The following is a 230,686-nucleotide window of genomic DNA, read 5'->3' on the forward strand; positions in this document are numbered from 1 at the left end:
GCTACCGCCGGCCGCCATCTTCGACATGGTGTATTCCGAAGCCAGGCAGCGCCTATACGTGGCCCTCGGCGACGGAACGCTTGCCATACTCCGGGCTACTGATTTCAAGGTGGAAAGCCTACTGAAGCTCTCCGACAAAAGCCTGCGCTGCCTGGCGCTGCACGAGGAGCGGGGCGAGCTGGCCGTAGGCGGCTCCGACTGGCGCCTGCGCCTTCTGGATGCCGATTCGTTGGAGCTGAAACAGGAGTGGGAAGGCGGTACTAACTCCATCTTCACGGCGGGCTATTCGCCTGATGGCCGCTACCTACTCACGGCCGGCCGCGACGCCCACCTGCGCTCCTGGGATGTGGCCGCTGGCTACGCGGAACACCGCAGCATTGTGGCGCATCTGTTCACCATCAACCACCTCGCTTTTAGCCCCGATGGCGCTCTGCTGGCTACCTGCAGCATGGACAAAAGCATCAAGCTCTGGGATGCCGAAACCCTGGCCCTTCTGCGGGTGGTAGACAAGGCGCGGCACGCCGGGCACGGCACCTCCGTGAATAAGTTGTTTTGGCCGGGACGACAGAATAGGCTAGTTTCGTGTAGCGACGACCGGAGCCTGGCCGTTTGGGAGCTGACCTGAGCAGAAGCGCAGCAGCAGCGGCATTAGAGCCACACAAGAATCCGGCGCGAGCCACTACGCAGTTGCCGCTGTCTGTTTAACTGCCTGCCTTTCCTTGTTCCAGCTTCCGGCTCCTCACCTTTAGCTACCCATGCCCATGAAAATCACCGCCCTCGATATCCGCCAGAAGACCTTTGAAAAAGCCTTTCGGGGGCTCGACAAAGACGAAGTGCAGGCGTTTCTGCTCACTCTCTCGCAGCAGTGGGAGCGGATGGGTGACGAAAACCGCGAGCTGCGCGTGAAACTGGACCACGCCACCCAGGACGTGAGCAAGATGCGCGAGGTAGAAACCAGCCTATACCGTACTCTTAAAACGGCCGAGGACACCGGCAACAGCATCACGGAGCAGGCCCAGCGCGACGCCGAGCTGCGCATCCGGGAGGCGCAGCTGAAAGCCGAGCAGCTGCTGGCCGATGCCCGCCAGAAAGCCCGCGCCGTAGTGGAAGATGCCTATCAGCAGGCTGAAAAAACGGTGGCTGAGATGCAGAAGGAGGTCAGTGGCCTGGGGCAGGAGTGTCAGCGCCTCGAAGCCCAGCTCGACGGCCTCGTGCGCGACCTGCACCACTTGGCCTCCGATGCGCTGGACAAAGTGGAGAAAGCCAAGGCCCGGCCCAAAGCCAGCACGGCGGCCATCCTTTCGCGGGCAGCCAGCGTAAAGGTGAATCGACAGTCTTCCGATTCACCCGAAACCAATGCTCCTATGTTTGTCAATACAACTTCCACTTCATCGGTAGCGGCAGTAGCTGGTGCTTCGGCTGCTTCGTTTGGCGGCTCGGCCGCATCCGCCGCGCCTGAACCTAAAGTTGCGGCAACCCAGCCCAGCGGCTACAACCCTAAGCCCGGCCAGCAGCCCGACCCCGGCGCCCCTGCTCATGCCCCCGGCCCCGAGATTGAGCGGCCCGGTGCTCCAGCCGAAAATCCTGGTATTTCGCCTGCTCCCCACATCGACCCGCCAGCGCCGTCGCAGGTGCCTGAGCCAGATGCCCCCCGTGTAGAGCCGCCAGCTCCTGATATCCGGCCAGTAGGCCCTAGCCACCCCGAAATCAATCAGCCTTCGCCCGTTACGCATCCTGGCCAGCCAGGTATGGCGGTAGCAGCACCCGCCGAGAAGTCTTTCTTCGATGAAATCTAGCTCTGGTTTTTCCTGCTCCATGAAACCCAGCAGTTAACCAGCTTACCTGAAAGCCTGCCTTCTAAGGCAGGCTTTTTCGTTTTTTGCGGTTGGGCCGTATGCCACGGCTACCGATATACCTCACCAAGTTTACTACTACAGCGTATGGGCCAGATTGCACTGGAAGGAATGGAGTTTTTTGCGTTTCACGGCTATTACGACGAAGAGCAGAAAATCGGAAACAAGTACGGTGTTGACCTCTATATCCGGACGGACCTGCACGCAGCCGGCGCCTCCGACAAGCTGCATGAAACGGTAAACTACGAGGTGCTTTACCGCGTGGTGGCGGAGGAAATGGCAGCTCCTGCGCGCCTGCTCGAACACCTTGGCCACCGTGTGCTAGACCGGGTTCTGATTGAGTTTCCGCATGTGCGTTCCGTAAAAGTGAGCGTATCAAAATTCAACCCGCCGCTGGGAGGTATCTGCCACCGAGCCCGCGTCACGCTGACACGGCGCCGAAATGACAGTGACACTCACCAGGAGTAGGGTTTTTTAGATAGTGTATTGATAATCATATAAAAAGCTGGCTTTTAAAGTCAGCTTTTTTACATTTGTACAAGTCTTACGAAAAAAATCGTAGATAAAATTTGCTTCTACGATAAGCTTCGTATATGTTTGACATACGAATCAATTCGTAACACGGCTAAGCCTTCAATCATGAGTAAGAAACCCATTCCCAAGCCTACCGATTCGGAGCTGGAGATTTTGCAGGTACTGTGGCAGCACGGCCCTAGCACGGTCCGGTTCGTGAACGACCAATTGAGCCAGAAGCGTGATGTTGGCTACACCACCACGCTCAAGATTCTGCAGCTCATGCTCGACAAAACGCTCGTGCTACGCGAAGATGATGCCCGCACCCATATCTACCGGGCGGCGGTGCGGGAGGAAGAAACGCAGGGCCTGCTGCTCGACCGGTTTGTGGAATCTGCCTTTGGGGGCTCGGCCATGAAACTGGTGATGCAGGCGTTGGGCAGCGGCACTACGTCGCGGGAGGAGTTGGCGCAGATTCGCAGCCTGCTCAATGACATTGAAAATCAGCAGGACGACACTTCAAAAGCAAACAACTAATGAACTGGCTCGAACAAGTACTTTCTCCCGCGCTGGTACGTGCGCTGGGCTGGACGCTGGTCCACTCACTCTGGCAAGGGGCTGTAGTAGCGCTGGCGCTGGCTGGGCTACTGCTGTTGCTGCGCCGCCACCGCGCCTCAGTGCGCTACAACGTATCGGCAGTAGCACTGGTCGTAATGCTGGGGCTGGCAGCCGTTACGTTCGCGCGGCACTACTACGCCGCCCGTACGGTGGTGGCATCTGCTACCATCAGCGAGGTTGACACCATCGCAGGGAGTACATTGGAACTGGCCGCGGCTCCGGCCGCAACTGCCCCGGCCGGCCCTCTGCAGGCTTGGCTCAACTACTTCGACCAAAACCTGCCGATACTGGTAGCGGTATGGCTGTTGGGCCTGCTGGCCATGACCCTGCGCCTGCTGGGTGGGCTGGCGTATGTGCAGCGCCTGCGCCACTATCGTGTGCAGCCCTTGGCAGAGGAGTGGCAGCAGCGGCTGGCAAGCATTGCCGCCCGTGCTGGCCTGGAGCGCCCTGTTGCTCTGTTGGAATCGGCGCTGGTGAAGGCCCCGTTAGTAGTCGGGCATCTGCGCCCCGTGATTCTGCTGCCGCTAGGTACCGCTACGGGCCTGAGCCAGACGTATCTGGAAGCCATTCTGGCTCACGAACTGGCCCACGTAGCACGCCGCGACTACCTCATGAACCTGCTGCAGGCCATTGCGGAGACCCTCTTCTTCTATCATCCTGCTGTGTGGTTCCTGTCGGCGTGCCTACGCACAGAGCGCGAAAACTGCTGCGACGACGACGCTACTGCGCTGGTAGGTGGCAACCCATTGACACTGGCCCGCGCGCTGGCAGCCCTTGCCGAGCGGAGCCTGGAGCCGCAGGTAGCGCCGCGCCTGGCCATGTCGGCCATGGGGCCGAGTGGCTCGCTGCTGGGCCGCATCCGGCGGCTGGTGCAGGGGCGTGGTACGCCTACTTTCACCGAAGGCTTCATGGCTGCCTGTGTAGTGCTGGCTGGTATGGTGTTGCTAAGCACCGCCGTGGCCCTCGCCGATCCGCAGCCGGCGGCAGAACCCACTAGTATGGAAGGCTCCCTGCAGCGCTTACCGTTTCTGACCGAAGAAGACACTACACGCAAAACTTCCACAGCAACCGCTGCGGCTCAGGCTGCCCCGGAAACGGTGCCAGCCGTTCCGCTGCTGCCCAAATCACCAGTGGTGGTGGAAGAAGAAACAGCAGTGGTAGCGCCACTAGCTGATGACGATAAGAAGCGCAAAGCTAAAAACAGCCGTACCGAGCGGGTTGTGATAGTGAACCAAAACGGTCCGCGGCGTGGTGGCCCCGGCACAGTGGTTATCGAGAAGGATAAAAAGGGCCGGCTGACGGACCTCTACGTGAATGGCCGCCGTGTAGAAGAGGCAACTGCCGACTCGAAAAAGAAAGGCAAGAAGACGGAGACCCGCACCGAAGTAATTCGGGTGGCGCCCGACAGCTGGAGCCGTGGCGCTGATGCCGGTTCCTTCAATTTCGGCGACGATTTTGCCCGTAGTTTCCGCTTCGAGGGAGCCCCGGGCCTGTCGAAGCAGGATGTGGAGCGAATCCGCCGCGACGTGCGGGTGCAGGTAGATGCTGCCCGCCGCCAGAGCAACCGCAACTACAACTTCGAGTTTCGCAACGAAGGCGGTGGCCGCGAGTCGTATGGCGACATCGAGCGTCGGGCCCTGGAGCAGGCTGAGCAAGGCCTGCGCGAAGCGGAGCGCAATGCCAAAACTGAAGTGGAGCGCACCCATATCCGGGAAGAACGGGAACGGGTAACGGAGCGCCGCATGGAGCTGCGCGAACGAATGGAAGATTCCCGTCGGGACGCAGAAGAGGCCCGCCAGGAAGCTATGCGTGATGCTGAGGAGGCCCGGCGCGATATGGAGGAAGCCCACCGGGATATGGAAGCAGCCCACCGCGACATGGAAGTAGCTCACCGCGACGCTTCTGCAGCACGCCGCGAGGCTGCCAAAAGCGGAGTGGTGCGGGAAGCCTTGGTAGCAGAAATGCTGCGCGACAAGCTGATTACAGACCGCCGCAACTTTACCTTTTCGCTACGCAGCAACTCGCTCACGGTGAATGGGAAAAAGCAGCCTGCCGCCGTGCTCAATAAGTACCTCAAACTGTATGAGCAGCGCAAAGGCCAGAAACTGAGCAGCACCGGAGGCTTCACCGTGAATGAGTCATCGAGCAGCAACACTTCCATGAGCAGCTCCGACATGCCTCCGCCACCTCCACCTCCTGGCGCGCCCGCTCCAATGCCCCCGCGGCCGCCCCGCGCGCCCCGGGCACCATTGGCGCTGCCTGCCCCTCCGGCTCCGCCCCGCGTCGATTCCGGCCGGATTCGGGAGGAGTTGCGCAAGGACGGTCTGATCGGCAAAGATGTGAAGAGTTTTCAATTTCAGCTCAACGACAGCGGATTACGCGTAAACGGCCAGCCGCAGTCGGCAGAAATGACAGAAAAATATCGGAAGCTGCTGGATGTGCCGGCCAGCACCAACGGTAGCAAAACCAACCGCAATATTCAGATTTCAGTGAGTGAGTAAAGTGCCGAAAAACCTACCGGCCGCCGCTGCAACGGCGGCCGGTTTTATTTTATCGAAAACAAATATTCAGGTTGAGCAACGGTTGTAACCCGCGCTGCATCTATTAGCCCAATCAGCCCCGAAATACCCTCTGGCTGACTGCTTCCTTCTGGTCACGTTTGTGCCGTTTATTCCCCGTTCCGGCTGGCGTGCGTCTGCTTATTCTTTCCACCGTTTGGTACACGTTTCCTCCCGTCGTTTTGTCGTGATGCGCCCCCATTTGCTCTTTTTTCTCCTGCTGGCTAGCCTGTGGCTGCTGGCTTCTCCGGCTTTTGCGCAGGAGCCGGCGCCGGCTGTTTCCGCCACTACGGTAGCTACCACCCTGGCCCCCAAAAAGCAGTTGCAGGCCGTGCGCATCACAGAAAGCATTAAGCTGGACGGACAGCTGGACGAGGCTGCATGGCAGCAGGCGCCCATTGCCACCAAGTTCATTCAGAACCGCCCTAACCCTGGCCCGCCCGAGAAGCACGCCACCGAAGTGCGCATCCTCTACGATGACGCCAACCTCTACATCGGGGCCGTGATGCACGACATCAGTGCCGATTCTATTCTGCGGGAGCTGACCCCGCGCGACAATTTCGGCAACACCGATTTCATCGGCATCTTCCTCGATACCTACCAAGACAAGCTCAACGGCTACGGCTTTTTCGTGACGACCGGCGGCGTGCAGATGGACTGCCGCTATTCGCCGGCCGGCGGCGAGGATTTTAACTGGAATGCCGTCTGGGACTCGCGCACGGCTATCAAAGGCACCGACTGGATTGCGGAAATGCGGATTCCGTACTCGGCCATCCGCTTCAGCAACCAGCCCGAGCAGCAGTGGGGCCTGAACTTTATGCGCCAACGCAAAAAGGAAAACCAGGCGTTTTTCTGGAATGAGGTGAAACCCGCCATTGATGGCTTCGTGAACCAATGGGGCGTGCTGCAGGGCGTTCGCGACATCAAACCTCCACTACGCCTTTCGCTCACGCCCTACGTGTCGAGCTACGTCAACCACAATCCGCTCAATGAGGCCGGCACGCGCCGTACTACTACCAGCTTCAATGGCGGGGCCGACATCAAGTGGGGTATCAATGAAAGCTTTACACTCGATGCCACGCTCGTGCCCGACTTTGGGCAGGTGCAGAGCGACAACCAAGTGCTCAACCTCTCGCCGTTTGAGGTGCAGTTCAACGAGAACCGGCAGTTCTTCACCGAAGGCACTGAGCTTTTCAATAAAGGCAACCTGTTCTACTCGCGGCGAGTGGGCGCTACACCCATCGGCTTCTACGATGTGACACTGGCCGACAACGAGCAACTGGTGCGCAACCCCTCCGATACGCGCCTGCTGAATGCCACCAAAGTTTCGGGCCGGACCAGCAAGGGGCTGGGCGTAGGTATATTCAATGCACTGAGCAACGATGTATACGCTACAGTGCGCCACACCGAAACGGGCCAGGAGCGCGAGGTATTGACGCAGCCGTTCAGCAACTACAACATCGTTGTGCTCGACCAGAGCCTGAAAAACAACTCATACGTTTCGCTCATCAACACTAACGTTACGCGCGCCGGCCAGACCTATGATGCCAACGTGACGGGCGGCCTGTTTCGCTTTGCCAACAAAAAGAACTCCTATGCCGTGGATGGCCGGCTGGTGTATTCGCGCCGCCGCGGCAACGTGTTCGGGAAGCAGGACCAGATTGACGACCAAAACGGCTACAAATATTTGGTTGGCATCGGCAAAATCAGCGGGGCCTTCACGTGGGGCTTCAACCAGGGTATCGAGTCGAATACCTACAATCCCAACGACCTGGGTATTCTGTTCGGCAACAACAATATTTCCCAGAGTTTCTACGCCAACTACAACAAGTACAAGCCGTTCTGGAAGGTCAATAACCTCTACACGTGGGGCAATATCACGCACACACTGCTCTACAAGCCCACCCGCTACCAGGATTTCAACATCTCGGCGGGCATGAACACCACGTTCACCAAAAGCTTCCTTAGCGCGGGCTTCAACGTAAACTTCGACCCGGCCAAAAACGACTTCTACGAGCCGCGGATCCAACCGCTGGGCACCTACTATGTGCGCGTGCCCGGCAGCACCAACGTGGGCGGCTACTTCTCCACCGACTACCGCAAAAAACTTGCCTGGGACGCCAACGGTGGGGTTCGGGTGTACGGGGAAGATGCGCGGCTGGACCGTTCCGGCCGGGTTGGCTACGGCCTGAGCATTTCGCCGCGCTACCGCGTGAACAACAAGCTCAACTTCCGCTACAGCCTCGACTGGAATATGAGCCGCAACCAAATTGGCTTCGTGAATGGCGGCCTCGATTCTGGCGAACCGCTCGACACGGCGGTCATCCGCACCCTGGGTGGCGACGCGCTGCTCGGCCGTGACCCGGTAGATGTGCTGCTGGGCCGCCGCCAGGTTGTGACGGTAGCGAGTGTGGTATCGGGGGCGTATACGTTCAATAACCGCATGTCCTTGACGCTGCGCCTGCGCCACTACACCAGCAACGTCCGCTATAAGGATTTCACCCACCTACGTCCCGGAGGCGAGGAAACTCGCATAGACTACACCCGCAACCGCGACAACACCTACAACGCCTTCAACATTGATGCTGTGTATTCGTGGTGGTTTGCGCCTGGCTCGCAGGTAAGCATCGTCTGGAAGAATGCCGGCACCAATTTCCTGCAGGCCAACGAAGCCACGCCGCTTTACTTCAACAACCTCAACAACACCATCAATACTCCGCACAACAACTCAGTGTCGGTCAAAATCCTCTACTACCTCGACTACCTGGCGCTACGCCCGAAACGGGTGTAGCGGCTACAGCCCCAGCAATTCCTCGGCCGCTCCAAACGCCGATTTACGGCCGTCCATCACCTGCTCTTTCAGGCCAGCGAGCCGCTGCGCCACTTCGGGGCGAGCATAAAAGCGTGCCTCCAGCGCTTCCCGGATAGTCTCGTGAAGCCAGTGCAGGTTCTGTTCTTGGCGGCGGCGCTGGAAGTACCCGTTTTCTTGCATTTGCTGCACGTAGCGGTGCACTACTTCCCATACTTCCGGCACCCCCTGCCCGGTAAGCGCCGAGGAGGTCGTGACGACCGGGCTCCATTGGCTGGGAGCCAGCGGAAACAAGTGCAGCGCGTTCTGATATTCAGCGCGGGCGCGGCGGGCGGCCTGCTCGTTGCCGGCATCCGCTTTGGTGATGGTCACGGCATCAGCCATTTCCATAATGCCCTTCTTGATGCCCTGCAGCTCGTCGCCGGCTCCGGCCAGCATTAGGAGGAGGAAGAAGTCGACCATGCCGTGTACGGCCGTTTCGCTCTGCCCCACGCCTACGGTTTCCACAAAAATAACGTCGTGGCCGGCTGCTTCGCACAGCACCATGGCCTCGCGCGTGCTCTGCGTGACGCCCCCTAGGCTGCGGCCAGCGGGAGAAGGCCGGATGTAAGCTGAGGTATGCGCAGCCAGCAGGTTCATGCGGGTTTTGTCGCCGAGGATGCTGCCGCCGCTGCGCTGAGAGCTAGGGTCTACGGCCAGCACCGCCAGCCGGTGGCCTTTTTCCTGTACCAGATGCAGGCCCAATGCCTCGATAAATGTGCTTTTGCCTACGCCTGGTACTCCCGTAATGCCTACCCGCACCGACCGGCCCGCATGCGGCAATACCACGTCCAGCACCTGCTGGGCCAGCTGCTGGTCGGAGGGCAGGGTGCTTTCCACGAGCGTGATGGCGCGGCTAAGCAACACCCGGTTGCCGCTGAGGATGCCGTCGGTGTATTCGGAAACGGAAAAACGCTTGGCCATGCAGCAGGAAGGAGCCGACCAGTGAAAGTGGGGCCGGAAAAAGAAGGAGCGTGCAAACTACCTCATAATGCTACATTTGGCCAAGTATAATCACAGGTCTTGGTCTTATTCTCGCTTTCACTTTCCTGCTATGCAAGCAAACCGCTACTCTTTATCTGCCGCCGCCATTGCCTTGGTGCTAGGCGCTAGTACCGGGCTCCGGGCCCAGAACGAGCTGAGCAGCTTCACGGCTACCGGCCGCGGCGGCGTCGCCACACCTTTCGTTACCGACTATCAGGCGCTGGGTATTAATCCCGCCAACCTGGGCCGGGAGATGGAAAACCAGCCTCTCGTGACGTTCGGTCTGCTGGAGCTGGGGCTGGGCGCCGGCTCTCAGTCGCTGACCGGTACGCAGCTGAAAAACATAGCGTTTCATGCCGAAGACCAGCTGACTCCAGCCGACAAAACCGCCCTGACGGCCAGCTTCACCAACGGCAACGCCCTCAATGTGAATGTAGCGGCTACCTCAGTAGGCCTAGCCATTACGCTGCCAATTGGGGCAGTAGCCTTTAGCAACCGCCAGCGCGTGGTAGGGCATGTGGGCCTGAACGAAACGGCATCGGATGTGCTCTTCAACGGTTCCAACGCCAAAATCTACCAGGTAAGCACCTACCAGACCAACGGGCAGTACGACCCGGCCAAAGCGCCTATGATTTCGGCGGCGCTGGCAGGCACCGAGCTGCAGCTGCAATGGACCGATGAGTACAACGTGGGCTACGGCGCGCAAGTGCTGGACACAGACGGATTTAAGCTGTCAGCTGGGGTAGGCTACCGCTATATCCGGGGCATTGGCATGCTCGATGTGCGCATAACGGACGGGGAAGTAAATGCTTTCAGCTCCCTGTCGCCGCTGTTCAAAGTGGATTACGGTACCGTAACGACCAGTCCCAACTTCGACTACCGCACCGGCAGCGGCTTGAAGGCGGTGGGTTCCGGCCACGGCTTCGACCTGGGCCTGACGGCAGAAATCAGCGAGCTGGTGCGCATCGGCGTATCGGTTACCGATTTGGGTAGCATGACCTGGGAAGGTAACGTGCTGACCGCCAATGACCAGAATCTGAAGAAAGTAACGTCCGGCGGGGTTGATACCTATAATATCTTCAAGGAAGCATCACAGCTGTTTGGAAGCAGTTCCGATGCCGTCTTCACCTACAACCCCGACAAGCAGAAGGAAGAAACGCTGCCTGCCAAATTCCGGGCCGGCGCTTCTGTGCAGCTCGGCGAAAAACTGGAAGCAGGCGTCGATGCGGCCGTGCCACTCAACAAGGTGGCAGGAAATATAAATTCGTCGTTGGTAGGCCTGGGCCTTGATTTCAAACCGGTTTCGTGGGTGCGCCTCAGCACCGGCGTTACCGGAGGGGCCGGCTATGGTACCAGCGTGCCGCTTGGCATCACCTTCTCCACTGCGCACTACGAGGCCGGTATTAGCACCCGCGACGTAGTAGGCCTCATTTCCGACAGTAGCCCTTACTACTCCGTCGCAATGGGTGTGCTGCGGTTCAAGATTGGCCGGGCGCGCTAAGACAGCATTTCGGCTACCACTGTACCCACCTACCAGTCTGGTTCATAGAGCATGGACCAGACCGGTAGGTGGGTTTTGCTATGTGTGCCGTGCAAATAGGGCATAGTAACTAACCTGAAATATAGGAAAGCAAGAATACCTAGAAGTAGGTATTGTGGTGTCGTGCGAATTGGGGTCTATTTGTTGTGGAATAATTCATACTAAAGCTCCACGCATGTCCTGCCGCACCGTTGCCTCTTTTATATCACTCTTTCTTGCTACCACCGCCGCTGTGCAGGCGCAAACCGAGCTGGGGAATTTCTCGAATGTAGCCCGTGGGGGCGTCGCCACCACCTTTGTCACCGACTTTCAGGCCATTGGCATCAACCCGGCCAACCTGGGCCGCAATGACAACGCGCGGGTAGCTTTTACCATTGGCGAAGTTGGCGTGGGAGTAGGGTCCCAGGCGTTGACGCGCACGCAGCTACGCAAGTTTATCGAAGACTCGGGCGAAGAGCTCAACATGGCCCAGAAGCAGGAAATGGCCCGCACCTTCACCTCCGACAACGTGCTCAATCTCAACGTTGATGCCACTCCGGTTGCATTTTCGGTAGTGCTGCCCATGGTGGGTAGTTTTGCATTTAGCAGCCGGCAGCGTGTCACCACCCACCTGGGCCTCAACAAGAACACCGCCGAGCTGCTGTGGCTGGGCAAAGATGCTCCCATCTATCCCGCCAACTTCAATCCGGCCACTGCGCCTCTCGTATCGGAGGTGCTCGAGGGTACGTCCATCCAGATGGCGGCCTACAATGAATATAACCTTGCCTACGGCCGCCAGGTGCTGAGCCTGCCCGCGTTTGTGCTGTCGGTGGGGGCGGGCTACCGGTACATCCAGGGTGTAGGCGTGGTAGATGTGCGTTCCAAAGACGGGCAACTGGAAGCCTATAGCGCCCTGTCGCCGCAGTTTAATGTGGACTATGGCAGCGTCGTCAACAACCCCAGCTTCAACCTGCAGAAAGATACCGACAAGCTGCTGCAACCGGTAGGCCGGGGCCACGGCTACGATGTGGGCATAGCAGCGGAAGTTGGCAAAAAACTGCGCCTGGGCGCTTCCGTTACGGATATAGGGCAAATGACCTGGGAAGGAAACCTGCTCACTGCCAACGACCAGAAGCTAAAGCGGCTTCGCTCCAACGGTGCCGACAGTTATGAATTCTTCTCCGAATTGGCTGACATCTTTGCCTCCGGTACCGACAGTCTGTTTCAGTACAAGCCGGCGCAGGAGCGCAAGGCCAGCCTGCCCACCAAGTTCCGGGCGGGAGCCGGCATCAGAGTAGGTAGCCGCCTGGAAGTGGGGGCCGATGTAACGATGCCGCTGAACGATGTGGCCGGTAATATTCCCGCAGCATTCTATGGCGTTGCGCTGGATGTGAAGCCCCTAAGCTGGATTCGGCTCAGCACAGGCGTCACGTCGGGAGCAGGCTACGGCATGGGTATCCCCGTGGGCTTTGCCATTGCAACAAAAGTTTACGAGCTGGGCTTTGGTACCCGCGACCTGCGCGGCCTGCTCAGCGACGAGCGGCCCTACGCCTCCGTGGCCATGGGCACGCTCCGCTTCAAAATCGGGACGGTAAAATAGGGTAAGCGAAGGAGGTAAGAGTCACCGAATCCGGCATGCCTTGTCTCAAATAAGAACGGGCCTCCTGCATTTCGCGCAGGCGGCCCGTTCTTGATTTATGGGCAATTTGGGAGTTGTGCTGACCAGCTACTTGCCGGGCTCGGTAAGGAAGTTTGGCAGGCCTAGCTTACTGCGGCGGCCACCCAGTTTCAGGCCGTCGTCGATGTATTTGGCGGCGGTGCCTTCGGCGTTAGGATTTTCGATGATGCCCAGAAACTGGTTGTCCTCGCGGGCAATGTAAATCTTGCCATCAGGAGCGCGCTGCAGGGAGCCCACTTTGCGGTTCGCCGACTTGCCCACGACCGTAGCGGCGCCGGTTTTCAGGTCGAACTGGAAGATCTGGGCCTGGCCGCCACCTTCGCCGTTGCTGGAGCCATAAAGCTTGCTGCCATCAGGCGAAAATTCCACACCATACGCTTCTGGGTAAGGAGCAAAGGTTTTGGGGTTGCTGACAAGGCCAGTGCTCCGGTCGAAGTCGAACACCTCGTACTTGTTGGCCTCACGCCACAGCGCTACGGCCAGCTTGCGGCCGTCGGGCGAGAATTTCATGGCGCCAATGGCGTTGCGGCCGGGGCCGGCGTGCATGCTGCCCACGTTACTCATAATGGGCTTGGTCTGCACCCCTTCTGCTGTGATAAGGAAACTTACGAAGGCGTTGGAATTCCAGCGGTGCGCCACAATCCAGACGTCGCGGCCGTTTTGGTGGCGTACGGCCGTAAGTTTTTCTGCTACCGGCGTAATGAGCAGCATGTTGGCGCGGGGCACGTCGCCGAGGCCATTTTCGCGGGTCATGTCCACTACGGAGTAGCGCAGGCCGTTGCTGGTGCCCTGTGCGGCCACCGTAAACACGTAGAACACGTTACCGGAGCCGGGGTCGGGCACTACCAGGGCACTTTGGGTGCTGGAGTTGGAGCCCATCAGCTTGCGGCCGTTGGGCATGACAGCGTGCTGGCGGTTGAAGATGTATTCGCCGTTGGTGTAGAACAGGAGCTGGCCCTGGGCATTGGTTGCCACCGCCGAGCCCTCGTAGGTAGTCATTTTGTTGTTGAGCAGCGGGGTAGGGGCGGCGCCTCCCACCGGGAAGCTCAACCCAGCCTGCTGGCCGAAATACCAGATGGACTGCTCACGCTGCGCGCGTGCTGCACTAGGCAGTAGCAACAGTAGTAGCAGGGGCAGAAGCAAAAGTCGTTTCATAGAATTCGGAAAGTACGTCGCTGGTCAGAACGCAATTTCGTGCCAAAACGATATTCTGCCGGATTGCAGCCGCCAAAAGTCGGACTCTCAGAAGATACCTGGGCTACTCCAGTACTACTTTCTGTTGCTGGTGTTGTCCGGTAGCGCCTTGCACTGTCAGCAGATACAGGCCGTGCCACTGCTGAGCCTCGGGCAGGGCCAGCAGGGAGGTGCCGGCCGGTACCGCCACGCCGCGCCGCACTACCGTTCGGCCCAGCGCGTCGGCTACAGTCAGTTCTACTGTCTGCGCTTCCCGGGCTTGCACCTGCACCCGAAGCGTGCCGCCCGCCGGAACCGGATTGGGATAGGCAGCCAGGCGAAGCGCCGGCTGGTTCTGGCCGCTGCGTTGTAGCGTTACTACGCCTGAATAAGCCGCCTGCCCATCGGTATCCTGAATAAGCAAGCGGTAGTAGGCCATGCCCTCAGGTGGCATAGCATCCGTGAAGGTGTACTTGTGCGCACTTGCACTGTTGGTGGCGGCTACCCGGCCCAGGTTTTTGAAATTCCGCTCATCGGAACTGCGCTGCACCTCAAAGTAAGCCACATGCTGCTCCGAAGCCGTGTGCCACTGCAGTTCGTTGGCTATGCCCGCCTCCCGGCCCGTGAAAGTGGTGAGCACCACTGGAAGAGGCGATGTGCCGGTGATAGTTACGCGCCGGGCGTTGGTGCTGAGCCGGCCACAGGGTGCTATGCTGGCCAGGGCTGCCTGCAGCCCGCCAAGCGTGCCATTCTGCAGGCCACTCACGGCATAGTCGCGCTGGAAAAGGAAGCCATACACGTCATAGGTGCCGGCGGGCAGCGTACGCAAATCGGCGGTGGGCGCTACCTGTGCAACTTGATTGGTCGTGGTATTCACCACCACATACTGGTAGTCATAGCCGAGGCTTTGGAGAGGCGCATAAGCCGTGCCTCCGGCAGGGGAGGTAGCAAAACTTACGCTGTAGCTGCTGCCAGCAGCGGGTGTTCCACCAAAATTGGACACCACTAACGTGTAGGACTGGCCGGCAGTTAGCGAAACAGTAACGCTACGGGCCGTGGAACCGGTGTAGTTATCGGCCAGCAGGTTGGCACAAGGGTCGTCGGGATTGAAACTGCCGTCATACACTCGTAATACCATGCTTGAAAAGCCAATGGGTGTAGCTATGGTATAGGAAGCCGTAGCCGATGGCACAAACACGTGCGCATCGTAGTAGGTCACGTTGCTGTAGCGTGTGCAGCTGCTGCCGTTATAGTCTGTCAGGTTGGTGGCCGGGTCGGTAGCGGTGATGGTGCCCGTTAGCTGATTTATCCCCGCATATTCGGTCAAGCTGTAGCCCTGCTGGGTCAGGTTGAGGGCCGCATTACCAGCTGCTGCAGTGACGGGAGTTGCCGGAAGCGTCTGAGATGCAATAGGTGTGCAGGGCGCAATGGGGAAGTCAGCGTCGTTGATATCGAAGAAGATATTGCCCACCGCCTCTACCCGGATGCGGGCCTGGCTGGTCGTCACGTTCGGAACGGTTACAGTCGCCGAGCCGGTGTTGGGCGCCGCTGCGGCCAGTACACCAAACGTCTGCCCGCCATCCGTAGAAAGGCTGATTCGCACCTGACTCACACCGATAGGAGCTTGGTCGGTACCGTTCACCGACCACGTAACCGTAGCCTGCTGCCCACCAATCCAAAGGGAAGCCGTGTTTTGGGTAGTGAGGGCAAACGGTCCGGAAGTAGGCGCTACAGTCAGCGTCACGTTGTCGGTGGAGAAGGTGCCACCGGCGGCGCGCTGGTCGCGGGCTGTCACCACGAAATGCAGGTCGCGGGCTACGTTGGGCAATGCTTCGCCGATGCGATTGGCGGGCTGGTTGCTGTTGGCTAGCACGTAGCGCAGGTCGGGAAAGGTGCGGGAAGGCGTGGTACGGGGTGGCCGAGGCCGGAACAGAGGCGCCTCGGGGTCGTCAATGGCAGCTAGCCCGTTGATGCCCGCAATAGTGCCCAGAGCCTGCGTGTTGGGCGTGTAGTCGAACTGATTCCAGGTGTAGGTCAGCGTTTCACCGTCGGGGTCGGCGCCGGTAGCCGTGAGCGTGAAGGGTGTATTGCGCGGAATCACATAGTCGGCGCCGGCATTCACAGTCGGAGGCTGGTTGGCGTTGGTTGTAACGGTTGGGCAGGCAGCATTGCGCAGGTTGGTGCGCATCTGGTCCAAAGACCGGGTATTGAAATGGTCAGCTTCGGTGCCTACCACATTCTGCAGGGTTTGGGTGCCGCATACATCGGTGTAGGCCATGATGGTGGCGCCGCCACCGGGCTCTAAGTTGCTACCGGCCGTCTGGCTACCGCAAGGCCCCGTGAAGGTGTGCGCCGCCCCATGCTGATGCCCCATTTCATGCGCCAACACCTGCTGGAAGCCGCTAGTAGTCACCCCCGACCACGCCTGGGCCTTATAGGTGCTGTTGCAGATGATGCCCACGTAGGCGACACCACCGCCGTTGTTATGGAAACAATGGCCCAAATCAAAGTCGCTGGGCGTGAAACGCGCATTGATAAAGCCTCCCACTTCGCCCAGGTTTTGCTCCCGCAGGCGCCCAGCCGCAGCCGCAGCACCGCTGGAGAGGGTGGCCGTGGTCATAGCCGAGAAGTAGTAGGTGCCGCCGTTGGGCTTTACCAGTTCATAGCTCACCGACAGTTCCTGCAGATACAGCCCCGACATCTGGTTCATGGCGGCTACCACAGCCTGCTCCACAGCAGCATCTGAGTTGCCATTGGCGGCGTAGTATTCCTGCGTTACCAGAATGGCGTAACGGAGCCGCCGCAGCTGTGTCCCGAAACTGAACGGGGCCGGCATCGACGAAAAGTTTTCGGGGCGCAGCACGTCGCCGGCCGGACTCAGCGTACCGCAAGGCCCACCAGTTGGCGGCGTTTGCTGCAACTCGTAGCCGGTGCCATCGGCTGCCGGCCGCAGGCTTGCCGACTCCGACCCGGCCAGCAGCTGGGCCGTTAGGCTGCGGGGCGTCAGGACCAGCGACACCCGGTGGCCCGGGGTATTTTCCTCGTAGCCTACATAGGTGCGCAGGCGTCGGCGGGCAGCGGCATCGGCGGCAGGCAGCACATGGGTTTCGGTCAGTACAAAGGCGCGGGAGCCCTGTAGCGTGGGCAGTATAACCCGATAAGCGGCAACGGAGCCGAGGCGGGCACTGGTACTTGGGGTAGCTGTGAGCTGCTGCCGGAGTTGCTCTACGTTCACGGATACGCGCCGGGGCGGAGCCTGCTGCGCTGTGCTGGATTGCGTGGTGCCTGCCAGCACGGCAAGCCAAATCAGGAGTAGTCTGGTAACTGCCAAGGATGCCTTCTTCATCAGTGAAAGAATGGGGAGAAGACGCCCAAGTTGCAGGAATAATTCCGCCCTCTACCAGGACCTAGCCTATAATCCAGTGCTTTTGTTCGGATTGTACAATTGTTATATGCTGAAATGTATATATAATGAGCAGTCAGCCGGTACTACCCGGCGCAATAAGTGCGGAAGCAGGATGGGCGCCAGCCGAAACGTGCTGGTGCTACACGGGCCAATGCCCCTGCAACAAAGGCTGGATAATGGGCTGAATGATGCGGTAGCTGGCGCCCCACAGGCTGTGGCCACCCGCAACACGGTAGAAGGGTACCCGACGGGGCGTAGGCCAGCCGGCCAGCTGCCAGTCTTCCTCGGTATGCTGGCTGGGGTCGGCGAGGTGGCGGAGCGGAATCTCAAGCACTTCCTCTACTTCGCGCTGCTGCCACAGCCACACCTCCGGCCGGCTGATACGGCCCAGAAACGGCGCAATACGGAAGCCCGTGGGCACAGCTATGGGAGGGAGCTCCGCCAGAATTTCCACGTTGTTGGCAGCTAGTCCCACTTCCTCTTCCGCCTCGCGCAGAGCAGTAGCCAGCAGGGACGCATCATTGGGCTCGTGCTTGCCGCCCGGAAACGCCAGTTGCCCGCCGTGAATACCGAAGCTGCTGCGGCGCACCATCACGAGCTGTAGCTCACCCGTGGCGTCGCGGAACACTGGAACGAGCACGGCAGAGTCGCGCAGGTTCTTCGGAATTGGTAAGTCATCAAGAGAAGCCGCCATGCCCGAAAGGTACGGAGAAGGCTACATGAGGGTAGGCCTTGCCGGATGGTACTTCTGGCTGGCACCCCTGCTTCACAGCTTCACCACCTCTCCGGTTACCAACAGTTGGTGGTTGTCCTCGAAGTACTGATAGCCGGCAGTGAGGCCCTGCCAGAATGCAGCGTGCGGGCTGCCAACGCGGCGGGCCAGGTTTTCGGCGGTCATTTCAAACGGGAAAATATGGACCGGAATGCTGGCCTGGCCGGCGGCGCGAGCTTCCACGGCCAGCACATACAACTCCCGGATGCATGCATCGGTAATGGGCAGGCACCCGATGGTGACGTTGGAGCCGTGGATGAATATGTCGCCGCCGGGGTTAGGAGTGGCGTGCTGCAGGTCGGCGGCGTTGGGGTAGTCGAGGCCGAGCGACAGGTGATACTCGCTGTCAGGGTTGAAGCGGTTGATGCTATAAAATCCTTCCGGCACCTGGCCGTCGCCGGAGCGGCGCTTGGGGCCCAGCGTGCCCGACGTGCCCGCCAGCCGGTAGGTGCGCAGCAGCACAAACTGCCCAGTTTCCTGCTCCCGGCCCCATACTTCCACGCGCCGCCCCAGCTTGAAGGCCCGCACGAACAGCTCCAGCCGTTCGGGTCGGATGCCATGGCGGCGCAACAGCGTGTGCAGGCTGGTCTGATGCAGCCCATATGCCGCCCGCACCCGCGGAAACCGCAACTGCTGCTGCCGGAAAGCCGGGTCGGGCACAAGCGTCGTTGAGGCAGGGACACAGAGCGTCAGCAGCAGGGCCGCAGCCAGCAGAGCAAGTAAGCGCATAGATGGGGAGAGTAGGAGGGCCGGGCTGGTTCCTGAAAACCGCCTTTCGGCCTCATGTGAGCAATAAACGGGGCCGCACCGTGGCTTAGTATAGGGTGTGGGGTATATAGCGTATGTTTTTTTCTGTGTCTGTTTGCAGTCTGCAAAGCCACTTTGTTGCCTACTATGCCCAATCGTGCATGATTTGCGTATTGCCGGCATGGCTTCCCCTTCCATTCCCGATACCTACACTTCTGATCCGCTGGGTTCCGACTTCGAGCAGCGCAGCCTCCCTCAGCCACCTGATTACGAAGGTGCCGTGCGGGCCGTGCTGGTGCGCTACCGGGTGCAACCAGCCACCACCCGAGCTGTGCTCTATGTGCATGGGTTCAACGACTACTTTTTTCAGCGGGAAATGGCCGAGCAGTACGCTGCCCACGGCTTCCGCTTCTACGCGCTAGATCTGCGCAAATACGGCCGTGCTCTGCTGCCACACCAGCGGCCTAATAACGTCCGGAATCTGTCCGAGTATTTTGAGGATGTGGATGCGGCGCTGGCCGTAATGCGGGCCGAAGGAGCGCAGACCCAAGTACTCAGCGGCCACTCCACCGGTGGGCTTATTGTTGCGCTTTATGCCAACGCCCGCACAGATTCCGGCTTGGCGGCGCTGGTGCTCAACAGCCCGTTTCTGGACCTGAATCAGCCACCGCTCAAGCTACTGGCTGTGCCATGGCTCACGAGACTGGGAGCCGTGTGGCCTAACCTGCCCGTGCCTTCTGGCCTGCCTGATACCTATGGCTTAAGTCTGCACCGCGCCTACCGGGGCCAGTGGGACTATGATCTGGGCTGGAAGCCTAACCGCGTGTTTTCTGTGAATGCCGGTTGGCTGCGCGCCATCCGCAAAGGCCATCAGCAAGTGCGTCGGGGCCTGCAGATTGTGATGCCGGTACTGGTGCTGCACTCCGACCGCACCGCGTGGGGCCGCACCTGGTCCGATGACTTTCGGCGTTCTGATATTGTGCTCAATGTGGCGCACATCCGGGAGCTGGCCCCGCGGCTGGGACCCAACGTAACAGTAACTCCCGTTGCCGGCGGCCTCCACGATTTGTTTCTGTCGGTGCCTGAGGTGCGGGCTATGGCCTACCAAACCGTGTTTGAGTGGCTGGAGCAGGTATTGCCGGGTGGCCCAGCCGGCTCACCCGCTCAGCCTACAACTCGTTAGAATGCTTTCCTCAACAGCCGTTGCCATGCGCATGTATGTATTGCTCAGTATGCTTATAGCCAGCTTTATACTGGCCTCCGTGTTGCAAGCCCAACAGGGGCCAGCTGGCCAGTCGGTGCCGGCACTGCTGAAAGCAAGCAAATGGCAGAAACGCGTGCTGCTACTGTGTGCCCCCGCCCCCGATGATGCCGACCTACGCCGCCAGCAGCAGCTCCTGGAACCTGTGCGCGCCGGCCTGGACTCGCGCGACTTGGTGGTGCGCGAAGTCATCATCAGTCAGCTTTCCACCGCCGACAAACAGTATCTCACGCAACGGTTGGGCGTGGCGGCTGGCGGGTTCACGGCTGTGTTGATTGGGAAAGATGGCGGCGTGAAGCGCCGCGAGACCCGGCCGCTCCCGCCAGCCACGTTGTTTTCTACTATTGATGCCATGCCCATGCGCCAGCAAGAAATGCGGGGCAAGCAGTAGCGGCCGGCTTCCAAACTTTGGCTATACTCGCCGCCTCATAGGTGCTCCGGCACTGCCTTTCGCTTGCTGCATGAATACTGTTTTGCTGTTTAACTTTCTGGAGGAACTCTCCCTGCACAATGAACGGGAATGGTTTCAGGCGCATAAAGCCACCTACGACCAGCTTCGCAAGGAATTTGAGGTAGCCGTAGCCCGCTGGCTGCAGCAGATGGCCGCCAACGACCCCACGCTGGCCGGCCTAGACCCCAAAAAGTGCCTCTTCCGCATCTACCGCGACGTGCGTTTCTCTCACGATAAGCGTCCCTATAAAACCCATTTCAGCGCCTATTTCTCGGGTGGTGGCAAAGCGGGTACCGGGCCCGGCTACTATGTACAGCTCGGCCCGCATGGGCAAACAATGATGGCCGGCGGAATCTATGTGCCGGAAAAAGAACAGCTGGTTCGCATTCGGCAGGAAATCGACTACAACGGCCCGGCCCTGCACGCCGTGTTGCGGGCGCCCGCATTCCGGCAATATTACGCGGGCCTCAGCGGCGAAAAGCTCAAAAAAGCCCCTGCCGGATACTCCACCGACCATCCGGATGTAGAGCTGCTCAAACACAAAAGCTTTGTAGTAAGCCACCAAGTGCCCGATGCCACCGTGCACCAACTGGACCTTGATGCCTACGTGCCTGCCGCGTTCCGGGCCCTGCAGCCGTTCTGTGAGTTTCTGCGCGAAGCCGTGGACTAGGGCTGCCGCCGCTTGGTGTAGGGCGTGTAGTTTTCCCACTCTACGGGTGTAAAACGGTCGGCAATAGTCAGGTGTAGCAGACTCTGGAAGGCGCTTTCGCCATTGTCGCTGTTGCTCATTAGCAGCACGCCGATTCCTTGCTCAGGAAACACGATGGAGTAGTGCTGAAATCCGTCGCCGTGGCCCTCTTTGAAAGCGCCGGTGCCATATGGCGACTGGAGCAGCCCCCAGCCCAGGCCGTAGCTCAGTTGCAGGTGGTCGTAGAAGGTGGTGTCTTTGCGAGCCAGCGGGCCCATTTGCTGCACAGACCGCAGGCGGATCTGGGGCCGGAAAATCTCTTGCCACGATGCGGGCCGGAGCAACTTGCGCTGCAGCACGGCTTCCATAAACTTCGCGTAGTCCTCGGGCGTGGTTTCGAGGGTGCTGGCACTGCGGGGCTCGTTGTCTTTGTCCTTTTCCAGCACGGTACCTTTTGTGTCGTGTCCGAAGGCATAGCTGGCCTCAAACTGCGGCTGCCAACGGTAGCTGGAAGTCTGCATGCCCAGCGGCCGAAAAATCAGTTCCTGTGCCATTTCTTCCAGCGGACGGCCCAGCTTGTGCTCCAGCACCACCTGCAGGTACACCAGTCCTTCGCCCGAGTAGCTGAAGCGCGAGCCGGGCCGGCGGTTTACCCGCAGCTTCTCGTCCTTCTCGTCCCAGCGCCAGTTGGCGAAGCCGCTGGTGTGGGTTAAACACATTCGGGCCGTGATGCGGCGGTACAGCGTGTCAGTCCGCAGGGCCGAGTAGTCGTCGTGCCAGCGGGTGCGGGGCGCATACTCGTAGATGGGTTTGGGCAGGTAGTGCTGCAGCGGTACGTCCAGCGCCAACTGGCCCTGCTCCACCAGCTTCATCACCAGTACCGCGAATACCGCTTTGCTCAGCGAGGCACCATAGAATTCCGTTGAAAACTGCAGCGGTTCTTTGGTGGCGGTGCTTTTCACCCCGAAAGCATGCGTATACACCGTGCGGTTATCGTTGAACACGGCTACGGCCAGCCCATGCACCTGCGCCGAATCGGTGATTTGCTGGATGCGCCGGGTTAGCTCTTCGGACCTGACCCGGGAGCCGTCCAAGCGTTGGATATGGGCGGTGGGCGCGCAGGAATACAGTAGCAGTCCTAGGGCGCCAGCCAGGAGTAGACGGTATAAACGGCTCATCCTGAAAGATAGGGATTAGCCAATATTTTACTGCGTGGTTACTTCGCCTCATAGCGGGCTGAGCGGCGTGAAATACCGGTTTCATGTACGCTGGTTTTCATTTGATGCAGTGCCCTGTGTTCGACATGCCGTAGCAGCGCACTACCTTCGCTTGCAGTGTCTACTTCGCGCCATCCTCATCACTACGACGTCCTGATTGCTGGGGCCGGCCCGGCGGGTACGGCCTGCGCGCTGGCCTTGTCTAGCAGTGGGCTGCGGGTGGCACTGCTAGACAAGGCCAGCTTTCCGCGGGACAAAATCTGTGGTGACGCCATTCCCAGCCCTACGCTTAAGCATCTGGCCCGCCTCGACCCAGCATATGCCACCGAACTGCAGGAGCTGCTGGCTCCTCACCGCGCCGATACAGCCTTCAGCCGTATGCTGGCGCCCAATGGCCGGGCGCTCCGCATTCAGTGGCACAATCCGGCTTTCAACAGCCCGCGCCTGCACTTCGATGATGCGCTGCTGATACTCGTGCGCCGCCATACCGCCACCAAAGTGCTGGAAAAGTATACTATCCGGCAAGTCGAGGCCGACGCGGACGGTGTCACGGTCTGGCCCACGGATCCGGCGCAGGAGCCGTTGCGGGCGGCGCTGGTTATCGGCTGCGACGGGGCCAACTCTGTGGTATACCGGCAGCTGGCCCCGTCAGCTCGCCTCAACCGGGCGTATCACTGTGCGGCGGTGCGGGCATACTACCAGGGTGTTGCCGATGCTCCTGAAAACACCTCTGACTTCTATTTTCTGCGCGAATTTCAGGCAGGCTACTGCTGGGTGTTTCCGGTGGGCAATGGTGTGTACAACGTCGGGTTTGGCGCACTGTCAGAAGAAATAACTGCCCGGCGGCTTGATCTGAAAGACGTGTTGCAGGATTTGCTGGCCGAGCATCCGCATCTGGCTCCACGCTTTGCCACTGCCACCCAGCTCACGCCCGTTACCGGATTCGGGCTGCCACTGGGTGGCTCCGCCCGCCCGGTACACGGTGCTCGTTGGCTGCTCTGCGGCGACGCTGCCGCCCTCATCGACCCACTGCAGGGCCACGGCATCGACAAGGCAGTGCACAGTGGCATACTGGCCGCTCAGCAGGCACAGCGCAGCTTTCAGGCCGGCCGTTTCGATGCGGAGTGTCTGGCGGAATATGCCCGGGAGGTAGAACGCCACATCGGCCGCGAACTAGCCCGACGCTACCGTATCATGCGTTTCTTGGCTGGCAAACCCTGGCTTGTGAATCTGGCAGTAGGCGCTGCTACATGGCCCTGGCTGCGTCGGCGGCTGGTGCGAGCAGTGGGGTAAATCGGCCTGCTATAGCATGCCTTAGCGCCAAAATCGTGAACTTTGCGGGGCTCAGGGCGTTGTTTTAAGATGCCTCTACACGGGCGCTTCTCCTACATGTCTTCCGGTTTCTGCTACATATCGTCGCTTGTGCGGGCTTGGTGCCTGTTGCTGCTCCTGCTGGGCGGTGCGAGCGGCCGTGCGCTGGCCGAACAGGCGGGGGAAGCAGTTACGCGCCACGCCGTAACGCCCGAAGGCCACCATGTTGCTCCGGCTACGCTGCACCGGTCAGAAGGGCTGCAGCTGGATGCGCTGGCCCCCGCTACCACCGATTTTTCAACTACCTGTACTGGCTGCCCGGCAGAATTGCCCTGGCAACTGCCGTATAGCGAGCTTTCTTATTATCCGGCGGCAATGGTGCCCGCCCTGCCTTCAGCGCCAGCCGAGCCCCGGCTGCAACAGGCACGCCGGCTGTTGCTGGCCCTCACTCCCAACGCTCCCTGACTTTTCGGTTGCTACGAGCATGTTTTAGTGGCGGCAGCGGCTATCAAAAGCTGTGCTGCCACTGCTACAGCGTGCCCGGCAGCTATGGCTGCCCGGCTGCGCTGTGCGTTTCTCCTCACTTTCCGAAACAGTCCGATTTTATGCCCTCCAATAAGTCCCTTTTAGATTCTGTTCTTCCTGATACCCTTCCTTTCAAGCCGGCAGCAGTGCCTGCCTTGCCCGGCCCGCCGGTGCCGTTTGCGGCTCGGCCCGCGCCGGGTCCGGTGAGCATGAAACGCCGCCTGGTGCAGGTGGGGCTGCTGGCCGCCGGCGTTTTTAGCGCGGCCCTCGGCCTGAAAGGCTTTCTGCTTCCCAACGACTTCATTGATGGCGGCGTCACGGGTATTTCGCTGTTGGCAAGCCAGCTGACCGGCCTTTCCCTATCAGTGCTGATAGTGCTGATCAATATCCCGTTCATCATCATGGGGTATTACCAACTCGGGCGCGGCTTCGCCATTCGGACGTTGCTGGCCATTCTGGCGCTGGCGGGTGTGCTGCTGGTTGTGTCGTTTCCGGTGCTGGCTACTGACAAGCTGTTGATTTCGGTGTTCGGGGGCTTCTTCCTGGGGGCCGGCATCGGGCTGGCCATTCGGGGTGGCGCTGTGCTCGACGGTACCGAAATTCTGGCTGTGTACATCAGCAAGAAAACCCCGCTCAGTGTCGGCGACATTGTGCTGGTGTTCAACATCATCATCTTCGCGGTAGCGGCCTCGCTGCTCTCCATCACCACGGCGCTGTATTCCATTCTGGCGTATCTGTCGGCGGCCAAAACCATGGACTTCATCATTGAAGGCATTGAGGAATACACCGGCGTTACCATCATTTCGCCCTTCTCCGACGATATCCGGCGTATGATAACCGAGGAACTGGGCCGCGGCGCCACGCTCTACCTGGGCAAGCGCGGCTTCGGCTCCCGCGGCGAGCAGCTCGATACACTCGACATTATCTTCACCGTCGTGACCCGCCTGGAAGTGACGCGCCTCACCGACGAAATCGACAAGATTGATCCACAGGCTTTTGTGGTGATGAGTAGTGTGCGCGACGCGAAAGGTGGCCTCGTGAAGCGCCGGCCGCTGCATTAGCCAGCCCCACTAGCCCTAGCTAGTTGCAGGCCAGTAGCCCGCCAGACAGCGCCGCGTGCGTCGTTTGGCGGGCTATTGGCCTTTCTGCTTTCTAAAGTCGGGGTTGAAATTCACGCTGATCTGCAGCGCGTGGTTCTGCTCAAACACCACACCGTCGTCGTGCTGCACGGTTTGGTGGAGGTAGCTGGCTTCTAGGCTCAGCGCTTCTGTTGCTTGGTAGCCCAGGCCGCCATATAGCCGGTTTTGGTTGAAGAGCCGGGCCGCATTGGAACCGTAACTGATAAAAATTTCGTCAGAAGCCAGCCCGTATAGCGTGCCGGCCTCGATTTTAGGACCAGTAAGTGGAAACTGCAATTGCAGACGGTAGCGGGAGCGGTATTGGCGGGCATAGCTGGTTTCGCCAGGGTTCAGCAGCCAGCGAAAATCCTGAATGTAGCGGTGCGTGAGTTGCAGGCGACCCAACTCATCCTCAAGGTCGGCGCGCAGGTAGAAGCGCCGCTCGTGGGTGCGGCTGGCATCCGGAAAGTCCCCGTAGGGCAACGAGAGCAGGTACACGTAGCCCGGCGTCAGTGTCAGTCGGTCGGTGGCGTGGTAGTTGGCGCCCACGCGGTAGAAATATTGCTGCGGGTCGCGCAGGCCGTGGGTGCGGCGCAGCTGAAACTCGGTGTGCAGGCCCCAGCGCTTGGTCAGGCGGGCATCACTGAACCAGGCCAGCCATACGTTCCGGTTTGGGTCCTGAATACGAGCTGGCGGTGCAGATTGAGCCCCGGCAACCACCGGCAACAGACACAGCAAACTCATCGGCAGGAAAGAAACACGCATGCCCTCCTAACGGAAATGCCACGCCCGGGATATAGCCCGACGGAGCCTCAGTGCTCAGCCCATGCCCAAATCAGGGTACTTCATGGTCTTTTGGCGGCGCTTCGGCAGATTCCGGTTTCAACTGGCGGGGTGAGCGGGCACTTTTGGGGAGTTCTTCCGCTTTTCCTCCGCACCATGAAAAAGCCCGCTGTGGTTGCCGCCGTTACCCTTGCTACATTCCTGCTGGCCGTATATGGTCCGCGCTTCATCAATCCGCTGCTGGGCGTAGTGCCGGGGCAGTTGGCCCCGGTAGCCTACTCGCTGTATATGGCGCTGTGGTGGCTGGGGCTCCCTATGCTGGCATTGGCGGGCCTCTATGGCTTCCGGCGGGTGCTGCCAGAGTTGGGCTGGAAAGCTTCGGTAGGCACTGGTCTGCTGATGGGGCTGGTCTGCACGCTGCCTATGCTGCTGGGGTATATGGCGCTGTTTCCGGTAACGACGCTGGCCGGGCCGGTGGTGGCGGGCAATCTGGTGCGGGGCGCTTTGTGGGCGGGCTTGGGCGAAGAAACGCTGTTTCGGGGCTTCCTGTTTGGGCAGCTCTACCGGAAAGTAAGGTTCCCGTGGCTGCTCACCATCCTCATCGAGTCGGGCATTTTCGCTACGGGCCACCTCTACCAAAGCCACGACTTGGCCTCGGCGGCCGGTGTGCTGGCCGTCACGTTCAGCGGCGGGGTATGGTTCGGCTGGCTCTACAAAAGCTGGAACAACCTGTGGGTACCCGTTTTCCTGCACGTCTTCATGAATGCTTGGTGGATGCTGTTTGAAGTGTCGGACACGGCGTTGGGCAATGTGTGGGCCAATGTGTTCCGGGTGCTCACCATTGGGCTTTCCGTGGCGTTTACGCTCTGGTACCAGCGCCACCGGCAGCCTGCACCGGCCGCGCTGGCACTAGCCTGAGGCTGCACGCCCGTTGCTACCGAAAAAGCGCCGTCCCGGTAGTGGGCGGCGCTTTTTTCGCTGAATAACGGCCGCACAATAAAGCACCGCAGTTCTGGTTTGTTATGTGCTTAGTTCGAGTATTTTGCACCTGATCTAGCTGACCCGGATATGCAGAACTATTACCGCCTGTTGGGAGTGCCGGCCACGGCCTCGGTGGCCGAAATAGAAGCCGCCTACCGCGCCCTGCACGCCCGTATTCACCGCCGCGCGGCCCGCGACCCGGCCCTCAACGAACGGCTGCAGGAAGCCTATGGCAGCCTCCAGATTCTGACCGACCCGCGCCGCCGCTGGGCCTACGACCAGCTCCTGGGCCAGCAGCCGGCTCCGGCCCGGCAACTGTCGGCTATGGAGGCCCTCATGGAGCGCTATGCCCCGGTGGCCCGGTGGCTGAACTGGGCGCTGCTGGCTTTCTGCCTGCTGCTGGCCCTCGACCGGGTGCTGCCCCTGCGTGAGCTGCCGGGCGAGCTGGTACTGAGCCGCCAGCTGGTTTCCATTAGTGCTTCGGCCTCTAATCCGCAGGTGGGCTACGACATTCAAACCCCGCTTACCAAGTTCCGGCTGCACAGTGCCCAAGCGCCCCGCGCCCGCGAAGGCGAGTTTCTGACGGTGTGGCGGACGCCACTGCTGGGTGTGGTGCGGCGTGTCAGTTCGCCCCGCGCCCCGGAGGGCCCGGCGCCGTTCGAGCCGTACGGGACCGGCGTATACGGTGGGGCACTGGCGGCTCTGCCCATCTTGCTGCTGCTGGTGGCAGTGGTGGGCGTGCTGCCCAACCGAGCCCCCGAAACCCGCGTGAACACCGCTGTAGCCGGTAGCCTCCTGCTGGTCCTCACGGTGGTCGTTATGTGGCTATTTTAGATGGTCGGGCTAACAAAAAACGTCCTGCAGCGGTGCCGCTGCAGGACGTTCTGATACTAGGGGGCGGCTTGTTTCTAGCCGATGCTCCGAATCACGCCGCCATCTACCCGCACCGAAGCACCATTGGTGGCAGCGGCCAGCGGGCTGCAGAGGTAGGCTACCATATTGGCAATTTCGTCGGGGGTGATGAAACGCTTGAGCAGCGAGGAGGGGCGGGCGTCACGGAAAAACTCGTGCTCGGCTTCTTCGCGGGTCTTGCCTTCGCCGGCCAGCTGCTTCAAGAACTCCTCTACTCCTTCCGAAGCCGTAGGGCCGGGCAGCACCGAGTTAACGGTAACGCCGGTACCGGCAGTCAGCTCGGCCAGGCCGCGCGCTACGCCCAGCTGTGCGGTTTTGGTGGTGCCGTAGTGTATCATTTCGGCCGGAATCTGCAGGCCCGATTCGCTGGAAATGAACAGGATGCGGCCCCAGTCTTTCTCCAGCATCTGCGGGAAATACTGGCGCGAAAGGCGCACGCCGCTCATCACATTCACCTCAAAAAAGCGCAGCCAGTCTTCGTCGGGAATTTCCGCGAAAGGCTTGGGCTCGAAAATGCCCACGTTGTTGATAAGGATGTCTGCCGTAGGCACTTCCAGTAGTAAGTGCTGTACCTGCTCGGGACGGCCAAAATCTACCGGCACACCGCGCACGGTGGCACCGGGTGTCTGCTGCAGAATGGCGGTACGGGCTTCTGCAATGCGGGCTTCGGTGCGGCCCGTTAGAATCACGTCGGCCCCTTCGGCAGCCAGGCGCTGCGCTATAGCTAAGCCTATGCCAGCCGTGGAGCCCGTTATGAGGGCAGTTTTGCCCGTGAGTTGTAAATCCATGAGAAGAGGATGTGGTTTCAGGAATGTACGTAACCGGCAGCGCAGGGCTTTGTCTGAGTCACCGGCTGTTTTTCTTCCGGGGTGTCGTCCGCAACTTCCACGGGCCTTTCCTGCGTATGCACTCCCAATCCAACTTCTCCCGCTGATGTCTGATTTTACTTCATCCCGCCCCGAAGACCTGCTGTATGATGCCGCCCGCAACGGCGACGTAGCTGCTATAAAGCAACTGCTGGCCGAAGGAGCCGACGTGAATGCGCAGAACGGCCGCGGCTTCACGGCCCTTATTCTGGCTGCCTACGACAATCACCTGGAGGCCACGCAGGTGCTGCTCGAAGCTGGCGCCGACCCTAACGTACACGATGCCAGCGGCAACACGGCCCTGATGGGTGTGGCCTTCAAGGGCTACCCCGACATTGCCCGCCTGCTCATTCAGCACGGTGCCGACCTGAATGCCCGCAACGGCAACGACGGCACGGCCCTCATGTTTGCTACGCTGTTTGGCCGCCACAACATCGTGCCCATCCTGCTCGAAGCCGGCGCTGACACTACCCTGCGCGACGTGCGCGGCCTTTCCGCCCGCGACCTGGCCATTCAGCAGGGCAACGACGAAGCCCTAAAAGTGCTGCCCGAATAGAAGGCAGGCGTAGCTCCCGCTCCGCTACTTGCTTAGCTACCTCTGTCTCCCTTATCATTCTCCTGCTTTTCCTTATGAACGATTCTGTTGCGCGGTTCGCGCCCTATGTATTCGCCCTGCTGCGCGTGGTGGTCGGACTGATGTATGCCCAGCACGGCAGCCAGAAGCTGTTTGGCCTGCCGGATGGCGGCCACCCGGCACCCGAGCTGTTTTCGCTGATGGGGCTGGCCGGCGTGCTGGAGCTGGCCTGCGGCTTGCTGGTGGCAGTGGGCCTGTTCACGCGGCCCGTGGCCTTTCTGGCCAGCGGCACTATGGCCGTGGCATATTTCATGGCGCACGCGCCCAACGGCCCGCTGGCTATCCAGAACCAGGGCGAAACGGCCGTGCTCTACTGCTTCATCTTTTTCTACATCTGGGCGCACGGCGCAGGCATCTGGAGCCTCGACGGGATGCTGCGCCGCAACACCGCAATACCAGCTGTGTAGCACACGCTGCCCCAACAAAAAAGGCCTGCTTGATAGCAGGCCTTTTTTGTTACAAGATAGTCGAGACGTCAAGCGTGGTCTGGTGTACCACAGAACCCGGAAGCTGAGTCCGGCGCAGCAGCCTGGCAATATGTGGCGGCAGTTCTGCGACTGTGAGCGGGTGCAGCGGCCGAGCTACCACGTAGTAGTGCGGGTCGGTGTGCTCGTGGAGGCGGGTTTTGGCGAAGGAGTAGAGGCCCCGGCGGGCATAGCGGACGGCGCCGGGCGAACTGCCAACAGGAGTGTCGGAGGTAGCCTGCGCCCCGCCGGCTGCGGGTTCGGGTAGGGTCAGGAAATACTGGTGCAGCTCCAGCAGCACCTCCTCCGATGCCGCCACCGACGCCGGCAGCACCCCACCGCCGGACGCTACGTGCAGGATATGCCCGTCCGTGTCGGTGGCAAACCAATCAATGTCGGCGTCTTCCTGGTCTTCAGGGGTTATTTGCATGGGAGAGGGAAGAATGTATTTTCAAGTAAAAAAATTAACCGCCGAACTGAAGCTCTGGACTAGGTTCTGACTTTAATACAGCTGGAAGATTTTCTAAGAAATAGTACACCAACCTTGGGTCTCTGAGCAGACCTGGGTTCATATCAAGATGAGCCATTAATTGAGGTGAGATAGTTTCAACACTCATAATGGTTCTGCCATCTATAATAGCCTTTACCAAAATCAAAGCACCTGTACGCAAAACTATTTCATCAACGTTTTGGCAAGCTGCTATTAATTGTGCCGCTGCATTAGATAGTTGTGCAGTCGACTCGGCCACTGGCTTTCCTAAATAATTTGCTTCAAGTGCAGCTTTGCCTTTGTTGTATATCTCGTGTACTTCTCGTTGTGTCTTGGGTCTCTTCGTCCAAAAAATCAGGCTTTGAATAAAAGAGCCCCACACAGGTTCCTCCTCTGACTTATACTCGAAACCACAAACGCTCATGAAAGAGTTTATGCTATCTAGAATGTCTTCTAAAGCACTATTTTCAATAAATTGCTGTGGGATGCTTATGTAAACAAATGATTGTTGCTTCTCAGCACTTCCTTCTACTAGGAAGCCTCTGTCTATACCATTCATGTAGTTTCTAATTATATCATTTTTGTCTGTCTCTCCTTTTGAGTTATATAGTTTTATAGTCCTATTTCCTTTGTCATCTATGTTAAAAGCGGATAATATGCTTTCAATTAAATTCAAGGCTTGTTCTGATTCACTCATATAGAAGAAGGGCTAATTAGATTGTAAGCAAATTTCACTCTCCCAGCTTCTCCAGAATTTCCTGCGCCGCGACGGCAATGACGGTGCCGGGGCCATAGACGCCGGCCACGCCCGCGTTATAGAGAAACTCGTAGTCCTGTGACGGAATGACGCCGCCGGCAATGACGAGGATGTCTTCGCGGCCCAGTTGCTTGAGGTCGGCGAGCAGCTGCGGAATCAGGGTTTTGTGTCCGGCGGCCAGACTGCTGACTCCCACTACGTGCACGTCGTTTTCGGCGGCTTGACGGGCTACTTCGTCGGGGGTCTGGAACAGCGGGGCAATGTCCACGTCGAAGCCGACGTCGGCAAAAGAGGTGGCAATGATTTTCGCACCCCGGTCGTGGCCGTCCTGGCCCATTTTGGCCACCATCATGCGGGGTCGGCGGCCTTCCTTGGCGGCAAAGGCATCGGCAGCGGCGCGGGCCTTGGCAAACTCTTCGTTGTAGTCCATTTCGGCAGAATACACGCCTGAAATGGCGCGGATAGTGGCCTGGTGGCGGCCATATACTTTCTCCAGCGCATCGGATATTTCGCCGAGCGTGGCGCGGTGGCGGGCGGCCACTACGGCCAGCGCCAGCAGATTGTCGGTGCCGGAGCGGGCTGCTTCGGTCAGGGCTTCTAAAGCGGCCTGCACGGCAGCAGTGTCGCGGGTGCTGCGGATGCTGGTGAGGCGCGCAATCTGGGACTCGCGCACAGCGGCGTTGTCGATGTCGAGCACGTCGAGCTGCTGCTCCTCGCTGGGGCGGTATTTATTCACGCCCACAATGATTTCCTTGCCCGAGTCGATGCGGGCCTGCTTGCGGGCGGCGGCTTCCTCGATGCGCATCTTGGGCAGGCCGGTTTCAATGGCTTTGGCCATGCCGCCCAGCTCTTCTACCTCCTGAATGAGCGCCCAGGCCTTGTTGGCCAGCTCATGCGTGAGGGTTTCGACGTAGTAGGAGCCGCCCCAAGGGTCCACGACGCGGGTAATGTCGGTTTCGTGCTGCAGGTAGAGTTGGGTATTGCGGGCAATGCGGGCCGAGAAGTCGGTGGGCAGGGCAATAGCCTCATCCAGGGCGTTGGTGTGCAGGCTCTGGGTGCCCCCGAGGGCGGCGGCCAGCGCCTCAATGCAGGTGCGGGCCACATTGTTGAAGGGGTCCTGCTCGGTGAGCGAGTAGCCGGAGGTCTGGCAGTGGGTGCGCAGGGCTAGGCTCTTGGGGTTCTGGGGCTCGAACTGCTTCAGGACCTTCGCCCACAGCAGGCGGCCGGCCCGGAGCTTGGCAATTTCCATGAAGTGGTTCATGCCGATGGCCCAGAAGAAGGAAAGGCGCGGCGCGAACTGGTCGATGGTCATGCCGGCCGCCAGTCCGGCGCGTACGTACTCCAGGCCGTCGGCAATGGTGTAGGCCAGCTCAATGTCTGCGGTAGCGCCGGCCTCCTGCATGTGGTAGCCGGAGATGCTGATGCTGTTGAACTTGGGCATGTGCTGCGCCGTGTAGGCGAAGATATCCGCAATGATGCGCATGCTCGGGGCGGGCGGGTAGATATAGGTGTTGCGCACCATAAACTCCTTCAGAATGTCGTTCTGAATCGTGCCTGCCAGCTTTTCCGGCGTTACGCCCTGCTCTTCTGCCGCTACGATATAGAAGGCAAGCACCGGCAGCACGGCGCCGTTCATGGTCATAGACACCGACATCTTGTCGAGCGGAATTTCATCGAAGAGAATCTTCATGTCTTCCACTGAGTCGATGGCCACGCCGGCTTTGCCCACGTCGCCTACCACACGGGGGTGGTCGGAATCGTAGCCGCGGTGCGTGGCCAGGTCGAAGGCTACCGACAGACCCTTCTGGCCGCCAGCCAGGTTGCGGCGGTAAAAGGAGTTGGATTCTTCGGCCGTGCTGAAACCCGCGTACTGCCGGATAGTCCAGGGGTTCTGGACGTACATGGTAGGGTAGGGCCCGCGCAGATAGGGTGCCACGCCGGCCCCAAAGCCGAGGTGGTCGAGGTGCTGCACGTCGTGGGCGGTATAGTGGCTTTTAAGCTGGATGCCTTCGGGCGTGACGGTGGCCGCTTCCGGTGCTGCAGGGGTAGCGGGCAGCGGGGCGTCGTTATAGGCTATCTGGGAGAAGTCAGGTTTCATGATGGTGGGGCTAGCTGTCATCCTGAGCATTGTCGGATGAGGGGCGTTCAGGCGTGATAAGGTCCTTCGCTCCGCTCAGGATGACAGAGGGCCTATATAGAACTTACTTTTTTCCCTGCAGGCGCGCCAGCACATCTTCGGTGCTGTAGCCTTGCACGGTAAATTCCTTGAAGCCGAACACGCGCACGGCTTCCTGCATGGTTGCCAGGTCGGCGGTGAGCAGGGCCGGGGGCACGAAGGGCACTTCGTTGGGCAGTTTGTAGAGGTAGCGCGACAGGCGCCCGAACTGCTCGGGCGTGGCGTACATCAGTGTGGCTTCCTCGGAAGAGGAAAACAGCACCGATAATGTGCCTTCCGGATGGGACTCGCGCAGGTCCGGCTGCTCGGCATCAGGCAGCAACCGCAAAAACGACTCTACGATGAGCTGATTGGTGTGTGAGCCCAGCAGCACCACGGCGGCGCGCTTCTTCTTCTTCTCGCGCCGCTCAAAGTGTAGGGTAGTAGCCAAGCGGAGCACTTCGGAGGGGTAGGTGGCTCGGGTAGAGTCGAACTCGCGGCTGCGCAGCAGCTTCTTGGGGTTGAATTCGAACTGCTCCCGCACGTTTTGGAAACGGTTCGTGCCTACCACTACCTGCTCACCGTTGGCAATGCGCCGGAACTGAGCTTGCGCTGCCTGGTGCAGCTCCCGTAGCGCCAGTGGCAACGCCGCCGGGAAGCCGCCTTCTGCTTCCAGCCGCTGAAACAGCGCCCAAGACTCGCGGGCTAGTTGGTCGGTGAGGGTTTCGAGGTAGTAGGAGCCAGCGGCTGGGTCCGCGACGGTGCCGAGGCCGGCTTCTTCACGCAGCAGCACCGAGAGGTTGCGCGCCAGCCGGTCAGAAAAATCGTTGGGTTCCTGAAACAGCGTATCGAAGGGACGTACACTCAACACGTCGGCCCCGCCGAGCACGGCGCTCATGGCTTCGGTGGTTACGCGCAGCAGGTTGGTATGCGAATCGAGCGTGGTCTGGCTCCAAGAGGCAGTTTCGGCTACGATGGGCACTTGGGTTGCTTCGATGGGCAGGCCGTAAGCGTGGCCGAGCGTAGCCCACAGCCGCCGAAGCGCCCGCAGTTTCGCCAGTTCGAAGAAGTAATTGGGGTTGATGGCGGTGTGCACGCGCATAGCCGCTGCCACATCGGCCACGGTCAGGTCGTCGGTGGGCAGTTCGCTGAGATAGGTAGCGGCTGTGGCCAGCGCGAAGGCTATCTGCTGCGAGGCCGTAGCGCCCCGGTTGCCGAAGTAGGCAGCATCCAGCGTCAGGCCCCGAAAGTCGGCCATGCCCCGGGTCAGGCGCAGCACTTCGCGCAATCCGCGTAGCTGGCCCGGCAAATCAGGCATATGGCAGGTAACGGGGTCGAACTGCAGGAAGCCGCGCAACTCCGATGTGCCGGTGGCTAGCAGGCTCCGCACCAATTCGGTCGGTGCGGCAGTCACGGTGTAGCCGATGAAAGTGTCGGAGAGGGGGAGGTGCTGATGCAGAAACCCAACATCAAACGACGTAGTATCCGCCAGCACAAAGTGGGCGCCTTCCGCCCCACGGGTCAAGGCATCAGCCGCCCTGTGGATGGCCTCGTGCCCATTGCTGAGGGCTGGAACGTGGTAGACAGGCACATTGCGCCAGTGGTTGCCGGTGCCAGCGTGCAGTTGCGGGGCCGGCTGCTCTGCCAGTGCCGACAGAGCTTCACGGTGGTAGAAAGGTTCCAGTGCAAAGCCGTCGGGCGTGTCCCAGCGCAACGTCGCCGGATCGGCGCCTTTTAGGTCCCGCTCGATACGGGCCTGCCAGGCGGCAGTAGTGACGGGTTCAAACTCTGAAAACGTAACGGGCGCGGAACGCGGCGTATCGGACATAGCCTAGGCACTGGTGGGATAGGAAGAAAACAGGCGTGCTAAAGATACCGGATCAGGAGGGAAAGGCGGTACCGAACCCCATAAAGCCGGGCTGATTCCTTTTTCGGCAAGACTAGATGCACTACCGCAGCTATATCCACCAAAAGCAGCCGCCAGGGTTGTGTTGCTACCGGGCCGGCTGGTTACCTTGCGCCTTAGTTTATCCCTTTCTACCACCGTTCGTGCGTACTTTTCTTCGTTTGCTACCAGCCCTTTGCCTGGTCGCCCCGGCCGCGCTGGCCCAGTCTAATTTTAAGCCCGGCTATATTCTGCAGCCCTCCGGCGACACGCTTCGCGGCGAGGTAGACTACCGCAGTGAGCAGCGTAACCGCAAGCTGTGCCGTTTCCGCCCGGCTAGCACTACCACCGTCACGGAATATCAGCCCGAGCAACTGCAAGGCTACGGCTTTAGCGGTGGCCGAAACTACCAGAGCCGCCAGCTGCCAGGCGCTACCGCTGAAAAAGCGTTTCTGCAGGTGCTGGCGCTGGGCAATGCTTCGCTCTACCTAACGGTGCAGGCCGATGACCGGGAAGCGTACTACGCCGGCCGCCAGAACACCGGCCCGTTGCAGCTCCTGGTGCAGCGCGACACAACCATAATGGCTTACAACCAATCTGTGGGCCGCGAAACCAAGACGATGCAACGGCTATATCCGTTTCGTAGCAAACTGGCTGCCCTAATGTCTGATTGCCCGAAAGTGCAGGCCAGCATCGTGAACATGGAGCTGAGGGAGCAGAAGCTACTTCAGCTTTTCTCCGACTACAATACCTGCGCCGGAGGCAGTGTGCAGTACTCCGTACCGGAAACCCGGACTAAAGTGGGCGTCTCTGTGCTGGGAGGCAGCTACCAGTCAACGCTTACGCAGCGGTATGATGAAACGGAAACGGAGCTGAAAGCGGCCCGCAGTTCTATTTTCGGGGTAGGCCTAGTCGTACAGCCCGGCTTTTTTCATCACAAGCTGTCGGCAGTGGTGCAGGCGCTCTACGTGAAACAGGAGTATGAAAAAACGTATCAGGGGTTGGTGAGTGGCGGCCTGCTTGGAGGACAAATGGCACAAAGGCATACCGTTGTCAATATAACTTCTATTAGGCTGCCGCTGCTGGTGCGCTACACATTTCTGCAGGGTGGCGTGCGGCCTTATCTGCAAGCCGGCCTAGTAGGTACTCTACAGACGCAGACTGATGCCCGCGTCGAGACAGAAGTGCCCCGCTTCGGTACCGATACGCGCGAAATTGAGATGCGCACCACTGGCTTCGGTGGCCTGCTGGGAGCAGGTATATCCATTCCAACGGGTAACGTCGGCAGTCTGCAGTTGGAAGCACGCGCCGAATGGTTCGATGGGTCTTCTCAAGCTACCAAAATACTGTCTGGTGCGCGCGGCTTGGGCCTGTTGGCCGGCTACACGTTCGGGAAATAGCGCAAAAACCCTCTAAATCCTGTACTGGCTGCTGCGGGCCGGGCATCGTCAAGGTTTCCGGATTTCCGGAAGCTGGGCGGGGCCCGGCCCGTTCTGCATGGGCTGTGGTGGAGCGGCCTGGCCAAATTGTCAGGCAGGTGGAGTACCTTTGTGGTCCGCTACTCACCTATTCTGATGCAACTCCTTCGTTCCCGGATGGCCGCGCTTAGCCTGCTGGCGGCTGTGGCTCTGTTCCCGGCCTGCCAGCGTGCCACCTATGTTGCCAAGCCTCACTTGGCCCCCGTTACGGCCCAACTGGTAGGCAAAGACTTGGCCGATGATGCCTCAGTTGCGGCCACTATTGCACCCTACCGCCAGCGCGTCACGGAGCAAATGACCGCCGTGCTCGGCACAGCTCCCGTGGCCATCACCAAAAATTCCGGAGAGTCGCCGCTGGCGAATTTTGTGGCCGACCTGCAGCGCAGCCGCGCCAGCCGCGAAACCGGCCAGCCCATCGATTTGGGCGTGATGACCAACGGAGGCCTTCGTGCCCCATTGCCGGCCGGCTCCATCACCATGGGCTCGGTGTTTGAACTGATGCCGTTTGAGAATGAGCTGGTAATATTGGATGTGTCCGGTGCCGTGGTGCAGCAACTCTTCGACTATGCAGCCCGCGTGAAGATGCCGGTTTCGGGAGCTACCTACGTAGCCTCGCCAGAAGGCAAAGCCACTGATATCCGCATCAACGGGCAGCAGTTCAACCCTGCGCAGGACCGAATGTACACCATTGCCATCAGCGACTACCTGGCGGGTGGCGGCGACCAGCTGACGTTCTTCAAAAGCATCAAGCCCCGCAGTACCGGTGTACTGCTACGCAACGCCATTGCCGACCACATCAGGGAGCTGACTGCGGCTGGCCGGCCCGTGGAGGCGAAGGTAGATGGGCGCGTAAAGTAGCCTGACAGAGCCGCTGAACAATCAGATTTTCAGTTAGCTTGTTCTGTTACTGCCGCTTTATTCACAGTTACTCACTTAGCTACTTTCAACGAAGTGAATCGTCGCGACTTCATCAAACACACTGGCGTAGGAGCCGCTGGCCTGGGTATTCTGGGCCTCGGGAGCCTGCCCGCCGCCGCCGAAGCAAAAGCCGACCGGCTCGTGATTCTGCATACCAACGACATGCATTCCCGCATCGAGCCATTTCCGGACAATGCGGCGCAATGGGCTGGGTTGGGTGGCATGGCACACCGTGCAGCCCTCATCAAGCAGATTCGGGCACAGGAACCGCACGTGCTGCTCCTCGATTCCGGTGATATCTGGCAGGGCACGCCCTACTTCAATTTCTTCATGGGCGAGCTGGAATACAAGCTCATGACCCAGATGGCGTACGATGCCAGCACCCTCGGCAACCACGACTTCGACAATGGTTTGGAGGGTCTGCAGAAGCAGCTTCCTCACGCCGGCTTCCCTTTCCTGATTGCCAACTACGATTTTTCGGACACCATTCTGGCTGGCAAGTTTCAGCCGTATAAGGTGTTTGAGAAAGCCGGGCACCGCATCGGCGTGTTTGGCATCGGCATCGAAATGGCCGGGTTGGTATCCGACAAAAACTTCGGCGCTACCAAATACCTAGACCCCATCATGGTTGCCAAAAATATGGTGGCTAAGCTGCGCGGTCCGGAAAAGTGCGACCTGGTCATCTGCCTTTCGCACCTGGGCTACAAATACGAAAGCACCAAGCTCGACGACTTTAAGCTGGCCGCCGGCGCCCCCGGCATCGACCTGATACTGGGCGGGCATACGCATACGTTCCTGCCGAAGCCGGATGTGGTGGCGGGCTCGAACGGTCATCAGACCCTCATCAACCAAGTGGGCTGGTCGGGTATCAACCTCGGCCGTCTCGACTACTCATTTGAACGCGGCACCCGCCGTCCGAGCGTGGCGGCGGCTTCGGTGGTGCCTGTTCGGGTAGCCTGATAAAAGCGGGACAAATACAAGGGGCAAAACGGTTTTTTCTCTCCTGACTTTTCCACATTTTTGTCTCCCTTTGGAAAAAACGGGCCCTGCTAGGGCCCGTTCGCGCCTCTTCTATTCTGCATACACACCTCTCGATTTCGTAACTAACTGATTGATGCTGAAGGATTGCCGTACAGTCTGGGCGAATTGCCTTCGCGTCATCAAAGCGAATATTGGTGAGCAGAGCTTCAGGACATGGTTCATGCCCATCGTGCCTGTGCACCTGCAGAATAACGTGCTCATCATTCAGGTGCCGAGCACGTATTTCTACGAATTTCTGGAGGAACACTACGTAGAGGAGCTCAAACGCGCTATTCACCAAGAATTGGGCCCCGACGGGCGGCTGGAATACAGCATCGTGGTGGACCAGGGTAACAGCCAGAACCAGCCCCGCACGCTCAACCTGCCTACGGCCCGCAAGGCTGCGGCCCCGGCAGCCGTGGCTACGCCCGCCGCCGCGCTGGCAGCCGGCCCCATGTCGTCTTCGGCGCGACATGTGGCAGGAGCCGCGGCAGCGCCAGCACCTTCGGGCATGTTGCGCAACCCCTTCGAGGCCAGCAAAGCTATTGACCGGAACTACCTGCACTCGCAACTGAATGGCAGCTACACCTTCGAAAACTACATTGAAGGTGACTGCAACCGGCTGGCGCGCTCGGCGGGCCTTGCTGTGGCCAACAAGCCCGGCACTACCAGCTTCAACCCGCTGATGGTGTACGGCGGCGTGGGCCTGGGCAAAACCCACTTGGTGCAGGCCATCGGCAACCACATCAAAGCCAGCAACTCCGACAAATTCGTGCTCTACGTATCGGCGGAGAAGTTCACGAATCAGTTCATCGAAAGTCTGCGGGCCAACGCCGTGCAGGACTTCGCCAACTTCTACCTGCTGGTGGATATCCTGATTCTGGACGACGTACAGTTTCTGTCCGGCAAAGACAAAACGCAGGAGATGTTCTTTCACATCTTCAACCACTTGCACCAGGCTGGCAAGCAGATTGTGATGACCTCGGACCGTCCCCCGCGTGACCTGGTGGGACTGGAAGACCGGCTGCTTTCCCGCTTCAAGTGGGGCCTGACGGCTGACCTGCAAAGCCCCGACTTCGAGACACGGATGGCCATCATCCAGAACAAGATGCAGCAGGATGGCATCGATATTCCGCCGCAGGTGGTAGAGTATTTGGCCCATTCCGTGAACACCAACGTGCGCGAACTGGAAGGCGTGCTGATTTCGCTCGTGGCGCAAAGTAGCCTCAACCGCCGCGAAATTGACCTGGAAATGGCCAAACAGGCGCTGCGCCACATCATTGAAGAAGTGGAGGCGGAAGTCAACATCGACTTCATTCAGAAGACCTGCGCCGAGTATTTTAGCGTGCCGCTGGACCTGCTCAAAGCCAAAACCCGCAAGAAGGAAGTGGTAACGGCGCGCCAGGTAGCCATGTATTTCGCCAAGGAACACACTAGTCACTCACTCAAAAGCATCGGGCACCACTTCGGCGGCCGCGACCATAGCACCGTGATTCACTCGGTGCAAACGGTATCGGACCTGATTGATTCCGACAAGAGCTTCCGCGGCCAGATTGTGGAGCTGCGCAAGAAGTTCGCCGGCAAATAGTTTCGTGTTAACCCAACAAAAAAGCCTTCAACGCAGCGTTGAAGGCTTTTTTGTTGGGCTTGGGCTGAGGGCTAGGCCGGAGCCTGTGCATCAACCAGCGGAATCTGATACTTGATAGCGAAGGTGCGCAACTGCTCCATCAGTTGGCGCTTGCGCTTGCGGCCGCGCACTTCGCGCAGGCTTAGGGCATACGTGCCGTCGTCTTTGGTGTGCACTCGCACTTGGCGAGGAGCCATTTCCAGCCGCGTGATACTTTCGGCTGCGAATACCTGCTTGGGCCGGAACAGACCAGCTTTGTGGACGATGTAGCCCGGCGTGAACTCCAGATAGCTCTGCGTACCGAAAACCGGCGCGTTGTGCACCAACACGTAGCCCAGATACACCACACTGAAAATCAGAAATACGTAATGCAGGAAGTGCATGTCGTTCAGGCCGCTGTCGGTGAAAATCAGGGCCAGGGTGTAAACAATCCAGATGGTGCCGATGAAAATCTGCCCCCAGAACGGAATGCGCGACGTATTGGCGGGTTGAAGACGAATGCGGGTAGAGTTGGCAGGCATAGCGGCAGTAATGGTCGCAACAAAAGGCAAAGAAAGCGAAAAACCGACAACGCACACGGCGCGGCCGGTTTTTGCTGCTGGCGTGACGCACTGACTATACGCTACTTCAGCGTAGCCGAAGTCAACTCCATTTCCGGCACCGCCTTTAGTAGTACCGAAATTGGACAGTTTTCTTTGGCTTTCTCAGCGTATTGCTGAAACTCTTCCTGCGACACACCTTCTACTTCGCCTTCCGTCGTCAGGGCAATTTTCACCACTTTGGGTGCCTCTCCCGAGGTATCCAGCGTCACTTTTGATTCGGTGCGGATCTGTTTCACCTGTTTACCATCCTTCGTCAGGATACTGGTCAGGAACATGGTGTAGCAGCCGGCGTGGGCCGCGCCGATGAGTTCTTCGGGGTTGGTGCCCTTCTGGCCCTCAAACCGAGCGCCTACCGAGTAAGGCGCTTTCACGGTGCCGCTCTGCGTTGAAATTTCGCCGCTGCCTTTGATGTCGCCGTTCCAAACGGCATTGCCACGTTGGTTGATCATGGGTGAAGTAGTGAGGTGAATAGTTATCTGGCTATACCATAAGTCAGCTTGCTATGTTGCGCACAGACGAGGTCGGTATTGCTGTGAGCAACGCATACGCCAATAGCGGCTACATTTACTGACCCACAACTCCGCTTCTTACCGCATGGGTCTGAAATCTGTTCTGAGCCGGCCGCTGGCCGCTTACATTGCTCGCCAGTACGCCCGCTGGCAATATGACCCCATTGGCACGCAGCAGCAGGTGCTACTAGAGCTGCTGAAGCAAGGTGCCCGCACTGCCTTCGGCCGCGACCATAACCTAGCCGGCGCCCGCACCGCCCAAGATCTGGCCCGCTTGGTTCCGGTGCGCGACTACGAGGCACTGAGCCCGTATTTCAACCGCGTGAAAGCCGGCGAAGCCGATGTGCTATGGCCGGGCAAGCCGTTGTATTTGGCCAAAACCAGCGGCACCACGAGCGGCGCCAAGTATATTCCCATCACCCAGGACAGCATCCCGAACCACATCAACGGCGCCCGCGACGCGCTGCTTCACTACGTGCACCGCACCGGCAACAGCCGCTTTCTGGATGGCAAGCTGATTTTTTTGTCTGGTTCGCCAGAGCTGGAAACGGTAGCCGGAATTCATACGGGGCGGCTTTCGGGCATTGCCAACCACCACGTGCCGGCTTACCTGCGCCGCAACCAGCTGCCCAGCTACCCGACCAACATCATCGAAGACTGGGAAACCAAGCTGGACCGGATTGTAGAGGAAACCATCCACCAGCCCATGACGCTGATTTCCGGGATTCCGCCGTGGGTGCAGATGTATTTCGACCGGATTGTGGCCCGCACTGGCCGGCCGGTGGGGGAGGTGTTTCCGCAGTTCGACCTGTTCGTGTACGGCGGCGTCAACTTTGAGCCGTACCGCAAGAAGCTGTTTGACACCATTGGGCGGCCCGTGGATAGCGTAGAACTGTTTCCGGCTTCCGAAGGCTTTCTGGCGTTTCAGGATGAACCCGGCAACCCCGGCATGCTGCTACTACTCAACGCCGGTATTTTCTACGAATTTATTCCGGCGGAGCGGTTTTTTGAGGAAAACCCGCCGCGCCTCACCTTGGCAGAGGTGGAGCTGGATCAACAGTATGCCTTGGTGCTTACTTCCAACGCGGGTTTGTGGGCCTACAGCATCGGCGACACAGTGCGGTTTGTCAGTAAATATCCGTTTCGGGTGGTCGTTACGGGCCGCATCAAGCACTTCCTTTCGGCGTTTGGCGAGCATGTTATCGGTGAAGAAGTAGAGCAAACTCTGCGTGAAGCCATGCGCCAGCACCCCGAAGTAGAAGTAGTGGAATTCACGGTAGCACCCCGCGTTAGTGATGACCCCACCGTACCGTCCCGCCACGAGTGGCTCGTGGAGTTTGCCCAACCACCACACGACCTCGCTGCCTTTGCCGCTGCCTTAGATACCGGCCTACGCCAGCGCAACGTGTACTACGACGATTTGCTGGCCGGCAACATCTTGGCTCCGTTGCAGCTTACACCACTACCTGCTGGCGCTTTTCAGCGCTATATGAAGAGCCTGGGCAAGCTCGGCGGCCAGAACAAAGTGCCGCGCCTGAGCAACGACCGGGAAGTGGCCGAAGGAATATTGCAGCTCATTATTTAGCAAGAAAACATGCTGCCTCTACCTGCCGTTGCTGGTAGTATACTATTGCCATATTAGTTGTATTTTGCCTGGTATACTCTGCCTCGCACTCATCTACTTATGCCTGCTCCTGCTATAGCTGCCAGTGCCACTGTGCCGCGCCTTACGTGTGCTATTCTCGACGACGACGACATCAACCGCCTTACGCTGGAGCACTACATTGCCCTGACAGGCGAACTGGAGCTGGTTGCTACGTTGTCGGGAAGCGTAGAAGGACTGGAATTTTTTAGTACAGAGCGGCGGGTAGATGTGCTGTTTCTGGATGTGGAAATGCCCGATCTGAATGGGCTGGATATGCTGCGCCTGTTGCCCGAGCCGCCGCAGGTGGTTCTCACTACCGCCCACGAAGATTTTGCCTGGGATGCTTTTGAGTTGCGCATCGTTGACTACTTGGTGAAGCCGTTCAGCTACGAGCGGTTTGGGCAGGCGGTGCAGCGCGTGGCCGAGCGGCTGCACCCAGCGCCCACAACGCCAGCTCAATAACCATCGTCCGGCCCGGCATCAGTTGGGCATAGCGTCAGTAGCTAAATGTTTCTGTAGCTGCGTCAGTAGCCTAGGAAGCGTGCTAATGAGGTGTTGAGCGGCACTTTTATGCGCTTCCGTTGCCGGTTTCGTCTCTAGGAGCTGCGTGGCCTCTAGCAGTTTCAGGCAACGTAGCAGCTTCAAAGACGGCTTGAGCTTGTGGGCGCATGCTGCTGCTGCGGGCCAAGCTGCGGCGGCAACGGCTTGCTCAAGCTGAGCCAGCAGTGTCGGCGTCTGCTGCATAAATGCCTCCAGAATACGCCGCACGAAAGCCGGATTTCCGTGCGCCATCTGGTGCAGGTCGCTTAGGTCGAAGAGAGGAGCCGCCGCATTGGACGGCCGGTGCAGTGCCAGCATCTTGCGCAGCAGTTCGGCCTCGTCAAAAGGCTTGGTCATGCAGTCGTCCATGCCGGCGGCCAGATATTTCTCATTATCGGCGCGGAAGGCATTGGCCGTAAAAGCAATGATGGGCGTAGTAGCACGGGCTGCTTCCGTATGGCGACGCATAGCGGCTGTCACGTCGAGGCCGCTCATGTCGGGCATCTGAATATCCATCAGGATACACTCGTAGCGGTGCTGCTCGAATAGCTGTAGCGCGGCAGCTCCGCTGATGGCCGCATCAACCAGCACGCCGTAGTGTTCCAGTACCAGCTGCGCCAGCAGGCGGTTTATGTCGTGGTCTTCTACCAGCAGCACGCGCCAGCCCCGTACCAACTCGGCGTCGGTAGCGGCCAGGGAGTGCGCATCCGGCACTGCTTGGGTTGCAGCGGCTTTGGCGAAAGTCAGGCTGAAACTGAACGTGCTGCCTTCGCCCGGAACGCTGCACACCACCAGATTGCCGCCCAGCTGCTCCACCAAGCTGCTGCTGATGGTGAGCCCCAAACCCGTGCCGCCAAAGTTGCGAGTAGTATCGGCATAGGCCTGCGAAAAGCTGTCAAAAATGGCTTCCTGCTTGTGGGCTGGCACACCCACGCCGGTGTCACTTACCTGGAACTGCACGGTCAGGGCCGATTCGGTTTCGGCTTGGCAGCGGACCAGCAGCGCCACCTCGCCCTGCTGAGTGAATTTGATGGCGTTGCTGAGCAGATTGAGCAGTACCTGGCTGAGGCGGTGCGGATCGCCGAGAACGGGCTGGGCCGGCAGCTGCAGCGGGTGCAGGAGAAACCGGATGCCTTTTTCCGTGGCCCGAAAGGCCTGCGTCTGGGTAGCAATACGGATGACGTTGGCCAAGTCGAAGGGCGTGTGCTCCATCTCCAGCTTGCCCGACGTAATCTTGGCCACATCCAGCACGTCGTTCAGCACGCTGAGCAGGTGGTTGCCGGAGTTGCGGATGATACTCACGTACTCTTGCTGCTGAGCACTCAATTCGGTGCGGGCCAGCAGCCCAGCCATGCCCAGCACCCCGTTCATCGGCGTCCGGATTTCGTGGCTCATGTTGGACAGAAACGTTTCGCGGGCGCGTACCGAGGCTTCAGCCACCTGCTTGGCGCGTTCCAGCTCCTGCTCGGCCAGGTAGCGGTCCGTAATGTCGGCACTGGAGCCCACAAGCATGCGCAATTCCCCATCAGGCCCGAACACAGGATGGTAGAGGCGTAGCCAGTGGCGCGGTCCGGTGGGGCTCTGAATGGTTTCTTCCCACGTTACTTCGGCCCGCTGCTGCACGGCCCGCTCAAACTGCCTCTTCCGCTCCACGGCCATGTCCAGGGGGTGGTTACGGTGGAGGCAATACTCGAAATTGTTCTTGCCGATAATCCACTCCCGAATTTCCGCGTTGCGAATAGCGGCAGGATTGACGTACTGAAAGCGGTGTTGGGCGTCGAAAATAGCAACTCCGGTAGGCAAATGATGAAACACCGTTTCGAAAAAAGCCCGCTGGTCTTTGAGGTAGCTGGCTGTGGCATCGGTGAGGTACAGCGTGCCTGCGCCATGGGCGGCCGGTACCATCGCTACCGAGAAATACTGGCCGGCCAGCACTATTTCCGGCAACGGCTGGCCCACGGGAGAGGTAAGGGCTGCCAGCCGCTGCAGTTGCATGGGGCGTTCTGTGGGGCTAAACTGCTGGAGGAGCGCCTCAGCGGCCGGATTGGCATACTGCACGTCGCCGGTGGCAGTCAGGTGCAGGATGGGGCTGGGGTTTTGCGCGAGTAGCTGCATTGCCAGCAAATCGGACGAAGCAGCAGGAGAGGAAGCAGCGGACATACAGGAGGGAATAGGGCTATTAAATATACAGTTCGACCAGAATGAAAGCCGCTTGATAGGACTGAACTTAACTTCATTGCTTACTTTGGGCACCAACCTTTTACCTCGTTATGACCAGAACTATTCTCTCCGTACTTGCCGTAGCTGTTTCACTCACCGGTCTGTCTGCTTTTGGTTCACAATCAGGCGCTACTCGCACCACCGACTCCCGCACGGAGGAATATGCTATAGTAAGTGTGGTGCAGGCCGGCAAGAAAAACTTCATCAGTACTACTATTGGCTCGAAGAGCACCGAAGAAAAGGAATTTGAAAGCGAGAAGAATGCCAAGCGGTTTGACATGGCTCCGGTAATAGCGGAGCTGGAAAAGCTGAATGCGCAGGGATTCGAACTGGTGAATGGGTCCAATGCCGCTATGGGCACTGCTGGCCTACCTTTCTACACCTTCACTATGAAGCGCAGAATCAACTAGACATATACTACTTGGCTCCGTTAGCCAGCTTATCGTTCTATAGCCAACCGTCACAGATTGTTTGTTGTTACATAACTAGTATTGCTCCGATTCAGAAGTATGATAAAACCCCGCCTACACACCGCCTGCCTCGCCTACGTGCAGGAGCGCATAGATGCCTGCCAAGCGGCCATTCAGGCGGCGCAGGAATCGGCGAACAGCGAGACCAAGAGCAGCGCCGGCGACAAGTACGAAACCGGCCGCGCCATGGCCCAGAACGAGCGGGACCGGAACACCGTGCAGCTGCGGCAGGCGCAGCAGCTACAAGGCGAGCTGCAGCGCATCAGCCCTGAAACGCCCTGCGACACAGTGCGGCCTGGTGCGCTGGTCTACACCAACATGGGCGTATTCTACCTCGGCATCAGTGCCGGCAAGCTCACCGTGGAGGGGCAGGACTATTTTGCTGTATCGGCAGCGGCACCGGTAGCGGCGGCTCTGGCCGGCAAGCGGGCCGGGGAGGAGGCCCTATTCAACGGCAAGCAAGTCCGCGTACTGACCGTGGAGTAGGAGCTATAGCCGGGGCAGTAGGTTCGGCAGGCCCCGAATATTGAGGCGAGCAAAACTCCGGACCCGCTCGAAACGGGCACTGGCTTCCTCTAACTCTTCGTCCTTGTCGAGCTTGCTGGGGCGGTGCGTATCGAGAAGCTCAAAAACGGTGGCCGCAATGTCCATGTAGCCCAAAATCATCAGCAACAGCTGTTTTTTCTCGTCTTCTTCGTAGCTCTTGAGGCGCACGGCCTTCACCAAACTATCGAGTTGCGTGGTTTCATCCACGAACAGGTCGCGCAGTACGGCGCGGTGCTGCTGATACTCAAACAGCTGCTGCGGCTCTAGGCTGGTGGCCGAAAATGGAAGTGTAGTGGCGAAAGCCGTAGCCGCTCGGAATTCCTTTTCGGCCGCATAAATGGTTTGCAGATGCTTCTGCAGACTGGCCCACAAACCAGTACGGGCTTTGTCGAAGGCAGCGGAAGAGGCGGCGGGAGCGGGGCTGGACACAGTAGAAAAGAATTGCTGGAACCACAAAGTACGCGGTTTTGGAGCCGTGTGGACAATATGGCCGGTGCCGCGCCGCGAAATAGGGCTGTGCATGGCAGGAAGCCGAACTTCACCGTACTTTTGCTCTTCACCGCCGAGTTATTTCCGCCCCGGTTCTTTTCATCCTGCATGCCCTCCGAATTCCCCAAACGCGTCACGCTGCTCGGTTCTACCGGTTCCATTGGCACCCAGGCGCTTGATGTAGTCCGCAGCCAGCCGGGCCGTTTCACTGTCACGGCGCTGTCGGCGCAGTCCAATGCGGCGCTGCTGGTGCAGCAGGCCCGCGAGTTCCGGCCTGCGGCCGTGGTCATCGGCGACGAGGCCAAGTATGAAACCGTGAAAGCCGCTCTGGCAGGGCAGCCCGAAACGGAGGTGCTGGCCGGCGCCGCAGCCCTGGCTGATGTAGCCGGCCGCCCCGACTCCGACATCGTGCTGACGGCTATGGTGGGCTACGCCGGGCTGCTGCCCACGGTGCGGGCTATCCGGGCTGGCAAAGACATTGCCCTGGCCAACAAAGAAACGCTGGTGGTGGCCGGTCAGCTTATCACCGATTTGGTGCGGGAGCACAACGTGCGGCTGCTGCCCGTCGATTCGGAGCATTCGGCCATTTTTCAGTGCCTGGTAGGCGAGACGCAGAATCCAATTGAGAAAATTGTTCTCACGGCATCTGGTGGGCCATTCCGGGGCCGGAGCCGCGCGCAGCTAGCGGAAGTGACGAAGGCGCAGGCGCTCAAGCATCCCAACTGGGATATGGGCGCCAAAATCACTATCGACTCGGCCTCACTGATGAACAAGGGCCTGGAGGTAATTGAGGCCAAGTGGCTGTTTGGGCTGCGCGACAACCAGATTGATGTGGTGGTGCATCCGCAGAGCATTATTCATTCGCTGGTACAGTTTGAGGATGGCTCGTTGAAAGCCCAGCTCGGCCTGCCCGACATGAAACTACCTATCCAGTACGCTCTCGGTTATCCGCAACGACTGTCCAACACCTTTCCGCGCTTCTCCTTTCTCGATTATCCGCAACTCACCTTCGAGCAGCCCGACCTGAGCACCTTCCGCAATCTGGCGCTGGCTTTCGAGGCCATGAGCCAGTCTGGCAATGCGCCTTGCGTTCTGAATGCCGCCAATGAAGTAGCCGTAGCGGCTTTTCTGCGCGACGAAGTAGGTTTTCTGCAAATGTCGGAGGTGGTAGAAGAGTGCCTGAGCCGCGTTTCGTACCTTGCCAATCCGTCGCTCGACGACTATGTGCTAACTGACAAGGAGACACGTCGGGTAGCGCAGGAACGGCTGGCGCGGTTGTAGCTGTTGCGTTTAGTATAACCTAGAGCGGCAGGCAAGGCAACTGTAGCGCCTGTTTTCGGTTCCTTGCACGCTTCTTATTACCTAATCACCTAATTACCTCCCTTTGGAAATCCTCATCATGGCCGGGCAAATGTTGCTGGGCCTTTCCATTTTGGTTGGTCTGCACGAGTTCGGACACTTTGCAACCGCCAAATATTTTAAAATCCGGGTCGATAAGTTTTACATCTTCTTCGACTTCCTGTTTCCGCTGCCCAACGTCCTCAATTTTGCGTTGCTGAAGAAGAAAATCGGCGAGACAGAATACGGCTTGGGCTGGTTTCCGCTGGGTGGCTACGTTGCCATCCACGGCATGATCGACGAAACTCAGGACGCCGACAGCCTCGCCGCTGAGCCGCAACCCAACGAGTTTCGGGCCAAACCAGCTTGGCAGCGCCTGATTGTGATGCTTGGTGGCATCATCATGAACGTCATCACCGGCATCATCATTTTCACGCTGCTCACCTACACGCAGGGCGAAAGCTATTTGCCGGCTTCAGAAGTGCGCTACGGCATTCTGCCGAATAAGCTGGGAGAGGAAATGGGTTTCCGCACCGGCGACAAAATCGTGAAAATCAACGGCCGGCCGTTCACCGAGTTCAATGAGGTGTACAATCCGGAGGTGATGATGGGCTCCAACTCGTTCTATACGGTAGAGCGCCAGGGCCAACTCGTGGACGTGCCGGTGCCGGCCAACTTCATCGACCGGCTTTCGGAGCAGGGCCAGCAGCGGTTTGTGTTGCCTCGCAACCCGTTTGCCGTGAAAACGGTGAATTCTGGCAGCCCTGCGGACAAAGGCGGCCTGATGCCCGATGACCGGATTGTGCAGCTCGACCAGAAAAAGGTAGAGTTCTTTCCTGAGTTTCAGCAGGATCTGCTGGCCAAGGCTGGCAAACCAGTAAAGCTAGTGGTGGAGCGCGCCGGCGCGCTGAAAACACTGGATATTACCGTAGATGAGGAGGGCAAGCTGGGCTTCTTTCCCAAGTCGCTGCTGCACGAGTCGGTGCGCCACTATTCGTTTGCGCAGTCCATTCCGGTAGGTACGAACAAGGCATTTGGCGTCATTACCAACCAGATTACCGCTTTCGGCAAGATTTTCAAAGGTGAGGCTTCCTTCCGCAAATCGGTAGGTGGCCCCTGGGAAATAGCGCAGCAATACGGCCCTACCTGGGACTGGGTCTGGTTCTGGACCATGACCGGCATGCTGTCTATGGTGCTGGCCTTTATGAACTTGCTGCCTATTCCGGCGCTGGATGGCGGGCACGTTATTTTTCTGCTTTATGAAATGATAGCCGGCCGCAAGCCTTCTGATAAATTCCTGGAGAATGCGCAGAAGGTGGGCATGATGCTGCTTCTGTCGCTGATGGCTTTCGTGCTCATTATCAATCCGCTCCTGAAGAAAATCGGTATCTAAAGTTGCTTGCCTGAAGCCCGGCTGCCACCCGCCAAAGAGCAGGTAGCAGCCGGGCTTCTTGTTTTTTCGGAACTTGCACCCATAATCCCCTCTTTCTCCCTATTCTATGAATACTCTCGACGAGCAAAAAGCGCAGCTGTTCCAGCAGACGGAGCAGCAGCTTCGCCAGCTTGGCTTCAATATTGACAAGCAGGATCAGACACGTCCCTGGGGCGGTTTTTTCGTAATTGACGAAAGCCAGGCCCAGGCTTTTGCTGATGCGTATTTCGATAATATGTCGGTGGACGAGTTGCGCATTTCGGGCAAGCTGAGCCCTAAGGTTCTGCTGGTGGCTCCCGAAAAGCGCCTCTCTTGGCAATACCATCACCGGCGCGCCGAAATCTGGCGCGTGGTGCAAGGTCCCGTAGGCGTAGTTACCAGCTCTACTGATGAAGAGACAGAGGTGAAAACCTATCAGCCCGGCGAACTGATTACGCTGCGGCAAGGTGAGCGGCACCGCCTTGTAGGGTTAGGCGGTTGGGGCGTGCTGGCCGAAATCTGGCAGCACACAGACGCTACCAACCCATCCGACGAAGACGACATCGTGCGGGTGCAGGATGACTTTGGGCGCTAGGCCAAGAAAAGAATACTGACCTATCAGATGCCAGCAAAGAAAAGGGCCTGACGGTATCGTCAGGCCCTTTCTTTTGTCTGTACCGAAAGTTACGCCAGTGCTTTCCGCAGGGCTGCCAACAGAGTAGCTACGCCAGCTTCTTCGCCGGCCTGGCCAAGGTGCACGCGTAGTGTACGGCGGTTGTAGTCGTGCAGGGCTTGTAGGTCGCCGGCGGCCTGGGCGTTTTGGAACGTACCGAACGTGTAGGGGCGGCCGGGCAGCGGCAGGTCCTGGGCGTGGTCGGTGGTGATTTGCAGGAACAGGCCGGTGTCGGGGCCGCCTTTGTGGTACTGGCCAGTGGAATGCAAGAAGCGCGGGCCGTAGCCCGAAGCCGTGGCAATATGCTTCTTCTGTTGCACCAAGGCGCGCAGTTCGTCCAACTCCTTGTTCACGGCTGGGCTTTCCTGCAGGTATGCCTGAATGCAGAGGAAGTCACTGGCCTTCGCCTGCCCGAAGAAATTGCGCAGCACCTCCACCGCATCGGCACCCGAAACACTGGTGTAGTAGTCAAGGCCGTTTTCCTGCAGTACCGGCGTACTAGTCTGAGGCAATGCGCCTTTTTCTACTACCACCTTCATCAACTGGTCGGTAGCGGTTTTGGCCGCCTGCACGTTGGGCTGGTCGAAAGGATTGATTTCGAGCACGGCGCTGGCCACGGCCGTCGCCACTTCCCAGCGGAAAAACTCCTGTCCCAGGTCCAGTGCATCGTGTAGCAGAATGGTGATGACGGGGTGCCCAGCGGTCTGCAGAGCAGCTACTTTGCGGCGGTTTTCCTCATCGGGCTGGTTCTCGTAGCCTACGTACACGAACACGCGGTCCGCACCGTACACCTGCGGGCCATTGAGCGGGTCGCCGGCCAGGGGCAGGATGCCCTTGCCTTCCTTGCCGGTGCTTTCCGCTACCAGCTGCTCCAGCCACAAGCCAAAGTCGCTGAGGCCGGCAGGTACTACCAAGGTCAGCTTGTCGCGTCCTTCCTGAGCCAGCAAGCCCAGTGCTACACCCAGCTCCAGGCCGGGGTTCTGCTCCACTTGGCCTTCCGACCCGGTAGCGCGCATCATGCCAATGGCCCGTTCCAGCAGGGTTTTGATATCTATACCGTAGAGTGCGGCTGGCACTAGCCCGAAGTAGGAGAGAGCAGAGAAGCGGCCGCCTACTTCGGCAAAATTCAGGAAGATGCGACGGTATCCTTCGGCAGTGGCCTGGGTCACGAACTTGGAGCCGGGGTCGGTAATGGCCACGAAGTTTTCGCCGGCTTTGTCGCCTTTTAGCTCTTTCAGGCGGGCGTAGAAATAGTCGCCGAAAGCTAGTGGCTCGGCCGTAGTACCCGATTTGCTGGCTACTACGAACAGCGTTTCGGCCAGCGGTACCGACTCTTCTATTTCGCGCACAGAGGCAGGATTCGTCGTGTCCAGCACCGAAAGGGGCAGGCCATCTGCCGATTTTTCAAAGGCCTGCTTGAACACAATCGGCGTCATGGTGCTGCCACCCATGCCCATCACCACGACGTGCTTTAAGCCGGCAGCTTTCACTTCTTTGGCAAATTCCTCAATCTCAGAAACGCGGGGCAGCATGGTTTCGGCCACCCGGAGCCAGCCCATGAAGCTGCGCAGGCTTTGCTGGGCGGCTTCGTCTTGCACCCAAAGATCAGCTTGTTTCTGCCAGAAGCCGGTGGTGAAGTTTTTGGCGTTGAATTCCTGCAGTTTAGCATCAACGGCAGCCTGGTAGGAACCCAGGTGCATGATCATGGCAGGAATGGAAGTAGTTGCGTCGGAGGCCATAGGTATAGAGGCGAAATTGGAGTGTCGGGAAGTAGTGCGGTGGCGGGGCCGGCCCAAAGTGGCTGGGCCAGACAGGCACACCTGCCGGGCGCAAAGGTAAAGAAGCAGACTACTTTTGTGGCAGCCGGACCGGAACCGGTGCTGGCGGCCGGGAATCTTCTGTCAGGATGTTCTCTTACAATACGCCAGTTGTGTTGCCGCAGGGCGTTCTGCTGCCTGCGGCACGATTGTAGTACCAGACGGGCGCTTTCCTTACGCATTGCCTTATGTTTCGCAAGACGCTTCTGCTTTCCTTTCTGCTGCTGGCCTCGCTACTGGCCTGGGCGCATGCCTATCACGCCAGCATCATGGATGTGCGCTACAACCCCGCCAAACAGCAGCTGGAAGTGGCCCTGAAGGTTTTCACTGATGACTTTGAAAAGGCGCTGTCGGTGGGGCAGCCTACTGCCATCAGCCTCGACCAGTCGCCGAAGCCGCTCGTGACGCAGCTGACCACCGCTCTGCTACGCCGCTCCCTGGTTTTCAGCACCAAGCCCGGCGAAACGCTGCCGCTGCAGTTTCTGGGTATGCAAAAGGAGCGCGACGCGTATTGGCTCTATTGCACCCTAAAAGTGGCGCGGCCCATCACGGGTTTCTCCTTACGCAACGCGCTGCTGCTCGATGTTTTCCCGGACCAGATGAATATAGTGAACGTGGAAGCCGGTGGCAAAAAGCAAAGCCAACTCTTCCGCGACGGCGAGGAAACACACAAGCTGAGTTGGTAACTCTCGCCTAATGACTTAAAAACAACAAGCACCTGCTACTCAGATAGCAGGCGCTTGTTGCATAGTTGCCACAGCCAACTAGCTGCTTATTTCCAGTCGGCACCGCCGCTGCCAGCGTCTTTTTTGTCATCATCGGGCTTGATGAGGCGAAACTCTACGCGGCGGTTGGTTTTGGCGTCTTCCGGCGTCACTTCCTCCTTCAGCGGCTTGGTAGAGCCATAGCCGAAGCTCTCGATGCGGTTGGGTTTGAGCTTACCCTTCGTTTCAATGTACTTGCGGATAGCCTCGGCCCGGTCCTGCGAGAGACGCTCGTTGAAGTCCGGGTCGCCTTTAGAATCGGTGTGGCCCGTGATGCTGAGCCGGAACGTCGGGTGGTCCACCATAAACAGCGCAATCCGGTCGAGGATGGGCTGCATAGAAGTCCGAATGTGCGACTTGTCCTGGTCGAACTCGATATTCTGGAAAATGAGCGGCAGCCCGTAATCGATGGAGTTGGTCATGAGCTTCATCACCGTGTCGCCTTGTAGCTCAAACTTCTTTTCCACGCTGAAGAAGTCCGGACTCTGGATAATCATGACGTAGTGCGAGCCGTCAATCAAATCGAAGTCAAACGAGCCATCAGGCCGCAGGTATTTGGCCGCTACTTCAATACCATTATCGGTATCGACGATGGTGACAATGCCGCCCAGGGGCTTTTTGCTCACCGAGTCCACCAGCGTGCCCTCGACGTGGGTGGTAGCCAATGGCTGGGCTTCCATGGGCAGCGGGAAGGAGTAGAGGTCCAGGTTTTTCATGTCCTTTTCCTCAGAGCGCGCATAATACAGGTCCTTCGACTCCGAATCGATGGTGAAGTAGTACTCCGAGCCCTTGCCATTCACCAGCGGCCCGATGTTCTTGGCTTCCTGCCAGCGGCCCTGCACACGGTAGGTCTTGTAAATGTCGAAGTCGCCGTAGTTGAGCAACTGCCCGCGCGACGAGAAGTACAACACGTTGTAGAGCGGGTGGAAAAAGGGGCTTACCTCGCTTTCGCGCGTGTTTACCACCGGCCCCATGTTCTCGGCTTTAGCCCATTGCCCGTTTTTGCCACGGTACGTGTACCAGATATCCGACAGGCCGAAGCCGCCGAGCCGGTCGGAGGCGAAGTAGAGCGTGTCTTCGTTGCGCGACAGGGTCGGTTGTGAGTCCCAGGCCGAGGAGTTGACTTGCGTGCCTAGGCTCTTAGGCACCGACCATTGCCCGTCCTTGAACGTGGACGTGAACAGGTCGCAGTTGCCGTGGCAGCTGGGGCACTCGCAGCGGGCGAAATAGATGGTTTTGCCGTCGCGGGTGAAGCAGGCCGAGCCTTCGTTGTAGGGCGAGTTGATGGGTTTGGGCAGCGGCTCAGCATCAGTCCACAGGTCGCCGTCCTTCCGCGACACGTACAGGTCCTCGTCCACCACCTGCTTGATGCCGCCGCGCACTTTGCGCTTCGACGAAAACAGCAGCATGCTCGCATCGGGGTTTAGCGTCGGCCCATAGTCCTCGGCCTGCGAGTTGATGGCGTCGCCCATGGTGGTCAGCACCCCTTTGGGCGGCCGGAAGGCCACTATATTTTTCCGGTACTCCACCAACTCATAATACACCTTGAGCGGCACGTAGAGGTCGGCGGTTTTCTGTTCCAGCGAGTCGTAATACAGCTGAATCTTTTTGACGTCCTGGCGATGGTGCTTGAGGGCGAGGCGGTAGTAAGCCTTGGCGCGGTCTTCGTTGCCGGCTTTTTCCCACAGCTGGGCCAGGCGCCAGAGCATCTGGGTGTTCTTGTAGAAATTCTCGATGCCGAACTTACCTACGTAGGCCTCCAGCAGCACCCGGGCCTGGTTCCAGTTTTTGCGTTTTTCGGCCTTCTGAATGGCTTTCAACTCCTTCTTATTCTGATAGAAGGCCACGCGGTTGATGTTCGGGAATTCCGGTGTTGCATCAGGCCGCAGGCGCAGTTGGCGCACCGAGCGGGTAGTAAGCTTGCGTTGGCGAAGGGGGGCTCCGGGCTTCTGCTGGGCCCAAAGCACAACCGGCAGCAACACCAACAGAACCAATAACAACGAACGTAACGAGGAAAGCATAGCGCAATAGGACACCGAAGCCGGCCGGGGGCGGCACGGGACGTCAAAAATAGGAATTTTCAGGTATACCCGTGCATGTCCGGCAGTCTGCCGGAGTGGCCGGGCCGTATGCCTCCCTGGCCGGTGCCAGCACCCGAAGGTTGTCGGTAAGCGAGGTGGCACGGCGCTTGTCAAACACGTATCTTCGGAAGTATGCCCGGTTGCGGGCCGGGCTCTTGGCCGCAAGTCTGTCATTCTGGCACCGACTTCCGCTTTTTTCGCCCTGCTTTCCGTATATGCCTTCTATCCCTGCTGCCTTTTCTTCGCCCTTCCTGCTGATGACCGACGACTCTGCCGAAGTAGTATCCATCGTAGCCACCGACCCTGACCAGCCCCTCGATCCGAAAGATGCCCCCGAGACGCTGCCGTTGCTGCCTGTGCGCAACACGGTGCTGTTTCCGGGCGTGGTGCTGCCCGTCACGGTTACACGCAAGAAGAGCATCCGGCTGGTGCGCAAGGCCTACCGCGGCAACAAGATTGTGGGCGTAGTGGCGCAGAAAAACAACCAGCACGACGACCCCAGCCTCGCCGATCTGTATCAGGTGGGCACCATGGCTAAGATTCTGAAGCTGCTGGTGCTGCCCGACGGCAATACTACCATCATCATTCAGGGCCAGTCGCGTTTCCAGATTGAGGAAGAGTTACAGCACACGCCCTACCTGACGGCCCGCGTGAGCTACGCGCCGGAGGTGTTCCCCAACAAGAATTCGAAAGAAACCAAGGCGCTGGTAGCCTCGCTGAAAGATGCGGCGGCCAAGATGCTCAAGCTGAACCCCGAAATTCCGCAGGAAGCTCAGGTAGCCCTCGACAACATCGAGTCGCCGTCGTTTCTGACGCATTTCCTCAGCTCCAACATCAATGTGGAAGTGGGGCAAAAGCAGAAGTTGCTCGAAATCAACGACGGCGTGGAGCGCGGCACCATGCTTTTGGAACTGATGCTGAAGGAGATTCAGCACCTCGAAATCAAGCACGAAATTCACACCAAGGTTCACACCGACATCGACCAGCAGCAGCGCGACTATTTCCTGCGCCAGCAGATTAAGGTGTTGCAGGATGAGCTGGGCGGTGGCGACAGTTCTGACCAGGACATTGACAAGTTTCGGCAGCGGGCCAAGCTTAAGCAATGGCCGGAGGCTGTGGCCAAGCATTTTGCCAAAGAGCTGGACAAGCTGGGCCGCGTGAACCCGCAGGCGGCCGAGTACCCGCTCAGCGTGAACTACGTGGAGTTTCTGCTGGACCTGCCGTGGGCTGAGTACACCAAGGACAATTTCAACCTGAAGCGCACCCGCAAAATCCTGGACCAGGACCATTATGGCATGGAAAAGGTAAAGGAGCGCATCATCGAGTACTTAGCCGTGCTCAAGCTGAAGCAGGACCTGAAGGCCCCGATTCTGTGCCTATACGGGCCTCCCGGCGTGGGCAAAACCAGCCTCGGGCGCTCCATTGCGAAGGCGCTGGGCCGTAAATACGTACGCATGAGCCTTGGCGGCGTCCGCGACGAAGCCGAAATTCGGGGGCACCGCAAAACCTACGTGGGGGCCATGCCCGGCCGCATCATCGCCCAGATTAAGAAAGCCGGCGCTTCCAACCCGGTTATCGTGCTCGACGAAATCGACAAGCTGGCCTCCGATTTCCGCGGTGACCCGTCGTCGGCGTTGCTGGAAGTGCTGGACCCTGAGCAGAATTCCACCTTCACCGACAACTACCTGGAGGTGGAGTACGACCTGTCGAAGGTGCTGTTCATTGCTACGGCCAACTCGCTGGATACTATTCAGCCCGCCCTGCGTGACCGGATGGAAATCATCGACCTGACCGGCTACACGCTGGAAGAGAAAACGCAGATTGCCAAAAAGCACCTCTGGCCCAAGCTCCTCACCGACCACGGCCTCAGCCTCAAGGACGTGACCATCACGCCGCCTGCCCTACAGCGCGTAATTGACGACTACACCCGGGAAAGCGGCGTACGCAGCTTGGAGCGCAAACTAGGCGGCGTGGTGCGCAACATTGCCAAGAGCAAAGCCATGAAGGAAGAATATCCCGCTGCGCTGGAGCCCAAGGACATTACGCGCATCCTCGGGGCCGCCATCTTCGACCGGGACCAGTACCAAGACAACGAAACCGCCGGGGTAGTGACGGGTCTGGCCTGGACCAGCGTAGGCGGCGACATTCTGTTTATCGAAAGTCTGCTGAGCCGGGGCCGGGGCAAGCTCACGCTGTCGGGCCAACTCGGCGACGTGATGAAAGAGTCGGCCATTACGGCCCTGAGCTACCTGCGTAGCCGCGCCGACGAGCTGGACATCGACTACCGTCTCTTCGACCAGTACGACCTGCACATTCACTTCCCCGAGGGTGCCGTGCCCAAAGACGGCCCCAGCGCCGGCATTGCCATCTTCACCAGCATTGCGTCGGTGTTTACGCAGCGCAAAATCCGCAGCCACCTGGCCATGACCGGCGAAATTACGCTGCGGGGCAAGGTGCTGCCGGTGGGCGGCATCAAAGAGAAGATTCTGGCCGCCAAGCGCGCCGGCATCAAGGATGTGATTCTGTGCCAAAAAAACCGCAAGGACATTGAGGAAATCCAGCCGGAATACATCAAGGACCTCACTATTCATTACGCCGACCGGGTAGATGACGTGCTGCGCGTAGCCCTGCTCGATGAGAAAGTGGCGCACCCTATGAAGCTGGTTGTGCGCGATGAAGCGCCCCTGGCCCCCGTGCCCAGCGTGGAAGTGCAGTAGTACCCGCCACCGGTGCCAGTCTGCTCAGGTAGTGCCCGAACTACCCCGCCACCGGTGGCGGGGTAGTTCGGGCGAGCCGGCAGCCTGCCGACACCTGTGCCGGATGAGTTCAGGAACTTCCGCAGTGTACTGGCACCGGTGGCGGGCCCGTTCAGGCGCGCCAGAAGACGCCCGCCACCGGTGGTGGCCTGGTACGCGCGTAGAGTGCGACCTGCACAATAAAGAGCGGTTTCTGGCGTCTTATGCCTGCAACTACCTGCTAAACGCTGTATCTTAGACCCCCATGATTCGACTGCTACACTGCCGTGTTATTGCTACCTTATCCGTTGCCCTAGGCTTGGGGGGAGCACCAGCGGCTTTCGCTCAAATTGGCGGCCAGCAGACGTTTTCGTTTCTGAATCTGCCGCCGGGCGCACGAGCAGCCGGGCTGGGTGGTGTCAACGTATCAGCCCGCGACTCTGACCCAACCATGATGCTCAGCAACCCCGCGCTGCTGAACGCCGACATGGACGGCCGCCTTGCCCTCACGTTCGTCGATTACCTGGCCGATATCAAGCAGAGCACGGCCGCCTATGTCTTCAAGCCGAAGCAGGACGACGCCAAAAACCGCCTGGGTTTCTCCCTCACTTATCTCAGCTATGGCAAGTTCGACCAGTATGACGCGGCCGGCAATCTGCTTGGCGAGTTTTCGGTGAATGAGTACGCAGCCGGCCCCACGTACACCTACGTGCAGGGGCCGTTCACGCTGGGCGGCACGGCCAAGCTGGCTGTGTCCGGCATCAGCGGCAACCACTCAGTAGGGCTATTGGCCGATGTAGGCGCCTTGTTCAAGCATCCGGAGCAGGACTTTACAGTAGGACTAGCAGTAAAAAATGCTGGCTACCAACTCAAGCCATATGCCGGGGCCAGCCGGGAGCCCATGCCACTGGACGTGCAGATCGGGGCTACCATCAAGCCTGAACACATGCCGCTGCGCTTCTCCATCACGGCCCACCACCTGCAGCAGCTCGACATCGTATATCTCGACCCTAACCAGCGCGGCCAGTTAGACGAGAACGGGGAGCCTATCGTCAAGAAAAAGACCCTAGGTGATAAAATTGCGCGGCATTTTGCAGTTGGAGGTGAGCTGCTGCTGGGCCAGAACCTAAACGTGCGCCTGGGCTATAACCATCTGCAACGCCGCGAACTGCGCCTCGATAATACGGCTGGCGGCGCCGGTATTTCGTTCGGGGTTATGCTGCGTATCAGCCAGTTTCAGCTCGATTACACGCGTGCTGGTATCCATGCCAGCGGCGGCGCCAATTACTTCACCGTAGCGCGCAACCTCAACACGCTCTTTGTAAAAAAGCAGTAGCAGGCTGATAGCTGCTGCGCGGGCACTGTCTGGGCTGAAAGCCGCAAGACTGGTTATGCACCATAGGGGCGTTGTACCTTATTGGTTGTGTAGCCCAACTTTTCTGTGGCCGCCATAGTACCTTGGCTACCCATCTTTTTCTACCCATGCTCGATTCCAAAACGTTCCTGACCCCGGCCCAAATTGTGGCCGAACTCGATAAATACATCATCGGCCAATACGATGCCAAGCGCCACGTGGCCATTGCGTTGCGCAACCGCTGGCGCCGCCTGCACGCCCCGCTGGACATGCAGCGCGAAATCGTACCCAACAATATCCTGATGATTGGCTCGACGGGCGTGGGTAAAACCGAAATTGCCCGTCGCCTCGCCGCCATTGCCGACGCCCCCTTCACGAAAGTAGAGGCCTCCAAGTTCACGGAAGTAGGCTACGTGGGCCGCGACGTGGAAAGTATGGTGCGCGACCTGGTGGAGCAGTCTGTGAACCAAGTGAAGCAGCGCCGCAAAGAAGAAGTGAAGGTGCAGGCCGCCCAGGCTGTAGAAGACCTGATTCTGGATGCCCTGATTCCGCCTGTGAGTGGGGGAGGCCTAAAGTCAACGGCCGGCTTCGGCACCACCATCGACAGCAGTGCCATGCCCGACTCCGACTACGAGCTGAATGAGCGTACGCGCGACAAGTTTCGGGAGAAGATCCGCAGTGGTGAGCTGGATGACCGCAAAATTGAGATAAAAGTCCAGCAGGGCGCGCCCGGTATCGGCTTGGTTGGTGGCGCCCCCGGCATGGACGAAGCCTCTATGGCCGGCCTGCAGGACATGCTGGGCTCAATGATGCCTAAGAAGACCCGCAAGCGCAAAGTCACGATTGCTGAGGCCCGCAAAATCCTGCTTGATGAGGAAGCCGCCAAGCTCATTGACATGGATGAGGTGAAAGACGAAGCCATCCGCAACGCCGAAAATGCCGGCATCATCTTCATCGACGAAATCGACAAGGTGGCCAGCCGTAGCGGCAAAGGTGGCAGCGGCCCCGATGTGAGCCGCGAAGGTGTGCAGCGCGACCTGCTGCCCATCGTGGAAGGCTCGGCCGTGAGTACCAAATACGGCATCATCAACACCGACCATATCCTGTTCATTGCCGCCGGTGCCTTCCACGTCGCCAAGCCCTCCGACCTGATTCCGGAGCTGCAGGGCCGCTTCCCGATTCGGGTGGAGCTGCAGAGCCTCACCAAGGACGACTTTTTCCGCATCCTGAAAGACCCAAAAAATGCCCTCACCAAACAGTACGAAGCCCTGCTGCAGGCCGAGGACGTGGTGCTCAGCTTCGATGATGCGGCTCTAGAGCGGCTGGCAGAAATTGCGTTTGAGGTGAACTCGGAAGTAGAAAACATCGGCGCGCGTCGTCTGCACACGGTCATGAGCCGCCTGCTGAATGACATCCTGTTCGATGTGCCGGACCGTATCGGGCCCAACGCGCATATCCTCATTACCCGTGAACTTGTGGATGAACGGCTGCAAAGTATGATTCGTAACCCGGACCTGAGCCAGTACATTCTGTAACCAGCAAGCTGGTTCATGCCATCTGCTACAAAACAAAAAGAAGCGGCCTGGGGCCGCTTCTTTTTGCGTTATATCGTATCCCGGTATATCCGTTTCTCCACTATTTCCTCTTTCCTGCCTATGCATTACTACATCATTACCGGGGCTAGCCGTGGGCTAGGGAAAGCACTGGCCGAAGGCCTGCTACGCCAGCCCGGCACCAGCGTACTGGGCGTGTCGCGGCATGCTACCATTGAGCACGAGCGGTACCAGCACCAGCCCCTCGATCTGTCTGATATGCTGGCGGTGCAGAACAACCTGTTTAAAGTATTTCTGGCCCGTCCCGATGCCGCTAGTATCACGCTCATCAATAATGCCGGTGTGCTGGGCGAAATTGGGTATGTGGGCGCGCTGCCGAACGAGCATTTTGAGTTCGTATTTGATGTCAACGTTATTGCGCCCGCCATGCTCATGAATACCTTCCTGAGTGCTTATGGGAGCCAGTCCGGTATTCCGCGCACTATCCTTAATATCAGCAGTGGTGCCGCCCAGCGCCCTATTGATGGATGGGCAGCCTATTGCGCCTCCAAGGCTGCGCTTGATGCTCTTTCCGCTACAGCCCAAAAGGAGCAGGAAGTACGAGGCAGCGGTATCCGGATCCGTAGCCTTGCGCCCGGAGTGCTGGATACAGGAATGCAGGAGCACATTCGTAGCGCTAACCCTGAGGATTTTAGTGATGCTGAGCGTTTTGCCAATCTAAAACAGGAAGGGCATTTAGTAGAGCCAGATCAGGCCGCTGAGCGAATAATCTCTTGGCTTCAGAAATCAGCAGCGGACAACGAGCAGGTAGTTCTTCGCATCACAGATATTGCATAAAAAAAGAACCCCGGCCAACTTGGCCGGGGTTCTTTTTTGGTAATAATCTACGACTAGTAGCCAGGGTTTTGCTGAGCTGCCAGTGTAGGGTTGTTCGCAATTTCGATGGCTGGGATAGGCCACAGGAAGAACGTGCTGGCGTAAGGAACTGCCGAAACAGAAGGTGTAGCAAGCGTAGCACCGTTGTTGCAGGCATAGCGAGCAAGTGTTACCTGGCCCGAAACCTGGCCGTTGAACTTGGCAGGAATACCACCTGGGCCATACGTGGCGTCAGGCGACAGGCGCGAAATATCACCCCAACGTTTGCCTTCACCAACAAACTCAACCCGACGCTCATTCAGAATCGCGCGAATCAGGGCTGGGCCGGTCAAGGAACCTACAGCATATTGATCAGCAGCAGTGGTTACCGAACGGTTGCGTACCGCATTGAGCAAGCGAAGAGCCAAGGCATCATCGTTGCCAGTGCGAGCAACAGCTTCTGCCTGGTTCAGCAGCACTTCGGCGTAGCGAATGATAGGGGCGAAGTCAGAGCTGGTAGTAGCGTCAGTGTACTTACGCAGTACATAAGCCGGACGAACCCCGTCTTGCTGCATCATGACGGTGCGGCGTAGGTCGCCGCACGTGAAGAACGGAGCATTGTACAGGTTGGGGCTCACCGCCAGAAGTGCACGGCCGTTGATACCACCGTTTGCTGGGGTTGCCGAAGAGCCATATACGTTGGCAAGGGCACCGTTTACACCGGCGTTGTCGTCCGAGCGGTTCTCAACTGAGAATACGGTTTCAGCCGTAGCGGCTGCACCACCTGGGAAAGCAGCCCGCTGGGTTGCTGCCAGTGCGTAGCTTCCAATAGGGCTGGTGAAGGGAGCAGAAGTGCCGGAGATAAGCTTGGTGCCTTCCGTAGCTGCTGCTGCCCAGTTAGCCTGATGCAAACGCAGGCGCTGCTTCAGCGCAATAGCGGCACCTTTTGTTGCCCGGGTAGCGGAAGCGGCAGCTGCACCCGTGATTGTACGGGTAGCAGGCAGGTTGCTTTCAGCAAAATCCAGGTCGGCCAGCATCTTCGTGTAGTCATCAGCTACTGTACCCCGGTCCTGCGAACGGCCCGCGTTAACACCAGCAATGGTATTAGCTGGAACGTCACGGTAAGGAATACCAGCTTTTGAGCCATTGCCGTCCGTGTAAGGGCGCGAGAAGTGGATAACCAGCTCGTGGTGAGCCAAGGCCCGCAGGAAGCGAAGTTCGCCTTCATACACCTGAGCAACTTCGGCCGTGATGATACCTGCTGCTGCAGCTTGGCGCACGCCATCAATCGTCACGTTTGCCTTGTTGACCACTGCATAGCAGTTAGACCACATGTTCACAACGTTCGGGCTGGAAGGCGTAATCTGGTTGACAAAAACAAGGCTGAAGAAGCCTGCCATGTCCGAAACGTCTTCGCCACGTGCATCGTCAAGCGCATTGGCGGCAGCACCAAAAGGATAGCCACGTACGGCCAGTGCACCACCCGTCAGTGGGTCATAGAAGCCCGACTGAGCAGCATCGTACACACCAGCCACAGCCAGAGCAATACGGGCCGGATCAGTGAAAACCGCTGCTTCTGATAACTGGTTTTGCGGCTGCAGATCTGTAACCTCGCAGGCACCCAGTCCTAGGGTTGAAAGGAAAGCCAACGCCAGTACGTTCCGGCGGCTATGAGTGAAAATTGTCGAAAGATTTTTCATCGTTGCAGTAAAGACAAAGGATTAGAAGGCAACGTTCAGACCACCCGTGAATACCCGCTGCTGCGGGTTGCTGTTGAAATCGACGCCAGCTTGACGGTTGTTGGTGAAGTTGGTATTCACTTCAGGATCTACCCCTTTGTAATCCGTGATGGTAGCTATGTTCTGGGCCTGTACGAAGATGCGTACCCGGCTCAGATTGATGGGCGTTACGAAACGAGTTGGGATAGTGTAGCCCAGCGTAATGTTCTGCAAACGGATAAAACCACCATCTTCTACAAAGCGGGTAGAAGCGTTGTTATCCTGGTTTACGAAAGCACTGGTGCCGGACGCAATACGTGGAGTCTGACCATCACCTGGATTCTCCTGTGACTGCCAGCGGTTCAGAATTTCGGTGCTGTTGTTCAGGAAGTCCGTGCGCAGCAGCTGCTGGCGCGTCACGTTCATGATCTTGTTGCCGTAGTTGTAGCGCAGGAACACATCCAGGTCGAAGCCCATGAAGGTCACCGTGTTACCGAAACCGCCGAATACTTTCGGGTTAGTCTGGCCAAGAATCTTTTTGTCGGCTACCGTCAGCGTTCTTTCGTTTGCTGCTGCAAAAGCTGCACCTGGGTTAGCTGGGTCGTAGGCGTAGTAGCGGCCAGCGAAGGCACCGGATGAGTTGGTGCTGGCCTGAACCAGCGAGCCATCTGCCTTGGTATAAATCGGGCTACCGTTTGACGAGTTAACACCTACAAAGTCGTACCCGAAGATCGAACCGATAGACTCCCCTACGCGGGTGATGTTATACGTGTCGATAATGTCCTCATTGTTGTTGAGGGCAGTTACTTCGTTTTTGTTGGTAGAAAGGTTGAAGGTAGACGACCAGGTGAAGTTCTCTTTCCGAATGTTCTCCGTCGTCAGCGTAAACTCGAAACCTTGGTTGTACATCGAGCCGATGTTGGCATTGTAGCTGTTGTTCGGCACACCCAGCGACAATGGCGTACGTACAGCCAGAATCAGGTCATCAACGTCGTTGCGGTAGTAGTCTGCATTGAGGTTGATACGACCACCGAAGAAGCCCAAGTCAACACCAAAGTCGGTTTTCTTAGAAGTTTCCCACTTCAGCTGATTGTTACCGAAACGCCCGTAAGTAATGCCGGCCTGCGAAGCGTACTGAGCAGGAGAGTAGGCACCAACGTAGGGGAAGTTTCCAATATCCACGTTACCTACACGAGCATACGAAGCACGGATTTTGAAGTCCGTCCAGGTCGAAGCCAGACCCAGGCCTTTGAAGAAGGATTCCTCCGAAATACGCCAGCCGACCGAGCCACCAGGGAAGGTACCACGACGGTTATCTTCTGGCAGGGACGACAGAGCATCTGAACGCAACGTAGCACTCAACAGGTACCGGTCCTTGAACGAGTAGTTCAAACGACCAAAGTATGACTGCAGACCGTTTTCCACGTAGTCACCACCAATAGTAGGCGTAGCGAGCGTAGAGCTGATGATGCCGTTCTGACCGAGAGTCAGGTCGGAAATACCTGTGCCCTGTGCGTTGTAATACGAGAAAGCAGATTTCTGATATTCCGTACCAACTACGACATTGACCTTATGGTCAGTGCCGATGATGTTGCTATAAGTAGCTGTGTTGATCCAGTTCCAACGGATGCTAGGGCCAAACAGCTGATACACCGAACCGTTGACGCCACGGCCGTCACCTTGGCGCGGATCCAGGAACTGGAAGTCATCCTGAAGCTGAGTATCGGTGCTGAGCGTGGTGCGCAGGCGCAGATTTTTCACAGGCTCTGCTTCCAGATAACCACTGCCCAAGATGCGGTAGCTAATGGAGCGGTAAATGTTATTCTCCAGCGGGAAAATAATGTTCGGGTAGTTGAAAGCAATACCTGCCGTGTTGTTGCCCTGGCCGATGATGCCGGCAGCATTTACGTACGGGGTGCCGTCACCATTACGCGCTGGTACGTTCGGGAACAGAGCCAGTGCACCGGCAATGTTGCTCGACAGACCGTTGGTGCTGGTGTTCAGGCCAAACGTACGGGTGCGGGTCAAACCCATCGTCATGCCCACCCGCAGCCACTTCTTCACTTCGCTGTCGATGTTCGAGCGGAAGCTGAAGCGCTGAAGCGAGTTGCTTCTGATGGCACCCGTTTGGTCGGTGTAGCCGCCGGAGAAGTAGTAGTTGGTTTTGCCAGTAGCACCCGAAACCGACGCAATGTGGTTTTGCTGGAAGCCAGTCCGGAAAATTTGATCCTGCCAATCAGTGCTCACCGTGTTGCCACTGGCATCCGTAAACGGAGCCGCCAGCGTACCGGTGCCACCAGCATTACGGTCTTTCTCGTTGCTGATAGTAATGAAGTCCTCAGCGCCAAGTACGTCATAGCGCTTCAGCGTTTGAGCGACGCCTATGTACGTATCGTACGTAACATTGGCTTTGCCCTCACGACCACGCTTGGTAGTGATGAGGATTACGCCGTTGGCCGCGCGCGAACCGTAAATAGCGGTTGCCGAACCATCTTTCAGAACTTCGTACGACTCAATATCAGCTGGGTTAATGTCAGCCAGTGGGTTCGAGCCGTTTGCAAAGGCGCTGGTGTTGCCAGTGAAAACCGGCTGACCATCAATTACAATCAGAGGATAAGAGCCCGAGGAAATCGAGTTCGTGCCACGAATCTGGATGCGGGGCTGCTGACCGAGCAGGCCCGAAGGAGTCTGCACGTTTACACCAGCCGAGCGACCAGCCAGCTGCTGTGCGAAGCTAGGAGTAGCCAGGTTGGAAATAGCCTCACCTTTAACGGTTGTAATAGCGCCCGTCAGGTCGCGGCGTTCCTGCGTGCCATAACCAGTAACTACTACTTCGCTAAGCTGCTTAGTGTCGGGAGCAAGCGCAATGCTCAACTCATTTTCAGTGCCGATAGGACGCTCCAGGCTGATATAGCCAACGGAGCTGAATACCAGCGTGCCACCGGTTGCCGGCGCATTGCTGAGCGTGTAAGTGCCGTCCGAATTAGTGGAAATACCGTTCGTAGTGCCTTTCACCAGTACCGTAACGCCCGGCAGACCTTCGCCAGTCTGGCGGTCCGTTATCCGGCCGGAGATAGTCCGGTTCTGGGCTGATACCTCCTGCAGAGCGGAAGCCATGAGCAAAGAGCTCAAGAGTATTGTTTTTTGCATGTAGGTGAGTGAAAAAAATGAAAAGAGACGAAAGAGCTGCATCTCAGACGCCCAACTAATGCAATAGTCATCAGTACGAGGGTATCTAAAAGCCGAATTTACAACAGCAACAGCAATTATCGTAAAAAATAGAATACTATTTGGGAGGAATATTTTATGCAGTTTTTTCAGTAAAGGGTTGAAGTCTTTAATGGAAATTTAATACTCCTGCAGTTTTCTGGTCAATTTGTTATATCGGCTTTTTGAAATGCAAATAGATGCGTATTCTGTGCTATTAAATCCTGCCGTTTTTTAATATTGATTTAATAGCACTAACAGCAAAAAAGCTCCGGCTGAAACAGCCAGAGCTTTTTTTAAAGCCAGTATAGCAGGTCTATAGCTGGTTTACTTCTGTTTTTGCGAACAATTCTGGAATCGGGCGTGGAATACTGGTGTTCGTATTCACTTCCGACTGCGAGTATAGAAAACGCTGGGGGAGCGTGCTGCCCGTGCCTTTATTGGGAAGTCCGATAAGATTATTCGTGCGACGAGCGTCATTGTAAGGCTCTACTTGGCCAATGAACGTTACGTAGCGCTCCGTGAGAATTTCACGCAGCATATTAGCCTGGTTTCCACCACCCGGAATATCAGCCAGCGTGTAGTCGTCGTAGCGGCCGCCGAAACCGGAGTACTTAACCGCCAACGCACCACGGTGATTGTTCAACGCTGTCAATGCATTGTTCAGGTCGCCGGCACGGGCATACGTCTCGGCCAGAATCAGCTGAGTTTCCGAATAGGTAATAAGCGGAAAGTCTTCTGATGGATCTGAAAACCCGGAGTTGGGCAACAACTCATAGTTATCAGGCTGGGTGGACGAAAACGACGGCGTAAAGAAGTAGCCGAAACGGCCAGACTCATCTGTCTTGGCATTGTTGCGGTTGTTTGCCTGGCCAGAGCGGGCCGGATCAAGCAGCCGCGCAGCATACGAGCCGTAGCCGGTCAGGTAACTCACCCGCTCGGAGTTGAACTGATAGTAGAAGTTCTCTGCTCCATCAGACTCTTTATGCGGAATGAGCATATCGTTCGATGTGGAGCTAATGCCCAACAGAGCTGCCTGGCGAGCCAGATCGTACTGCTTAGTGTGGAGGTAGTAGCGGGCCTTCAACGTGTTGGCTGCTTCCACCCATTTCGTTGGGTTGCCCTGGTAGTACAGGTCGCGGGGAGCACCACCAGAGCCATTTACGTTGACGATGCCAGCGTCCAGCTGTTGTTGCAGGTCGCTGTAGATCTGAGACTGTGGGTCGTACGTGGGGTTTGGGAAGTTCAGCCGGTCACCTACTTGGCGGAAAGGAATATCGCCAAACAGGCTGGTTGCGGTGCCCATGGTATGCGCCTCCAGAATCTGGAAGATACCTGCCAGACGCTGGTTCTTTTCCTCCAGCGCACGGGCGGCCGCAATGCGGCTTTGCGTTGCCACGTCAATGTATATCGTCGACCAAACGTTGTCGAAGTTGCCAGCCGTTACCTCGTAGCGGTTGATGCTGATGTATTGCTGGTTGGAGCCCGTGAACTGAGCAGTCCACATGCCGGAGATACGGGCTGCTTCGCCCTCATGAATCAAGCCATCGGCCAGCTCTACGCCCTGGAGCATATTCTGGGCATCAGCCGAGGCAGGAGCATTAGGGTTTACATCCAGTCCATCGACAAAATCCTGGCAAGAGCCTAACGACAGGCCCAAGCCCAGCAGTAGGAGGGAAGTATATTTAAAAGGCTTTTTCATAAAGCAGAGTGCTCGAAACTAGCAATGATTAGTAAGTGAGACGCAGGCTGACGAGGAAGGAGCGCGTGCCAGGGTTGTTGAAATACTCTAGGCCACGGCCGGCGCTCTGGCCCGTCAGGTTGGTTTCGGGGTCCACACCTTTGAATTCCTTCGTCCACAGAACCAGGTTACGACCGGTCAGGGTAACTTCCAGATTGCTGAGTTTGGTCAGGTTGCGGAAGCCTTCTGAGTTCAGGTTGTAGCCCAGCGTCAGTTCGCGCAGACGCATCCAAGTAGCATCCTGGATGAACTGGTCGGATGCATTGCCGAACCCACCACCAATACCCCGGTACCATGCTTCATTCAGGGCAACTGGCCCAGCGCCGAAGTTGCCTACCGTACCACGGAAAGTAACCGAGCCATCTGGGTTGGTGCTGGCTGAGTTAGCGTAGAACGAAGCGGCGGTATTGCCGCTCGGGTACACGCGCGTGTTGCGAGCTTCTTCAGCCGAAAGTGTAGTTTCTACATCCGTAAACTTCGATACGCCGAAGTTGCGCAGGATGGCTTCGGTGCCAGCCCAGATGTCGCCACCTTGCTGACGCTCTACCAGCGCATACAAACGCAGGCCCTTGTAGCTAAGCGTTGTGTTGATGCCTGAACGCCAGTCTGGGTTTGGGTCACCGATAACGCCTTCCGTAGCAGCGGCCTGTGGGAAGCCATTGGCCCCGAGACGTAGGTTGCCGGAGTCGTCGCGGTCAAACTTGCCACCCCACAGGGCGCTGAATGGGTAGTCTTTTACTACGCGAGCCGAAGTGCCAACAAAACCAGCCAGGAAGATAGACTCTGCGCCAGCCACGTCCAGTACTTTGTTGCGGTTGCGGGTCCAGTTGCCACCAACGTTCCAAGTGAAGTCACCTAGTTTCAGAACATCGGCGCTCAAGTCCACTTCTACACCTTTGTTCTCAATCTTAGCAGCGTTAGCCCATTCGTTGGTGTAGCCCGTTGAAGCAGGCGTAGGGCGCGTCACGATAAGGTCTGAGTTGACGTTGTAGTAGTAGGTAGCACCCAGCGTGATGCGGTCCTGCAGGAAACGCAGGTCAATGCCACCTTCCACTTCGTCTTTGCGCTCAGGCTTCAACTGGGAGTTGCCACGCACCGAGCTACGGCCAAACGAACCATTGTACGATGCTGGATTGGCAATTACGCCGTAGCTGTCGCCGCTGGAAGCGGAGCTATAGATGTCACGCACTACATAGATAGGTGGCTCCAGACCTACCCGGCCGTAGGCTGCACGCAGCTTACCAAAGCTCAGGATGCGGTTTTCGCTTAGCAAAGGCAGTTTAGAGAACTGCCACGCCAGATCGACAGAAGGGTAGAAAAACAGGCTGCGGGTGTCAGGACCGAAGGTGGAAGAGTTTTCCAAACGGCCGCTGGCGTTCAAGAACAGTTGCTCATTGTACACCAAGTTCATTGTGCCATAAGCAGCCGAGTTGCGGCGCTTCGACTCGTAGTCGAACGCCTGCGTGTTCTCGAAGGAGGCGTTGCCGAAGAAGCTCAGGTCGCGTACGTCCAGAATGAAACGGCCGTAGGTAGCACCGTAGTTGTATTCTGTGCGCTGGTTGAAGTTGGTGCCAACCAACAGCGTACCGCTTAGCTTTTCGCTGAACGAGTGAGTAGCGCGGGCAAAAATATCGGTGTTGAGCTGGGTTTCGGTATAGTTTTCTTCTGAAGCCGAACCCAGACCGTCATTTTCTGCCGAGTTGATAGGGTACAGGTCCCGACGGATTTCCGAATAGAAGTCGGCGCCGAAGCGGGCCGTGAAGCTCAGCCAAGGCAATGGATCAAGGCCAACTTCAGTAGAGCCGATGAAACGGTCTACTACGTTCGGGTTCTTCTGTTGCTGAATCGTCCACAGGGCATTGTTATAGCCTGGGTTTGGCAGCTGCCCAATTTGGTTACGGTAAGCACGCTGGCGGTTGATTCCAACGTCACCATTCGCGCCAAAATACGTGCCGATGTAGTCCGACTGGTCGAAGTCGGGTGAGGTGCGAAGCAGACCCAGGTACAGGCCCGACGTATTCGAACCCTGCTGAATCCGGTTAGACGACACACGGCTGTAGGTAGATGTACCGGCCAGACGCACGATTTTGTTGAAGCGTTTCTCTGCGTTGATACGCGCAGTAGAGCGGCGGTAGTCAGAGTTGTAGCGAATAATACCTTTCTGATTGAGGTCGGAAAGGCTCACGAAAATGTTGCTTTCCCGGTTGCCCGCGCTTAGGCTCAGGTTATTTTCCAGGAAGCTACCGGTGTTGAACACCTGGTCGAAGTTCTGCTGCAGGAAGGTTTCCCGGCTGTTCTTCTGGGTGATAGGGTAGTAGGTCTTGCCATTGTTGGCCACGAAATACCCCCCGTTCATGTTCACGCCATCGGCAGCACCGCTACGGTTGGCAATAATGTCGCCCCAAGTGTAGCCTGGGTCTACGGAGCCCACGTTGGTTGTGGTAGCTACGCCGTTGTTGCCTTGGCCGTACTTATCCTGCAGATCGTGCTTATAGGAAATCCGGTCAACTGAGTACGTTACCCCATAGGTTACGCTCAGCTTGCCGGCTTCGGTATTGCCTCGCTTGGTGGTAATAACCATTACCCCGTTGGAAGCGCGCGAACCCCACAGGGCAGCCGCTGCAGCCCCTTTCAGAATTTGTACTGAAGCAATGTCGTTGGGGTTAATATCGTTCAGGCGGGACTGCTGGGCTACGCCTGCTGTCGTGGTGCCCTGCGAGCCCACACCCGACGAGGTGTTGAACATCGGAACGCCATCAATCACAATCAGAGGCTGCGTTTCACCATTAATGGTGTTCTGGCCGCGAATCTGAATGTAAGCACCCGCGCCTGGGTCACCGTTGGAACGCGTGATAGACACGCCCGACGACTTACCCGACAAGCCAGTAATTACGCTGGTTTCTCCAGACTGGGCTACCGCAGCTCCCGTCACACGGGAAGTAGAGGTGCCCAATTCGTCTTTGTTTTCTTTCAGACCCAGTGCCGAAACCACTACCTCGCTCAGTTGCTTGGCGTCGGTTTCCAGCCCAACATTGATTACGGTGCCATTGATAGGCCGCTCAATTGTGGAGTAGCCTACGAAGCTAAAGGAGAGTGTATTAACAGAGGATGGTACGTCGAGTGTGTAGCCGCCATCAGCATTGGTGGAAGTGCCAGTGGTAGTGCCTTTCGCAAGTACTGTAACACCTGGGAGGCCTTGGCCATTTGCTCGGTCTGTAACCTTGCCGGAAATGGTTCTGTTCTGCGCCACTGCCTGCTGCACTACAGCTGTAAGCGCCAGAGGGCCCAGCAGTAAAAGTTTATTCATGTGGTGAAAAAATAGGTGAGTAGAAAAACCGGGCGGAAAATACTGAAAAATGCGTGAAGCAGGACAATTATAGTGGCTATCAGGGCAAAAACAACTGAAAGTCAGGTAGCAATGGGGTAGGTATAAGGAGTTAGACACATAATCTTAGATATTTTTTCATTATATTAAGGACACCTTATATTGAAAATATGGTAGCGAAAGACCCTTTTTAAGAGTTTTTTCGCTAGGTTTGGCACTAACGTTTTCCGTTCACTCAATTTTCACTCACCAAACACAGCTACATGAGAAAGATTCTCTTGAGTGCGCTTTTGGCCTCGCCTATCCTGGTGCAGCAGGTGGCGGCGCAAAACCGCGAGATTACGGGACGAGTTACTGACTCGTCCAATGGTCAAGGATTGCCTGGGGTTACCGTGCTGGTCAAAGGCACGTCCGTAGGGGCATCCACAAACGCTGATGGATCTTTTTCCCTAAGCGTGCCGGCCTCGGCCTCGACTCTGGTATTCAGCTTTATTGGCTACCGCACTACTGAGCAGCCCATCGGCAGCTCAAACTCGTTCAATGTTGCCCTGGCCGTTGACTCCAAGCAACTGAGCGAAGTAGTAGTTACTGCCCTGGGGCAGGAGCGTACTCGCAACTCGCTGCCCTTCGCTGCTACCCAAGTAGAAGGAGAGCAGATTACGGTTGCACGTAACCCTAACTTCATCAACGGTCTGTCGGGTAAAGTAGCCGGCTTGAACGTACGCCAGAGCAACACGCTGGGCGGTTCGAGCAACGTAGTTATCCGGGGCACGAAGTCTATCACGGGTAACAACCAGGCTCTGTTCGTAGTGGACGGTGTGCCGATTAGCAATGCCAATACGAACACTACCGGCCAGCAAACTGGTGGCGGCGGTTATGACTATGGTAACGCTGCTGCTGACGTTAACCCCGATGACATTGCATCGATGACTGTACTGAAAGGTGCAGCCGCTACTGCGCTTTACGGCGAGCGGGCATCGAACGGTGTAATCCTCATTACGACCAAAAAAGGCCGTAAAGGACTGGGTGTTACGATCAACGCGGGTATCACCGGCGGTAAAATCGACAAGAGCACATTCATCAAGTATCAGAAAGAGTATGGCGCCGGTTATGGCCCTTACTTCGACGAAATTGATGTAAACGGTGACGGTGTGCCGGACAACGTAGTGCAGCTTAGCGCTGATGCTTCCAACGGCCCACGCTTCGATCCGAATTTGCAAGTGTATCAGTGGAATGCTTTCGTTCCGGGCACTGCAAACTTTGGCAAAGCCACTGCTTGGGTAGCAGCCGAAAACGACCCTTCTACCTTCTTCCAGAACGCTGTAACGCTGAATAACAGCATCAACGTGGATGGTGGTAACGACAATGGCTACTTCAAACTTGGTTACAACAGTGTTCGGGACAAAGGTGTCCTGCCAAATAGCCAGGTAAACAAGAACATCGTCAACTTCGCAGGCTCGTTGAACCTCACGCCCCGCCTGACGGCCAGCGCTTCGGTTAACTTCTCGCAGGTATCCGGCAAAGGCCGTTATGGTACCGGTTACAGCGGTGCAACCAGCGAAAACCTGATGACGAACTTCCGGCAGTGGTGGCAGACGAACGTCGACCTGAAGCAGCAGGAAGAAGCTTACAACTTCCAGAACCAAAACGCGAGCTGGAACCTGTCAAGCCCAACTTCTTCGAGCGCTGAATACTGGAACAACCCCTACTTCTCCCGCGCGAAGAGCTTCGAAACTGACTCGCGGTATCGTACGTTCGGCAACGTTGCCGCGACTTACAAAATCACAGATTGGTTTAACGTACTGGGTCGGGTAACGCTCGATACCTACGACGAACTGCAGGAAGAGCGGTACGCTTTCAGCTCGGTAGGTGTACCTAGCTATGGCCGTTACAACCGCAACGCCCGTGAGGCCAACTTCGACCTCATTGGTAACTTCTCGGCAAACATCACCAGCAACCTGAACTTCAAAGGTCTGATTGGTGCCAACTTGCGTCGTGAAAATTCTACTTCCGTACGGGCTGTTACCAATGGTGGCCTCGTAATTCCGGAACTGTATACTCTGTCTAACAGCGTATCCGCTATATCTCCACCTGTGGAAACGGAACTCCGTCGTGCTGTCGATGGTTTGTTTGCCAGTGCCACATTCGGCTTTAGAGATATGGTGTTCTTGGACCTGACCGCAAGAAGAGACAAGTCGTCGACGCTGCCAGAAGCAAACAATGCTTTCTTCTACCCTTCGGCAGCATTGGGCTTTGTATTCTCTGAGTTGGTTAAGGAAACAGCGCCTTGGTTGTCTTATGGTAAGGTTCGTGGTAACTACGCTGAAGTTGGACAAGGTGCTCCTATCTATAGCGTATCGGATTCGTACGACAAGCCTACTGCTTTCGGCTCTGTAGCACTGTTCTCTGTTCCGAACACGAAAAACAACTTGGACCTGAAACCTGAGCGTACTAAGAGCGGCGAAGTTGGCCTGGAAATGGCCTTCCTACAGACGCGCCTTGGTTTCGACGCAACGGTTTACCAGTCTAACTCCATCGACCAGATCATTCCGGTTAACGTTTCGACTGCTTCCGGTTACAGCTTCCGCTACGTAAACTCCGGTAACGTTCGTAACCGTGGTGTAGAACTCTCCGGTTTCGTTTCGCCAGTTCGGAATGACAACGTTACCTGGACGATCAACGCCAACTGGACGAAAAACAAGAACGAGGTTATCTCTCTCTACGAGGGCACGGATAACTTAGTAATTGCTTCCTATCAGGGCGGTGTAACCAGCAACGCTACTGTTGGCAAGCCATTCGGCAGCATCCGCGGCTCTAACTTCGTTTACCTGAATGGCCAGAAAGTAGTTGGCGAAGACGGTTACTACGTGAAGAGCGCCACTGCCAACGAAGAAATTGCCAACCCTAACCCAGACTGGACGGCTGGTATTTCCAACACGGTGTCGTACAAAGGTCTGTCGATGTACTTCCTGGTTGATATCCGCAACGGAGGCCAGGTGTTCTCGCTTGACCGCTCTTACGGCTTGGATACGGGCCTGAGCCCAGAAACTGCTGGTCTAAACGACCTCGGCAATCCTTCCCGCAACAGCCTCGACGATGGTGGTGGGGTTATCTTCCCAGGTGTACAAGCTGACGGTTCGGTAAACACCGTTCGTGCTGACAACAGCACGGAAGATGGTTCAACTGCTTACGGTACTACGCACAACCCCGCAGCTGCTTTCGTATACGATGCTAGCTTCGTGAAACTGCGCGAAGTGTCGCTGACCTATGCTTTCCCAAAAACACTGGTATCCAAAATAGGTGGTGTGAAAGGTGTTGATTTCTCCATCGTAGGTCGTAACCTGTGGATCATCAACAAAAACCTTCCTTACGCTGACCCAGAGGACGCAGTTAGCTCGGGCAACTTCGGCCAAGGCTACTCGACGGGCTCTTACCCTGCTGTTCGCACCCTCGGTGCTAATCTTCGTCTTAGCTTCTAATCAATCATGAAAAATCTACTTATTGCAGGTGCGTCCGCTCTGATGCTGACAACCGCTTGCGTAGGCTCGTTGGACGACGACTACAATGTCGATCCGAAAAGCCCTACATCTGCGCTTGCTTCTGGCTTCATTGCCAACGCAGAGCGCAACTTGGTTCGTACTGTTGTCAGCACGAACGTAAACATTAACCCTTTCCGCTTCTACGTGCAGTATTGGGCTGCTACCGACTATCCTACGGAGAGCCGGTATGACCTCAATACCCGTAACATTCCAGCTAACTTCTGGAACCCGCTTTATCGGGATGTGATCCGTGATTTGCGTGAAGCAAAAACCAACATTGCTGCTGACATTAACCTGAGCGCGGCCACAAAGGCTAACCAAACGGCTGTAGCTGAAGTGCTGGAAATCTATACCTGGACTGTTCTAGTAGAGACATTCGGCAATATCCCTTATAGCCAGGCTCTTGATTTCGCTAACTCGCGTCCTAAGTACGACGATCAGGCAGCTATCTACTCTGACCTGATTGCTCGTCTGGACGTAGCACTTGGTCAATTCGTTGCTGCTACGCCTACTGGCTTGGGAGCTAACGACTTGATCAACGGTGGTAGCACTGCTTCGTGGATCAAGTTTGCCAACTCGATGAAGCTCCGTATGGCTCTGACGCTAGCGGATGTGGACCCAGCTAAAGCTAAAACGTTGGCTGAGTCGACGGTTGGTAAAGTATTGGCTTCGAATGCTGACGTTATTGACCTGACGTTCAACGGTACGTTCCCGAACACCAACCCGCTGTACGAAGACTTAGTTAGAAGCGGCCGTACCGACTTTGCTGGTACCAGCTTCTTCATCAACCGTCTGAAAGGCACGGATGGTCCGGTATCGGGTGGCGTTGTTGACCCACGTCTGAACGATTACTTCAACCCAGCTACTAACGGTGGTTCTTTCACCGGCGGCAACTACGGTTCGACCAACAGCAAGAGCACCAACTCACTCCCCGGAGCTAAGTTGCGCGTTCAGACGCTGCCTGGCGTGCTGATGTCGTATGCTCAGGTTGAGTTCATGATTGCTGAAGCAATTGCCCGTGGCTACAGTGGCTTCACTGGCACGGCAGCTTCGCATTATGATGCTGCAATCACTGCTTCTATTCTGGAGTGGGGTGGCACGGCTGCTGAAGCCACCGCTTACTTGGCTCAGCCAGGTGTAGCCTATGCTACTGCTCCCGGCGACTACAAGCAGAAAATCGGTTACCAGAAGTGGATTGCGCTGTATAACCAGCCTACCGAAGCTTGGAAAGAGTGGAGAAGACTCGACACTCCTGTTCTGACTGCTCCGGCAACCGCCATTTCGGTTATTCCAGTACGCCTGTTGTACCCCGTTGTTGAGCAAAACATCAACGGTGCTAACTATAGCGAAGCTGCTTCCGCTATTGGTGGCGACGTTGTAGGCACGAAACTATTCTGGGATAAATTCTAGTATTCCAGAACTATAAGTTAGAAAAAGAGGCTGTCGATATCGACAGCCTCTTTTTTGTTAAGGTTATCCAATAAGCACAGAATATGCCGGAAGGAGCTTAATTTTGCATCAGATACCCCTTGATATACTCGTCTAGGTCACCGTCCAGTACGTTCTGCACATCGGTGCGCTCTATGCCAGTACGCAGGTCTTTGATGAGCTTGTAGGGGTGAAGAACGTAGTTGCGTATCTGAGAGCCGAAGTCGATGCGCTTCTTGCCGGCTTCCACTACGTCGCGGGCAGCATTGCGCTTATCCATCTCAATTTGGTATAGACGCGACTTGAGCATCCGGAGGGCATGCTCCTTGTTCATGAGCTGGCTTCGCTCGATCTGTACGGCAATGATAATACCGGACGGGGCGTGCGTGAGTCGAACGGCCGTTTCCACCTTGTTTACGTTCTGCCCACCGGCTCCACCAGCCCGGAAAGTGTCCCAACTAATGTCCGCTGGGTTTATTTCGATTTTGATGGTGTCGTCAATGACCGGGTATGCAAACACGGAAGCAAAGGAGGTGTGCCGACGCCCGCTGCTGTCGAAAGGAGACATGCGGACGAGCCGGTGCACTCCGATTTCACTTTTGAGGTAGCCATATGCGAACTGCCCGTCAATCTCCAGAGAAGCCGACTTGATGCCAGCGCCTTCCCCGGGTTGGTAGCTCACCTGGCGTACACTGAAGCCATGCTTCTCACCCCACATGATGTACATGCGCATGAGCATCTCGGCCCAGTCTTGGCTTTCGGTGCCGCCAGCGCCGGGGTTTATTTCGACAATGGCTGAAAGCTGGTCTTCTTCGTCGGAGAGCATACGCTTGAATTCAAGCTGCTCTACAGCCTGCTGCGCAGTATTGAACTCCTGCTCCATTTCGGCTTCGGTAGCTTCGCCTTCGCGGTAGAAATCGAACAACACTTCTACGTTGCTGACGGCTTGCTCTACAGCTTCGTAATCGTCGGTCCAGACCTTCACAGTCTTGATTTCTCGGAGTACAGTCTCGGCTTTTTTGGAGTCATCCCAGAAGTCGGGAGCAGTAGTTTGTGCTTCAGTGGCTAGTACTTGGGCTTTGCGGTTATCGTAGTCAAAGATACCTCCTCAGGGCCTCTGCGCGGCCCTTCAATTCCTTCACCTGGTCGTGGGTCATTAGGAAAGGTTAATGGGTGAATGTTAAAAATGGAAAATGTAAAGGTCGGTAAAAGAAAACAGCCGGCCCCATCAGGAGTCGGCTGCTTGTTATTTAGATGAAGAGTAAGGCGCTTAAACCACCACCATCCAGCCATGTGTATCAGGGGCCTGGCCAGTACGGATAGCATGTAGCGTGGCGCCGGCACGCAGTGAGAAGGCATCTTCGCCGGGCGTAGGCAGTTCGTGGTCATGGCCTTGGTAGCCGATAACGGAAATAGACGCAATGGTAGCTGCAGTACCTACCCCAAATGCTTCCTGCAGGCGGCCTTCTGAAAGGGCCTGCATTACTTCTACTGCCGAAACTTTACGCTCTTCTACTGTCATACCCCAGTCGCGGGCCAGCTGTAGCACGCTGCGGCGCGTGATCCCATCCAGAATAGAGCTGCTAAGCTCAGGCGTTATCAGCTTACCATCAAGGATGAAGATGGCATTCATGGTGCCGGATTCCTCTACATAACGATGCTCCGAGGCATCGGTCCAGATGAGCTGATTGTAGCCTTCCAACTGGGCCAGTTTGGTAGGATACATGGCAGCGCCATAGTTACCGGCATTTTTGGCGTAGCCAGCGCCACCTTCCACTGACCGCACATACTTCTCCTCGAAACGTACCCGTAGCGGCTTGCTGTAGTAGAGGCCCACTGGGCAGGTGAAGATCAACAAGCGGTAGTTTTCTGATGGACGGACGCCAATGAAACCATCCGTGGCAAACATCAGCGGACGGATGTACAGGGCGCTGCCTTGGGTATTAGGCACCCACTCGGCATCGAGACGGATCAGTTGGGTGAGTCCCTGCATGAACAGTTCTTCAGGAATCTGGGGCATGCACATCCGTTCGGCCGAGGCATTGAGACGGTGCAGATTATCGTGAGGACGAAATAGCGTGATGTCACCGTCGGCGTTCTTGTAGGCTTTCATACCCTCAAAAATGGCCTGCCCGTAATGTAGCGCCGAATTAGCAGGACTTACGGAAATATCGCCGTAGGGCAGTAACTGCGCGTCCTGCCACTCCCCGTCGCGGTAGTCGACCACAAACATGTGGTCGGAGAAGATTTTGCCGAACTCAATATGTTCGGGGTCTAGGTGTTGCAGACGAGAAGCTGAAGTACGCTGGGTCCGGATGGTCACGGTGTCGAGCATAGAAAGGAGAAAAGGAGGATGGGGAATTTGGGGAAAGAGGACAGAGCGTGGTACTGAAACGGGAGCAGGTAAAAGGCGGTTGAGTGCCGGAGTATGCAGCACCTCAAGTAGCGGGAAATAGCTACAGCCGGCTGGAAACTACATGCGAGGCTGCCATGCCACTTCTTCTGCGCCGAGGTCGTGGCCCATTTGCCGACTGAGCACAAACAGATAATCGGAGAGTCGGTTCAGATACATGACTACCAAGTCGGCTACAAATGAGGTTTCGCGCAACTCAATTACCAGTCGTTCGGCGCGGCGGCACACACACCGGGCCACGTGTGCAAACGATACCGACTGATGGCCGCCGGGCAGAATGAACACGCGCAACTCGGGCAGATGCGTGTTCATCTGATCCATTTCGGCTTCCAAGAGCGTTACGTCAGCCTCATGCAAATCCGGAATTTTCATCTTTGATTTCTCCGGATCGGAAGCAAGGGAAGCCCCAATCGTGAACAACCGGTCCTGAATTTCTTTGAGCAGGTCGCGGCGCGGCGCATTCACATCCTGGTCGCGTAGCAGGCCGATGTAGGAATTAAGTTCGTCAACGGTTCCGTAGCAGTCGATGCGGAGGCTAGACTTCGGAACACGCGTGCCACCGATAAGGGAGGTAAGGCCTTTGTCGCCGGTCTTGGTATATATTTTCATGAAAAGCAGATCAGGCAAGAAGAAACAGACCGAAAGCAAAACGTCATCTGCGCCGCCGGGCGGGCGTCGGCCGCTTTGTTGTCGTGGCAAAGCTACCACATCAAGCAAAAGGGAGACGCCCGGCCAAGTGCCGCAGATGACGTAAAATACAGGCCTCAGCCGAAACTACTTGGCTAGCTGCTCGTGGTGCGTGGCTATATCCGTGTTTTCCTGGTCGGATTCCACCAGTCCGTCGCGGAGGCGCACAATGCGGTGGGCGTAACGGGCTATATCCTCTTCGTGGGTCACCATGATGATAGTGTTGCCTTTCACGTAGAGAGCCTCGAACAGGTCCATGATTTCGTGGCTGGTCTTGGTATCGAGGTTACCGGTAGGTTCATCGGCCAGAATAATGCTGGGGTCGTTAACAAGGGCTCGGGCAATAGCCACGCGCTGCCGCTGACCACCCGAAAGCTCGTTAGGGCGGTGCTTGGCGCGCTCGGCTAGGCCCACACTGCGTAGTGCAGCCATGGCCTTTTCTTCGCGGTCCGACTTGCTGTAGCCCGCATAGATGAGCGGGAGAGCCACATTATCGAGAGAGGTGGCGCGGGGCAGCAGGTTGAACGTCTGGAAAACGAAGCCGATTTCCTTGTTGCGCACATCTGCCAACTGGTTGTCGGTCATGCGGCTTACATCCTTGCCATTAAGAATGTAGCGGCCACCGGTAGGCGTGTCGAGGCAGCCGACGATGTTCATGAGCGTAGACTTACCGGAGCCGGAAGGACCCATGAAGGCAACGTACTCGCCGCGCTGGATGGTGATGGTAACCGAGCGCAAGGCATGGATTTCCTCGGTGCCCATGCGGTACATCTTCGAGATGTCGTGGGTGTCGATAACGGGGTTCAGCATAGCCGGGCCGGGTTAGTTCCAGGGGGCGGCCGCCGCAGCCTGAGCGGCACGACGGGCGTCATACAGTGTACGAAAGGTAGCGTATTCGGCCGGGGAAAGCAATGGGCGCAATTTGTCCAGCGACGCCGTTGCATATTCACTCAAACCGGCAGGTATGGCGGCCAGCGCATACGCCTTCAACAACGGTACAGACTCCGGACTGACCTCCAGGGCTGCTTGCAACGCGCCGTACGCTCCCAGGTAGTCTTGTTGCCGCGTATAGAAATCAGCGGCGGCCAGCATTCCGGTTTCCAGGAAAGGAGCTTCCTGGGTTAGCCGGCGGTAGAGCTGGGTTGCCTGTTTGGGTTGCTGGCGGTAGTCGGCCAAGGCGGCTTGCAGGTAGAGGCGGTAGGGTTGCTCGGCCGGCAGGAAGGTAGCCGAATCCAGCAGGGTAGACAGTTTCTTAAAGTAAGTAGGGCTCAGGGCTGCGCAGCCCAACAGCGCCCGCCCATACACGATATTGCGCTGCGAAGCTAAGTCGGGCGCAGAAGTGCGGAGCGGATGAGCTTTCAAAATGCCGGCTGCTTCCGGGGCGTGAATACTTGCCACCCGGGCAGCTTGGGCTAGCAATGCCACATCGTAGGCTGTAGGAGAAGCTATTTTTTCGATATAATAGCCGTACCAACTATATCCGTCTAACTCTTGTAGCATCTGCTGCCCGCGCAGTACTAGAAACTGCGCTTTCAACGAGTCGGAGCTAGCCTGAAAAGCCCGGTAATCTTTGTTGAAATTCGCGGCTAGCACTTGTTGCAAAGACTTCGCCACGGGCAGCAAAGCCAAGTCGAGACTTTTCACAACGGCTGCCACTTCTGCTTGCGCCGAATCTAGCTGCTCATTCAAAGCCAAAGCATACGCCCGATTCAGGCGGGCTTCGGGGTAGCCGGGGCCGGTGCGGGCTGCAGCGGCGAAGCCGGTAGCCGCCGCGCCGGGCGCGTGCATTTCCAGTAGCCACAGCGCCGCCAGGTTTTGGTAGTAAGCCGCACTGAGTGTGTTGCCGGCCATGAGAGGGGCCAAAGTGACCCGCGCAGGCATGGCTTGTCCACCGTAGTGCTGCGTCAGAGCTTGCAGAAACGTTAGCTGCTCGAAATACGACTCGTTGCTGGGCCGCTGCACCAGTTTCGTGAGAGCCAGTAGGTACGTAGTATCGTGGGCTGTAGCCCGGCGCAGAGCAGCATGGTAAAGGCGTGCAAACTCTGGCACAGTCAGGTTGGCCGCGGAATCAGGTGCAGGCAGCTTCGGTAACTCTACTTTTACGGTAGGGGCTTCTTGAGCTAGCAGCAGTACGTTGCTCTGCCAAGCCGCATCGGTTTCTGTCGGGGTGGCCTGGACCAATTCCCGTGCTGCGCTGAATTGCTTGTTCTGCAGCAGGAAAGCCAGCCGGTTTGTCTGGATTACTGCGCTGCCTGGGTCAGCGGCTTCGGCCCGGTTTAGGTACCAGTTTACTGAGTCGGAGAGGGTGGAGCGGGAGTAGAGATGAGCGAGGTCGTTGTTAAGACGCGCGCTGGTAGGCGCACTTTTCAGTCCTTCCCGCAACGCGGCCAGCCGGTCGAAGAAGTCAGTAGGCTCGTTGTAGAGCGAGGCGAGGCGTAGGGAAATCTTTTCGGATGGCCGCCTGCTCAGGGCCCGGCGCAGAATATTGATTTCATTCTGACGCTGCAGCCGGAACCGATACAGCGCGGCGCGACCCAGGCTAGCCTTGTGGTTGTGTTCGTCCAGAATGTCGCTCTCGGCGTAGTAGCGCTCCGCCAGCAGGGCTAGTGCGTCGCGGTTCGGTTCTAGCTCACTCTGTAGGCGGGTCAGGTCGCCGAGGTTGTTGTAGTAGCCGGCCTGCACCTGATACACCGTTTCGGTGTTGTTGCGCAGATCTACCGCTATTACAGCCCCAACTCCGATTACATACACGATGAAAAATGGCAACCGGCGCGGGGCATATACCACCCGATATACCCGCAGCCGCTGCCGGATGAGCGGCGCATAATTGAGCAGGATATACGCCAGATATGCCAGCCCACAAGTGAAGAGTGCTAACGCCGTAAAATGGCGGGCCGCCAGCAGGAGTGGGTCGTTGGCGGTGGCGAAGGCATAGCCAACAAAGGCCGCTGCCAGCAGCACCAGCACCAGGTACAGATACGCCGCGCCGGGCTTGTAAGGCAGCCAGTCGCCGTAAGACGCCTCGCGCCGCTGCAGCCCCAGCCACCCGATAGCCACGGCAGGCAGCAGCAGAACCAGCGGGTCGAGGTGAACACCCGGCAGAATCAGCAGCTCGCCGCCGTTCCACAGATACAAGCCCAGCGTGCCCAGATACAGTAGGCTCGCCAGCACAAATGGCAGCAGCCCGAAGCGGCTGCCCGGGTTTTCGGCCTGGGTATTAAACCATAACAGCCCGTTGATATTCTCTATTGCTACCCACAGCACCAAGAGGGCCGTGATAATAGCCCCACCATTCGTGGTGAAGCTGGCCAGATGCAGGGCAGTAGCCTCCAGCGGCAGTTCGGACCGGGAAAGCAACAGCGCAGCCAGCCCGGCCACCAGCACCAGGAATACCAGCAGACGGCGACCCAGCGGTATAGTCTCCCAAAAAGCATGGAAAGCGTAGGCTGGCAGCCCCAGTACCAGCAGCATCAGGATCAGGAAATACTGGTGCTGAGAATTGAAAATGCCCAGCAAATCAGCATTTAGCGACATGAGCAGGAAAATCAGCCCTGCCATGCCTGCCACAAACGCCATACGCGGCAGCGTGCTGACGACAGTCAGGAAATAGACCAGCGCCCCGGCCAGCAGCAGCAACAGGGCATAAGCCGCTTCTGGCCGAACGTAGGGCCCCACCAAGTCGTGGGTTTGGGTAAGTAGATATCCATTCACGCGTACCGGCAGTGCCGCCACGCCTACCCGTACCTGCGACAGCACAGTAGGCACTGGTTTGAGCTGGGCTACCGCCTCCACGGGCAAGGCCGCGTCGTCGCCAGTGAAGTAATGGTAGATGGCCAACAGCACAGCCAGCGCCGTCAGCAGAAAAAGGCCCAGCCACAACGGGCTGCGCCACAGGGTGGTGCGAGGAGCAGGAAGAGAAACCGGCACTTGACGCTATTCCAGCACTTTTGGTACGCGGAAATAATCGGAATCCTTACGCGGCGCGTTGCGCAGGCCTTCCTGGTGGCTCACCGTGTTCTGCGGCTCATCGGGGCGCAATACGTTGATTTCGTGCGACAGATGGACCAGCGGTTCCACATCGGTAGTGTCGAGCTGGCGCAGGTGGTCTACCCAATCCAGAATTTTGTTCAGCTCGCCAAGCAGTTGCTGCTCTTTGGATTCGTCGAGTTCGAGGCGGGAAAGGTGGGCCAGTTGGCGCAGGGTGGCTATGTCGGTGCTCACAGTTGAGGAAAGAATTAGAAGTAAATATCAGGAATTGGAGCTGGCCAACTCAGATTCTTTTTTTGCAGCCGGTTGCTCTACCGCTGGAACTGCCACTGGCCGCCGCCAACTGCTCTGTTCCGGAATGCCTTTGGCTGTGGCCCGAAAACCGCTGGCAATAACGTCGTGGGCACGTTGGCGGAGCGCGGGTGCGTCGGCGGCAGTAAGGCCAGTAGTTGGAATCGGCTCGTGTAGCGTGATGGCCAGCGGCGAGTAGCGCACCCGCAGGCCGTCAACATCGGGCATGAAACGGTGGTTCAGCGGCATGGTAATGGGCACGATGGGGACGCCGGTAGCAATAGCCAATTGAAAAGCCCCATCCTTGAACTCGCCCATTTCCTCACCGGGTTTCTTGGAAATCGAGCCTTCCGGAAAGATAACCACTGAGCGGCCGGCTTCCAGCGTGCGGCGTGCCTGCACCATGGCCCGGCCCCGGCTGATGGCGTTGTCCCGGTCGACGGTGATGTAGGCCCGCCCGAAAATAGGCCCCCAGACCGGCACCTTGGCCAGAGAGAGTTTGCCCATGATGTTGAGCCAGCCAGGAATCGTGCGGAACAGCAGCGGAATATCGATGTAGGAGCTGTGGTTGGCCACGTATACGCAGGGCTGGCCAGCAGGCAGCGGGTTTTTCCTCACCGTTTCTACCGGCATGCCCCACATAAAAATGAACAGCTTACTCCAGTAGCGGTTCAGGGTATGCAGGTGTCGGTGCCACTGCGGTTTCTTGCTTAGAGCCAGCTGCAGCGGATACGTTACCACAAAGGGCATAACGAACCAGAACGTGGCCCACGTGGTGTAAAGCCGATGACCGATGTAGCGCAGAAGGTACCGCATGGGTACAAAGGTAAAATTCAAATGCTGAAGTGGCGGACTTGTAAGGCCGCGCGCCAGGACACTACTGGTTTTAGGGGCGTGCAAGTCACAATAGCCTAGCGCGATATTTAAGAGGGAAAGGCTGTTTTATGCCCTCTTATTGTTTGCGGCTGGCCAACACCTTTTCCGCTTTCAGCAACCCCGCCACACTCACGGCATCCGTAATACGGTTGTCCATCACCATCTGCACGGCATCGGCCAGCGGCAATTTCCAGAGGCGTAGGTCCTCGGTTTCTTCGGGTTCTACTTCGCCGTACTCTAGGTCCTCGGCCAGAAATACGAACCCCTCTTCATCGGTCACGGAGTTGGAAGTATGCAGGCGCGCAATATTGGTCCAGCGGCGGGCCAGCAGGCCGGTTTCCTCGCGCAACTCACGTTGCGCCGATTCCAGCGTGTCCAACTCTACTGGGCCGCCGCCCATCGGAATTTCCCAGCTATACTCGCTGAGTGGGTAGCGGTATTGGCCCACCAGCCACGTATTGCCGTCCGCATCAACTGGCACAATTCCCAGTGCCTTGTTTTTCATCGTCACGACGCCATAGATGCCCCGGCCACCGCTCGGGTTGAGGACTTGGTCTTCACGGACACTGATCCAGGGGTTGTGGTATTTGACTTCGGTGCTGAGCACCTGCCAGGGGTTGTGAGTTTCGTCGAGCGAATCGTCAGGGTAGCGCATGCAGAATAGAAGAAGAGCAAACTGTAAAAAGTAAAGATAAGGCCGCGGGGGTTGGGCATCCATCGGGCCAAGTGGCAGATTGGTCGGCAGAAATAGGCAGTTGGCCAAATAAAATGGGGCAAACTTCTGGTTGTGAGTAGCTTTGTTTCATCAATACAAGGTGTGAGGGCGTTTTGTGGAAAGGAAGGCCTCTCTTACACCGTGCCGGATTGATGCTAGGAGTAGGGTGGATGATTACTTATTCAACCGGCACCGTATTTAAAAAGACCGTTGCGGGATGCGACGGTCTTTTTGCGTTTTAGAGGCTGAAAAACTGGAGGCGCCAAGATTCTGTTTCAACCTCCCGCCCGGCTGCGCCGTACCATTTCAAAGCCGACCGTTCACCTTCCGGTCGGTTCTGTTTTTCTATGGCCAACCAACCCAAAAACCAGTCTAGCCAGAATCACAACGCCCAGCCCGGCGACCCGCTGTTCAATCTTAAGCATGCGCAGGCCGAATCGGAGCTGAGCGTACAGACCAACGGCCTCGGGCCAATTAGCAACGTATATGTGAGCTCCGATGAGGACGAAGAGCTTGATGAAGGACCACGCGACAAGCAAGGCCTGCGCCGTGGAGAAACGCCCCCCAGCGACGGTTCTGCTGCTGGCAGCCACAAATAGATACTTGTAATATTGTTTTAGATACTACCTAGAAAGGCCTCTCCGGGTGCTAAGGCCACCGGGGAGGCCTTTTTGTGTGCGGGGTATCTGTTGGCGCTATCTTTGTCGCATGTTGCTCGCCTCCCATACCGGTCTTCCGCTCGAAGCGGGGCTCGATGAAGCCGGCCGGGGCTGCCTGGCTGGTCCTGTTTTCGCCGCCGCCGTCATTCTGCCTCCTGATTTCTCACCGGCTTACCTCAACGACTCCAAGCAGCTCAGTGCCCGCCGCCGCACCGCCTTGCGCGCCGATATATGCCGCGAAGCAGTGGCTTGGGCGGTTGCTGAGGCCTCGCCCGAAGAAATAGCGGCTATCAACATTGCGCAAGCCAGTTACTTGGCCATGCACCGGGCTGTCGATGCTTTGGCTGTGCGCCCGAGCCACTTGGCTGTTGATGGGAACCGGTTCCGGCCATATGCTGGTCTGGAGCACACCTGCCTCATCAAAGGCGATGCGCATTACCGTCATATTGCGGCAGCCTCCATCCTGGCCAAAACGTTTCGGGATGAGCGTATGAGTGAGCTAGCCTTGCTCTACCCACATTATGGTTGGGAGCAAAATGCCGGATATCCTACTACTCGCCACCGCACCGCTATCCGGCAGCATGGGCCTACCGAACACCACCGTATGGGCTTTCGGTTGCTGTGAATAGAGTAAAAGGCAGAACGCCGGCCCGTACAAAGTACAGGCCGGCGTTCTGCTTTCTTTGAGGCGTTGCTCGCTACTCTTTCATCTTCAGCAGGTCTAGAAAGAGGCTGAAACCATCGACGGTAGTGCCGCCTTCCCCGAAACTATCGAAACTGAGCGGCTTGATGATATAGCCGCTTACAGCCAGTTCCTGCGCTTTCAGCCGTTCCGAATCCAAATCGGAGGTTGTCATGATAAACACGTTCAGGCTGACAAATTCCGGGTCTGAGCGGAGCTGCTCCAACAGTTCCAGGCCGTTCATACGCGGCATGTTAATATCGAGCATCACTACGCTCGGATGCTCTATCTTAGGCTGTCCAGCCTCGCCACGCAGCATATTAAGGGCTTCGCGGCCATTGCGGGCAATGTGCAGCGGTACGTCGACGTTGTTCTTGCGAAGTTCGCGCTGCACGTTCATGATGTCCATCTGGTCGTCTTCGACCAAGAGAATACTGGGCATGTCAGGTGCGGATTGAGTGGATAAAAGTAACCCAGGCAGGCAAGCTGCTGGCTTAGGCTATACGGCAGAGGTCGATTTTGGTGCCGATATAGTGGCAGTGTTGCGTTTTTCTGGCACTGGCCGAGGTTGACGAGGCCATGTGAAAATGAACGTAGCACCCTTGCCTTCCTCCGATTCGACACGGATGGTGCCGCCCTGCCGCTCCACTATTTTTTTCACAATAGCCAAGCCTACACCAGTGCTTTCCAGCGTGTCGCGCTCCGTCAGCGTCTGAAAAATGACAAAAATCCGCTCGTGATATTCCGGCGCAATGCCCGGGCCATTATCAGCGACAGAAAACGTGAAAAAGTCCTTGTCCTCTACGCACCCAATGCGCAACAGCGCCGCTTCGGGCTGATGATGATATTTGACAGCGTTGCTGATAAGATTGGTAAACACCTGCTGAAGCTGCACGCGGTTGGTGACCAGGGTTGGCAGATAAAAGGGAAGCTCCACTTCGAACCCATCTGGCAGACTCAGCGAGTCGATGATTTCGCGCAGCAGTTGCCGCACAAACACTGGCTCGTCGGCCTGGGCGGCGCGGCCTACCCGGGCCAGATCCAGAATGCCCGTGATGAGGTGCTCCATGCGGCGCACACGCTGGCGCATCAGAAGCAGAAATTCTCGGATGTGGGGCGGAGTATCCTTGCCCATATCCTCCTCAATCCAGCGCGAAGCACTTTCGATACCCCGCAATGGTGCTTTCAAATCGTGTGATACGACGTAGGCAAACTGGTCTAGCTCCTGATTGCGGCGTTCCAGCTGGTTGATGTTGCCGTTGATGGTAATGGCCATCTGATTCAGGGACGCGGCCAGCTCACTCAACTCGTCATCCTCAGTCTCATGCAGCTGGGTGTGGTAGTGGCCCGCCGCAATCCGCGCCGACATCGAAACCATGGTTTGAATACGGCGGCCAATGAGGCGGACTACATACGCGGCCCATACCAGCCCGAGCAGAATAGCTAGCAGCGTGATGCCAATAGAAATCTGGCGGGTTTCGCGGATACTCTGCTGCAGCTTGACAGCCTGCTTTTCGCGCAGCTTCAGCTCTTCCCGGTCGAAGGCCGCAAACAACACCCGAATCTGGTCCATGAGGCGCTTGCCCTGCAGGCTCTCGGCCAGTGCCCGGTGCTCTACTCCCTGCAAGCCGGCCTGGTTGGGCAGGCGGCGGCGTGCTTCCCGCTTCTCGCCCACAAGCAGGTGCGAATAGTCGAGCCACTCGCGAAAAAGCTGCCGGCCCCGCACAATGCGTGCCCGTTGCCCAGACGAGGGCTCCAGCGTAGTAAGCAGATGCTCGAAATGCCCCAGCAAATACCGCTCGCCTTGGTGGTAGGGCTCCAGAACTTCTTCCTTGCCGATGAGCATGTAGCCCCGGAAGCCGGTTTCCATATCCACGATGTTGCGCATGAGCGTAGCTGCTTCGGCCGACGTACGCTGGGAGAGTTGCACCCGGCGGGCATTGCGCAGCACTTTGCGGGAAAGCTGGTAGTTGACGACTACCACGCCCACAAACAGCAGCGAAATCACCAAAAAACCAGCAAACAGCTTCGTAGAAATCTTCAGCTTCATGCGCTAAACAACAGGGTGGGCAAGCAGAATAACTCAGTGACCCGTACGCAGCTTCTGTTCCATAGTTTGCAGCAACTGGGTAATGTGCTCGGCCAGTCTGTCGATGGTCGGCAGCCCGGCCAAAGCAGCATCCGTTCGGCCCTGTTTGTGCAGGTCCATGAGGCGGTTGGCTTCTTCGTGCACCTGAATATGCAGCCGGTCCAACTCGTGCGACTCAGGCAGGTGCTTATAGGGGCCCAGTGCTCGGTCCCGGATCCAGTGCCCAAAATTGCACTGGTGCGGGTCGCGGATGGGTCCTTGGCTGATGCCGCTGCCATAGAGGTAGGAGCGGAGCTTGGATTTGAACAGCAAATGCTTCACCATGCCGGATTCAAAATCCTGCTTCAGTTCGTCAGTCATACAGTAAAATAGCAGAAGGAAGCGTCCCGGTCAGACGGCGTACCGGCCGCTCTGCAAGCAGCCACGCATAAAAAAAGTAAAAGCATACGCCCAGCAAAGATACTACATGCATAGTGCCGCGCGGAAATGGCTAATTTCGCCGGGCCAACTTCCCCGGCCCACCACTACTCCCACAGTTCTTCCCATGAGCGAAACTCTCAAGACCGTTGTCCTGAATGATGTGCACCAGCAGCTAGGTGCCAAAATGGTGCCTTTTGCCGGCTACAATATGCCTGTGCGCTACTCCTCCGACCTCGACGAGCACCACACGGTACGCCGCGCGGTTGGCATCTTTGATGTATCGCACATGGGCGAGTTCCGGGTGCGCGGGCCGCATGCGCTTGACCTGATTCAGCGCGTGACCAGCAACGACGCCAGCAAGCTGCAGGATGGCAAAGCCCAGTATTCGTGCCTGCCCAACCAAGAAGGCGGCATCGTGGATGACTTGCTGGTGTATAAGATGGCCGATGAGGACTACCTGCTGGTTGTCAACGCCTCCAACATCGACAAAGACTGGAACTGGATCAGCCAGCACAATACCAATGGCGCCGAAATGAAAAACGTTTCGGACGAAATCAGCCTGTTTGCGGTGCAGGGGCCCAAAGCCCAGGCCGCCTTGCAAGGCCTCACCGACACAGATCTGAGCAGTATTCCGTACTATTCATTCGTGCAGGGTACGTTTGCCGGGGCTCCTGATGTCATTATTTCGGCTACGGGATATACTGGTGCGGGTGGCTTCGAGCTGTACGTGCCCAACCAATATGCCAAGCAGGTGTGGGACAAGGTGATGGAAGCCGGCCAGCCCTACGGCCTGAAACCCATTGGCTTGGGTGCCCGGGACACACTCCGCCTGGAAATGGGCTATTGCCTCTACGGCAATGATATCGACGACCAGACGTCGCCGCTGGAAGCTGGCTTGGGCTGGATTACTAAGTTCACCAAAGACTTCACCAACGCCGATAACCTCAAAAAGCAAAAAGAAGCTGGCGTAGAGCGTAAGCTGGTAGGCTTCCTGATGGACGGGGCCGGCATTCCGCGTGGCCACTACGAGCTGGTAAACGAAGCCGGTGAAAAAATCGGGGACGTGACGAGTGGCACCCAGTCGCCTAGCCTGAGCAAAGGCATCGGGATGGGCTACGTGAAAACTGAGCTGAGCACGCCGGGTAGCAAGATTTTTGTGCTGGTGCGCGGCAAGCAACTGCCGGCCACAGTTGTGAAACTGCCTTTCGTGAAAGGCACCGAGGAGGCGTAAGCATCAACCGGCTTTGTTGTCGTCAGTTCTCTACTGTCATTTATCTACACTGTCATCCTGACTGTCATCCTGAGCAGCGCGAAGGACCTTCTTACGTCAGCACGAGCCGTTTCAATAGGTATCGTTTGCACGTAAGAAAGTCCTTCGCGCTGCTCAGGATGACAGTTTTTCTTCGCTCAGTTTTCGCATGCCGACTCTTGATATCTGCTTCTCACCGGAGCTGCTGCCTCTCTACAACCTGACCGGCCGCGTGGCCGTGGTGGTAGACATTCTGCGGGCCACTTCTTCCATCGTGACAGCGCTGGCACAAGGTGTTGCGCATTTGGTACCGGTAAGCGAGCTGGCCGAATGCCGGGCGCTGGCTGCCAGCGGCTACCTAACCGCCGCCGAGCGTGATGGGCGGCAGGCAGAAGGTGTAGACCTGGGCAACTCGCCCTTCGGCTACTTGGATGGCCTTGTGCTGGTGCGCGGCCGCAAGGTGGCCATCACCACTACCAATGGCACCCGTGCCCTGCACCTGTCGCAGACGGCCGATACGGTAGTGGTAGGGGCGTTTCTGAACTTGGCGGCAGTAGTAGCGTTTCTGCGCCAACAGAACAAAGATATAGTGGTGGTGTGCGCCGGGTGGAAGGGCAAGTTCTGCCTCGAAGACACGCTCTATGCCGGAGCGCTGGCCGCGCGTCTCGCCGATACCTTCGATACAACGGACTCAGACGCTACACTAGCTGCTCTCGACCTGTGGCACACTGCGGCGCCCGATGTGGCAAGCTACCTGCTCAAATCGTCGCATGTGCGTCGCCTCAATAGCCTGGAGTCGCACAAAGACATGGAGTTCTGCGTGCGGCCGGATGTTTACGACATCGTGCCCGTATTCCAGAATGGTCGGATTGAGCTGCTGTAGCACGCTACACAGTCATCCTTTGTGCTGCTCAGAATGGCAGATTGATGTGTATAGCGGCTGCTTTGCCTAAAGTAGTTTCTCATTGTTGCGGTGGCGGTCCGCGTCACGCATGGTTTTCTTGGCAAGGTTGCGCCGGAGGGCTTCAGTCAGGTCGACGCCGGTCTGGTTGGCCAGGCAAATAACCACGAACAACACGTCGGCCAGTTCATCGGCCAGGACTTTGTCCTTATCCGATTCCTTGAAGGACTGCTCACCATACTGCCGGGCAATAATGCGAGCTACTTCGCCGACTTCCTCCGTGAGCATGGCCATGTTGGTTAGCTCGTTGAAATACCGGACGCCGGTCGTCTGAATCCACTGGTCAACAGTTTGCTGAGCTTCTTCGATGGTCATGGTGGTAGATTGGAGGGTTTTAAATTCTGACAGCGCCTTCTGTATAGACGAGGATAACCAAGCGGCAAGCTTGCTATTCCATTAAGCCGTTATTCCGGTGAGTCCAGTACAATGGTGACGGGACCGTCGTTCAGCAGCTGAACCTGCATATCTGCCCCGAACTCGCCGGTAGCAACCGGCTGACCGAGTAGCTGCTCCAGTTGCCGCACAAACTGCTCGTAGAGCGGAATAGCAATAGGTGGCGGTGCGGCCCCAATGTAGCTGGGGCGGTTGCCTTTGCGGGCATCAGCCAGCAGCGTAAACTGGCTGACGACCAGCACCTGCCCACCTACATCATGCACCGAGCGGTTCATTTTGCCTTCCTCATCGGAAAAAATGCGCAACTGCGTGAGCTTCCGCGCCATCCAGTCGAGTGAGCTGGATGTATCAGTAGGAGAGAAGCCGGCCAGCACCAGCAGGCCGGGGCCAATCTGGCCGGTAATGCGGCCTTCTACGGTGACGCTAGCGTTGCTGACTCGCTGTATAACAGTGCGCATAAGAGGAAATCAGAGTATATAGCGAGCAGCGCCAAGGCTTCCGCTGGCTTTCTTCACGGGTAAAACTAGCATCTTGCAGCCTCTCTTGCCGCTTTTGATTGTGCAACTAGTTTCCCGCTTCTCTGCTTTCTGGCTTCCGCTGCTGGCGCTGGCAACTCTTGTAGTGGTGCGCCTGCACGGCCTCACGCTGGCTGCCTTGCCTGATTATGATTCGGTACGGAACTGGGAGATTGTACGTGAAGTAGCTACTGGCAACCTGCAGAACCTGTTTCACCACGGCAGCCCGGGCTTTTCGCTGGTGTATGCACCTGTCGCCTGGTTCACTGCCGACTATCGTGTGTTTCAGCATCTGAATGCGCTGGTGGCCGTAGCGGCGCTGGCTTGGCTGGTGCAGTTTGTGGCCCGGGAAGTCCGCTTGGCGGCGTGGGAAGCGGCGCTGTTGCTACTTTTTGCGGGCACTTCGGTGTTCCTTACTTTCTCCGGACGCGACTTTACGGCCGGCTCCTGGAGTCTGCTGCTTTTTGTGGGACTATTGCGGGCACACTACCAGCGGCTGCAGCAGCCTAGCCCTACAACAATAGTCCAAGCAGCAGTATGGCTGGCGCTAGGCCTCAGTATCAACTATAAATTCCTGCTGACACTCCCAATTCTGCTGCTGCTGGAGTTGCTGTACGGTGGCCGGCTGCTGTGGCAGCCTCGCACGCTGTGGCGCGTAGTGGCGGTGCTGCTGGCGCCCTACGCTGTGCTTGGCTTACTGGGAATGGCAGGTGGAGTGCCCTGGTACCGTTGGGAAGCAGTGTACTACAATCTGGTGTTTCCGGGAGCCAGCAACGCCGCTGGCCGTGCCGGTCATCTGCGCTTCGACGGACTGTATTATCTGCGCTTCCTCTGGGACTTTGAGTCGCCGGTAGTGCTGCCTGTGCTGGCAGTGGGGGTGGCGTGGCTGGGGTGGCGCTACGGGCGGCGTTGGGAGCTACTACGGCTAACGCTTGCTTGGTATCTGGCGGTATGGGCCAGCTGTTTTCTGCTAGGAATGTCGTTGCTGCTGAAGGCGCCCCGTGGGTTGCTGCTGGCGTACCCACTATTCTACATGCTGGCGTTTCTGCTACTACGGTGGGCACTTCGTAGTCGGTTCGGGTTGGCTGGCACGATGATACTGGGAACGGTAGCTGCCTTGGCTACTGGCTTCAACCTATACCGGGTGCAGCAGGAAATATATGCGTACCTGCCTACCCACTACGGAAAGGTAGCCACTTGGCTACACCAGCAGCAGCGTGGCCGCGTGCGGATAGCCAGTACTGTTAGCCTGGGCCTACGCCCGTTTTTGCAGGACACGGATACGGTAGCGGTTGCCATGAGCGACGTACAACTGCAGGAGCTGAGGCAGAAGGGGTATCGTTTCGTGCTGCTCGATGCGGCTTGGCGCGTGGCCGGAGCAGCTCCTTTTACTTCCCTTGCACACTACACTCCGTTGGCAACCTGGTCTGAGCCGCTGCTGACTTCGCCGCTGCTTTTCCTGGAGCATTCGGAGTATACGGGCTTAGGGTACAGCGCCACCCTGGCCCGGCAACGTGCGGCCCGCCTCGATTCGGTGCAGCTGCGCCTGTACCGTTTGCCGTAGAGCAGCCGGCCAACTAGGTAAAAAAGAAGCGCGGCACCTTCAGGAGCCGCGCTTCTTTTGCCAAACAAAGGTGCCGCGCTTACGGGTTTACTTTGGTCGGAAGGTTATTGACATTCAGGAGTGGGATATTCGCATCGTATGTGCTATTGATGACACGTAGAAAAGTGTTAGCCAACAACGCATTGCCGCGCGGCGTGAGCGAATAACCATCAAGCGAGTAGAAGTTGCCACGTACCAGCTCCGACGTATACAACACGCCATTTACGTTAATCTGGTCCGCTACCTGCTGAAACAGCGCGTCGTTCACATCAATAAGCGGCTGCTTGAAGGTGGTCTGGTTACGGGTCCGCAGCTCGTCGCGGTAAAGCGTCATGGCCCCGTTGATGCGTGCAAACTCAATGTAGTCCAGCACGTCGCTGCCGCTGATAGGGTTCTGCTCGTCACCGTAAGGCACGGTCTGCGGAGCGCCCGTCACCGACTCCAGACGGCCAATGCGGCGCTGACCAGCCGGCAGAATGTAGTCGTCGTTGGACACTGGTTGTAGTGCGCCATTAAATGCCCGAACGTAGAGCGTGTAGGTCGGACGGTTGGAGCTGACTCGTAGGCGTTCCTGCAAGGCCACGCCATTGCTGAGTCGCAGTAGGGGCAGTGTCGTCAGGGCCGGAGGCAGGGCAATAACCCCGTTGCGGCCGTTGGCGGTTAGCTGCGTAAGCAGCTGGCCGGCGTTCTGGGCCATGGTGCTACCCGATGGCAGCGGACCGCAGCTTCCACCACTCAGCAGATAGGGCAGCATGTCATCGAGGCCCGCAAAGAAAGTGAAGAACGTAGCGTTGGGGCTGGCCGTCGTTACTACCTGCAGATACGTACTGTTGCTATTGGCTGGCAGAATACGCTCAAAATACGGATTGAATAGTCCTACACGGGTCAGATTTGCCGCATTGCCAAGTCCTGCCGTTGCAATCTGCGTCAGGCGCAGGCCCGGTACGCCCAGGTTCTGGGGCAGCGTAGTAGCAGCCCGCGGGTATTGGTATACCGTATCGGCTCCGTTGCAGCCGGCAACATTGATGAAGCGCCCCAGTGTGGTAGCGGCCGGAACCTTGCGTGTAATGGGCAACCCATTATCCTGCAGACCCACCAATGTCAGATAGCCCGTGCCCGCGCCATCCTCCAGCAGAGGCAGCGAAAATTCTGCTTCCGTATTTACCAGTGCAAACTGGTTGGCCAGCATGTTGGCGTAGGAGTACGTCTGGCTCTGACGCGTGAGGCCGCCATCAGCGAAGCCGGCCGTATAAGAGTCGCCAACGGCGAGGTAGCAGGTCAGGTTGAGGCTGCCGCTGCTGGGAGCCGGCTCAGTCTGATCAGGCGAGCAGCCAACGAACGTAAGCAGGGCCGTAGCAACGGTTGGAAGAGCTACACGGCCGAAAGAGAAGGAGAAGTTGCGCACTGGTAGGCAGGCGTTAGATTGAGATGGAAACGAGCCTCAGCCCGGACTACTACTGGCCAGCGCGCGTTGCGCGGCCACCAAACGAATATGAAAGACCTACTGCCGCCGTGTGCACAGCCGTACGATAGGACCCATCAATACTGCTGACAACGTCGCGCGAGATATTGACGCGTGCCCGCCGCTCACCGCCCTGCGAGTAGCTATAGCCCATATCAAGAAGCAGATTAGGCTTGATGGCGAGGGTTAGGCCCAGTGAGCCACCCAGCAGGTTGGCATCGGGCAGGTCGGCATTGATGTATTCGTCGCGGACGGGAGTTTCGTCGTAGCTCACCCCGGCTCGTACTGTCAGAATGGGTGTGGCCGTGTACTCTGCGCCCACCCGGAAGGCCATGGCATCTTCGTAGCGGCGGCCAGCTGTTACGCGGGTTGCGTTATCCATTTCGAAGTTGAGCGAATCGTAGCGGCTCCAGCTGGTCAGGTTGAAATCGAAGGTGACCAGCAGGTTTTTGGTCATGCGGTCCGCCAGACCCACCGACAGTGTAGAAGGCAATTCTATGTCGGTCCGGAAGCCCATGGAAGCAGGGTAGAGGGCGGCGTCGCGTTCCAGAACACCCGAATATGCGGCTTGGCCATTGTCCACTTTCAGCGTGACCGGTGTACGGTAGCTGATGCCGAACGAGAGGTCATCGGCGGTGCGGCCGTACAGTCCGATGTTGGCTCCGTAGCCTCTCCCGCTACCCTCAAATCGGGCCTGGGCGCTCCGGTCGTCATATTGGCCCAGGGCCCGTTGCTGCTGCAAGTCGCCGTAGGCATAAATAAACCCGGCTCCAACGCTGAAATTGTCGTTGATCTGGTATGCCACCGTCGGCTGCACATACACAGTGGAGAGGCGGGATTCCTGCACTACACTGCGCCCTTCCCAATCAGAAGGCCAAGTAGTTTTATAGCCGAAAGGCTGGTTCACGCTCAGGCCTATACTCACCTTGGGAGCCACCCGCGCTGCCGCATAGAGGTAGCCCGATGGTTGCGGCTCCAGCTCCTGGCGCGTCTGCCGCCTAGAGTCGGTGCCCACAAATGAAGATAGCCGTGCTGTGCCCATTCCGCCCACGCTCACATGAATCAGCGAATCGAGGTGCCCGATAGCGCCGGGATTGTAGTACATCACCGCAATGTCGCGGGTGTAAGCAGTGCTGGCCCCACCCAGGCCCAGGAGCCGCGCACTCTGCGGCCCCGACTGGAAACCGCCCGCTGTGGCGGACATCGAAAGAAACAGTAAACCAGAAAAAAGGTAACGACGCGTCATGCAGGCTGGGTTTCGGACAATAGGCCGCAAAGGTAGCGCAATGGCGGGATTAAGTGATTAAGTAATTGAGGTATTAAGTGGGTGAAAAGCGGCTCTGCTTTAGGAGTAACCAACGCCAGCAAATCACCGCTTCACTCCCAGGCTGTCGAGCGTGTGTTGATAGCGGCGGGCGTTGCGCTTGTGGTCGGCGTACGTTTCAGCGAAATCGGAAAATCCGCTTAGGTCCGGGCGCGCGCAAAAGAATAGGTAGCGGTGCGCGGCCGGCTGCAACACGGCATTCAGGCTCTGGCGGTTGGCCGAGGTAATGGGGCCGGGTGGCAAGCCTTTGTGCTTGTATGTGTTGTAGGGCGAGTCCACGAGCTTGTCGCGGTTGAGCACGCGCTTCACGCCGAAGTTGCCAATAGCCCAGAGCAGCGTGGGGTCGGCCTGCAGGCGCATACCGCGCCGCAGCCGGTTCAGATACACGCCCGCAATAAGGGGTTTGTCTTCTTTCTTGGCCGTTTCGCGCTGCACAATGCTGGCCAGTATGTGCACTTCCACGGGCGAAAGGCCCAGCGAATCGGCGCGCTGCCGGCGCTGCACCGTCCAGAACCGTTGGTGCGTGGCCGCCGCCGAATCCAGAAACGTGCGGGCCGAGGTGTTCCAGAAGCAGCGGTAGGGCCCGGGCAGAAACAGGGTCAGAATGGTGGTGGTATCGAGCTGGTAGCGGCGGCGCAGAAACGCATTGTCCTGCAGCAGCCGGCGCAGTTCCATCGAATCGGCTTCTAGCTGCCGGCTGATCTGGCGCGTTAGCTGGGGCTTGTATTTAAACGCATCGAGGGTAAAGGCCACCGTTTCCTGGCGGCCAGCCATTAGCATATTCAGCAGTGCGGCGTTGCTGAGGCCTGCTTCCAGGCGGTAGCGGCCGGATTTCACCTGCCGGGCATAGTCGCGCTGGGCTGCCAGCCACTCGAACGTAGCCGGATCGAGCAACAACTCCTGCCGCCGAAGCGAGTCGCGCACTGCCGGCCAGCCCGCGCCCGTCCGGATGTAGAGGTAAGCCGGACCGTACGGCGACTCGGCCACATTGGGCTGCCACAGCACGCGCCATGCACCATACAGCGCCGCGCTGCCAGCCAGCAGCAGCACAATCAAGAGCCAAAGTACTACACGGCGACGAACAGAGGAACGAGCGGAAACAGTCAAATGAACAGGATAAGCAGGTAAGGCAACGCCATAAAGATAACGGCTACCCCGGGGAGGGCAGCCGTTTGAGCGGGTTGTGAAAACTTGGGAAGGAGGCTACGCCCTTATACCCAGGGCCAGTTAGCCGCCATTCACTAATGCCGCAATAGCGTCGGCGGCTTCGCGCTGGCGCTGGCGGCGCGCTATTTCCACGGGCGGTGCTGCCCGGACTTCGCAATCCGGAATGGAACACCGTTCACACGTTTCATTAACGCGCTTTTGAATAATGGCCGGATCATCGAGGAACTGCACTTTTTGGCGCAGGTTATCGTCGCAGAGCAGGCCCACGGTTACGCTCACGGCCGGTTCGCCAGGGGCCCCGGCCCGCGCCAACGACAGACACAGGTACTCGTCCTCGTTGGGGTAGCGCGAGCGTTGGGCACCCATACTGAAAGCAGGCGTTTCAAGTTGCGCCTTGTGCCGGGCCTCCTGAATCAGCCAGATGGCAATCCAGCGGCGGCAATAGTGCTCATGCAGTTCGTTGCCGTGCGGGTTGTGCAGGCGAGAGAGGTGCAACTCCTTGCTCAGCAAGTATGCCGCTTCGGCATCAGGCTGGTCGAAGCGCAGGAAAAACAAGCTCTGGATACCGAAATAGCGTGGCAGCAGGTTGGTGATGCGCTGCATGAACATCTCCGGCGACACATCATACTTCGTGAGCATGGCTTGCAGGCGGGCCGGCTGCCAGGTGGTTTGCCCGAAAAAGTCCTGCAGGTCGCGCACTAGGCTTTCTTCTTCCATCAGCAGCGCGCCGGCAAAGTAGGAGGCCTTGAAGTTGTTGAGCACCTCATCGAACGAATGTACCGGGAAGGTGGCATTCACGTAGGGCCGCTCCTTAAGGCCGAGGTAATTGAAGGCAACTTCGCGGCCCAGTACGAAGGCTTCCTGCGCTTTGCTCAGGCCCGGCCGCAGCAGCAGCGTGCGGGTTTTGGGCTGAAACACCGACCGGAGCCGTCCCAATGAGGCGTACTCGGCCAGCTTCTGCCGGTTGAGTGTGTAGCCATACTTCTCCACCAGCACCCGTTCCAGTTGCCGGGTATCGAAGGGGGCCTGCGTATTAAGGTTTTGCTCGCCGCAGAAAGTGCGCACATCCTGCTCCAGTTCCTCAAAATAGTTGTCGTGCATTTCCTGGTAGGAGCGCAGCGCTGCCAGAAAGAAGCTTTCCTGGCGCATTTCGTAGTTGCGGGCTATTTCGAAGATGGTGCTGATGAAGGCGTTCATCTTGGCCGGCGCATCGGCAATCAGCTCCACGATGCGCAACGGGTCCAGCCCGAACATCTCCAGTGGAAACTCCTTCAGCAGATCCGACTGCAGCAGCTCCGAAATCGGCTCCAGCCGCCGGCTTAGCGTCAAGGAAGTCAGCTGGTCGTAGCTAACGCCCAGTACCTTGCTCAAACCCAGTATTTTATCGGCTTTCGGGTACTTTTTGCCCTTCTCTATCTCATTCAGGTAGGATACCGATACGTCGCAGGCGCGGGCCAACTCAGCGGGAGTAAATCCGCGTTCCTGGCGCAATTCGCGCAGTTTCAATCCAAATATCAACCGGACAACCTGGCTGTGGCTTAGCATAAGCAATAGGACGTGCAGCTGACTGCACGCATGAGGAACAACAAACGGGAAACAGAGGCGCTGAGCACTAGTAGTTGTGGTAGGAACAGCTTTGCTACAAGGAACGAAAATTCAAAAGCTTTCAGAGACTGATACAGGCACAACCCCGCAAATCAACGCAAAATCAAGGGTTTATAAAAACTAGCGAAAATTCGCTTGTTTGATAAAATTCGCTGATGTATGTTTGATGCATCCTCCCGAGGCAGTTCCTTTTCGGTCACTTTCACCTTCTCAGTTCTATGTCGCCTTTTACTGATACCCAGCCGGCCGTGGCCGCACCCCAGTTTCTGACGCCGGAGCGCGTGAAAATCACGGGTAAGTATTCGCCGGAGTTTGCTGAAATCCTGACGCCATCGGCGCTGGCTTTCGTGGCCGAGCTGCACCGCCGCTTCGACCATACGCGCCGGGCGTTGCTGCAGCGCCGCGAGGAACGGCAGCGGGAATTCGAGGCCGGAAAGCTGCCCGACTTTCTGCCCGAAACCCGCCTGATCCGGGAAAAGCCCTGGACAGTAGCACCTATTCCGGCAGATCTGCAGGACCGCCGCGTGGAAATTACGGGACCCGTAGAGCGCAAAATGATTATCAACGCGCTGAACTCCGGGGCCAAAGTATTTATGGCCGACCTGGAAGATTCTAACTCGCCGACTTGGGCCAACGTGGTAGAAGGCCAGCGCAACCTGCGCGACGCCGTGCGCCGCACCATTTCACTGAGCACGCCGGCCAAAGAGTATAAGCTGAACGAGCAGACGGCCGTGCTGATGGTGCGTCCCCGTGGCTGGCACCTGCTGGAAAAGCACATGCTGGTAGATGGGGAGCCGGTTAGTGCCTCGCTGTTCGATTTCGGGTTGTATTACTTCCACAACGCCCACGAGCTGTGCGCCCGCGGCACCGCACCCTACTTCTATCTGCCCAAAATTGAGAGCCATCTGGAGGCGCGCCTCTGGAACGACGTGTTTGGCTTTGCGCAATGGTCGTTGAAGATGCAGAAGTGCACCATCAAGGCCACGGTGCTGATTGAGACGCTGCCGGCCGCTTTCGAGCTGAACGAAATCCTGTATGAGCTGCGCGAGCATAGCGCCGGCCTCAACTGTGGCCGCTGGGACTATATTTTCAGCTACATCAAGCGGCTGGGCCTCAAGCCCGAGTTCCGGCTGCCCAACCGCGCTGAGGTGACGATGGCCGTGCCGTTTATGGCCGCCTACTCGCAGCTCGTTATCCAGACCTGCCACCGCCGCGGCGTACACGCCATTGGCGGCATGGCCGCCCAGATTCCCATCAAAAACGACCCTGAGGCAAATGAAGCCGCGCTGGAAAAGGTGCGGCTGGATAAAGTGCGGGAGGCCAAAAACGGCCACGACGGTACCTGGGTAGCCCATCCGGGCCTGGTGCCGGTGGCGTTGGCCGTGTTCGATGAGCTGATGCCCGAACCCAACCAGATAGCCAACAAGCGCGAAGACCTGACTGTGACGGCCGAAGACCTAGTGCGTGCGCCCAAGGGCCACATCACCGAAGAAGGCCTGAAGCTGAACATCGACGTGGCCGTGCAGTACCTAGAATCGTGGCTGGGTGGCAACGGCTGCGTGCCGATCTATAACCTGATGGAAGACGCCGCTACTGCCGAAATCAGCCGGGCGCAGGTGTGGCAGTGGCTGCACACGCCCGGCACCACCCTCGATGATGGCCGCCCCGTGACCGTGGAGCTGTATCGTAGCCTGGTGCCCGGGCAACTAGAGAAAATTAAGGCGTTGGTAGGGGAGGAGCGCTACGCCGCCGGCCGCTACCTCGAAGCCACCCGCCTCTTCGACCAGCTCGTGACCAGCCCCACGTTCATCGAGTTTCTGACCGTGCCGGCCTACGAGCAGCTGGCGTAAGGACCTGCGCCTGGAAGTGGTGCTCCTGGCCCTGCGCTACGGCATCCGGAACCGTGCCGTGGGGGCCCGCCGGAAGGTCTGCTACTGCTAGCGGGCAGGAGCGCCACTTCAACGCACCTTTTCTTTCCTTCTTCCCGATTTCAAAACTGGCTTCGGGCCGGCTGGGCAGCGCCTTGCCTTTAGCGCCGGCTATCCTATTCCCTTCTTTTTTTTCTCCAACCAGCGGCCTGTTTCAGGTCTGCACAATCTTCTATTGCCATGAACAAGCAGGAACGCATTGCCGCCATTAAGCAGGAATGGGCCACGAACCCACGCTGGAAAGGAATTAAGCGGCCTTATTCGGCCGAGGATGTAGTGAAGCTGCAGGGGTCGGTGCAGATTGAGTATTCGCTGGCCCGGCAGGGAGCCGAGCGGCTGTGGCACCTGCTGCACACCGAGGAGTACGTGGCCGGCCTCGGGGCTCTCACCGGCAACCAGGCCGTGCAGGAAGTGCAGGCGGGCCTGAATGCTATTTACCTGAGCGGCTGGCAGGTGGCGGCCGACGCCAACGGTGCCGGCCAGATGTATCCCGACCAGAGCCTGTACCCCGTCGACAGCGTACCGGCCGTGGTGAAGCGCATCAACAACGCCTTGCTGCGCGCCGACCAGATTCAGAGCGTATCGGGCGAGGGCAACGTGCACTGGCTAGTGCCGATTGTGGCCGATGCCGAGGCCGGTTTCGGGGGCAACCTGAATGCGTTTGAGCTGATGAAGATGATGATTGAGGCCGGCGCGGCGGGCGTGCATTTCGAGGACCAGCTGTCGTCGGCGAAGAAGTGCGGGCACTTGGGCGGCAAGGTACTGGTGCCCACGCAGGAGGCCATCAATAAGCTGGTAGCGGCCCGCCTGGCCGCCGATGTGCAGAGCGTGCCCACGCTGGTAGTGGCCCGCACCGACGCCGATGCCGCCGACCTGCTCACGGCCGATGTGGACCCGCGCGACCAGCCCTTCATTCTGCAGGAAGCGGAGCGGACGTCGGAAGGGTTTTTCCGGGTGCGCTGTGGCGTGGAGGCCGGTATTGCCCGCGGCCTGGCTTATGCGCCCTACGCCGACCTCATCTGGATGGAAACCTCGCACCCCGACCTGGAGCAGGCCCGCCAGTTCGCCGATGCCATTCACGCGAAATTCCCGGGTAAGCTGCTGGCATATAACTGTTCCCCTTCCTTCAACTGGGCCGCCAAACTGAGCGTGGAGCAGATGGAAACCTACCGCGAGGAGCTGGCCGCTATGGGTTACAAGTTTCAGTTTATTACGCTGGCTGGCTTCCATGCGCTCAACACCAGCATGTTTGAGCTGGCGCTGGCATACCGCGACCGGGGCATGGCTGGCTACTCGGAGCTACAGGAGCGCGAGTTTGCGCTGCAGAAGCACGGATTCAAGGCCGTAAAGCACCAGAGCTTTGTGGGCACCGGCTACTTCGATGCCGTGCAGAACGTGGTAACCAGCAACCTTACCAGCACTGCAGCCCTTGTCGGCAGCACGGAGGAAGCACAGTTTTAGAACGCTGATTCTGACGACAGAAAAAGAGGCTTGCCAAACGACAAGCCTCTTTTTCTGTCGTCAACTCGTCAACTAACCGGTAGACAAATAGTCGCCGAAATTCGACTAGTCCGCAAAAATCACCAGTTAGAAAGGAGTAGCTATCTGCTGATAATCTAGGCCGTGGCGCTCAGTGGCTTCCTGCAATATGGTTTTCTGCCAGGGACGCAGCACCTGTTCAGTTCCCAGCTCGATGATATCGGCTACGAGGCGGTTAGACAACACCAGGTTGGCGACGTAGCCGTTGATGTCGTCGGTGATATGGGTTTTGAGTTGTAGCAGGAGTTGCTCACGAGCATCGGCACGGGCAGCTTTGTCGCCACTGAGGCGCCGTCGGAACGGGAAGCGGCGCTGCTCACCGGCTTGGGCTGGTTCGGGCACCGCCACAAAGTTCTCAGGCGAAAGGGCCGAGAGTTGCTCCAGATACGGTGGGCGCTTTAGCTCCGGATGCAGGCCGCGGGCGGCCTTCCAGTCGTTGAGGTTGCGGGGCGTGTCGCGTACCAGCTCCGAAAGCCGGTCGTTGGCAAATACCATGTAAGGCGGCCGGTCGAGCTGGCGGGCTACTTGGTCACGCAGTAGATACAAGTCGCGGAAGAGCGGCAATTCCTGCGGCATGATGCGGTATTTGCCCGCAATGCGCAGGTAAGGCCGTTCGTCGCGGCTGTAGCGCACTTCTTCCAGAGCAGCGTTTTCTTCATCGGCCCAATGCTGGCGCCCCAATGCTACCAGCTTGTCGCGTAGCCGGTCCGTCAGCTCAAACAGGTACAGCACATCGTTAGCGGCGTAAAGCTTTTGTGCTTCTGTGAGCGGACGTTTCAGCCAGTTAGACTTCTGCTCGCCCTTATCTACCTCCAGCCCCAACTCGGCCTGAATAAGGCGTCCCAGGGAAATGTTGTTGTCCGATTCGCCGAGCAGCGTGTATTGTACGCTGGTATCAACGATGTTGCGCACATGCACGCCGTACACTTCATCCAGCAGCAAAATATCCGACTTGCAGCTGTGAAAGACCTTGGCTACCGCCGGCTCGCGCAGAATAACCCAAAGCGGCTCCAAGTCGTGGGCCGGATTGGTGAGCGGCAGCGGGTCGATGAGGTACACTGTTTGCCCATCAAACACCTGAATCAGAGCCAGATTACGGCCGTAGCGGTGCCGCATGTCATCAAACTCCAGGTCGATAGCAATACGTGGGGCAGCGGCGAGTGTGTGCGCAGCTTGCTGCACTTCGGCAGCCGTAGTTAAGTAGTGAATGGTAGACATTCGGGGGCGGAAAAGGGGCGGCTGGTACTGGATGACGCCTAGATAGGAATAAAGCCAACCAGAGTAAAGGTAAGTAGACCGGGCGGGCAAACCCAATGATGGCCATACCAAAACAGTAGGCGTGCCGAACACTCGGCCGGCCAATATAGCCAGTAGGGCGGAAGCCAGCCTGAAAACCGGATTCAGAAGCTAGTCTTCGTCTTCCTCGTCGTCGCGGGTGAAGTCCAGCTCGAGGGCCAACTGCAGAGCCTCCTGAATTGTGCTGTCCATAAGCGGTTGCGAGTCAGCATCGAGGGTGCGTTCGAAGAGGTTGAGCAGCAGTTCGCCTTCTTCGTTCACGTAAAGATTCGTGTAAAGCCGTTCGAATGCTTTAGCCTCTTTGTGCATCACGGCATCTATTTCACTGATGGAACGAGCCAGAAGGGCACGGTGTAGGGCTTCCACTACTTTGCGGCTGTCGTCATGGTCGCCAAGGTCGGCCAGCAGCTGCAGAATGCTCATGGCTGTGCCCAGGCGCACTCGCTCAAACCGGAACGATAGGTCGTTGGCGGAGGCGCGCTGGAAATCGGAGTAGGCAACCAGTGTGGAAGGCGTCAGGAAGCGGGCAGGGTCAGCTACCCGGCTAAAGGCTTCACGTAGTAGTTCTTCGTAGGCAGACATAACAGCAGAAAAGGCGGCGAACAGGCGGCTTTGTGAAAGCCAGCGGCTGATAGTGAGAGGAAATCCGACGGGAAGCAGTAATTTTCTGAAACCCTAGAAGGCAAAGGTACGATTGGAACGTACGCTCTCTAGTGCGACTCAGCCTGAGTTTCCCGTTTGCCCTACCTGTTCACTCTGCTCTCAAATTCCTCCTTGCCATGACGCATAAGAAAAAGTGGTTGCTATTCGCCCCGGCCGGGCTGGTGGTTGTTGGTTTCGGTACTTGCCTTGTGCAATGGGCTGCCAGCAAAAAGGAACGCGGCGCACCAACCGGCGAATGGGTAGCGGCCGGCACCCTAGCCTTGGGTGTGTTCAATACCGGGCTGAGCCTATTGGGCCGGGGTATCGTAGAAAATGTGCTGTACGAAGTGCGGGAGAAGGAAACGGAGAGTCAGGATTTCGACTACAGCAACGTAGCGCGGTTTTAGCCTATCACAAAATACAAAAGGCCTGTCAGATGCTTCTGATGGGCCTTTTGTATTCGTGGCTGCTGTGGTCCAATTTGGCGGTTGCTGTTCGGGCCACAGCTAAGAAGTAGATACGGTGGCGTCTGGGCAAACGGCAGCCGCCTGCTTACCTTTCGTCTTCGATCTACTGCCTGTCTGATGAGAAACAAATACTACTGTAGGCCCTGGCGGGCATATCTGGGGATGGTGGCGCTACTCTGGCTGCTGCGAAGTGCGGCGCCAGTACAAGCGCAAACCACTGCTACTGAAACCGGACCGCTGCTGACACCCACTCAATTTTTGGGCTATGAGCTAGGAAGCCGCTTCACACCGCATGCCACGCTTCTACGCTATGTAGAGCATGTAGCGGCTCATGCCGCAGGCCGGATGCGGGTGCAGCCCTACGGCAGCACCTACGAAAACCGGCCGTTGGAGGTAGTGCAGATTGGTACCCCCGAAAATCTGGCCCGTCTTGACGATATCCGACAGAACAACCTGCGCCTCGCAGGTTTGGCCAGCGGGACTGCCCGCACCGATGCTCCCGCCATAGTCTGGCTCAGCTACAACATTCATGGCAATGAGGCCGTGTCGTCGGAAGCCGTGATGCAGGTGCTATACGATCTGGCCAATCCGGAGAACCAGGAAACCCGGCAGTTTCTGCAGCACACCGTGCTACTCGTGGACCCCTGCGTGAACCCCGACGGGCATGAGCGGTACGTGCAATGGTACAACCGCGTGCGGGCCCAGGTGCCCAATGCCTCGCCCTACGCCTGGGAGCACCGGGAGCCTTGGCCCGGCGGCCGCTTCAACCATTACTATTTCGACCTGAACCGTGACTGGGCCTGGCAGACGCAGCAGGAAAGCCGCCAACGGCTGGCACTCTATAACCAGTGGCTGCCGCAGGTGCACGCCGATTTTCACGAAATGGGCCCGGAAGACCCGTACTACTTTTCGCCGGCGGCCAAGCCTTTCCACGAGGACATTACCAACTTCCAGCGCAAGTTTCAGGGCATTATCGGGGATTATAACCGCGCCGTGTTTGATAAAAACAACTGGCTCTATTTCACCCGCGAAACCTACGACCTGTTTTACCCCAGCTACGGCGACACGTACCCATCCTTCAATGGCGCCATTGGCATGACCTACGAGCAGGGTGGCTCCGGCCGGGCTGGTGTGCGCTATGCCAAGTCCGACGGTGACACCCTGACGCTGGCCCAACGCATCAGCCATCACCACGCAGCTAGTCTGGCTACCATTCGGGCCGCTTCGGAGCGGCAAACGGAGTTGGTTAAGGAGTTCAAGAAATACTTTGATGAAGCCCGCACGGCTCCGCGTGGCGCTTATAAGTCGTACGTGGTGGCTGGTTCCGGCGACCCTGGCCAGTTGCGCGCTTTCACGGAGTATCTGCAGCGCCAGCAGATTCAGTTTGGCTATGCGCCGCGCCGCCAGCGCCTGCGGGGCTTCAACTACTTTGCGGGCCGCGAAGAAACGGTACAGGTAGAAGCGCAGGATGTGGTCATCAGTATGTATCAGCCCAAATCAACACTGGTGAAGGTGCTATTTGAGCCACGACCCGCACTGGAAGATTCGCTTACCTACGACATCACCGCGTGGGCGCTTCCCTATTCATTCGGGCTGAAAGCCTACGCCCTGAAAGACCGGATAGCGGCCAACGGCCAGGCCGCCAATACGCCTACTGTTGTCGCCGCCTCATCGGCCGCACTGAGCCAGCCATACGCGTATGTGGCCCGGTGGAATAATCTGCAGGATGTGCGTTTCCTGAGCCGGCTACTGCAGCAGAAAGTGAAGGTGCGCGTTGCAGGCCGGGCTTTCGAGTCGGAAGGGCAGAAATACCTGCCGGGCACGCTCGTCATCACGCGCAACGGCAACGAAGCGTTGGGACCAAAATTCGACCAGTTAATCCGGAGCCAGGCCGATTCGGCTGGCGTGATGGTACGGGCCGTGCAGTCGGGCTTCTCTACCTCCGGCGCCGACCTCGGCTCGGGCTATGTGCGCAACGTGGCGCGGCCCAACATTGCGGTGGTGGCTGGCAATGGTGTCTCGCCAACTGCTTTTGGTGAGGTCTGGCACTTTTTCGAGCAGCAGATTGGCTATCCGGTGACTGTACTGGGTACTGACTATTTGCCTTCGGTGCCGCTGGCTAAGTTCGATGTACTGATTCTGCCTGATGGCGACTATTCGGAGGTGTACAGCGAGCGGCAGCTGGAAGCCCTCAAAACCTGGGTGCGCGGCGGTGGCCGCCTGATTGCAATGGAAGGCGCGGCGGCTTTCCTGTCGGGCAAGAAAGATTTTCTGCTGAAAGGAAAGCCCGCCGACAGCACCGCTGCCCGCAAAGCCGACCCTTACCGCCTGCTCAAGCCCTATGCCAATGCCGAGCGGGAACAGATTGGGGAGCGGGTGCAGGGTAGCGTCTACCGCGTACTACTCGACAATACCCACCCGTTGGCCTTTGGCTATGGCAGCACTTACTTTGCCCTCATTCGTGATACGCTCAACTACCGCTTCTTAGGCGAAGGAGGCTGGAACGTAGGCGTGCTCAAGCGCGACAACTATGCCGCCGGGTTTGCCGGCCGCAATGCCCGCCGAAAGCTCAACGATACTTTTGTGCTGGGTGCGCAGGATATGGGCCGGGGCCAGGTCATTTACCTTGCCGATAACCCCTTGTTCCGGGGCTTCTGGCAGGGAGGGAAGTTGTTATTCGGAAACGCACTGTTCTTTGTGGGCCAATAGCCTAAGGTTTCGGAAGATCACACTTCCATAAAAAAGGCCCCGCTGACAATTCAGCGGGGCCTTTTTTATGGAAGTGTGATAGACTAGTCTACTACATCTTCAGCTTTGTTCTTCACGGCTTTGGCGCCTTTTTTCACGGCGCTGCCGGTTTTCTTCGCTCCTTTTTCAACGACGCGGCCCGTTTTCTTGCCGGCGTATTTCACGTCTTCTTTCGTGTTGTAGGCTTTTTGTCCGGCTTCGGTGCGGCCGGTGCGGGTTTCGGTTTTCACCGTGCCATTGTCACGTACGGAGGTTTCGGTTTTAGCGCCAGTAGTTTCATCACGGACAACTACTTTATCACCCTGGGCGAAGGCTGCGGTAGAGAAGGCTGCGGCAGCAAGCAGCATGAGCATCTTTTTCATGAGTTCAGATATCAAGAGAGGTTATAAAACAACCTGAGCCTTATACGGCGCTGATAAATTTGGTTGCCAAACCGGCTTGTGCAGCACTATGGCAGCAGCAACGAACTGTCGCCGTAACTCAAAAAACGGTACCCATTAGCCAGAGCATGTTCGTACACCTGTCGCCATCCGGGGCCTACCAATGCGGCCACTAATAGCAGCAGCGTGCTTTCTGGCTGATGAAAATTGGTAATCAGCCCTTGGATAACCCTGAACCGGTAGCCCGGCGCAATGAGCAGCTGTGTGGTGGCATGCAATGTGTCAAGCTGCTGCTCAAGCATGAAGTCCAGCAATGCCTGCAATGAAGCTGCGGTGGCTAATTTGGAACCGGGCTCGTAGGGCTGCCACTGGCCTACGTGCGGCACTATATCACCAGTAAGCTGCCCCTGCGCCGCCTGCACTCCCAGCCAATATAGGCTTTCCAGACTGCGTAGGCTGGTGGTGCCCACTGCCACAATAGGTCGTGGCGCATGAGCCAGCAGCTGCCGCAGTACTGCCGCCGATATGCTAATAGGCTCTCCATGCATAGCATGGCCATCCATCCGGTCGGCCTTCACGGGCTGGAAAGTGCCGGCTCCTACATGCAGCGTCACGCGAACCGACTGAATGCCTCGTTGCGCGAGGTCAGCCAAGACTTGGTTGGAGAAGTGGAGGCCGGCTGTGGGGGCGGCCACGGCCCCTTCCTGCGCCGCATACACTGTTTGGTAGCGTATAGCGTCTACGTCAGTGTCTTCGCGGTTGAGGTAGGGGGGGAGCGGAAGGTGGCCGGCCCCGCGCAATACTTCTGCAAACGGCAGTGCCGCCGGCTCCCACCGGAAGCGAATCAGGGAATAGCCATCGGCCGTTTCCTGCCGCTCAGCCGTGAGTGTGGCGGCATGGCCCTGTGCCGTAAACTCCAGCGTCACAGGTCCGCTTTTCCAGCGTTTGCCGTTGCCTACCAGGCATTTCCAGACACACTCGCCAGTTTGCTGCATAGCAGGCTCTATAGCGCGGTGCGGTGCTACGGGCTCGAGGCAAAACAACTCAATCAGGCCACCTGTGGGCTTGTGGCAGAAAAGCCGTGCCCGCACCACTTTGGTATCGTTGAAGACCAGCAGCGCATCAGTGGGCAACTCTGCCGGCAGACCCTGAAATGTCTGGTCCTGGATGACGCCCTGGCGGTACACGAGCAGGCGCGACTGGTCACGCTGGGGTAGAGGCTCCGGGGCAATGCGCTCCGGCGGCAGTTGGTAGGTGTAGTCGTGGATAGAAAGCTGGCGTGGGTCAGCGGGCAATGAGGTCGGCATGGGTGCAAAGGTAGAAGGTGCCTTCCATTGCATAGCGGCCAACTCCAGAAAAGCTGGATGCTGCACCAACGCAAACCCCCGGTACAAGGATGTATCGGGGGCTATTAATAAGGGCGGTACAGTCACAGACTATTTTGCGCGCTGGAAAATCAGGAGGTGTTGCTGCGGAAGTGTCTGGCGGTTTTCCACGAACTCCAACCCCACAGCCTGCACTTCTTTGCGAGCTTGTTCTTCGCTCATCTTATGAATGCGCTTGATGGGCACATTCACGTCTTCGGCCCGATATTCTACCAGCGCCAACCGACCACCAGGGCGCAGAGCCGCTTTGATGGCCCGCATCATCTCACGCGGATGGTCAAACTCATGATACGCGTCAACAATAAGCACCAGATCTACTCCGCCCGCCGGCAGATTCGGGTTCTGCACAGTGCCCAGCACAGGTTCCACGTTAGGCGCTTTATTCTGCTCCTTGTTGTCGCGCAAATACTTTATCATCTCCGGCTGGATATCGACAGCCAGCACCTTGCCTTTGGGCACCAGCGGGCTGATGCGGAAAGAGAAATAGCCGGTGCCGGCGCCTATATCGGCTACCACATCCGTAGGCTTCAGTTGTAGCTCGCGCAGCAGGATGTCGGTGCCTTCCTCTTCCTGCCGGTCGTTGCGCTCCAGCCAGTCGGCGCCCTCGTGGCCCATTACGTGCGCAATCTGGCGCCCCTGGTAGTACTTGCCGATACCATTGGGGTCTTGGGGAGCCGCCAGTCGGTAGCCACTGGTGTCAGGAGCCACAGACTGGTCGGACAGATGTCGGTCGGCACCAAGTGCCGCCGAGCTTTCCATAGGCGTTTGGGTGCAAGCCGTGGGCAAAAGCAACACCAGCATCACCGACGCCTGGAGAAAGGAAGAAGATATCATACGCACAGATGCAAATAAACCGTGTTTCGACAACATCTTAGCCAACATAAGGGTTCGGACCGGCTATACGAGAGCAGCCAGAATTCATTTTGCCAAGCTTAAAAAAGCAACAAACAGCGCTGGTTTTTCCGCCTTGTTCTAATTTGGCGCGTACAAAGCTCGTTTGAACAGTTTTCACCAACCTTTTCTTCTTCTATGAAGCACCTCTTCCACCACCTGCCCAAGCTGGCTGCCATTGCTGCCATTGCCCTGAGTGCCAGCAGCTGCAACCGCGCCGAGTATGCCATGTTGCCCAAAACTTCGCCGTACCATGCCACCTATCATGGCACGGCTAAGCCCGCACCAGCTCCGGTTGCACAGCAAGAAGAAATTGCCACTGCAGAAGTAATAACGGCTCCTGTAGAAGAAAAAAATATTGTTGCTGAAACCCCCGCCGCTGTGCCGGCTGTTACACCAGCCGCAACTCCCGCTGCTAAAAGCGCGGCAGTAGCTTCTGCCAAAGCAACTAAGCCTGCAGCTACTAGTGCTGCTCCTCGCAAGCTGAATCTGGTAGAGCGTGCTGCATTTAGCAAAGTGACCAAAAAGCTCGACAAACTAGCCAGCAAAGCACAGCTCAAGCAGCGCTACGAAACTGCCGAAACCAGCAAAATTGGTGGCTACCTGCGCACAGGTATCATCCTGATTCTGGTAGGTCTGCTGATATCCCTGTTGAGCGGTATCAGCGGTATTTTCGGCCTGATTGGTGGTATCATCTCCATTATCGGCCTGATCTTCATCATCCTTTGGCTCCTCGACGAAGTCTAGCCTTAGGCTGACTGCCACGATAGAAACCCCGGCCGATATGGTCGGGGTTTTTTGTTTCCTACTAGTCTTTTCGTAACGGAGCAGGTAGCAAGATGCTACTCTGGTTGAATTAGCGTTTCTTGCCGCAACTCATTGCTGCTATCTATGAATCTCTATTCTGGGTTGAGTGGCTACTTCTTGGCCGTTCTGCTGCTTGCCGGTTGCCAGAGTGCCCGCCCTGTATTTCTCTTGCCCTCTACAGCCAGCTATGTATCGGCTCCGGATAGTCCACAGCACACTGCTGCCACAGTAGCACCAATTCGTAACGTGCCAGCGGCTTATTCTGTGCCGCCGGAATTAAGTGCTTCGCTGCCAACCCCCGACGCGGATACTGAAATTGTGTCTATTAGCCACCAACGTCCTGCTCTACCCGTACCCATGCCGGTCTTTCTGTCCAGGCCTGATACCAGCCTAGTTCGGCAACGAGCAACTGGCCCAACGGCCGAGCAAATCAAGGCAGCTGACACCCGGACCAGTACCGCCAATATTTTTGGTGTGATCCTGCTCCTGTTGGGTACCGGTATGTTGATTGCAGGCATTAGCATAGGTGGCTGGGGCGGGCTGGCCCTATTTGCTTACGGTTTGGTTCCTATGATTCTCAGTGTCCCACTTATCATATTCAAGAGCAAAAACAGCACGCGTCGCCTTGCGAAAGAAAAGCTGCGAGCTGAGCGAAAAGCGGCCCAGGCCAAGTAAAACTGCTGGCCCAAGTCGCCTTACATGGGGTCGACATCGGTTACGAAGCGCGCCTGTTTGTAGTCCTTCTGGTCGCGGATGTTGTTGATGGCATCCAGAATATCGGCTTTGGCGGCTTTGAGTACTGTATGCTCCCGGCTAAGCTTGATGGTAATTTCCTGCAGGTAAAAATTGCGAATCCGGAAGATATAAGGCGCTTCGGGCCCTAGCACCGCCTCGCGGCCCAGCCGGGCCACAAGTTCGCCGGTAAGCAGAATAGCTGCCCGCTCGGCCAGTACTTGGTCCATGTGCTTCACCGTGAGCCGGATGATACGCATAAACGGCGGGTAGCCATGCTCGCGCCGCTGCGTAATCTCATACTCGTAGAATTCCAAGTAGTCGTTGCGCATCACCTTGTCGAAGATGACCTGCTGTGGGTCGGCAGTCTGGATGATGACCTTGCCTTTCTTGCCCTTGCGCCCGGCCCGCCCGCTCACCTGCACAAACATCTGGAAAGCCCGCTCGTGCGCCCGGAAATCGGGATAATGAATGATTGAGTCGGCGTTGATAATACCCACCAAACTTACGTTGGCGAAATCCAGGCCCTTTGTCACCATCTGGGTGCCCACCAGCACGTTGGTAGTCTGCTGCTCGAAGTCGGAAATAATCTGTTGATAGGCGTTTTTGGCGCGCGTCGTGTCGAGGTCCATGCGCTGCACGTTGGCCTGGGGCAGCATCACCTTCAGGTCGTCCTCAATCTTCTCGGTGCCAAACCCCACGGTTTTGACGTTACGCGAGCCGCAGGCTGGGCACTGCACCGGCATCCGGTCGTGGTGGCCGCAATAGTGGCAGCGCAACTCGTGGGCCTGCTTGTGGTAGCTCAGGCTCACAGCGCAGTTCGTGCACTTTGGAATCCAGCCGCAGTCAAGGCAGTTGATGAAAGGGGCATAGCCACGACGGTTCTGGAATAGAATTACCTGCTCCTTCTGGGCCAGCTTGCTTTCCATTTCGGCCATCAGCTCCGGCGTGAAATGGTTGAGCAGCGTTTTGCTTTCGCGGGCTTTGCGGGTGTCCACCAGCTCAATTTCCGGCAAACCGGCCTCGCCATAGCGCTTAGTGAGCGTCACGAGGCCATAGCGGCCGGCGCGGGTCTGGTAATAGGTTTCCACAGCTGGTGTGGCCGAGCCCAGCAGCGTTTTCGAGCCCTGGAAGTTGGCCATCATCAGGGCCACCTCGCGGGCATTGTAGCGCGGTGCCGGGTCGTACTGCTTGTAGCTCGACTCGTGCTCCTCATCCACAATGGTCAGGGCCAGATTATCAAAGGGCAGGAACACAGAGGACCGCACGCCCACTACCACTTGGAAGCGGCCCGAAAGCACGCCATTCCATACTTCCACCCGTTCGTTGTCGGAGAATTTGGAGTGGTACACGCCCAGCCGCGAGCCGAATACGCGCATCAGGCGGGTTACAATCTGGGCGGTGAGGGCAATTTCGGGCAGCAGATACAGCACCTGCCCGCCGCCGTCCAGCGCCTGCCTAATCAGCTCGATGTAGATTTCCGTTTTGCCCGCGCCCGTCACGCCGTGCAGCAGCACAATGTCCTTGGTCTGAAACTGGTCCAGAATGTCGTCATGAGCCGTCTGCTGCGCTTCGCTGAGCTTGAAGTGCATGTTAGCTTCCGTGGCATCGTCCAGCGGAAAGCGCGACACAATCTGGTCGAACTGTTCCAGTACGCCGTTTTTAATGAGCGTATTGACAGCAGAAGGGGAGAGGTGCGGCGCCGACGTGAGGTAGGCTTTTTCGATACCTGCGTGGTTGGCGTGCTCGTTCTGGTACACGGGCACTTTCTGCAGGTAGCGCATCAGCACATCCAGCTGCTTGGCCTTGCTGGCCAGTTGCGCAAATAGGCCTTCCAGTGCTGCCTCTGCCACAAAATGGTGGGCCAGCCGCACTTTCTTCACCACTTTCGGCGAGTATTTATCGGCCAGATGCTCAAACAAGAAGATGACATCCTTGTGCATCAGGCTCTTGATGACCTTGTGAAAGGAGGCAATGCCGAGCACGTCGCCTACTTCCGTGAACGTCATAGACTTGCCTTCTTCACCATCGAGCAACGTAGTTACTACTTTCTGCTCCTGCTCACTCAGTGGGTACCGGTCTGCTTCGTCGGTGTTCATCCACACGGGGTGCAGCTGGATGCGGCTTTCGGAATTAAGCTTGAGAGCGGCAGGCAGCGCGGCGTTTATAACCTCGCCCAGTGTGCATAGGTAATAGTCGGCCATCCAGCGGAAAAGCTTGAGCTGCGGCTGCGTTACTACCGGCGAGTCATCAATGAACTCCAGAATGTACTTGGCCTGGTAGTCTTTTGGCGGCGTTTCGTGCACAGCAGCCACAATGCAACTCAGAGTCCGTTTGGCCCCAAACTGCACAATCACGCGCCCGCCAATCACGACCTGGTCGTTCAGCTCGAAGGGCACGCGGTAGGTATACAGCTTGGGCAGTGGCAGCGGCAGAATCACGTCGGCGAAGAGCGTGACACGGTCGGCGGCCGGCTCAGGCTGCGGTTGAACAAAGTCGAACGTAAGGCTCAAAAGGAAATCGGACTGGAAGCGAAAAGTAAAGATAGCACAGCGCGGCACTGGCTCCGCAGCCTCAGCGCAAGCAATGTGTGAAGGCTATATTAGGCCGTAAGCTTTGAAAACGTCCTGACGCGCTGTTGGACTGCACAAACGAAGTAAAACTCGCTGGCACAACAGTGAGTTGCAGGAACAAGCGCTGAGGTGGCAACTGAATCTGACTTGAAAAACAAAACCCGGCCGATTAGGGCCGGGTTTTGAAAAATTATTTACGCGTTTTCCGCAGGTGGGTCCGACGCTGCTGATTTCCGGCGTGGCGGCCGTTGCCGCTTGGGTGCTACAGGCTTTTCCACAGCGGGTTCTGCTGTAGTGGAGGTAGTAGCAGCTGACTTACGTGGCTTTTTCGCTGGTGCAGCCGCCACAACGGGTGTTTGCGCGCCCGGAACATCGGCTTTAGGCTTCGCTCGGGACTTGCGAGCTGGCGGTATTGGCGCTGCCAGAGGTGGGGTGGCTTCTGCAAGAGCAGGAACTGCCGCTGCCAATGGAGCTGCTTTGGATGTAGCCGCCGCCCGCCGCGGTTTGTTTGCTGGCTTCGCTGGCGTTACAGCCACTGGTTCCGATGCTGCTTCAACGGAAACTACGTCCGTTGTAGCTGCAGGTGTAGCAGGCTTGGTCTGCGAGCGGGCAGGCCGGTCAGCACGAGTTGCTTTGCCAGTAGCGCTCAACTGCCCGGATGCTCCTGTGCCTTTCGTGTCTGGTATGGATGAAGTGCCTGAAGCCGCAGAAGCTGCTGACGATACTGCGGGTGCTACTGCTTCCGCTACGGGTGGAGTAGGTAAAGCCGACGTATCAGCCTGCTCAGGAGTGGACGCGTCGCTATTGTATAAAGGTTTTGTGCGCGAAGAAGCACGGTGCGGCTTGCGTAAAGCAGCAGCACGTTTCTCGCTAGCAGAGCGGCCTGTGCGCTCCGGCCGTCGGTTGTGGCCGGCTTCGGGGCTGAGACTGTCATCAGTCATTCCACCTGCCGAAGGCACTGCTGGATAAGAATCAGCAGATGCCGGCTGTGGTTCCGAAGGTGTGGCTTGCTGAAAATCAGTTGCCTCTGGCTCCGGATGTGTCGATTCCGGTTCGGCCAGAACGTTCTGTTCTCCCGATGGTATGTCGGCTGAACGCCGGCCCCGGCCACCTCGACGGGAATTGCGCTTGCGCCGTTCCATAGCCGTTTGCAGCGGCAGATCTGAGTTGGCTGAAATAACAACGGCTGGCGCTTCCGGTAGCACCACAGGAGTTTCTGGTCCAATTGTGTCAGTTGCAGGCACTGATAAGGAAACTGCGTCCTCAGCCTCTAATGCAGCAGTTTCGGCGGCTAGGCGGGCAGCGTGCTTCTTCTTGTTACGCTTGGCGCCTCCGCGGCTACGACGCTTTTTCTTCGCTGGTGCAACCTCATCAAGGAGCTCTGCGGTTTCAGCCTCAGCAGACGCGTACACATCCTCAGATTCAGCTTCTGCTGGTTCAGAAATCGACTCAAACTCTTCGTATTCCTCGATTTCCTCAGCTACTTCTTCTGGTTTCTGCACTACTGTAGCGCGGCGAGGAGCAGGCATATAGACTTCAGCGTCTTCACCTATATCTATCCGTTCCTCATTGTCCTCCACTTCAGGTTCTGCCTGCTTGGGTTCCGGCAAGCTCTCAATCTGGCGGCGTACGTCCAGAATCTCCATACGCACATCGGCTTGAGCCGAAAGGCGCTCCAGTTTTTCCAGTGTATTCTCCAGAAACTGCCGATGCTCCGGAGATGCTAAGTGTAGGGGCCGGTGTTGTAAGGCCAAACGTATAGTCTCCCACTCTTTGCGGAAGCGGCCAAAACCTGCATCGAAGTAGGTGCGCGCAAACCGTTCCCAGATGTAGTCTTCCGCTACTTTCGAAGGATGCAGCATGTCCTCGGCGTAGAAGCGGTAATCCCGCAAATCGTCAAGTAGCAGTTCATAGGCCGGAAAATATGACACATCTGGCAGCAGCTCGCTGAGGTAGTGGCAGGCCACACGCAGCACCGATTTGCTTACGGCATTCAGTGGCAGCGTATCCTTTACGTGCCGCACCGGACTAACAGTAAGCACAAAGCGCAGCTTAGGATTGCGCAACCGCAGGTAGGCATGGGTTTCTGCTACCGCATTGATAATCTCATCCGGAGTGAGCAGTTCTTTGTCGAACTTCTCAGCCGGTACTTTGTGGCAATTGCTGACCAACTCCCCGGTTTCTTTGAGACGGTGCACCCAAGCGGTGCCCAGCGTGAGTACCACTACATCAGCAGTGGCCAGAAAAACGCCTGTGTCACGAATAAGCTGCTGTACCTGCTGTAGCAGGTCTACCGGCGAGTCAGCACCTACAGTAGCGTGCAAATCATAGCTCTGCCAGCGGCCCCGGGCCTCCACTAGGTGCTGTTGCCAATCCATGTCTTCGCCGGCCGCGGCCCGCAACAAGCGGCAAGCCAGCACCGGGTTGAAGACCGTACCAAAAGGATTAACCAGTGTATGAACCTTATCAGAAGCTAAGCGGCTACCAATACTGTCCGAAAAGCAAGAGCCTATCGTCAGTACTCGCGCCGAAAGCGGTAACTGTTGCGGATGCGGGACAAGCGGTAATTCAGTACGAAACATTACTAGAAGATAGGGCCGAAACTGGGCCAACGGACAGGCAACCTACTCAACATCGTTGGTTCAACCAAACGTACGCGAAATAGCACCTCATTCCGGAGATACGAGTAAATGACTGCCACAGGATTAAAAAAAAGGCCCGGCTGCGCAAACAGCCGGGCCTTTCCAGAAGCGTAGTTGCTTATTCAGCTACTACGTTGAAACGCACTTTGTGCTTCACCTCACGGTGCAGGTCCACAGTAGCGGTGTATTCACCAGCCGAACTGGGATCCTGGTCGAACGACAGGCGCTTGCGCTCCACGTCAATACCTTTTGCTTTCAGAGCATCAGCCAGCTGCAGCGTGGTTACGCGGCCGAAAATTTTGCCGCTCTCACCTACTTTAGCTGGGATATCCAGTACTACATCACCGATTTTGTCAGCTACTGCCTGCGCATCAGCTTTCACTTTGTCGGCTTTGTGCGCAGCCTGACGAATGTTCTCGGCTACAATTTTCTTGTTCGATTTGTCGGCTAGTACAGCCAGACCCTGCGGGAGCAGGTAGTTGCGACCGAAGCCGGGCTTCACCGTTACGGTGTCGTTCTTGTAGCCCAGGCCCTTTACGTCGTCTTTCAGAATTACTTCCATATCAGTACTACGGTTGGGGGGTTACTTCAGCGAGTCGGTTACATAAGGCATCAGCGCCAGGTGGCGGGCTTTGGCCACGGCCTGTGCCACTTTGCGCTGGAACTTGAGGCTGGTACCCGTGATACGGCGGGGCAAAATGCGGCCCTGCTCGTTCACGAACTTCAGCAGGAAGTTCGGATCCTTGTAATCAACGTACTTAATGCCGTTTTTCTTGAAGCGGCAATACTTTTTGCGGGTATCCTGTTTGTGGATACGTTCGTTGGCGAGACTCATCTTCTTAGGCTTACTAGGCAACGGCTTCCGATTGTTTAGCTTTCTGCTGGTTCATTTCGCCTTTACGGCGACGCTCACCGTAGGCTACGGCGTGCTTGTCCAGAACGGTGGTCAGGAAGCGGATGATACGTTCGTCACGACGGAACGCAAGCTCCAGCGTGTCTACAATGTTGCCCGTGCCAGTGAACTCCACAAGGAAGTAATAGCCGGTGTTTTTCTTCTGAATCGGGTACGCCAATTTCTTGAGGCCCCAAGCTTCAGTGTTGATGATGTCGGCGCTATTTTCCTTAAGCACCTGCGAGAACTTCTCGACCGTCTCTTGCACTTGGCTCTCGTTCAGAACGGGAGTCAAAATGAAGACCGTCTCGTAATTTCTGACTTCCATTACGACGGGGTGAAAATTATTGTGTGAAAAAACTCAATGAGCCGGCAAAGATACGATTTTTCTCCTGTGCACCACACGGCCTAGCTATAAATAGATAGAATATAGTAGCAGGTAAGAACTTGGCTCTCAATCAGCAAAACCTAGTACTATTAGGAGTGGTTGCTTTATAAAGCAATAAAATCAGTAGTTGATGGAAGCAGCAAATGGGTATCGTTGCAGGACAGCACTATGCTGAGCAGCAGTCGTCGCTTGATTTTAGAATGTTTCTAAGCAAGGCCAAATGGGCGAAAATTAGCCCAAGCGGGTTTGTTCTCTGGGTTTCCCAACCTACATTTGTGGCCTTGAAGCACCCCCCGCGTTTCTTTTTTTCAGTCAACCTGTGCTATGAATAGCATCCGACTTCGTCCCCTTTCCCGCCTCTTTCTTGCTCTCTTCCTGACGTTTGCTGCCGTTGGCAACACTTCGGCTCAGGACGTGGGAGCGGCTCCTGCTGTGAGCAAAGAAGGTGTGGTACCCGGCGCTACGGCTGCCGCCACTCCCGCCACGGCGGCCGCTCCTGCCGCTGGCGGTGGCGACGCCGCTGCCATTGCCGCTGGTGATGCCTTATTTAAAGGCAACTGCGCCCAGTGCCATGCCATCAATGATGTGGTGGTAGGCCCGGCACTGGCTGGCATCACTAAGCGCCGCCCGGTTTCTTGGCTGATTCCGTGGATCAAGAACTCCAGCAAAGTAGTAGCCAGCGGCGACGAGTACGCCGTGAAAATCTACAACCAGTACCAAAAGCAGCAGATGCCCAGCTTCCAGCTGAGCGACACGGAGATTAACTCCATTCTGGCGTATGTAACGGCTGAAGAAGGCAAGATTGTAGGCCCTCCTGGTGCTGATACTGGCATTAAGCCTGCTGATGGCGCAAACGCTGCCGTAGATGGTACTGCCGGTGGTGATGCCAAGTACATGGACATCCTGCTCATCGTGCTGGTTGTGGTGCTGATTGTGCTGGTGGTGACGCTGGTTATCATTGCCAACATCATGAAGGACGTGCTGCGTGGCCGCAAGGACCTCGACGGCCGTGATATAGAAGTGCTGGAAACCCGTACCGACTGGACCCGTCTGTATAAGTCGCCGGTTCTGCGCGGTATTGCTGGCGTGGTGTTCGTGCTGGCGGTGCTCTATACCTCGGTGCAGGGCGCTATGGGCGTGGGCCTGCAGCAGGGTTACCAGCCTACCCAGCCGATTGCCTTCTCGCACAAACTGCACGCTGGCGAAAACCAGATCAACTGCGCCTACTGCCATACCTCGGTATACAAGAGCAAGTCGGCTAACATCCCTTCGGCCAACATCTGTATGAACTGCCACTCGCAGATCAAGACAGAGTCGCCGGAAATCAAGAAAATCTACCGTGCAATTGAGCGTAAGCAGCCCATTCAGTGGGTGCGCGTGCACAATCTGCCCGACTTGGCGTATTTCAACCACTCGCAGCATACCCAAGTAGGTGGCATCGAGTGCCAGACTTGCCACGGCCCTATCCAGAACATGGAAGTGGTGTACCAGTATTCGCCGCTCACGATGGGCTGGTGCATCAACTGCCACCGCGAAACGCCGCTCAACACGAAAGGAAACGGCTACTACAATAACCTCGTGAAGCTGCACGACAGCGCCAACGGTGCTGCACCGTTTACGGTATCGTCGAACGGCGGCACGGAGTGCTCGAAGTGCCACTACTAACCATATAGGGTCTTGAAAGGCCGGCACTCAGACCACTTGCTGACGCCGGCCTCTCAAGACCCCAACCCTTTAAAAGCATACTTAGAGACTAGTTGGAATATCAGAATCCGACGTCCCTAAGTCTCTGAGACCCTAAGTTCCAAAAACACGATGCAAGAGTCGCCTAAGTACTGGAAGGGAATTGAGGAACTGGAGAACTCGCCGGAGTTCGTGAAGAATGCATTCACAGAGTTTGCAGACTTCTTGCCGGTGAAGGAAACCTATGGCTCTTCCGACGCTACGGTAGCGCCGCGCCGCGACTTCCTCAAGCTGATGGGCTTCGGCATTGCCGCTGCCACCCTCGCCAGCTGCGAAACCCCAATCAAGAAGGCTATTCCGTACCTGAATAAGCCAGAAGAAGTAGACCCAGGTATTGCCAACTTCTACGCTTCGACCTACTTCAACGGTCAGGATTACAACAGTGTGCTGGTAAAGACCCGCGAGGGTCGTCCGATTAAGCTGGAAGGCAATCCGGAGTCACCCATTACGCGTGGTGGTCTGTCGGCTCGTGCGCAAGCTTCGGTACTGAGCCTGTACGATGGTGCTCGTCTGCAGCATTTCGCTATCAAAGGCAAGAAAGCAGAGAAAGACCGTGTCGATCAGGAAATTCGCACGGCGCTGGCTGGCGCTGGCCGCACAGTTATCGTGTCGCCGACTATCATCAGCCCCAGCACTAAGAAAGTAATTGCGGAGTTTGCTTCGCGTTACCCCGGCACCGAGCATGTCATGTACGACGTGAATTCGGCATCGGGCCTGCTGCGTGCCAATGGTGGAGTACTCCCAAGCTACGACTTCAGCAAGGCTGATGTGATTGTGAGCTTGGGTGCTGACTTCCTTGGTACTTGGATTTCGCCGGTTGAGTTTGCTCGTCAGTATGTTGCTAACCGCAAGGTGAGCAGCGACAAGCGTACTATGTCGCGCCACTTCCAATTCGAAAGCGCCCTCACGCTGACCGGCTCCAATGCCGATGTGCGCGTGCCAGTGAAGCCTTCGGAAATGGGTGCTACGGCTGTAGCCTTGTACAATGGAGTAGTGGGAGGTGGTGCTGCTGGCAGTGCCCAACTGAAGAAAGCTGCCGCTGAACTGAAAGCAGCTGGTAGCCGTGGTCTGGTAGTATCGGGCTCTAACGACCCAGCTGTTCAGGCTCTCGTCACAGCCATCAACCAGTCACTTGGTAGTGCTGCAGTAGATGTAGCAGCTCCATCTATGGTGCGCCAAGGCGACGACGCTCGTATGGAGCGCGCTGTAAAGGATATCATCGGTGGCCAAGTTGGTGCCGTGATTTTCTACAACGCCAATCCGGTGTTCGACCACCCAATGGGTGCGCAACTGGGCGAGGCGCTGAAAGGCGGCAAGGTGAAAACCACCATTTCGCTCAATGACCGCCTAGACGAAACCGGCTCGCTCTGTACTTACGCCGCTCCTGACCATCATTGGTTGGAATCGTGGAATGACTACGAGCCGAAGCGTGGCTTCCTGAGCCTTGCGCAGCCTGCTATTTCGCCGCTGTTTGCTACTCGCCAAGCACAAGACTCGCTGCTGACTTGGGCAGGCAGTCCAACTAGTTACTACAACTACCTGCGCGCGCAGTGGAAAGCCGTAACCGGCTCTGATGCAAAAGCATGGGACAAAGCAGTACACGATGGGGTTGCTGCAGGCTCAGCTTTGGCAGCTCCGGCTGCCCAGGTAGGTGCTGCAATGGGTGCTGCTGAAGCAATTAGCGCCATCAATTCAGCTCCTAAGTTCACAGGAGTTGAGCTCTGCATCTATGAGAAAGTGGGTGTCGGTAACGGCACTGAAGCCAATAACCCTTGGCTACAGGAACTGCCCGACCCAGTATCGAAAGCTACTTGGGGCAACTATGTGGCTGTGCCGCGCAAAATGGCCGAAGAAAAAGGCTGGGCGCAGGGCGACGTGCTGAAGGTTACGGCCAACGGTAAATCCATCGAACTACCTGTGCTGATTCAGCCGGGTCAGGCTGCAGGTTCCATAGCTATTGCGTTGGGCTACGGTCGCACGCAAGCTGGCAAAGTTGCAGACAAAGTAGGAGAGAACGTGCTGCCCTTCGCTGTGCTGCGCAACGGCGCTATCATGTACGCCAACTCCGTAACGCTGGAAAAAACCGGTGCTACCTCGCCCATCGCCCAGACTCAGACCCACCACACCATCATGGACCGCAAGCCGGTGGTGCAGGAGTCGACGCTGAAGCAGTACCGCGAAAACCCGAAGGAAGTAACCGAGTACGAAACTATTTCGACCCCCGACGGCCCACAAAAGCCGAACAAGGTGTCCTTGTGGCAGGACTACGAGTACAAGAATCACCATTGGGGTATGGCCATCGACCTCAACTCCTGCATCGGCTGCGGCTCGTGCGTGGTAGGGTGTCAGGCGGAGAACAACGTGGCCGTAGTAGGCAAGCAGGAGGTCATCAACCGCCGCGAGATGCACTGGATGCGCATCGACCGTTACTACAGCTCGGATGCCAGCAAAGCCGACTTCGAAACGAAAGGCAAGCTGGATACTTACGCGGCTATGGAAGACCCTTCCGAGAACCCCTCGGTCATCTTCCAGCCGATGATGTGTCAGCACTGCAACCACGCTCCCTGCGAAACGGTATGCCCAGTACTCGCTACTACGCACAGCTCGGAAGGTCTCAACCAGATGACCTACAACCGTTGCGTTGGTACCCGCTACTGCGCTAACAACTGCCCGTACAAAGTGCGTCGCTTCAACTGGTTCTCATACTACTCTAATGAGAAGTTCGAAGCTGTAAACGGCCACATGTTCACCGACCTCGGCCGTATGGTTCTGAACCCAGATGTAACGGTTCGTGCCCGTGGTGTAATGGAGAAATGCTCGCTCTGCGTGCAGCGTATCCAACTTGGCAAGCTGGAAGCTAAGAAGCAAAAGCGTCGTCCGAAGGATGGCGAGATTGTTTCGGCTTGCGCCCAGTCGTGCCCTACACAGGCCATCGTGTTCGGTGATATGCGTGACCCAGAGTCGCGCCTGTCGAAACTGTTGCGCCGTGAAGACGGAGAGCGTGCCTTCCACGTACTCGACGCCATCAACGTGCAGCCGAACATGACCTACCTAACCAAAATCCGTAACACGGAAGAAGTTCGCAACGCCTAGAAACTGAGCCATAGGGGAGGGCTACTTAGTCCACCATCTGGTAGCCCTCCCCATCTACTCCATTAAGTCCAAACACTATGCAGCACGTATCGCCTGTACGGGAGCCGCTCGTAACCGGGGGGAAAACGTACCACGACGTCACCCAAGACGTGTGCCGCCAGGTTGAGGCCGCTCCCAACATCCGTTGGATGGCCGCTCTGGCCGTGGCCCTCTTTTTCCTTGGCGTCTTCTTCTACTCCGTTTATCGCACCCTCTGGTACGGTATCGGTGAATGGGGATTGAACAAAACCGTAGGCTGGGCCTGGGACATCACCAACTTCGTATGGTGGGTGGGTATTGGCCACGCCGGCACCCTGATTTCGGCAGTTCTGCTGCTGTTCCGTCAGAAGTGGCGGACCTCTATTAACCGTGCAGCCGAGGCAATGACCATCTTTGCCGTAATCTGCGCCGCTATGTTCCCGGTACTGCACATGGGCCGTCCGTGGCTGGCTTACTGGGTGTTCCCACTGCAGAATACCTTTGGCTCGCTGTGGGTAAACTTCAACTCGCCGCTGCTCTGGGACGTTTTCGCCATCTCGACCTACTTCACCGTGTCGCTGGTGTTCTGGTACACAGGTCTGGTTCCTGACTTCGCTACCATCCGTGACCGGGCTAAGGGTCCGATTGCCAAAGTAGCTTACTCGCTGCTAAGCATGGGCTGGAAAGGCTCGGCTAAACACTGGAGCCGCTACGAAACGGTGTCGTTGATTCTGGCTGGTGTTTCTACGCCACTGGTACTCTCGGTACACACGATTGTATCGATGGACTTTGCAACCTCGGTTGTTCCCGGCTGGCACACTACTATCTTCCCTCCCTACTTCGTAGCGGGCGCTATCTTCTCCGGTTTCGCCATGGTACTCACGCTGATGCTTATCACGCGGGTAGTATTCAAGCTGGAAGATTACATCACGCTGGAACACATTGCCCTCATGAACAAAATCATGATGGTAACTGGCTCCATTGTGGGGGTGGCTTATATCACGGAGTTCTTTATTGCGTGGTACTCAGGAGTAGAGTTTGAGCAGTACGCCTTCATCAACCGTGCTACTGGTCCTTACTGGTGGGCTTATTGGTCGATGATGACCTGCAACGTTATTTCCCCTCAGCTGGTGTGGTTCCGTCGCATTCGCTACAGCATCCCGGCTACCTTCGTGCTGTCCATCATCGTGAACATCGGTATGTGGTTCGAGCGTTTCGTAATTATCGTCACCTCGCTGCACCGCGACTACCTGCCATCGAGCTGGGCTATGTTCTCGCCTTCTATCATCGACATCGGCATTTATGTTGGTACGCTGGGTCTGTTCTTCACTTTGTTCCTGCTCTTCGCTAAGTTCTTCCCTGTTATCAACATGGCGGAAGTGAAATCGGTGCTGAAATACACCGTGGACAACGGCCCGACCTACACCGGCCACGACCCAAACCACGCTACTCCTCAAACTGCCACCCATGGTGTGCCGGCTTCGGCTCCCGTAAACTACGATAAGCATGACTAAGCGCTTCGCCCTCGGCATCTTCGAAGACGAAGACGTGCTGCTGCACGCCGTTGAAAACGTCCGCGAAGCGGGCGTGAAAATCTACGAGGTCTTCACACCATTCCCGATTCACGGCATGGACGATGCACTCGGCATCGAACGGTCTCGTTTGCCTATCGCAGCCTTCTTTTATGGGGTCATTGGTCTGAGCTTCGCTTTGTGGCTGCAGATTTATACTCTCGGTTTCGACTGGCCTATGATTATCGGTGGTAAGCCGCACATTGCGCTGCCTGCCTTCATTCCAGTTTCCTTCGAGTTGACGGTATTCTTCTGCTGCCATGGCATGGTGATTACCTTCTATACCATCAGCAAGCTATATCCGCGTTGGAAAACGCCAGTTCTGGATGTGCGCTCTACAGATGACAAGTTTGTAGTGGCTATTGAGCTGAACGACAAGACCGACTTGAACCATCTGACGCAGCTGCTGCGCGCCAATGGCGCCTCGGAGGTGAACGAAAAAGAAATGACCAAATTCTAATGACGCATTCGCTGAAACTAGGTCTGCAAGCGTCGGCAATCCTGTTTGCCTCGGTGCTGACCACCGGCTGCAACCGCGCCGATGATCCTGGCATTGAGTACGCGCCGGAGATGTACGAGTCTATCCCGTACGATCCGCTTCGGCAAGTGAATGCCAATACGGTCAATCCGATGGGTATCAATGAGCGCACTCCAGTAGTGGGTACCGTTGCCCGTGGAAAAGCCAACTATTATTCGCACATCGCCAAAGAGGATTTAGCAACTGCTGAAACCACATTGCGCAATCCGTATTCCTACTCAAAAGAGAGTTTGGAGGAGGGCAAAGCATTGTACCTGCGTAATTGCCAGCATTGCCATGGCGAGCAAGGCGACGGCCAAGGGCCGGTAGGCATCAAGTTCAAGGGTGTGCCGAATTACTCGGCAGGCGCTTACAAAACCATGAACGAGGGCCACGTCTACCATGTCATTCAGTGGGGCAAAGGCCGCATGATGCCACATGGTTCGCAGGTGAACCCCGAGGAGCGTTGGAAGATTGCCATGTACGTGCGTGTACTTCAAGAAGGCAAAGGCCCCGACGGTGCTGCTGACTTGTTGAAAGCAAAAGGCGCTTCGAGTGCTGGTGTAACTGCAGCTGACTCTACGCAAACTACTGATACGCAAACGCAGGCGCCTGTTCAAGAGGCGCAAGCAGATAAGGCTTCGGAAACTCCGGGCCAAGGAGACCAGGCACGTAACGGAACCGCTAACTAATCCACTATGGCAACTCTGACGCAACATGAAGGCGTTACGGCGGAATACCTGGAGGTTTCAGCCGGTACTCGTAAAAAATTCATGATAATTATCCTGGCTGGCGTATTACTGCTGGTCGTTGGATTAATCGTCGCTTACCTCAACATCGGGGGGGAGCATCATGAAGGTGCAGCTGCTGCTCATGGCGCGGCTGGTGCCGGTCATGAAGGCACTGGTCATCATGGCAGCCCGCTTTGGCTCAAGCGCCTTATCGTAAGCCTGTGGCACAACAACGTGTTCTTCACGGGTGTCTCAACCATCGGGACGGTGTTCATGGCTATTCAGTACGTTGCCTATGCAGGCTGGTCAGTACTGATTAAGCGTGTAAACGAAGCACTGAGTGCTTGGGTAGTGCCCGGTGGCATTCTGATGGTAGTTATCTTCTGCATTGGCCTCATCAACCACGACATTTTCCACTGGACAATGCCGGGTATCATGGAAAAGGGCAATGCAAACTACGACGCTCTCATTGCTGGCAAATCAGGTTTCCTGAATCTGGGATTCTATCTGGGCCGCATGATTGTCTTTATTGGCATATGGGCGTATTTCACCAAGAGACTTCGCGACCTGTCGTTGGCTGAGGATCTGAATGGCGGTACTGAATACTTCCACAAGTGCATCAATGTATCGGCCTTGTTCCTTGTTCTGTACGCGGTATCCTCGTCTATTTCGGCCTGGGACTGGGTTATGTCAATCGACACGCACTGGTTCTCGACGATGTTCGGCTGGTATGTATTCGCTTCCTGGTGGGTTTCGGGCATTGCGGCCACTACGCTATGCACCATCCTGCTGAAGCAAGCTGGCTATCTGCGTTGGGTACAGGCCGGACACCTGCATGATCTGGGTAAGTTCATGTTTGGCTTCAGCATCTTCTGGACCTATGTATGGTTCTCGCAGTTCATGCTAATCTGGTATGCCAACTTGCCGGAAGAAGCCGTGTACTTCAACCAGCGTCTCGGTGGATTCAATGGTCAGTATACTTGGCTGTTCTTCTTCAATCTGCTCATCAACTTCGTCTTCCCATTCTTGCTGCTGATGACGCGTGATGCAAAGCGTCAGATGATCATGCTCAAGATTGTAACTATTGCCATTCTCATTGGCCATTGGTTCGACTTTTATTTGATGATCATGCCTGCAACTATGCAGGAGAATAATGGGTTCATCATTGAGTTCGGTGTTGCACTGGTGTTTTTGGGAAGCTTCTTGCTCCTGATGACCAAACGCCTCGCGCAAGCTTCGCTGGTGCCGCTGCATCATCCGTTCCTCGACGAGAGCGTACATCATACCACCTAATTTTAGACATGAGTATTGAGGAGTGAGAAGTTAGACTGAACGGTATAACAACATCTCACTTCTGACCTCTCAAATCTCACCTCTTCCTTTACCTAATGACTGCTCTTGGTATTCTGCTGGTGTTGGTGTTGCTGCTCGTCGTTTTCGGCTTGCTGTTCCGCCTCCAGATCCTGACCTCGATTTTCTCGGGCAGCTCCGCCCGAGACTTCGGGATGAGCAACCGCGTCAATGCGGTGCTGATGATCCTGTTTATGATCATCGGTGGTGCGGCCTTCGCTTGGTCGTTCGGCGACAACTTCAACAAAATGAATCCTCCTATTGCGTCGGTCCACGGCCACGCAACGGAGCGGATGTTCTGGACTACGATGATTATCATCGGCATCGTGTTTGTCCTGACTCAGGTTGCTTTGTTTGTATACTCCTACAAATACCAGCATAAGGAAGGTCGTCGTGCCTATTTCTTTCCGCACAACAACAAAATCGAAATCATCTGGACGGTGATACCCGCCATCGTAATGGCAGGTCTGGTGTTTGCTGGCTGGAAAGAGTGGACGCGCATCACTGGTCCCGCTCCTAAGGACTCCGTTGTATTGGAAGTAATGGGCAAGCAGTTCAACTGGCTTGTGCGCTACCCCGGTACCGACCAGAAGCTGGGTGTTGTGAACTACCGCTTAATTGATGCTACCAACGAATTTGGCTTTGATTTGACGGATAAAAGCGGTTTGGATGACTTTGTTGCTGGTGAAATCCATGTACCCAAGGGTCATCCAGTGTTGCTGAAGATCCGCTCGCGCGACGTGTTGCACGCTGTTTATATGCCACATTTCCGTGTACAGATGTATGCTGTGCCAGGTATGCCTACCAAGTTTTGGTTCACGCCTACCAAGACTACCGACGAGATGCGTGCACAACTCGGCAACCCGAAGTTCAACTACGAGCTAGCCTGCAACCAGATTTGCGGCCGTGGCCACTTTGCCATGAAACTGAACATTGTGGTAGATGAGCCGGACGATTACGTGGCTTGGTATGCTCAGCAGAAGTCGTTCTCGGAGCAGAATCCAGATGTATTGGCTTCCTTCAAACAGAAAGAGGAAAAGTTGGTTGTGAAAGAGGCTGCCGCTGCCGTCGCTACGCCCGCTACCAAAGCTTCGCTCTAATTCAACGCAGTTAATCAACGCTTTTTATGGCTGCTAATCTTTCCACTCAAGTGCAAGGCGGTGTCGGGGTAACCGAGCCGGGCATCTCGCACGAAGAGCACTTGCACCACGACGACCATCACCACGACCAGCATTGGCTGTTCAAGTACGTGTTCAGCACGGACCATAAGGTGATTGCCAAACAGTTCCTGATAACGGGTATTTTCTGGGCTATTCTCGGCGGCACACTTTCCAGCTTATTCCGTCTGCAACTGGGCTGGCCGGAAGCTACTATGGAGTGGCTGACGCCGGTATTTGGCAAATGGATTGAAGCTGGCAAGCTGAGCCCGGACTTTTATCTGGCTCTGGTGACTATGCATGGTACCATCATGGTATTCTTTGTGCTCACCGCGGGGCTTTCAGGTACGTTCTCGAATTTCCTGATTCCATTGCAAGTAGGAGCTCGTGACATGGCTTCGGGCTTCATGAACATGCTGTCTTACTGGTTCTTCTTTGTGTCGGGCATCATCATGTTCAGCTCGATGTTCATTGAAACTGGTCCTGCTTCGGCTGGCTGGACAATCTATCCGCCGCTGAGCGCCTTGCCGCAGGCTATTCCTGGTTCGGGAATGGGTATGACAATGTGGCTCGTGTCCATGGCTTTGTTCATTGTGTCGCAGTTGCTGGGTGGTGTTAACTACATCACAACCGTAATCAACTTGCGTACTCGTGGCATGAGCATGAGCAAGCTGCCGCTCACCATCTGGTCTTTCTTCCTGACGGCTGTTTTGGGTTTGCTTTCGTTCCCGGTGCTTTTCTCGGCTGCTTTGCTGCTGATTTTTGACCGTTCGTTTGGCACTTCGTTCTTCCTTTCGGATATCTACATCGCCGGACAGGCTTTGAACCACACGGGTGGTTCGCCAGTGCTCTTCCAGCATTTGTTCTGGTTCCTCGGTCACCCAGAAGTATACATCGTTATTATGCCTGCTATGGGTATGGTATCGGAGATTCTGGCTACTAATGCACGTAAGCCAATTTTTGGCTACCGTGCTATGATTGGCTCACTGCTGGGCATTTCCTTGCTGTCATTCGTTGTATGGGCTCACCATATGTTCGTGACCGGCATGAATCCTTTCCTGGGTTCGGTGTTCATGTTCCTGACGCTGATTATTGCGGTGCCTTCCGCTGTAAAGACGTTCAACTGGCTGGCTACTTTGTGGCGGGGTAATATCCGGTTCACTACCGCTATGTTGTTCTCAATTGGCTTTGTGTCGCTGTTCATTTCGGGTGGTCTGACGGGTATTATCCTCGGCAACGCGGCCCTCGATATCCAAATGCACAACACGTACTTTGTGGTAGCTCACTTCCACTTGGTAATGGGTAGCTCGGCCTTCTTCGGTCTGTTTGCTGGTGTGTATCACTGGTTCCCGAAAATGTTCGGTCGTATGATGGACGAGAAGCTCGGTTACATCCACTTCTGGTTGACGTTCATTGGGGTGTACTTGGTGTTTATGCCAATGCACTACGTAGGTATTGCCGGTTTCCCCCGTCGTTACTACGCTTGGACTGGTTTTGATTCCTTCAGCCAGTTTGCTGACTTGAACAAGTTCATCTCTATTGCTGCAATCTTGGCGTTCTTCGCTCAGTTTGTATTCATCTTCAACTTCTTCTACAGCATCTTCCGCGGCCGTCGTGCTACCGAGAATCCTTGGCGCTCGACGACTCTGGAATGGACTACGCCGCTACACCCTGGCCACGGCAACTGGCCCGGCGAAATTCCAGCTGTGTACCGTTGGCCATACGACTACAGCAAGCCTGGTGCTGAAGAGGACTTCATTCCTCAGAACGTGCCTTTCTCGAAAACGCAGTCCTCGAATCTGCCTTACGAGAGCGAAATGGAGTAACCGCCATCTGGCAACAACCCTGAAACGGGCCGCTGTACATACGGCGGCCCGTTTTCATTGTGCACCCACAGAAACTCCCGGGAAGAGTATTACTATGCCCTTAAAAGTCCTCGCTGTCATTGCTCTGCCTGACGTTCTAAAGTCAGTGCGCCAGAGAAACATGTGCAACAAGTATCTATGAGTCAACCTGCTTTTGTAAGCCGTTTCCGGTTTTTTGGTATCCTGACCGTTGTGGCAGTATATCTGCTGATTCTGGTAGGAGGTATTGTGCGGAGTACAGGCTCCGGAATGGGTTGCCCGGACTGGCCGAAGTGCTTCGGAACCTGGGTGCCGCCTACGGATGTGAGCCAACTCCCGGCCAACTACAAGGAAATCTATACCGAGCAGCGAGTTGCGAAGAACCAGCGCATTGCTAAAACTCTGAGTGGCCTTGGATTCGAAGAGGTAGCCGCTCAGATTTTTGCGCACCCTACGCAGTTCATAGAAACTGATTTTAACGTTACTAAAACCTGGATTGAATATGTCAACCGGCTGCTTGGGGCACTAATTGGCGTGTTCATCTTTCTGGCGGTGGTGCTGGCCTTGCCTTACTGGCGTCGCGACCCGGTAGTGTTCTGGCTCACGTTTGCATCCTTTCTGCTAACCGGATTTCAGGGCTGGCTGGGGTCCTTGGTAGTCTCCACCAACCTGCTTCCAGAAATGGTGACGGTGCATATGGCGTTAGCGCTGCTTATTGTGGCACTGCTTATCTATGCCGTAGACCGTTCGCAACTAGCCAGTGAACAGCCAAGTGGAACCATTGAGGTTACACCTCAAGTCCGTCTAACGTTCTGGCTATGGGTTGCCCTTTTATTAACGTTTGGGCAGATTATGCTGGGCACCCAGGTGCGGGAGCAGGTTGATGTAGTGGCATCAGCTGCCAGCTACGCAAACCGTGCGGGGTGGGTAGAGCAACTAGGTAGCACGTTCTACTTCCACCGGTCATTCTCCATCGTGCTGCTGTTATCGAACCTCTACGTTGCTTCCCAGTTGTATTCGACGCGTAACATCAAGCTGCAGCGGCTAGCCGCTGCTGTGCTAGTGCTGCTAGGCATCGAAATAGTAGCGGGAATGGTGCTAGCCTACTTCGCATTGCCCGCAGCCGTGCAGCCCGTGCACCTGACAGTTGCAACTGTATTGTTCGGGGTTCAGTTTCTGACCATCATTCACTACAAGCGCCAGACGAAAGCTGGGCTTCAGGCCGGTAGTACGAGCGTTGTTGCGTAACTTTGCGGCCCGGTTTGGAGTCCTTCCGCCGTCCGTGTTGTTCTATTCCTAATGACCAAAGCCAGGGCGTATTTCCAGTTAATCAAGTTTCGGCTGGCACTGACCGTAGCTTTTTCCAGCGCTATTGGTTACCTGCTGGGCGCTCAGGCTTTTGACTGGGGACGCGCATTGCTGGTAATGGTAGGTGGATTAGCGGTTACCGGTTCCGCAAACACCATCAACCAGATCTATGAGATAGATCTTGATAAACTGATGAAGCGTACGGCTAAACGGCCGCTGCCATTGGGTATTCTGAGCGTACCCGAGGCTTGGGTGTTTGCAGTCGTGCTGGGAGGGGCGGGGCTAGCCATGCTGGCTTACTGCTTCAATCCACTGGCCGCGGCACTGTCACTGATTTCGCTCATCCTGTACGGTTTCATCTATACGCCGCTCAAGCAGATTTCTCCTATCTGCGTGTTTGTGGGCGCAATTCCGGGTGGCCTGCCTCCCTTTATTGGCTGGGTGGCAGCCACCAATGCCCTTGTGGGCGCAGAAAGCGCTGGTGGCTGGATTCTATTTGGAATTCAGTTTATGTGGCAGTTTCCGCACTTCTGGGCTATTGCGTGGGTTCTGGATGATGATTACCGTGCCGCCGGATTCAAGATGCTGCCCTCACCGGGCCGCAAGGATCTGCGCACCGCTTTTCAGATCATGACTTATACACTACTCCTGATTCCGTTGAGCCTGCTACCTCTGCAGTTTGGTATGGCAGGTAAAACTTCGGCTCTGATTGCGGTAGTGTGTGGCGTCTTGTTCCTGATGCAAACCTTTTACCTGATGCGCACTTGCACTAAGAAGGCCGCCATGCGCATCATGTTTGGCTCTTTTCTGTATCTGCCCATTGTGCAGATAGCCTTGGTTCTCGATAAATTGTAACCCGGTATACCAGTACTCATTACGTAGTTGGTATCCCATTGCCTGAAACCTATGCAAAGCGTAGAAACTTTGGAAGAAAAAGAACCCGGTACCGGCCTGCATCCTATGCGGCTGCTCCTGATTCTGATGATTGTAAGCATCATTATGATGTTTGCAGCCTTTACCAGCGGCTTTATTGTGCGCCGTGAAGAAGGAAACTGGCGCGAGTTCGACCTGCCAATCAGCCTGCTGTACAACACTATCGTGATTGTGTTGAGCAGCGCGACCATGCAGTGGGCGTATGCCTCGGCTAAGCGCGACGAACTGGGCCGTGTGAAGCTGGCAATGGGCCTAACAGTTCTCCTGGGCCTCGCTTTTTTAGCAGGCCAGTGGTTTTCTTGGGGTGATTTAGTGGCTGGCCGGACATATTTTGGGGGCGTAGATGCCAACCCTTCTGGCTCATTTGTGTATGTATTGATGGGCGTGCATGGTTTTCACCTCATCACCGGGCTGATTTTTCTCGTAAAAACCTACCTGAAAACACTTCGCTATCAGGTGCATTCGCGGCAAATGATGCCTATTGCCAACTGCACCATCTACTGGCACTTCCTCGGCGCGCTTTGGTTGTACCTGTATTTGTTCCTACTTTTGAACCACTAGTTTCGTCTTACCCCGCACTTTATGTCCACCATTTCCACGACGCAGCCTCTCACCTCTGTCGATGCCGCTGACCGGCCGCGTAGCGGCAACTGGGACGGAGGCAATGAGCCCTTCAAGGCCAGCTACGGCAAGCTGATGATGTGGTTCTTCCTGTTGTCGGACGCCTTCACGTTCGCCGCCTTCCTGACCACGTACGGCCTGATCCGTCACCGTTATCCAGCTTTTGATGCTGCTGCCGGCAAAGTATTCGAGTTTTCGACGGCTTACTGGCCCGTTCCGGATAAAGTGTTTGACGGTTTCCCGGGCTTGCACGGACAGAGCGTACCGCTGGGCTTTGTGGCCTTGATGACGATGATTCTCATCTTCAGCTCCGTGACGATGGTACTGGCCGTAGAGGCTGGCCACCGCATGGACAAGAAGGATGTGCAGAAATGGCTGCTCTGGACGATTCTGTTCGGTGCTACTTTCCTTGGCTCGCAGGCTTGGGAGTGGAGCCACTTTATCCATGGTACTCAGGAAGGAACCAAGATGTTGGACGGTACTACCGTTTATGGCGCCAATTTGGCTGTCAACCAGTACGGCCCGGTTCTTTTCGCTGACCTGTTCTTCTTTATTACGGGTTTCCACGGCACACACGTATTCTCCGGCGTCTGCTTGCTGGTCTGGTCTTTCATTGCTACTACCAACGGCACGTTCGAGAAGCGCGGCCACTATGAGATGGTAGAGAAAATTGGCCTGTACTGGCACTTTGTAGACCTTGTATGGGTGTTCGTTTTCACCTTCTTCTACCTCGTATAATTCCACGGGTAGCGGACTAGGTAAGCGCGGCTGGCTAAGCCGTTGTTTTATCTCCGCTCCTCAGTTACTTCCTGCACCATGGCTAATCACGTAGGCACCGAGCATACAACACATACCGGCGAGATTCCAAAACCGAATACCGGCTGGATCTGGAAAACCTTCTTTGTTCTGGTAGGTATTACGGCCCTCGAATTTGTGTTCGTATTCCTGATGGATCCGGGCACGCTTCGTAATTCTATCTTCATTGTTCTCACGATTTTCAAAGCCTTCTTTATCGTGGCTGAATTCATGCACTTGAAGCATGAAGTGAAATCGTTGATCTGGACGATCCTCATTCCGATGGCACTGCTGGTGTGGCTGCTTATCGCCCTGATTACCGAGGGTTCTTACCAGAACTCGTTCTGGAACGTATTCAACTAACTGCATGAGGCCCAAACACGTCCTGTTGTTGGGCCTCATTCTGTTGGTCCCGGTGCTGGCTTTCGTGTTTCTGTACACTTTCGGCACCAACCGTTACGCGCTGCCCACTTTCCTGCCCGACCGTGTCGATTCGACACTGGTGGAAGGAAAGTGGCGGCGCGATACTGTTTTTCACCAGTTGGCTGATTTTCGGTTTGCTTCACAGTCGGGCCGAGAGATTACGCAGCAGGATGTGGGCGGCGGTGTGTATGTCGCAAACTTCTTCTTCGCCACCTGCCCCGGTGCCTGCCCCCGCATGAATAGCCAGATGGCCCGGGTACAGGAAAAATTCCGGCACGAGCCGCGCGTGAAACTGGTATCCTATACCGTTGATCCGGCCCACGACTCCGTAGCGGTGTTGGAACGCTATGCCGAGCAATATGGCGCAATTGCCGGCAAATGGTTCTTCCTGACCGGTGACAAAACCGCATTGTATCGGTTAGCTACGGAAGAGTTTCGACTCGATGCTCCCAGTGGGGCCGGACCAGGCATAGTGCATAGCCAGAATCTGTACCTCGTAGACCGGGAACATCGTGTGCGAGGCATCTATGACGGAATGAAACCCAAAGACGTTGAACGTCTGATGACGGAAATCAACGTGCTGTTGTACACCTATGAACACGAATAGTCCTGCCTCTATCCCTGGTAGCACCAAATACAAAGTACTGGCGGCTGTGCTGGGCGCAGTTATTCCCATTGCGGTAGCTGTTCTGTACTATTTCCCCAATGTGTTCCGGATTGAAGGAGCACAGGTGAAGGCTTTGCCGGCCGTAAATGCCGTGCTCAACTCGCTGACAGCTGTATTGCTGATGGCTGGCTACTACTTCATCCGGCGCAAAGATGTGGCCAAGCACCGCGCCATGATGGGCTCTGCTTTCCTGATGGGGTCTCTGTTTTTGGTATCCTATGTGGCCTACCACTCACAGGTTCCCAGTACGAAGTTTGGTGGCGAAGGTCTAATCAAGACGATTTACTACTTCATCCTGATTACGCACATTCTGCTGGCTGCCGTAACGGTGGCATTGGTGCTGTTTACGCTTTACTTCGCACTTACTGAGCAGTTTCAGAAGCACCGCCGTATTGCTCGCTGGACGTATCCTATCTGGCTTTACGTGTCAGTTACGGGCGTTATCGTGTATTTCATGATTTCACCCTACTACACCTAAGCAGCTAAGTGGTGCAGGAAATAGGAGCGGGGTAGGAAGCCCCCGTTTATTGAGAGAATGCGCAAACCATTCGTGTTCAAACGGAGTTGAAGAAATATGAAAAAGGTTGTGTTGACTGCGCTGTTTGCCCTTGTTCTGGGTATTCTGTTTAGCCTGTCGCCTCGCACGGCGGCGGCGCAATGCACTATGTGCAAAACCCAGGTAGAATCGGCTCGCTCAGAGAAAGATGGCTACGATTTCTCGGGCCTGAATAAAGGTATTCTGTATATGGCTGCTATTCCCTACCTGCTGGTAGGAGCGGTAGGCTACTTCTGGTACCGCAACACCAAAGCGAAGAAGCTGGCGCGCAAGTAATGGCCGCCTCCCGGTCGGTGCTGGCTATGCTGGCTCAGAAGTGTCCCCGTTGCCATCGGGGCCCGCTGTTTCGGTATTCTGCCCTGCACCTCACCAAGTTCGATGCTATGTATGAAAGCTGTCCGGTGTGCGGGCAGCATTACGAGCCGGAAGTGGGTTTCTACTGGGGCGCCATGTACATCAGCTACGGCTTTTCCACGGCTATAGTCTTCCTGACAGGAATTCTGCTGTTCTACTTGGCCCACGATCCACCGGTCTGGGTGTATATCACGAGTGTGGCGGCTGTGGTAGTGGCTCTCACACCATTGTTATTCCGTTACGCGCGGGTTGTGATGCTGTATTTATTCGGCGGAATCACCTACGACCCGCACTTGGCCGCTACGCTTCCTCACCACAGCATAGAGAAGTTCGATAACTAGGAAATGCCGCCAATTGGCGGCATTTTTGTTGGGTACTGGTTCCTACGGGGCCGCGTGGTGTCGTTCAAATTCATTCCTGTTGAAGTTAGCCCGCTTTCTACCACCAGTATTGCTGCTGGCTGCTCTTCTATGCTTTGCGGGAGCTTACCTGAGCAACCGTTATGGTCAGACGCCCGGCCTACTGTTGCGTACCGACGCGAACCGGCTACAAAAGCTGCTAACTAATGCCGAACTGACTGCCGAGCAGGAAGCCACTGAAATAACAGCGGAGGCGCAGCGGGGTGAATTGAATTTTGGCAGACTAGTCAGCCAAACGACATATCCCTGCTTTGTATACCGCAACGGGCAGCTACTCTATTGGTCAGACCACACTACCCGTCCCGAGCCGGAACACGTTGGGCAGCCCTTCACGGAGAAGCTGGTGACCATGCAGTTTGGGCACTACATTGCTCTGCGGCATGCGGCTGGGCCTTATGTCGTGCTAACCTATGTGCCGTTGGAAAAAGGCTATGGTATCAGTAACCGTTACCTGCGCGACGGCTCAGAGAAGGCACTATTCCGGGGCCTGAATGTACGGCTGGTAACCAGCGGGCAACGTGCCGGGTTGCCTAAGCTATACTCTGACGAAGGCAATTACCTGTTTTCGCTGGAAAGCCTGCAACTCAATCCGGCTACCGGCAAGTATCTGCCAATGGCCCTGATGCTGCTTGGGTTTGGCTTTTATCTAGGGTGCTGGCTGCTCTGGGCGCGGCAATTAGCCCGAGCCAACAGGGTGCTGGCAGGCGCAGCAATACTTCTACTGCCGCTGGTGCTATTGCGGGCAGTGCTGCTGCACTTTGGCTTGCCGTTCTCTTTTATCGAATTGCCGCTTTTCGATCCGCGAGTGTATGCGGCCTCATGGCTTTCACCTTCTCTTGGTGACTTGCTCATCAACGCTCTGTTGCTGGCCGTGGGGGCCTACTACGTGCAGCGGTTGTTCCGGCGCTACAATCCTACACGATGGGTGGAGCGGCTGCAGAACTCGGGGCAGCGCACTGGGGTAGCCACGGTGGCAGGCGTGCTGTTTTTTTGGCTGCTGGAGCTACTGTTTCAGTTCTACTCCAATAGCTTCAACAACTCCCAGATCATTCTCGATATCACCCAAGATATTTCGGTATCGGGGTTTAAGCTATTGTTGTGCCTCGCTATTGTGCTGCACACGGGCTCCTACCTGGTGGGGTTTTATATGCTGGCGCAGCTGTTCAGCGCGGCGGTGCGGCCGGAAACCAAGCGGGGTAGCATCTTTGGGCTGGGCCTGAGTGCCCTGCTTTTCCTGCCGATTGGTATTGCGCTGGGCCAGGTGCATGTGCTGCTGGTGGGTATTACACTGTGGTTTCTGCTGCTGCTGCGCCTGATGGGGCTGCGGCGCGTGGCAGCAGTGGTGCCGTATCAAGTATACTTGTTCATTTTCCTGATGCTGGGTATCAGCTCGGCGGTTGGGGCGCTGGCCTTGTTCGAGCACTTCGACCGGCAGCTGGTCATCAACAAGCAGACTCTTGCCGGAAACCTGCTCGTGGACAACGACCTGCAAGGAGAATTTCTGCTGACGGAACGTACCCGTGAAATGGCGGCCGATCCGCTCATCCGGACGCTACTGGCCAGCCCGTTTGCCAGCTCGGAAGTGGTGCGCCAGAAGATAGTCAAGCACTACCTGCGCGACTATTTTGACAAGTATGAAATAACAGTTTCGCTTTTCGACCCGGCCGGTCGCCCTTTGGGCGCCGGGCTAGGGGCCGAATCGTTGTCGGAGGCGCGCAGCCGGCTGCTGAAGAATGCTACTCGCACCGATCAGCTCAACCTGTTTTTGGTGCGCGGCAGCAACTCGTTCAGCACCCGCCGCTACGTCGATTTTGTGGCCGTGCCGGCTCCAACCAATGGGTCTAGTACCGTGCTGCTGGAGCTCACACTAAAAAAGCTGACCACGTACAGCGTAGTGCCCGAGCTGCTCGTCGACCAGAAGTTCTTTCAGCCTGGCCTGGGGGCTGAGTTGAGCTATGCGGGTTTCGAAAAGGACCGGCTGGTGTACAATGAAGGAGACTTCGACTACGTGAACCGCCTGCTGCCGCACCAGTACAACGACCCGCGCCTCTACCGTACCGGGTTGGTGGCGGGCCGCTACCACCATCTGGCCGTGCGCGACGAAGCCCAGCACCGCACGGTGGTCGTGACGACGGACAACTACAGCTTCACCGATTGGTTGGCCAATTTCTCGTTCCTGTTTCTGCTGCACACGTTTTTCTGGCTGCTCAGCATTGGGCTGTACTTGCTGGTGCGCGGCGAGTATCTGGAGATATTCCGCACCAACTTCAGCACCAAAATTCAGCTCTTCCTCAACTTCGGCATTCTGGTGCCGCTGGTGATTGTGAGTATTGCGACGGCCAGCCAGGTTACGTCGTCGTACAAGCGCGACCTGCGCCGCACCTATGAGCGGCGCGGCCGGGCCGTGCAGGAAAACCTGCTGCAAAACCGCGCCCTGCTCACTGACTCCATGGGCCGCGCCGCGCTGTTCGACCTGGCCGATAACGTGTCCTCGCTCACCGAAACCGACCTCAACCTCTACGATGCCAGCGGCGAACTGCTGGTCAGCAGCCAGCCTATCATTTTCGAGTCGGGGTTGCTGGGTACCCTGATGAACCCGCAGGCTGTAGCAGCGCTGAAGGAACGCACGCAGCCGCGCGTACTGCTAACTGAGCGGGCCGGCTCGCTCTCGTTCAATGCGCTGTACCTGCCGTTGCGCGCCCCGGAGGAAGAGGCCGGACAGGCGGGCCGGGTGCTGGGGTACGTGGGTATTCCGTTCTTCGATTCAGAGAAAGAGCTGGACAACAAGCTTATCGAGTTGATTTCGACCCTGGTGAACATCTTCACGGTGATGTTCATCTTCTTCCTGATTCTCACCTTCGTGGCCTCTCGGGTGCTGACCGATCCGCTGAAGCTGCTCACCGAAAAGCTCAAGCAAACTACCCTCACGGGCCAGAATGAAATGCTCGACTATCAGTCGAATGACGAAATCGGGCTGTTGGTGCGCGAGTACAATGCCATGCTGCTGAAGCTGGAGGAGAGCAAGCAGGAGCTGGCGGCGCAGGAGAAAGAAGCCGCTTGGCGCGAAATGGCCCGGCAGGTGGCCCACGAAATCAAGAACCCGCTGACACCGATGAAGCTGAGCCTGCAGTTTCTGCAGCGCGCCATCCAGGACAACCGCCCCAACATTCAGGAGCTGATTGGCAAAGTATCGCAGACACTTATCACCCAGATTGACGTGCTGACCGACATTGCCACCTCGTTCAGCAACTTCACCAACCTGCCCGCCATGCGCCCCGAGCGGCTGAACTTGGCTTCGGTACTACGCCGCTGTGTGGAGCTGCACCAGGGCAGCCGCCAAGACGCCCGCATTCAGCTGCAGCTGCCAGCGGAAGAAACGCCCGCTACCGTCTTTGCCGACGAAAGCCTGTTGGTGCGCACCTTCAATAACCTGCTCATCAATGCGCTGCAGTCGGTGCCGGACGGCCGTGGGCCGGAGATTGAGGCGCAGCTGGAAATCCGGCCCGAAGGGCGGGTGCGTATCAGCATCCAAGACAACGGGTCCGGCATTGCCGAGGAAGTGCGGGAGAAGGTGTTTGTGCCCAACTTCACCACCAAAGCTACCGGCTCTGGTATTGGGCTGGCCGTGGCCCGGCGAGGCATCGAAAGTGCCGGCGGCAGCATTTGGTTTGAGACGCAGGAAGGCACTGGAACCACGTTCTACATCGAGTTGCCGCTGGCCGGATAAGGCGCGGGAACAAGCCGACGCAGAGCGGTACTTTTGGCGGCACGAATTGCGCCGCTTCTTACGTTGTGGAGCCGGGCAACCTTCCGGGTATAAAGACTTTCAATGATCAGCAGCTTTCCGCACCGCTTCCTGCGCTTTGGCTTGCTGCTGGTGTGTGTGCTGGCGTGGGCCGGAGCGTGGGCGCAGCAGCGTGCAGAAACCCCGCCCAACACGCGCCGCTGCGTATGGGTGCGCCTCACGCCGGGCCGCGACACCACCGATTTTGCGCTGAACGATACGCTGACCGTAGTGCCTTCCTCGGTGAGTATACAGGGCCGCGCCGTCAGCTACGACAGCCGCACCGACCGGTACCGGCTGGTGCAGCCGGGCCGCCGCCTGCCCAGCCCCGAGCCCGGCCAGCCCGACATCATAGTGCCCGGCCTCGATTCGGTGCTGGTGTGCTACCGGGTGCTGCCGCTACGGCTGGCCGCGCCGGTGTTCCGCCGCCCGCGCCGTTTGCTCGACAGCACCGATTTTCCGCAGCGCCGCTTCGGGCAGGAAGATTTTGCGGTAAAGGAGCAGATTCTGAGCACGCCGGGCATCAACAAAACCGGCAATCTGGCCCGCGGCATCAGCTTCGGCAACGCGCAGAACGTGTTTGTCAACTCCTCGCTCAACCTGCAGCTCGAAGGCCGCCTTACCGACAATATCAACCTGACGGCCGCCATCAGCGACCAAAGCGTGCCGTTCCAGCCCGAAGGCAACACCCAGCAGCTCCAGGAATTCGACCGGATTTACATCACGCTCACCAGCCCGCGCTGGAACCTGACGGCCGGCGACGTGGTGCTGCGCAACAAGCCCGACTACTTTCTGCGCTTCTACAAAAACGTGCAGGGCGCGGCCCTGGAAGTGAACCTGGGCCAGACGCCGGGCGGGCTCAGCGGTTTCACGACCCCGCAGCTCACGCCGCTGCCCAGCTACCCCGGCGTCAATCCGGGCACCTACACTACCACTACCATCACCAACGGCGGCCAGCCGCCCACGCAGTCTACCGCGCCGGGCAGCGTGTTGCCGCCCGCGGCGTCGGGCTCCCCGTTTCCGCCGGGTACCTCCGGCACTATTTCCTCGGAGGAGAAGGGGCGCTTCGGACCCATCCGCTCATCTACGACGGTGGCGGGCGGCGTGGCCAAGGGCAAGTTTGCCAGCATTGATGTGGCGCCCATTGAGAACGTGCAGGGGCCGTACCGGCTGCGCGGGCCTAACGGTGAGCAGTTTATCATCGTGCTGGCCAATTCCGAGCGGGTATATCTGGATGGGCGGCTGCTGACGCGTGGCTTCGACAACGACTACGTTATCGACTACAACCAGGCCGAGGTGACGTTTTCGCCCCAGCACCTGATTACCCGCAACTCGCGCATCAAGATTGATTTCGAGTACTCCGATTTCAACTACGCCCGCTCGCTCTACCACCTGAGCCACTACCAGCAGGTGGGCCGGCTGGCGGTGCACGGCAACTTCTACCGCGAAGCCGACAACCCCGACAACTCGCCCAACCTGCTCCTCGACAGCCTCGACCGGGTGGCCCTGCGCGACTTGCCCGGCAACGTGGCCCAGGCCGCTACGCCCGGCGGCCAGCGTGTGCAGTACACCCGCAACCAGGTGCTCTACAACCGTGAAAACCGCACCGTAAACGGCCTGCCCGTGGACGTATTCACGTATCCGCCCGACTCGACGCGGGAGGTTTTCAACGTGCGGTTTACGGACGTGGGAGCCGGCAAAGGCGACTATAACCTGAGCACGACGTACCCCAGCGCCAATGGCCGGGTGTACGAGTACATTGAGCCCCTGAACGGCGTGCAGCGGGGGCGGTACGCGCCCATCCGGCTGCTGCCCGCGCCGCTGCAGAAGCAGATTGTGTCGGCCGGGGCCAGCTTTCAGGTGGATTCTACCACGTCGGTGTTCGTGGATCTGGCCGTGTCGGACCTGGATTTGAACCGGTTTTCTCCTTCTTCCGACAAAGGCCGGGCCATGCGTGTGGGCTACGTGGTGCAGGACCGCCGCCTGCTGGGCCTGGGGTTACTGAAAGACTACCGCTTCCGCAGCGCCCTTGATTACGAGTACACCAGCCGCGCCTTCGCGCCCGTCGACCGGTTCCGGGACATCGAGTTCGACCGCAACTGGAGCACCACCAGCACCGTGCAGGGCAACGCCACCCGCCGCGAAGCCCACGCCGATAACATTCTCAACTTTGCGGTGGGCGCGGCCAAAGACGAAAACAACGCCGTAAACTACCGACTCAGCCGCCGTTTCCGGTCGGGGGAAGTGAGCGGGCTGCAGCACTGGCTGGACGCGGCCCGCCAGATTGGCGACGTGCAGCTGCGCGGCAGTTTATTTCTGCTCAACTCCAAGGCCGGCAACAAGGAATCCAGGTGGGCGAGGGGCGAGGCGGCGGCGCGCTACGTGGCCGGGTCCGTGGTGCCGGGCTACGCCTATCGCTTCGACAAAAACCGCGTGGCGCTGCCTTCCGGCGACTCCCTCACCTCGGCCAACTACTTCGACGAGCACAACGTGTTCATCCAGAGCCAGGACTCGGCCCGCACCCGTTTCCGGGCCGACTACACTTACCGCCGCGACCAGACGCCCAACCCGGAGCAGACCGAAATCCGGCAGCGCAGCACCGCCCAGACCTGGCAGGGCACGCTGACTACTCGCCTCGGCAAAAACCAGGACCTAGCCGTGCTGGCCACCTACCGCGACCTGGCCGCCCGCGACAGTGCCCGCCAGCGCACCGTGCTAACCAAGCTGGACTGGAACGCCAGCTTCCTGCAAAACCAGATTCGGTCGGAGCTGAGCTACTCCGTGGCAACGGGCCGGGAGCTGAAGCGCGACTACTCGTTTATCACGGTGGCCAACGGGCAGGGCACGCACTACTACGGCGGCGACGCTCCGCCCTTCAACGGCATTCAGGACCGGGACGAGTTTTTCGAGGCGCCCACTTCGGATGCCGTGTACCGCACTCACATCAAGGTGTATCTGCCCACCGACGACTACCTGATTGCCTACAGCAACCGGTTCAGCTACCGCCTCACTACCAACGCCCCGCGCACCTGGCGCGACGCCGGCGGCTGGCGCGCGGCGGCGGCCCGATTCTCGGCCATCAGCAGCATCACGCTCGATAGCCGCACCATCGACAACAGCCTTTCAGCCCGCCTGAACCCGTTTGCGTTCCAGACCGAAGACTCGCTGCTGCTCAGCCTCAATAAGCTGCTGCGCAATACGGTGTACTTCAACCGCTCCAACCCCATTTTCGGAGCCGAACTGACTGTGCAGCAGAGCCAGCAGAAGGTGCTGCTCACACAGGGCTCCGATATCCGCAACCTGGCGGCTCAGAGCCTGCTGCTGCGCCGCACGCTGGCCCATTCGTTTACGGGGCGCCTCACCACCTCGCGCAGCATCCGGCAGAACAACTCCGACTACCTCGCCAACCGCAACTACCGGGTGCTGGTGTATGAGGTGGCCCCCGAAATCAGCTACCAGCCCAGCGGCACGCTCCGCTTCACGGGCACCTACCTGCGCACCGACAAAAACAACGTGACGCCCATCAACGCCGAAAACGAGGCCCGCGGCATCTTCGATGAGCTGGGCATTGAAACCCGCATCAGCCAGGTCAGCAAGCGCACCATCACGGCCACCACGCGCTACGTGCGCATCGCCTTCGACGGCAACCAGGACTCGGTGGTGGGCCTGGAAATCCTGAATGCGCTGCGCCCCGGCTCCAACTTCACCTGGAACCTGAACGCCGAGCAGCGCCTCAGCAACGGCCTCAACCTCAGCCTCAGCTACGACGGCCGCAAAGCCAATGGCCTGAACGTAGTGCACACCGGCCGCATGCAGGTTTCGGTGCTGTTTTAAGCTGGCGAGGTGGTTGCTCTGGCAACTCAGGTAGCCCGGCTGCCTGTTTTGTGTACTCTGTATGCTGTAATCCAGTCAGGCTAACCAAGTAGACCCAAAATGGGAAAGCTGTGCTGTGTTGGGAAAAATTTTGGTGTAGTGTATAAACTCGTCAATTTTAGATTGCCTACCGCCTAACCGTACACACCGTGGGCTTTTAACCGCCTGACTTGCTGCTGGCCAAGCCTGCAGCTCAAAGGAGGAAAAAGGACTATTCAGCGCGCTACCACTATGGATGTTATCCTTCGTCATCATGTATCTACCTACGGTGCTGGTACACAGCCACTAGTATTCGCTCATGGTTTTGGCACCGATCAACTGGCGTGGAACTATGTGGCGCCGGCCTTCGCCGCCGACTACCGGGTGGTGCTCTTTGATCTGGTAGGAGCCGGCCGCTCCGACAAAGCCGCCTACGACTTCACGCGCTACCGCACCCTCGATGGCTACGTCACGGATCTGCTGAACCTATTGCGGGAGCTGCAACTGCCCAAAGTGGTGTATGTCGGGCACTCGGTGAGCGGCATGATTGGGGTGCTGGCCGCCATCCGGGAGCCGGAGCTGTTCGAGCGGCTGGTGTTGCTAGCTGCTTCACCGTGCTACCTCAATGACGGCGACTACATCGGCGGGTTTGAACCCGAAGATTTAGAGGAACTACTCGGCTTTCTGGACCGCGACTACCTCAACTGGACCAGCGCCATGGTGCCGTCCATCGTGGGCAGCGATATGCGTCCCGAGCTGCTTGACGAGGTGCTGGCCAGCTTCTCGCAGGTAGATCCGGCCGTGGCCCGCCAGTTTGCTCGCGCCACGTTCCTGTCTGACTACCGGGGCGAGCTGGCCAAACTGCAGGTGCCCGCCCTAGTTGTGCAGTGCGCCCACGATTCGGTGGCGCCGTCGGTGGTGGGCCACTACCTGCACGCACACCTGCCCGGCAGCACCCTCAGCATCCTCGATACCACCGGGCACTACCCTCACCTAAATGCCCCGGTAGCCACCATTGCGGCACTGGAGCGCTACCTCCAAGCCGAGCAGGTAGCTACACAATAAACAGCCCGTCAGTAATGCGTGCCGCACTTATTGTGGTACCAGAGGCAGCCTACTGCAGCAGTTTCCCGAACCCGGCTACTACGGCCAGTTCCGTCTGCCCGGCGGGTGCTTTGGCGGCTTCCAGCTGCTTTTTGGCAGCAGCCAACCATGCGGCCGAAGGAGCCGTGCCGCGCTCCAGCTGCGTGAGGCGCTCCAGGCCCAGCGTAGCCAGCAGGCGCAATTGCGTGGAAAGCGGCGCGTATTCTGTAAGTGGAGCCGAAGTGGTAAGCAGCGGCTGCAGGCGGGTGTCGTTGGTTTGCCACAGGGTGAGCTGCTCGCGCAGGTCTTTGAGGCGGGCGCGGGTGGCGGCTGTGCGGGGCAGTGCCGCCGTTTTGGTGGGACGGGCCGCCAGCAGCGAATCTACGTGCCAGCCAAACTGCCGCGCCCCATCCGATTCTGCTGGGGCCGCATCCACGAGGCGGGTGAGCGGGGTCTGGGGCGTGTAAGTGAAGCCCTGGAAGTGGCGCTTATACTCCTTAACGGGTTCCAGCACATCGGCCAGCGTGCGTAGGGGAGCTAGTGCGGCCGGGTCGGGGCCGGCCATCTGCTGGAGCAGCTTTGCCGGCGCTTTGCGGTGCTGCATACCCAGCCCTTCCAGCTGCCCAGAAACGGCGGCGAGGCGGCGGTACATATCGGGCACATCCGTAACTGTGCGCGCCGACCACAACCGCTCGGCCACGGCCGCGGCGCGGGGCCAGATGCGCGAATCTATGATGACGCTGTCGGCAAACTCGGCCCACATAGTGGCCTCGCCGCCCAGAATCAGCTTTTGCTGCTCTGGGGTGAGAGGCGCATCAGCGGGCAGCGGGTCGGTGGCGTAGCTGCTGGCGGCTGTCAGGTAGAGGTCGAGGTAGTAGCCGCTGGACAGGATAGCCGGGTTGCCGGCCTTGGCGGCATCGTAGAGGCCCTTTTTGCCGCGCCAGCTTTGAATAACGGCATTTTGCGGCAGGCCCGGCCCCAGAATTTCGTCCCAGCCTACCATCTTCTTGTTGTACTTCGTGACGATAGTGAGCACGCGGCGGTTGAAATACGTCTGTAGTGCATGCTTGTCGAGGGTTTTGCCATCGGCTTTCAGGTAGCCTTTTTCGCGGGCAAACTGCATGATGCGCGGGCTTTTGCGCCACTGCCGCCCGTCGTTCTCGTCGCCACCGATGTGGAAGTAAGGGTCGGGGAAAAGGGCCGTCATTTCCGCGAAAAGCGTGTCCAGCAATTCGTAGGTGCTTTCTTTGGTGGGGTCGATAGCCATGTTGGAGGTGCGCCAGCTCTGGTACACACCGTAGATAGAGTCATTGGAGGCCAGCTGCGGGTAGGCCGCCATCCAGGCAATAGTATGGCTGGGCACATCGAACTCAGGCAGCACCCGGATGCCGCGGGCGGCGGCGTAGCGCAGCACGTCGCGCACCTGTTGCTGCGTGTAGTGCTGGCCACTCACCTCGTGCAGGCGCGGCAGCGCCTTGCTTTCCACCCGAAAGCCCTGGTCGTCGGAGAGGTGCCAGTGAAATACGTTCAGTTTCACGGCGGCCATGGCATCCAGATTACGCTTAATCACGGATACCGGCATGAAGTGTCGGGACGCATCAATCAGCAGCCCGCGCCACGCAAACCGCGGCTGGTCCTGAATATCAACTTCGGGCAGCACCGAGTGGCGCCCCTCGGGTTGTGGCAGCTGCTCCAGCGTTGCCAGTGCCCGCAGCACGCCCAGACTGGTGGGCGCATCAATCAGCACGCCCGTAGGGGTAACCCGCAGACTATACCGCTCCTCATCGTTGTTTTCGGGCTTCCCGATGCTGCCATACCGAATCTGGAGCGGCACGGCGCCGGCTGGGGCAATACCGCTGCCCGCGTTGCGGTGCAACCGGACGAGTGTGCGCAGCACGGCGGCCGTCAGGTCGGCATCGAGAGGGCCTTGCAGCTCCGGTTTCAGCAGTAGCTTCCAGCTCAGACTGCCCGAACCCCAGCGCACCGAAGTCGGCACCGGCATCAGGTTGCGGGTGGAAGGGGCAGATTGAGCAACCGCCGAAACGGCGCAGAGCCACAGCAAAAACAAGGCAGCAGGAAAGCGAAATGGCATACGCGGGTAGGGTGGGGTGGGAGCGAAAGATACGGTACAACGCATCGGGGGTGGCATAAAGCAGCATTCGTGCCGGAGGCTGCGGCGTTGCCACGGGCCGGCAATTAACGGATGGTTGGTCTGGGCGCTACTTTTCCGCAATTTGCGGGCCGGTGCCAGTAAGTGCTGTTTTAGTACGGGCGCGCTTGTTTTTTTATGTCTATGACTTCTCCTTCCCGGATAGCCGCCTGGGGTGCTACCGTGCTGCTGCTGGTACTATCCTGGTGGTATTATCCGCCGCCCCAGGTGTGGCGCACGTCGCCGGTGCTCAACTGGGACGCTTCCGGCTACTACCTCTACCTGCCCGCCATTTTCGTGCACCACGACCTGCGTGAGCTGAACTTCCAGGACCAGCTGCTGAAAGATTACTCCCCTACGTCAGACTTTTACCAGGCCTATCGGCATCAGGGTAGCGGTAATTTCGTGATGAAGTATCCGGCTGGACTGGCCCTGCAGGAGCTGCCGTTTTTCTTGGCGGCCCACGCCGTAGCCGCGCCTCTGGGCTTTCCCGCCGATGGGTTTTCGCCGCCCTATCAGCTGGCCATTAAGCTGGCGAGCCTACTGATTTCGGTGCTGAGCTTCTGGCTGGTGCGGCGGGCATTGCTGCCCCGCTTCGGCGAGTGGCCCACGGCTCTCACGCTGCTGATTCTGCTGCTGGGTACCAACTATCTTACCTACAGCGGAGCCGGCCACGCCGGTATGACGCACTGCTGGCTGTTTTTCTGGTACGCTGTGCTGCTGCTGCTGACGCCTGCCTTCTACGCCCGCCCCAGCCTGGGCCGGGCCATAGGCATTGGGGCAATAGTGGGCCTGATGACCCTGACGCGCCCCACCGAAATTCTGGCGCTGCTGCTGGTGCTGTTGTGGGGGCTTACGTTCGACCGGGCTGTGCTGCGCAGCCGGCTGGCATTCTGGCAGCAACATTGGCCACTGCTGCTGGCGGCCGGACTGGCCGGCGCAGCGCTGCTCAGCATCCAGCTTTTCTACTGGCACTACGCCACCGGCGACTGGATAGTATACAGCTACCAGGAGCAGGGGTTTAGCTGGCTAAAGCCGCATCTGTGGGAAGGCATCTTTAGCTTCCGTAGCGGCTGGCTCACCTACTCGCCACTTCTGCTGACGGCGCTGGTAGGGTTTTGGCCGTTGCGCCGGCAGCATCCGGATGTGTTTTGGGCGCTGCTCGTGTACACGGTGATGTTTACGTACGTGACGTTTGCCTGGGACGAATGGACCTACGGCGGCGGGCTGGGCATCCGGGCCATGATACAGAGCTACGCGGTGCTGGCCTGGCCAATGGCTGCCGCGCTGCGCTGGCTGCTGGCCCGTCCGGTATGGGCTGCGGCTTATGGCGTGCTGGCCGTGCTGGGCTGCGCCTACGGCTTCTGGCTCACGCAGATGGCCATTCCCGGGGGCCACGGCCTGCTTGTAGCCGGCGATATGACCCGTGCCTACCTCGGGCGCATCTTGTTCCGCTACGAGGTGCCGCCCGAAACCGCGCTGCTGCTTGATAGCAACTCCGAATTTACGGGCACGCCGCTCAACAGCCGCGTGCTGTGGCAGCAGGAGTTTGAGCAGCCCGCGCCCGGTCTGTGCGGGACGCCGGCGTTGCAGGGTAGCTGTTCCCTGGCGCTGGACGCCGCCCACCCACAAAGTACCGAATGGGTAGTTCCGGCCCGGCCCGGGCAGTTTGAGTGGGTGCGCGCCTCCGCCGAAGCCCGCGCCGACCAAGTAGAGCCAGACGTAAGCCGCATGACGCAATACGTGGTGCGGTTCCGGCGCGGCAGTGAGGTTGTGAAAGAGCGAACCGTGCGCCTGCAACGGGCCCTAGACGCCGCCTGGCCCCGCACGCTGCACTTCGACATGCGCCCGCCCCAAGCTGATTTCGATAACGTTTCCATCACATTCCTATACTACGGCACCACCGCCAACCTGCTGCTGGACAACGCCCGGCTGGAAGCTTTCGACGACTAACACAGTCTGCAAGCAGGAAGCCGAAGCCAGTCCCTAGATCAAGCCTCTTGACTTGAACTCTAGGTACTTGTTGATGGTATTCACCGTCAGGTGCTGCGGAGCCGTGAGTAGCGCATGGATGCCGTAGCGGTTCAGCTCCCGCACAATCTGGCGCTTTTCCTGCGCAAATTTCTCGGCAATGGTCTGGTTGTAGACGTCTTGGGTAGTTTCGGCGGGGGCGTCCAGAAACTCGCGCAACTCGGTGTTTTCGAAGAAGACCACCAGTAGCAGGTGGTCTTTGGCCATGCGCCGTAGGTAGGGCAGTTGGCGCTGCATACCGCTAAGTGTCTCGAAATTGGTAAATAGAATCAGCAGGCTGCGCTGCCGGATGTTGTTCCGGACACTGATATAGAGCCGCTCATAGTCGGTTTCAAGGTACTTGGTGCGCTGGCGGTAGAGCACTTCCAGCAGCTTGCGCATGTGGCCGCCGCGTCGGTCGGCAGGCAGCACGGTGCCGGGTTGGTGCGAAAATGTAATCAGGCCGGCCTTGTCGTGCTTGATGATGGCAATGTTGCTCACTACCAGCGTGGCATTGATGGCGTAATCGAGCAGGCTGAGGCCCTCAAACGGCATCCGCATCACCCGGCCTTTATCAATGAGGCAGTATACCTGCTGGGCGCGCTCGTCCTGGTAGTGGTTGACGACCAGTGCATCGGCGGCATAGCCGGTGGTAGCGCGGCGGGCCGTGGCTTTCCAGTTGATAGCGCGCGTGTCGTCGCCGGCTACATACGGCCGAATCTGCTCAAATTCCAGACTGTGGCCTACCCGCCGGATACGTTTGACGCCCACTTCTGTCAGGCGGTTGCTGATGGCTAGCAACTCATACTGCCGCATCTGCAGAAACGACGGATAGACGGGCACCGTACGAGCGGCATCAAACCGAAACCGCCGCCGCGCTAGTCCCAGCGGCGACGCCACGTATACGTTCACGGCCCCAAACTCATACTCGCCCCGCTTCACCGGCCGCAGCTGGTAACGAATTATTTGCGTCTCGCCAGCCGCAATAGACGACCGAAACAACACGTCTCGCCGCTGAAACTGATGTGGTATCTCATCAATGGTTTCGGTATGGATAGGAAAGCGGTAGTGGTTTTCGAGGTAGATGCTGATGTCGTTGTCGGAGCCATTAGCAAGTTTATCGCCCAGTACGCGCCGTCCAAACACGTGCCCAGCCCCGTTTTTGGTCGGCGCATAGAGCAGCAGCACATCCAGCCCAGCCAGCGCTACCAACAGCCCCAGTGCCACCTGCACCGGCGCCAGCCAGCCCGGCAGAAAAAAGGCCACCACCAGCCCCAAAATCAGGATGGTGAGCAGCAGGAAGAAGCGGCGGGTAAGGAAAAAGGATTTCATGCTGTCTGCTAGTGTTGTCATTGCTTTGCTCGCAATGACAGCGCGCTACCTGGGAACCTCAATCTGCTGCAGAATCTGCTTGACAATATCATCGGCGGTGTGGCCCTCCATTTCGCGCTCCGGTGTGAGCTGAATGCGGTGGCGGAGCACCGGTGCGGCTAGGTACTGAATGTCTTCGGGGGTCACGAAGTCGCGGCCACGCAGGGCGGCCAGCGCCTTGGCACCGTTGAGCAGAGCCAAGGAGGCCCGGGGCGAAGCGCCTAAGTACAGGCCCTTGTGGGCACGCGTCTGGCCTACTACGCGGGCAATGTACTCAAGTAGCTTGGGCTCCACATGCTGGCGGCGCACCTGCTCGCGCAGGCCCCGCAGGTCGGCCGCCGTGAGTACGGCGCGCACTGCCTCCAGTGGTGTGCCACCAAAGCCAGCGTGGTGGCCCTGCAGAATGGCTATTTCCTCGTCCACGGTTGGGTAGCCTACATTCAGCTTGAACAGAAACCGGTCGAGCTGGGCTTCTGGAAGGCGGTAGGTGCCTTCCTGTTCAATGGGGTTTTGCGTGGCCAGCACCATAAACGGCTCCGGCACGGTGTAGCGGGTGCCATCCTGCGTTACTTGCCGCTCCTCCATCACCTCAAACAGCGCCGACTGCGTTTTGGCCGGGGCGCGGTTGATTTCGTCAATCAGCACAATACTGGCGAAAATAGGGCCGGGCCGGAACTCAAATTCTGCCTTGTTCGGTCGGAAAACTGAGGTGCCTAGCACGTCAGACGGCATCAGGTCGGGGGTGAATTGCAGGCGGCTGAAGGGTACTTCTAGGGTGCGAGCCAGCAGCTTAGCGGTAAGCGTTTTAGCAACGCCAGGAACGCCTTCCAAGAGCACATGCCCGTCGGCCAAAATGGCGGTGAGCAGCAGCTCGGCTAGGGCCTGCTGGCCCACTATCACCTTGCTCAGTTCCTGCCGGATGGCGTCGGCGTGGCGGCCAAGGTGGCTAAGGTCGGTGCGGGAAGTGAAGGGAGCGGGCACGGTTTGGGCGGCCGTGTCAGGAGTGCCGGTCGTGGTCGGACTCGTGGGGGCCGTCAGGTCTGGCTGTAGTTCCGGCGCGTCAGGATTTAGATTATTTTCCATCTTGAAATTCAAAAGCAAAAAGGACGAGCGTAGGGGGAAAGTCGACAGTAAATAATTTCATAGTTTTATTGAAATACTTTAGTTGATATGCTGTTTATGGTGTTCCTGTACATAAAATAGGAATAGTTATAAAACGGTAAAATTCAATTTTGCAGAATAATGCAATTCTGTTTAAGACGCCGCTTTTCGGAATTCGTTAAGAGCCTTATTCAACGACAGAAGCTCAACGTCCGTCACCTGTGGAGCAGTAAGCAGATAGTTGATGCGACGCACTAGTGCATCCACTTCAGCGCGAGGAATACCGGCTTTCTGAGCCAGTCGTTCACGGGCAGATTCATCGTTCAGGTCAAGGCCAGGCTCATGAAACCGAGTCCGTAAATGCTCCAGAAACAGACCGACCTTTTTCTCGGCAATTGGCAGGTGGCTGGTGCCCTGCCGGTAGAGGCTGGCAATGGTGCGCGTGAAAAGGAGAGTAGTATTAGGAAGCGGCCGTAATACCGGAATGACGCGTTGCCGCCGCCGGGCCTCAAACACCACGAACAGCAGCGCCCCAAGTACCACCAGATACAACGCCCAGCGCAGCGCATCGTGGGCCAGCACTACCCGCAACAGCGTCTGCTCTTCTTGCCGCCCCTGTTTCTGATATTCGTCCCACCATACTGTGCGGCCGGCCGGCAAATACGAAAGCGCCGAAAAGGCGAAAGGAGAGGTGGCAGGCTGCAGCACAAAGTAGTTGGTGAAAGCCAGCGGCACGGTGCAGAGGTAGAAGTGTCCCCTCCCGTGCGGCATACGCACCAGCACAGCCCGCCCGGCTGTATCGGCGGCGAGCAGGGTGGCGGGCATCGCACTGTCAGGCAGGAGGCGGTAGGAAGTGCCCAGCGCGGGCAGACTGAAATTCCGGCGCTTGGTCTGCCGTGCTAGTGCTGCGTTGGTAAGCCGAAACACGGTAGAATCTTTCAGCAGCGTATTTGCGGAAGCCCCCTTCAGGCGTGGGCGATTCACGAAAGGGGCGGTGCGGAAGCCCAGCGTATCGGCGAAATGCGCGTCGAACTGCTCGGCGGCAATGAATACGTCGTTGCCGCGGGCCACGTGGCGCAGCAACGAGCGGCAATCGGACCCGCTCAGCTCAAACGCATCATCCACAAAAATGTAAGTCGATTTGGGGAAGCCGGACTCGGCCAGACCCGCCATGTAGTCGGCCTCTCCGGTGGCCACCTCTTCGGGGCTGGTGGTAGCTGGCTCAGGATCTATGGTATCGGGCTGGCTGCTCTGCGCCTCCGTGGTATCGGCGGCAGCGCTATCGGCAAGGGCCACCGTTGTCTCATCCTCCCCCTCAATCTGGCTATAGATAGGCACCCGTACCTGCTTTACATCGCGCTTCGCTACGCCCAGCACGTCGGGCAGCACGTCGTAGAGCACGTAGGTGCCGTAAGGAATTTTGTCTTTGTTCTGGAAGGTCGGTGTCCAGTCGAGCGGTTTGGGCCGGTAGTACTCTACGGCCACATAGGCCCCAAACAGCAGCGCCAACCCGAGCAGATACCAGCGAAAAGTGGTCATAGGTGCGAAGTGGATCAGGCGGCGCGGCGGCCGGTGTGGAGCAGCTGCTGGAAGGCCAGCCGGGTGGCGCGGGCCTGGGCATAGTGCGCGGGCGTGAGGTCGTCGTGCTCCCCGTACCACACGTAGTCGAACTGCTGGGTCAGCTCCCGGAAGGCATCGGGCAGCGGGCCGGCGGGCAGTTCAAACAGGTAGTCGTGGTTGGTTTTGTCGGGCTGCCAGCGGATGAGGCTCTGGTCAGCGAGCTGCTTGAGCACGTGCAAGTAGCCAAGGCGCACGGCCAGTCGGTAGTTGTTTTCTGCTTCGGCTGCGGCCAGCAAGGCCTCGAAGTCCTGCCCATGAATGTCCTCGGCCTGCACATCATAAGCCAGAGCCACCGGGCGCGGACTGCGGCCAAAGGCGCGGGTAAGATCTACCTGCATCAGCTTCAGCACCACATACACCAGCGCCACTACCAGCCCGACACAGATGCCGTATTTCCAAACCAGCTTGCCGGGGCGTGTTTCCAGCAAATCGGAAAGCCAATGCCAGAACCGAGCCCATAACAGGTCCCAGCTGCTTTGTTCGCTCTTCACTTCCACGTACTGAAACTCGCGCTGCTGCCGAAACTCCCGGAGCCGCTCGGGTGCTGGGCGCCGTAGCGTCACAGGCGTTGTGCGGTCGGGCGGCAGCGGGTAGGTGGCGGCTGCGTTGCGGGGGCGCTGCGCGGCGGCCGGCATGGCGGCCAGGGCCACCAACACCAGCAGCACCGCTACGCGGCATCGGCGAAAAAGCAGAACTAGAAACACAAGATGAGGCAATGGCTACAGGCCAGCAGAAAGCAAGGTCAAAATAAGAGACAGAGCGCAGAAACTAGTATTCGCCTTCTTCATCGGGGCGGTAGGCTTGGTTGTAGGCCACGGGCGCAGGGCCGCTGCCCAGGCTGTTCACGAGGCTGCGCAGGCCCAGTCCTTCTTTGCGCTCTACTAGGTTGAAATACTGGAATATCAGCGCTATCAGTGAAATAGGATAGGTGAGTAGAATGCCGGAAGTGTAAAAGCACTGTGCCATCATGCCCATGGCGTCGGACCCAAGCACTGGCACCTTGAGCATTTTGCCGAACATAACGGCGTATTGTGGCAGGATAAACACGATGGTGAGCATCCCCTGAATCATACCGGCGACGAGCAGCAACCCGAAAGTAGACCACCATTTACCCTGCACCAGATAAAAACTGCGGCGCAGCGCCGGTAGCAGGCCGCCGTCCTCGAGCAGCAGCACCGGGAAATACAGCGTTATCGGCACAGACAGGTAGAACAGGGCCGGTACCACCACCAGCATGAGCAGGAACGCCATGGCATCCAGCAACGCGACCAGGCCCGCAAACAGGCTTATAGCCACCATATACACCAGTACCAGCACCCCAAAGGCGGCGAAAATCCGGCCTAGTCGGGCTTTGATTTCCAGCCAGACCTGCGCGGGCGTCGGGGCAGCGGCTGCTTCAGAATTGAGCAGCAGGCGCACGTAGGCATACACTGTGCTCATCAGCATGATAAATGCCAGCAGGCCGCCCAGCATAGCCAGACCCAGCCCGGAGAAGTAAGAAGGCCCGAACATGGACGCCGGATCAACAGCCTTCGGATTGCTCTGCGCGGCTCCCATCAGGTCGAACATGTTGTTCATGACCAGGCCCAGACCGATGCCCATCAGCAGCGAAACGGGCAGCACAAAATAGAGCAGGCACTTGCCCAGCGGCCGCCAGTGCGCCCCCAGAAACTCGAACGTAGCCCCGATTTTGGCACCAAAATCTCGTTCTTGGCGAAAATCGGCTTCGTGGGTAAATTTTGCGGGCATAGCGTATTGCGCTGATTAGGTGATGAGCTGCCGGGCTGCTGCCGGCCGCTCAGAAAGATGCAGGTGAAGGGTTGGCCGAATGAGCACGCAGCCGGGCCATGAGCTGCCGGGGATACAGAATGAAATACCAGACAATAAATGCTGCGGAAGAACCAATAATGGCCACACTCAGCCACACGGGCATGCCCGTATGGCGCGTCACGAAGCCTTCCAGAAAGCCAGCTACCATGAAGATAGGCACCAGCCCAATAGCCAGCTTCAGACCGTCGCGGGCAGCTTGGCGGAAGGCAACAGCGCGAGAGTAGGTGCCCGGAAACAAGATGCCGCGCGCCATTACGAAGCCCGCACCGCCGGCCAGCACAATGGCCGATATTTCCAGCGTGCCATGTATCCAGATGGTAAGCAGCGAGGGCAGCAGCACGCCCTTCTGGTAGAAGAAGTATTGAAATGAGCCCAGCATCACGCCGTTCCGAAACAGGGCCCATACGGTACCCAGTCCCAGCGTGGCGCCCAGCGCATAGGCTACCAGCGCCACATAGATGTTATTGACCGTGATGGCCAGAAACATCGGCGTTTCGCTCATGCCTTTATACACGGCCATCGGGTCGCCGCGCTCAATATTTTCCAGCGTTTTATTCACATACGCGTCGCCCAGCACCACACGCACAAACGTGTCGTCGTAGGCGGCCGAAAGCGCGCCCAGCAGCGTGAATACCGTGAACAGCACCAGCGACACGGCCAGCGTACGGTGGTGGCACGCTACCAGCAGCGGCAGCTCCTGCCGCCAGAAGTGCCGAAAGCGTCCCGTGCTTTCTGTTTTGTTTTTGTAGATGGCCTGGTGCTGGCGGGCTGTCAGGTCGTTGAGGTAGCGGGTAGTAGGCGAGGCGGGATAGAAAGTCTGGGCGTAGGCCAGGTCGTCGGTCAGCTCTACAAAGCGGGCCGCCAGCTCGTCGGGGCCGGCGGGTGGCTGGCTTTCGTACTGCTTCCATTTGGCCTCGTTGAGCCGCAGAAATACCGCTTCGCGCATATAGAACTGGCCGGGTAGAAAAAGCGGCGGGAAATAACGGATAAGATGCGCCGGCGAAGTAACTGAAATGCGGGCAGAACCCGTAATTTGCGGCCTTGCCGAACACGGCGAAGATGGGTATTTTTTCCGGCCCCGCCTCTTTTTTTGCTACCTAAATTCCGGCCGGCCTGCCCGCCGCGCCGCCTGCTCATGAGCACTATCCGCGTTCAGACTGCCCAAAACGTAACCCTTGAATACGAAGTCGCCAGCCTGGGCGAACGAATTCTGGCGGCCATCATCGACTACCTGATTCTGGGTGCCTGGGCAATCATCTGGGTGCTACTCATAGCGGCGCTGGGAATTAAAAACATGACGCTCTATGTGCTCGTTGGCGTAGTAGTGGGGGCAACGTACGTGTTCTACGACCTGCTGTGCGAGCTGTACTTCAATGGCCAGAGCTTGGGGAAGAAAGCGCGCGACATTAGAGTCATGCGGCTGGACGGCACCAAACCTACCCTTGGCGACTACCTGTTACGCTGGATTCTGCGCATCGTGGACATTAGCACCATGAACGGTTTGGTAGCGGTGGTCGTGATTTTGGTTAACGGCCGGGGCCAGCGCCTCGGTGACTTAGCGGCGGGTACCACGGTTATCAGCACGCGCCAGCGCCAGAGCGGCGGCCCGCTGGCGCCAGCCTTCACGTCCCCCGACTACGTGGTGGTATTTCCGCAGGCCGCCCAGCTACAAGACCATGATGTTGCAACTATCCGGCAGCTGCTGTTTAAAGGGCTGGAGCGCGAAAACTACATGCTGCTGAACGAGGTGGCCGCAAAAGTAAAATCCCTCACAGGCATTCAGACGCAGCTACCCGACGAGGCCTTTCTGCGCACGGTCATACGTGACCATGCCCACTTGGCAGCGCTGCAAGGCTAAGCTCTGCCGGCATATAGCCCCCGAACCGGGCATTTATTCAAGAGTTACATCCATAAAGAAGGGGCCTGCTACTGTGCTGTAGCAGGCCCCTTCTTTATGGACGTGAAAAGCAAAGTGCCTGGCGCAAGGCTACCACGGCACATGTTGGTTCTGCCACGTCACAAAGCTGCCGTTTTCCTCGGCGTGCAGCTGGTCGGCGAGACGCAGGATGCCTTTGGCAGCTACGGCAGGGTCTTGGGCGGCGGCGCTACCACCCATGCCCGTACGTACCCAGCCCGGATCCACCAGAATAGACAATACGCCGTACTGCCCGATTTCAGCGGCCAGGGCGCGCATATACATGTTTAGGGTGGCTTTGCTGGCGCTGTAGTGATATGGGTCGCCGGAGGCTTTCCACTCCAACGAGCCCTGCCCCGAGGAAAGGCTCAGAATGCGAGCTTTGCTGCCGGCACGCAGTAAATCCAGAAAAGCTTGGGCTACCAACAGCGGGCCCACAGCATTTACGCGCAATACCTGCAGTGCGCCGTCGGCTGTGAACTGGCCCAGCCGCTGGTTTTCGGGGTCTTCCGGCCCCATGCCCGGATAAATACCGGCATTGTTGATGAGCAGGTCGAGACTGGAGGTTACTACTTTCACGGCCTCGTGCGCGGCCCGGATACTGGCTTCATCCGTCACATCGAGTTGCACGAGGGTGAGGTGGCCGGGGTACTGGGTGGCCAGGTGTTGTAGGTCGGTGGCGGCTTCGGGACGACGGCTGGTGGCAAATACCATGTCGCCACGCTCCAACGACTGACGGGTGAGTTCGAGACCCAGGCCCCGGTTGGCCCCGGTAATTAGGACGCGTTTCATAAAAGAGAGTAAGATGAAAGGTGGCGTTAGGGGGGCGCAGTTTAAGCAAAAACCGGCGAGCAGGGCCGTAAGTCCCAAATTCTACACAAAACGAAACCGGCCCGTCGTTTCTGACGGGCCGGTTTGGTAAGAATCAGTAAGACTACGTGCTAGCTGGCAGGCAGTGCCTTGCGGCGGCTGGGAGTTTTAATAACGCGTTCCTCGCCCTGGGCCAGCAACTCGTCGTCGCGCTCCGTTTTCTTCACCCAACTCACCGAGTACAGGTCTTTGCGCCGGTCGCGGAGGTTGCGCACGGCGCCGCTGGTATTAAGGTCCTTCAGCAGGTCCAGGTCCAGGTCGGCAATCAGGGTCATTTCGGTGTTTGGCGTGGCTTCGGCCACAATAGCATCGTGCGGGAATGCAAAGTCTGATGGGCTGAACACGGCGCTCTGCGAATACTGAATGTCCATGTTCTCGACGCGCGGCAGATTGCCTACCGAGCCGGTGATGGCCACATAGCACTCGTTTTCAATGGCCCGCGCCTGCGCGCAAAGCCGCACGCGCTGGTACGAGTTTTTGGTATCGGTCCAGAAAGGCACGAACAGGATTTTCATGCCCTCATCACTCAGCATGCGGGAAAGCTCCGGAAACTCAACGTCGTAGCAGATCAGGATACCGATTTTGCCGAAATCTGTGTCGAAGCAGCGTAGTTTGTCGCCGCCGCGCATACCCCAGTAGCTGGCCTCGTCGGGTGTAACGTGCAGCTTGTACTGCTCGTCCACGGTACCGTCGCGGCGGCAGAGGTAGCTCACGTTGTAGAGTTTGCCATCGTCGTAGAGCGGCATCGAGCCGGCAATGACGTTGATGTTGTAGCTCACGGCCAGCTCCATCATTTTGGTTTTGATGGGCTCCGTGAAGGCCGCCATCGAGCGGATAGCCACCGAGGCGGACTCCTCATTGGTGAGGGCCATCATGGGCGCGTTGAAAAACTCCGGGAACAACACGCAGTCGGCCTTATAGCCCGAAACGGTGTCCACGAAGAATTCCATCTGCTGGAAAAAGTCTTCCAGGTTTTTGGTAGCACGCATCTGCCACTGCACAATGCCAATGCGCACGTTCGATTTCTGGTTGCCAATCAGCTTGTCGGTTTCCTCATCGTAGTACACGTTAATCCATTCCAGCAGCGTGGCATAGGCCTTCGACTCCGAATCGTAGGGCAAATACCCACGAATAAGCTTGCGGACGTAGAAGTCGTTGGAGAGCTGGAAGGTGAGAATGGGGTCGGTGAGTTCCTTGTTGCGCACCATTTCCACGTACTTGGCCGGCGTCATTTCGTTGGCGTAAGCCGCATAGCCCGGAATCCGGCCCCCAGCCACCATAGCGCGCAGGTTCAGGTTTTCGCACAGCTCTTTGCGGGCATCGTAGAGGCGGCGGCCCAGGCGCAGGCTGCGGTATTCCGGGTCTACAAACACGTCCACACCATAGAGCGTGTCGCCGTCGGGGTTGTGCGTGTTGAACTTGCCGCCCCCCGTGATTTTGGAGTAGGTGTGTCGGTCACCGAAGTCGGAATACTGCACGATGATGGCCAGCGCCGCGGCTACCACCTGCCCGTTGTCTTCAATGCAAATCTGGCCTTCCGGAAATTTCTTCAGCAGTGCGTTGTATTCGTCCTGGGCCCAGGCGCCCTCCATGTTGGAGTATACCTTGTCCATGATTTCCTTCACGGCCTTGAAATCAACTCTTTTCAGGGTGCGCAGTACCAGCTTATGCGCCGGAATAGCGGTAGGGGTCAGCAATTCGGGTGTCTGGGGCATGCCTGGCAGCGTATTTTTCTTGCCATGTGCGCCGCCCGCCTTACCGTTGGAACTCGTTGCCATATGAATCAGAAAGGAAGTTTCGTGAGGAGAAGCGCAAAGATAGGGCCCTTAACGGGCCTGCCTGCTTTACGGCTGCACAACAACTTCGATGGTAAAAAGGCTCAGTGGAAAAGACTGGCACAGAAAAAGCCCGCTTCGCAGATAACACGAAGCGGGCTTTCGGTAGCTTGCTTCCGGCTGCGCTACTCGCGCACCACGCGCCGCACGGCCACGCCGGCTTCGGTCTGCACACGGAGCAGGGCCACACCCCGGAACGCTCCGAACAGTGTAGCGGGCAACTCCGTTTCGCGGGAAGCATGCGGCAGCGTGTGGCAGAACAAAAGGCGGCCGGTCAGGTCGGTGGCGGTGATAGTAGTAGCACCAGCTGCGGGCAGTAGCAGGTGTAGCGGAGCCGTGCCCCCCGACGGATTGGGATAGAAGCGAAGCGCCGATTCGGGCAATTGACTGCTGGTGCCAAGCACACCCAGACGGCGGTATATGTCGCGGTATTCTATTGCCGAAATAACTTCCTGCGCTGCTACCTGCGTGGTCGTAATGGTAAGCAGCGGCACATGCTGGCCTACCGCCAGCCACTTGTATTCGCGCACGATAGGCAACTCAAAACCCTGGCTGATGCCGCCCGCCGAAATACTGTCGCGGTCCTCAATGCGGCTCACTACACGCACCGTCTGGTACGTGCCGAACGGCGTGGTGAGGCGGCCCCAGGCATCTGCTTTGTTCACCCGCTTGCGCTCCTGGCTCAGGTAGCCGGTGCCCGGCACGTTGATGCTGAAAAACGAGTTGCTGGAGTCCGGGGCGCTGGCAAAGCTGAGCGGGAACCGGTAGATAACGTCCTGCTGAGCAGCGCTGGCATACGTGACAGGTACCGCCGTGCCCGCCAGCGTGCCACCATAGCCCACAGAGCGAAAGTCCGCATTCGAGGCGTTGAAAAACTGGTAGGGGTCGGTGATGGGCAGCGAGAAGCCCGGCGGCAGCGGCACACTCTGCGGCGCCGCTACGGTGGCGCGGTTGCTGCCGCTGAAGAGCGAATTGAAGGTAAGCGTGTACAGCGGTTGGCTGGGAACAGTAGTGAAGCGAGCCACATTTTGGGCGGTAGCTACCAACGTGCTGTAGTTCCAAGTTTGGTTGGCGCCGCGCTGAGTCAGGGGCGGCGCACCGGCCGGCAGCACCAGCGCCGCCGTGCTTTGACGGAGCGTATCGGTAGCTACCGGCATATCGGCGCGGGTAATATTCGGCGACTGAGCCCGGGCCGTGACGGCACCGGCTAGCAGCAGGAACAGGAAAAGCGGGTAGCGTTGCAGCATAACAGAAGGAATTGCGCCGGAAAATATCAGGAACCCGAATATAGCACCTGGGCCCACTAGTCGCCGCATCCGGCCTCTGCGTCGTACCTTGCAGTATGCTTCCTCCTGAAGAACGCCGCCTTCAGACCCTGGGCCGGCTGCTCAATCAGCCGGAGGGGTTTCCGCCCACGGCCTGGCTCTGTGCCCCGCCCGATGTTAGCCGCTGGCACCCCGATATGCCGGCGGCCGTGCTGCTTGTTGCGGCTGCCGGACAGGCCGTGCCTACGCCGCCCGGTCTGGTGCGCACGCTGTTCATGGACGAAGTGCAATTGGTGATGGAGCGGCTGCTGGCCCAGATTCCGGGGGCTCCGGCCACGCTCCGCGTCGATATTCTGGCCCGCTACAAAACCCGCCACGAGTTTCCAGCTCTCACTAGCCACCCCGATACGCTGGCTGACCACTTGGCTGAGGCCGTACAGGCCGGCGGCCTCAGCGCGCCTGCCGCGCTGGCGCACCTGCGCAAGTATTTCTCCCACTTCACGCCCGAAGCCGCCGAGCGTATTCTGGCCCAGGCATTCCGGCGGCTGAAGTGAGGCACAAAAAACTGTCTGTCATCCTGAGCAACGCGAAGGACCTTGTCACGCTGAACAGAATCGTTCTGGCGTGACAAGGTCCTTCGCGTTGCTCAGGATGACAGGTGAGTGAATCACCATTTACTGATTTACACCCCCGTCATTTCCGGAATTTCGCCGCGCACGACCAGCTTGCCGGCAGTAGCCGCCTGAATCTGCTCTACCGTGACGCCAGGTGCCCGCTCGCGCAACACAAATCCGTCGGGCGTCACGTCAATGACGGCCAGCTCCGTGACAATCTTTTTCACGCAACGCAGACCAGTGATGGGCAGGGTGCAGGCTGGCAGCAGCTTGCTGCTGCCGTCGCGGGCTACGTGCTGCATGGCCACGATGATGTTTTTGGCGGAAGCTACCAGGTCCATGGCGCCGCCCATGCCTTTCACCATCTTGCCCGGAATCTTCCAGTTGGCAATGTCGCCGTTTTCGGAAACCTCCATGGCGCCCAGAATGGTCAGGTCCACATGCTCGCCCCGAATCATGCCGAACGAGTCGGCGGAGGAGAAGAGGCTGGAGCCCGGCAGCGTGGTTACGGTCTGCTTGCCGGCGTTGATCAGGTCGGGGTCTACCTCGGCGTCGGTGGGGAAAGGGCCCATGCCCAGCAGCCCGTTTTCGCTCTGCAGCTCCACGTTAATGCCTTCGGGAATATAGTTGGCCACCAGCGTCGGGATGCCGATGCCCAGGTTGACGTAAGAGTTGTTCTGTACTTCCTGCGCAATGCGCCGGGCAATGCCGTGTTTGTCGAGTGCCATAGTGGGTTTTTATGAGGTCGTCATGCAGAGCGGAGCGAAGCATCTCGCGTGCTGACACAGGATTACTATTGCAACGTCAGCACGCGAGATGCTTCGGCTGCGCCTCTGCATGACGTTCTGATTTATTGCTAGGCGCGCACCGTGCGCTGCTCGATGCGCTTCTCGTAGTGCTGGCCCTGATAAATGCGCTGCACGAAAATGCCGGGCGTATGAATGTGGTTGGGGTCCAGCTCGCCGGCAGGCACCAGCTCTTCTACTTCCGCCACCGTGATTTTGCCGGCCGTCGCCATCATGGGGTTGAAGTTGCGCGCCGTGCCTTTGAACACCAAGTTGCCGGCCGTATCGCCTTTCCAGGCCTTCACGAAGGCATAATCAGCGTGCAGGGCGGATTCCAGTAGGTACATCTTGCCGTTGAACTCACGGCTTTCCTTGCCTTCGCCCACCTCCGTACCGTAGCCGGCCGGCGTGTAGAATGCCGGAATACCTGCGCCACCGGCCCGGCACCGCTCGGCCAGCGTGCCCTGCGGAATCAGCTCTACTTCCAGCTCGCCAGAGAGCAGCTGCCGCTCAAACTCGGCATTCTCGCCCACGTAGCTGGAAATCATCTTCTTCACCTGCCGGGTCTGCAGCAGCAGCCCGATGCCGAAATCATCGACGCCGGCGTTGTTGCTGATGCAGGTCAGGTTTTTCACGCCGAGGCGCAGAATTTCCCGGATGCTGTTCTCGGGAATGCCGCATAGGCCGAAGCCGCCCAGCATGAGGGTCATGCCGTCGGTGAGGCCGCGCAGGGCTTCTTCCGGGCCGGCTACTACTTTATTGATCATAGGAAGGGTGGGATGTTTGGGAGCGGAAAGGTAGAGAGAACTACGAAAACCGCCCGCCATCCGAAGACTTCCGCGAATCAAGCGGCAACGCAGGACCTTCTCCCACGACTGAACGAGTTGCTTCAGCGGAAGAAAGTCCTGCGTCGTCGCTCCGGATGGCAGGTGTAGTGGCTGCTTAGCCGCCTATCAGGTGGCGGCGGGCATCAGCGGCATCCAGCGCCAGTTGGGCTTTCAGCTCATCGAGGCCGTTGAATTTCTGCTCGTCGCGGAGGCGGGCCACAAACTCCACCGTCAGCGGCTGGTCGTACAGGTCGCCGTCGAAGTCGAGCAGGTGCGCCTCTACGGTCTGGGCCAAGTCGCCGCCGATGGTGGGGCGCACGCCAATATTGAGCATGGCCGGGTGGTGCGTACCCGCGGCCGTAGTGGCCATCACGGCATACACGCCGCGGGCCGGCGTCAACTTCAGTGGTTCCTCACACACAATGTTGGCCGTGGGCCAGCCAATAGTGCGGCCCAGCTGCCGGCCTTTCACCACCATGCCCGTGAGCGGGTAGGAGTAGCCGAGGTAGCGGTTGGCCGTGAGAATGTCGCCGCTTTCGATGGCGCGCCGGATGCGGGTGCTGCTCACGCCCACGGCGTCCACGTCTTCGCGCGGAATTTCCTCCACGCTCATGCCGTAGCGGTCCGCGTTCTGGCGCAGGTAGTCGAAGCCTCCCTCCCGGTTTTTGCCGAAGCGGTGGTCGTAGCCGATGACCAGTTTGCTGGTGCCCACCGTGCGCAGCAGAATGTTCTGAATGTACTCCTCCGAGGTCCAGGCCGCAAATTCCCGGGTGAAAGGCACGACCAGCAGATAATCAACGCCAAATTCCGCCAGCTTGGCCGCGCGCTCGTCCAGGGTATTAAGCAGCCGCAGCGCCAGCATTTCGGGGTGGGAAGGCGGCGGCCCCAGCACCAGCCGCGGGTGCGGCCAGTAGGTAATCACCACGGCCGGCCCGCCGCTGTGCGTTGCCACCTCACACAGGCGCCGCAGAATCTGCTGGTGTCCTACATGCACGCCATCAAACGTGCCGCTGGTTACTACGGCATTCGATAAATACGGAAATTCGGCAGGATCGTGAACAATGAGCATACGGAAAGGCGAAGGCCGCTACCGAAACTGGCCGGCGTAGTGGCTTTGTTGCAGGAATTGCCGGCAATCGGCAATGTTGAGAATATCGTGTACGGCTTGGCGCTTGTCGGTGGCGCGGCTGTAGTAGGCCTTACAAATCTGGTAGCCGATGTAGTAACCCAAATCGGAGGGCCGGCCGGCCGGTCGGTCACCTCCGTAAAGCCAATTCGCGAAGCTGTCATTTTCGCCCAGGTTCTGGTCGCGGGCAAACTCCTGCCACAGCTGCTTTTCGCGGCCAACGGCGTACTCATATGGCTCCGTTTTTACGATGCGACCTGAGGCCAGCTCTGCCACAAAATCGGCCCCGCCCTCAATCAGGCACTGCTCTAGCAGGATGCGGTATTTGTACGGAATGTTCTGCTGCAGATGCACGGCCTCGTGTGCGGCCAGTGCGGGCATGTCGGCGGGGGCATTCATTTCGGCGCTTAGCAGCAACCCTACGGCTTGGGCATTGCCTCCCACGCCGAATATTCCTATGCCGAAAATGACGGGCGGAAAAGTGGCTGCCGGATACAGGTTTTTCAGTGCCAGATAGGTGGCTCGGCAAGCGGGCACGGCCGAAGCCATCCGCTCAGAGCTGGCCCGAATACGGAGGTAGTCGGCGCGGCGGCGGCGCACCACGGCCCGCAGCGAATCGGCGTTGGCCAGCCCGTTTTTCTCCAGTAGAATGCGGGTGCCCGGCGTGGCAGGCTGCCAGTAAAGCGTAGCAAACAGATTGCCGGGCATACCTGCCGCATCCGCATCAAACGCCCGCCAGAAATTGGTCACGTCCTGCGTTTCGAAGCGGACCTTCAATGGAGCTGCCTCCCGGGCTGGGATAGTTGGAACTGGCTGAATAGGGGCCTTTTTGGTAGCAGGCGTTGTGTTCTGCGCCCAAGTGCGAGGGCCGCACAGTAGCAGAGCAAGCAGCAATGGGTACAAACGGGACGTAACCATAGTAAAACGTGGAAGCAGGTTCAGGCAGTGGGCGCAGGGCTGGCAGCAAGTCCCCAGATCAGTCTAAACAAACCGCATTTTCCGTAAATCCCAACCACTTGCTTACTGAGAAGGCGTCGGTTGATCAGACGGAGCAGAGGCGTCGGCTTGGTTGGCGTTGAAAAACTCCAGCCCGGCCCGCCGCTCGGGGCGCTGTGGCCGCTGCCGGCGGGGCCGCTCCGCTTCGCCTTCCGGGCGCGGCGGGCGCATGGCCTCCACGGCTTCCATCGTTAGGGCGTCTTCTACACGGTACTCGCCGATACGGGTGCGGACCAGCTTAGTGAGGTGGGCGCCACAGCCCAGCGCGGTACCAAAGTCGCGGGCGAGGCTGCGGATATAGGTGCCTTTGGAGCAGGTGACACGGAAATCCACGTCGGGCAGTGCAATGCGCGTGATTTCAAACTCCCGGATGGTAACCAGCTTGCTTTTGATTTCGGCTTCGTCGCCGCGGCGGGCCACCTCGTAGGCTCGCTCGCCGTTCACTTTCACGGCCGAAAACAGCGGCGGCGTCTGCGCAATCTGGCCCACGAATGGTGCGGTGGCCGCCCGGATTTCGTCTTCGGTGAGGTGCTCCCACGGCAGCTCAGCATCTACGGCCGTTTCCAGATCGAAGCTGGGCGTCGTCTGGCCGAGGCGGAAGGTGCCGGTGTATTCCTTTTCCTGGGCCTGAATCTGGTCGATTTCCTTGGTTTTCTTGCCGGTGCACAGAATCAGCAGGCCGGTAGCCAAGGGGTCGAGGGTGCCGGCATGGCCGATTTTCTTTATGCGCAGCGTGTTCTTCACCTTGCGCACCACGTCAAACGAAGTCCAGGTAAGTGGCTTATCGAGGAGCAGCACTTCGCCGGCTTCGAAATCAAATGAGCGGGGAGTATCCATGGTATTAGATGAGCTGCATAGGAATGCCCAGCGCAATCATAACCAGAATGACCACGCCCACGATGATGCGGTAGAAACCGAAAGCGCGGAAACCAAAGCGCGATACAAAATTCACGAACGACTTCACCGCCAGCAGGCCCACGATGAACGCCACAACGTTGCCGAACAGCAGCAGCTTAATATCATCGGCGCCGGGAGCCGCTATTTTGTAGGTCTTGTAGAGTTGGTAAGCGGTGATGACAAACATGGTCGGCACAGCCAGCAGAAATGAAAAGTCAGCGGCCGAGCGACGGTCGAAGCCCTGAGCCAGGCCGCCGACGATGGTGGCCGCCGAGCGGCTCACGCCGGGCACCAGCGCCAGACACTGAAACAGCCCGATGCGCAACGCCTGCGGCAGGCTGGGTGTGGTTACCTCCTTGCGCGGACTCGAAAACCACCTATCCACGAACAGCAGCACCACGCCACCTACCACCAATGAAACGGCCACTACAGTCACGCTTTTCAGCAGCTCCTCAATGACATCTTTTAATAGGAAACCCAGAATGCCAAACGGCAAAAACGCCACAAACAGCTTCACATAGAAGTCGAAGCTCTGCAGAAAGCGCCGCCAGTACAGCGCCACGACCGATAGGATGGCCCCCAGCTGAATAGAGGTGATGAAGGTTTCGGTGAAGGGCAATTGCCCGATGCCGAGCAGGTTGGCTACAATAATCATGTGGCCGGTGCTGCTCACGGGCAGAAACTCCGTCAGGCCTTCGACGATGGCCAGGATCAGGGCGTACCAGTAGTTCATGGGTAAAAAGTAGCGCAAAGCGCCTGCTTCGCACGTAGTTGCACGAGGTGGATAGAACCAGCCTAGTTGCGGCTGTTCAGTGGAGCATGAAGCATAGGCTTCGCGCTTTTAACGCTTGTATGTAGGGGCAGTAGGGGCAACAGGAGCCGCCGGCGCAGGCTGTTGGGCCAGCGTGTCGCGGGTAGTCGCATCCTGCGCCACCGGCGCGGTGGCCTGCGGCTTGGCCATAATAGCCCAGAACTCAATCAGAAAACCAACTATCAGCAGGATAGGGCCTAGCGTGATGCCCAAAAACCCTTCACCGTAGTCAGCAGAATCCAGGGTCATGGTGATGAAGCCGGCCGCTAGTACGGCAATGCCCAGGAACATCAGGCGGTAGTTGCGCGGCCCGAAGGCGAAGCGGGGTGTTTGGGAGGAAGTAGGTTCCATAAGTAGCAAAGCAAGGAGCATCAGTCTGAGCAGCGCGGCGCCTGATGCGTGGAGAAGTATGTTCGAAATCAGTTAATACAGATCATCCAAGGACATGCCCAGATATTTGCGCACGGCACGGTAGGAACTCAGGAAGCCGATTCCGCACCCCAGTACCACCATTAGCAGCAGCAGTGCGCCTATGAGCCGGTCGTCGCGGAGCACACGCAGGTCGGCTACCTGCAGGTAGGCATATTGAAGCAGTGCCAGCAGCAGCAGGCCCGCCAGAATGCCACTCGCCAGGCCCTGCCACGTGGCGCGGTTCAGGAACGGGCGCTGAATGAAAAACGGAGTAGCTCCTACCAACTGCATGCTTCGGATGAGGAAACGCTGCGAGAACAGGGCCAGCTTAATTGTATTGTTGATAAGCACCGTCACGACAAATGTCAGCACTACTGCAAACCCCAGCAGCACCAGACTCAGCTTGCGCACGTTCTGGTTGATGGAACTGATGAGGCTCTGCACGTACTGGACTTCATGCACGCCCGGCTCGGCTTTCAGTTCCCGCTCAATACGGCCCATCTGCAGCGAATCGGAGTATTCGGCGTTGATTTTCAGGATGTATGCGTCGCGCAGCGGGTTGTCGCCGAGAAAATGCTGAAAATCCTCGCCAGTCTGCTCGATGAACTGCTTCGCACCTTCCTCCTTGGACAGAAACCGCACCTGTGCCTTGCCGTCGCGCTGGGCAATGTAGGGCTTGCGGGCGAAGTCCTGCTGCAGGCGCAGCAGCTCCGTGGCGGGCAGGTTACGTTCCAGATAAACCTGCATTTCAATGTTCTCCTTCACTAAGTTGGAGAGCTTGTGTGCATGAATCAGGAGCAGCCCAAACAGCCCAATAACCAGCAACGCCAGCGTGATGCTGAACACCACCATTGTGTGGGGGTAGCTACCTAGCTTTTTCTTGCGGGTCGGGCGGGGTTGGGCCATAGAAGGGCAAAGGTAACAAAGGAGTGAAGGTAAATGAGAGAAAGAACGCCGTGCAGCATTTGGTCTGCGTATTAGGTGCTTTCTCGTCTCATCCCACCTCACATATTCGTCCGGGGGTCATCATCTACGTTCAGGACTTCGCGGGCTTTGCGGGCGTTCAGCTCGCGGCGGCGCAGGTGCTTGCGGGCGAATAGCTCGCCCAACGAGTCGAACTGCTCCGTGTGTACCAGCGAAACGCCGGCACGGGCCTGGTTTTGGCCGTTGCTCAACCCAATCAGGTCGCGCGGAGTCGTTTCGTAGCGCAGCTTTGCCCGGAACTTGCCGTCGGCTCGCAGGTAGTACTCTAGGCTTAGGTCGCCGATGATGGACGCGTTGTTGTTCACAGACGTCGTGACGCCCGTGGTGGCATCCGTCACGACCCCGTTATTGAAGCCGCCATCCCGCGTTACGCGCAGCCGGCCATTCAGAAAGGAGTAGCTCAGGCGCACCTGCAGCGCCTGGAGCTGCTCGGCCGAGATACCGTTGAAATTGAAGCTGATTTCCAGATTGGGGTCGAGCTGCGAAGTAAGAGCGCCGAGCTGGGTGCTGATAATCTGGCCCAGGCTGTTGCCAAACGCGTTGTTCTGACCCTGAAACGAGGTAATCGATGACAATGAAGCGGCAGGAGCCAACTGCTTAAATACCACGAGGCTGAACACCTGCCGGCTCAGTTCCTGCTCATCGTTCCGCAACGACGACAGAAACGGTACCAAGTCGCCTTCCAGCGACGATGGAATGTCGTTGAACTCCAGATTCAGCTTGATAACCGGTAGTAGCAGCGGACCGGTTAGGTTCATAACGGCCGTGACGGGTACAACGGCGCTGTTGCTGGCCAGGATAGGGGAGAGGGACGTGCGCTGGGTGTAGGCTGCCGTCACGTTCATTTCGCCGGCCAGCGGGTCGCCGTTCCAGGAAATAGTACCGCCCGGTCGCACCACAAATTCCTTGTTGACGAGGCCCTGCAGCGTGAAATTATAGGCGCCCCGCACAATCTCAATCTGCCCGAACATGTTGAAGTCGCCGCGGGTGTCGATGTTGAGACGGAGCCGGCCCGCCGCCGTACCCCGGATAACGTCGCCGGTGCTTTCATCGAGCAGAATCTCCACATAGGCATCGGGCGTCACTTCCAGGTTCATATTCAGCCGGATGCCCGAGAGGTCTACTTTTTCCTGCACCCCTACCGGAATAGGCGTGCGCGCAGTGTCGGTGAGGTTGCGGTTGACGAAACGGATGTAGCTGGCTTTCTCGGCGCGGGCGGCATTATCGAGTGGCAGCGAAAGGCGTGTGCCGGGCTCCGATTTAGCCTGCACATTCACTACCAAGTTGTCAGAGGGGCCATTCACACGGGCTGTGCCGGTAGCATAGGCCGTACCGAAGTACAGCTCGTTGTCTTTGCGGGTGGTATTGAGAACCAGGAGTTTGCGAAACGAGGCCTCCAGTGCCAGCCGCATGTTCTTGAACCCGTCGTGGAAAATGTCACCGTTGACGGTACCAGAATTGCCCAGCGGGTCCTTCACCTTGATGTCGCGCAGCGCAATCCGGTCGTCCGTAAACCGGATCCGGTCGGCAAAGGTGTAGGTGGTACCCAGATAGATAAACGTGAGCTGTCCGTCACTCACATCAATGGTGCCCGTGAGGTGCGGCTGACTGAAGCGCCCTGCCAGCCGCAACGTCCCGACGGCCGTGCCGCCCAAGTCGCGAAACAGGGTTTTGAGGAACGGTTCAGCCAGTTTCACCGGAGCCTGATCGAGCACGGCCGTCAGGTTGAGTTGGTCGTCCTTGCGGTTGGGGGCCAGCGTGCCTGCCACCCGCACCACGCGGCTGCCGTCGCGCAGCACATCCAAGTCTACCAGTGCCTGGCTGGCCCGGTTGTCCCAGCTGCTTTTGCCCTGCACGTTGCCAATCAGGACATTATCAAAGTGTAGCGAATCGACGGTGAGTGTGGAGTTGATGGCCAGCGGCCCGTACACGCCACTCACGGTGCCTTCGGCATTCACGCGGCCCGTCATGTTCTGGGTAGTGAGCGAAGTAAGGGTCGCTAGCTCCAGGTCTTTCACCGTCAGCTTTAGCTGCTTGGCAGAATTTTGGGAGATAAATCCTTGTGCACTTACACTTTGCGCTCCATTGCTTAGGCTCAGGTTCTGAATGTCGAATTCCTTGCCTTTGCCCGAAATAATGACGGAATTGTCCTGTGCAATCGTCCAGTCCTTGCCCAGCAGGTTCACACCCGATTGCCGGAATACCACCTGCACCGCATCGGGCAGGAAGGAAAGCGCGCCGTTAATCTGGGCTTTATTAGTAGTATTAGTCTGGGCCAGCGCCGTTGAGAAGTTGATGCGCTCCTGGTCCCACACGCCTTCCACGTAGAAACCTTCGGTGCGGCCCAGCCCCGGCAGCACCTGCCGCTCCGACGTAATGTTGGCCTGCGCCAGCACTTCGGGCCGGTAGGGCAGTTTCGACGTGTTGAATTCGAAGGCCGTGCGGTAGGTACGCACGCTGTCTACTACCAGCGTATCGAAGCTGCCGCCGAGCTGTAGAATGGACGTTTGCCCGTTTCGGAACGAGCCGTCGATGCGCGAGTAGTTCGCTACCCGCAGCCCTGGCATAAAGAGCTGCAGCATCGGATTAGGCTTTTTCAGATACAGGTCCAGGTCGATGGCGTACTCCGGAATAGTCCGCTGCCGCTTGCGGCGGTAATAGTCGGCAATAGCCGCGTCGTTGCTCTCGAAGTTGAGTTGGTACTCGGTCAGCAGCACCTGCGTGCTCCGGATTACCTCCGTGAAATCGAAGTTGCCGGTGGCCGTCAGGTTGAGTACCTCCGAGCGTACGGCCAGTCGGCGCTGAGCTGCTGTCCGCTCACTCACCACGTCCAGCGTATCCACCAGCACAGTGCGGCCGGCATAGCCTACGCGCGAGTTGCGCAGCTTGATGCGGCCAATCAGCGCGTCCAGGGTCAGGCCCTGAAACTTCACATCGGCGGTGGTGGCTACTACCACGCTCTGTTTCGTTAGGCCCAGCGCCCGTAGGTCGGCGCGGCGGATGCGGGCCCGCACGTCAAACGCCTGGCGCTTTTTGTTCAGGTCGATGGTACCATCCGCATCGAACTGCAGGCTAGGGTCGTTGGCGGCAATTTTGCCCGTAAATGACTCCCGGCTGAAGCGGCCGTTGGTCGTGATGTTGCGGTAGCGGTAGCCGTTCAGCCAGATACTCTGTATGGTGGCATTGGCTGTTAGGCGGGCGCCTTCCGGCGTGAATCCTACGCCCTGTATCCGGCCATTAAACGTCACGTCGCGCACCACATTCTCCTGGCCCAGCAGCTTGCCCAGCTGAAAGCCGGTGGTGCGCACGTCGCCTTCATAGGACGAGTAGCGCGGGTCGTTCTTGAATTTCAGGTTGACGTCGGATACCACCGAACCCAGCGCGGTCTGGAACGAGCCATTGGCTACAAAGTCGTTGTAGAAGCCCAGAAACTGCCCTTTCAGCTTCACGATGCCCAGCCGCTGCACGTAGGGCCAGCCCGATGCCGGAATGTATTTGCGGATGTCGCGGCCATCAATCACGGAGGGCTGCAGGCGCATTTCTACGAAGCTTTCCTTCAGGTTGGGCAACCCTTCCACGTTGATGTTGCCCACGACGCGCGTGTTTTTGCCGTAGGTAATGTCGAGGTTTTTGGTCGTGAAGTTCTTCACATAGCCCTTGGCCTCGCCCGAAAGCAGCACGGTCTCCTTTAGGTCGCGCATGAATGGCTGCGGTGCGAAATGCGCAATATCGTCGGAATAGATGCGCGACGGATCCAGCCGCGCCACTACTCGCACCGAGTCGTTGAAGTCGGCGAAATTGAGGAAGTGCTGATACTCGAAGCGCAGATAGTTGCGCAACTGGCTGTTGCCGATTCGCAGGTTCAGGCCCGCAAATTCCCAGAACTTGCCCGCATAGGTCATGTTGGCCGTCAGCTCGCGCAGGCGGGTATTGGATGGTGTGTCCACAGCCCGCAGCCCGTCAATTTGGGAGTGAATGGTGTCGCCGCGCAGCCAGATTTGTGAGAAATCGGCATAGATGCTGTCAATCTGCATGTGGGCGTAATCCATCGAGCGGCCGTAGTACGGCTCCCGCGGCTTGTGCCGGTCGTCGAGGATGAAGCGCCCATTGCGCAGGCCAATAGCGTTGATTTTGAAGTCGAAGGGCTTGCTGACCTTCGTGGTGTCAGAAGGCCCCACCAGCCGGCGGATGGCGCTCAGAAACTCCGACAGGTTCGTGGAATCGGGCTGGTCCTTGTATGTCACCAGTGCAAAGCGCGGCTCTTCCAGCGTGAGCTTGCCTACGTGCAGGTGGCTGGGGTCGAAGATGCTGAACAGGCTGATATCGGCATCAGCCCGGCCTACGCTGAACAGTTCCTCGCCGCGCCGGTCTAGCACCCGGATGCCTTCTAGCAGTACCCGCGAGAAAGGCCGCACATCTACCCGGCCCACTATCACCTTCTGGCCCAGCTTATCGGTCAGGATTTCGGCGGCTTCCTGGGCCAGGCGCGTTTGTACGCTGGGCACGCGCAAGGCCACCAGTGCGCCCACCACCGCCAGGGCCACTACCAGCACCAGGGCCAGCAGCACTTTCAGCAGAATGGAAACGAAACGTGGCACGGCAGCAGAAAAAAAGAAGATATGGGAGCGAAGATACGGGTTGGCAGTTGCCTGCACAGATGCAAACGACCGGGCTGCGGTTGCCGCAAGAACGAAGCCATGGGCCTGCGGGTTGACTACAACACAGCGTCTTTCGCAAACCAACCTACCCAGGTTGTTGGTTTTAAACGAACTTTGCAGCTGTTTCTGCTGCCGCTTTCCAACTAAGTACCATGCATCATCCCACTATTCTGGCAATTGAATCTTCCTGCGACGACACGTCGGCCGCCGTGCTAGTAAACGGCGAAATTCGCGCCAACGTGGTGGCCACGCAGCAGGTGCACGAGCAATATGGCGGTGTGGTGCCCGAGTTGGCCTCGCGCGCCCACCAGCAGCACCTGATTCCGGTCGTGAATGCCGCCCTGCAAAAAGCCGGCGTTGCCCGCCACGACCTCGACGCCATAGCCTTCACCCAGGGCCCCGGCCTGCTGGGCTCGTTGCTGGTGGGCGGCATGTTCGCCAAAACGCTGGCGCTGGCGCTGGGCAAGCCGCTGATTGCCGTAAACCACATGCGGGCCCATATTCTGGCACATTTTATTGAAGAGCCCCGGCCAATATTTCCGTTTCTGTGCCTGACCGTAAGCGGCGGGCACACGCAGCTGGTCGTCGTGAAGTCGGCGCTGGAGATGGAAATCATTGGCCAGACCATTGACGACGCGGCCGGCGAGGCCTTCGACAAAACGGCCAAGCTACTCGGCCTGCCGTATCCGGGCGGCCCCCACCTCGATAAGCTGGCCCGCGAAGGCAACCCCACCCGTTTCCCGTTCCCGGTAGGGGCCATGCCCGGCTACGATTTCAGCTTCAGCGGCCTGAAAACCGCCGTGCTCTACTTCCTGAAAAAGGAAACCACACAGAACCCGGATTTCGTGCAGCAGAATCTCGCCGACCTCTGCGCCAGCATCCAGCACACCATCATCCAGACGCTGCTGCGCCAGTTGCGCCGCGCCGCCGCCGACAACGGCCTGACCCAGATTGCGCTGGCGGGCGGGGTTGCGGCCAACTCTGGTCTGCGCCAAGCGCTGCAGGACGAGGCCGCCGTGCAGGGCTGGCAAGTATTTATTCCGGCCTTCCAGTATTGCACCGACAATGCCGGCATGGTGGCCAAAACCGCCGAGTTTCAGTACCAGGCCGGCGACTTTGCCACTCAGCTCGTTAGTTCCGACCCGCGCCTGAAGCTGGTGTAGATGGAGAACTGATGATGCGTAGCGCTATTCTTACGTAGATTAATTCGCAACCTTGCCGGCCGCATTTGCGAATCCTGCTCACGCCGCCGGTCAGGCGGCTCCTTTTCTTATGGCTTCCAAAAAAGACGACGCGCCCAAGCGCATCAATATTCAGAACCGCCGCGCCAGCCACGAATATGTGTTCTTGGCCAAGTATGACGCGGGCATCATGCTGCAGGGCACCGAAATCAAGAGCATCCGGGAAGGCAGCGTGCAGCTGCAGGATGGCTTCTGCACCTTCCATTCCGACGGCAGCCTGTGGCTCAATCAGGTAACCATTGCCAAATACACCGAAGGGACATACAACAACCACGAACCCATGCGGGCCCGCAAGCTGCTGCTCAACAAGCGGGAACTAAAGCAATTGGCCAACAAAAACCAGGAGCAGGGCCTCACCATCATCCCGATCCGCATGTTCGTCAGTGACCGGGGCTTCGCCAAGGTGGAAATTGCGCTGGGCAAAGGCAAAAAGCTATTCGACAAGCGCGACGACCTGAAAGCCAAAGACCAGAAGCGCGAAATGGACCGTGCCCGCGACTATTAGGCACCATTCTCGGCCGGTTACAACTGTTGCCAGAAGTGGTAGTTTCGTTCCTGCCCCCGAATTGCCACCTTTGTCGTCTCACTATCATTAAGTATTCCTTTGGAACACGGAATCTGCGCCCTGAGTGTTGTGCCGGTGCGCGCTGAGCCTACTGATAAGGCTGAAATTATTACGCAGCTCATTTTTGGTGAGTGCTACTCCATTTTGCTTGTGCAGGGCCAGTGGATTCAGGTAAAAACCGCTGCCGACCAGTACGTGGGCTGGATGGATGTGAAGCAGCACACGCCTGTGAGCAGCGAGTACATGGCGGCGTGGCAGGCGCAGGACCACCCGCGCACCCTCGATGTGGTGCAGATAGTGAGCTGCCCCAACACGCGTATTCCGGTGCAGCTGGGCTCCCGGCTGCCGTTTTTTGATGGCATGACGCTGCGCCTGGGTGAACAGCAATTATTTTACAACGGCGCCGCTACCAACCCCCAGAACGGCCACGGCCCGCACGGCCCCGTAGACCAGCGGCTGCGGCTGTTGCAGAAAATGGCCCTGACGTACCTGAAAGCACCCTACCTGTGGGGTGGCAAAAGCCTGTTTGGTATTGATTGCTCGGGGCTGATGCAGCAGCTATACGGGCTGATTGGGGTGCAGCTGCCGCGCGATGCCCGCCAGCAGATTGATCTGGGTCAGCCAGTACATTTCGTGGCCCAGACGCTGCCCGGCGACTTGGCTTTCTTCGACAATGCAGATGGCAACATCGTGCACGTAGGGCTACTACTCGAGGACCAGCAGATTCTGCACGCCAGCGGCGAAGTCCGGATTGATCCGCTCGACCACAACGGCATTTTCAACCGCGACCGGCAGAAGTACACCCACAAGCTGCGGCTCATCAAGCGGATTCTGGCCGAGGACTAAGTCGGCCGCCAAAACGTGCCGGATACAACAGCTAACAGCCAGAAACTAAACTCCTGAGCTGTTGTTAATGCGCTTAGAATCATCTAGCTTTCGCTGAACCCGATGATTCCTTCCTAAGCGCGTATGGATCAAAAAGTCTTAGTCCTTAATGGCGACTATACCGCCATTACGTTGTGCAGTGTACAGAAAGCTTTCGTGCTGCTGTTTCTCGACAAAGCCGAGATGATAGCCCGCTCAGAAAACGGCGTTTTGCGCACCGTTAGCACAACGTATCCTAAGCCCAGCATCATCCGGCTGCAGCGCTACGTGCGCGTGCCCTACAAAGGCATTGCCCTGAGCCGCCACAACATTATGAAGCGGGACCATTTTGAGTGCCAGTATTGCGGCTCCACCAAAAACCTGACCCTGGACCACGTGCTACCCCGCTCCCGTGGCGGCGACAGTAGCTGGGGCAACCTGCTGACGGCTTGTGCCCGCTGCAACCATGCCAAAGGGCACCGCACCCCGCAGGAGGCCGGCCTCACGATAAGGCAACACCCCAAAAAGCCCACCTTATCGGGCTTTCTGAAGCTGAGTGCTGGCACTATAGACCAAAACTGGCACGCCTATCTTAACCACTGACGCCGGGAGCTATAGATTGCCGGCTTTTTTGTGGGGTGCCTGAGCCCAATTTTGGCTCTGCAAAACAGCAGCCGTGCAACCGTAAGTGCAGAACTAGCCTCCTAGAGCAGAATCATTCGTTACCTCCATGAAAAACAGCCTGCTAGTTCTCCTTATCTGCCTGATTTGTCTTGGCTTTGCTTCCTGCAAGAAAAACTCCGATGCAGATCCTGCAGTGAGCATTCGGGTAAAGAATACCAGCCAGTATCGGTATGATAGTGTCTATGTCTCAACTCTGGGAGGCACCAGAGCTTACGGCCCGCTAGAGGCCGGCAAAAGCTCCGACTATAAAACCTTTACCTCCGCTTACAGCACGGCGGCTATTCGGGTGGTGCTGGATGGCACTAGTTGGCAGCTGACTCCAATTGATTACGTGGGCATGTCGCCTCTATCAGCCGGGGAATACACCTACGCCATCAGCGTAGTTGACTATGGTCAGCGCCGACTTGGCCTAACGTTTGAGCAGCCCTGATAGGTGTTTTTTCACAAGAAAAGCCCGGCCTCTGAAAGTAAGAGGCCGGGCTTTTCTTGTGAAGGCGGAACGCAATCCGCTAGCTATTCTCGCCGCTCCTGACGGTGCCACTGGTTGCAAAGTCAATCAGGTCGCGGTTGAGCTTGTCTTTTTCGGTGATGAACAGGCCATGTGGCGCACCATCATAAGTGATATAGGTGGCGTGCTTCAGGTGCTGGTTCATTCGGTCGCCACTGTTCTTGATGGGCACTGTTTTGTCGTCTTCACCATGAATAACGAGGGCGGGCACGCTGATACCTTCCAGGTCGCGGCGGAAGTCGGTTTCGGCAAACGCATGGCCGCAGGCTACTGTTGCTTGGTGCGAGCCGAGTGAAGCCATACCAAACGACCAATCCAGGACACCCTTGCTGACGGGGTTGCTCAGGGGGCCTTCGCCATAAAACTGCTTGCCGAAGGTTTGCAGGAAATCGAACCGGTCCTTGGCTATGTTTTTCTGGATGTCATCGAAAACCGACTTATCTACACCGTCGGGGTTGTTATCGGTTTTGAGTAGATAAGGCGTCACGGCTGATACAAATACCACTTTGGCCACGCGGGCTCCGCCGTGGCGGCTCATATAGCGGGCTACTTCGCCGCCACCCATCGAGAAGCCCACCAGCGTCACGTTCTGCAGGTCCAGCGTATCGAGCACGGCTTTCAGGTCGTCGGCCAGCGTGTCGTAGTCATAGCCTTCAAACGGCTTCGACGAGTTGCCGAATCCGCGCCGGGTGTATGCTACCACACGCAGACCATGTTTCGGTAGCTCACCGAGTTGGTAGGTCCAGGCTTCGTGGCTCTGGGGCCAGCCATGGATCAGGACTACAGGCGCGCCTTTGCCTTGGTCAGTGTAGTGTAGTTTGATTTCTTGGCCATTAGCGTCTTGGCCTGCCTTGATGTAGCTCATAGGTAAGTGAATGTTAGCTGTGTGCGTTTAGATGTCTGTACATACGCCACAGAACGGCTACGGATAGCTAATGCACAATATTTTGTACCCAACGTCCAAATTCCTTTCCTTTGACCAGATGAGTTTCATTTCTGCCTTCCCCAGAGCTTCGGCCCGAGTTTCGGCGCTACTGCTGAGTAGTTGGCTGGTAGCTTGCCAGTCCAACTCCGATTCCCAATCTGGCGCTGCCACTACACCAGCGGACAAACCGGACAGTCAGTCTGCAGCAAGTGTGGCCCGTGACTCGCCGGGTGCGTGGTATCGGCAGTACCGGGGCGTGCTGCCCGGCAGTCCCGACAGTATCACATTGCAGCTGCAGGCGTGGCCTCGGACCAGCAGCGGAGACTCAGAATCGACGGGCCTGGCCGCCAACTACGCCGGCCCCGATGGCCATACGTTTGAGCTTTACGGCGGAACCAGTACAGCTTCTGATAGTATCAAGCTCACCGACAGCACCCCTGAACACGCCGGCCCTGACTATGCCACTAGTATTGCGTGGCGGCTCAAGCTGCAGGGCACTGAATTGCTGGGAACGGTAGGCGGCCGGCCCGTACGGCTGCGCCAGGTACAGCCAGCTGGCAGCATGCAGCTGAATTCGCGCTATTTCATCGATTCGGTAGCGGCCTTCCCCGAGCTACCAGGCACACCCTATGCACACCAGCGTATGCTGGCCGTGTTGCCTGTAGGTGGCACGTCGGCCACGGCTCAGGCTACGTTGCGCGACAACCTGTTGCGTGGCCTCCGCGACGATACCGTAGACACCAAGGCAGTACCGCAACTGGAGGAGCTATGGAGCCAGCAGAAGCAGCGCTACACCACCGATTACCGCCAAGATGCTGCCGCCAGTAAACCCGCGCCCGGCGACACGACTTCGCCAGAATTTGGTATCGGGCTTCGTTATGATGAGCAGCAGCTCATGCATGTCCTCTGGAACCAGGCTCCGTTGCTTAGCATTGGCTATTACAACTACAGCTATACCGGCGGTGCGCACGGCCTGTACGGTACCACAGTCGCCACCTTTGATACCCGCACGGGCCGCCGCCTTCGCTACGACGACATTTTCCGGGCTGGCACCAAAGCACAGCTCACTACGCTGCTCGATAATGCCGCCCGTCGCACTTTCCGGTTGGCCCCCAATGCCCCGCTGGATAAGACATTGTTCGTGAAGCAAATGCCTGTTACTCGCAACGTGTTCCTGACCAGCGGCGGCGCTACGTTCATCTATACTCCCTACGAAGTAGCCTCCTACGCGCAGGGCGAAATCCGTTTGTTCGTGCCGCTGTCGGAACTGCAGCCACTGTTAAAGTCTGGCCTGCCCGTGCCCAGTGGGGGAGAGGTGACGCGGCCGTAGACTGCCATTGTGCGGGAGTATAGTTTCCTGTAGTCATTGCGGTTGTACATAATCAAGGCGTATGGCACTAATTGCGGGTGAACCGGCTTTAGAAGCGGTATATTTACCGGAAGTTTCCATTTACTGTTTTTCATGCACGCACCCAAATTCGCGGCCTCCCGCTCATTCCACCAAGAGTTGAAGCGCCGTACCAACGCTTACTTTCAGGAAGCCGGCAAGGCTACCACCGGTGATACCCGCCTGTTCGCGAAAGCCATAATCCTGACGGTTGCCTTTGTGGCCGTATATGTGCACCTCGTGTTCCTGACGCCGCCTACCTGGCTGGCCCTGGCCGAGTGCGCACTGCTGGGCCTGATTGGCTCGGCCATTGGTTTCAATGTGATGCACGACGGGGCTCACGGCTCATTCAGCAAAAAGCGCTGGGTGAATCAGTTTGCCTCGTTCACGCTGAACGTGCTGGGTGGTAATAGCTTCATGTGGAACGTGAAGCACAACCTCATCCACCACATGTACACCAACGTGGACGGTATCGACGACGACCTGGACGCGCAGCCTTGGCTCCGGTTGAGCTCTACGCAGCCGCGCCACCGCTTCCACCGGTTTCAGCATCTGTACTTCTGGTTTTTCTACGCGCTGCTGTTCATTGCCTGGGTTTTCTTCATGGACTACCAGAAGTATTTCAAAGGCAAAGTAGGGGAGATGCCGCTCAAGAAAATGACGGCTACCGACCAGGGCGTGTTCTGGGGATTCAAGGCGCTGCACCTGTTCCTGTTTGTCGCGTTGCCCATTTATACCACTGGTTTTGTGGCTTGGCTGCTTGGCTTTATGGTATTCACAACGGTAGTAGGCTTCACGATGAGCATTGTGTTTCAGCTGGCGCATACCGTAGAGCACACGGCCTTCCCGATGCCCGATGAAATTACCAACAAGCTCGAAGACGAGTGGGCAATTCACCAGATCAAGACGACGGCCAACTTCGCTACCGATAGCAAAGTCATCAGCTGGCTGGTAGGTGGCCTCAATTTCCAGGTCGAGCATCACCTGTTCCCGACCATCTCGCACGTACACTATCCAGCCCTGAACAAAATCATTCGGCAGGCCTGCCAGGAGTTCGGTGTCGAGTACAACGAGTACCCCAAGATGCGCTATGCGGTGGCTTCGCATGTAGCGCACCTGCGGGAGCTGGGCCGGAAATAAAAGCCGGAAGCTGCACTTTATAGCCGCCGCTCCCGTTTAACCAAGTGACTCCTGTAAGGCGTCGCTGACGGATAAACCCATTCGTTTGGGTTTCCGGCAGCGGCGCCTTCCTTTTTTAGTAGCGTACGGTTCCGGCAAGGTGCAGGAGCCGGCTGTGTCTGCCGAAAGGTGAGCTACGGCACTCTTTGGGCCACTTTGGCGGCCCAGAGCCACTAGTGTACTCCCTTCCTGTATGGCACTGCCCAAATTTGCCGCCCCGCGGTCCTTCCACGCTGACCTGAAGCGTCGTATCAACGAGTATTTCGAACAGGCCGGCACGGCCTCCACTGGCAACTTTAGCCTGCTCAGCAAAGCTGTGCTGCTGGCTCTGGCTTTCGTGGGCTTGTATGTGCACCTCGTGTTCTTCACGCCGCCCACAGCCTGGGCCTTGCTGGAATGCGTGCTGTTTGGCGGTACCATTGCCGCCATCGGCTTCAATGTGATGCACGACGGGGCCCACGGCTCGTTCAGCCAGTATAAGTGGCTGAACAATTTCGCTGCTTTCACGCTGAACGTGCTGGGCGGCAGCAGCTACATGTGGAACGCTAAGCACAACCTCGTGCACCACACCTACACCAACATTGAAGGCCACGACGACGACATCGATATCCGGCCCTTCATGCGCATGACCCCCGACCAGCCGCGCCACGCGCTGCACCGGTTTCAGCACCTGTACTTCTGGTTGCTGTACTGCATGCTCTACATCTCTTGGATTTTCGTGATGGACTACCAGAAGTACTTCTCGCGCAAAATCGGGAACATGCCGCTCAAGAAAATGGCCCTTTCCGACCATCTGGTGTTCTGGGGCTTCAAGGTGTTCAATCTACTGCTATATGTGGTGGTGCCCATCTATATGGTCGGGTTCCTGGGCTGGCTGGCCGGTTTCGCCGTTACCACCTGCTTCGCCGGACTGGTGCTGAGCCTTGTATTCCAGTTGGCCCACACCGTAGAAGCCACGGCTTTCCCAATGCCCCACGAAACCACCAACAAGCTCGAAGATGAGTGGGCCATCCACCAGATCAAGACCACGGCCAATTTCGCTACCGAAAACCGCCTGATTAGCTGGCTGGTGGGCGGGCTCAACTTCCAGGTCGAGCATCATCTGTTCCCCAAAATCTCCCACGTCCATTACCCCGCCATCAGCAAAATCCTCAAGCAGGTATGCGGCGAGTACGGCGTGGCCTACAACGAGTACCCGAAGATGCGCTACGCCGTGGCCTCGCACGTGGCGTTTCTGCGCCAGATGGGGCGGGCTTAGAGTAGCTAACAGAACTATATTTAGGAGTCATGGCAATATGACTCTTTTTTTATGGTAAACGTGCGAACACACCTAAGGGTGATTTTGGGATGGGGTAGCTTAATGGTCACAACTAGTTGTGACCATAATTTGGAGCCCAAAAAAGCAGTCGAAATAGCTTCTGGACAAGTAAAGCTGTCATTGCCACAAAGCTGGTCGTCACATGAAGTATTATCGGTTTTTCCGCCTGATTGTGAAATATGCTCTGGAAGTGAATATGAGGAGATATTTAGAATTAAGAACGGTGCTGGCGTTAGGATTACAGTGATGATCTTCCCAGGAGGAGTAGTAAGCGTTCCTTCCAGTAAGGATGAAGTTTTTGGGATAAAAGAGAAGAACCCTGGTTGCATTATAGGGGATACTATTTCTGAAAATAGGCAGGGGTACAAGTACACCAGCATATCTTACAGGCAGGTAGATAGTACAATGCCTTACTATTACCACGTATCAACTAAGTGGTCGGGGCCTTATAGAACAGTGGTGGCTCATTTCGGTGGGAAAGACACAAAAGACTTCTGGGAAACGGTAGCAGAGATTCAGAAGTCAGTGCGTATTAATCCGGCGTTTTTGAATACCGCGAAATTGTAGCACATAAGCTTCTCGCAATCCTGCCCCAAACTCCGTATCTTTGCGCCCCCGCCAGGGTGGCGGGCCGGCGCGTTTGCGCTGTGTATCAAACAAAAACGCGTTCCGGAGGCGGGCCCTGCGCCGGACGTGTACACGAGGGCCAATGCTAATATCATGGCAGAAGTAGTAGACAACTTCGACTGGGACAATATCGGAGCCAACAGCTTCGGCGGTAACTATACCGCTGAGCAGCGCGCCGAGATGGAGCAGATGTACAGCGAAACGCTGACCACTGTCCAGGAGGAAGAAGTAATCAAAGGCACCGTAGTTGGTATCACCGACCGCGACGTAATTCTGAACATAGGCTTCAAATCCGATGGTCTGGTGCCTCTCTCCGAATTCCGCGACCTGACCGACCTCAAAATCGGTGACGAGGTAGAGGTATTCATCGAGGACCAGGAAGATGCCAACGGCCAGCTCATCCTGAGCCGCAAGAAGGCGAAAATCAAGCAGGCTTGGAAAGCTATTTACGACGCTTTGGAGAACGATACCGTTCTCGAAGGTGTAGTAAAGCGCCGCACCAAAGGCGGTCTGATCATGGACTTGGACGGCGTAGAAGCCTTCCTGCCCGGCTCGCAGATCGACGTGAAGCCTATCCGTGACTTCGATATCTATGTAGGTCGTCGCATGGAAGTGAAAGTGGTGAAAATCAACGCCGCTTTCGACAACGTGGTAGTTTCGCACAAAGTGCTCATCGAGAAAGACCTCGAGAAGCAGCGCGAAGCCATCCTCAACAACCTGGAAAAAGGCCAGATCCTCGAGGGTGTTATCAAGAACATGACCAACTTCGGTGTGTTCATCGACCTTGGTGGCGTAGACGGTCTGTTGCACATCACGGACATTTCGTGGGGCCGCATCGCTCACCCGAGCGAAGTACTGCAGCTCGACCAGAAGCTGAACATCGTAGTTCTGGACTTCGACGAAGCCAAGAAGCGTATCAGCCTCGGTCTGAAGCAACTGACTCCTCACCCATGGGATTCGCTCGGCGCCGACATGGGCGTTGGCTCGAAGGTGAAAGGCCGTATCGTGAATGTTGCCGATTATGGTGCGTTCATGGAAATCATCCCTGGCGTAGAAGGTCTGATCCACGTTTCGGAAATGTCCTGGAGCCAGCACCTGCGTAACCCGCAGGACTTCATCAAGCAGGGCGACGTAGTAGAGGCTCAGATCCTGACCCTCGACCGCGAAGACCGCAAGATGAGCCTCGGCATCAAGCAACTGAGCGAAGATCCATGGACCCGTGGCGACTTCGGCACGAAGTACGCCGTAGGTACTAACCACAACGGTCTGGTGCGCAACCTGACCAACTTCGGCCTGTTCGTTGAACTGGAAGAGGGTGTGGACGGCCTCGTGCACGTTTCGGACCTGTCGTGGACCAAGAAGATCAAGCATCCTTCGGAAGTAGTGAAGGTGGGTGACCGTCTGGACGTAGTAGTTCTCGAACTCGACGTGGCTAACCGTCGTCTGGCCCTGGGCCATAAGCAGTTGGAAGAAAACCCTTGGGATACGTTCCAGACGGTATTCACTCCCGGCTCGGTGCACAAGGCTACCATCACGGAGAAAACCGACCGTGGCGCTGTTCTCGAGCTACCCTACGGTATCGAAGGCTTCGCATATCCTAAGTCGCTGGCCAAAGAAGATGGCTCGCAGGCTGAGAACGGCGAATCGCTGGACTTCCGCGTTATCGAATTCTCCAAGGATGACCGTCGCATCGTGCTGTCGCACAATGCCGTGTACAACCAGCAGGCAGAAGAAGATAGCCGCGCTTCGAAGTTCACGAAGAAGAAGCCGGCCGGTGGTGCCGCTGCTGCACAAGGCGAAGGCAAACTGAGCGACCTGAAGAAGCCCACAACGGCTGAAAAGTCGACCCTCGGTGACCTGGATGCTCTGTCGGCACTGCGCGACAAGATGATGGGCAATGAGCGCCAGGCTGGCGAGCAGAAGCTGTCGACGAAAGCGGCTCCGGCTGCTGAGGCTCCGGCCACGGAAGAAGCTCCTGCCGAAGGTGGTATCGTAGCCGCTGTAACCAGCGCTGCTTCGGCCGCTATCGACAAGGTGAAGGAAGTTGCTGGCGACGCTGTAGAAGCCGCTTCGCACTCCGGCATCGTGGAGAAAGCTAAAGAAGTTGCCGGTGACGTAGTTGACAGCGTGAAAAACGCCCTGTCGAGCGACGACACCAACAAAAAAGACGAGGAGAAAGCCTAAGCTTTGTCAATCGTTAGCGTAAAAGAAGGCCCCGGCGCAAGTCGGGGCCTTCTTTGTGCGTATGCAGCGCGCCAATGGGCCAAACCATATACAGTGGGTGCAGAAATTTTTCCGCACTATCCCAGTAACTTACCGGCCATAGCATGAAAAGCTGGCCGGTGGCATTGGCAGAACTCAGATTAAGCCGTATGTTTGCATCCCCAAACCACTGGTGACGTGACCGAGTGGCTAGGTAGAGGTCTGCAAAACCTCCTACAGCGGTTCGAATCCGCTCGTCACCTCTTCGTTTCAAGGCCCGCTGCAAGACAAGTGCTTGTAGCGGGTCTTTTGATTTACGGCTGTTTTTTCGGGCATTCACTGGCGGAGTAGGAGGGAAGTGAAGCGCTTTTACACTGCTCCTTTAGATACTCCGCCCGGATTCTGCGTACATGACTTTCCTGGCTGAGTAATCAGGGCCCCCGATAGGAGGTGTTTTGCGGAAATAATTCAGGACTAGCGGCTAATGAAATTTACGCTGTATGGGTATCTGGTGGCGCTGACCATGGCGGTTACTCCACTAACGTATTGCCAGGCACAGGACACCCCGACGCCGACAGACACTCTGCGAAAGTTTGAGAATCCAGCGGGTGTTTCGGCGCCCGTGAAGCAGCCGTGGTACAAAAGCAAAGTGGTGAAAGCTACCATAGTGCCGGCAGTGCTTATTGGCTACGGGGCATACACTTTCAACGGGGGCGGATTCTATACCAACCAGCAAGCCAACCGCGACATTCATAAGCTGTTCCCAACCTACCGGACCCGGCTGGATGACATCTTAATTATCGCGCCCTACCTAGAGCTGGGCGCGGTGGCGCTGGCCGGAGTAGAGACGCGTAACGACCGAATCAACGTGGGCTTGGTTGTGCTGAAGAGCGAGATATTCATGCTCACCACTGTGTTTGCGATAAAGAATCTCACACGGGAAACCCGCCCCGACGGCTCCGATAACCTTTCGTTCCCATCGGGCCATACGGCTCAGGCGTTTCTGGCAGCCAGTATAGTACACAATGAGTTCCGCGACAAAAGCCAGTGGTATGGAGTGGGAGCATACACTATTGCGACCAGCGTAGCAGCCCTACGCATGATTAATAACAAGCACTGGCAAAGCGACGTGGTAGCAGGAGCCGGGATGGGCATTCTGTCGGCGCACGTCGGCTACCTTACGCACCGCAACCGGTGGGGCCGCAAGCCGCGTCTGCCGGAGGGCATGAGTTTTAACCCTACGTGGGTGCCGGGCCCCGGCGGCGGAATGGCAATGGGCATGGTCTGGCAGCTACGCTAGTCCACGCCTACAGGGCCTCTTACACTGTTCCTCCTTTCCAGCGACGCTATGTGGTGGCTGTACGCATTACTTTCTGCCTTCTTCGCCGCCCTGACGGCCATATTGGCTAAAGTCGGCGTTAAGGGAGTCGATTCAAATCTGGCCACGGCTGTCCGTACCGTTGTGATTCTGATACTCGCTTGGAGCATCGTTTGTTTCCGAGGTGGTTTGTCAGAGGTGCACACACTCACGCGGAACAACCTGCTTTTCCTGGGCCTTTCAGGACTGGCTACGGGGCTTTCGTGGGTCTTCTACTTCCGGGCGCTGCAACTCGGGCGGGTTTCGCAGGTGGCCCCGGTTGATAAGCTGAGCGTGGCGCTGGCCATTGTACTGTCGGTAGTATTTCTGGGAGAGAAACTCACGTGGCAGACCGCGCTGGGAGCTGGGCTCATCATAGCAGGGTCGCTGGTACTGATTAGGACGTAATGCGCACAGCGTACTTCGGTAATGTCTCACTTTTGCTAAGTGCTCCTAGGGGCCATGCTGGCAGGGTAACTAGGGTATCGGGCGACTACCTCCACGGCTGCACAGACCGGGCATTGACCAGAAAGCTTGCTGCGTAAGCGCGCTGCCGCATTTTTTTATCTGACCGCCCATCATCGACAGCAGAATATAAATGGTTGAGCGTGTGAGCGAAGAGCAGAACTGGGGCGTCAAAACGCAAAATGACAGGCGTGCTGGCTTTACAGGCTCAAATCCCTACATTTAACTCCGGCGTACAATCCGCTCGACTTAGTTTCCACTTCCTCCTCCATATGAAGATTATTGACCTCCGCACAATGCGCGGGCCCAGCTACTGGTCCGTCAAACACTACAAGTTGATTGTACTGAAAGTGGATATGCAGGATATGGCCGAAACGTGGTCAAATGGGGTGTCAACGCTAGCCGAACAACTGCCGAAACTATTGCCGGAACTGGGACGCCCGGCACCTGCCGAATCTGAAAAGTCGGTGCTGAAAAACCCTCCTCTCACCCAAGACCAACTAGCCGATGGAGAGCCACTGGGCCATGTCATTCAGCACGTAGCGCTGGCCCTGCAGCGTATGGCCGGTATGCCCGTGTATTGGGGTAAGTCGTACCCTGCCCACCAGGAAGGCGTGGAGTTTGTGGTATTCAGCTACCAGGAAGAGCGCGCGGGCCGTATGGCTGCCGAAGCCGCTGTGCAGCTTGTGGACGACCTGTGCCATGGCCGGTCCGTGAACGTGAAGCCCATTGTAGATGAACTGCATGAAATCCGGGAAGATGAGTTCTTCGGCCCCAGCACCTGGAGCATTGTTTCGGAGGCTGCCTCGCGCAATATTCCGTACATCCAGCTCAAGAACAGCAACATCATTCAGCTGGGCTACGGCGTCAACCAGAAGCGCATCTGGGCCACGACTACCAGCAATACTTCGCACGCCGGAGTAGAGGTAGCTGGCAATAAGAACCGCACCAAAGCCATGCTCAAGGATGCCGGGGTGCCCGTGCCCAATGGCACGACCGTGTATTCGGAGGATGGCTTGCGTGATGCCGTGGAAGAATTGGGCTTTCCCATCGTGACCAAGCCGCTCGACGGCAACCACGGTAAGGGCGCCACGATTCGCATTATGAACTGGGATGATGCGGTGGAAGGACTGAAAGCAGCCCAGAAATATTCCCGTGCCGTTATTGTAGAGCAGTTTGTAGAAGGCCACGACTACCGGATGCTGGTAGTGAACGGCAAGCTCATTGCCGCCGCCAAGCGTACTCCAGCTGCCGTTATCGGCAACGGCAGCAGCACTATTCAGCAGCTAATTGATAAGGTAAACGAGGACCCGCGCCGGGGTGTAGGCCACGAGAAGGTACTCACCAGCATCAAAGCCGACCAACACACCCAGGACTTGCTTAAAAACCAGGACCTGACGCTAGAAAGTGTGCTGCCAGCCGGTCAGGAACTGTATCTGAAAAGCACAGCCAATATCAGCACCGGTGGTACCGCCACCGACGTAACGGACTTGGTGCATCCTTACAACGTGCTGCTGGCAGAGCGAGTGGCCGGCATTGTGGGCCTTGATATCTGTGGGATTGATCTGCTGACTTCAGACATTGCTATTCCGCTGAACGAGACGCGTGGCGCCGTTATTGAGGTGAATGCTGCCCCCGGTTTCCGGATGCATATCTCACCAACTGAAGGTCTGCCCCGCAACGTGGCGGCTCCGGTAGTTGATATGCTGTTCCCGCCCGGTGCCACGGCCCGTATTCCTATTTTCGCTGTAACGGGCACCAACGGCAAAACCACTACCTCGCAGCTGCTGGCGCACATTGTGGCTTCCAAAGGCTACAAAGTCGGCTTCACGACGACCAACGGTATCTACATACAAGGCGTGCAGCTGCAAAGCGGCGACTGTACCGGCGGCCAGAGCGCCGAGTTCGTACTGAAAGACCCAACAGTAAACTTTGCGGTATTGGAAACGGCACGCGGCGGTATGCTCCGCTCGGGCTTAGGGTTCCACACCTGCGACGTGGCTATTGTGACGAACGTGGCGGCCGACCACCTTGGCATGCGCGACATCTATACCGTGGAGGAAATGGCCGCCGTGAAAGGCGTACTGCCCCGCACGGTGCGCAAGAACGGCTGGGCGGTGCTCAACGCCGATGATGACCTGGTATACGCCATGCGCGAGAAGCTGGACTGCCGCGTGGCGCTGTTCAGCATGAACGAGCACAGCCCTAGAATCCGGGAACACGCCGAAAATGGCGGGCTGGCGGCTGTGTATGAGGAAGGCTACATTTCCATCTACAAAAACAGCTACAAGCTGCGCGTAGACCGGGCCGCCGAATTCCCGATTACGTTTGGCGGGCGGGCCACCTTCAACATCGAAAACTCGCTGGCGGCGGCGCTGGCCTGTTATTGCTACGGCTTCGATAAGGACGACATCAAGCAGGCATTGCGCACGTTTGTGCCTTCGGCCGCAAAAACGCCCGGCCGCATGAACCTCTATAAGTTTCCGCAGTTTGAGGTGATTGTGGACTATGCGCACAACACGCACGGCATCAGCAAATTTGCCGAGTTTCTGAATGCTACCGAAGCCACACACAAAGTCGGCGTCGTGTCGGGCCTCGGCGACCGTCGGGACGAGGATACGCTGAGCTTTGCCCGAATTGCCGGCCAGATTTTCGATGAAGTAGTGCTTCGCCAGGACCGCGACCTGCGTGGAAAAACGAAGGAGCAGCTCAAGGAAATCATGGAAAAAGGCCTGCGGCTTGATGTGCCTGACTTGCCCATCACCTACATCGAAAACGAGATGGAGGCCATCGACCATGTATTGGCTACCGCCAAACCTGGCTCTATTGTAGTGCTCTTTACCGAAGACATCAAAAACACCATCAGGAAGCTCGATGAGTTTGAAGCATCCTTAGGAGCCTAACCAGGCGGACATCCCGCCTGAACTACTACCAAACAACAAGGCCCGGTTACATAGCCGGGCCTTGTTGTTTGGTAGTAGGTACGAAGCAGAACTTGTGTTTCGCAACCAGTTGGTTATTTCAACGTGAATGTTGTTTTGCCAATCATTACGCCGCCTTCGTACAGCTCTACGGTGTGCAGGCCGGTTTTGTAGGGCGCGCCTTTGGCGTAGAGAAACTGCACCGGCTGGCGACTGTTGTCATACACAATATCCTGCTTGGCAGTATAGAACGCCTCGGAGCCATCAATCATGAAGGTGCCACCGCCAGTGCTCAGGTTATACAGAGCAGCGCCATCAGGCTCAATCAGGCGCAACATAATCTGCTTGGTTTCCTTCGGCGATACGTCGTTGCGGGCCAGGTTGAAGGTGATTTTGACCTTCTCGACACGCTTGGCTTTGAACTCGTTGTCGTCGTCGTCTTTCTCCTTGTTGCGCGAGTTCACCACGCCTACCCGAATGTTTTCGGCCTGCAGGCGCGACGCTACTGCCACTTTTTCACTCAGTTCCTGATTGGAACGAGCAATTGTTGTGATGGTATCAGCAAGTTTATTCTGACGCTCCTTCAGCGTGGTCGTTTCTGTGTACAGTGCTTCGTTATCAGCCTTGAGCTGCGCAATTTCATCGTCTTTCTTGCGCAGTTGGGCTTCAAAGTTCTGCGCGCGCTGCTTGAAACGTTGCTGCTCTTTAATCGAGAAGCTACCAGCCTTAAACGAGCGTAGCTTCAGCAAATCAGCGTTGATGGAAGCAATTTTGGCCTCCAACGAGTCGTTGGACAGGCCCATTGCCTGCACTTCCTGGCTTTGCCGCTCGAAATCTGCCTTCAGTTTTTCGAACTCAGTAATTTGGGTTTTCAGCTGATCATCCTTTTCCTGTACCTGCGTCGTGAGCTGTTGATTTTCCGCATTCTTCTGCCGGTTCATCCAGTACAGTACGCCATTGATACCGAGCAGCACCAGAAAAAGTGCGACAATGAGAAGGATACGGCTGTTGTTCCGGGGTTCTGGGCTAGGATTTTGTTCCATTACGAGCGGGGTTAGATGAAGACCGGCGGGCCGGTGCGTGCGTTACCTTTGCACACAAACAAACGAAAATTTAAAACAAAACTGGTTTTGGTAGCTGCCTGCTGACCGAAAGAAATGTACGAGAAGCGTATGAAACCCGATGCTTTGTTTGATGAAAACTACTGGCGCAGCCGCTACAGCACTGGCCGTACCGGCTGGGATACTGGCAGCATAACGCCACCTCTGCGCGATTATTTTGATCAGATGGGTTCCGCCGATGCGCGACGTATCCTGATTCCCGGGGCCGGGCGAGCCTATGAAGCTGAATACCTGCACAAATTGGGTTTTTCTGAGGTGCATGTTGCCGACCTAGCTCCTGAGGCGCTGGCTGCCCTACAGCAGCAGGTGCCCGGGTTTCCCGCTGCCCATCTGCTCCACCAGGATTTCTTTACGCTGCCGGCCCTGCCACCTTACGATCTGCTGGTGGAACAGACTTTTTTCTGTGCCCTCGACCCCCACCTTCGTGCTGCCTATGCCCAGCAGTGTGCTGCTCTGTTGCGGCCCGGTGGAACCTTGATGGGGCTTTTGTTCGAAACGGATTTTGGACCCGTAGCGGAGCCACCATTTGGTGGCACACGTGAGGAATACCGTGCCTATTTCGAGCCGTATTTTGATTTCAAGCATTTCGACACGGCTTATAATTCGCTTAGCCCACGCCAAGACAGGGAGTTATTTATCTGTTTGAAGCGGAAAGCGTAACTATTGCCGCCACTAGAGTAGTCTAATGCAGCGGCGGTATCCGTTCGTTACCTTTGCCATATCACCGGCGCAGGCGTTTCCGGCGCCTGCTCCTCCATTAGCACCACCTCCATGCTCGAACTCCTCGCCAATACCCTGCCTCATTTTCGCAATACCAACTCCGGCCAGTTTTTCCTGATGGCGGGCCCCTGCGTGATTGAAGGCGAAGATATGGCCCTGCGTATCGCCGAAAAGGTGCGCCATATGACCGATAAGCTCCAGATTCCATACATCTTCAAGGGTTCATACCGCAAAGCCAACCGCAGCCGCCTCGATTCTTTCACCGGCATCGGCGACGAAAAGGCACTGCGTATCCTGCAGAAAGTAGGCCGCGAAATGGGGGTTCCTACCGTCACCGATATTCACGAGTCGGACGAGGCGGCGCTGGCGGCTGAATACGTAGACGTGCTGCAGATTCCGGCCTTCCTATGCCGACAGACAGATCTGTTGATTGCGGCGGCCAAAACGGGTAAGGTGGTAAACGTTAAGAAAGGCCAGTTCCTCAACGGCGAGGCTATGCAGTTTGCTGTGGATAAAGTGCGCCAGTCTGGCAACAACAACGTTATCCTGACGGACCGCGGCAATTCCTTTGGTTATTCTGATCTGGTAGTTGACTTCCGCAACCTGCCCGCTATGCGCGACTTCGGCGTACCCGTCGTAATGGATGTGACCCACTCACTACAGCGCCCCAACCAGAGCAGCGGCGTAACAGGTGGCCAGCCGGCCCTTATCGAGACCATTGCCAAAGCCGCTATTGCCGTAGGTGCCGACGGCTTATTCATAGAAACCCACCCGACGCCTGCTACCGCTAAATCAGATGGCGCTAATATGCTTTCTCTTGACAAGTTAGAGGACCTGCTCGTGAAGCTTACTCGGGTACGGGAAGCGGTGCGTTAGGCCTTGCGGCACGGTTGCAAGTGGTTGCAATTCGTTCCAAAACAAAGCCTATATTTGTTACGTTGGAAACAAAAGTAGCAGAGAGCACGCGCCCCCTGCTACCGTTTCCGCTAAGGGCCAAATAGGAGGAAAATTCCTCCCACACCGCCCAAAGCAGCTACAACTTTCATTGCAAAAGCTGTAGTTATTTGGATGGAGCATTCAAAACGAAGCCCGTCCAAATCAGCACGTCTCGTACCCATGACCAATGGATTTGAGGGTGGCCAAAACACCCTTCTTATCCTGAAGCCCGTGTTACAGCACGGGCTTCGCTGTTTTTAAGCAGCCGTGTTGGCGGGGTGACAACCGTACGTATTGCCAAAGATACTAGCAATATGGTATTTAGGTTTGTTCTGTGGCCTTGTTTTGCTAAAAAAAATAGTAAAACAAGATTGGTTTATTGTTCGGCCGCTTACGCCGATAAGCGGCGGGTACGCTCCAAAACTTTGTCCAGCGCATTGTTGAAGCGGAGTCGGAAGTGCTGCTTGGGCTGGTTACGACGGAAAAACACGAGGCCCACAAAGAACAAGTCTACAGTCAGGCGTACCTCCGGGTGCTGCCGAATAACGTTCCAGGCGCGCTCCATATCCTGGGACCAATGAATATCGTCCAGCACGAACACGCTCCGTTCAGTGCGGTGGGCGAGGCACAGTTCGAAATAGCGTAGCGTGGGCTCATAGCGGTGGTTGCCGTCGAAGAAGGCAAAGTCGAGCGGAACGCCTAGAGCGGCTAGGGTAGGAGCAAGTGTTTCGTCGAGGTTGCCCTCAATCAACTCAACATTGTGCAGATCTAATTCCGTGAAAGTTTCGCGGGCCACGGTTGCTGTGGCGGGGCAGCCCTCAAACGTGAGTACGCGGCTACGTGTGTCGGCGGAGGCTAGATAGGAGGTAGTGAGACCCAGCGAAGTACCCAGTTCCAGTACAGTGCGCGGCTGGAAATGATTAACAAGCCGGAACAGCAGCTGCGCCAGTTTTGGGGGCTTGGCAGCGGTGCGGGCTATATCCTGAATGCGGCGCTTGTGGCCTGCGCCCGTATGAGAGCCAGCCCCAAAGTCACGCACCTGAATGGTTTGGCTGCTGCGCTGCAACTGCTGCCGCCGTTGCTCAATGCTTGCAAAGGCCGAAAATTGCCCGTCGTGGTTGATGACGTGCGCGTACAGCCCAAAGACAAATGGGGAGTGCAGGCCGTGTGCATTCCCCGAACGAAGCAAAAACCGAACGTAGCTGAGAGCCTGAAAAAGCAAGGGAACAGAATTAGGTAGCTACAAAGAACGTCATCCTGCGGATTCTACACACAGTGCAGGACCCGCAGGATGACGTTCTTGACAAGAAAAGCAGGATGCTAGTTGAGGCGGTAGGGAACCACCAGCGTAAACTCAGGTATTTCGACCGTGAAAACAGTACCATCGACAACACGCTCCATTTCGTAGGTGCCGCGCATTTTGCCCATGCCCGATTTCAGGTTGCAGCCCGATACGTACTGGTGCGACTCGCTGGGCTCCAGTACTGGCTGCTGGCCTACCACCCCTTCGCCTTCTACTTCGCGCACCACACCGTTGGCATCGTAGATGTACCAGTGGCGACGGAGCAGCTTCACGGTGTACTCCCCGTTGTTGCGGATATCAATTTTGTACGCGAAAACGTAATGCTCCTGGCCGGGGCTGGAATAGTCGGGCAGATAGTTCGTGGTGACGCTCACGGTGACGCCCTGCGTAGTGGTCGTATTCATGGCTACTGTGCGGTGTGGGTGGGACTAACAGGCGAGGGCAGAAATTGGTTTATTTACGCAACCGGCACCAGTTATGGTCTGCCAAATCCGCAAAATAATTTTCCCGCAGGATGAATGTAAAGATAGAAGAAAGCTGGCGCAAGGTTTTGCAACCCGAATTTGAGAAATCATACTTTCAGCACCTTATTGCTTTTGTAAAAGGTGAATACGCCACCGCCACGGTTTATCCACCCGGCCCGAATATCTTCCATGCTTTCGAAGCCTGCCCATTTGATCAGGTGAAAGTGGTGATACTGGGCCAAGACCCTTACCATGGTAAAGGACAGGCACATGGCCTGAGCTTTTCGGTAGCGGAGGGAATCCGTACGCCACCTTCGCTCCAGAATATTTTCAAGGAACTGCAGGCCGATATTCCCGAAACTCCGCCCGCTCCCAATGGTAACCTCGACCGGTGGGCCCAGCAAGGGGTTCTGCTCCTGAATGCTACTCTCACGGTGCGCGCCGGCGAACCGGCCAGCCACCAGAAAAGAGGCTGGGAACAATTCACGGATGCCGTTATTCAGAAAATTTCGGAACAGAAAGACCACGTTGTCTTTATTCTCTGGGGAGCCTATGCCCAGAAAAAGTCGGAGTTGATTGATGCCAAAAAGCACCTCATCCTAAAAGCGGCGCATCCTTCCCCCTATGCCGCCGACCGGGGCTTCTTCGGCTCCCGACCCTTCAGCAAAACCAACGCATACCTTCAGCAGAAAGGGTTGCAACCCATACAATGGTAGCCCACAAGGCTGCCAGTCTTTGGCAGAGGGAAAGAGGCACTATAGCTTCTTAGATTAAGCTAGAAACACAACAGGCTTGCCGAGTGGCAAGCCTGTTGTGTTTCTAGCTTAGGTACGGAATCCGTAAGCCTAGTCGATGGTGTTGAAAATGCGGTTCCAGCGGATTTTGTGGAAGGCATCGGCATACGGGTCTACCGACATCCAAATCATGACGGCTTTGCCCACAATATGGTCTTCGGGCACGAAACCCCAGTAGCGGGAGTCGAGCGAGTCGTGGCGGTTGTCGCCCATCATGAAGTAGTAGTCCTGCTTGAAGGTGTAGCGTTGAAGCGGCTGACCGTTCTGCAGCAGTACGCCGTTCTGTATTGTCACGCCCTCATTATGCTCGTAGCGCATGATGATTTTTTGGTAGATGGGCGTATTCTGAGGCGTAATTTGTACCGTTTGCCCCTTTTTGGGTAGCTGCAGCGGCCCAAAGTTGTCCTTGTTCCAGTTGTTGATGGGGGCCGGAGTGCTCTGCGGATAATCAGGATTGTTCGGGAATACATCCGGTTCAGCCTGGCCCGGTACAGCTTTGTCCTGCACTACGGCCTTCACGTAAGGCTGCTTGCGGAAGAAGTCAGCCGTGGTAGCCGTAGCATCAATCATAAATGTAGGTTCCTGCGTACCGAAGAGCGGCTCCGGCTTGCCATCAGGCCGGTTGAAGTTGGTGACGTGCTGCTCCTGAAACGCCTTGTACAGGTCGTCGTTCGGCTGAGGTACCTGTAGGAAGTAGCGGTTCTGGCTCTGTGGCGGGTTCGTCATGGGCTTGCCATTGATGAACACCTGTGTGTCTTTGATTTCCAGGACGTCGCCGGCTGTGGCCACGCACCGCTTGATGTAGTTGGTACGCAGGTCGGCGGGGTGCTGGCTCTCGAAGGGCACATTGAACACTACCACGTCGCCACGCTTTACTTCCGAAAAGCCCGGCAGACGGTAGCTCGGCAGCTGAATCAGGTCGGAGTAGCTCTTGAGGCCCGTGCCCCAAAGCGTCTGGTGCGTGAGCGGAATCTGCAGCGGCGTCTGAGGCGTGCGGGGACCGTAGTGCAGCTTGCTCACAAACAGATAGTCGCCTACCAGCAGGGAGTCCTCCATCGACGGTGTTGGGATGGTATAGGCCTCGAAAGTGGCCCAGCGGATGAGCGTGGCCGCTACGACAGCAAACAGAATAGCGTCGCCCCACTCCCGGAAGAAGCCTTTCTTCTTTTCAAGGGGCTTAGTAGAGGCGGAAGCCGCTTTCATGCGTTCTTCCCAGGACTGTTGTACGGCCATAATGATGGAGGCAAAAATTGTAGCAGAAGCGTCTGCTCGTGCCGGAGTGTAAATATAGTGGCTTAACGCTGCTACGCAGTCAGCCCGTATTTCTGGGAGCAGAAGAATCTGGGCGAGTCGGTACTAGAGCCCCAGCAGGTCTTTCATCCCGAACACGCCTTGGTGGCCAGGAAGCCACTCGGCTGCCAGCAGGGCTCCGTCCACAAATCCGTCGCGGGTGTGGGCCTCGTGCTTTAGTTCCAGCGAATCGGCATCCGAGGAGTACGTCACGATATGAGTGCCGACAACCTGACCAGTTCGCTCACTTAGTACAGCCAGTTCATTGGGCTGCTGGGCCTCTTCGTTGCGCCAGATGGTTTTGGCAGGGAAGTGGCGCAGAATAGCCTCGGCCGCCGTAAGGGCAGTACCGCTGGGCTGGTCGACTTTCTGCGTATGGTGGATTTCGCGCACCTGCACATCATAGCCACCAAACTGATGCATTTTGGCCGCTATGTACTCGTTGAAGTGGAAAAACAGGTTTACCCCCACACTGTAGTTGGAGGCATAGAACAGCGACCCATCAGTCTGCTGGCACAACTCTACGGCCTCCGGAAAGTGGTGTAGCCAGCCCGTAGAGCCGCACACCACTGGCAGCCCTTGGCGCAGGCACGCTTGCACATTAGCAAAGGCCGCATCAGGATGCGTAAACTCGATGGCTGCATCCACCGTGGCAGGGCTAAAGTCTGCAATAGTGACTTCGGGGTGGGCGGGGTCGATGATGCCGACAATCTGGTGGCCACGTGCTATGGCACGGGCCTCAATAGCACGGCCCATTTTGCCGTAGCCAATCAGCAAAAGCTTCATGTTAAGTTGTTAGTTACAGGACAGGTTGTTGAGGTAGTGGCTGTCAGTCATGTACTGGCTGCATCCTGACAACTAACAGCCTACAACTCATTTCAGCGTGAGAGTAAGGCCAACTCCTGGGGTAGCGGCGGCAGTGGGCATGCGAAGCAGGGTCGGGTCCCAGTGCAGACTCAGGTCGTCGCTGATGTCAAAGTCGCGCAGATGAGCGTCTACCACGGCATCCAGGATCTGCATGGTATAGGCCAGCGCCGTCCAGGCTACAAAGGAGTCGCGCTGGCGGCGGTACACGATAACACCGCGCTTCACATAATCATTCGTGCGGCCCACAGTGCCATTGTCACCTTCTACTTCGTTAAAAGTCGTTGGGTCGCCGTCGGTGCGGGCGTTGTAGGCATCCGCAAACCCGCGGTACAGCTTCTGGTAGTGAATTTCGCCGTAGAGCGTGCCACCCACCGCACCATATACCAGCGGCAGCTTCCACCACCGATGGTTATAGATCTGGCCTGCGCTGGGCAGCAAGGCCGCCAGCAACCCGGCTTTCGCGGGCTTGGTCATCTTCATGCCAAATAGCCGTGCCGTGCGCCGTACGGAGTCGGGCACAACGGGCGTACGCACGCGGGCCGAATCTGGCCCGGCCGTGACAATGGCTGGCGCTACGCCCGTATCGGTGGTTTGGGCCTGCGCTGCCAGTGGCAACGCCAATAGCGTAGCCGCTGCTAGTTTCGAAAGGCGGAAGCGCAGATTCATCGGGACGTTTTACGCAGGATGCAGGATATGGAGGATGCGTTGCATATCCTCCACTGAGTCGAAGGCTATTTTGATTTCGCCACGTCCCTGAGGGCCTGGCTTCACCATCACGCGGCTCCCAAAACGCTCGGTGAGGTGGCGTTCCGTACGGCGCAACTCCGCTACCGGAATAGCTACCGTATCCTCCTGTACAGTTTTGGCTTCCGGCGAATTAGGCTTGTCGACAGGGCTCAGGCCAGCACGTACCAGTTGCTCCACACGCCGCACCGACAGTTCCTCGGCCACAATCCGGTGAAACAACGCCAACTGCTGCTCGGCATTTTCAATGCTGATCAGGGCGCGGGCATGGCCCATGCTGATAGCCGTATCACGCAAGCCAATCTGGATATCGGGTGGCAGCTTCAGCAGACGCAGGTAATTGGTGACCGTCGAGCGGTTTTTGCCCACCCGGTCCCCTAGTTCTTCCTGCTTCAGGTTGCACTCACTCACGAGGCGCTGGTAGCTCAAGGCAATTTCAATAGCGTTGAGGTTTTCGCGCTGAATGTTCTCGATAAGCGCCATTTCCAGCATCTGCTGGTCATCGGCTTTCCGGATATAGGCCGGAATGGTATCGAGGCCGGCGAGCTTGGAGGCCTGCAGACGCCGCTCACCCGAAATGAGCTGGTAGGCGTTGGTGCCGGTCTGGCGCACCGTTACGGGCTGAATGATGCCTTGAATTTTGATGCTCTCCGCCAGTTCGCGGAGGGCTTCTTGGTCGAAATGGGTGCGGGGCTGGTATGGGTTGGCCTCGATGTGGCCAACCGGAATCAACCCCACAGAGTTGACCGGGTGCGGAACCAGACCTAGCCGGTCGCCCTTTTTCTCGTAGCTGCCTTCAATCAAGGCATTCAGGCCACGGCCCAGACCACCGACTTTGCGCTTTGCCGCTGCGGGAAGCGCAGCCGGAACGGATTTCTCTTCTTGCTTCTCTGACATACCTGCAATCTGCCTGCCGACACCAGCGCCGGAAAGCGGGATTCAAAAATACACAAACGCCGTGGAAGGGCAGGGTATTTTGTTCCACGATGCATAAATAATCGTGGAACACTTTACATGCGCTGACCGTTCAGCAAGGGGGTAAGCACGTGTACGGCTGGTATTCAACAGGTAAGGAACTGGTTAGAGTACCAGCCAGCTACTAGTTGAACGTCATAACTACATGATAAAAAAGCGGCCAACGGAATTCCGTTGGCCGCTTTATCTATGATGACAATAAGCTGCTTACGCTGCTGTGTCCTCGGCTGCTTCAGTAGTGCCAGCGGCTTCCACGTTCTTCTCCACAATTTCTCGGGCCAGATTGAGGTAGCTGATGCTGCCTTTGCTCTCCGCATCGTGCAGGATGACTGGAATGCCGAAGCTCGGCGACTCTGAGAGCTTCACGTTGCGCGGAATGATAGTGTCGAACACGAGCTGCTGGAAGTGCAGCTTTACTTCCTCTACCACTTGGTTGCTGAGGCGCAGGCGCACGTCATACATCGTGAGCAGAATGCCCTCGATTTCCAGGTTTTCGTTGAGGCGGCTCTGAATGATTTTGATGGTGTTGAGCAGCTTGCCCAGGCCTTCCAGCGCGAAATACTCGCACTGTACCGGAATGATAACCGAGTGGGCGGCCGTCAGGGCATTCACCGTAATCAGGCCCAGCGAAGGCGAGCAGTCGATGATGATGAAATCGTACTGGTCGGCGAGGGGGCGCAGGGCCTCCTTCATCTTCTCTTCCCGATTAGGCAGATTAATCATCTCCACCTCGGCACCCACCAAGTCGATGTGGGAGGGCATCAGGTCGAGGTGAGGCAGAATGTTGGTCTGGAGGATGATGTCCTGGGCATTAATGCCGTCCACCATGCACTCGTAGATGCTGTTCTGAATATCCTTCGGGTCGAAGCCTACGCCGGAAGTGGCGTTGGCCTGCGGGTCGGCATCTACCAGCAAGGTCCGATATTCCAGCGCAGCCAAAGAAGCCGCGAGGTTAATCGAGGAAGTGGTCTTGCCCACGCCACCTTTCTGGTTGGCTACCGCAATGATTTTTCCCATTTCAGTTAATTGTCAGATGGTAGTTATCAGTTGTTTGCTAGCAAATCGGTTGCTGAGTGTGCGTGTTCCGATAGAACACATTTACGCCCAGCAACGGGCACCTGACAACTTACAAAGTAATGGTTTCGCCGATTTTCAGCAGCACTAGCTCTTTGCCGGCCTGCTGGGCTTTGGCACGCGCCTCGGCTTGGTCGATGGTGATAGGAGGGAAGGTGTCGTAGTGCATCCCGATGATTTTGGGCGCCCCTGTCCAGTCGGCTGCCGTCAGTGCATCGTCAATGCCCATGGTATAATGGTCGCCGATGGGCAGAATGGCGAAGTCGAGCGAATGGCGTTCGGCCAGCAGTTTCATGTCATAGGTGAGGGCAGTATCGCCGGCGTAGTAGAAGGTTTTGCCTTCTGCCTCTACCACGAATCCGGCTGCAAGGCCACCGTAGGAACCATCGGGCATAGAGCTGGAGTGGGCCGCGGCTACCATCTTCACTGTTCCGAAGGGCAGCTTCAGGGTGCCACCCAGGTTCATGCCATAGGTTGCTTTGAGGCCTTTCTTACCGAACCACCCCACTACTTCCGCCATGCCCACAAAGTCGGCACCGGTGCGCTTGCCAATTTCCTCGGCATCGGCCACATGGTCGGCGTGACCGTGGCTGAGCAGAATGAAATCAGCGGGAATTTTATCCACTTCAACGTCTTTGGCCATCGGGTTCGGACGGATGAAGGGGTCGAAAAGGACGCTGCTGCCGCCGGTTTCGAGCAGGAAACAGGAATGTCCGTAGTAAGTAAGGCGCATAAAGAAAGGAAAGCGGGTGGTCCGGCACCCAGCACAACGGCCAGACCGGATACCTTTGTCACAAATATACGTGATTCCGCCTTTCCCATGCTTCCGATTTCGCGCCTGGCTGCTGCACCTGTCTTCCTGTTGCTTACGGCGCTGGCCGGGTGCCAAAGCCCCGCACCGGCTACCGATGCCCGCCGTGTGTTCCGCTACAATCAGCCCGAAAGCCTGACGTCGCTGGACCCGGCCTTTGCCCGCAACCAGGCCAATACCTGGGCCGTGACCCAGCTCTATAACGGCCTCGTGGAGCTTGATGATAGCCTCAAACCCGGTCCCAGCATTGCGCGCCGCTACAACATTTCGCCCGATGGCAAGACGTATACGTTCTGGCTTCGGCCGAATGTGCGCTTCCATGATGCCGAGGCGTTTGCAGGCGGTAAAGGCCGGCGCGTTACGGCCCAGGATTTCGTGTATAGCTTTAAGCGGCTGCTCGATGGCCCAACAGCCAGTCCTGGCGGCTGGATTTTCCGAGGCAAAGTGCTGGAAAAAGCCGCTGGAGAGCCGTCGGATACGTGCTTTGTGGCCGTAAATGACTCCACGCTGCGTATTCATCTGCAGGAGCCCTTCATCCCGTTTCTGGGTATCCTGACGATGCCGTATGCCTACGTGGTGCCGCGCGAGGCCGTGCAGAAGTACGGCAAAGACTTCCGAGAACATCCGGTAGGCACCGGGCCGTTCGTATTCAAAGAATGGGACGAGGGCAACGCCATTATCTACCACCGCAACCCCGGCTACTGGAAGAAAGATGCCCAGGGCCAGCCACTACCTTACCTCGATGCGGTGCAGATTAGCTTCATTCAGGACCGCAAAACCGAGTTTCTGACCTTTATGCAGGGCAAGCTCGATTTCCTGAGTGGCATCCGTAGTGGTTCCCGCGACCTTATTCTGTACCCTGATGGCGCGGTGCGGGAAGACTTTCGGGGCAAGTTTCAGCTCCAGAAAGTGCCTTACCTAAACACCGAGTACCTGGGTATGCAGCAGGACCCCGCCAACCTGCGCGGCGACAACGCCGAAACCGGCCGCGCCCTGCGCGACAAGCGCGTGCGGCAAGCCCTGAATTATGCCTTGAACAAGCCGGAGTTTCTGGCCTATTTCCTCAACAACGTGGGCAAGCCCGGCAATTCGGGCTTTGTGCCGGCTTCGCTGCCGTCTTTCAGTCCTGCGTTGGTGCCGGGCTACACCTACCAGCCCGAAAAGGCCCGGCAGCTACTCAAAGCGGCAGGCTACGGACCTAGCAAGCCGCTGAAGCTACGCCTGAGCACCGTGGCCGAAACCAAGGAATACTGCGAGTACTACCAGAAAAAGTGGGCCGAAGTGGGCGTTCAGGTGGAAATCGACGTGAACCAGGGCGCGGCTCACGGTGAGTTGATTGACAACGGCCGTGCCGCCTTCTTCACCCGCAGCTGGCTCGGCGACTATCCCGACGCTGAAAACTATCTGGCGCTATTCTATAGCAAGAACTTCGCGCCTGCGGGCCCGAACAAAACGCACTTCAAGAGCACTGCCTACGACCGGCTCTATGAGCAGGCCAAGCTGGAACAGAACACCGAAAAGCGCTATAATCTGTACCGCCAGATGGACCGCATTGTGGTGGAAGAGTGCCCTGTAGTGGCCGTGTACTACGACGAAGTGGTGCGTCTCACCCAAAACAACGTGCGAGGCCTCACGCCTAATCCCATGAACCAACTGGTACTGGAGCGGGTGCGAAAAGAGTAGCTGCTCGTTGGGTTTGCTTTTCTGAAAGGACAAATGCTACTCACCACAAGAAAGGCCTTCGTGCCAAATGGCACGAAGGCCTTTCTTGTGGTGAGTAGCATTTGTTTGGTGACAGATAGCAGCTACTGGTCTGCTGTGACGCCTAGCCCGTCGGTAATTTGTTTCTCGATGTAGCGGAAGAAGCTTTTTAGTTCGGCCGGTTCACTGGACTCTACACTGACCTTTTTGGTGGGGCCACCGGCTTGCCGGATAGTGACAGTAGTAGAAGGCAGGTCCGTGGCTCCATCAGAGTAGCTGCTTTTCAGGTCTGCAAAGTTGATTTCCCGCGCCTGAGCCAGAATGGTGTTGACTGTGGATAGCGAAATTCTGAACTCACGCTTGCCTTCTACTGGTGCGTAGCGAAACCCTTCGTAGCTCACGCGGCCATCAGGATAGATAGTGGCGGTGTAATGCGGGCAGGTGCCCAGGCAGGGTGTCTTCGTGAAAACAATGCTGGGCTCTTTCTGCGGCTCCGCTACTGGTACTTCATCGGCTGGCAGGCTGGTGCCTGCGGTGGTTGGCGAGGAAATCGTTTTAGGCGGCTTTACCTCACCCGTAGTCGTAACAGGCTGCTCTGGTTGCACGGCCAAGACCTTGCCGTTTCCGGCTACCGGACTAGCAGGCTGTTCCGGGAGTGCCGTGGTCAGGCTGCCGTCGGTGGTTGCGGTGGGCTGGCTGGTTACAGGGGTGGGCGTGGTACCGGCAGGCTGTGCAGGCGAGGGAGTAGCAGGAGCCGGAACGGTGCGTACGGGTTTAGTCGTAGCTACCGGAGGGTTAATCACCGGGGGGCGTACCGTTGGGTTCTGACGCACCGGGCCGGTGGTAACTGGAGGCGAGGTACGAACTGGGGGGGACGTGCGAATGGGTGGTGCAGTACGCACGGGAGGAGACGTAGGGGCCGAAACAGGGGGGCGCGTAGGCGCAGCAGGTGTACTGACTACTGGTGCTGATTCCCAGCGCACAGTGCCTTGCTGCGGCTGATACCGTTGCGGGCGGGAGCGGGGCGGCCGGGGAGCGGGCGTCGTAGTGGCGGTTTCGGTACCGGCCGGCACGTAGTAATTAACGGTGCAGGCTGGCAGCGTGCCTACACCCAGAGCCAACAGAAAAAGGGGTAGAAAAGGGCGCATAGTAAGGAGAGAAAAGAGGTACAGAGCCGCAATTTCCAAAAAGCGGACCAAATCAACGTTTTCTGAATATTCAAAATAAAAAAAGCCTTCCACAGCATGCGGAAGGCTTTTTTTGTGATTCAGGCAGCCTAAGAGCGACGAGTTGGCTTCTTGGGCTTGGGCTCCACGGAGGCTGAAGTACCGGCATCAGCACCCGAACGTGGCTGGGCGTCGCGCTCCTGCGCGGCACGCATGGCATCCTGGAGGCGGGCTCCGAAGCCTGAAGGCTTCTTGTCCTTGTTCTTCACCTTGTTGGCTTCCAGCTGCGCCCGGATCTTCGTGTCATCTACGAAGCGGCGCGTGAGAGCCTGCTGGCCCAGCGTAGCCAGGTTCGAAACGAGGTAGTACCAAGTCAGGCCGGCCGCGAAGCTGTTCAGCACAAACATGAATATCACGGGCATCAGGTAGCTGTAGAACTTCATCGGGCCCTGCATAGCGGCCGGGTTCATCTGATTGCTCTGCCAGGTCATCAGCAGCGTCGAAAGCGTCATCAGCACCGTGAACAGGCTGATGTGGTTGCCCAGGAATGGCACCGTGAAGGGCAGCTTAATCAGGTCGTCGTAGGTGCTCAAGTCCTTGGCCCACAGGAAATGCTCCTGCCGCAGCTCAATGGCGTTGGGGAAGAACTGGAACATAGCAAACAAGATGGGCAGCGTCAGCAGCGTGGGTACGCAGCCGCTCAGCGGGCTCACCCCGAAGCTTGAGTACAGCTTCATGGTTTCCTGCTGCACCTTCATCTGGTCGTCGCCGGCCTTCTCCTTGATGGCGTCGATTTCCGGCTTCAGCACTTTCATCTTAGCCTGCGACACGTACGTTTTGTACGTCAGAGGCCATGTCACGAGCTTGATGAGTACCACTAGCAGCGCGATGATGATGCCGTAGGAGCTGATGAACTGCTCCAGGGTGTGGAACACGGGCAGCACCACAAACTGATTTACCCAGCGGAACAGCCCCCAGCCTAGGTACACGTTCCGGTCGAAGCCCGGTGCCACATCCTTCAGAATAGGCAGCGAGTTCGGGCCGAAATAGTAGCGGAAGCTGGCCTTGCCCTGCTGCGCATCGGCCGCCGGAATGCTGAGCGTGGTGCTCAGCGTTTTGATGAACGTGCTGTCGTTCAGGTCAACGGTAGAGTTGAACTTACCATTCGAAAACTTGTCGTTGGCAATGATACCAGCTACGAAGAAGTCGTGTTTGTGGGCGGCCCACTTCACCGGCTCCGTGATAGTCACCTCCTCCGGTTTCTCGGAGGCCTCCGCCAACGCGCCGTGGTCATCAGCGGCCAAGTAGTGGTTGATGGTGGTATGGTTGCGGTTCTGCTTCAGGTCCTGCTCAGTCTGGCGCACGCGGTCCACGAACGTAAACGTGAGCGGCTCCTGCGACATAGCCTGCTGCAGACCTGTGAAACGCAGGTCGTAGCCTAGCTCGTAGGAGCCATCGGCCAGGGTATACACTTCCTCAATCTGGCCACCGGCCACACTGGCCGTGAAGCTTAGGCGTTGGCCTTTCTTGTCACCTTCGGCAAATGGCTGCACCGTACCGGGCTGGAAATACAAGTCCGACAGACGCACGTTCTGACCACCGATAGTCCGGAAACGGGTATCAATCTGGGCGCTCTGGGCATCCAGCAGATCCAGCGGCTTGCCGAAGAAAGTCTTGTAGTTCTTCAGGCGCACAGCCTCCACACGGCCTCCTTTCGAGGAGAAAGTAATAGCCACGTTGTCGTTCTGCAGCTGCACCTGCTGGGCAGTGCCCTGCGCGGCGCCGGCAAAAGCACCAAGCGTGCGGGCCGCAGCAGTTGAATCGAAGGGGGCAGCGGCCGTAGCAGGAGTGGCGCCGGGCGCGGTGCTGGCCGCCGTGGTAGGCTTGTCGGCCGGTAGTTCTTTGGGCGTTTCGGGCTTGAAGAAATACAGGTAGACGAGGAGCAAGGCTGCTATCAGAAACAGGCCAGTTGCTGAATTTCTGTCCATTCAGGTAAAAATGAGGGCAAACAAGGAATGCGTGAGCAGCGCCGACCGCAAAAATCCGGCAACGCTGCCACAAAGGTCGGGTTTGTCAGGTTAATAATTGTAGGTCGGCGCTTTGGGCAGCGGATTAAATGCAAACCACCTGTCATCCTAAGCAAAGCGAAGGACCTTATAATGCAAGAGCGAGCCGCTATTATGCTTGCCGTTCTAACAGAATAAGGCCCTGCTTTGCTCAGGATGACAGATGGTTAGGTTGTTCCCAACTACCCTTTCCGGTATTGAATAGCGGCTTTCACGAAGCGCACAAACAGCGGGTGCGGGTTCTGCACGGTGCTTTTGAGCTCCGGGTGAAACTGCCCGGCCACAAACCACGGGTGGTTGGCTAGCTCCACCACTTCCACCAGGCCGGTTTCGGGGTTGAGGCCCGACGGAATCATGCCGGCGGCTTCATATTGCTTCAGATACTCATTATTGAACTCGTAGCGGTGGCGGTGCCGCTCGCTGATGTGGTTGCGGCCGTAGGCTTTGGCCGCCTTCGAGTTGCGGCGTAATTCGCAGTCGTAGGCGCCTAGGCGCATCGTTCCGCCTTTCAGGGTCACAGTTTTCTGGCCCTCCATCATGGCAATTACCGGGTGCGGCGTTTGGGCATCCATTTCCGTAGAGGAAGCATCCTGTAGCCCCAGCACGTTGCGCCCAAACTCCACCACCGCCACCTGCATACCCAGGCAAATACCAAAAAACGGAATGTTGTTTTCGCGCACGTATTTCACGGCCGCAATTTTGCCCTCGAAACCCCGCTCACCGAAGCCCGGCGCTACCAGCACACCATCCACACCGTGCAGCTGCTGGGCCACGTTTTCGGCGCTAAGATGGTCCGACTGAATGCTGCGTACCGTCACCTTACACTCGTTATGCGCACCAGCGTGTACGAACGATTCAATGATGGACTTGTAGGCGTCGGGCAGCTCCACGTATTTGCCGACTAGCGCAATGGTTACTTCCTCGGTCGGGTTTTTCAGGCGGCCCAGGAATTCCTTCCATACGTCCAGATCGGGCTGGGCCGTGCCGCCCTGCAGCTTCAGCTTTTTGATAACCCGCTCGTCGAGGTGCTCTTTCAGCATGAGCAGCGGCACCGAGTAAATACTGTCGGCGTCGAGGCTCTCGATAACAGAATTGATGTTGACGTTGCAGAACAGCGCAATTTTACGGCGCATCTCGGCCGGAATCGGGTACTCAGAGCGGCACACCAGAATGTCGGGCTGCAGGCCAGCGCTGCGCAAATCGCGCACCGAGTGCTGGGTCGGCTTGGTTTTCAGCTCGCCGGCCGCCTTCAGGTAGGGCAGCAGCGTGAGGTGAATCACGAGGGAGCTGTTTTCGGGCAAATCCCAGCGCAACTGCCGCACCGACTCCACGAAGGGTAGACTTTCAATGTCGCCAATCGAGCCCCCGATTTCGGTAATCACGACGTCGAATTGCCCGGTCTGGCCCAGCAGCAGCATGCGCCGCTTGATTTCATCGGTAATGTGGGGCACCACCTGCACGGTCTTGCCGAGGTAGGCGCCTTCGCGCTCCTTCGTGATGACGTGGTCGTAGATGCGGCCCGTGGTGACGTTGTTGGCCTGCGAGGTCGGTACGTTCAGAAACCGCTCGTAATGGCCTAGGTCGAGGTCGGTTTCGGCCCCGTCGTCGGTTACATAACACTCGCCGTGCTCATAAGGGTTGAGCGTGCCCGGGTCGATGTTGATGTAGGGGTCGAACTTCTGGATGGTGACGCGGAAGCCGCGGGCTTGCAGCAGCTTGGCCAGGGAGGCCGAGATGATGCCTTTGCCTAAGGAGGAGGTTACTCCTCCGGTCACGAAAATGTACTTGGCCGTTGCAGCCGTGGAAGTGGGGGTTCGGTCTGGCATAACGGGAAACAAAGTTAGCGGGATTCTCCGGCCTCGCCCAGGAAAGTTTGTGCTACGCGCGAGGAAGATTGCCAAGGTGCAGATTTGATAATCTTGTATATGCAACAAGGTTGCATATATTTGTCTCGGACTCTCCGAAGCCTCACCTGTTGCCTTTCCCCGATGGAGCCTGATTCAATTGTTGATGTAGTGATTGTAGGCGGCAGCACAGCGGGCCTGAGTGCCGCCCTCACGCTGGGCCGTGCGCTCCGCCGGGTGCTCGTGCTGGATGCCGGCCACCCGTGCAACCGCCAGACGCCTCATTCCCACAACTTTTTCACCCGCGACGGCGAAACCCCGGCGCAACTGCTGGCACTCGGCCGCGCGCAGTTACAGGCCTACCCAACCGTTGCGCTCCACACTGCATCTGTCGTGCAGGCTCAGAAGAACGCGGCTGATTTTGAGCTGACCACCGATGATGGCCGGACTTTCCGGAGTAAGCGGGTGCTGCTGGCAACTGGCCTCCAGGACCAATTACCCGATTTGCCTGGGTTTGCCGAATGCTGGGGTATTTCGGTGCTGCACTGCCCGTATTGCCATGGCTTTGAAGTGCATGGCCAGTCACTGGGCGTGCTGGGCAACGGGGACGTCGGGTTTGAGTTTGCCCGCCTCATCCAGCACTGGACTCCTGACCTGCGCCTGTTCACGGATGGGCCTTCTACATTATCGGCGGAGCAAACACGCCAGTTGCAGGCGCACAGTATTCGCATTATAGAAACGCCACTGACGGAAATGGAGCACGAAGCCGGTCAACTGCACCACTTGCGTTTGGCGGATGGCACGCGCGAGCCGCTTAATGCGCTATATGCCCGTGTGCCTTTTACACTGCCCGGCACGCTGCACCAGCAACTAGGCTGCGCCCTGACCGAGCAGGGGTTCATCAAAGCTGATGAAGTTGGCCGAACCTCGGTGGAGGGTGTGTCTGCTGCCGGCGACAATAGCTCGCCGATGCGCCAACTGGCCATGGCCGCTGCCAATGGCTCCAAAGCCGCAGCTTTCCTGAATAACAACCTCATCGAAACGGCTTTTTGAGCGGGGAGACGCTGCTGCAATAAGTATTTCGCCCCGGCAATCATCTGTTTAAACAGATGATTGCCGGGGCGAAATACAACTATAAACAGGGTAGACTAAGCCTGTTTCGGTTCGGGGCCGCGGAATACGTCTTCGCCAGCTACAGTAGACAGCTTCACTGGCCGGCCTTCGCGGGCCGACTGGTAGATGGCCTCCATGATGCGCTGGTCTTGTAGACCTTCCTCGCCGGGGGTATGGGGCTTTTTGTCTTCCATGACGCACTCGGAGAAGTGGTCCATTTCGGCGGCAAACTGGTTTTTAGCCGGGATGGTAATCTGGTTCTGTAGTTTGGCCGGGCCTTCGGCGTGGGAAGTCTGCAGTTGCTGACCCTGGTAGGCGTATGCATTGTTTAGATGCATCCAGCCGCGTTCTGCACTCACGCGGTAGAAGCGCGAATCGTGGGTGTTGTAGTGCGTGATGCTGTCGACGGTGATGCCGCCAGGAAAACGCATCTGCCACGACATCAGCTCCTCTACTTCCTTGAACAGCGGGTTGCCGGGCGTGCTGTGCATATAGGCCGATACTTCCGTGGGCTCGGTGCCCAGCAGAAAACGGCTGGTGTTCAGGCAATACAGGCCGATGTCGGGGAGGGCGCCGCCGCCAGCCAGCGCCTTTTTGTGGCGCCAGTGGTCGGGGTTGGCAGAGCTTTGGCTATTCTGAGCTTGGATGTATTTCACCGGCCCAAACTTGTTGCTCCGCAGCATCTTCCGCACCTCCCGGTTATAGGGCTCGTACTGAATGCGGTAGGCAATCATGAGCTTGCGGTTCGCCTTTTTGCAGGCATCAATCATGGCCTGGCACTCTTGAGAGGAGTTAGCCATGGGCTTTTCGCAGAGGATGTGCTTGCCGGCCTGCGCGCCCCGGATGGTGTATTCGGCGTGCATGGAATTGGGCAGCACAATGTAAATCACCTGCACCTCGGGGTTGTCCTTGAGCTTGTCGTAGTCCTGGTAGCTGTAGCAGCTTTCGGGCTTGATGCCATACTGTTGCGCTACTTTCTTGAGCTTTTCGGGCGAGCCGCTTACCAGCGCCACCGGCTTCGATTTTTTGCACTCGCCAAACGCCGGCAGCAGCTCTTCCAGTGTGAGGTGGCCTAGGCCCACCAGCGCATAGCCCACCCGCTTGTCGGGCGGCAGCGGGGTAGGGGTGGGGCCTGATTTGGGGTCTACGTCCGATTTCCAGGCTTCCAGCTCAATGGGCTTGTCGAGGCCAGCGGGCACCTTGGCCGGCGGCGACACGGCTTCCGACGAAGGGACTTTCTGCCCATCTGGGGCCGCATATACGGTGGCCGCATCTACATCCGAGGCCGGCGTGCCGGTGGTGGGCGTGCTGCCCGCACTGGCCTTTGGCGTATCCGACTGGCAGCTAACCAGTGAGCCGGCCGCTACGCCCACGGCCAGGCCGCGCCCGGCCAGATTCAGAAACTCTTTGCGCGAAACCTCCTGGCTGGCGTGGCGCAACACAGTGTTCAACAGTTCATTGGTGATGGACATACAAAACGGAAAATAAGTAGCGAGTATGCACTACCATACTTCCGGCGCCAGAGCCAGGTTGCCGGAAGCCCGGATTTGGAACGCTGCCGCAACAACGTAGTATCCTGCACCAAGTCAACAAGGACGAGCTTACTTTCATCGGAAGTTGAAAAGGGCCGCGCTTTTGCCCAAGTTGCGAGAGTTTTTGCCTGCTAGCCTCCCTTTGATGCCGTTCCTTGTTGTTTTTCGCCGCGCACTGCTTGTGGGGCTTTTCTTACTGCATATCGTGCCTGTGCGGGGCCAGAAGATGCCGGTAGCGGCACCACGAATTGTCAATCCGGCGTGGCTGGAGACGCTGATAACTACTTCGCCGGTACTATGCCAGCACCATGTGGGCGTGGCATTGGCCGATGCGGCCACCGGCGAGAAGTTGTATGAACTGAATGCTGACAAGTATTTCACGCCGGCCAGCACCATGAAGCTATTTAGCATATATGCGGGCCTGCACATGCTCGGCGACTCGCTGCCCAGCCTGCACTACGTAGTGCGCCACGACTCACTGATTTTCTGGGGCACCGGCGACCCTACGCTGCTACACGGCGACGTACCCAGCCGCCGCGCCTTCACCTTCCTGCAAAGCCGCCCCGAAAAGCTGTTCTACGCCGTGATTCCCAGTGTCAGCGCCTACGGGCCGGGCTGGACCTGGGACGACTACAACTACTATTTCCAGCCTGAGCGGGGCCCGTTTCCTATCTACGGGCACACGGTGCGGTTCTACGGCCAGGCCAGCCAGCCGCTGCCTCGCGTGGCGCCCCGCTTCTTTTTGCCTTTGACGGAGGCCGTAGCCGCCGGTACGCCCAACCCCGGCGACGACCATATAAGGCGGCCGGAGCTGGAAAACCGCTTTTTCGCGTACCCAAGCACCACAAAATGGGTGGATGAAACGCCGTTTCGTACCAGTCCTGCGTTGCTCCAGCAGCTGCTCCAGGACACGCTGCGGCGCCCTGTGGGCGTGGTGCCGTTCCGCCTGCGCCCCCAGGACAGCGTGCGGGTGGTGCGCGGGCTGCCCGTCGATTCGCTGTACCGCCGCCTGCTGCGCGTGAGCGACAATTTCCTGGCCGAACAGCTGCTGCTGCTGTGTTCCAGCCGCCTCGGCTTAGATTCGCTGAGCGCCATCCGGCCCATTCGGGTGATGCAGAAGCTGTTTCTGGCCGACCTGCCCGATGTGCCGCGCTGGGTAGATGGCTCCGGCCTCTCTCGCCTCAACCTCGTGACGCCCCGCACCATGACGGGCCTGCTGCTCAAGCTGCATCAGGAAACGCCCGAAGCGCGCCTGCTGAGCCTGCTGGCTGCCGGCGGGGGACAGGGCACGCTGCGCCGCCGCTACCGCCCGGTGGCGGGCCGGACGTGGCTGTGGGGCAAAACCGGCACGCTCACCAACAACCATAACTTGTGCGGTTATATCCGCACGAAATCGGGCCGGCTGGTGGCCTTCAGCTTCTTCAACAACAACCTGCCCGGCAACGACGCACCCGTCCGTACCGAAATGGAGCGCATTCTGACGCAGGTGCGAGAACGGCTGTAGCCGCTAAGTCAATAGTTTATCCTGATTTGTTGAACGGAATTTGCTCTATACTCAATCCGATTTTATCAAGTGTCTACCACTCTTTCCTCTTTCGCCAGGGCGCTGAGCGCCGCACTGAGTCTGCTGTGTGTACCAGCCTGCCAATCAGACTCAGAAGCAGTAGCGGAAGCACGAGCCGCCAGGACCACACCCGTTGCAAAAGCGCCGGCGCCGGCTACCCAACCCCAGCCCGCTACCCCCATTGCTACTCCCGACTCGGCGGCGCTGGTACGGCAGTTTGTGCCGGCTGGCTACCGCCTGCTCGATATGAAAACCGGCGACCTGAACCGCGACGCTTACCCCGACAAGCTGTTGGTACTAGACAGTCTGACTGCTGATAACCAGGGCAGCGAAACCCGCCGGCCCCTACTGCTACTCACTGCCAACGCCCAGGGCCAGTATATCCTGGCGGCGCGCAACGATAACACCGTAATGTGCAGTGAGTGTGGCGGTATGATGGGTGACCCGTACCAAGGCCTGACTATCAAAAACGGCTACTTCTCAGTGGAGCATTATGGTGGCAGCGGGTGGCGCTGGACTCACATCATCACGTTCAAGTATAACCCCACCGACCACCACTGGTACCTGCACCGGGCCGGAGGCGACAGTTTTCATGCCTCTAACCCTGACAGCGCGAAAACCCACATAGAAACACCTCGTGACTTCGGCCGCATTCGGTTTGAGCGGTACAAGGGGAATGCAGGGTGGGATGAGTAGGAGGGTGCGCGAATAGAAATATAGCCCTGCTATGCTCCGCAAGGAGCAATGACAGGGCTATAACAAGTAGAGTAGCAAGTTGGTTTACTCCGAAACCAGCTTGCTAACAGGACTGAATTTATCTAATACAATCCGAGCAAGCTTCCAGCCAGGAGCCACAAAAATCCAGATAGAGACAGTGAGAATGAAAATGACGAAAGGCGCAAACAACAGGTAGATAACAAAGCCTTTCAGCCCATAGTACTCTTGCTCATTCAGTCGGGCCGGCACCACGTCTGCCAGCGAGAGAAGCCCCAGAAATAGCGACACGGGCCCATAAAAGCCGCAAGTAGCATACAATAGGACGATAAAAAGCTGGCGGGAAGTCAGGCTGCGGATGGGCATACGAGGGGCGCTTAGTACAGCACTCGGAACTTGATGGTGTGCTCCACCTGCTTCAGCTCGCCGATTACCTCCGGCTCGTATTCCTTGTCGATGTCGGTGATGACGTAGCCGATGTGCTCGTTGGTTTTCAGGTACTGACCCAAGATGTTGACGTGGCGTTCGGCCAGCACGTTGTTGATGCGAGCCAGCACGCCGGGCACGTTGTGGTGAATATGAATGAGGCGGTGGGCTTGCTGTTCAGGTAGCTGAATGTTGGGGAAATTGACGCTCTGCTGGGTGTTGCCGCTGTTTACGTACTGCATGATGCGCTCCGGCACAAACTCGGCAATGTTGCGCTGCGCCTCCGCCGTACTGCCGCCAATGTGGGGTGTCAGGAGCACATTAGGCAGGCTGCGCAGCTCACTTTCGAAGCTTTCCTGGTTGGTTTTGGGCTCGTACGGAAACACATCCACGGCGGCGCCGCCCAGGTGGCCGGAGCGCAGCACGGCGGCCAGCGCCGGCACATCTACAATATGGCCGCGGCTGTTGTTGAGCAGCAGCGCGCCGGGCTTCATCAGGGCCAGCTCGGCGGCCCCAATCAGGTTGGTATTGGCGGCGCGCCCGTCTACGTGCAGCGTCACGATGTCGGCTTGCTGGAGCAGCTCCGGCAGCGTGCGGCACTTAGTAGCATTGCCGAGCTGCAGCTTTTCGGCCACATCGTAGTAGAGTACCTGCATGCCTATCGCCTCGGCCACTACAGAAAGCTGACTGCCGATGTTGCCGTAGCCGATGATGCCCAGCTTCTTGCCCCGGATTTCAAACGAGCCTTTCGCTGACTTGTCCCACTCGCCGTCGTGCATTTTGGCGCTTTTCTCCGGGATGCGGCGGGCCAACATGATAATTTCGCCCAGCGCCAGCTCCACCACCGAGCGGGTATTGGAGAAGGGCGCGTTGAACACGGCCACGCCCTTCTTCATGCAGCCCGTGAGGTCAATCTGGTTGGTGCCGATGCAGAATGCGCCCACCGCAATCAGGCGGTTGGCGGCTTCCAGCACACGGGGCGTCACTTGGGTTTTGCTCCGGATGCCCAGAATGCTGACGCCCTCAATCTGCTGTACCAACTCGTCCTCGTCGAGGCCACCGGGCACAGTGTCTACCTGGTAGCCTTCCTGCCGGAACAGTTCGGCGGCGCGGGCATCGGGGTTTTCAAGCAGCAGAACTTTGATGCGGTTTTTGGGGTAGGAAAGCGTCATCGGAAGCTTATTCTGGTAGAGAAATTCGTCGAAAGTAGGTAGCACTTCATCGGCGCGGGCCACTACGGCGTCGCGGGTTACGTTTTCAGTGAAGGCGTAGAAACGGTTGGCCAGCCCAGCTTCCCGGATCTGGTAGTCGGTGTAGCCGTCGCCGAGCACGTACACATCACCGCTGAGGTCGAGGCGACGGAGCTGCTCGATTTTGCCGCCGTCGCGGCTGAGTACGTTTTCTGGGTCGAAGCCGGTGATGCGGCCTTCGGCATCGAAAGTGAAGGTGTTGGCCAGCACAAAATCGGGCCCGATGCCAAACTCGGCCACCACCGGCTCGATGAACTCGCGGAAGCCGCTGCTCACAATATACACGCGCCCCGGAAACTGCTCGAAAAAGGCCCGGTTGCGCACAATGCTTTCCGAAACCTTGCCTTTGAGCCGAGCCACCAGCGGCGCCAGATGCCGCCGGTACGCTGGCAGCAGCGCCAGCCGTTGCTTCAGCGACTCTGAAAATTTCAGCTCCCCGCTCATGCCCCGGTCCGTCAGCGCCCGGATTTCGGCCACCACTTTCTCCCGGTTGGGGTGGCCTTCCAGAGCAATATCGGCGAGTTCGTCGAGGCCTTCTACCTGGGTGAATGTGCTATCGAAATCAATGATGAGGTACGGAAGCGGCTGCGTTGGTTCGGGCATAGTGGGGGCAATATCGGGCGGAATTGCTAAGCATCCCACCGAACTTGACGTGGCTGGTACTGGGGCATTGTGCCAGCCGCTTTCTGGGTGCCTGGTTAAAATGGCATCATTCTGAGAAGAAACAGGCAGCGCCAAAAGGGAGGAAAGCCGAAAAAGCTCGGCCCTTCTATAACTGTGGAAACAAGGTTGGCGCGAACTAGGCCACCCGCTTAGCCGCACAGGCCTCAATCCAGGCATCGTGGTGGCATACGGCGCAGTGGGCTGCACTGCCACGGGCCAGTTGCTGCACGTGGCCGCAACAGGCGCAGGCGTAAGCAGCATCCGTTTCTACCCGCCGGGTGCTCTGTTTTAGGCGTTCGGGCCAGGTGGGCAAGCCCGGCTGGGTATCAGCATCATCAAAAAAGTAAACGCTGATGTCGCCGGTTGCTTCGATGTAGGCCCGGCGCACCTGGCCCAGGTGTTCTACCTGCCGCTGGCGCAACTCGCCAAACAACTCTTTTTGCGTCAAATTCTGCTTGTTGAAATTGCGAAGCTGAATCTCGCCGTCTTCTACAAGTAGCACAGGCGCACCTTCCAGCCAGTCGCTGAACCACGGCCACTTTTCCGTGAGCCGGTTGAAGAGCAGATACAGAACCGACACCACGACAAACACCACCGCCACGTGCAGCATGGGCACATCATCGTAGAACATGGCGTCGCCGGCAGCTGAGCCGAGGGCCAGAATAATGCTGAGCTCGAAGATGGACAGCTGCCGTACGCCCCGCCTCCCGGTCACGCGCAACGCTCCCAGGATCATGAAATAGGTCAGGACGCAGCGAAGAGCTATTTCCAGCAGAAACAGCGGCGGAATATCCTCGGAAAGTAAAATTCGGTTCCAGTCAAACGGCTGAACGGTAGCGGCAAAAAGCATAGCGTGGTACTAAAAGGGAAACTATTGCCTTCCCTAACGCAACAGCATAGCGTACAGTTAGTATTCGCGCTGATCTGGTGGGCCGTGGAACAAGGGCCGCACCAGGTGGTGTGTAGTGATGCCAAACCCCTGCGCCTGCCAGAAATGAAGTGCCGCCGGGTTTTGCAAGGCCACTTGCAGCTCCAGATGGTCGGCTCCTTCTGCCAGCAGCCATGCTTTGGCTGCCCCGAACAGCGCCCGGCCCAAGCCTCGACGGCGGTAGGGCATTTCCACAATGGTTTCGGCAATGTAGCCGCGCCGGAAAAAGTGCATGGCGCTGGTCCCTACCTGGTAGGTAGCCAGTAGCAGCCCCACCAAGCCATCAGGGCCGGCATCGGCTACAAAAATGCGGGTGTACGGCTCGGTGAGCCGCTCACGCAGCATGCGCTTCAGCTTGAACTCAGCCTCGGGATGGTAGCCAAAAACCGGATGGTAGGCCTGATGCTGGTCCATGAGCAGGCACCAGAGGCGGTATACTTCATTGAGGTCGTGAGGCGTGGCAACCCGGATGGTCATAGGAGCAGCAGTGGCAAATAGAAACAGGCGAAAGTAGCACGGCCGACGCGGAAGCGCATCCTGTATTCTGCATATTAGCTGCGCCTTTCTGGCTATCTTCAGTATAACCAAGCTATCCGTATATGTTCAGCAAGTTCTATCCGCCAGCTCCGGAGCTTGCTTCGTTGGTGCAGCACTACATGCTGGTGCATGTGCACTATCCGGCGCACGGACAGGCAGTAGTGAAGCCTTTTCCACCCGCTCCTGAGCAGTGCCTGTATTTTTATCCGCGCGGGGCCGTCTGGAACTACCAGCATGGCTCACAACGCCACGTACTGTCGCCGGATAGCATCGTAGTGGGGCCTCAGGTAACGCGGGTCGACCTGTGCTTTTCGCCTGAGCATTTGGTGATTTGCGTAGCGTTTCGGCCTGGCGGGCTGCACCGGCTGCTGGGCACGCCCATGACGGAGCTGTTTGACCTGCCCGTGGAAAGCGAACTGCTTTTTGGCTCCGAACTGCGCCAGGTGCGGGAGCAACTCCGCGACCCGGCGGCCACCTACGACCACATGATTGGGCTAGTAGAAGCGTTTCTGCTCCGGCAGGCCCGCCGAATACGGGTGGCACAGCGGCCCATTGATGCGGTGCTGCCCTTGCTGCTGAAACCCGGCACCGTGCCGCCGCTCGACTGGCTGGCCGACGCTGCCTGCCTTAGTGCCCGGCAGTTTGAGCGTAATTTCCGGGAGCGGCTGGGCATGGGACCCAAGCTGTTCTCGCGCATCAGCCGGTTCAGTCACGCGTTTCGGCTCAAAGACCACCATCCGGAGCTGGACTGGCTGAGTGTAGCGCTCCGCACTGGCTACACCGACTACCGCCACCTCGTGCGCGACTGCCGAGAGTTTGCCGGTGTCACCCCGCCCACGCTGCTCACCATTGATGCCGCAGACTCTAAGCGGGTATACACGCTGCTGCCCGGGCAGCGCTGGGAGAGCAGGCAGTAGCAGAATGTCGGTTTTTTACTACCTGGCCGGCGGCCGTACCGCCTAGGTTTGGGTACTATTCACCACACTCAATTTTCGTATGAAACGGCTCCTGCTTTTGCCCCTTCTTGCTCTTAGTACCTTCACCTACGGCCAAACCAAGACTGACGAAGCGCAAATCAACAAGATTCTGGACGGCTACATGGCCGTGGACACCAACACGAAGAAGCTGAATTTTGATGTGCTGCTGAGTAACTCTACCGAAGATGCCAGCTGGGTGAACATTGTGGGTATGCACTGGAAAGGGCGCGAAACCATGCGCAAGGCGTTTCATGCTATGTTCGAGGAGCGCGACATGTTCAAGAATGTGCCTTTTGAGAAGAAAAGCACCACCATCCGGTTCGTGACGCCCGATGTAGCCATTGCCAGCGTGGTAACACATGTAGGCGAATTCTTCCCGCCCGACGGCGTGAACCGCGGCTTCAATGTAAACCCGGCCGCCGATGAAATGGGGACGATGGTGTTTGTGAAGAAAAATGGCAAATGGCTGTTCACGTCCGGCCAGAATACAGTGGTAGATGCCCGCGCCGTGGACCCCATGAAGTAGACCCCACGAAACAGCTGCTACAGTTGCGGCTCGGTGGCCTCGTACAGTTCCAGCGGCAGCTGGTCGGGGTCGGAGAAGAACGTGAAGCGGCGGCCCGTGAATTCATCTGTCCGGATTGGCTCATAGGGAATGCCAAGCGCATCGAAGCGTGCTACGGCAGCATCCAAATCGGCCACGGCAAAGGCCAGATGGCGTAGGCCGGCTGCTTCGGGCCGGCTGCGGCGGGGGGGCGTTTCCGGGAAAGAAAACAGCTCGATGATGTACTGTCCGTTCAGGGCCAAATCGAGCTTGTAAGACTGCCGCTCGGCGCGGTACACCTCGCGTACTATGTGCAGGCCCAGCACCTGCGTATAGAAGTGCTTCGATGCGGCATAGTCGGAGCAGATAATGGCAATGTGGTGGACGTGCAACAGGCCAGGTAGCATAAGCAGCAGAAGTTGAAGCCCGAAAAATAGGCATCTGGACAGTGAATTCCGCTTTTTGCGGCTCGGCGACTAGCGGTAACATCCATTGCCCGGATGCTATGCCTTCAGCGTGCGAAGCACCCGGCACCGGCATTCCATTCCTGAAAAGCAGGTGTCCTAGTTCACCACTATCGTCATGATGGAATGGGGCCGGCTGATGGTCTGGGCGGCCTGGCCCTTCATCCAGAGCTGAAACGGCTGCTCTTTTTCGGTGCTGTTCATGACCACCACAGCCACTTTGCCATCGGTATTGAGGAAGGCTGTGGTCTGCAGCACGTCGCGGCTGGAAGTGGTGGCAATGCGCCGGGCGCCGGGCCGGATGAACTTCGAGAAGTGGCCGATGTAGTAGTAGCTGTTCGTGTAGATAAGCTTGCCGCTTCTTGTATCACCGATAATGGGCGCGTAGCAGAAGTTGCCGACGTGGTTGGGGCCGCCGGTTTCATCGAGCAGCACGTTCCAGTCGGTCCAGGCCACGGTGCCCGCGTTGAAGTCGTTGATCATCGAGTTGCCGTACCGCTCGCCCAGCCGCCAGTCGGTCACCTGCTCGTATTTGAAATTCTCAACGCAGCCCTCCGTAAACACCAGGTTTTTGTCGGGGTAGGTTTCGTGCACGCGGCGCAGGTTCTCAAACTGCATGGTACTGCCGGTCCAGGTTTCGTACCAGTGAAAGCCCAGGCCCCAGTAGTACTTGCTGGCTTCGGGGTCGTCGAAGAGGGTGGCGGCCCGCTGAAAAATCAGGTCCCGGTTATGGTCCCAGCCGATGAGCTTCTTGTCGCTGAGGCCGTTTTTTTTGAGCGTGGGCCCGAGGTATCCCTTCACAAAGTCGCGCTCCTCTTCTGCCGTAAAAATGCACGACTCCCACTTCTGCTTGGCCATGGGCTCATTCTGCACCGTGAGGCCCCAGATGGGAATGCCCTGCTTCTCATACGCCTTGATAAAAGCCACGTAGTAGTCGGCCCAGGTCTGGCGGAATTCCGGTAAGAGCTTGCCACCCTGCAGCATACTTTTGTTGTCCTTCATCCAGGCCGGCGGGCTCCAGGGGCTCACATACATTGTGAGTTTGCCACCCGCTGCCGCCTGTGCCTGCTTGATAAACGGAATCCGGTACTGCTCATCGTGCTTGAGGCTGAAGGTTTTCAGCGACTTATCGCCGTTCGCTACATAGGTGTAGCTGCCGCTCGAAAAGTCGGAGCTATGGATAGTGGTGCGGGCCAGCGTGTAGCCAATGCCGCCAGTTGGGCTGTAGTAGGCCTGCAGAAACTCCTGCTGCTGGGGTTTTGGGAGTTTGGCAAAGGTTTCGGCAGCGGCGTCCGTCATGGCTCCGCCAATGCCAAGCAGCGTCTGGAAGGTGTGCGTTGGGTCTACAAAAACGGTCGGCTGCGTTTCGAGAGGTTGCGGCTGCGGCTGAAACGTGAGCTTATCCGTGGCGGCCATGCGCAGCTGCGTGTTGGCCGCCGTGGTATATACCTGCACCTGCCGGCCCGCTGCCGAATAGGATTTAGTGGGAGCTGCTGGCTGAGCCAAGGCGGCCGTACTGATGCAGGACGCCAGCACCAGGAAAATGAGGGTATTTTGCATACGAGAGGAGGAACAGGAAGTGGGAGAGAGGAACCGTTGCAAAGTCGCGCATCACCAGACGTAGGTCCCGACGGACCCGGCCCCGAGGGTGGCGGTGAAAACCTGTCCGTGGTAGCGCACGTGAAAGGATTGGGGCGTGCGGGCGTCATTCTGAACTAGCAGTACCTGCTGGCCAGCCGGTGTTTTGAAGGCCACATTGGGCAGCGTCGGCGCCAGCGTGGACGCTATGCGCACGGAGCCGGGCCGCACAAACTTGCTGGCATGTGCCACGATATAGTAGGCATCTTCGCGGGTTACGGTGCTGCCCGCAATAGTAAGCGCGCCACGGCATTCGGTGCAGCCGCCCGGCGTATGCGGATTCTGCTGCGGATCGGCGGCCAAGTTCCACTCCAGCACGGTGCGGGCCCAGTTGCGCGTCGCCCCGATAAGGAGCGTCCGTACGTGCCAGGGCACGTTTTCAGCAAACAGACTCTTCGAGCCAACCCACTGTTCCGTGAAGTAGATGTGCTTGTCGGGGTGGGCATTGTGCACGGTGCTCAGCGCCTCTATAGGGCCAGCGTAGAGGTGAAACGCCGAGCCGTCGATGTACTGGCGTGCCTCCGGGTCGTTGAGGATGGTCAGCGAGTAGTCGGGCCGGTCTGCGTTGTGGTCGTAGATGATGATTTTCGTATCGAGGTCTGCTGCCCGGAAAGCCGGGCCCAGGTGCAGCTTCACAAACTCTGCCTGCTGCTCGGCCAGCATGAGCAGACTGGGGTTGTTGCCAGGGTGCAGCGGCTCATTCTGCACCGTAATGGCATCAATGCGTACACCTTGGGCCTTCATTCCCTGGATATACTTCACGAAGTAGCGGGCGTAGGCATCGTAAAACTCCGGTTTCAGGCTGCCACCTTTAGAGCTGTTGTTGGTTTTCATCCAGGCCGGTGGCGACCAGGGTGAGCCAAGCAGTTTGATGTCGGGATTGATGGCCAGAATTTCCTTTAGCACTGGCACCAGATGCTCCAAGTCGGGGGCGAGGCTGAACCGGGCCAGCGTAGGGTCTGTCTGGCCCGCCGGCAAATCGTCGTAGCTGAATACGGCGGCGTCGAGGTCGGAAGCCCCAATGCTGAGGCGCAGGTAACTCACCCCGATGTTGGCTGCGTCAGTGGCAAACAACTCCTGCAGAATGGCTTGGCGGGCTGCGGGGGCCATGGCATGCAGCAATTGCGCGCTGCCGCCGGTCAGGCTGTAGCCGAACCCGTCGATGGTCTGGTAGGTCTGCTGCTCATCCACCTCAATAACCGCACTGCCACTAGCCGGTGCAGCTGTGCCCCAGGCCAGCCCCGCCTGCTGCTGGAATAGCACCGACTTATCCGGATTCGTGAGCCAAAAGGCCACAGTGCTGCCGGCCGTAGCGGGTGCGGCTGCCGGAACGGCCGGCGCCAGCCACTGGCAGCTGGTACCCAGCCCCAGGGAGAGGAGCACCGCGCAAAAAGCAGAAACGCAATAGCGGACCATAGAAACTGAGAGAAAATAAAAGGCAATGCAGTAGCAGGCAACAGGCTGGAGCTTGTTGCGGTGTATTGGAAATCAGCGTGTTGAGTGAGAGTAGGTGGGGCGGACGCGCCGAGGCGCTAGGTAGTAGCGGGCTTATGGCCTTTCAGGCCGTACCAGAGAATGTAGATGTAGCAGAGCACGGGCAGCACAAAGGCCCAGCGCAGGGCGTGAATACCGCCGCCGCTGATGGTGCTGTCCGCAATAAGTCCGAACAAAGGCGGAATGATAGCGCCGCCTACAATCGAAGCTGAGAGCAGACCGGACGCATCTTCGGTATGGCGGCCCAGACCCGCAACGGCCAAAGTGAAAATCACCGGGAACATGATGGAGTTCATTAGGCCCACTGCCAATAGGCTGTACATAGCCGTCTGGCCGGTCGTGTTGATAGAAATCAGGATCAGAAGAACAGCTCCTAGGGCATTAAACGCCAATACGCGGCCGGGCCGGATAGCCCGAAGTAGCCCGATACCCACAAAGCGTCCGACCATTGCTGCAAACCAGTAGTAAGATACCCGATAGCCAGCCTCCACGGAACTCAGGCTCATAACCTCCGGCTGCTGCAAATAGCTGACAATGTGGGAGCCAATAGCAACTTCGGCCCCTACGTAGGTGAAGATGCCCACCAAGCCCAGCAACAGATGCCGGTAGCTCCAAGCGCGGCTGGTATCACCGGCTGCCGCCGGTGCATGCGCAATATGAGGCAGCTTCAGAAACGCCAGCAGCAGGCTGATAATCAGCAGGACTCCCCCAATTCCCAGATACAGCAGCTGCACCGATGACACATCCAGTGCAGCAGTTTGGGCCGGCGTGAGTTTCTGCAGATCGGGAAGATTAGACAGAATGAGGCGCGTGCCAATAAGCGGCGCAACGAAAGTCGCCAGCGAGTTGAAGGCCTGCGTGAGCGACAGGCGCGAAGAAGCCGTTTGGGGAGGGCCCAGAATAGCTACGTAGGGGTTGCCGGCCACTTGCAGCGTCACGACCCCGCTGGCCAGAATGAACAGCGCCCCCAGAAACAGCGGGAACGTGCGGCCGGCCGCTGCCGGATAGAACAGGAAGCAGCCTAGTGCCGCCACCAGAAAGCCAACGAGCATACCACGCTTGTACCCAATGCGCTTCACCAGCAGGCCCGCCGGTACACCCATAATCAGGTAAGCCCCGAAAAAGCAGAAGTTGACAAGATTTACTTTAGCATAGCTGAGCGTAAAAACGGCTTTCAGGTAAGGAATCAGAATATCATTGAGGCAGGTAATAAACCCCATCATAAAAAAAAGCACCGTCAAGGACGACAGCGCCGAGGTATAGCGCGGGGTTTCTTGGCCCGGCGAGGTGCTGGTAGGCGGCGGAAGAGTAGAGGTAATAGGAGCGGCCATGCAAAAAGGAGAGAGGAAAGGTATCAGGCGGCACTAAAAAGCCTGACCGAGGAGGTGGATGAATGAAAAATAGCTAATCTGGCGCTACAACCGACAAAATTTGCCAGCTGTGTGCCCACAGATAGCAGGGCTGTGACTGGAGTTTGTTTATAAACTCCGCAAACAATTGCGCCCATTGCCCAGAAAGGCAACGGGCGCAATTGCTACAGGTTAGGCGCTGGCCTGGTTCAAACGCGTTACCTCGTCGGGGCTCAGATGCAGGGTGGCAGCGCCCAGCAGCTCTTGTATCTGGTTGGGGGTGGTGGCGCTGGCAATTGGGGCCGTGAGGCCGGGCTGGGCCAGTATCCAGGCCAGGGCTACCTGGGCCGGCGTGCTGCCAGCGTGGCCGGCTACCACGGCATCAAGAGCAGCCAAAATGCCCCGGCCCCGGTCGTTGAGGTATTTGGGGCCGATGCTGCTGCCGCGGATGCTTTTGTTCAGGTCGGCTTCGGTGCGGTACTTACCCGTCAGGAAGCCCGAGGCTAGCCCGAAGTAAGGAATCACGCCGAGGCCTTTTTCCAGAATCAGCGGCTGCAGCTCCTGCTCGAAGGCGGCGCGGTTGTAGAGGTTGTATTCGGGCTGCAGGCTCTCGTAGCGGGGCAGGCCGTGCTGCTCGCTGGCTGCCAGAGCCTCGCGCAGGCGGCTGGCCGAATAGTTGGAGGCCCCGATGGCGCGCACCTTGCCTTCTTTGATAAGCTCGGCGTAGGCTTCCAACGGCTCGGTTACAGGTAGCGTCTCGTCGTCCTTGTGGCTCTGGTATAAGTCGATGTAGTCGGTTTGAAGGCGCCGAAGCGAGTCTTCTACGGAGCGCCGGATATAGTCTTTGGCGAGACCTTTGCTGCCGTCACCCATTTCCATGCCCACTTTGGTCAGAATGAGCACGTCGTCGCGGCGGCCGCGCTGCTTCAGCCACTTGCCCAGCACCGTTTCCGACTCGCCGCCCTGGTGGCCCGGCGCCCACGCCGAATACACGTTGGCCGTATCAATGGCATTGCCGCCCCCGGCCACAAATGCGTCGAGGACGCGGAACGAAGCGGCTTCATCGGCCGTCCAGCCGAAAACGTTGCCTCCCAATACAAGTGGGGCAATGTGTAGGCCAGAGTGGCCCAGTTCACGATGTTGCATACAGTAAATCAGGAAAAAAGAAGAACTAAAGTCTGGCAAAGGTGCCACATCCGGTACCGTACGGAAGAGGTACATAACCGAAATACACCCGAAGGGGTTGGGCCGGCAGCCGAAACGCGGTAGTTTACAGCATGGCCCGCAAGCTAGGCGCTTTGGAAATACTGGCCGCACGCCAATCGTGCTGCGTGGTATAGTGGGCTGGCCTCCGCACCGGCTCAGGCAGCGTGTAGCTCATCCTCACTTAGAAACCACATGGTCGCCGCCAGACGAACGTGCTGCTTGGTAAGAGAGGCCGCGCAGAAGAAGCGTTTTTAGAGCCAAGTACCCCAATGTGGCATAACGCAGCTACTTTTAAGCATGCGCTTCGTCTGTCTGCTTACCCTAGTTCTGCTGTTTTCAGCCGCCGCGCCCGCCCGGCTGGCACCCAAAATAGTGGAGCGAAATCTGCAGCCGCATTTCGAAAAATACGGTGTGCAAGGCTCTTTCCTGCTGTATGATGCGCCGGCCGGGCAGTTTGTGGCCTACAACCCGGCGCGCTGCCGCCAGGGGTTTCTGCCGGCCTCCACCTTCAAGATTCCTAATACGCTGATTGGCCTGCAAACCGGCGCCCTGCCCGACACCGCCACCCTGTGCAAATGGGACGGGGTGGCGCGTGAATTTCCGCAGTGGAACCAGGATATGAGCTACGGCCGGGCACTGCGCGTGTCGTGCGTGCCGTGCTACCAGCAGCTGGCGCGCCGCATTGGGGTGGAGCAGTACCGGGCGTGGCTCCCGAGGCTGCGCTACGGCCGCATGGCCGTGGCTCCCGCCACCCTCGACACGTTCTGGCTCGATGGGAATTCGCGCATTTCACAATTTGAGCAGGTGGATTTTCTGCGTCGCCTGCACGCCGAAACGCTACCTGTAGCCGCCCGGCATCAGCGGGCCGTGAAGCAACTGCTGATCCTCAAGAAAACATCCGAATACACCCTCTATGGCAAAACCGGTTGGCGTTTTCGGTCGGCTACCAACCCCGATAATGGCTGGCTGGTGGGCTGGATAACGCGCGCTGATGGCCGCACCGCGCTGTTTGCCCTGAATATCGAGCCGAAGGGCGGGCAGGCTGCCAACAACCGGTTTATGGGAGCCCGCCGCGCCATTACGGAATCTATTCTGCAGGAGCTGCAGTGGCTGTAGCAGCCCACAGACGGCCCAGCCGCTATGCCCGTTTGCGCTACATTCGTTTATGACCCGCTACGCATTCCTGGTTCTGCTGCTTCTGCTCACCCAAACAACTTGGGCGCAAACCCAGCGGGCAGATATTCTTATCCGCAACGGCCGCCTGTATGACGGCACAGGCAACACCTGGACACTGGGCGACGTGGCCATCCGGGCAGGCCGTATTGTGGCCGTGGGCCGCTTGCCGGCTACTTATCCGGCTGATACCGTGCTGGATGCGCAGGGACTGGCCGTGGCGCCGGGCTTTATCGACGTGCACACGCACATCGAAGACGACGAAGTGCGCCAGCCTACCGCCGATAATTTCATCTATGACGGCGTCACGACGGTCGTGACTGGCAACTGCGGCTCCTCACGCCCCGATTTGCGGCGCTATTTTCATATGCTGGACAGCACCCATTTGTCGGTGAACGTGGCCTCGCTGGTGGGGCACGGCACGGTACGCAAGGCGGTGATGGGCCGCGCCCACCGCGCCCCCACCGACGCCGAACTACAGCGCATGGAAACGCTGGTAGACAGTGCTATGCGGGCCGGCGCGGTCGGCTTGTCGTCAGGGCTGATTTATATTCCCGGCACCTATGCCCGCACGCCCGAGCTGGTGCGGCTGGCCCAGGTGGCGGGGCGCTACCAGGGCCTCTATGCCACCCACATGCGCAACGAAAGCGACAGTGTGACCTTTGCCATTCAGGAGGCGCTGAAAGTGGGCCGCGAGGCGGGGCTGCCGGTTCAGATTTCGCACCTCAAGTTGGGCGGCCAGCAGAACTGGGGCCGCACCGATGCGCTGCTGCGCCTGATTGAGGATGCCCGCCGCGCCGGCCAGCAAGTCACCATCGACCAGTATCCGTACACAGCCAGCTCTACCTCGCTCAGCACCCTGCTTCCAGATGATGTGCAGGCCGACGGCCGCGACTCGCTGCGCGCCCGGTTGGCCCGCCCGGCGGTGCACAAAGCCGTAGAAGCCAGTATGCTGGCGCGACTGAAGCGCCGCAAGCTCCGGCATTTCAGCTACGCCGTAGTGGCCAGCTTCCCGCCCGATACCAGCTACAACGGCCGCAGCATCGAAGAGATAAACAAACTGCGCGGCCGCCGGCACTCAGCCCGCGCCGAGGCCGCCACCGTGCTGGACCTGGTGCTGCAATACGATGCGGGCATGGTATTTCATGGCATGAGCGAAGACGATGTACAGAACATCATGCGCTATCCGCAGAACATGGTGGCGTCGGATGCCAGCATCCGGGTGTGGCAGCAGGGCGTGCCGCATCCGCGCGGCTACGGCTCCAATGCCCGCGTGTTGGGCCGCTACGTGCGCGAGCTGCACATCATCACGCTGGAAGAAGCCATCCGCCGCATGACCAGCCTGCCCGCCCAAACCTTCGGCTTCACGGACCGAGGCTTGCTGCGCCCGGGTTTCGCCGCCGATATCGTGGTATTCGACCCCGCTACCGTGCAGGACCGCTCCACCTTCGAGCAGCCGCATCAATATTCAGTGGGCATGGAATACGTGCTGGTGAATGGCCGCCTCACCGTGCATAATGGCCGCCACACCGGCCTCCGCAACGGGCAGGTGCTCTACGGGCCGGGCCGGAAGTAAGAGGGTATAAAAACTGTCATCCTGAGCTTGCGAAGGATCTTACTACGGTAGAAAAATGGTCGTGCAGGCGTGAAAAGGTCCTTCGCAAGCTCAGGATGACAAGCGTACAGATATTTTATACCCGTTCCAGCACGCGCCAGCCGTGGGCCGGCACGGGTAGCTGGTCACCTTCCCGGATGGCTAACAGTGTATCGCCGAAGACGTCCTGCCAGGAGCCGGCGGTTTCGGGAGGCAGCGGCAGCATCTGAGGCGTGGCGGCGGTGTTGATGACGCAGAGCACGGCGGCGTCTTGCTTGTGGCGCAGGAAGCCGTAGAGGTCTTCGTTGGGGCTGGGGAGGCGCTGGAAGCAGCTGGTTGTGTCGCCGTTGCGCAGGGCCGGATGGCGGCGCTTGAGCTGCAGCAGCCGCGTATAGAAATCCTGCAGCGGATAGTCCTGCCAGTCAATCGGGTCTTTGTCGAAGAAGGCCAGCCGCCGGTTCAGGGCTTCCTCCTGACCGGTATATACCAGCGGCATACCGGGCAGCAGCACCGTCAGAACGGCGAAGGGAAGAGCCAGCGGGCCCAGCCGCTCATATTCGGTACCGTCCCAGCTGTTCACGTCGTGGTTGCTGGTGAAGTGCATCAGGTACACCGAAGGCGGATATTTAGCCCGCTCGGCCGCCAGGTAAATGTCGATATCCTGGAGCGGCTGCTTGTCCTCGGCAATGTGGTCGAGGAGGTAGTGCAGGCGCAGCCCGAAGGTCATGTTGAAGGCCTTTTCCAACAGCTTGGTATCGGAATTGAACTGTTCCCAGCTCAGGCCGCCGCTCGGGTACAGCTCGTCCCATTCGGCCAGCATAAACAGCGGCTTCACGGCATCCAGCTCCAGGCGGGCTTCGTCCCAGAAGTCGGTGGGCACCAAGCCTGCCACGTCGCAGCGGTACCCGTCGATGTCGGCTTCGCGCACCCAATAGAGCAGCGCGTCGGTCATGTAGCGGCGTAGCTCAGGGTGGCTATAATCGAAAGCTACCACGTCGGTCCAGTCGGGTACGGGCGGCACCAGGTGGCCGGCAGCATCGTGCTGGTACCAGTCGGGATGCTGCTGCACCAGGGCATTGTCCCAGCTGGTGTGGTTGGCTACCCAGTCGAGCAGCACACGCAAACCCAGCACGTGGGCCGCCTGCACGAGGTGGCGCAGGTCGTCGAGTGTTCCGAACTCCGGATTCACCCCGAAATAGTCGCGCACCGCATACTGGCTGCCCAGGCTGCCCTTGCGCTCTACTTCCCCAATCGGATGAATCGGCATCAGCCACACAATGCTGACGCCCATAGACGCCAGCCGCGGCAAGTGTGCCTCAAATGCCTGAAAGGTGCCCTCCGGCGTATAGTTGCGCAGGTTTACCTCGTAGATAGTAGCGGTGGCGGCCCATTCCGGGTGGCGGACTTGAAACAGATGGGCATCGGGGTGAACAGCGGAATCGGACACAGGCACGCGGGCTTATGGAAGGAATAAATTCCGCAGTGTACGACAAACCAGCCCGCTTAGGCGGAAACTAAGGTGGCTGCACCTAGTGTTTCGTGCTGTCCTGATCGTATCAGCCGCTTGCTACCAGAGGCCGTTGCGGGGCGGGGGCGGTACCTGCTCATACACGCGGTAGCTGTGGCCCGGCAGCAGCACTTTTGAGCCGGAGCCCAGCCGCAGCACCTGTCCGCTGAACAGCTCCCGGTAGTTGCCCGGACCCAACGTGCGCAGTATCAGCTGGTGTGGCTGCCGGCCCAGGTTGATGACCGTCAGCACAGCCTTGTCGTCGCGGCGGCGCACAAAGCTGTAGACTTCGCTGCTGCTGCTGGCGGGCAGGGCCTCAAACTCCGCGCAGGCGTCGCCATTGAGCAGGGCCGGGTGGCGCTTTTTCAACTGCAGCAGCTTGGTGTAGAAGTCCTGCAGCGGGTAGTCGTTCCACGGAATGGTGTCCTTGTCGAAAAAGCGGAGGCGCTTTTTCAGGGCCGCTTCCTGGCCGCTGTACACCATGGGCATGCCGGGCAGCATGGCAGCCAGCACGGCCAGCGGCAGCGCGTTTTTGCCCAGCCGCTCATATTCCGAGCCGTCCCAGCTGTTCACGTCGTGCGAAGACGTGAAGTTCATCAGGTACACTGAGCCGGGGTAGCGCTGGCTTTCGGCGGTGCGGTATTTGTCGAGGGCGGAGGTAGGGGCTTTGCCGGTAGCCAGGCTGTCCATGAGGCCGTGCAGACGCAGGGCGTAGGCCATATCAAAGGCTTTTTCCAGTAGCTTCGTGTCAGGGCTGAACTGCTCGGGCTTAAGGAAAGTGGGTGGAAACAGCTCGTCCCACTCGGCCAGCATAAACACGGGCTTCACTTTTTCCAGCTCCTGGCGCGTGTCGTTCCAGAAATCGGTGGGCACGAGGCCGGCCACGTCGCAGCGGAAACCGTCGAAATCGGCTTCGCGGAGCCAGAACGCCATGCTTTCCTGCATGTAGCGGCGTAGCTCAGGCTTGCTGTAGTCCAGGTCAATAACGTCCTGCCAGTCCGACACGGGTGGCTGAAACCCGCCGGCTTTGGTGCGCGTGAACCACTCCGGATGCTGCTGGCTGAGTTGGCTGTCCCAACTGGTATGGTTGGCCACCCAGTCCAGAATAACGTGCATCCCCAGCTTGTGCGCTTCCTGGTTGAGGTGGCGCAGGTCTTCCATCGTCCCAAATTCCGGGTTCACAGCCCGGTAGTCCTGGATGGAGTACTGGCTGCCCAGCGTGCCCTTGCGGTTGAGCTTGCCGATGGGCTGCACCGGCATCAGCCACAGAATGCCCACGCCCATCTTCTGCAGCCGCGGCAGGTGTGCTTCGAAAGCCCGAAACGTGCCCTCGGGCGTGTACTGCCGGATATTGACCTCATAGATACTGGCCGAATCGGCCCAGGCCGGGTGGCGAATGGTGTATTCGGCCGGTGGGGTTTTGTCGCAGTCGGCAACGGTTCTGACGGGTTGATTCGGCTGGCAGGCGGCCAGCAGGAGCAGGCCGCTGAGCAGGGAGAAAGGACGGAGCATGCACCAACATAGCACATTTCGGGCAACTCGTTCGGCCTTGGCTGCCGGCGCCGGATACCGCCGTCAGGGCTTATCGAAGCGGCGGAGGCGGTTTTTGCTGAGCTCGTAGCTGATAATGGCCGGGACATAGAACGTGACATCGGCCAGCAGCTTGGCCACCAGAATTCCCGCCGCGAAGTTGCCCAGCCAGCGCGGCAGATAGTATAGCAGGGCCGGCCGGATGAGGAAACTATCGGCTACTTCGGCTAGGCCAAACTCTACGGCCAGCGCCCGCACGTTGCGCCCGAAGGTGCGCAGCGTGTATTGGCGG

At 57.7% G+C, this 230,686-nt stretch carries 188 protein-coding genes and 1 tRNA gene (2 of these 189 cut by a window edge); 95 read left to right on the top strand and 94 right to left on the bottom strand.

The genetic code is table 11. The features are described from left to right. From H4317_RS05015 to H4317_RS05040, 6 genes are all read left to right on the top strand, one after another. Positions 1-625: the 3' portion of a WD40 repeat domain-containing protein gene (locus H4317_RS05015; RefSeq protein WP_185889053.1), read on the top strand. Its footprint begins 302 nt before the window's first position; 625 of the gene's 927 nt are visible here — the last part of the coding sequence; its start codon lies off the left edge, out of view; it ends in the stop codon at positions 623-625. A gap of 136 nt (positions 626-761) precedes the next feature. After that, a complete protein-coding gene (locus H4317_RS05020) occupies positions 762-1,796 on the top strand; it encodes a DivIVA domain-containing protein (RefSeq protein WP_185889054.1) in 1,035 nt (344 codons plus the stop codon). Between the two features lie 144 nt (positions 1,797-1,940). After that, positions 1,941-2,321 carry a dihydroneopterin aldolase gene (gene folB / locus H4317_RS05025; protein WP_185889055.1) on the top strand — a complete coding sequence of 127 codons (381 nt, stop codon included), beginning with the start codon at positions 1,941-1,943 and terminating at the stop codon, positions 2,319-2,321. Between the two features lie 171 nt (positions 2,322-2,492). Continuing rightward, positions 2,493-2,903, top strand: coding sequence for a BlaI/MecI/CopY family transcriptional regulator (locus tag H4317_RS05030; protein WP_185889056.1), 411 nt, complete (start codon positions 2,493-2,495; stop codon positions 2,901-2,903). Further along, positions 2,903-5,485, top strand: a complete 2,583-nt coding sequence (locus H4317_RS05035; protein WP_185889057.1) for a M56 family metallopeptidase — start codon at positions 2,903-2,905, stop codon at positions 5,483-5,485. Before H4317_RS05030 ends, H4317_RS05035 begins: the two co-directional genes overlap by 1 nt. 259 nt (positions 5,486-5,744) lie before the next feature. Beyond that, complete coding sequence (locus H4317_RS05040; protein WP_185889058.1) at positions 5,745-8,333, top strand: DUF5916 domain-containing protein; 2,589 nt, start codon at positions 5,745-5,747, stop codon at positions 8,331-8,333. 3 nt (positions 8,334-8,336) lie between these two features. Here the strand turns inward: H4317_RS05040 and meaB are convergent, their stop codons facing one another. Further along, complete coding sequence (meaB, locus tag H4317_RS05045) at positions 8,337-9,314, bottom strand: methylmalonyl Co-A mutase-associated GTPase MeaB (protein ID WP_185889059.1); 978 nt, start codon at positions 9,312-9,314, stop codon at positions 8,337-8,339. A gap of 130 nt (positions 9,315-9,444) precedes the next feature. On the opposite strand from meaB, the gene H4317_RS05050 reads away from it, so the two are divergent. After that, positions 9,445-10,875: a DUF5723 family protein gene (locus H4317_RS05050; RefSeq protein ID WP_185889060.1), complete on the top strand. Its 1,431-nt coding sequence runs from the start codon at positions 9,445-9,447 to the stop codon at positions 10,873-10,875. 214 nt (positions 10,876-11,089) lie between these two features. Continuing rightward, positions 11,090-12,493: a DUF5723 family protein gene (locus tag H4317_RS05055; protein ID WP_185889061.1), complete on the top strand. Its 1,404-nt coding sequence runs from the start codon at positions 11,090-11,092 to the stop codon at positions 12,491-12,493. A 126-nt stretch (positions 12,494-12,619) separates the two neighbouring features. On the opposite strand, the gene H4317_RS05060 is transcribed toward H4317_RS05055, so the two are convergent. The 4 genes from H4317_RS05060 to H4317_RS05075 form a co-directional block, all read right to left on the bottom strand. Beyond that, positions 12,620-13,726 carry a WD40 repeat domain-containing protein gene (locus H4317_RS05060; protein ID WP_185889062.1) on the bottom strand — a complete coding sequence of 369 codons (1,107 nt, stop codon included), beginning with the start codon at positions 13,724-13,726 and terminating at the stop codon, positions 12,620-12,622. 103 nt (positions 13,727-13,829) lie between these two features. Further along, the gene (locus H4317_RS05065) at positions 13,830-17,090 is read right to left on the bottom strand and encodes a M12 family metallo-peptidase (protein WP_185889063.1); all 3,261 of its coding nucleotides are present in this window, start codon (positions 17,088-17,090) and stop codon (positions 13,830-13,832) included. Positions 17,091-17,289: 199 nt separating this feature from the next. Further along, entirely contained in the window at positions 17,290-17,844 is a 555-nt protein-coding gene (locus H4317_RS05070; RefSeq protein WP_185889064.1) for an NUDIX hydrolase, read from the bottom strand. A 72-nt stretch (positions 17,845-17,916) separates the two neighbouring features. Continuing rightward, positions 17,917-18,651, bottom strand: coding sequence for a L,D-transpeptidase family protein (locus H4317_RS05075; RefSeq protein ID WP_221899181.1), 735 nt, complete (start codon positions 18,649-18,651; stop codon positions 17,917-17,919). Positions 18,652-18,850: 199 nt separating this feature from the next. On the opposite strand from H4317_RS05075, the gene H4317_RS05080 reads away from it, so the two are divergent. The 3 genes from H4317_RS05080 to H4317_RS05090 all read left to right on the top strand — a co-directional run bounded on the left by H4317_RS05080 (position 18,851) and on the right by H4317_RS05090 (position 21,051). Next, positions 18,851-19,852 (top strand): alpha/beta hydrolase, encoded by a 1,002-nt coding sequence (locus H4317_RS05080; RefSeq protein ID WP_185889065.1) that lies wholly within the window; start codon positions 18,851-18,853, stop codon positions 19,850-19,852. Position 19,853: 1 nt separating this feature from the next. Continuing rightward, positions 19,854-20,321: a DUF4174 domain-containing protein gene (locus tag H4317_RS05085; protein ID WP_185889066.1), complete on the top strand. Its 468-nt coding sequence runs from the start codon at positions 19,854-19,856 to the stop codon at positions 20,319-20,321. A 70-nt stretch (positions 20,322-20,391) separates the two neighbouring features. Continuing rightward, on the top strand, positions 20,392-21,051 hold the full coding sequence (locus H4317_RS05090) for a DUF2461 domain-containing protein (protein WP_185889067.1): 660 nt from the start codon (positions 20,392-20,394) through the stop codon (positions 21,049-21,051). On the opposite strand, the gene H4317_RS05095 is transcribed toward H4317_RS05090, so the two are convergent. Further along, the gene (locus tag H4317_RS05095) at positions 21,048-22,247 is read right to left on the bottom strand and encodes a serine hydrolase domain-containing protein (protein ID WP_185889068.1); all 1,200 of its coding nucleotides are present in this window, start codon (positions 22,245-22,247) and stop codon (positions 21,048-21,050) included. The genes H4317_RS05090 and H4317_RS05095 overlap by 4 nt on opposite strands. A 156-nt stretch (positions 22,248-22,403) precedes the next feature. On the opposite strand from H4317_RS05095, the gene H4317_RS05100 reads away from it, so the two are divergent. From H4317_RS05100 to H4317_RS05110, 3 genes are all read left to right on the top strand, one after another. Further along, positions 22,404-23,579, top strand: a complete 1,176-nt coding sequence (locus H4317_RS05100) for a geranylgeranyl reductase family protein (protein WP_185889069.1) — start codon at positions 22,404-22,406, stop codon at positions 23,577-23,579. A 96-nt stretch (positions 23,580-23,675) separates the two neighbouring features. Continuing rightward, positions 23,676-24,062, top strand: a complete 387-nt coding sequence (locus H4317_RS05105) for a hypothetical protein (RefSeq protein WP_185889070.1) — start codon at positions 23,676-23,678, stop codon at positions 24,060-24,062. A 269-nt stretch (positions 24,063-24,331) separates the two neighbouring features. Then, complete coding sequence (locus tag H4317_RS05110; RefSeq protein WP_185889071.1) at positions 24,332-25,183, top strand: YitT family protein; 852 nt, start codon at positions 24,332-24,334, stop codon at positions 25,181-25,183. A 72-nt stretch (positions 25,184-25,255) separates the two neighbouring features. Here H4317_RS05110 and H4317_RS05115 read toward each other — a convergent pair whose 3' ends face one another. Further along, positions 25,256-26,005, bottom strand: coding sequence for a DUF2490 domain-containing protein (locus H4317_RS05115; RefSeq protein WP_185889072.1), 750 nt, complete (start codon positions 26,003-26,005; stop codon positions 25,256-25,258). A 174-nt stretch (positions 26,006-26,179) separates the two neighbouring features. Between H4317_RS05115 and H4317_RS05120 the strand changes: the two genes are divergently transcribed. Both H4317_RS05120 and H4317_RS05125 read left to right on the top strand, forming a co-directional pair. Next, positions 26,180-26,941, top strand: a complete 762-nt coding sequence (locus tag H4317_RS05120; RefSeq protein WP_185889073.1) for a CPBP family intramembrane glutamic endopeptidase — start codon at positions 26,180-26,182, stop codon at positions 26,939-26,941. Positions 26,942-27,091: 150 nt separating this feature from the next. After that, entirely contained in the window at positions 27,092-27,838 is a 747-nt protein-coding gene (locus H4317_RS05125) for a J domain-containing protein (protein ID WP_185889074.1), read from the top strand. A 74-nt stretch (positions 27,839-27,912) separates the two neighbouring features. On the opposite strand, the gene H4317_RS05130 is transcribed toward H4317_RS05125, so the two are convergent. Then, on the bottom strand, positions 27,913-28,704 hold the full coding sequence (locus tag H4317_RS05130; protein ID WP_185889075.1) for an SDR family NAD(P)-dependent oxidoreductase: 792 nt from the start codon (positions 28,702-28,704) through the stop codon (positions 27,913-27,915). Positions 28,705-28,849: 145 nt separating this feature from the next. Between H4317_RS05130 and H4317_RS05135 the strand changes: the two genes are divergently transcribed. Further along, positions 28,850-29,338, top strand: a complete 489-nt coding sequence (locus tag H4317_RS05135; protein WP_185889076.1) for an ankyrin repeat domain-containing protein — start codon at positions 28,850-28,852, stop codon at positions 29,336-29,338. 74 nt (positions 29,339-29,412) lie between these two features. Beyond that, a complete protein-coding gene (locus tag H4317_RS05140; protein WP_185889077.1) occupies positions 29,413-29,823 on the top strand; it encodes a DoxX family protein in 411 nt (136 codons plus the stop codon). A 49-nt stretch (positions 29,824-29,872) separates the two neighbouring features. Here H4317_RS05140 and H4317_RS05145 read toward each other — a convergent pair whose 3' ends face one another. From H4317_RS05145 to H4317_RS05160, 4 genes are all read right to left on the bottom strand, one after another. Beyond that, positions 29,873-30,310, bottom strand: coding sequence for a hypothetical protein (locus H4317_RS05145; RefSeq protein ID WP_185889078.1), 438 nt, complete (start codon positions 30,308-30,310; stop codon positions 29,873-29,875). 34 nt (positions 30,311-30,344) lie between these two features. Further along, on the bottom strand, positions 30,345-31,067 hold the full coding sequence (locus H4317_RS05150) for a hypothetical protein (RefSeq protein WP_185889079.1): 723 nt from the start codon (positions 31,065-31,067) through the stop codon (positions 30,345-30,347). A 34-nt stretch (positions 31,068-31,101) separates the two neighbouring features. Further along, positions 31,102-33,225, bottom strand: a complete 2,124-nt coding sequence (scpA, locus tag H4317_RS05155) for a methylmalonyl-CoA mutase (protein ID WP_185889080.1) — start codon at positions 33,223-33,225, stop codon at positions 31,102-31,104. A gap of 103 nt (positions 33,226-33,328) precedes the next feature. Further along, on the bottom strand, positions 33,329-35,110 hold the full coding sequence (locus H4317_RS05160; RefSeq protein ID WP_185889081.1) for a methylmalonyl-CoA mutase family protein: 1,782 nt from the start codon (positions 35,108-35,110) through the stop codon (positions 33,329-33,331). 221 nt (positions 35,111-35,331) lie between these two features. Here H4317_RS05160 and H4317_RS05165 point away from each other — a divergent pair, with 221 nt between their 5' ends. The 4 genes from H4317_RS05165 to dnaA all read left to right on the top strand — a co-directional run bounded on the left by H4317_RS05165 (position 35,332) and on the right by dnaA (position 40,171). Next, a complete protein-coding gene (locus H4317_RS05165; RefSeq protein WP_185889082.1) occupies positions 35,332-36,567 on the top strand; it encodes an outer membrane beta-barrel protein in 1,236 nt (411 codons plus the stop codon). Between the two features lie 174 nt (positions 36,568-36,741). Then, positions 36,742-37,503 (top strand): 5'-nucleotidase C-terminal domain-containing protein, encoded by a 762-nt coding sequence (locus H4317_RS05170; protein ID WP_260625826.1) that lies wholly within the window; start codon positions 36,742-36,744, stop codon positions 37,501-37,503. A gap of 93 nt (positions 37,504-37,596) precedes the next feature. Then, positions 37,597-38,523, top strand: coding sequence for a bifunctional metallophosphatase/5'-nucleotidase (locus H4317_RS05175; RefSeq protein ID WP_185889083.1), 927 nt, complete (start codon positions 37,597-37,599; stop codon positions 38,521-38,523). Between the two features lie 154 nt (positions 38,524-38,677). Next, a complete protein-coding gene (dnaA, locus tag H4317_RS05180; RefSeq protein ID WP_185889084.1) occupies positions 38,678-40,171 on the top strand; it encodes a chromosomal replication initiator protein DnaA in 1,494 nt (497 codons plus the stop codon). 71 nt (positions 40,172-40,242) lie between these two features. Here dnaA and H4317_RS05185 read toward each other — a convergent pair whose 3' ends face one another. Both H4317_RS05185 and H4317_RS05190 read right to left on the bottom strand, forming a co-directional pair. Next, positions 40,243-40,731 carry a hypothetical protein gene (locus H4317_RS05185; RefSeq protein ID WP_185889085.1) on the bottom strand — a complete coding sequence of 163 codons (489 nt, stop codon included), beginning with the start codon at positions 40,729-40,731 and terminating at the stop codon, positions 40,243-40,245. Between the two features lie 101 nt (positions 40,732-40,832). Continuing rightward, complete coding sequence (locus H4317_RS05190) at positions 40,833-41,261, bottom strand: OsmC family peroxiredoxin (RefSeq protein ID WP_211538911.1); 429 nt, start codon at positions 41,259-41,261, stop codon at positions 40,833-40,835. Positions 41,262-41,406: 145 nt separating this feature from the next. Between H4317_RS05190 and H4317_RS05195 the strand changes: the two genes are divergently transcribed. Further along, on the top strand, positions 41,407-42,906 hold the full coding sequence (locus tag H4317_RS05195) for a GH3 auxin-responsive promoter family protein (protein WP_185889086.1): 1,500 nt from the start codon (positions 41,407-41,409) through the stop codon (positions 42,904-42,906). Between the two features lie 99 nt (positions 42,907-43,005). Next, positions 43,006-43,428: a LytR/AlgR family response regulator transcription factor gene (locus tag H4317_RS05200; RefSeq protein ID WP_185889087.1), complete on the top strand. Its 423-nt coding sequence runs from the start codon at positions 43,006-43,008 to the stop codon at positions 43,426-43,428. Between the two features lie 18 nt (positions 43,429-43,446). Here H4317_RS05200 and H4317_RS05205 read toward each other — a convergent pair whose 3' ends face one another. Further along, the gene (locus tag H4317_RS05205; protein ID WP_185889088.1) at positions 43,447-45,666 is read right to left on the bottom strand and encodes a PAS domain-containing hybrid sensor histidine kinase/response regulator; all 2,220 of its coding nucleotides are present in this window, start codon (positions 45,664-45,666) and stop codon (positions 43,447-43,449) included. A gap of 110 nt (positions 45,667-45,776) precedes the next feature. Here H4317_RS05205 and H4317_RS05210 point away from each other — a divergent pair, with 110 nt between their 5' ends. Both H4317_RS05210 and H4317_RS05215 read left to right on the top strand, forming a co-directional pair. Continuing rightward, positions 45,777-46,136, top strand: coding sequence for a hypothetical protein (locus tag H4317_RS05210; RefSeq protein WP_185889089.1), 360 nt, complete (start codon positions 45,777-45,779; stop codon positions 46,134-46,136). A 99-nt stretch (positions 46,137-46,235) separates the two neighbouring features. Further along, positions 46,236-46,682, top strand: a complete 447-nt coding sequence (locus H4317_RS05215) for a 3-oxoacyl-ACP synthase (RefSeq protein ID WP_185889090.1) — start codon at positions 46,236-46,238, stop codon at positions 46,680-46,682. 3 nt (positions 46,683-46,685) lie between these two features. Here H4317_RS05215 and H4317_RS05220 read toward each other — a convergent pair whose 3' ends face one another. Beyond that, positions 46,686-47,171, bottom strand: a complete 486-nt coding sequence (locus H4317_RS05220; protein ID WP_185889091.1) for a hypothetical protein — start codon at positions 47,169-47,171, stop codon at positions 46,686-46,688. A gap of 168 nt (positions 47,172-47,339) precedes the next feature. Between H4317_RS05220 and H4317_RS05225 the strand changes: the two genes are divergently transcribed. From H4317_RS05225 to H4317_RS05235, 3 genes are all read left to right on the top strand, one after another. Further along, the gene (locus H4317_RS05225; RefSeq protein ID WP_185889092.1) at positions 47,340-48,512 is read left to right on the top strand and encodes a 1-deoxy-D-xylulose-5-phosphate reductoisomerase; all 1,173 of its coding nucleotides are present in this window, start codon (positions 47,340-47,342) and stop codon (positions 48,510-48,512) included. 103 nt (positions 48,513-48,615) lie between these two features. Then, positions 48,616-49,962, top strand: a complete 1,347-nt coding sequence (rseP, locus tag H4317_RS05230; protein WP_211538912.1) for an RIP metalloprotease RseP — start codon at positions 48,616-48,618, stop codon at positions 49,960-49,962. Positions 49,963-50,068: 106 nt separating this feature from the next. Beyond that, positions 50,069-50,575 (top strand): cupin domain-containing protein, encoded by a 507-nt coding sequence (locus tag H4317_RS05235; RefSeq protein WP_185889093.1) that lies wholly within the window; start codon positions 50,069-50,071, stop codon positions 50,573-50,575. 89 nt (positions 50,576-50,664) lie between these two features. Here H4317_RS05235 and H4317_RS05240 read toward each other — a convergent pair whose 3' ends face one another. Continuing rightward, entirely contained in the window at positions 50,665-52,392 is a 1,728-nt protein-coding gene (locus H4317_RS05240; protein WP_185889094.1) for a phosphoglucose isomerase-related protein, read from the bottom strand. Between the two features lie 266 nt (positions 52,393-52,658). Between H4317_RS05240 and H4317_RS05245 the strand changes: the two genes are divergently transcribed. Continuing rightward, positions 52,659-53,156: a DUF6702 family protein gene (locus tag H4317_RS05245; RefSeq protein WP_185889095.1), complete on the top strand. Its 498-nt coding sequence runs from the start codon at positions 52,659-52,661 to the stop codon at positions 53,154-53,156. An 86-nt stretch (positions 53,157-53,242) separates the two neighbouring features. Here the strand turns inward: H4317_RS05245 and H4317_RS05250 are convergent, their stop codons facing one another. Beyond that, on the bottom strand, positions 53,243-55,255 hold the full coding sequence (locus H4317_RS05250; RefSeq protein WP_185889096.1) for an OmpA family protein: 2,013 nt from the start codon (positions 55,253-55,255) through the stop codon (positions 53,243-53,245). A gap of 317 nt (positions 55,256-55,572) precedes the next feature. Here H4317_RS05250 and lon point away from each other — a divergent pair, with 317 nt between their 5' ends. From lon to H4317_RS05270, 4 genes are all read left to right on the top strand, one after another. Beyond that, positions 55,573-58,032, top strand: coding sequence for an endopeptidase La (gene lon / locus H4317_RS05255; RefSeq protein ID WP_185889950.1), 2,460 nt, complete (start codon positions 55,573-55,575; stop codon positions 58,030-58,032). Positions 58,033-58,315: 283 nt separating this feature from the next. Beyond that, entirely contained in the window at positions 58,316-59,386 is a 1,071-nt protein-coding gene (gene porQ, locus H4317_RS05260; RefSeq protein WP_185889097.1) for a type IX secretion system protein PorQ, read from the top strand. 146 nt (positions 59,387-59,532) lie between these two features. After that, entirely contained in the window at positions 59,533-60,939 is a 1,407-nt protein-coding gene (hslU, locus tag H4317_RS05265) for an ATP-dependent protease ATPase subunit HslU (RefSeq protein ID WP_185889098.1), read from the top strand. 120 nt (positions 60,940-61,059) lie between these two features. Beyond that, complete coding sequence (locus H4317_RS05270; RefSeq protein WP_185889099.1) at positions 61,060-61,794, top strand: SDR family NAD(P)-dependent oxidoreductase; 735 nt, start codon at positions 61,060-61,062, stop codon at positions 61,792-61,794. Between the two features lie 53 nt (positions 61,795-61,847). Here H4317_RS05270 and H4317_RS05275 read toward each other — a convergent pair whose 3' ends face one another. From H4317_RS05275 to H4317_RS05290, 4 genes are all read right to left on the bottom strand, one after another. Beyond that, a complete protein-coding gene (locus tag H4317_RS05275) occupies positions 61,848-63,512 on the bottom strand; it encodes a RagB/SusD family nutrient uptake outer membrane protein (RefSeq protein WP_185889100.1) in 1,665 nt (554 codons plus the stop codon). A 21-nt stretch (positions 63,513-63,533) separates the two neighbouring features. Then, positions 63,534-66,647, bottom strand: coding sequence for a SusC/RagA family TonB-linked outer membrane protein (locus H4317_RS05280; RefSeq protein ID WP_185889101.1), 3,114 nt, complete (start codon positions 66,645-66,647; stop codon positions 63,534-63,536). Between the two features lie 406 nt (positions 66,648-67,053). After that, positions 67,054-68,439 carry a SusD/RagB family nutrient-binding outer membrane lipoprotein gene (locus H4317_RS05285; RefSeq protein ID WP_185889102.1) on the bottom strand — a complete coding sequence of 462 codons (1,386 nt, stop codon included), beginning with the start codon at positions 68,437-68,439 and terminating at the stop codon, positions 67,054-67,056. Between the two features lie 28 nt (positions 68,440-68,467). Beyond that, the gene (locus H4317_RS05290) at positions 68,468-71,785 is read right to left on the bottom strand and encodes a SusC/RagA family TonB-linked outer membrane protein (protein ID WP_185889103.1); all 3,318 of its coding nucleotides are present in this window, start codon (positions 71,783-71,785) and stop codon (positions 68,468-68,470) included. A 281-nt stretch (positions 71,786-72,066) separates the two neighbouring features. Between H4317_RS05290 and H4317_RS05295 the strand changes: the two genes are divergently transcribed. Together H4317_RS05295 and H4317_RS05300 are read left to right on the top strand one after the other, a co-directional pair. Continuing rightward, positions 72,067-75,282, top strand: coding sequence for a SusC/RagA family TonB-linked outer membrane protein (locus H4317_RS05295; RefSeq protein WP_185889104.1), 3,216 nt, complete (start codon positions 72,067-72,069; stop codon positions 75,280-75,282). Positions 75,283-75,288: 6 nt separating this feature from the next. Continuing rightward, entirely contained in the window at positions 75,289-76,752 is a 1,464-nt protein-coding gene (locus H4317_RS05300) for a SusD/RagB family nutrient-binding outer membrane lipoprotein (RefSeq protein WP_185889105.1), read from the top strand. Positions 76,753-76,849: 97 nt separating this feature from the next. Here H4317_RS05300 and prfB read toward each other — a convergent pair. From prfB to H4317_RS05340, 8 genes are all read right to left on the bottom strand, one after another. Then, a protein-coding gene (gene prfB / locus H4317_RS05305) for a peptide chain release factor 2 (RefSeq protein WP_185889106.1) occupies positions 76,850-77,927 on the bottom strand; the annotation gives its coding sequence in 2 pieces (ribosomal slippage) (positions 76,850-77,866 and positions 77,868-77,927; 1,077 coding nt in all). 113 nt (positions 77,928-78,040) lie between these two features. Beyond that, positions 78,041-79,105, bottom strand: a complete 1,065-nt coding sequence (locus H4317_RS05310) for a branched-chain amino acid aminotransferase (protein WP_185889107.1) — start codon at positions 79,103-79,105, stop codon at positions 78,041-78,043. Positions 79,106-79,243: 138 nt separating this feature from the next. Then, positions 79,244-79,792 carry a cob(I)yrinic acid a,c-diamide adenosyltransferase gene (locus tag H4317_RS05315; protein ID WP_185889108.1) on the bottom strand — a complete coding sequence of 183 codons (549 nt, stop codon included), beginning with the start codon at positions 79,790-79,792 and terminating at the stop codon, positions 79,244-79,246. 165 nt (positions 79,793-79,957) lie between these two features. Beyond that, complete coding sequence (locus H4317_RS05320) at positions 79,958-80,680, bottom strand: ABC transporter ATP-binding protein (protein ID WP_185889109.1); 723 nt, start codon at positions 80,678-80,680, stop codon at positions 79,958-79,960. A gap of 12 nt (positions 80,681-80,692) precedes the next feature. Next, positions 80,693-83,797 carry a tetratricopeptide repeat protein gene (locus H4317_RS05325; RefSeq protein ID WP_185889110.1) on the bottom strand — a complete coding sequence of 1,035 codons (3,105 nt, stop codon included), beginning with the start codon at positions 83,795-83,797 and terminating at the stop codon, positions 80,693-80,695. 6 nt (positions 83,798-83,803) lie between these two features. After that, complete coding sequence (gene gatC / locus H4317_RS05330) at positions 83,804-84,091, bottom strand: Asp-tRNA(Asn)/Glu-tRNA(Gln) amidotransferase subunit GatC (protein WP_185889111.1); 288 nt, start codon at positions 84,089-84,091, stop codon at positions 83,804-83,806. 27 nt (positions 84,092-84,118) lie between these two features. Next, complete coding sequence (locus tag H4317_RS05335) at positions 84,119-84,964, bottom strand: lysophospholipid acyltransferase family protein (RefSeq protein WP_185889112.1); 846 nt, start codon at positions 84,962-84,964, stop codon at positions 84,119-84,121. A 136-nt stretch (positions 84,965-85,100) separates the two neighbouring features. Then, positions 85,101-85,679, bottom strand: coding sequence for an NUDIX domain-containing protein (locus tag H4317_RS05340; RefSeq protein WP_185889113.1), 579 nt, complete (start codon positions 85,677-85,679; stop codon positions 85,101-85,103). A 407-nt stretch (positions 85,680-86,086) separates the two neighbouring features. Here H4317_RS05340 and H4317_RS05345 point away from each other — a divergent pair, with 407 nt between their 5' ends. Further along, a complete protein-coding gene (locus H4317_RS05345) occupies positions 86,087-86,338 on the top strand; it encodes a hypothetical protein (protein WP_185889114.1) in 252 nt (83 codons plus the stop codon). 109 nt (positions 86,339-86,447) lie between these two features. After that, a complete protein-coding gene (gene rnhB, locus H4317_RS05350; RefSeq protein ID WP_185889115.1) occupies positions 86,448-87,023 on the top strand; it encodes a ribonuclease HII in 576 nt (191 codons plus the stop codon). A 73-nt stretch (positions 87,024-87,096) separates the two neighbouring features. On the opposite strand, the gene H4317_RS05355 is transcribed toward rnhB, so the two are convergent. The 3 genes from H4317_RS05355 to H4317_RS05365 are packed head-to-tail and all read right to left on the bottom strand — an operon-like array spanning position 87,097 to position 89,529. Further along, complete coding sequence (locus H4317_RS05355) at positions 87,097-87,522, bottom strand: response regulator (protein ID WP_185889116.1); 426 nt, start codon at positions 87,520-87,522, stop codon at positions 87,097-87,099. 57 nt (positions 87,523-87,579) lie between these two features. After that, positions 87,580-89,130, bottom strand: coding sequence for a sensor histidine kinase (locus H4317_RS05360; RefSeq protein ID WP_260625829.1), 1,551 nt, complete (start codon positions 89,128-89,130; stop codon positions 87,580-87,582). Positions 89,131-89,163: 33 nt separating this feature from the next. After that, positions 89,164-89,529: a CZB domain-containing protein gene (locus H4317_RS05365; RefSeq protein ID WP_185889117.1), complete on the bottom strand. Its 366-nt coding sequence runs from the start codon at positions 89,527-89,529 to the stop codon at positions 89,164-89,166. A 184-nt stretch (positions 89,530-89,713) separates the two neighbouring features. Between H4317_RS05365 and gcvT the strand changes: the two genes are divergently transcribed. Both gcvT and H4317_RS05375 read left to right on the top strand, forming a co-directional pair. After that, complete coding sequence (gene gcvT, locus H4317_RS05370; protein ID WP_185889118.1) at positions 89,714-90,820, top strand: glycine cleavage system aminomethyltransferase GcvT; 1,107 nt, start codon at positions 89,714-89,716, stop codon at positions 90,818-90,820. A gap of 187 nt (positions 90,821-91,007) precedes the next feature. Then, positions 91,008-91,721 (top strand): 2-phosphosulfolactate phosphatase, encoded by a 714-nt coding sequence (locus tag H4317_RS05375; RefSeq protein ID WP_185889119.1) that lies wholly within the window; start codon positions 91,008-91,010, stop codon positions 91,719-91,721. Between the two features lie 66 nt (positions 91,722-91,787). Here H4317_RS05375 and H4317_RS05380 read toward each other — a convergent pair whose 3' ends face one another. Together H4317_RS05380 and dtd are read right to left on the bottom strand one after the other, a co-directional pair. Beyond that, a complete protein-coding gene (locus tag H4317_RS05380) occupies positions 91,788-92,114 on the bottom strand; it encodes a nucleotide pyrophosphohydrolase (RefSeq protein WP_185889120.1) in 327 nt (108 codons plus the stop codon). A gap of 89 nt (positions 92,115-92,203) precedes the next feature. Next, positions 92,204-92,650 carry a D-aminoacyl-tRNA deacylase gene (dtd, locus tag H4317_RS05385; RefSeq protein WP_185889121.1) on the bottom strand — a complete coding sequence of 149 codons (447 nt, stop codon included), beginning with the start codon at positions 92,648-92,650 and terminating at the stop codon, positions 92,204-92,206. A 100-nt stretch (positions 92,651-92,750) separates the two neighbouring features. On the opposite strand from dtd, the gene H4317_RS05390 reads away from it, so the two are divergent. Then, the gene (locus H4317_RS05390) at positions 92,751-94,271 is read left to right on the top strand and encodes a hypothetical protein (RefSeq protein WP_185889122.1); all 1,521 of its coding nucleotides are present in this window, start codon (positions 92,751-92,753) and stop codon (positions 94,269-94,271) included. 79 nt (positions 94,272-94,350) lie between these two features. Here H4317_RS05390 and H4317_RS05395 read toward each other — a convergent pair whose 3' ends face one another. From H4317_RS05395 to H4317_RS05410, 4 genes are all read right to left on the bottom strand, one after another. Continuing rightward, positions 94,351-95,715, bottom strand: coding sequence for a hypothetical protein (locus H4317_RS05395; RefSeq protein ID WP_185889123.1), 1,365 nt, complete (start codon positions 95,713-95,715; stop codon positions 94,351-94,353). A gap of 49 nt (positions 95,716-95,764) precedes the next feature. Then, positions 95,765-96,976: an OmpP1/FadL family transporter gene (locus H4317_RS05400; protein WP_185889124.1), complete on the bottom strand. Its 1,212-nt coding sequence runs from the start codon at positions 96,974-96,976 to the stop codon at positions 95,765-95,767. Positions 96,977-97,141: 165 nt separating this feature from the next. Beyond that, positions 97,142-98,203, bottom strand: a complete 1,062-nt coding sequence (gene mltG / locus H4317_RS05405; RefSeq protein WP_185889125.1) for an endolytic transglycosylase MltG — start codon at positions 98,201-98,203, stop codon at positions 97,142-97,144. A 120-nt stretch (positions 98,204-98,323) separates the two neighbouring features. Further along, complete coding sequence (locus H4317_RS05410) at positions 98,324-99,754, bottom strand: helix-turn-helix domain-containing protein (RefSeq protein ID WP_260625830.1); 1,431 nt, start codon at positions 99,752-99,754, stop codon at positions 98,324-98,326. A 332-nt stretch (positions 99,755-100,086) separates the two neighbouring features. Between H4317_RS05410 and aceB the strand changes: the two genes are divergently transcribed. Both aceB and aceA read left to right on the top strand, forming a co-directional pair. After that, a complete protein-coding gene (aceB, locus tag H4317_RS05415; protein WP_185889127.1) occupies positions 100,087-101,718 on the top strand; it encodes a malate synthase A in 1,632 nt (543 codons plus the stop codon). A 258-nt stretch (positions 101,719-101,976) separates the two neighbouring features. Then, a complete protein-coding gene (aceA, locus tag H4317_RS05420) occupies positions 101,977-103,257 on the top strand; it encodes an isocitrate lyase (protein ID WP_185889128.1) in 1,281 nt (426 codons plus the stop codon). A 126-nt stretch (positions 103,258-103,383) separates the two neighbouring features. Here aceA and H4317_RS05425 read toward each other — a convergent pair whose 3' ends face one another. Continuing rightward, positions 103,384-104,553, bottom strand: a complete 1,170-nt coding sequence (locus H4317_RS05425) for a ribonuclease D (RefSeq protein ID WP_185889129.1) — start codon at positions 104,551-104,553, stop codon at positions 103,384-103,386. Between the two features lie 189 nt (positions 104,554-104,742). Further along, a complete protein-coding gene (locus H4317_RS05430; RefSeq protein WP_185889130.1) occupies positions 104,743-105,213 on the bottom strand; it encodes a hypothetical protein in 471 nt (156 codons plus the stop codon). Positions 105,214-105,410: 197 nt separating this feature from the next. Between H4317_RS05430 and H4317_RS05435 the strand changes: the two genes are divergently transcribed. Both H4317_RS05435 and H4317_RS05440 read left to right on the top strand, forming a co-directional pair. Beyond that, on the top strand, positions 105,411-105,680 hold the full coding sequence (locus tag H4317_RS05435; protein ID WP_185889131.1) for a hypothetical protein: 270 nt from the start codon (positions 105,411-105,413) through the stop codon (positions 105,678-105,680). Between the two features lie 222 nt (positions 105,681-105,902). Next, on the top strand, positions 105,903-108,449 hold the full coding sequence (locus tag H4317_RS05440) for a M14 family metallopeptidase (RefSeq protein WP_185889132.1): 2,547 nt from the start codon (positions 105,903-105,905) through the stop codon (positions 108,447-108,449). Positions 108,450-108,532: 83 nt separating this feature from the next. Here the strand turns inward: H4317_RS05440 and H4317_RS05445 are convergent, their stop codons facing one another. The 3 genes from H4317_RS05445 to H4317_RS05455 all read right to left on the bottom strand — a co-directional run bounded on the left by H4317_RS05445 (position 108,533) and on the right by H4317_RS05455 (position 111,087). Beyond that, positions 108,533-108,850 carry a hypothetical protein gene (locus H4317_RS05445; protein ID WP_185889133.1) on the bottom strand — a complete coding sequence of 106 codons (318 nt, stop codon included), beginning with the start codon at positions 108,848-108,850 and terminating at the stop codon, positions 108,533-108,535. Positions 108,851-108,936: 86 nt separating this feature from the next. Continuing rightward, positions 108,937-110,175, bottom strand: coding sequence for an S-adenosylmethionine:tRNA ribosyltransferase-isomerase (locus tag H4317_RS05450; protein ID WP_185889134.1), 1,239 nt, complete (start codon positions 110,173-110,175; stop codon positions 108,937-108,939). A 129-nt stretch (positions 110,176-110,304) separates the two neighbouring features. After that, on the bottom strand, positions 110,305-111,087 hold the full coding sequence (locus H4317_RS05455) for a class I SAM-dependent methyltransferase (protein ID WP_260625831.1): 783 nt from the start codon (positions 111,085-111,087) through the stop codon (positions 110,305-110,307). A 195-nt stretch (positions 111,088-111,282) separates the two neighbouring features. Here H4317_RS05455 and H4317_RS05460 point away from each other — a divergent pair, with 195 nt between their 5' ends. Both H4317_RS05460 and H4317_RS05465 read left to right on the top strand, forming a co-directional pair. Further along, positions 111,283-111,891 carry a hypothetical protein gene (locus H4317_RS05460; protein ID WP_185889135.1) on the top strand — a complete coding sequence of 203 codons (609 nt, stop codon included), beginning with the start codon at positions 111,283-111,285 and terminating at the stop codon, positions 111,889-111,891. 177 nt (positions 111,892-112,068) lie between these two features. After that, positions 112,069-112,626: a hypothetical protein gene (locus H4317_RS05465; protein ID WP_185889136.1), complete on the top strand. Its 558-nt coding sequence runs from the start codon at positions 112,069-112,071 to the stop codon at positions 112,624-112,626. A gap of 20 nt (positions 112,627-112,646) precedes the next feature. On the opposite strand, the gene priA is transcribed toward H4317_RS05465, so the two are convergent. The 5 genes from priA to rpsF all read right to left on the bottom strand — a co-directional run bounded on the left by priA (position 112,647) and on the right by rpsF (position 119,118). Next, positions 112,647-115,196, bottom strand: coding sequence for a replication restart helicase PriA (priA, locus tag H4317_RS05470; protein ID WP_185889137.1), 2,550 nt, complete (start codon positions 115,194-115,196; stop codon positions 112,647-112,649). 254 nt (positions 115,197-115,450) lie between these two features. Further along, complete coding sequence (locus H4317_RS05475; protein ID WP_185889138.1) at positions 115,451-117,838, bottom strand: GSCFA domain-containing protein; 2,388 nt, start codon at positions 117,836-117,838, stop codon at positions 115,451-115,453. 178 nt (positions 117,839-118,016) lie between these two features. Beyond that, the gene (rplI, locus tag H4317_RS05480) at positions 118,017-118,460 is read right to left on the bottom strand and encodes a 50S ribosomal protein L9 (protein WP_185889139.1); all 444 of its coding nucleotides are present in this window, start codon (positions 118,458-118,460) and stop codon (positions 118,017-118,019) included. 21 nt (positions 118,461-118,481) lie between these two features. After that, positions 118,482-118,733 (bottom strand): 30S ribosomal protein S18, encoded by a 252-nt coding sequence (gene rpsR, locus H4317_RS05485; protein ID WP_022822548.1) that lies wholly within the window; start codon positions 118,731-118,733, stop codon positions 118,482-118,484. A gap of 13 nt (positions 118,734-118,746) precedes the next feature. Further along, a complete protein-coding gene (gene rpsF / locus H4317_RS05490; protein ID WP_185889140.1) occupies positions 118,747-119,118 on the bottom strand; it encodes a 30S ribosomal protein S6 in 372 nt (123 codons plus the stop codon). Between the two features lie 384 nt (positions 119,119-119,502). Here rpsF and H4317_RS05495 point away from each other — a divergent pair, with 384 nt between their 5' ends. The 20 genes from H4317_RS05495 to H4317_RS05590 all read left to right on the top strand — a co-directional run bounded on the left by H4317_RS05495 (position 119,503) and on the right by H4317_RS05590 (position 145,979). Next, positions 119,503-120,843: a c-type cytochrome gene (locus H4317_RS05495; protein WP_185889141.1), complete on the top strand. Its 1,341-nt coding sequence runs from the start codon at positions 119,503-119,505 to the stop codon at positions 120,841-120,843. A gap of 150 nt (positions 120,844-120,993) precedes the next feature. Further along, positions 120,994-124,014, top strand: coding sequence for a TAT-variant-translocated molybdopterin oxidoreductase (locus H4317_RS05500; RefSeq protein WP_185889142.1), 3,021 nt, complete (start codon positions 120,994-120,996; stop codon positions 124,012-124,014). A gap of 77 nt (positions 124,015-124,091) precedes the next feature. Continuing rightward, entirely contained in the window at positions 124,092-125,546 is a 1,455-nt protein-coding gene (gene nrfD / locus H4317_RS05505) for an NrfD/PsrC family molybdoenzyme membrane anchor subunit (protein ID WP_260625832.1), read from the top strand. Next, positions 125,539-126,063 carry a DUF3341 domain-containing protein gene (locus H4317_RS05510; protein WP_185889143.1) on the top strand — a complete coding sequence of 175 codons (525 nt, stop codon included), beginning with the start codon at positions 125,539-125,541 and terminating at the stop codon, positions 126,061-126,063. The genes nrfD and H4317_RS05510 overlap by 8 nt, the downstream gene beginning before the upstream one ends. Next, positions 126,063-126,812 carry a c-type cytochrome gene (locus tag H4317_RS05515; protein ID WP_185889144.1) on the top strand — a complete coding sequence of 250 codons (750 nt, stop codon included), beginning with the start codon at positions 126,063-126,065 and terminating at the stop codon, positions 126,810-126,812. The genes H4317_RS05510 and H4317_RS05515 overlap by 1 nt, the downstream gene beginning before the upstream one ends. An 81-nt stretch (positions 126,813-126,893) precedes the next feature. Continuing rightward, positions 126,894-128,144: a quinol:cytochrome C oxidoreductase gene (locus H4317_RS05520; RefSeq protein ID WP_185889145.1), complete on the top strand. Its 1,251-nt coding sequence runs from the start codon at positions 126,894-126,896 to the stop codon at positions 128,142-128,144. Between the two features lie 95 nt (positions 128,145-128,239). Further along, positions 128,240-129,301 carry a cytochrome c oxidase subunit II gene (locus H4317_RS05525; RefSeq protein ID WP_185889146.1) on the top strand — a complete coding sequence of 354 codons (1,062 nt, stop codon included), beginning with the start codon at positions 128,240-128,242 and terminating at the stop codon, positions 129,299-129,301. A 26-nt stretch (positions 129,302-129,327) separates the two neighbouring features. Next, positions 129,328-131,184, top strand: coding sequence for a cytochrome c oxidase subunit I (locus H4317_RS05530; RefSeq protein WP_185889147.1), 1,857 nt, complete (start codon positions 129,328-129,330; stop codon positions 131,182-131,184). A 177-nt stretch (positions 131,185-131,361) separates the two neighbouring features. Next, complete coding sequence (locus tag H4317_RS05535) at positions 131,362-132,450, top strand: COX15/CtaA family protein (protein ID WP_185889148.1); 1,089 nt, start codon at positions 131,362-131,364, stop codon at positions 132,448-132,450. A gap of 51 nt (positions 132,451-132,501) precedes the next feature. Next, positions 132,502-133,365 carry a heme o synthase gene (gene cyoE, locus H4317_RS05540; protein WP_185889149.1) on the top strand — a complete coding sequence of 288 codons (864 nt, stop codon included), beginning with the start codon at positions 132,502-132,504 and terminating at the stop codon, positions 133,363-133,365. Positions 133,366-133,416: 51 nt separating this feature from the next. Next, positions 133,417-134,004 carry a cytochrome c oxidase subunit 3 gene (locus H4317_RS05545; protein WP_185889150.1) on the top strand — a complete coding sequence of 196 codons (588 nt, stop codon included), beginning with the start codon at positions 133,417-133,419 and terminating at the stop codon, positions 134,002-134,004. Between the two features lie 21 nt (positions 134,005-134,025). Beyond that, positions 134,026-134,802, top strand: coding sequence for a cytochrome c oxidase subunit 3 (locus tag H4317_RS05550; RefSeq protein ID WP_185889151.1), 777 nt, complete (start codon positions 134,026-134,028; stop codon positions 134,800-134,802). Between the two features lie 78 nt (positions 134,803-134,880). Then, entirely contained in the window at positions 134,881-135,222 is a 342-nt protein-coding gene (locus H4317_RS05555) for a cytochrome C oxidase subunit IV family protein (protein ID WP_185889152.1), read from the top strand. 4 nt (positions 135,223-135,226) lie between these two features. Beyond that, entirely contained in the window at positions 135,227-135,889 is a 663-nt protein-coding gene (locus H4317_RS05560; protein ID WP_185889153.1) for an SCO family protein, read from the top strand. Then, on the top strand, positions 135,876-136,427 hold the full coding sequence (locus tag H4317_RS05565) for a DUF420 domain-containing protein (RefSeq protein ID WP_185889154.1): 552 nt from the start codon (positions 135,876-135,878) through the stop codon (positions 136,425-136,427). The genes H4317_RS05560 and H4317_RS05565 overlap by 14 nt, the downstream gene beginning before the upstream one ends. Before the next feature lie 96 nt (positions 136,428-136,523). Then, positions 136,524-136,781, top strand: coding sequence for a hypothetical protein (locus tag H4317_RS05570; protein ID WP_185889155.1), 258 nt, complete (start codon positions 136,524-136,526; stop codon positions 136,779-136,781). Beyond that, complete coding sequence (locus H4317_RS05575) at positions 136,781-137,200, top strand: DUF983 domain-containing protein (protein ID WP_260625834.1); 420 nt, start codon at positions 136,781-136,783, stop codon at positions 137,198-137,200. Before H4317_RS05570 ends, H4317_RS05575 begins: the two co-directional genes overlap by 1 nt. 79 nt (positions 137,201-137,279) lie before the next feature. Further along, positions 137,280-141,005, top strand: coding sequence for a sensor histidine kinase (locus H4317_RS05580; protein WP_185889156.1), 3,726 nt, complete (start codon positions 137,280-137,282; stop codon positions 141,003-141,005). Between the two features lie 102 nt (positions 141,006-141,107). Continuing rightward, positions 141,108-144,896: a DUF8818 domain-containing protein gene (locus H4317_RS05585; RefSeq protein WP_185889157.1), complete on the top strand. Its 3,789-nt coding sequence runs from the start codon at positions 141,108-141,110 to the stop codon at positions 144,894-144,896. Between the two features lie 270 nt (positions 144,897-145,166). Then, positions 145,167-145,979 (top strand): alpha/beta fold hydrolase, encoded by an 813-nt coding sequence (locus H4317_RS05590; RefSeq protein WP_185889158.1) that lies wholly within the window; start codon positions 145,167-145,169, stop codon positions 145,977-145,979. Positions 145,980-146,028: 49 nt separating this feature from the next. Here the strand turns inward: H4317_RS05590 and H4317_RS05595 are convergent, their stop codons facing one another. After that, the gene (locus tag H4317_RS05595) at positions 146,029-148,089 is read right to left on the bottom strand and encodes a beta-N-acetylhexosaminidase (RefSeq protein ID WP_185889159.1); all 2,061 of its coding nucleotides are present in this window, start codon (positions 148,087-148,089) and stop codon (positions 146,029-146,031) included. A gap of 201 nt (positions 148,090-148,290) precedes the next feature. Between H4317_RS05595 and H4317_RS05600 the strand changes: the two genes are divergently transcribed. Further along, complete coding sequence (locus H4317_RS05600; RefSeq protein WP_185889160.1) at positions 148,291-150,099, top strand: hypothetical protein; 1,809 nt, start codon at positions 148,291-148,293, stop codon at positions 150,097-150,099. 33 nt (positions 150,100-150,132) lie between these two features. On the opposite strand, the gene H4317_RS05605 is transcribed toward H4317_RS05600, so the two are convergent. The 6 genes from H4317_RS05605 to H4317_RS05630 form a co-directional block, all read right to left on the bottom strand. Further along, a complete protein-coding gene (locus H4317_RS05605; protein ID WP_185889161.1) occupies positions 150,133-151,488 on the bottom strand; it encodes a DUF58 domain-containing protein in 1,356 nt (451 codons plus the stop codon). Positions 151,489-151,533: 45 nt separating this feature from the next. After that, positions 151,534-152,427, bottom strand: coding sequence for an AAA family ATPase (locus H4317_RS05610; protein ID WP_260625880.1), 894 nt, complete (start codon positions 152,425-152,427; stop codon positions 151,534-151,536). Positions 152,428-152,781: 354 nt separating this feature from the next. Further along, the gene (locus tag H4317_RS05615) at positions 152,782-154,167 is read right to left on the bottom strand and encodes a DUF4350 domain-containing protein (protein ID WP_185889162.1); all 1,386 of its coding nucleotides are present in this window, start codon (positions 154,165-154,167) and stop codon (positions 152,782-152,784) included. A 14-nt stretch (positions 154,168-154,181) separates the two neighbouring features. After that, positions 154,182-154,952, bottom strand: coding sequence for a DUF4129 domain-containing protein (locus tag H4317_RS05620; protein ID WP_185889163.1), 771 nt, complete (start codon positions 154,950-154,952; stop codon positions 154,182-154,184). A gap of 64 nt (positions 154,953-155,016) precedes the next feature. Then, entirely contained in the window at positions 155,017-155,997 is a 981-nt protein-coding gene (locus H4317_RS05625) for a hypothetical protein (protein ID WP_185889164.1), read from the bottom strand. Between the two features lie 49 nt (positions 155,998-156,046). Next, the gene (locus H4317_RS05630) at positions 156,047-157,024 is read right to left on the bottom strand and encodes a stage II sporulation protein M (RefSeq protein WP_185889165.1); all 978 of its coding nucleotides are present in this window, start codon (positions 157,022-157,024) and stop codon (positions 156,047-156,049) included. A gap of 189 nt (positions 157,025-157,213) precedes the next feature. On the opposite strand from H4317_RS05630, the gene H4317_RS05635 reads away from it, so the two are divergent. Beyond that, positions 157,214-157,936 (top strand): RDD family protein, encoded by a 723-nt coding sequence (locus H4317_RS05635; protein ID WP_185889166.1) that lies wholly within the window; start codon positions 157,214-157,216, stop codon positions 157,934-157,936. 129 nt (positions 157,937-158,065) lie between these two features. Here the strand turns inward: H4317_RS05635 and H4317_RS05640 are convergent, their stop codons facing one another. The 3 genes from H4317_RS05640 to H4317_RS05650 form a co-directional block, all read right to left on the bottom strand. Continuing rightward, on the bottom strand, positions 158,066-158,785 hold the full coding sequence (locus H4317_RS05640; protein WP_185889167.1) for an SDR family oxidoreductase: 720 nt from the start codon (positions 158,783-158,785) through the stop codon (positions 158,066-158,068). A 149-nt stretch (positions 158,786-158,934) separates the two neighbouring features. Beyond that, positions 158,935-160,578, bottom strand: coding sequence for a bifunctional GNAT family N-acetyltransferase/carbon-nitrogen hydrolase family protein (locus H4317_RS05645; RefSeq protein WP_260625881.1), 1,644 nt, complete (start codon positions 160,576-160,578; stop codon positions 158,935-158,937). 245 nt (positions 160,579-160,823) lie between these two features. Further along, on the bottom strand, positions 160,824-161,945 hold the full coding sequence (locus H4317_RS05650) for a hypothetical protein (RefSeq protein ID WP_185889169.1): 1,122 nt from the start codon (positions 161,943-161,945) through the stop codon (positions 160,824-160,826). A 95-nt stretch (positions 161,946-162,040) separates the two neighbouring features. On the opposite strand from H4317_RS05650, the gene H4317_RS05655 reads away from it, so the two are divergent. Beyond that, positions 162,041-162,517 (top strand): hypothetical protein, encoded by a 477-nt coding sequence (locus H4317_RS05655; protein WP_185889170.1) that lies wholly within the window; start codon positions 162,041-162,043, stop codon positions 162,515-162,517. Between the two features lie 128 nt (positions 162,518-162,645). Here H4317_RS05655 and H4317_RS05660 read toward each other — a convergent pair whose 3' ends face one another. From H4317_RS05660 to H4317_RS05700, 9 genes are all read right to left on the bottom strand, one after another. Continuing rightward, positions 162,646-163,305, bottom strand: coding sequence for a CoA transferase subunit B (locus tag H4317_RS05660; protein WP_185889171.1), 660 nt, complete (start codon positions 163,303-163,305; stop codon positions 162,646-162,648). 128 nt (positions 163,306-163,433) lie between these two features. Beyond that, positions 163,434-164,129 carry a CoA transferase subunit A gene (locus tag H4317_RS05665; RefSeq protein WP_185889172.1) on the bottom strand — a complete coding sequence of 232 codons (696 nt, stop codon included), beginning with the start codon at positions 164,127-164,129 and terminating at the stop codon, positions 163,434-163,436. 175 nt (positions 164,130-164,304) lie between these two features. Next, the gene (locus H4317_RS05670) at positions 164,305-165,258 is read right to left on the bottom strand and encodes a bifunctional riboflavin kinase/FAD synthetase (protein ID WP_185889173.1); all 954 of its coding nucleotides are present in this window, start codon (positions 165,256-165,258) and stop codon (positions 164,305-164,307) included. Positions 165,259-165,276: 18 nt separating this feature from the next. Beyond that, positions 165,277-166,233: a DUF2268 domain-containing putative Zn-dependent protease gene (locus tag H4317_RS05675; protein WP_185889174.1), complete on the bottom strand. Its 957-nt coding sequence runs from the start codon at positions 166,231-166,233 to the stop codon at positions 165,277-165,279. A 102-nt stretch (positions 166,234-166,335) separates the two neighbouring features. Further along, positions 166,336-167,148, bottom strand: coding sequence for a tRNA pseudouridine(55) synthase TruB (gene truB, locus H4317_RS05680; protein ID WP_185889175.1), 813 nt, complete (start codon positions 167,146-167,148; stop codon positions 166,336-166,338). Positions 167,149-167,152: 4 nt separating this feature from the next. Further along, entirely contained in the window at positions 167,153-167,941 is a 789-nt protein-coding gene (locus H4317_RS05685; protein ID WP_185889176.1) for an undecaprenyl-diphosphate phosphatase, read from the bottom strand. Between the two features lie 108 nt (positions 167,942-168,049). Then, the gene (locus H4317_RS05690; protein ID WP_185889177.1) at positions 168,050-168,370 is read right to left on the bottom strand and encodes a DUF3098 domain-containing protein; all 321 of its coding nucleotides are present in this window, start codon (positions 168,368-168,370) and stop codon (positions 168,050-168,052) included. Positions 168,371-168,442: 72 nt separating this feature from the next. After that, entirely contained in the window at positions 168,443-169,336 is an 894-nt protein-coding gene (locus H4317_RS05695; RefSeq protein ID WP_185889178.1) for a cell division protein FtsX, read from the bottom strand. Between the two features lie 98 nt (positions 169,337-169,434). Beyond that, positions 169,435-174,012: a translocation/assembly module TamB domain-containing protein gene (locus tag H4317_RS05700; protein WP_185889179.1), complete on the bottom strand. Its 4,578-nt coding sequence runs from the start codon at positions 174,010-174,012 to the stop codon at positions 169,435-169,437. A gap of 212 nt (positions 174,013-174,224) precedes the next feature. Here H4317_RS05700 and tsaD point away from each other — a divergent pair, with 212 nt between their 5' ends. From tsaD to H4317_RS05725, 5 genes are all read left to right on the top strand, one after another. Beyond that, entirely contained in the window at positions 174,225-175,235 is a 1,011-nt protein-coding gene (tsaD, locus tag H4317_RS05705; RefSeq protein ID WP_185889180.1) for a tRNA (adenosine(37)-N6)-threonylcarbamoyltransferase complex transferase subunit TsaD, read from the top strand. Between the two features lie 109 nt (positions 175,236-175,344). Continuing rightward, a complete protein-coding gene (smpB, locus tag H4317_RS05710; protein ID WP_185889181.1) occupies positions 175,345-175,818 on the top strand; it encodes an SsrA-binding protein SmpB in 474 nt (157 codons plus the stop codon). Between the two features lie 99 nt (positions 175,819-175,917). Beyond that, positions 175,918-176,724, top strand: coding sequence for a C40 family peptidase (locus H4317_RS05715; protein WP_260625835.1), 807 nt, complete (start codon positions 175,918-175,920; stop codon positions 176,722-176,724). Positions 176,725-176,847: 123 nt separating this feature from the next. Continuing rightward, positions 176,848-177,345 (top strand): HNH endonuclease, encoded by a 498-nt coding sequence (locus H4317_RS05720; protein WP_073283537.1) that lies wholly within the window; start codon positions 176,848-176,850, stop codon positions 177,343-177,345. 127 nt (positions 177,346-177,472) lie between these two features. Beyond that, positions 177,473-177,856 carry a hypothetical protein gene (locus tag H4317_RS05725; protein ID WP_185889182.1) on the top strand — a complete coding sequence of 128 codons (384 nt, stop codon included), beginning with the start codon at positions 177,473-177,475 and terminating at the stop codon, positions 177,854-177,856. A gap of 79 nt (positions 177,857-177,935) precedes the next feature. Here H4317_RS05725 and H4317_RS05730 read toward each other — a convergent pair whose 3' ends face one another. After that, complete coding sequence (locus H4317_RS05730; protein WP_185889183.1) at positions 177,936-178,799, bottom strand: alpha/beta fold hydrolase; 864 nt, start codon at positions 178,797-178,799, stop codon at positions 177,936-177,938. A gap of 118 nt (positions 178,800-178,917) precedes the next feature. On the opposite strand from H4317_RS05730, the gene H4317_RS05735 reads away from it, so the two are divergent. The 9 genes from H4317_RS05735 (at position 178,918) to cphA (ending at position 190,297) form a co-directional block, all read left to right on the top strand. Then, positions 178,918-180,189 carry a DUF3298 and DUF4163 domain-containing protein gene (locus tag H4317_RS05735; RefSeq protein WP_185889184.1) on the top strand — a complete coding sequence of 424 codons (1,272 nt, stop codon included), beginning with the start codon at positions 178,918-178,920 and terminating at the stop codon, positions 180,187-180,189. Between the two features lie 132 nt (positions 180,190-180,321). Further along, on the top strand, positions 180,322-181,386 hold the full coding sequence (locus H4317_RS05740; protein ID WP_185889185.1) for a fatty acid desaturase family protein: 1,065 nt from the start codon (positions 180,322-180,324) through the stop codon (positions 181,384-181,386). Between the two features lie 232 nt (positions 181,387-181,618). After that, the gene (locus H4317_RS05745) at positions 181,619-182,683 is read left to right on the top strand and encodes a fatty acid desaturase family protein (protein ID WP_185889186.1); all 1,065 of its coding nucleotides are present in this window, start codon (positions 181,619-181,621) and stop codon (positions 182,681-182,683) included. A 129-nt stretch (positions 182,684-182,812) separates the two neighbouring features. Next, complete coding sequence (locus H4317_RS05750; RefSeq protein ID WP_185889187.1) at positions 182,813-183,310, top strand: fibroblast growth factor; 498 nt, start codon at positions 182,813-182,815, stop codon at positions 183,308-183,310. Positions 183,311-183,463: 153 nt separating this feature from the next. Further along, positions 183,464-185,554, top strand: a complete 2,091-nt coding sequence (rpsA, locus tag H4317_RS05755) for a 30S ribosomal protein S1 (protein ID WP_260625836.1) — start codon at positions 183,464-183,466, stop codon at positions 185,552-185,554. Positions 185,555-185,764: 210 nt separating this feature from the next. Beyond that, positions 185,765-185,835 (top strand) — tRNA-Cys (locus tag H4317_RS05760). 221 nt (positions 185,836-186,056) lie between these two features. Beyond that, entirely contained in the window at positions 186,057-186,872 is an 816-nt protein-coding gene (locus H4317_RS05765) for a phosphatase PAP2 family protein (protein ID WP_185889188.1), read from the top strand. A gap of 48 nt (positions 186,873-186,920) precedes the next feature. Further along, positions 186,921-187,337 carry an EamA family transporter gene (locus tag H4317_RS05770; protein WP_185889189.1) on the top strand — a complete coding sequence of 139 codons (417 nt, stop codon included), beginning with the start codon at positions 186,921-186,923 and terminating at the stop codon, positions 187,335-187,337. 329 nt (positions 187,338-187,666) lie between these two features. After that, positions 187,667-190,297: a cyanophycin synthetase gene (gene cphA, locus H4317_RS05775; protein ID WP_185889190.1), complete on the top strand. Its 2,631-nt coding sequence runs from the start codon at positions 187,667-187,669 to the stop codon at positions 190,295-190,297. A 113-nt stretch (positions 190,298-190,410) separates the two neighbouring features. Here cphA and H4317_RS05780 read toward each other — a convergent pair whose 3' ends face one another. Further along, positions 190,411-191,358, bottom strand: coding sequence for a DUF8428 domain-containing protein (locus H4317_RS05780; protein ID WP_185889191.1), 948 nt, complete (start codon positions 191,356-191,358; stop codon positions 190,411-190,413). A gap of 129 nt (positions 191,359-191,487) precedes the next feature. Between H4317_RS05780 and H4317_RS05785 the strand changes: the two genes are divergently transcribed. After that, entirely contained in the window at positions 191,488-192,096 is a 609-nt protein-coding gene (locus tag H4317_RS05785; protein WP_185889192.1) for a methyltransferase domain-containing protein, read from the top strand. A 111-nt stretch (positions 192,097-192,207) separates the two neighbouring features. After that, the gene (kdsA, locus tag H4317_RS05790) at positions 192,208-193,032 is read left to right on the top strand and encodes a 3-deoxy-8-phosphooctulonate synthase (protein WP_185889193.1); all 825 of its coding nucleotides are present in this window, start codon (positions 192,208-192,210) and stop codon (positions 193,030-193,032) included. 451 nt (positions 193,033-193,483) lie between these two features. Here the strand turns inward: kdsA and H4317_RS05795 are convergent, their stop codons facing one another. Together H4317_RS05795 and apaG are read right to left on the bottom strand one after the other, a co-directional pair. Continuing rightward, positions 193,484-194,314: an O-methyltransferase gene (locus H4317_RS05795; protein ID WP_185889194.1), complete on the bottom strand. Its 831-nt coding sequence runs from the start codon at positions 194,312-194,314 to the stop codon at positions 193,484-193,486. A 98-nt stretch (positions 194,315-194,412) separates the two neighbouring features. Then, the gene (gene apaG / locus H4317_RS05800; RefSeq protein WP_185889195.1) at positions 194,413-194,799 is read right to left on the bottom strand and encodes a Co2+/Mg2+ efflux protein ApaG; all 387 of its coding nucleotides are present in this window, start codon (positions 194,797-194,799) and stop codon (positions 194,413-194,415) included. A 110-nt stretch (positions 194,800-194,909) separates the two neighbouring features. Here apaG and H4317_RS05805 point away from each other — a divergent pair, with 110 nt between their 5' ends. After that, positions 194,910-195,575 (top strand): uracil-DNA glycosylase, encoded by a 666-nt coding sequence (locus tag H4317_RS05805; RefSeq protein ID WP_185889196.1) that lies wholly within the window; start codon positions 194,910-194,912, stop codon positions 195,573-195,575. Between the two features lie 129 nt (positions 195,576-195,704). Here H4317_RS05805 and lepB read toward each other — a convergent pair whose 3' ends face one another. The 6 genes from lepB to H4317_RS05835 form a co-directional block, all read right to left on the bottom strand. Then, on the bottom strand, positions 195,705-196,886 hold the full coding sequence (gene lepB, locus H4317_RS05810; protein WP_185889197.1) for a signal peptidase I: 1,182 nt from the start codon (positions 196,884-196,886) through the stop codon (positions 195,705-195,707). Between the two features lie 123 nt (positions 196,887-197,009). Continuing rightward, the gene (dapB, locus tag H4317_RS05815; RefSeq protein ID WP_185889198.1) at positions 197,010-197,729 is read right to left on the bottom strand and encodes a 4-hydroxy-tetrahydrodipicolinate reductase; all 720 of its coding nucleotides are present in this window, start codon (positions 197,727-197,729) and stop codon (positions 197,010-197,012) included. A gap of 87 nt (positions 197,730-197,816) precedes the next feature. Then, positions 197,817-198,476, bottom strand: a complete 660-nt coding sequence (locus H4317_RS05820; RefSeq protein ID WP_185889199.1) for a DUF5683 domain-containing protein — start codon at positions 198,474-198,476, stop codon at positions 197,817-197,819. A 9-nt stretch (positions 198,477-198,485) separates the two neighbouring features. Then, positions 198,486-199,451 (bottom strand): ParB/RepB/Spo0J family partition protein, encoded by a 966-nt coding sequence (locus H4317_RS05825; RefSeq protein WP_185889200.1) that lies wholly within the window; start codon positions 199,449-199,451, stop codon positions 198,486-198,488. A gap of 285 nt (positions 199,452-199,736) precedes the next feature. Next, positions 199,737-200,546, bottom strand: coding sequence for a ParA family protein (locus tag H4317_RS05830; protein ID WP_185889201.1), 810 nt, complete (start codon positions 200,544-200,546; stop codon positions 199,737-199,739). A 109-nt stretch (positions 200,547-200,655) separates the two neighbouring features. Further along, the gene (locus H4317_RS05835) at positions 200,656-201,336 is read right to left on the bottom strand and encodes a metal-dependent hydrolase (protein WP_185889202.1); all 681 of its coding nucleotides are present in this window, start codon (positions 201,334-201,336) and stop codon (positions 200,656-200,658) included. Between the two features lie 87 nt (positions 201,337-201,423). Between H4317_RS05835 and H4317_RS05840 the strand changes: the two genes are divergently transcribed. After that, on the top strand, positions 201,424-203,097 hold the full coding sequence (locus H4317_RS05840; protein ID WP_185889203.1) for an ABC transporter substrate-binding protein: 1,674 nt from the start codon (positions 201,424-201,426) through the stop codon (positions 203,095-203,097). Positions 203,098-203,219: 122 nt separating this feature from the next. Here the strand turns inward: H4317_RS05840 and H4317_RS05845 are convergent, their stop codons facing one another. The 3 genes from H4317_RS05845 to pyrG all read right to left on the bottom strand — a co-directional run bounded on the left by H4317_RS05845 (position 203,220) and on the right by pyrG (position 208,173). Continuing rightward, positions 203,220-204,263: a DUF6438 domain-containing protein gene (locus tag H4317_RS05845; RefSeq protein WP_185889204.1), complete on the bottom strand. Its 1,044-nt coding sequence runs from the start codon at positions 204,261-204,263 to the stop codon at positions 203,220-203,222. A gap of 128 nt (positions 204,264-204,391) precedes the next feature. Further along, the gene (gene yidC, locus H4317_RS05850) at positions 204,392-206,269 is read right to left on the bottom strand and encodes a membrane protein insertase YidC (RefSeq protein ID WP_185889205.1); all 1,878 of its coding nucleotides are present in this window, start codon (positions 206,267-206,269) and stop codon (positions 204,392-204,394) included. Positions 206,270-206,529: 260 nt separating this feature from the next. Continuing rightward, on the bottom strand, positions 206,530-208,173 hold the full coding sequence (pyrG, locus tag H4317_RS05855; RefSeq protein WP_185889206.1) for a CTP synthase: 1,644 nt from the start codon (positions 208,171-208,173) through the stop codon (positions 206,530-206,532). A gap of 162 nt (positions 208,174-208,335) precedes the next feature. On the opposite strand from pyrG, the gene H4317_RS05860 reads away from it, so the two are divergent. Next, positions 208,336-209,244: an NAD(P)/FAD-dependent oxidoreductase gene (locus H4317_RS05860; RefSeq protein WP_185889207.1), complete on the top strand. Its 909-nt coding sequence runs from the start codon at positions 208,336-208,338 to the stop codon at positions 209,242-209,244. 95 nt (positions 209,245-209,339) lie between these two features. Here H4317_RS05860 and H4317_RS05865 read toward each other — a convergent pair whose 3' ends face one another. After that, positions 209,340-210,776 carry a Gfo/Idh/MocA family protein gene (locus H4317_RS05865; protein WP_185889208.1) on the bottom strand — a complete coding sequence of 479 codons (1,437 nt, stop codon included), beginning with the start codon at positions 210,774-210,776 and terminating at the stop codon, positions 209,340-209,342. Positions 210,777-210,981: 205 nt separating this feature from the next. On the opposite strand from H4317_RS05865, the gene H4317_RS05870 reads away from it, so the two are divergent. After that, the gene (locus tag H4317_RS05870) at positions 210,982-212,340 is read left to right on the top strand and encodes a D-alanyl-D-alanine carboxypeptidase/D-alanyl-D-alanine-endopeptidase (protein WP_185889209.1); all 1,359 of its coding nucleotides are present in this window, start codon (positions 210,982-210,984) and stop codon (positions 212,338-212,340) included. Positions 212,341-212,409: 69 nt separating this feature from the next. Continuing rightward, entirely contained in the window at positions 212,410-213,096 is a 687-nt protein-coding gene (locus tag H4317_RS05875; protein WP_185889210.1) for a hypothetical protein, read from the top strand. An 84-nt stretch (positions 213,097-213,180) separates the two neighbouring features. On the opposite strand, the gene H4317_RS05880 is transcribed toward H4317_RS05875, so the two are convergent. From H4317_RS05880 to H4317_RS05895, 4 genes are all read right to left on the bottom strand, one after another. Next, positions 213,181-213,480 carry a hypothetical protein gene (locus H4317_RS05880; protein WP_185889211.1) on the bottom strand — a complete coding sequence of 100 codons (300 nt, stop codon included), beginning with the start codon at positions 213,478-213,480 and terminating at the stop codon, positions 213,181-213,183. A gap of 11 nt (positions 213,481-213,491) precedes the next feature. Next, positions 213,492-215,393 (bottom strand): phosphoglycerate dehydrogenase, encoded by a 1,902-nt coding sequence (gene serA, locus H4317_RS05885; RefSeq protein WP_185889212.1) that lies wholly within the window; start codon positions 215,391-215,393, stop codon positions 213,492-213,494. 196 nt (positions 215,394-215,589) lie between these two features. Beyond that, positions 215,590-216,303, bottom strand: a complete 714-nt coding sequence (locus tag H4317_RS05890; protein WP_185889213.1) for a DUF421 domain-containing protein — start codon at positions 216,301-216,303, stop codon at positions 215,590-215,592. 57 nt (positions 216,304-216,360) lie between these two features. Then, positions 216,361-216,858, bottom strand: a complete 498-nt coding sequence (locus tag H4317_RS05895) for a GNAT family N-acetyltransferase (protein WP_185889214.1) — start codon at positions 216,856-216,858, stop codon at positions 216,361-216,363. A 122-nt stretch (positions 216,859-216,980) separates the two neighbouring features. On the opposite strand from H4317_RS05895, the gene H4317_RS05900 reads away from it, so the two are divergent. Further along, entirely contained in the window at positions 216,981-217,835 is an 855-nt protein-coding gene (locus H4317_RS05900; RefSeq protein ID WP_185889215.1) for an AraC family transcriptional regulator, read from the top strand. A gap of 97 nt (positions 217,836-217,932) precedes the next feature. After that, entirely contained in the window at positions 217,933-218,421 is a 489-nt protein-coding gene (locus H4317_RS05905) for an SgcJ/EcaC family oxidoreductase (protein ID WP_185889216.1), read from the top strand. Positions 218,422-218,438: 17 nt separating this feature from the next. Here H4317_RS05905 and gloA2 read toward each other — a convergent pair whose 3' ends face one another. The 5 genes from gloA2 to H4317_RS05930 all read right to left on the bottom strand — a co-directional run bounded on the left by gloA2 (position 218,439) and on the right by H4317_RS05930 (position 224,530). Beyond that, positions 218,439-218,846, bottom strand: coding sequence for an SMU1112c/YaeR family gloxylase I-like metalloprotein (gloA2, locus tag H4317_RS05910; protein WP_185889217.1), 408 nt, complete (start codon positions 218,844-218,846; stop codon positions 218,439-218,441). 156 nt (positions 218,847-219,002) lie between these two features. Further along, positions 219,003-220,463, bottom strand: coding sequence for a glycoside hydrolase family 30 protein (locus tag H4317_RS05915; RefSeq protein WP_185889218.1), 1,461 nt, complete (start codon positions 220,461-220,463; stop codon positions 219,003-219,005). A gap of 51 nt (positions 220,464-220,514) precedes the next feature. Beyond that, positions 220,515-221,924 carry a glycoside hydrolase family 30 protein gene (locus H4317_RS05920; RefSeq protein ID WP_432805907.1) on the bottom strand — a complete coding sequence of 470 codons (1,410 nt, stop codon included), beginning with the start codon at positions 221,922-221,924 and terminating at the stop codon, positions 220,515-220,517. 149 nt (positions 221,925-222,073) lie between these two features. Continuing rightward, positions 222,074-223,366 (bottom strand): sugar MFS transporter, encoded by a 1,293-nt coding sequence (locus H4317_RS05925; RefSeq protein WP_185889220.1) that lies wholly within the window; start codon positions 223,364-223,366, stop codon positions 222,074-222,076. A gap of 210 nt (positions 223,367-223,576) precedes the next feature. Continuing rightward, positions 223,577-224,530: an aldo/keto reductase gene (locus tag H4317_RS05930; RefSeq protein WP_185889221.1), complete on the bottom strand. Its 954-nt coding sequence runs from the start codon at positions 224,528-224,530 to the stop codon at positions 223,577-223,579. Positions 224,531-224,887: 357 nt separating this feature from the next. On the opposite strand from H4317_RS05930, the gene blaOXA reads away from it, so the two are divergent. Beyond that, complete coding sequence (gene blaOXA / locus H4317_RS05935) at positions 224,888-225,706, top strand: class D beta-lactamase (protein ID WP_185889222.1); 819 nt, start codon at positions 224,888-224,890, stop codon at positions 225,704-225,706. 49 nt (positions 225,707-225,755) lie between these two features. Beyond that, positions 225,756-227,339 (top strand): N-acyl-D-amino-acid deacylase family protein, encoded by a 1,584-nt coding sequence (locus tag H4317_RS05940; protein ID WP_185889223.1) that lies wholly within the window; start codon positions 225,756-225,758, stop codon positions 227,337-227,339. 115 nt (positions 227,340-227,454) lie between these two features. On the opposite strand, the gene H4317_RS05945 is transcribed toward H4317_RS05940, so the two are convergent. From H4317_RS05945 to H4317_RS05955, 3 genes are all read right to left on the bottom strand, one after another. After that, complete coding sequence (locus H4317_RS05945; protein WP_221899182.1) at positions 227,455-228,804, bottom strand: alpha-amylase family glycosyl hydrolase; 1,350 nt, start codon at positions 228,802-228,804, stop codon at positions 227,455-227,457. Between the two features lie 120 nt (positions 228,805-228,924). After that, positions 228,925-230,376: an alpha-amylase family glycosyl hydrolase gene (locus H4317_RS05950; RefSeq protein ID WP_185889224.1), complete on the bottom strand. Its 1,452-nt coding sequence runs from the start codon at positions 230,374-230,376 to the stop codon at positions 228,925-228,927. Positions 230,377-230,439: 63 nt separating this feature from the next. Next, positions 230,440-230,686, bottom strand: partial view of a hypothetical protein gene (locus H4317_RS05955; protein WP_185889225.1) — the 3' portion only. It continues 215 nt past the right edge of the window; the window shows 247 of its 462 coding nt (coding positions 216-462); its start codon lies beyond the right edge, outside the window; its stop codon occupies positions 230,440-230,442.

Source organism: Hymenobacter sediminicola, from assembly GCF_014250515.1.
Lineage (GTDB): Bacteria > Bacteroidota > Bacteroidia > Cytophagales > Hymenobacteraceae > Hymenobacter > Hymenobacter sediminicola.

Coding starts and splice junctions, on each gene's coding strand:
- H4317_RS05020 (WP_185889054.1), top strand. CDS start 762: ATGAAAATCACCGCCCTCGATATCCGCCAGAAGACCTTTGAAAAAGCC.
- folB (WP_185889055.1), top strand. CDS start 1,941: ATGGGCCAGATTGCACTGGAAGGAATGGAGTTTTTTGCGTTTCACGGC.
- H4317_RS05030 (WP_185889056.1), top strand. CDS start 2,493: ATGAGTAAGAAACCCATTCCCAAGCCTACCGATTCGGAGCTGGAGATT.
- H4317_RS05035 (WP_185889057.1), top strand. CDS start 2,903: ATGAACTGGCTCGAACAAGTACTTTCTCCCGCGCTGGTACGTGCGCTG.
- meaB (WP_185889059.1), bottom strand. CDS start 9,314: ATGGCCAAGCGTTTTTCCGTTTCCGAATACACCGACGGCATCCTCAGC.
- H4317_RS05050 (WP_185889060.1), top strand. CDS start 9,445: ATGCAAGCAAACCGCTACTCTTTATCTGCCGCCGCCATTGCCTTGGTG.
- H4317_RS05055 (WP_185889061.1), top strand. CDS start 11,090: ATGTCCTGCCGCACCGTTGCCTCTTTTATATCACTCTTTCTTGCTACC.
- H4317_RS05060 (WP_185889062.1), bottom strand. CDS start 13,726: ATGAAACGACTTTTGCTTCTGCCCCTGCTACTACTGTTGCTACTGCCT.
- H4317_RS05065 (WP_185889063.1), bottom strand. CDS start 17,090: ATGAAGAAGGCATCCTTGGCAGTTACCAGACTACTCCTGATTTGGCTT.
- H4317_RS05070 (WP_185889064.1), bottom strand. CDS start 17,844: ATGGCGGCTTCTCTTGATGACTTACCAATTCCGAAGAACCTGCGCGAC.
- H4317_RS05075 (WP_221899181.1), bottom strand. CDS start 18,651: ATGCGCTTACTTGCTCTGCTGGCTGCGGCCCTGCTGCTGACGCTCTGT.
- H4317_RS05080 (WP_185889065.1), top strand. CDS start 18,851: ATGGCTTCCCCTTCCATTCCCGATACCTACACTTCTGATCCGCTGGGT.
- H4317_RS05085 (WP_185889066.1), top strand. CDS start 19,854: ATGCTTTCCTCAACAGCCGTTGCCATGCGCATGTATGTATTGCTCAGT.
- H4317_RS05090 (WP_185889067.1), top strand. CDS start 20,392: ATGAATACTGTTTTGCTGTTTAACTTTCTGGAGGAACTCTCCCTGCAC.
- H4317_RS05095 (WP_185889068.1), bottom strand. CDS start 22,247: ATGAGCCGTTTATACCGTCTACTCCTGGCTGGCGCCCTAGGACTGCTA.
- H4317_RS05105 (WP_185889070.1), top strand. CDS start 23,676: ATGTCTTCCGGTTTCTGCTACATATCGTCGCTTGTGCGGGCTTGGTGC.
- H4317_RS05110 (WP_185889071.1), top strand. CDS start 24,332: ATGAAACGCCGCCTGGTGCAGGTGGGGCTGCTGGCCGCCGGCGTTTTT.
- H4317_RS05115 (WP_185889072.1), bottom strand. CDS start 26,005: ATGCGTGTTTCTTTCCTGCCGATGAGTTTGCTGTGTCTGTTGCCGGTG.
- H4317_RS05120 (WP_185889073.1), top strand. CDS start 26,180: ATGAAAAAGCCCGCTGTGGTTGCCGCCGTTACCCTTGCTACATTCCTG.
- H4317_RS05125 (WP_185889074.1), top strand. CDS start 27,092: ATGCAGAACTATTACCGCCTGTTGGGAGTGCCGGCCACGGCCTCGGTG.
- H4317_RS05130 (WP_185889075.1), bottom strand. CDS start 28,704: ATGGATTTACAACTCACGGGCAAAACTGCCCTCATAACGGGCTCCACG.
- H4317_RS05135 (WP_185889076.1), top strand. CDS start 28,850: ATGTCTGATTTTACTTCATCCCGCCCCGAAGACCTGCTGTATGATGCC.
- H4317_RS05140 (WP_185889077.1), top strand. CDS start 29,413: ATGAACGATTCTGTTGCGCGGTTCGCGCCCTATGTATTCGCCCTGCTG.
- H4317_RS05145 (WP_185889078.1), bottom strand. CDS start 30,310: ATGCAAATAACCCCTGAAGACCAGGAAGACGCCGACATTGATTGGTTT.
- H4317_RS05150 (WP_185889079.1), bottom strand. CDS start 31,067: ATGAGTGAATCAGAACAAGCCTTGAATTTAATTGAAAGCATATTATCC.
- scpA (WP_185889080.1), bottom strand. CDS start 33,225: ATGAAACCTGACTTCTCCCAGATAGCCTATAACGACGCCCCGCTGCCC.
- H4317_RS05160 (WP_185889081.1), bottom strand. CDS start 35,110: ATGTCCGATACGCCGCGTTCCGCGCCCGTTACGTTTTCAGAGTTTGAA.
- H4317_RS05170 (WP_260625826.1), top strand. CDS start 36,742: ATGCAACTCCTTCGTTCCCGGATGGCCGCGCTTAGCCTGCTGGCGGCT.
- dnaA (WP_185889084.1), top strand. CDS start 38,678: ATGCTGAAGGATTGCCGTACAGTCTGGGCGAATTGCCTTCGCGTCATC.
- H4317_RS05185 (WP_185889085.1), bottom strand. CDS start 40,731: ATGCCTGCCAACTCTACCCGCATTCGTCTTCAACCCGCCAATACGTCG.
- H4317_RS05190 (WP_211538911.1), bottom strand. CDS start 41,261: ATGATCAACCAACGTGGCAATGCCGTTTGGAACGGCGACATCAAAGGC.
- H4317_RS05195 (WP_185889086.1), top strand. CDS start 41,407: ATGGGTCTGAAATCTGTTCTGAGCCGGCCGCTGGCCGCTTACATTGCT.
- H4317_RS05200 (WP_185889087.1), top strand. CDS start 43,006: ATGCCTGCTCCTGCTATAGCTGCCAGTGCCACTGTGCCGCGCCTTACG.
- H4317_RS05205 (WP_185889088.1), bottom strand. CDS start 45,666: ATGTCCGCTGCTTCCTCTCCTGCTGCTTCGTCCGATTTGCTGGCAATG.
- H4317_RS05210 (WP_185889089.1), top strand. CDS start 45,777: ATGACCAGAACTATTCTCTCCGTACTTGCCGTAGCTGTTTCACTCACC.
- H4317_RS05215 (WP_185889090.1), top strand. CDS start 46,236: ATGATAAAACCCCGCCTACACACCGCCTGCCTCGCCTACGTGCAGGAG.
- H4317_RS05225 (WP_185889092.1), top strand. CDS start 47,340: ATGCCCTCCGAATTCCCCAAACGCGTCACGCTGCTCGGTTCTACCGGT.
- H4317_RS05235 (WP_185889093.1), top strand. CDS start 50,069: ATGAATACTCTCGACGAGCAAAAAGCGCAGCTGTTCCAGCAGACGGAG.
- H4317_RS05240 (WP_185889094.1), bottom strand. CDS start 52,392: ATGGCCTCCGACGCAACTACTTCCATTCCTGCCATGATCATGCACCTG.
- H4317_RS05245 (WP_185889095.1), top strand. CDS start 52,659: ATGTTTCGCAAGACGCTTCTGCTTTCCTTTCTGCTGCTGGCCTCGCTA.
- H4317_RS05250 (WP_185889096.1), bottom strand. CDS start 55,255: ATGCTTTCCTCGTTACGTTCGTTGTTATTGGTTCTGTTGGTGTTGCTG.
- lon (WP_185889950.1), top strand. CDS start 55,573: ATGACCGACGACTCTGCCGAAGTAGTATCCATCGTAGCCACCGACCCT.
- porQ (WP_185889097.1), top strand. CDS start 58,316: ATGATTCGACTGCTACACTGCCGTGTTATTGCTACCTTATCCGTTGCC.
- hslU (WP_185889098.1), top strand. CDS start 59,533: ATGCTCGATTCCAAAACGTTCCTGACCCCGGCCCAAATTGTGGCCGAA.
- H4317_RS05270 (WP_185889099.1), top strand. CDS start 61,060: ATGCATTACTACATCATTACCGGGGCTAGCCGTGGGCTAGGGAAAGCA.
- H4317_RS05275 (WP_185889100.1), bottom strand. CDS start 63,512: ATGAAAAATCTTTCGACAATTTTCACTCATAGCCGCCGGAACGTACTG.
- H4317_RS05280 (WP_185889101.1), bottom strand. CDS start 66,647: ATGGCTTCCGCTCTGCAGGAGGTATCAGCCCAGAACCGGACTATCTCC.
- H4317_RS05285 (WP_185889102.1), bottom strand. CDS start 68,439: ATGAAAAAGCCTTTTAAATATACTTCCCTCCTACTGCTGGGCTTGGGC.
- H4317_RS05290 (WP_185889103.1), bottom strand. CDS start 71,785: ATGAATAAACTTTTACTGCTGGGCCCTCTGGCGCTTACAGCTGTAGTG.
- H4317_RS05295 (WP_185889104.1), top strand. CDS start 72,067: ATGAGAAAGATTCTCTTGAGTGCGCTTTTGGCCTCGCCTATCCTGGTG.
- H4317_RS05300 (WP_185889105.1), top strand. CDS start 75,289: ATGAAAAATCTACTTATTGCAGGTGCGTCCGCTCTGATGCTGACAACC.
- H4317_RS05310 (WP_185889107.1), bottom strand. CDS start 79,105: ATGCTCGACACCGTGACCATCCGGACCCAGCGTACTTCAGCTTCTCGT.
- H4317_RS05315 (WP_185889108.1), bottom strand. CDS start 79,792: ATGAAAATATATACCAAGACCGGCGACAAAGGCCTTACCTCCCTTATC.
- H4317_RS05320 (WP_185889109.1), bottom strand. CDS start 80,680: ATGCTGAACCCCGTTATCGACACCCACGACATCTCGAAGATGTACCGC.
- H4317_RS05335 (WP_185889112.1), bottom strand. CDS start 84,964: ATGCGGTACCTTCTGCGCTACATCGGTCATCGGCTTTACACCACGTGG.
- H4317_RS05340 (WP_185889113.1), bottom strand. CDS start 85,679: ATGCGCTACCCTGACGATTCGCTCGACGAAACTCACAACCCCTGGCAG.
- H4317_RS05345 (WP_185889114.1), top strand. CDS start 86,087: ATGGCCAACCAACCCAAAAACCAGTCTAGCCAGAATCACAACGCCCAG.
- rnhB (WP_185889115.1), top strand. CDS start 86,448: ATGTTGCTCGCCTCCCATACCGGTCTTCCGCTCGAAGCGGGGCTCGAT.
- H4317_RS05355 (WP_185889116.1), bottom strand. CDS start 87,522: ATGCCCAGTATTCTCTTGGTCGAAGACGACCAGATGGACATCATGAAC.
- H4317_RS05360 (WP_260625829.1), bottom strand. CDS start 89,130: ATGAAGCTGAAGATTTCTACGAAGCTGTTTGCTGGTTTTTTGGTGATT.
- H4317_RS05365 (WP_185889117.1), bottom strand. CDS start 89,529: ATGACTGACGAACTGAAGCAGGATTTTGAATCCGGCATGGTGAAGCAT.
- gcvT (WP_185889118.1), top strand. CDS start 89,714: ATGAGCGAAACTCTCAAGACCGTTGTCCTGAATGATGTGCACCAGCAG.
- H4317_RS05375 (WP_185889119.1), top strand. CDS start 91,008: ATGCCGACTCTTGATATCTGCTTCTCACCGGAGCTGCTGCCTCTCTAC.
- H4317_RS05380 (WP_185889120.1), bottom strand. CDS start 92,114: ATGACCATCGAAGAAGCTCAGCAAACTGTTGACCAGTGGATTCAGACG.
- dtd (WP_185889121.1), bottom strand. CDS start 92,650: ATGCGCACTGTTATACAGCGAGTCAGCAACGCTAGCGTCACCGTAGAA.
- H4317_RS05400 (WP_185889124.1), bottom strand. CDS start 96,976: ATGTCCGCCACAGCGGGCGGTTTCCAGTCGGGGCCGCAGAGTGCGCGG.
- aceB (WP_185889127.1), top strand. CDS start 100,087: ATGTCGCCTTTTACTGATACCCAGCCGGCCGTGGCCGCACCCCAGTTT.
- aceA (WP_185889128.1), top strand. CDS start 101,977: ATGAACAAGCAGGAACGCATTGCCGCCATTAAGCAGGAATGGGCCACG.
- H4317_RS05425 (WP_185889129.1), bottom strand. CDS start 104,553: ATGTCTACCATTCACTACTTAACTACGGCTGCCGAAGTGCAGCAAGCT.
- H4317_RS05430 (WP_185889130.1), bottom strand. CDS start 105,213: ATGTCTGCCTACGAAGAACTACTACGTGAAGCCTTTAGCCGGGTAGCT.
- H4317_RS05435 (WP_185889131.1), top strand. CDS start 105,411: ATGACGCATAAGAAAAAGTGGTTGCTATTCGCCCCGGCCGGGCTGGTG.
- H4317_RS05440 (WP_185889132.1), top strand. CDS start 105,903: ATGGTGGCGCTACTCTGGCTGCTGCGAAGTGCGGCGCCAGTACAAGCG.
- H4317_RS05445 (WP_185889133.1), bottom strand. CDS start 108,850: ATGAAAAAGATGCTCATGCTGCTTGCTGCCGCAGCCTTCTCTACCGCA.
- H4317_RS05450 (WP_185889134.1), bottom strand. CDS start 110,175: ATGCCGACCTCATTGCCCGCTGACCCACGCCAGCTTTCTATCCACGAC.
- H4317_RS05455 (WP_260625831.1), bottom strand. CDS start 111,087: ATGATATCTTCTTCCTTTCTCCAGGCGTCGGTGATGCTGGTGTTGCTT.
- H4317_RS05460 (WP_185889135.1), top strand. CDS start 111,283: ATGAAGCACCTCTTCCACCACCTGCCCAAGCTGGCTGCCATTGCTGCC.
- H4317_RS05475 (WP_185889138.1), bottom strand. CDS start 117,838: ATGTTTCGTACTGAATTACCGCTTGTCCCGCATCCGCAACAGTTACCG.
- rplI (WP_185889139.1), bottom strand. CDS start 118,460: ATGGAAGTAATTCTGAAAGACGACGTAAAGGGCCTGGGCTACAAGAAC.
- rpsR (WP_022822548.1), bottom strand. CDS start 118,733: ATGAGTCTCGCCAACGAACGTATCCACAAACAGGATACCCGCAAAAAG.
- rpsF (WP_185889140.1), bottom strand. CDS start 119,118: ATGGAAGTCAGAAATTACGAGACGGTCTTCATTTTGACTCCCGTTCTG.
- H4317_RS05495 (WP_185889141.1), top strand. CDS start 119,503: ATGAATAGCATCCGACTTCGTCCCCTTTCCCGCCTCTTTCTTGCTCTC.
- H4317_RS05500 (WP_185889142.1), top strand. CDS start 120,994: ATGCAAGAGTCGCCTAAGTACTGGAAGGGAATTGAGGAACTGGAGAAC.
- nrfD (WP_260625832.1), top strand. CDS start 124,092: ATGCAGCACGTATCGCCTGTACGGGAGCCGCTCGTAACCGGGGGGAAA.
- H4317_RS05510 (WP_185889143.1), top strand. CDS start 125,539: ATGACTAAGCGCTTCGCCCTCGGCATCTTCGAAGACGAAGACGTGCTG.
- H4317_RS05515 (WP_185889144.1), top strand. CDS start 126,063: ATGACGCATTCGCTGAAACTAGGTCTGCAAGCGTCGGCAATCCTGTTT.
- H4317_RS05520 (WP_185889145.1), top strand. CDS start 126,894: ATGATAATTATCCTGGCTGGCGTATTACTGCTGGTCGTTGGATTAATC.
- H4317_RS05525 (WP_185889146.1), top strand. CDS start 128,240: ATGACTGCTCTTGGTATTCTGCTGGTGTTGGTGTTGCTGCTCGTCGTT.
- H4317_RS05530 (WP_185889147.1), top strand. CDS start 129,328: ATGGCTGCTAATCTTTCCACTCAAGTGCAAGGCGGTGTCGGGGTAACC.
- H4317_RS05535 (WP_185889148.1), top strand. CDS start 131,362: ATGAGTCAACCTGCTTTTGTAAGCCGTTTCCGGTTTTTTGGTATCCTG.
- cyoE (WP_185889149.1), top strand. CDS start 132,502: ATGACCAAAGCCAGGGCGTATTTCCAGTTAATCAAGTTTCGGCTGGCA.
- H4317_RS05545 (WP_185889150.1), top strand. CDS start 133,417: ATGCAAAGCGTAGAAACTTTGGAAGAAAAAGAACCCGGTACCGGCCTG.
- H4317_RS05550 (WP_185889151.1), top strand. CDS start 134,026: ATGTCCACCATTTCCACGACGCAGCCTCTCACCTCTGTCGATGCCGCT.
- H4317_RS05555 (WP_185889152.1), top strand. CDS start 134,881: ATGGCTAATCACGTAGGCACCGAGCATACAACACATACCGGCGAGATT.
- H4317_RS05560 (WP_185889153.1), top strand. CDS start 135,227: ATGAGGCCCAAACACGTCCTGTTGTTGGGCCTCATTCTGTTGGTCCCG.
- H4317_RS05565 (WP_185889154.1), top strand. CDS start 135,876: ATGAACACGAATAGTCCTGCCTCTATCCCTGGTAGCACCAAATACAAA.
- H4317_RS05570 (WP_185889155.1), top strand. CDS start 136,524: ATGAAAAAGGTTGTGTTGACTGCGCTGTTTGCCCTTGTTCTGGGTATT.
- H4317_RS05575 (WP_260625834.1), top strand. CDS start 136,781: ATGGCCGCCTCCCGGTCGGTGCTGGCTATGCTGGCTCAGAAGTGTCCC.
- H4317_RS05585 (WP_185889157.1), top strand. CDS start 141,108: ATGATCAGCAGCTTTCCGCACCGCTTCCTGCGCTTTGGCTTGCTGCTG.
- H4317_RS05590 (WP_185889158.1), top strand. CDS start 145,167: ATGGATGTTATCCTTCGTCATCATGTATCTACCTACGGTGCTGGTACA.
- H4317_RS05595 (WP_185889159.1), bottom strand. CDS start 148,089: ATGCCATTTCGCTTTCCTGCTGCCTTGTTTTTGCTGTGGCTCTGCGCC.
- H4317_RS05600 (WP_185889160.1), top strand. CDS start 148,291: ATGACTTCTCCTTCCCGGATAGCCGCCTGGGGTGCTACCGTGCTGCTG.
- H4317_RS05605 (WP_185889161.1), bottom strand. CDS start 151,488: ATGAAATCCTTTTTCCTTACCCGCCGCTTCTTCCTGCTGCTCACCATC.
- H4317_RS05615 (WP_185889162.1), bottom strand. CDS start 154,167: ATGACCACTTTTCGCTGGTATCTGCTCGGGTTGGCGCTGCTGTTTGGG.
- H4317_RS05625 (WP_185889164.1), bottom strand. CDS start 155,997: ATGCCCGCAAAATTTACCCACGAAGCCGATTTTCGCCAAGAACGAGAT.
- H4317_RS05630 (WP_185889165.1), bottom strand. CDS start 157,024: ATGCGCGAAGCGGTATTTCTGCGGCTCAACGAGGCCAAATGGAAGCAG.
- H4317_RS05635 (WP_185889166.1), top strand. CDS start 157,214: ATGAGCACTATCCGCGTTCAGACTGCCCAAAACGTAACCCTTGAATAC.
- H4317_RS05640 (WP_185889167.1), bottom strand. CDS start 158,785: ATGAAACGCGTCCTAATTACCGGGGCCAACCGGGGCCTGGGTCTCGAA.
- H4317_RS05645 (WP_260625881.1), bottom strand. CDS start 160,578: ATGCCCCAGACACCCGAATTGCTGACCCCTACCGCTATTCCGGCGCAT.
- H4317_RS05650 (WP_185889169.1), bottom strand. CDS start 161,945: ATGCTGCAACGCTACCCGCTTTTCCTGTTCCTGCTGCTAGCCGGTGCC.
- H4317_RS05655 (WP_185889170.1), top strand. CDS start 162,041: ATGCTTCCTCCTGAAGAACGCCGCCTTCAGACCCTGGGCCGGCTGCTC.
- H4317_RS05660 (WP_185889171.1), bottom strand. CDS start 163,305: ATGGCACTCGACAAACACGGCATTGCCCGGCGCATTGCGCAGGAAGTA.
- H4317_RS05665 (WP_185889172.1), bottom strand. CDS start 164,129: ATGATCAATAAAGTAGTAGCCGGCCCGGAAGAAGCCCTGCGCGGCCTC.
- H4317_RS05670 (WP_185889173.1), bottom strand. CDS start 165,258: ATGCTCATTGTTCACGATCCTGCCGAATTTCCGTATTTATCGAATGCC.
- H4317_RS05675 (WP_185889174.1), bottom strand. CDS start 166,233: ATGGTTACGTCCCGTTTGTACCCATTGCTGCTTGCTCTGCTACTGTGC.
- truB (WP_185889175.1), bottom strand. CDS start 167,148: ATGGATACTCCCCGCTCATTTGATTTCGAAGCCGGCGAAGTGCTGCTC.
- H4317_RS05685 (WP_185889176.1), bottom strand. CDS start 167,941: ATGAACTACTGGTACGCCCTGATCCTGGCCATCGTCGAAGGCCTGACG.
- H4317_RS05690 (WP_185889177.1), bottom strand. CDS start 168,370: ATGGAACCTACTTCCTCCCAAACACCCCGCTTCGCCTTCGGGCCGCGC.
- H4317_RS05695 (WP_185889178.1), bottom strand. CDS start 169,336: ATGGCCCAACCCCGCCCGACCCGCAAGAAAAAGCTAGGTAGCTACCCC.
- tsaD (WP_185889180.1), top strand. CDS start 174,225: ATGCATCATCCCACTATTCTGGCAATTGAATCTTCCTGCGACGACACG.
- smpB (WP_185889181.1), top strand. CDS start 175,345: ATGGCTTCCAAAAAAGACGACGCGCCCAAGCGCATCAATATTCAGAAC.
- H4317_RS05720 (WP_073283537.1), top strand. CDS start 176,848: ATGGATCAAAAAGTCTTAGTCCTTAATGGCGACTATACCGCCATTACG.
- H4317_RS05725 (WP_185889182.1), top strand. CDS start 177,473: ATGAAAAACAGCCTGCTAGTTCTCCTTATCTGCCTGATTTGTCTTGGC.
- H4317_RS05730 (WP_185889183.1), bottom strand. CDS start 178,799: ATGAGCTACATCAAGGCAGGCCAAGACGCTAATGGCCAAGAAATCAAA.
- H4317_RS05735 (WP_185889184.1), top strand. CDS start 178,918: ATGAGTTTCATTTCTGCCTTCCCCAGAGCTTCGGCCCGAGTTTCGGCG.
- H4317_RS05740 (WP_185889185.1), top strand. CDS start 180,322: ATGCACGCACCCAAATTCGCGGCCTCCCGCTCATTCCACCAAGAGTTG.
- H4317_RS05745 (WP_185889186.1), top strand. CDS start 181,619: ATGGCACTGCCCAAATTTGCCGCCCCGCGGTCCTTCCACGCTGACCTG.
- rpsA (WP_260625836.1), top strand. CDS start 183,464: ATGGCAGAAGTAGTAGACAACTTCGACTGGGACAATATCGGAGCCAAC.
- H4317_RS05765 (WP_185889188.1), top strand. CDS start 186,057: ATGAAATTTACGCTGTATGGGTATCTGGTGGCGCTGACCATGGCGGTT.
- H4317_RS05770 (WP_185889189.1), top strand. CDS start 186,921: ATGTGGTGGCTGTACGCATTACTTTCTGCCTTCTTCGCCGCCCTGACG.
- cphA (WP_185889190.1), top strand. CDS start 187,667: ATGAAGATTATTGACCTCCGCACAATGCGCGGGCCCAGCTACTGGTCC.
- H4317_RS05780 (WP_185889191.1), bottom strand. CDS start 191,358: ATGGAACAAAATCCTAGCCCAGAACCCCGGAACAACAGCCGTATCCTT.
- H4317_RS05785 (WP_185889192.1), top strand. CDS start 191,488: ATGAAACCCGATGCTTTGTTTGATGAAAACTACTGGCGCAGCCGCTAC.
- kdsA (WP_185889193.1), top strand. CDS start 192,208: ATGCTCGAACTCCTCGCCAATACCCTGCCTCATTTTCGCAATACCAAC.
- apaG (WP_185889195.1), bottom strand. CDS start 194,799: ATGAATACGACCACTACGCAGGGCGTCACCGTGAGCGTCACCACGAAC.
- H4317_RS05805 (WP_185889196.1), top strand. CDS start 194,910: ATGAATGTAAAGATAGAAGAAAGCTGGCGCAAGGTTTTGCAACCCGAA.
- lepB (WP_185889197.1), bottom strand. CDS start 196,886: ATGGCCGTACAACAGTCCTGGGAAGAACGCATGAAAGCGGCTTCCGCC.
- dapB (WP_185889198.1), bottom strand. CDS start 197,729: ATGAAGCTTTTGCTGATTGGCTACGGCAAAATGGGCCGTGCTATTGAG.
- H4317_RS05820 (WP_185889199.1), bottom strand. CDS start 198,476: ATGAATCTGCGCTTCCGCCTTTCGAAACTAGCAGCGGCTACGCTATTG.
- H4317_RS05825 (WP_185889200.1), bottom strand. CDS start 199,451: ATGTCAGAGAAGCAAGAAGAGAAATCCGTTCCGGCTGCGCTTCCCGCA.
- H4317_RS05830 (WP_185889201.1), bottom strand. CDS start 200,546: ATGGGAAAAATCATTGCGGTAGCCAACCAGAAAGGTGGCGTGGGCAAG.
- H4317_RS05835 (WP_185889202.1), bottom strand. CDS start 201,336: ATGCGCCTTACTTACTACGGACATTCCTGTTTCCTGCTCGAAACCGGC.
- H4317_RS05840 (WP_185889203.1), top strand. CDS start 201,424: ATGCTTCCGATTTCGCGCCTGGCTGCTGCACCTGTCTTCCTGTTGCTT.
- H4317_RS05845 (WP_185889204.1), bottom strand. CDS start 204,263: ATGCGCCCTTTTCTACCCCTTTTTCTGTTGGCTCTGGGTGTAGGCACG.
- yidC (WP_185889205.1), bottom strand. CDS start 206,269: ATGGACAGAAATTCAGCAACTGGCCTGTTTCTGATAGCAGCCTTGCTC.
- pyrG (WP_185889206.1), bottom strand. CDS start 208,173: ATGCCAGACCGAACCCCCACTTCCACGGCTGCAACGGCCAAGTACATT.
- H4317_RS05860 (WP_185889207.1), top strand. CDS start 208,336: ATGGAGCCTGATTCAATTGTTGATGTAGTGATTGTAGGCGGCAGCACA.
- H4317_RS05865 (WP_185889208.1), bottom strand. CDS start 210,776: ATGTCCATCACCAATGAACTGTTGAACACTGTGTTGCGCCACGCCAGC.
- H4317_RS05870 (WP_185889209.1), top strand. CDS start 210,982: ATGCCGTTCCTTGTTGTTTTTCGCCGCGCACTGCTTGTGGGGCTTTTC.
- H4317_RS05880 (WP_185889211.1), bottom strand. CDS start 213,480: ATGCCCATCCGCAGCCTGACTTCCCGCCAGCTTTTTATCGTCCTATTG.
- serA (WP_185889212.1), bottom strand. CDS start 215,393: ATGCCCGAACCAACGCAGCCGCTTCCGTACCTCATCATTGATTTCGAT.
- H4317_RS05890 (WP_185889213.1), bottom strand. CDS start 216,303: ATGCTTTTTGCCGCTACCGTTCAGCCGTTTGACTGGAACCGAATTTTA.
- H4317_RS05895 (WP_185889214.1), bottom strand. CDS start 216,858: ATGACCATCCGGGTTGCCACGCCTCACGACCTCAATGAAGTATACCGC.
- H4317_RS05900 (WP_185889215.1), top strand. CDS start 216,981: ATGTTCAGCAAGTTCTATCCGCCAGCTCCGGAGCTTGCTTCGTTGGTG.
- gloA2 (WP_185889217.1), bottom strand. CDS start 218,846: ATGCTACCTGGCCTGTTGCACGTCCACCACATTGCCATTATCTGCTCC.
- H4317_RS05915 (WP_185889218.1), bottom strand. CDS start 220,463: ATGCAAAATACCCTCATTTTCCTGGTGCTGGCGTCCTGCATCAGTACG.
- H4317_RS05925 (WP_185889220.1), bottom strand. CDS start 223,366: ATGGCCGCTCCTATTACCTCTACTCTTCCGCCGCCTACCAGCACCTCG.
- H4317_RS05930 (WP_185889221.1), bottom strand. CDS start 224,530: ATGCAACATCGTGAACTGGGCCACTCTGGCCTACACATTGCCCCACTT.
- blaOXA (WP_185889222.1), top strand. CDS start 224,888: ATGCGCTTCGTCTGTCTGCTTACCCTAGTTCTGCTGTTTTCAGCCGCC.
- H4317_RS05940 (WP_185889223.1), top strand. CDS start 225,756: ATGACCCGCTACGCATTCCTGGTTCTGCTGCTTCTGCTCACCCAAACA.
- H4317_RS05950 (WP_185889224.1), bottom strand. CDS start 230,376: ATGCTCCGTCCTTTCTCCCTGCTCAGCGGCCTGCTCCTGCTGGCCGCC.